The following is a 217489-nucleotide window of genomic DNA, read 5'->3' on the forward strand; positions in this document are numbered from 1 at the left end:
CGCTCCTGGATATCCTCGAACCAGTTCTGGCCGTTGAATTTCTCCAGACCCGATTCGAAGAATTCCCAGGCGATGAACAGGCGCAGGGTCAGCGGCGCGAGCCATTGACCTGCGCGATCGAGGTTGAAGTGCAAGCCTTTGACGGCGGAGGAGAGGGCAGTGGTCATGGGGTGAACTCCATTCAATCAGAGAGAAACGGGACACCGAAGCGTCCCGTACACGGGTTACTCGCTGGCGCCGCACTTGCCTTCGCCGCATTTACCTTCCGAGGACTTTTCCCCGCTGTCGGATTGCGCCTGGGCCTGGCTGTAACCGTGGTCCAGTGGCTTGACGCTGAACGCTTCGGCGGCCGACGCGGCGTTGGACAAAGCCAGCCCACCGGCAAGCAGCAGTCCGAGGGTCAGGGAAGTTTTCGAGAGCTGGGTCATGGTGAATCTCCGTTGCATCAAATGAGTTGAGAGGCTGTACCGGCAGTGCCGATCGACAGATTCATTTGACGCCCGGGGTGTATCGGGGATGTGTCGCGGGGGAGGGGGATTTATCGGGATCGTGTGTCTGCGGCTGGGGTGGATACAGTGCGATACATGGCAGAGGAGGCTGTTGAAACCATGGGTTCAGATAGTTCTCCAGCACCCTCAGAATCGCTGCCCTCACCTTAGCCCTCTCCCAGAGGAAGAGGGGACTGACCGATATGGCAGTAAAGAAGGCGTACACCCGCCAAAACCAGGTCGGCCCGAAGGCCGCCTTGCGGGCACGCCCACTCCCACAGAAAAGCCAAAGCACAAGCAAAAGCCAAAGCACAAGCCAAAGCCAAAGCCAAAGCCAAAGCCGTCCGCCCCTGCTTCTCACCACTCAACACAATGAGCGTTAGCTCGAGTACCGCTCTTGATCTTGCCGTGCCGGCCCCTTCGGCAGGCTGAGTGGAGGGATTTATCCGGGGGTGGGAGCGCAGCGACCGTTTGGCGCAGCCAAACACATCGAGAGGAGGTGCAGCGAAGCAAACCGTAGGCGATGCCCCCCGGATGAATCCCGCAACGAAGGAACTCCGAGCCTCAGCGAGGAGCCGAACGCCGGGGCCAAGCCTTTTGGGTTACCTTTTTGGCGTCTGAAAAAGGTGACTCGCCGTAAGGGCGAAACCGCCAGCAAAAACACCCGCAGAAACGGATATACACCCCACCCCCCCCAAAAAAAAACCTGCCGGCCCAGAGGCCGCAGCGCCCACCAAAAACCAGTGTGATCCAACCCCCGAAAAAAGCGTCTAGCCACCGTGTCCCCGCAATCCCACCGGGGCGAAACTTCGGAACCCGGCATGCAAGCCCTGTTGAACGAAATCCTTGACGCCGTCCGGCCCCTGATCGGGCAGGGCAAAGTGGCTGACTACATCCCCGCCCTCGGCACCGTCCCGCCCAACCAACTGGGCATTGCCGTCTACGGCAACGACGGCGAAATGTACTGCGCCGGCGATGCCGACACCCTGTTCTCGGTGCAGAGTATTTCCAAGGTATTCAGCCTGGTGCAGGCCATCGAACATTCCGGCGAGGCGATCTGGGAGCGCCTGGGCCACGAGCCGTCCGGGCAGCCGTTCAACTCGCTGGTGCAACTGGAATTCGAGCGCGGCCGCCCGCGCAATCCGTTCATCAATGCCGGGGCGCTGGTGATCTGCGACATCAATCAGTCACGGTTCGCCGCGCCAGCGCTGTCGATGCGCGATTTCGTCCGGCGCCTGTCGGGCAATCCGCAGGTGATGGTCGACGGCAAGGTCGCCGACTCCGAATACCAGCACCGCGCGCGCAACGCGGCGATGGCTTATCTGATGCAATCCTTCGGCAACTTCCACAACGACGTCGAAGCGGTGCTGCGCAGCTACTTCAGCCACTGCGCCCTGCGCATGAGCTGCATCGATCTGGCCCGTGCATTCTGCTTCCTCGCCAACGACGGCTACTGCAAACACAGCGGCGAACAGATCCTCACCCCGCGCCAGACCCAGCAAGTCAACTCGATCATGGCCACCAGCGGCCTCTACGACGAGGCGGGCAACTTCGCCTACCGCGTCGGCCTGCCGGGCAAGAGCGGGGTCGGCGGCGGTATCGTCGCGGTGGTGCCGGGGCAGTTCACCGTCTGCGTGTGGTCGCCGGAACTCAACGCGGCGGGCAATTCGCTGGCCGGCATGGCGGCACTGGAAATGCTCAGCTCGCGGATCGGCTGGTCGGTGTTCTGACAGACTCCCCGGATAAGGCGGGAAGAGCGCCACTCCCCCGGAGGATCCGTGTTGCCTTGGGGGAGGGCATTGCTATACATTTTTCGGCCGCTTCTCACAGGATGAATCCGCTCCATGTCTCTCGCGCTTGAACGTCTCGTCGCTGGCACGCCTATCCCTTTCGCTGGTAACCGCGTCACCGTGGTCAGCCCCGAACTGGCTGAGCGCTTCCGACCCGGCGATCACCTGCTGGTGGAGCAGGTCAGTGGCGAGCTGTTGCTGATTCCCGTGGCCGATCAACAGGCGGCAGCCGTGGCGATCGAACGCGCCGCTGCGGCGTTCACGGTGTTGTCGGCGGTGTCCGACGAGGCCATCAGCCGCTTCTTCGATCTGTTCGCCCAACGTCTGGAAACCCCGGATGCCTGGGCGCTGATCGAAGCCGCCAACCTTGCCGACATCGAACGGGCCAAGGCGCGCGGTCGCTCCACCACCCGTTTGCTCGCCGATGAACGCATGCGCCGCGACATGATCGCCGGCCTGCGGGCCTGGCGTGATGCCCCGGCCACGCGCGGCAAGGTCATCAGCAGCGTCGAGCACGATGGCTGGAAGGTCGAGCAGGTGGTGTCGCCGCTGGGCATCGTCGCGTTTGTGTTCGAAGGTCGGCCCAACGTCTTCGCCGATGCCGCTGGCGTGTTGCGTACCGGCAACACCGCCGTGCTGCGCATTGGCAGCGATGCGCTGGGCACCGCTCAGGCCATCGTCACCCATGCGCTGAACCCGGCGCTGGCCGATGCCGGTCTGCCGGCGGGCGCGGTGTCGCTGGTAGAGAGCGTCAACCATGCCGCCGGTTGGGCGATGTTTGCCGATCGGCGCCTGTCGCTGGCAGTGGCTCGAGGCTCGGGCCGCGCGGTCAGTCAGTTGGGCAGCATCGCCCAGCAGGCCGGCACCGCCGTCAGCCTCCACGGCACTGGCGGTGCGTGGTTGATTGCCGACCGCGAGGCCGACGCCACACGCTTTGCGGCGGTGGTGCGCAACTCTCTGGATCGCAAGGTCTGCAACACCCTCAACGTCTGCCTGATCCAGCGCGAGCGCGCGGCCGAACTGGTGCCGCTGTTCCTCGATGCCTTGCAGCAGGCCGGCACCGCACGCGGTCAGGGCTGCAAGTTGCACATCGTTGAGGGCAGTGAAAGTTTCCTGTCGAACGAATGGCAAAGCGCGACGGTCGAGGTCTATCGCGCCGAAGGCTACAAGACCGAGGCGCAGGCCGAGCCATTGCCCGAAGCGCAGTTGGGCCGCGAGTGGGAATGGGAAGAAACCCCGGAAGTCAGTCTGATGATTGTCGACGATCTGGATCAGGCGATTGCCCTGTTCAACCGCTACAGCCCGCAGTTCACTGTGTCGCTGATCAGCGAGAACGCAGCGGAGCAGGAGCGTTTCTACAGCGCGGTCAACGCGCCGTTCGTGGGCAACGGCATCACCCGCTGGGTCGATGGTCAGTACGCGCTGAACAAGCCGGAACTGGGGCTTTCGAACTGGGAGAGCGGGCGGTTGTTCGCCCGTAGCGCGATTCTCTCCGGTGACGGCGTGTTCACTGTACGCAGCCGCATGACCCAGATCGATCTTGGCGTGAAGCGCTGAATTCAGCGTGCCTGTGGCGAGGGTGCAAACGCCCTCGCCACGGGTGATCGTCCCACCCAACCGGTTCAGGCAGCATCGAGCGATGTTGCCTGAACCGCGCAGGTTGCGGGCTGCTGCGCCAGTGACACAAAGGTGCGCCGGTCGGCGCTCAAGGCGTCGATCGAACCGGTTTCGATGTCGTACACCCAGCCATGCAGGTTGAGCAGACCTTTCTCCTGCGCCAGGCGTACGCTTGGATGTGTCTGGATATTCGCCAGTTGCGCGATCACGTTTTCCCGCACCATCGAACTCAGCCTGGCCGCGTCATCGGCGTGAGGCCGCGACTCGTTGACCACCTTCGCCGACTCGGCGTGCTGCAGCCAGCCGCTGACGGCGGGCAGGTGATCCATGCATTTGCATTGGGCAATCGCAGTCATCGCACCGCAATCGGAGTGGCCGCAGATCACGATATCGGTCACGCCGAGTACCGCCACCGCATATTCCACCGTCGCCGAAACCCCGCCTGGATGCGGGCTGTAGGACGGCACGATATTGCCCGCATTGCGAATCACGAACAGCTCGCCGGGTTCTTGTTGAGTCAGCAGTTCCGGCACGACACGGCTGTCGGAACACGTGATGAATAACGTCCCCGGCTGTTGGGTGGTGGCCAGGTGTTTGAACAGTTCGGTGCGTTGCGGGAACGCCTCGCTCTGAAATTTCAGGAAGCCTGCGATCAGGTTTTTCATGGTGTTGTCCTCTCAGTTCGAGCAGCCGCTGCCGAATTCGCTGTACTGCAAAATGTGTTTGGCACCGTCGCTGTCCAGGTAGGTCATTTCGACCGGAACCACGCCGCAGACATCGGCAACCGGGGTGATGCTGATGACTTTGGCAATATCCAGATTCATTCCATAGCGATAGGCGACAGCTTCCTCGGCGGCGTGAGCCTGGGTGCTCAGGCCGGCGATCAGGGTCAGGGTCAGCAGAATTTTTTGCATGGGGCAGCCTCCAGACGAATGTGGTGACAAGTGCAATCGAGATTGGGTGAGGCCCGCACGGCGTGCGGGCCGGGATGAATCAGAACGGACGCAGTGGCAGGAACTTGCCGTCGAGGGTGACTACGGCACGGGAGCCGCCTTCCGGGTCTTCGACTTTCTTGATGTCGAGCTTGAAGTTGATCGCGCTGATGATGCCGTCGCCGAATTGTTCGTGGACCAGGGCTTTGAGGGTGGTGCCGTAGATCTGGATCATCTCGTAGAAGCGGTAGATGGTCGGGTCGGTCGGCACACCGCTGAGGCTGCCGCGCAGCGGGATGATTTGCAGGGCGGCGATGTCGGCGGCGTCCAGTTCCAGTTTGTCGCCGACCACTTGGGCAGCGGCTTGCGGCAGCGGATGCTGGCCGAGCAGGGCGGCGGTGACGTAGGCCAGGCTCAGGCCGGTGTCATCCGCCAGATCCTGCCACGACAGATTTTTGCGGGCCTTGGCGTCCAGGACGCGGGTGGTCAGGGCCAGGCTGGCATCGTTGTAAGCGTGGGACTGTTGCATGGTGTCATTCCTATCGGAGTTGGCTTGCGGTGTGGGTTCATCTTCTGCCGATTGATCCATAGCGTCCAAGATCGATATACAATGCAAAGCATAAGTAACACCTATAGATAGGGTGCCCGATGCTGCTTCGACACTTGCGTTACCTGCTGGCCGTGGCCGATCACGGCGGCTTCACCCGCGCGGCCGAGGCGCTGCATGTGTCGCAGCCGACCTTGTCGCAACAGATTCGCCAGTTGGAGGAAAGCCTTGGGGTGAACCTGTTCGACCGCACTTCGCGTTCGGTCAAACCCACCGATGCCGGCGAGGCTTACATCGAATGTGCGCGGCGGGTGCTGGTGGAGCTGGAGGCGGGCAAGCGTGCGTTGCATGACGTGAAGGATCTGTCTCGCGGCAGCCTGCGCCTGGCGATGACGCCGACGTTCATGGCGTATCTGGTCGGGCCGCTGGTGCGTGATTACGTGGCGCGCTTCCCGGGGATTCGCCTGCAGATTTTCGAACTGTCGATGGACGACATCGAGGCTGGGCTGGCGGACGACTCGCTGGATATCGCGATTGCCTTCACCCCGGTGCGCAACCCGGAGATCGAGTGCATTCCGGCGTTTGTCGAGACGCTGGGGATCATGGTCGGGCGTGAGCATCCTTTGTACGACAGCACTTCAGTGCTGACGCCGCGCGACATCGCGCAACTGGACTTCGCCCTGTTGGGGCCGGATTTCATTACGCGGCTGTCGATTGATGAGTATTTTCGTCAGCACGGCATCACGCCGAAAGTGCAGATCGAGGTGAACTCGGTGAGCACGTTGCTGGAAGTGATGCGTCATGCGCCGATCGCGACCATGTTGCCGGAGGCGATTGCCACGCAGGATCGGGCGTTGCGCAGGCTGGCGGTGCAGAGCGAGGCGCCCCAGCGAGGGGCGGCGTTGTTGCGGCGCAAGAACAATTACCACAGTGCGGCGGCGGTGGCGTTTCTGGAATTGGTGTTAAGCCGGGAGCAGCCGTCACCCTGACCCTCTCCCAGAGGAAGAGGGACGGATCTAACCGTCACCACAAACTTTTCAGGCGAATAAAAAAAGGGCCTGCTTCCATTACAGAAGCAGGCCCTTTTTATATATAGAGAGAACTTACAACTCAGCAGAACCGATCAATCACCCGAACTTCGTTCTTGTTCTGCATCGAGTCCCACGCCTGTTTCAGCGTTTGCAGAACATTACCGATGAAGTCCTTGTCGGCTGCGGCTTTCTTGCCGACATAGCCGTGGCCGCGACGGTACATCTTCAGGCGGGCCAGCAGGTTCTGGTTGTTCCGGTCGAACTCTTCTTCACCAGCGTGGGGCGACAGGCAGTCGATATGCACCTGACCCGACTTGCTGATCCACAGAATATGGCTGTCGAGCGTGTCTTTCTGCGCCGCGAACATACGAGCCAGTTCTTCGATAGTAGGTTGATTGTTCAGATTCATGATTTTGCCCCTTGACCAGTCTGGTGATCTTTCAAAGTTGATTCGCTAATACAGGTAGCCCATCGGTTAGTTGATCCCTGGCACCGAAACCAGGACGTCAGCGGTCGCCCGTGATAAGTACGGGGTCATGCATCTGTTGCATGTAGTCGTGTTGAATAACTGCTACGCAATAGCGTCACAACGAGGAGAAGCAGCGAAAACCGGGAGGCTCCTTGACGACGTTTTCAGGGTCGACCACAAGCGTCTTGAGAATTTTCGCCAGCGCTTCTCGTCCTTGTACTGGACGTTCAGGCCAGGTCAGCTTCTTCAATCTGCCTTGTGGGCAGCGTGTATCCGGAAAAAACAGCTCGGCGGTCAGACGAGCTTGCTCAAGCGTGTTACCAGTGCTCCCGATCGGGGAGACGTCTGCATCATGCAAAAGCAAAACGATGCCGTCAACGGTTTTGTAGTGATTATTTTTGAGCACTACATATTGTCGGACAAAGTCATTCTGGAATGAGAAAAGTTCCGCTCAAACGGCGGAGGAAGGGCTGCGCAGGCAGTAGAACGTACACGGATAGCCGTCGACGAGCCGTTGCTGCAAGGTGAATTCGCCGCCGCTCAGCACCGGGATGAGTCCGGCCCAGAAGCGCCGGGCCGGTACGTTGGCGTCGATATGGAAAATCTGCCATCGACCGGGGAAACGGCTCAAGAGGGCAGAGATGACAAACTGCGCGACGCCTTGGCCACGGAATTTTCGGCTGATGAAGAAATAGCCGATGTTGTACTCGGCGCCTTCGATGTGAATGTGGTCATCCACGGTCACGAATCCCGCCAGTTCGCCGTCGACCCTGATCAGAAACGGCCGGGTGGCCGGGAGGCGCCAGTAGTCATCCTTGAACTGGACGCGGAAGAAACCATGTTCCGCCAGTTTCAGCGGCAACCATTCGCTGAAGTCGTACAGGTAGAACTGCATCAGGTTTTCGATGGTGTCCAGTTCGTCGCGCTGGGCAGCGAGCAGTTCGATGTCGGCCATGCCGGGACTCCCGAAAGGATGCACCTTGCACAAACAGTAGCGCGTTTTAACCGGCCTTCGGTTTCACCGTGCGTTTGCCGGTGGCCGGAGTTTTGCGCCGGGTGGATTTGCGCTTGTTTTTCCATGGCGCGGCAGCCTTGCCGGCGGGAGGCGGGCCGCTGATGCTCAGGCTCAGTCCGGCACACCGCGCCACTTGCTTGCTCATCCAGGCTGCCTGTTTGGTGACGAATTCTTCCAGGCTCATTTCACCGCTCTGCACCATGTCCAGTGCCTGCTCCCAGATCGCCGTGGTGCCGGGATCGGCGATCGCCCGGGGCACCGCGTCGATCAGGCTGAACGCCGCCGGTGTCGCGGCCAGCGCCTTGCCATTCTTCACCAGATAACCGCGATCGAGCAGGCCCTGGATGATCGATGCGCGGGTGGCCTCGGTTCCGATGCCGGTGGTGTCCTTGAGTTTCTGCTTGAGCAGCGGATCTTCCACCAGTTTGGCGACGTTCTTCATCGCCTTGATCAGATCGCCTTCGGTGTAGGGCTTGGGTGGTTGCGTCCACAGATCCTTGAGCTTCACGTCGGCCACCGCGCACTCGGCGCCCTGGGTCAGTGTCGGCAGGGTTTGCGGTGCCGGTGCTTCACGGCCCTTGGCCGGCGCCAGGGCTTCGGGCAGAGCGCGTTTCCAGCCTGGTTCGATGATCTGCTTGCCCACCGCGCGCAGGGCTTCACCGGCGCAGTCGAAATCCGCCTGGGTGCGGTCGTATTCATGGTTGGGCAGGAACTGCGCCAGATAGCGCGCGCGAATCAGCGTGTAGACCGCGCGATGCTTGCCGGTCAGACGTTCAAGGTTTTTCGCGGCGGCGGTGGGGATGATGCCGTGGTGGGCGCTGACCTTGGCGTCGTTCCAGGCCCGGGAGCGACGCTGCGGTTCCAGATGCCCGTGCAGTGCTTCAAGGCTCGGGTCGGCCTGACGCAACGCCGCGAGAATTCCCGGTGCCTCGCTGTGCTGGCTCAGCGGAAGGTAGCCGCAGTCGCTGCGCGGGTAAGTGATGACTTTGTAGGTTTCATAGAGCGCCTGGGCGATGTCGAGGGTTTCCTGGGCGCCGAGGCCGAGTTTCTTCGAGCAGACCTCCTGCAGGGTGCCGAGGTCGAAGGGTAGCGGCGCCACTTCGCGTATGCGTTCGGTGCGCAGTTTGACCACCCGGGCGCTGGCGGCGTTGCTGATTGCTGCCGCCGCTTGCTGAGCCAGCGCCTGATTGAGACAGCGATCCTGATCGTCACAGGCATCGCCCGGCGCCCGCCACTGAGCGGTGAATGGCGTGCCGTCGTGGAGCAATTGCACATCGATGGCCCAATACGGCACCGGGACGAAATCGGCGATGTTGCGATCACGATCCACCACCAGCCGCAGGGTCGGCGTCTGCACCCGGCCCACCGGCAGCACACCCTGATACCCGGACTGGCGGCCGAGCAGGGTGAACAGACGGCTCATGTTCATCCCGATCAGCCAGTCGGCCCGGGAGCGTCCCAGCGCCGAGTGATAGAGGCTGAACGTCTCGGCGCCCGGCTTGAGCGCGGCAAGGGCCTTGCGGATCGATGCCTCGTCCAGCGCCGACAGCCACAGGCGCCGGATCGGCCCGCGATAGCGGCAATGCTCCACCAATTCCCGGGCGATCATCTCGCCCTCGCGGTCGGCGTCGGTGGCGATGATCAGTTCGCTGGCCTCGCCGAGTAGACGCTTCACCGCTTTGTACTGGCTGGCGGTGCGCGGCTTGACGGTCATTTTCCATTTGTCGGGGATGATCGGCAGATCCGCCAGCACCCAACGCTTGTAGCGGGCGTCATAGGCGTCTGGCGGGGCGGTTTCCAGCAGGTGGCCGACGCACCAGGTTACCGTGACGTCCGTCCCCAGCCAGCAGCCGTCGCCTCGGCGCCGGGCACCGAGCACAGCCGCGATATCCTTGGCCTGGGAGGGTTTTTCACAGAGGTACAGCCGCATAACCACCATCGTCGATCATTGCCCGCAGAGGTGCACAGAATGGCCGGAGTCGGGCGCAGGAGCAACTTTTATCTGTATGGATATACAGATAAAAGATTGCCGGTGATGTCGTGGCAAACCGGGACAGGGTGTCGGGCTATCGAGAAATTGATTGGCGCCTTTCTGGTCGGCCATGTCAGGTTCACCGTGCCTTCCGGTTTCCGTGAAGGACGAGTGACAGGACGATCTCGCCAGAAGATCGCGTGGTCTGTCGGACACTGACTACTTTGAAACAAGGACGTACACCATGCTCCGAGTGAAATCCAAGGCCTACGACGAAGTCGACACGTTCAGCCATTTGTATGACCGTGGCGGCAATGCAACCGTCAACGGCAAACCGTCGTTCACCGCCGATCAGGCCGCTGATGAAATCCTGCGCAAGGGCCTGTCGTGGCAGGACAAGAACGCTGACGGCAAGATTGATCTCAGCTACAGCTTCCTGACCGGGAAACCGGCGAACTACAACCCGAAACTCGGCAACTTCAGCGAGTTCAGCGCGCTGCAAAAAGCCCAGGCGGTGTTGGCGATGCAATCGTGGTCGGACGTGGCCAATGTGACCTTCAGCGAAGGCAGCGGCGGCGACGGCCACATGACATTCGGCAACTACGACGTCAGCACCGGCGGCGCGGCGTTTGCCTACCTGCCGGGCGGCAGCAGTTATGACGGCCAGTCGTGGTATCTGATCAACGACCAATATCGGGTCAACGAGACGCCGGGCACCAACAACTACGGGCGCCAGACCCTGACCCACGAAATCGGTCACACCCTCGGCCTGTCGCACCCGGGCGCCTACAACGCCGGCAACGGCAACCCGACCTACAACGACGCCAAGTACGCCGAAGACACCCGTGGCTACAGCCTGATGAGCTACTGGAGCGAAGCCAACACCGACCAGAATTTCAGCAAGGACGGCAGCGGCGCCTATGCTTCGGCGCCGTTGCTGGACGACATCGTGGCGGTGCAGAAACTCTATGGCGCCAACCTGGACACCCGTGCCGGCGACACCGTTTACGGGTTTAATTCCAACGCCGAGCGGGATTTCTACAGCGCTACGTCGAACGCCTCGAAAGTGGTGTTTTCGGTGTGGGACGGGGGCGGCAACGATACCCTGGACTTCTCCGGTTTCAGCCAGAACCAGAAGATCAACCTCAATGAAGGTTCGTTCTCCGATGTCGGCGGGCTGGTAGGCAACGTGTCCATCGCCTACGGCGTGACGCTGGAGAACGCCATCGGCGGTTCGGGAAATGATCTGCTGATCGGCAACGCAGCGGCCAACGATCTGGTGGGCGGGGCGGGCAACGACATCCTCTACGGCGGTGGCGGCGGTGATTCGCTGTGGGGTGGCGAGGGCGCCGACACCTTCGTGTTCGGTGCGGCCAGCGATTCGACCATGACCGCGCCGGACTGGATCATGGATTTCACCAGCGGCCTGGACAAGATCGACCTGTCGGGCATCGCCGGCTTCGCCAATGGCTCGGCGACGCTGAATTTTGTCAGCGGCTTCACCGGGCACGCGGGCGACGCGATCCTTACCTACTTCGAGCAGACCCATCAGACCAGCCTGATGATCGATCTGACCGGACAGGGTTCGGTGGACTTCGCCGTGGGCGTGGTCGGGCAGGCGGTGGCGACTGATATTGTTGCGTGATGCCCGCTAGAGCGGCCCTCTCCCTTTGGGAGAGGGCTGGGCGGCGTTCCGATGAGGGGCTTTGGAAGTTGGAGTCAACCGTTCAGCCGCGAACCCGGCGCAATCGCAGCCCATGAGTTATACCTGAACCGGTCTCTTTGCCGTATTCAGGAGAAACCGATGAAACGCCCAGGCCCAAGTCCCGTCATCGCCCTCGAAGAACTCTCAGGTTGCCTGCTGGTGAAATTCCACGGCATCCAGGTCGCGGCATCCTCCCATGCGCTGATCCTCAACGAAGCCAACTACCCCCCGGTGTACTACGTCCCGCGCGAAGACATCGACGAAAAATACTTCGCCCGCACCGACCACACCAGCTACTGCCCGTACAAGGGCGACGCCAATTACTTCACCTTGCAGGTGCCGGGGCACGAGAGTGCGAATGCGGTGTGGACCTACGAACACCCGAAAGTCTCGGTCGCGGCGATTCGCGACTACGTGGCGTTTTATCCGGATCAGGTGAAGTTCGAGGTGATCAAGGACTGACGGCAGCGATACGACATTGAGGCGAGGGTGTCAGCCACCTCGCCTCAACGGTGTTCAGCGGATCTCAGTTCTTGTCCAGATCGATATTCTTCGTCTCCCGCAGACAAATCATCCCCACCACCAGGCTCACGCCGGTAATCAAGACCGGATACCACAAGCCGTAAAAAATATCCCCGGTGTATACCACCAGCGCGAACGATACGGTTGGCAGGAAGCCGCCGAACCAGCCGTTGCCGATGTGGTAGGGCAGGGACATCGAGGTGTAGCGGATGCGGGTCGGGAACAGTTCGACCATCAGCGCCGCGAGCGGGCCGTAGCACATGGCCGAGATGACGATCAGCGCGACGATGAGGGCGACGATCATCGGTTTGTTGATCTGCTGCATGTCGGCCTGTTGCGGGTAGCCGGCCAGGGTGATGGCGCCGCGCAGGGCGGCTTCGTCGAAGCCGTCGAGTTTCACGTCGCCGACGCTTACCTGTACGGCGCTGCCGGCCGGGGCGGCGGCGCTTTCGTAGGGCAGGCCCTGCTTGACCAGGAAGGTTTTGACCTTGTCGCACGGGCTGTCGAATTTGGCCTTGCCCACCGGATCGAATTGAAAGGTGCAGGTGGCCGGGTCAGCCATTACGGTGATCGGCGCCTGGCGGCTGGCCTGGTCAATCGCAGGGTTGGCGTAGTGGGCCAGGGATTTGAAGATCGGGAAGTACAGCGCCGTCGCCAGCAGCAGGCCGAGCATCAGCACCGGTTTGCGCCCGACCTTGTCCGACAGCCAGCCGAAAATGATGAAGAACGGCGCGCCGATCACCACACTGATAATCAGCAGGCTGTTGGCCACCGCCGGGTCCATTTTCAGAAACTGCGTGAGGAAGAACAGCACATAAAACTGCGCGGCATAGAAGGTCACCGCTTGCCCGGCGTTGATGCTGAACAGCGCAATCAGCACCACTTTGAGGTTTTCCCATTTGCCGAAGGATTCGCGGATCGGCGCCTTGGAGGTCTTGCCTTCCTCTTTCATTTTCAGATACGCCGGCGACTCGTGCAGGCTCAGGCGAATCCAGGTGGAAATGCCCAGCAGCACGATCGACAGCAGGAACGGAATGCGCCAGCCCCAGACCTCGAACTGATCGCCGGTGAAGTAGCGGCAGGCGAGCACCACCAGCAGCGACAGCAGCAGGCCGAGGGTCGCGGTGGATTGAATCCAGCTGGTGTGGAAACCGCGTTTGCCGATCGGCGCGTGCTCCGCCACGTAAGTTGCGGCACCGCCGTATTCGCCACCGAGCGCCAGGCCCTGGAGCATGCGCAACAGCACCAGAATGATCGGCGCGGCGATGCCGATGCTGGCGTAGGTCGGCAGCAGGCCCACGGCGAAAGTCGCCACGCCCATCAGGATGATCGTGGCGAGGAAGGTGTATTTGCGCCCGATCATGTCCCCCAGTCGCCCGAACACCAGCGCACCGAACGGCCGCACGATGAACCCCGCCGCGAACGCCATCAGCGCGAAAATGAACGCCGTGGTGTCGTTGACCCCGGCGAAAAACTGCTTGCTGATCACCGCCGCGAGGGCGCCGTAGAGGAAGAAGTCATACCACTCGAACACCGTCCCCAGGGACGAGGCGAAGATGACTTTGCGCGTATCGGGGCTGGCGTCCGCGCTGAGCGTGGCGGCCATGGGCTGAGCATGTTCTGACATATCGGTATCCCTCACAGTGATTGTTTTTGTTGTTCCACTGGTGTTGCGTTTCCGGGTGATGCGCGATGTCCGTGAAGCTGATGCAGGGTTTTTCGGTTTCTACAGGGTATGGGCCAGTTCCTGTTTCGCCGTGATGGTTCTTGTGTCCGGGTTGAGGATCAGTTGCGCCGCTTTTTCGGCAATCATCAGCGTAGGCGAACAGGTGTTGCCCGAGGTGATGCGCGGCATGATCGAGGCATCGGCGATCCGCAAACCGGGCACGCCATGCACGCGTAGTTGCGCATCGACCACCGCCTCGGCGTCGTTGCCCATGCGGCAGGTGCCGACCGGATGGAAAATCGTCGTGCCGATCTTCGCCGCTGCTTCGTGCAGTTGCTCTTCGCTTTGCAGGCTGGTGCCGGGCAGGTACTCCACCGGTTTGAACGCTTGCAGGGCCGGGGCGCTGACGATGCGTCGGGTCAGGCGGATCGCGTCGGCGGCCACGCGCAGGTCTTCGGGATGACTCAGATAATTGGGTTGAATCAGTGGCGCGGCCTGCGGATCAGCGGAGCGAATCTCCACCCGGCCACGGCTCTGCGGACGCAAATCGCAGACCGACGCGGTGAACGCCGGAAAGCTGTGCAACGGCTCGCCAAAGCGCTCCAGCGACAACGGCTGGACGTGATATTCAAGATTGGCCGACGTCTGTTCCGGCCCCGAGCGGGCGAACGCGCCCAACTGACTCGGCGCCATCGACAGCGGCCCGCTGCGGTCATACAGATAGCGCAGGCCCATGCCCATCTTGCCCCACACACTGCCGGCGATCTGGTTCAGGGTGCGGGCGTTTTCCAGTTGATAGATCAGACGCAGTTGCAGGTGATCCTGCAGATTGCCGCCGACCCCCGGCAGCTCATGGCTGACACCGATGCCGAGGCGCTCCAGCAACGGACGCGGGCCAATTCCGGAACGCTGCAAAATGCTCGGCGAACCCACGGACCCCGCGCACAACACGATCTCCTTGCGCGCCTTGAAGCGCTTCAGCTGACCCTGGCAACGCGCGCTGACCGCCGCTGCGCGACCGTTGTCGAACAGCACGCGATCCACTTCGACGTCGGTCAGCACCGTCAGATTGGCCCGGTCGCGAATCGGCTTCAAAAAAGCCTTCGCTGCGTTCCAGCGCACACCGGCCTTCTGGTTGACCTGAAAGTAGCCGCAACCTTCGTTATCGCCCTGATTGAAGTCATCGATGCTGGCAATGCCGCTCTGTTCGGCGGCGCTGCGGAAGGCGTCGAGAATCGGCCATGACAGGCGCTGACGCTCAACCCGCCACTCACCCTGGTCACCGTGAAATTCGGCGGCACCGGCAAAGTGGTTTTCGCTCTTGATGAACAGCGGCAGCACGTCGTTCCAGGCCCAGCCCGGATTGCCCTCGGCCGCCCAGCCGTCGTAGTCGTTGGCCTGGCCGCGCATGTAGATCATGCCGTTGATCGAGGAACAGCCGCCGAGCACCTTGCCGCGTGGATAGCTCAGGCTGCGGCCGTTGAGGCCCGGTTGTTCTTCGGTCTTGAAGCACCAGTCGGTGCGCGGGTTGCCGATGCAGAACAGGTAACCCACGGGGATGTGAATCCACGGATAGTTGTCGCGCCCGCCGGCCTCGAGCAACAGCACGCGCTGTTGCGGGTCCGCCGACAGTCGATTGGCCAGCAAACACCCGGCCGGCCCGGCGCCGACCACGATGTAGTCGTATTCATCAAGGGAAGTCTGCATTCCCTGACCTCGCTTCTTGTTTTTGTTGAGGGTCATCCTAGTTGTTAGCTTTCGTTAAAAGAATGTTAGTTTTTGCGCAGCCGCTGTGCGTTTTCAAACAGCGTTCGTTGACGATAGCCGACAAGGACAAGCGATGTTCGACTGGAATGACCTGCGGTTCTTTCTCGAGTTGCAGCGCAGCGGCCGATTGCTCACCGCCGCGCGCCGGCTCAACACCACCCACGCCACCGTGGCGCGGCATATCGAAGCCATCGAAAAGAGCCTCGGCACCGCGCTGTTCGTGCAGCACGCCCAGGGCTACGAAATGACCCCGGCGGGGGAGGCGCTGCTCAAGCACGCCGAGGCCATGGAAAACGTCGCGCTGCTGGCCCAGGAAGAAATCACCCAATCCACCGCGCCGCTGGGCAAGATCCGCGTCGGCGTCACCGAAGGCCTCGGTGTGATGTTCCTCGCCAGCCGCATGATCGGCCTGTTCGAGCGCTATCCAGGGCTGGAAGTGGAACTGGTGGCGGTGCCGCGCTTCGTCAGCATCCTCAACCGTGAGGCGGAAATCAGCATCCACCTCGAACGCCCGGCGGCCGACATGCTCGTCACCCGCAAACTCACCGACTATCGCCTCGCGCTCTACGCCAGCCAGGCCTACCTCGACCACGCGCCGCCGCTGCGCAGCCGCGAAGACCTCGGCCGTCACGCCTGGATCGGCTACGTCGACGACCTGCTGTTCAGCCAGGAACTGATGTTCCTCAACAGCTTCTGCCGCAACCCGCGCGTGGTCTTCCACAGCACCAGCGTCATCGCCCAGCAGCAGGCCGCACGCTCGGGATTGGGGATTGCGGTGCTGCCTTGTTACATGGCGGCTGGCGATCCTGATCTGGTGCCTTTATTGCCGGAGGAGGGCATCGAACGCAGTTACTGGATCAGCACGCGGCGTGAGCTGCACAAGTCGGTACGGCTGCGGGTGGTCTGGGATTATGTGGTGGGGTTGTGCGAGGCGGAGCGCCGTTTGCTGCTTGGCTGATCCCAGCCTCTTTGGGGGCAACGCTTGGCCTTCGCCAGCAAGCCCACTCTCACTCTCACAGGATTCATCGCAGGCTCATTTTTTCTCGATAGCGGCCGATGATGTTCGAACGATTTCCACGGATGCACTTCATGAACAAGGTTGTTGCCGTACTTTCGCTCACCGCCCTCATTGCGGGTTGCAAACCCTTCGGCGGACCCAACCCGATTGCCGTTGAATACCCGATCTTCCATTGCTTTCCTTATCTGGAACGGACATCGCTCAGCGAGCTTGAGCTCGACGACCTTCGTTATTACGCCAGGCGCGACAACGGCTGCAAAATGGTCCTCGGCAAAATCTACGAGTTTGGCCGCGCCGTGCCGCAGGACATCCCCCGCGCCAAAGACATTTATCTGTCCGTCGCCGAGGACGACCCTCAAGCCTACGGCCGCCTGGGCGTCATGGCGGAAGAAGGTATTGGCGGGCCGGTGGATCTCGTGGCGGCCAGAGATTTTTATCAGCGTGCCGTTGCCAAACCCGGCAATACCGACATCGAACTCAAACTGGCGCAGTACCTGGAGGAGGGCAAGGGCGGGCCGCAGGATCTCCAGGGCGCGCTGACCCATTACTTCAACGCCAGCACTGCCGGCGGCGAAACCCCCTGGAAAGGCCTCGAACGACTGCGCGACAAGGGCGTCGTCATGACCATCGAGCAGCAACAGCGCTATAACAATGTGTTTGTCAGCAGGGTGAAGGTTGGCCTCAGGTTAAAGATGAAGGGCATTGAGAAAGCCTTCGAAAAGATCATCACACCGGCTACCGCCGGGAAAACGATCCAGGTACAGCTGGAATACAGCCCCGGTTCGCTGGTGCCGGCGATTTCTCTGCGGGAAAGTTCAGGCAATAAAGATTTCGACCAGCAAGCGCTGCAGGGCTTCAGCGATTACCTATTCCCCGGCGTTCCAATCCTGCCACCGGAGCAGAAAACCTATCAGGCCATCGCGATGGTCAGGACCGACGGCAAGACCCCGATGCAGCGCTTCAGAGACGAAAGGGCGGCGGCCAAAAACAACTGAGTTGTTGAACGCCAGGTGTGACTGGCCGGTGTGGCAGCGTGGAAACCGGAATAGCACTTGGCGACTTCCAAACCGTAGTTCAAGGATCGATCGATGCCCATCAGCTTTCATAAAATGCACGCCAATGGCGATGACTTCATCGTGGTGGATGCGCGAAATACCACCAGTCCAGTCACCTCTGAACTGGCTCGGCGAATGGGCGATCGCCACCTGGGCATCGGCTTCAATCAAGTGGCGGTATTGCTTGATTGCGAGGACGCCGACGCGCGCCTGGTGTTCTGGAACGCCGATGGTTCGCCACTGGACGTGTGCGGCAGCGCCACTCGCGGCGCGGCGGACAGGCTGATGCGCGAGGCCAACCGGACGTCGGTCACCCTGCGCACCGCCCGTGGCCTGCTGACCTGCGAGCGGACGTCAGCCGAGCGTATTTCCGTCTCCATGGGACAGCCGTTGTTCGGCTGGTCGGAGATTCCCCTGGCCCGGGAAATGGACACCACCGTGCTACCCCTGGCCGGCGTCCCCGCCGCCTGCAGCATGGGCAATCCCCATTGCACGTTTTTCGTCGACGACCTGAGCGCCATCGACATCGCCACCCTCGGCCCGACGCTGGAAACCAACCCGCTGTTTCCCCTCAAGACCAATGTGCATTTCGTCCAGATCATCGACCGCCAGCATATTCGGTTGCGCATCTGGGAACGCGGCGGCGGCATTCCGCTTGGCTCCGGCTCGTGCTGTTGTGGCGCGGCGGTCAACGGTATTCGACGTGGCTTACTCGACAATAGCGTTGAGGTCGAGTGCGATGGCGGAAGCGTGACGGTGCAGTGGGATGGGCGCGGATCGGTTGTGCTCAGTGGGCCGGTACAGGCCGTTTTCTCGGGAACCATCGCCGACAACTTATTGCGCGGCTGAGGCTGTGCAGGATGTCACCTCGACCACTTGGCGCGCAGCACTTGCCAGAGTTTGGCGCAACCAGGCATGCCCGGGGTCGCGGGCCTGACGTTCATGCCAGACCATTTGCACGGCGCGTGGCGGGGAGGGCCAAGGCAACTCAAACCCACGCAGATTTCCCGATTGCTCGAACAGCTTCGCCAGGGAGGCCGGCACGATCGCCGCCATGTCCGAACCTGCCAACAGGCTGGGGATGGCCAGAAAGTGCGGCTGAATCAGTTTGAAATTCGGTGATTGGCCAATCGAATCGAACGCCACCGTCAGTGTTTTCCGGTCGAACATTTCCATGCGTCGCGTCAACCCGCGCTCGGACAGCGAGCCGTCCTCCGAACCGCCAGTGGACACCGCCAACAACGGCAGCCCGGCCAGCGCCGCCAGTGTGATGTCGCTGCTCGCCAACGGGTGATCCGCGTTCACCACTAATTGATCCACCTCCTCGAACAACACCTGTTCGCGCAGCCGATGGGGCAGGCTGGAAAAGCAACCCAGCGCAATATCCACCCGACCCACGTCGATCTGCGCGGTCAAGTCGATCCGGCTGGCGGGCACCACGGTGATACTGGCCTGCGGCGCATCGCGTGACACCGCGCGCAGAACATGCGGCAACACCACCGCTGTCAGATGGTCGGTGGCGGCAATGCAGAACTGCCGGTCGGTGACGCCGGGGTCGAACTCACTCAGCCCCACCGCGCGCTCAATAGCCATCAACGCATCGCGCACCAGCGGCGCCATCTCCAGCGCTCGCACCGTCGGCTCCATGCCGGTGACCGTGCGCACAAACAACTCGTCATTGAGCAACGAGCGAAGGCGCGACAGCGCATGACTCACCGCTGACGGGCTCAGATTGATCGCCTCACCGGCTCGCAACACATTGCGCTCGCGGATCACCGCGTCGAACACCCGCAGCAGATTCAAATCCAGATTTCTCATCGCCATCCCCGATTCTTGACCCCGCATGCACGCCATGCATTTTCAATGTGCCGATATTGCACTTCCGGAGGTCCGATCGGGAACGCAAAAATCACCTCACGTCATTCACATCGAAATGCCTGAGGTGATACATGCGCAACGAGCGCGAAACACTGATAGAGAAAACCGTCGCTTTCCTTGCCACGATCAAAGACAGGACCCCCGGGCCGGACATGGAAAACTGGCTCAATACCCATCACGGCCCCGGCACACCGCTGTACGAAGACTTGGCCCGACTCATCAAGTCCGGTGTTGCCAACGGTTGGGCCGCCGACCAGCAAATCAGCGGCCCGCATTACCGCCGAAGCCGCTTGATGGAGCCAAGCGAGCAAAACCATTTCTTCAGCCTGACTACCGTCTACATCGACCCGCGCGAAGGCAGTCGTACGCCCGAACACACCTTTCGCGGTGACTACCACCTGCACCCCTATGGTGAATTCAACCTCGTTGTTCCGCTGGAACCCGACGCCGCGCTGATGGGGCCACAGGGCTGGTGCCATGCTGGCTGGACCGCCCCGGCGCCGGGTAGCCACCACTATCCCGAGGTCAGGGGAGGGGCGTTGATTGCGTTTTTCTTTCTGCCGTCGGGGCGGATTTCCTACGACATTGAAGCGCCGAAATAGATCATCTGCCCGACGCCAATTTCCTTTCGTGGGAGTGGGCTTGCCCACGAAGACGTCCGTTCCTTCACCACATCACGCCAAGGGTGAAAACGATAGGTTATTGAGAAATAAGTTCATCCTGCGGCTCATAAAAAAATAGTCATTTCCAGCAGAAACTTAGTTTCAGGTGCCCAGTCTGTATGAATAATGGCAGGCTGCCACCCTCTAGGTAGGCAGTAGGTTAAGTTTTAGTATGTTTGTTATTGAATAAGGAGCGCTATCCACTCAATTTTCATTTTTGTTGCGTGCCAACACCTTCGATCACTTGGGTGTGGTCGAGTGGTTTAATGATTTTTCAGTGATTGAGTTTTCTCAGGGATTTTTCATGAAAATTAAGGTTGCTTTGTTGGGTTCGCTTTTATTCATTGCGCCTGTATATCAAGCCTTGGCGGATAGCTGCAGCGCCAATCCCTACGGTGGCCAGAACTGCAGCTATGACGATGGAACAACATCGACCAGCAGCAAGAACATTTATGGCGGAGTAGACACCCGCTACAGTAACGGTCTCACTTCGCAAAGCAGTGCCAATCCTTATGGCGGCTATGACACCCGGTACAACAATGGAACCACCTCGACCAGCAGCAGGAATATTTATGGCGGGGAGAATACCAGTTACAGCGATGGTCGTACGTCGCAAAGTAGTGCAAATCCCTATGGTGGATATAACACGACTTACAGTAATAGGAACTCATCGCAGAGTAGTGCAAATATTTATGGTGGGTTAGATACAAGGAATTAGAGTCGCTAGAATTCCTTGGAAACGAGAAATGGCCTCGATTGGTAACAGTTGAGGCTGTTTTGTATTTGAAATGAAAGTTTTGGTAAGGATTGTTGCTCTACCTGTTCGGGATCGGATTTTATTAAAATGTTTATTGTTGTTTAAATTCCGCCATGTTTTGAAGTCATAGGCTACAACGCCTTGCGCCATCGCCTACGACTGCGCCAGAATCCGCCGGCTTGTGCGTCTAGAGCACGGGTTTTATCGTTTCCGGGTCACTGAAAAACAGTGATCGGGTTTGGTAGCCCGTCATAACTAGTCGCATAGCGCATCGTTCGCAGGCCTGGTCAGGTCTGTGCTTAATGGTGGCCATGCGCAGGGCACCCTCGGGTGCGCCGGGTTCCTAGTTACCGGTCTACCAACCCGCGTATTGGCCGCCACCCTCGTTTGGTAGCGAGAGTGAAGGCTCCTTTTGACCAATTAGGAGTTTCACCATGAAAAAACCAACGCCGAATCCGCCTGAGGTCGACGAAACGTCCCCCTACGAATCTGCTGGCTCCAAGACATTTCACGAAGCCGCAGAACGCGCCCTCGATCACTACCTCATCCGGCCATCATTGTTCGCGCCCGCCGTCCAGGAGCCGGAACCCATGTACCTCGCCAACCCGAAATACAACACCGAATCCCTGCTCGCCAACGCCAGCGAAACCCTCGGTTCAGCCACCGAAATGCTCAACAACTTCGCCGCCACGCTCGACACTTCGCACCGCAAAACGGCCCTGGGCATTGCGCAGGTCGTGATGGTCGCGGAACTCGCCGTGAATCAGGCGCTGGACCACGTGGAGATAAACGACTAACCCACTCCGAAGGGTGACAAGCGCAGCCCAGCGTCACCAATGCTGGCAGAGGGCTACGCCTTGCGCCACATGGCCCCGACTGTCACCCTTCGGCCCGTTGTTCAAGGATCAGAACAGAGGAATCAAGGATTGAGTGGCTACGTACCCAACCCGCCGAAAAACCATCGCTACGCCGAAGCCAAACCCGTCGACATCCACGCCCAACGCTGGGCTGAATACGAAAAACACGGAAAAGAACCGGCCCTCACCCCCGAAAAAACCGGCATCGCCCTGCGCATCGGCGTCTTCTTCGATGGCACCGGTAACAACGCCAACAACGCGGCTGCCGGGTTGCTGTGCGGCGCGCATCATCCGATTGCACCGAATGACATCGATGCCAGCTGCAAGCCGTATATGAGTGATCCGGATAGTAGTTATGGGAACGATGTCAGTAATGTGAAGAAGCTGAGTGATCTGTATGAGTCTTCCAAAATTGCGGAAGGCGACGGGTCGCAAAAACAGGCATTCGGTATGGTGTATGTCGAAGGTATCGGCACCCGATCCGGTGAAGGAGACAGCACCTTGGGGATGGGCACCGGGCGAGGTGAAACGGGTGTTGCTGGACGCGTTCAGTCCTCCTTCGCGTTGATTGAACAGCGTATCAATGAAGTACTCGAAAAAAATCCAGACAGTGAAATTGTCTCCTTGACCTTCGACACTTTCGGATTCAGTCGCGGCGCCGCAGCTGCTCGACATTTTGCCAATGAGGTCGTGCGCACCAAGCAAGGCCCCTTGCGCAATATTCTTCGCAGTAATTCAGACCTTTTCAGTCCGACTTTCGACGATCAATACCAGCGCGACATCAACATGGGCTTTATTGGCTTGTTTGACACTGTGCCCTCGATTGCCGGCTGGTCCAACTTGGGTAACATCAAAAGCCCCGTTGCGACAGGTATCAAGCTCTATCTGGATCGACGCTTTTTTACTGATGTCATCCAACTGGTGGCGCGGGATGAATGCAGAGGCAATTTCGCCCTCAGTCGGGTGTCGCCAGATCATCAGGAAATCGTCCTGCCGGGTGTTCATTCTGATATCGGTGGGGGGTATCTCAAGGAGGCTGAAGAATGCGTGCTCATCAGTCCGATGCAAACGCTTGTGGTATCTCTCAACACGGATGTCGTCTCTACTTCGATTTACCAAGATGCCGTGACTTTAAGAAATCAATGGTTAGCCAAAGGTTGGCCCTCTGAAATGCTGGAAATCGTCACGCCGCCAGCACTGCTGATGCCGAACAGTCCACAGGATCGATTTAGTCCGCGTGTAAAACGTGTCTATGCCGCCGTGCAACTCAAGCGCCCGGTGAGTGGAATGTTATCGAGGGTTTGCCTACGTGTGATGCATCAGCAGGCGAAGGCCAAAGGCGTTCGTTTCAACGACATCCCCGCGAGTGCTGCATTTGCAATTCCTGATGAATTACAGGCTATGAGCGATCGGTTCATCGCTGGCGACTACAGCACCACACCGCAAGAGGAGCGAATCCTCAAACTCAAGTACATTCATACATCCGCCAATTGGAACCATCCTCTTGGCCGAAGGGATGGAAGTGGCCTGACTGCGGTTTACATCAACGCCCCAACGCCAGATGCAATACGAGTGAAACACCCGCACGTACCTGATTGGACGCTTTGGTAATGAGATTATTTGCTTTCCTGCTAGGCGCAGTGTTGGTAGCCGGTTGCCATGCTGATCCTCTATCCGCAAAGAACGACCCGAAGTCTCCATGGTGGGAACTCGGCTTTACCGAACCCTACTACATGAAAGTGTGGGTGGAGGACTCCGCTGTGGAAGACATAAACGGGAAAACTTTCTTCCACACGGGCGGGGGATCCGCATCAGGCGGGCAACCGGAAGATGGAACGGAGTCCGCTCGAGGTTGGGACGGCGTGGGGGCGTCCGCAAAAGCTGTGGTAGGTGCCGATCTACCCAAGCGAATCTTTGTTCGCTGGCAATCCATCGTGGAGTCTCAGACCTATCGAGCGTGGGTGGATATCCCAGAAGAGGCCAGACAACTGATGCTGACTTCGGTCAATCAGCGATGCCCGAAAACGCCAAATAAAAGGGCCACCTACATTTCCTCGGTTTATCTGGGTTTGGCTCCTGGTGGCGTTGTCCAAATCTGGGTCAGAGACTACTGCCACCACCCCGTCAAAGTTGCCCGAGCCCAAGCGGAGATTGAACCCTTGGGTCCTGATCAAGGTGAGAATGAAGGGCGCTATGCCTATCCTGTGAGTGAAAAGTCCAAGCGCTATATCGAGAAATTCGGCATTCCTTACGGGAGTTGGTGAGCTTGATGCCTCCAAGACTGATGGGCGGCGTCAGTTGGCTATAGTTTCCATTTTTGAGGGGGCGCTTTCGGCCAGAGGCGGCCACTCCAAGCTTCTACGAAACTAGGGGCGACTTGCAGGACGAGAGCGTATGCAACTGACAGTTAGCGGTTACTGGATTTTAGGAATGGGAATACGCTTTGAGGTTGAATATCCTGCCCTTGAAGCCGTATTGGTCAACGAGCGGGTGCTGGTGACGTTTGATTGGATGGCCTTCGATAGGAATGCTCCGGCGCAGAATTTTTTTTGCTACGACTCGTCAGGCAATCTACTTTGGCGAGCGCCAGGTATTGGCATGGGGGCCGTGGATGCCTATACCGGTGTAACGAACGAGGCGCCTCTTTGGGTAGGAAATTTTTCTGGATTCGACTGCCGAATAGATGAAACATCTGGCCGAGTTCTGGAAACTCGCTTCACGAAATAATCACCGCCTGAATCGCCCCTTGTTTTGAAGATTCTGAGTGACTGCTTTAGCCGGTAGCTGCAACTCCTGACCGTCCGCTTCCGGCCAGAAGCGACCTCCCGTGAAACGGCAATTCTGGCCAGTGACGCAAGCTAGCTCAGCATGGAACAATCGTTGTTAAAGCAAGGAAATACTAGGTTACAGCGATTGTTCTACTATCAGACGCTGAGATGTGCATATTGCTTCCAGGGGGATATTTATTCGAAACTTTGACCACCTCAGCAGTTCTAGTGGCTTTTTCCAGAAATTTCAATGTAAGTTCGTGAAAACACAGACGCTGCATATGCTGAGCGTATAAATGATTTTACATACAAGGAGCTGCAAATGAACCTTATTATTCCGCCATATGAAAATACCGTCACAACAGGCTTCGGCAAAGACCTATTCAACAGAAAGCCTTTTGCACAATCACTCACCAATCTAGTTCGTAAAACAAATGACCCTCTAGTGATCAGTCTCAACGGTCATTGGGGGGAGGGTAAAACATCCTTTGTTAGAGCTTGGCAAACGCTATTAGATGAGAGCAATGTACCTAATATTTACATTGATGCATTCGCGTCAGATTACGTAGACGATGCTTTTATGGTTGTAGCTGGCGCGATCACTGATTATGTGCAGCAAAAAATACCAAAAGACAAAACTGAGGTTTTTTTAAACAAGGCAAAACATGTAGGTGCACACCTTCTTTCCATAGGAACGAAAGTAGGTATCAGAGCCGCAACTGCTGGATTGATCAGCGGTGATGATTTTAAAGATTTAGACAAGGCGACTGAGGGGGCAGGCGTTGATGTCAGCAAGAGCGCAGAAGACTATATAAAGGCGAGGCTTATCAATCACAAAAGCGAATATGCATCGATAGTTAATTTCAAAAAATACCTTTCAACTATCCCAGCGCTATTAGAACAGAATAGTGATCACTCGCTAATAATCATCATTGACGAGCTAGACAGATGTCGTCCGTCATTCGCCGTTGAAATGCTTGAAAAAATCAAACATATGTTTTCTGTAAAAAATATTACATTTGTATTGGTAGTTAATAAAGTCCAGTTGCAAGAGTCTATCCGCGCGACTTATGGTGCGAATATAGATTCACATACATACTTGCAAAAATTCTTTACAATTGAAGCGGAGCTGCCTCTAAAAGGATACAGCGACAAAAGCACCGTATCTATATATTGCGAATTTTTAGCGGAAGCCCATGACGTCGCCCACAAAGATGATGTAAGCATTTTAATGGCTGCGTTGGGCGACCACCTAAATATGACTTTGAGGCAGATGGAAAGAGCTTTTAGTAACTATGTCATTACGTCTATGTCTGGCCGTATACCTAATGATGAGATCATTGGACTGTTCATTGCGCTCTGCGTTATTAAAGTAACACATCCCACGCTATTCTCCGAATTAAGCAAGGGGTAGTATCTTACTCGGAGGTATATGCCGCACTTAATTATGATGAGTCAGACGATAAGAGGTTTCCGCACGAGCTTCATTTCAGCTTGAGGTGGATAAAGGCCTTGTTAATGAGTGATGATGAATATTCAAAATTGCCGGAAGGTGACTTTTGCAAAGTGCTATTTTCTCGCAGCCACAGAGGGGATAGAAAAAAACACTTCATGCCGCGATAAATAAAATATCAATCTTCAATATCCCATAATTCATGAGTATTAACCTGTCGATATTGATTCAGTTTTGCGCCGAAAGATGCCTCTCATTGGTAGCGGCTTTCGACCAGAAAAGTTATTCCAGTTTGGGTTGCTCAGGCTCGATAGCCAGCATCGGAAGTGGGCGACGGCATACCTGAACCCATTCTCATTTACTCCGCGTGTCTTTTTTCAACTCATATGCTTGTCTCGTAGACCAATCGCTGCTCACATTCGCCATTGCCCGATGGGCGGGCAAATATTGCATTCGCATGCCGTGGTAATTTTTAATCGGATTTTAAGCTCCTCCAAGCCTCATAAGAGCTGACCTTCTATAACCCATATTTCAGAGAGTAAGTATGTCTAGCACATCGGAAGACCAAGAACACAAAAAACGAAAGCGTCCAGTTACCTGCTTTGACATGTGGGATCCCTGGCGAGAGTCAGTCATTGAGCAACATCGTTTTTATGTTGAGCAGGGAAAAAGTAAGCTGCTTTCTCAGTTTAGTAACATGGAGCAGGAAGCAAATGAGGCAGCAGAGCGCTGGCTGGAGAAACATTCTCAACATTTTGATCCTGAGCGAGACGATCCGGGAAATTTCGAAGAGGACGCTTACCATGAAGGAGTAGAGTATTATCGAATGCTGAGTGAACTGAAGGATCAAACTAGACTAAGCATCGTCGCTGGGATTTATCATGCTTGGGATAAGGAGTTACGCGGGTGGCTTCTGAAGGAAATTGAACATTGGCATAGAGGACCTACCGTTTCAGAAAAGGTATGGAAGGCAACATTCGATGAAATTGCCGAGCTTCTAATCAGTACAGAGCTCGCCAACCGTAATGCAGGATTTTTTCAAAAGCTGAGCGCTTGTCGATATGTAGTGAATGTGTATAAACATGGCGAAGGCCTTTCTTTGAAAAAAATAAAATCCAATCATCCTGAGTATTTAAGAATCCAGTCTGATAATGGAAGCACTCCCGATATGAGGTGGATAGATCATACCCACCTTTTGGTTACAGATAAGCAACTTGATGAGTTCTCCAGCGCGATTGTGGAGTTTTGGCGCACGATTCCCAATAGAGTCAGTAGCAAAACTCTTAACGTTCCGACGTGGTTTGAAAAGGCAATGGATAGTGACCACAAACTGATTCGTTCATAGTCTCCCTGACACATTCGAGTCCGGGGGTTGCTGGCCGTAGCGACCTACCAAGAAAAATAGCAAAGGGCCGAAAGCTGTCGTTCCTAATCGAAAGCTATCGGCCAGGAGCGGACGTTCAGGAACGACAGCGTCCGGACAAAAGCTGCCTCCCACACCTAGGTAGCTAGGGTGTTTGGTTGCTCCTGAGGACCATCTTGAAAATTAGGCACGAGTGAAAAGGTTTTGAATGGAGCGTCGCGGAGGCGTATCGCCACCACCAGGATTGCATCAGGACTCGCCGGACGTTACCTTCTTAGACCAAAGAGATATTTCGCCAAGGAGGAAATGTGGAATTCTCAATTCAAGTGGTGAAGAAGCCAGGTTTGGCGCCTTCCGAGCGTCGAAATACAGTGATACTGACTGAAAGCAACTGGGATGACTATTCTTTCAAAACCAGTTTTACTGCTGTGTATTTTGATCCAAATGGGAAGCAAACTGATCTTGGCACCATCAAAATTGGCTACAAAAATCAGCAGCACGGCTGGACGTCAGAAAAGCTATCTGTAAAGCTTCCCAGCTTAGAGGAGGGTTTTTTCTCATTAGGACAAGACGTAGACTTTTATAAGAAAGTACAAAGCGAATTATCCCAAGAATCAGCCTCGACTTTGTTGCACGCGCTCAACGATGTGATCGCCAACCCAAAACTGCTCAGCGAAGTGGAAGATGAGAAAGTATTCCGAGATTCATTAATGCGAAATGTAAGCTGGTCTGTTATACGCGATCAGTTTAAACGCGTTTTGGCGGGAATGCCCGAGCTAACAAGTTTTGACTTTACCTACAAATCTGATGGAGATGAAAGAAGAGCTGGAGTAACTCTGTCTTTTGAAGTGATACCGCAGTCCCTCCCTTCCACCAATATGCATGTACTCATTGGTAGAAATGGTGTAGGCAAGACAACTATACTCAATGACATGGTCGAGACCATCCTGAGCAATACTACTGGCAGGGATCATCACGGCCAGTTTTTAATAACGCATCCGTTTTGGGTTGCACCCATACCGTCGAATTATTTCAGCAGCGTTGTTTCAGTATCTTTTAGCGCTTTCGACCCTTTCCTTTTCCCTGCGGATCAACCTGACCGAAATAAAGGAGTAGCCTATTTTTATGTGGGCATGCAATCCTCAGCAGGAGATTCTGGCAAGCGCCCTCCGAAAACAACCGAAGAATTAACTTCAGACTTTATTAGCGGTCTAAAATCTTGCCTCAGCCAACCAACTAAGCAAAAGAGATGGCTGGCTGCAATAAAAAGGCTGGAGTCAGATAAAAATTTTGAAGATATGAATCTAGGGCGTCTAATTGAACTTTCTCCCGAGGAAGCGATTGTAAAGGCGCGCCTCCTTTTTAGCAGGATGAGTTCAGGTCACTCCATTGTTCTTCTTACACTTACCAAGCTTGTTGATACCGTGGAGGAAAAAACCCTTGTGCTAATGGACGAGCCAGAAAGCCATTTGCATCCTCCACTCCTATCTGCCTTTACAAGATCCGTGTCTGATTTACTTCAGGATCGAAACGGAGTTGCAATTATCGCGACTCATTCTCCCGTGGTAGTCCAAGAGGTCCCAAGATCGTGCGTATGGAAGCTTACACGACTGCGTGCAGAAGGCAGAGCGGACCGCCCTGATAGAGAAACCTTCGGAGAGAACGCAGGCATTCTTACCCGCGAAATATTTGGACTAGAAGTGTCTAAGTCTGGATATCACGAGGTTTTACAAGCTGCGGTAAATCGTGGCGGAACATTCGAAAGCATTTTAAATGATTACCAAGAGCAACTTGGATTTGAAGCGCAGGCGATTTTGCGAAAAATGGTAGCAAGTAGGAGCGAACCTTGAAAAGGTTAATTATTCCAGCCATTGATCCTATTGAGGTATTTGATACTTGCGTAGATAGTATCGATGACCCTGCCTTAGCTTCAAAATTTAAAGCGGCACGCAGTGAAATCATTAATCTTTTCTCGACATACACAGAAAAAGCAGAAAAATACGAACTTTATAAATTGCCGCTGAGTGCTCGAGCTAAGCCAGAACAGCAGGTGGTAGCTGGGCTTACCAAAAAAGAGCTTGTTTCCCTATACTCAAATCAATTGTTACAAAAAGGAAAAAGTGCGCGCAAGTATTACGATAAGATTATTATCTCTGCACCATTGGAGAAATGCCCGTTATGCGGTTTTGGGCAAGCGAGCACACTAGATCATTTCCTTTCTAAATCGAGATATCCGACCTATTCTGTTTTTCTTAGCAACTTAGTTCCCGCATGTTCAGACTGTAATAAGAGCAAGGGTGCTTCCGCAGTCACCGAAGCCAGCCAACAACCCCACCTTTACTTTGAAAGCTCTAAGCTCGAAGTTGATCCTTGGGTGTTTGCAGAGCTCATACAAACAACTCCTCCAAATATTCGCTACTATGTCTCTCCTCCCGCAGATTGGCCTGTAGAGTTGAAGTTGCGTGCGGAGAACCATTTCAACGACTTAAATCTTGCACGTAGATTTGGAATTGAGGCTGCGGCAGAGCTGTCTAATATGGTCGACATATTAGATGAAATTGGCACGCTCATGGATATAAAGCTACATCTTGTACGATATGCAAAGATAGAAAGAAGCAAAAGAACGAATGCTTGGAGAGCACCTATGTATGAAGCTCTGGCGGAAAGCGCTTGGTTTCAAGACGGGGGCTACAAGTTTTTTTTCAAATCTCCATTGATTGCGTAACCCGTACTTGGGCTCTAGAGGTGCTCTAAGCTCGACTCACACGGTGAGTGGCTAGCTTAGTTAGGTTTAGCCACCAATGTCGGACAGGAGCCAGCCAATGGTTTTAGCTCGCGAATCACCGCAATTGGCTGGTAACGGTCGCTTGAGAGTGTCCGCTTCTGGCCGAATGCGGACGGTCAGTAGCGACAGCTACCCACGCCAGATTTAGGACTAAGTCCGAGCTCTAGCTCACTTCTCGTCTTTAGGTTGGAGAGACTAATTTCGAAGAGGCGCGGCCGAGTAGTCCAAACTCGTCCTCATAGAGCTTGCCAAGCCAGTCGATGAATACGCGAACCCGTGGTGATAACTGGCGGTGATGCGGATAAAGCGCGGATAGAGTGAGGTCAGGACTCGGCCAGTCATTCAGCACCTCGACCAGTCGTCCATCCCGTAATTCGTCTTCGACATGGAAGCGCGGCAGCTGAATTAACCCGCAGCCGCGTAGCGCGCATATGACGTAGTTCTCGGCGTCATTGACCGACATCCAGCCATCAAGTGTGAATTCGCGAAGTTGACCTTCGATGAGAAGTTCCAGAGCGTAGTCCATGGTGCCGCTGCTGGAAAAGAACTTCACTACCTGATGTGCTGAGAGCTCATCAGGGTGGCGGGGAGTTCCGAAGTAGGCAAGATATTCCGGACTGGCACAAACTACCTGCGGCATAAACGCAAGCCGTCGCGCTACAAGGGAAGAGTCACGAGGACTGCCTGCGCGAATGACGCAATCCACTCCTTCACGAACCAGGTCGACCAGCCTGTCACCACTGCTGACCACTAGGTCGATGCCGGGATAACGCGCTCGGAAGTCGTCGATTCTCGGCAGAACGATTTTCGTCGCATGAGTGCCATGCATGTCCACACGCAGCGTACCGCGCGGGTTTGATGCGACGTGCAGCAGTGAGGACTCAGCATCGTCCAGTTCACTGAGCACATGCACGCACCGCTCATAGAACGCTTGGCCATCGAGAGTCGGGCGAACGCTGCGCGTGGTGCGGTCAAGCAATCGAGTACCCAGTCGGGACTCCAACTCCTTAATTGCATAGGTGGCTGTGGCACGAGGAATATCCAGTGCAGCCGCGGCCTGGCTGAAGCTGCTGAGTTCCACGATGCGGACAAATAATTGAAGCGAATCGAAGCGGTCCACTAGCTGATTGTTACGCTCAGTTGAATTCAGATGGCAATTTATCAGGATTTATCTCATTGGTGTGAACGATAAGAATGCGTCATATGGGCATGGAGCCCTTTTCCTATCTGGAGCAACCCATGAACGCAGATACACAAAAAACAGCAATTGTCACGGGAGCTTCCCGTGGCATTGGTCAAGCGATTGCCAAGCGCTTGGCGGCGGACGGCTTTGCTGTCGTCGTCAACTACTCAGGCAATGTGGCCAAGGCACAGGAAACCGTCGCTGCGATCGAATTGGCTGGCGGGAGGGCCATCGCTATCCAGGGCGATATCGGTAACCGGGATGATGTAGCCGAGCTTTTCTTCAGCGCGAAACTAGCTTTTGGTCAAATTGACGTGGTGGTCAACAGCGCAGGCGTCATGCCAATGGCTCTGATTGCCGACGGAAATTTGGACGACTTCGATAAGGTGATCGCCACCAATCTGCGCGGTGCCTTCTTGGTGCTGGCGCAGGCCGCTGCGAACGTCAGCAAAGGCGGCCGCATTATCGCCCTGTCCAGCAGTGTCATCGCCAAGTCGTTTCCGGCCTACGGTCCGTACATCGCCTCCAAAGCCGGAGTCGAAGGACTGGTACGCGTGCTCGCCAACGAGTTGCGAGGCCGTGACATCACCGTAAACGCTGTCGCGCCGGGGCCGGTCGATACGGAACTGTTCCTCAATGGCAAGAGCTATGAGCAAATCAATCACATCGCCAAGCTGGCACCACTGGAGAGGTTGGGCACACCCGACGACATCGCCAGAGTGGTGTCGTTCCTAGCTGGTCCTGACGGCGGCTGGGTCAACGCGCAGGTGCTGCGCGCAAACGGCGGCTTCGCCTGAACCTCTTGCTCATCAAGGAAATATTCTCATGAGCCAAGTCATCCTGGTTACTGGTGCTTCTAGTGGCTTCGGCGCAATGAGTGTCCGTGCGCTGGCCGACTCCGGTCATGTCGTCTACGCCAGCATGCGTGATACTAGCGGGCGAAACGCACCACAGGTGGAGGCTGTGAATGCCTACGCTACCGAGCACGGGGTGCATCTGCGCGCGCTCGAGTTGGACGTGCAGTCGCAACCCTCTGCCGAGGCGGCGATCGAGTGTGTCATCGCCGAACAGGGGCGCATCGACGTCCTCATGCACAACGCCGGGCACATGGTCTTTGGCTCTGCCGAAGCCTTCATGCCCGAGCAGTATGCGCAGCTCTACGATATCAACGTGCTGGGCACGCAGCGGGTCAACCGCGTCGCGTTACCGTATATGCGCAGACAGCGTCATGCATTGATGTTGTGGATCGGCAGCAGCAGTCATCGTGGCGGTACGCCTCCTTATTTGGCGCCTTACTTTGCCGCTAAAGCTGCGATGGATTCACTGGCAGTCAGCTATGCGGGTGAACTGGCACGCTGGGGGATCGAGACCAGCATCGTCGTTCCTGGAGCATTCACCCAAGGCACCAACCATTTCATCCACGCCGGCAAGCCGGCCGACGCTGCGCGTCAGGCAGAGTACGACAACGGCCCCACCCGTGGCTTGGCCGATGAGGCACTGAAGAGCCTCGCTGCCTGCGAGCCGCAGGACGCCGATCCGACCAGCGTCGCACGAGCAATCGTCGATGTGGTCAACGCGCCCTTCGGTCATCGCCCGTTCCGTGTGCATGTCGATCCGTCCAACGACGGCTGTGCGGTCGTCGCCGCAGTCGCCGACCGCATCCGTGCTGAATTCCTTCGGCGCATTCAACTAGGCGATCTCTTGTCGCCGCACATCAACTAAGGAGAACCACTATGCCTTTTGCAAACTACAAATTCCCAGAGGGAATCCTCGATCACGCCCGCAAGGAAGAAATCATCCATCGCACCACGGCAATGTTCGTCGAGTATTTCGGCGAGGGAGTGCGTCCCTACTCGATGGTGCTTGTCGAGGAGGTCGCCGACGGAGGCTGGGGGCGAGCGGATGAAACCCTGACTCTGGAAAAGATGGGGCTACCGCCGAAATCGGAATAACCGTCGGCTAGGATGCGCACCGATCGAGCGGGGTCTTTACGTTCGGGAGGTGCGCAGACTTTCCTCTGACCCGTATAGGGTATCTGCCATGTCCTCCACTCTCTCTTCAGCCAGGCGCCTCTGGCTAAACACAGCCAAAGCAATCCTTTCCGCAGGCCTAGTATTACCCTGCATAGGCGCTTTTGCGCAGCCAGCATCAGCCCTTGATGCCCAATCGGCCGATGCACTCGTGACCAAATTTTACGAGGCATTGACTGCCTCTAGGGCGGACGCAATTGCCCCATTGCTCGGTCAGGTGACAAGTCAGAACTGGATCAACTGTGGAACAAACGAAACTTGCCAGAGGAGGGGCGAGGTCATTCAACGCTGGACAGGGCGTATAGCGGTTGTCCCTGACTACCACTGGGCAAAGAAAGAGGTCATCACGACCGGCTCCCGGATCGTAGTGCGAGGAGAAGGCTCCGGAACCCCAGTGGCAATGTTTCTTGGCAAGGAGCCAAAGGGCCGCTCCTTTCATGTAATGACGATCGATATTCACGATATCGATCACGGAAGAATTGTTCGTTCTTATCACCTTGAAGACTGGATTAGCGCTGCTCGACAGTTGTCCGATTAAGTCGAAATAAAGTAGAGGCTTTAATGACTGAGAAAAATATGCATCACTACCGGGTCACCATCGAGAGCCTTGACGAGACACAGAACGGTGGTAGTTCGATGCCGGTGCTAGCTTTCGATGTGCGGCACCATGACGACATCCTTGGAATTGCCGAACGCGTTCGGTCTGGAACCGCGTTCTCGGTGAGCGACGCAAACTCCCTCGCCGTCGGTCTGAAGTTGTTTACCGGAGTCATGTTGGCTCATCGACAGGATCCGCTGTTCTCGGGAATCCAACCTGCGATGCGCGCATTTATCGGAAATCTGAAGTCACGCATTTCTGCGACAACTTCTGCCAAACAGCAGGGTCAATAATGGAGCAAAAGTCCCACTTAATACGTCAAACTTCTTCATTGCGGGCGTATCTCGTGAAGTTCGAACTGCCAGCATACACGCTACTTCGTATAGCATTTGGCCTCATCCTGCTTACTCACGGATTGCCCAAAGCCCTCGGCGAGTCACACGGATCTATGGACGACCCGATGGCAGCGTCGATCAACCTCATTCGGAACGTGCTCGGGCTGCCGTTTGCTCTCCAGCTCGCTTGGCTGGTAATGCTGCTTGAAACCGTAGGATCGTTGTTTCTTACGTTGGGGTTCTATACCCGTGCTGTAGGGCTGCTCTTTTGCGTCGAGATGATCATAATCAGCGTCGCCCTTGGGCCGACATGGCCTTGGATAGACCGCGGTATCGAGTACCCCGTTCTCATGGGCTTTCTTTCGCTCTACATTTTTTTTCGCGGTGGAGATGTTTATTCCTTGGACGGTCGCTTTTGGCCGCAACGCGAGAAACCATAACAAGCCGCTTTGTGGAGCACTCGCACATACTGTAGCCACACATCGAGGTGCCCTGGTATCTCCGTTGTCGTTACGTTAATCCGGTTGCAAGACTCGCTCCAGCGGAACTAGTGGCGAATACTAAGCGCTGAAGCGTGCGGACGCTGCATAAGGAGGGACTTAAGGCCCAATTCTGTTGCGCAGATACAAATCTGATCTGCAAACCGATTGAGGCGAGAAAAAACTCGGCGTGCTACCCAAGATGCTCAACTTCATAGACGTGAGGGGCCAAACGTCCGGTATTTACCCGGCGGTCATAGCGTCAATAGCCACTCCAAATAGGTTCGTGCCCGTCGATCGGCGAGACTATCTAGCAGCAAGATCAGGCCAGCCTGCGTCGCCAATTCGAATCCTGCGCCTTGCCAGGAACTGCCGCGCGTGGTGAACATGAACAACGCTAATCCCACTCCGAGGAAAGCGATCTCGATCCGCAGGCTAATGGCATCTTTTAAGGACAGCCCGCATCCGTGGCAATTCCTCTCCGAAGATGCGTTTGTGCTCCTTGGTGACGATGTGTTGTACGTGCTGGAGGTCATTTGGGCTACGCCACCAGTACGTGACGCCGACGCTGATCTGGATCAGCGCCATCATTGCCAAAGACCATGCCGCGCCACGCCAAAATGAACCATGTTGCCAACACCAGACCGCCAAGGCGAGGGCTACGATACCAACGATAACGAACAGCAGGCCTCCCGTCCGTTCTGCTTTGAAGTACGTCTCGATCATGCTCAACTCCAACAGGCTGCCCGCCGTGCAGCGCAACAAACTTCCCGTGGTTCACGAATCAAATCGTGATCAGACATCTGACGAAGGCGCTATTCGAAGTGCGCAGGCTACTATTCATGCCAAATCATCGCCTTACCGTCCATGAGGGGCGTCACATCCAGGAGGTGTCCCGCCTCCATGAATGCTAGGAAGTTAAGTGCAACTCCTCGCCAAAGAAACCAATCGCATGCCCATTCGTATTACCAATGTTGGAGACTACCGACAAAATTCGGCGCGACTTATGCTTCACACCGATGCGGGTTTTAACTTTCAGATCAGAACATAGATAGAATATTGTCTATCCACTATTCCTAATTTGGCTGCTTCCGGCGACCGTTCGGTCGCCGGAAGCGTTCTGGGCATGAGATTTATTCGCCGTGAGGCAGAAACACGCCACGGAACCGCATCTTCCCGGAGGACAGGCGGTCGTAAGCTTCCGTTGCCTGGTCAAGCGAGAAGGTTTCGACGATGGGCTTGACCTTACCCTTCGCGGCCAAGTCGAGAATTTCGGCGAGGTAATGCTGTCCTCCATGCGTGGAGCCAACCACCCGTTGGCGCATCATATGGAATGGTTTGCCGTCGGACGGAATCGCGAACGGCTTGCTGAAGTCAAGCCCGCAAAGGACGATGCGACCGTCAGTATTGACTCCCGCGAGTGACTTCTCGGCGGTTTCGAAATCGTTGGTGGTGATCAGCAGCACGTCGGCACCACCGACTGCCAAAAGCTCCTCCGCATTGGTGACGACGTGGTCGGCACCCAAGTCGGTCGCAAGCTTGTGTTTGTCTGGGGAATGCGTGATCGCGATGGTTTCGAATCCGCATGCCTTTGAGAATTGCAAGGCGACGTGGCCCAACCCGCCGATACCCAGCACCGCGACCCTGTCACCAGGTTTTGGCTCCGCGTCTCGCAGGCCGCTCCAGGTGGTATAGCCTGCGCACATCATGGGTGCGGCATCCGTGTAAGACAGCCCATCGGGCAACAATACGGTGCCTTCCGCAGAAATTGCGATGTACTCCGCGTGCCCGCCCTGAGACGCGAAGCCGGTCGTTCTGGGCGAAACGCAATTCATGGCCGTCTGGCCGGTCAACGGGCGGTTCTGGCGGCAATATGGGCATCGACCGCACGAGGACTGTACCCAGGTGGTGCCGACTCGGTCTCCAACCTTGCGCGTGTGGACGCCCGCACCGATCTCGACGATTTCGCCGACCACTTCGTGACCAGGAGTCTGGGGATAAATATCACCGCCAGCCCCCTGAGTTGCCCAGACGTCTGTGTAGCACATGCCGGAAGCGAGAACTTTCACCAAGACTAGCCCTGGCTCTGCCTTGGGCATGGGAACCTCATGAACCTCCCAAGGCTTGTTCGCACCAGTCATCACAACAGCCTTCATCTTCATCGCACTTTCCTTTCGATCAGGTGGTTATTACTAGCGCTGCGGACGAGATGCTCTGAGAGCGACACCGGCTATTGTGGACCCGCGCTGCGGCAGCCTCACTCGAGTCTATGGGTCATTGACTGTCGCAACAATCTGGTCAATATTTGATTCCATGATGAAAGTAATTCACCAATCTAAGGGCAATGACCTGTCGGCCTTTGCCGCATTCTTAGCGGTAGCAGCTCGCCGCAGCTTCCGCGGCGCCGCAATCGACCTCGACATGACGCCCTCGGCGATCAGCCACTCGATCAAGGCTCTCGAACAACGGTTGAACGTTCGCCTTTTCAACCGGACGACTCGAAGCGTCTCCTTGACCGAGGCGGGAGAGCGCCTGGCCATAAAACTAAGGCCGGCAATGGCCTCGGTTGAAGAAGCCGTTCGGGAATTGGAGGGGGATGACCACGCTCCCAGCGGAACGGTACGAATCAATGCCAGTGAGGGCGCCATCCGGTTGGTACTGTGGCCAGTGCTTTCACGCTTTTTGCGCGAGTACCCTCGTGTCCATCTCGACATATTCAGTGATGGCAGGCTCAGCGATATCGTTGCCGATGGCTTCGATGCCGGTATCCGATTGGCAGAGGCAATACCAAAAGACATGGTGGCCATCCCTATCATGGGAGAGGTTCGCTTTGCGGCAGTTGCATCGCCCAAGTATCTTGAACAACACCAATTTCCAATGGTGCCCCAGGATCTGTATGACCATGATTGCATCCGCTTCCGATTCGAGAGTGGTGCAATGTATCGATGGGAGTTCGAACGCCAGGGCGTGGTCGAAAGGATCAACCCTTCCGGACGCCTCACATTGACGGATCAACCGCTAATGGTGGAGGCGGCAATTGACGGAATAGGTATCGCCTTCGTGCCCGACCATCTCGCAGTAAATGCACTCAAAGACGGCCGACTCAAACGAGTTCTGGAAGAGTGGTGCCCAGCGTATCCGGGGCTATGCCTCTACTACTCGGCGAATCGTCGCATACCATCCGCCTTAAGAGCGTTGATCAATATCCTGACTGAACCGCTATCGGACAATAAACGATCTTGCGCGTAACCCCATCCAAGGACAGGTTGCCGCACGTCGAGCCTCTCCGTCGCCTCAAGGCCAGCGGCTCCAGCATGCTGTGGGAATCGCCGCTGGAATCTATCCTCCAATTCATCCAGGGGCCGGTGGCGCGAATCGTGGCGGTGATCATCATCTCAACCGTTTTGGCGCTGGCCTTCGGCGACATGTCAGCCGGTTTCCGCAAGGTCGCTTGGCAACGTCCGTCTTGGGCCGGAAGCAGTCAGCCCTGAAAGTCCGCTTCTGGCCGAAAGCTGCCTTCGATAGATCCACCAAAATCGCTATTACACAACAATACTAAAACTACCTCCCCCCATCACAACCCCATTAACCATCACCCGAACCTCATGCCGCCCCCCATGATGCTTGCGCGTCGTGAAATCCTTGATCTGCTGGCTCCGCCTTACATCAACTTCCCCAAACCCCACCAAATCCATCCCCTTCAACTTAAAAACCTTCGCCGAAATCCCGCCATTCCCCTTCACATAGTCAATCGCATAATCAATCACCAACCGCTGCGCCTCGGGCACCGTGGACTGCACGGTAAACGACAACGTAATCGTTTCTCCAAGCCGCACCTCCGCCGGCTCCACCTTCACATCGATCAACTCAACCTCAGGTTTGCCCCCAGCCCCAATCACCGTCAACGCGCGCTGATCGCCCTGTTTAATCAAACTGCGCAACGCATGCCTGGCAATCCATGCCGTGTGCTTGTTCCCCAGGTCCCAGCCTTCAATCGTGTCCAGCACCCATTCCGGATGTTCCTTGGTCACGTCATTCAGGTGGTTCGCCACGGATTTGCGCACATAGAGGCTGTCGTCCGCTTTCAAGCGGTCGAGTATTCCTGCTGCCAATGAGGGATCTGCCTGCACCGGTTCGAGGCGGAACGACCAGGGCAATCGCGGGCGGCTGCCTTCGCTGGCCAATCGGCGAACGTGGTGGTTCTCGTCGCGGGTCCAGTCATGCATGTGTTCCAGCGTGCGTTCCAGGTCGGAGCGCAGGAAGTAGCGAATAGCGAATTCGGAGGAGCCGAGGGTGGTGAAGTATTTGAGCGCGTCCATCGAGCGGTCGAAGTCGTGGGCGCCGTAGCTGGCGACGTAGTGCGGCAGGCTCATGGTGACGAAGGCGCTGTTGAGACGCGGGGCGAGGGCGTGGAGGATTTGTAGTGCGTCGGCGTAGTCCGGCGGCAGCACGGCGTGCAGGCTTTCACTGACGCGGGCCATGCGTTGCATGATCGACAGGTCGGCGAGGCCGTGGCTGGCGTGTTTAAGGAAAACCTTGGCGTTGAATGCCGGGTACACGGCGCGGGTTTCATCGGCAATGTGTTGCAGGCGTTCGGCGTTGAAGATTTCCTTCAGCGCCGGGGCGGCGGTCTGGTTGGCGCTCATGGTCAGTTCATCGGGGTGCTGGTGAAGGCTTCGAGGCTTTCGGCGTAAGCGGTGTATTGGGCGATGCGCGGGAAGCGTTCGGCGCTGATCTGGTCGGGGACGACGAGGCCGGTGAAGCTCCAGGCGACGGCGAGGGTTATGCCGTCCTGGGCGAGGCTGCCGTCGGTGGGCAGCGGTTGTTGGCTCAGTTCGTGTTCGAGGGCGGTGAACGCGGCGGCGAGTTGGCTTTCGACGCGTTCGACCCACGGCTGGTATTGAATTTCGGCCGGGCGCAGGTTGCGTTCGTAATAAAGCTGCACGGCTTTTTCGCAGGCGGCGAGGCCCAGGCCAATCAGGCGCAGGGCTTTGCTGCGTTGGCTCAGGTCGCTGGGCAGCAGGGTTTTGCCGGACAGGGCTTCGAGGTAGTCGAGGATCAGCGTTGAGTCGATGAGGACTTCGCCGTCGTCGAGGACGAGGGTTGGGGCTTTGACCACCGGGTTGATTTGCTGGAAACGTTCGAAATGACGGAATACGGACACCGGGTCATGGTCCAGTGTGATCCCCAGGCGTTTGGCGCAGATGGCCACGCGGCGTACGTAAGGGGAGTCGAGCATGCCGATCAGTTTCATGACGCGTTCCTTCAAGTCGAACCGGGAGAGGGCATAACGTAGCTGAGGTTGTGGGGATTGTCAGTGGGCGAAAGCGATATCCTCGGGCGCTGGCTGAATGTAAAGAATTGCGACAAACCGCCGCGTATTAGCCGTTTGTCTTCTATATACAGCCGCTCGGCTGAATTTCTTGCTATAAACGCACTCCGATGAGCGCCGTGAAGCCTGTGTCAGAGCAGTTTCCGGGCTTTGTCGGACAAATTCCCGGTATTTACAGTTGCTGGCGCCTCAAACGGGCCTTAGACTGCCGCCCCTTCGTAAATTGAGTGCCGGGTGGCGTTTGCAATAAACGATGCCTTTTCGACAACCGGACACGGTTTGCCGGAACGCTCCCTAATTCGCCTTAATGCACGTTTTTTTATAGAGATATCAATGACAAAGGACAAGTTGCTGGCCATGCCGGCAGATGACTACATGAATGCCGAGCAGCACGCTTTTTTCTCTGCGCTGCTGCAGAACATGAAAGTCGAAACCCATGAGCGCATTGAGCAGAACCGTATCGCTATCGAAAGCCTGGACACCCCGGCTGACCCGGCGGACGCGGCATCGGTCGAAGAAGAGCGCACCTGGCTGGTGAACGCGATCGATCGCGACCAGCGCATGCTGCCGCAGCTGGAACAGGCCCTTGAGCGCATCAAGGAAGACAGCTTTGGCTGGTGCGACGACAGCGGCGAGCCGATTGGCCTGAAACGCCTGCTGATCAGCCCGACCACCAAGTACTGCATCGAAGCTCAAGAGCGTCACGAGCAGATCGACAAGCACCAGCGTCAGGCCTGATTTCTAGCGGTAACCCATCACGGTGGGTTGCCCCGAAAAGATCGCAGCCTTCGCCCGCTTCCATTGAGACGGGCGAAGGCTGCGATCTTTGCTTTTGCTCGTCTGCAAGATTCTTGTGCCGTTCCATTGATCTGCTGCAGACCCCACGACTAACGGACCATGGATAATGGCGTTGTAGTGGCGTTTAATGCAGCCACAACAATGAGAAACGCGTGGGGTATCGAAATGACGAGAGATGGATCTCTGGTTGCGGCTCTGCCTGCACCAGTTGTTTTGCCGAAGAATCGCTGGCTGGCGCCGAGCCTGCAAAGTGTCGCCCTGATGCTGTTGCTCGCCGGCATGACCCTGGGCGGCTGGCCTTTATATGTCGGCATGCCGCTGGCGGTGTTGATTGTCTGGCTGCCGCGTCTGCGCTCCCGCGCCATTCCCGAGGCGCAGCCTGTCGATAGCGGCAGCGCGATTTCCGAACTCACCCGAGATCTTTCCTACACCACCAGTCATAACGCGCTGTCGGCGGCGGGCGTGGCGTTTTCCGTCAAGGAACTGGCCAGCAAGCTGCAATCGCAACTCGACGCGGCGGCGCAGATCGTCAGCAACGCTGAGGTGATGATCGCCACCGAACAAGCCACCTCGCAGCTCAGCCGTGAAGCGCTGGGCGCGGCCAGTGAGGCCCATCACAGCAGCGCGGCGGGGCGTACCGAACTGGTCGACTCGATCTCGCGCATGCGCCAGCTCAGCGAGCGGGCCAATGCCAGCCGCGAGTTGATCGAAGCCTTGAGCCAGCGCAGCGACGATATCCAGCGCGTGACCCTGGTGATTCAGTCGATCGCCAGCCAGACCAATTTGCTGGCCCTGAACGCGGCGATTGAAGCGGCCCGTGCCGGCGAGCATGGTCGCGGTTTTGCCGTGGTGGCGGACGAGGTGCGCGGCCTGGCGGCGCGCACGGCGTCGGCTACTGGTGAGGTCGGCGAGATGGTCGCTGACATCCAGCAACGCACCGCGCAGGTGGTGGAGCAGATTCGTCAGCTTTCCGATGACTTGCACAGCGGCGTCGAGCAGGTCGAACATACGGGCGAGCATCTGGAAAACATCGCGCGGCTGGCGGCGGGAGTGGAGGGTCAGGTCGGCGAAATCGCCCGTGGCGCGGAGACTAATCGCGAGCAACTCGACAGCCTGTTCACCGCCATCGAGCAGATGCGCAGCGATCTGGCGATCAGCGATCAACAGACCCGGCGCCTGGCCGAGGCGGCGGTACAGATGGAAGGGCAGGCGGAAACCATCAGCGAACGCCTGGCGGAAGTCGGGCTGGATGACTATCACCAGCGGGTCTACGACCTGGCACGGGAAGGGGCGGCGCAGATTGCCGCGCGTTTCGAGGCGGATGTCGATCAGGGCCGGGTCAGTCTCGAAGACTTGTTCGACCGACAGTATCAAGCGATTCCCAACACCCAACCGGTCAAGTTCCAGACCCGTTTCGACCGCTACACCGATCAGGTGCTGCCGGCGATTCAGGAACCGTTGCTGCCGCGTCATGAGGGTCTGGTGTTCGCGATTGCCTGTACGCAACAGGGGTATGTGCCGACCCACAACCAGATCTTCAGCCAGCCGCTGACCGGCGATGCGCAGGTCGATACCGTCCACAACCGCACCAAACGCAAGTTCGCCGACCGTACCGGCATCCGCTGCGGCAGCCATCAGCAACCTGTGCTGTTGCAGACCTACACCCGCGATACCGGCGAGCTGATGCACGATTTGTCGGTGCCGATCATGGTCAAGGGCCGGCATTGGGGCGGTTTGCGCCTGGGCTACAAACCGGAAAACCCGCGCTGAGGCATTGTTGCCGGATCTGCAATTGAGCTGTGCAGCGGGGTCGGTGTTTCCTGTTGACCGAACTCATTAACATACCTACTTAGTTAGGTAGCTAATGAAATCGAGAGGTCAACATGCAAAGCAGAGTCGATGTTGCCGTGATGATCGGCAGTGGTGTGCCCGCCGGACTGCGCGCGATGGGGCAGAGCGTCTGCTGGGTGGTGCTGCTCAATGGCGAGCGGCGAGGCACCGCATTCGCCAGTCGGGTCGAGGCTGAGGAGTGCAAGGCTGCCTGGCTCGCGCAATTGAACGCCGGGCCGCGCGACAGCCTGCACTGAGCGGATCTACTGGCCGTCGTGCAGCCGCACGTTGAGCTCGTCCACCATCACCGCTTCTTCGCCATCGGCGCGCAGCCATTCCTTGAGTAACTGGGCCTGTTGCGGGGTCCAGAAATCGGCATCGATCAGTTTGGTTCCGGGATCCAGCGGATGGGCGCCGATGAAGTCGTCGATGGCCGAGCCTTCGGACGGCAATCCCAGTTGATCGAACAGGGTTTTCAGATCATACGCAGGCAGTTCCATCATGTGCTCCTTGTGGCGGGCGCCGGGATGGCGCGAACAATCACTCCCTTTATCTGAGGCAGGCTCAGGCCAGGAGTTCGATCCGGGCTTCAAGAGAGCGGGCGAGGGCACAGGCCTGGTTGTGGTCCTCGCGGAAACCTCTTACACGTCCCGTCGCCGTTTCCTTGATGTGAAAAAAAGCGATCCCGGCCGGCACCACTTGAAACAGCGGTGGTCTTGTACTTTGGTTCGGTGGCGACGGTTCATGCCGGGGTGACAAATGCATGGCGCAGGTGTGGTTGGCTGGGGCGCCGGCAGGCAAAAACAGATGTGTCAGGGTACACATTTGAAGTCCTTTTCATGGATTGACCCGCATTTACAGGACGCTGCGGGTAGTCGTGACCCACATCGCTGCTCTAGAATCGCCAACACCTGTTGACGACATGGCGTTATCTAAAGCAATTTTTTGCCGGCGATATGTCGGAAAAGTGATTTTCTCGGTGAGTTTTTTCCCTAAAGTTTGAAGTCAGTTTCCTCTGGCCGCCCGTGAGGCGTTTTCCTTCAACGCGCGGCGAACGTGATTACAGGTTTCGTGAGTGGCATTGCAGTAGTCTTGTGCACCTTCGCGCAGGCTGAATGTTCGGCTCACTTCAGGCTTTTATTTGAGTTTTTGGCAGCAACGTCTGGCCGTGCAACGTGCCGTTTTTTCTGCCGTGCGCGCTTTCTGTGCGCGGCACTCTTTTCAGCTGTGGGGATGTACTTTTGGCAGTCAGTAATCTGGATATGCATGCTTTGTTCGTGCTGGGTGATTTGCGGGCAAAGCTGGTCAAGCAGTTTCAATCGCGTTTTGTTTACGTCACCGAACAGAACCCGGAAGGCATTTACGTCGCCGAGATCGATACCGAATCGGCTCTGGTGGTCGATGACAAGCCGGGCCTGAAGCTCAAGGTCGGCGATCATTTCAGTGCTTCGGTGCTGCCCAGCCGTGAGGGCGGCAAGTTCGACATCCGCTTTCGCGAAGTCAAACTGACGGTGTACGGCCTCGGCGACTATGCGTTCGTCACCACTGCCGACGGTCACGGCATCGTGTTCCGCGAAAGCCATAACGTGGTCACCGTGTTCGCGGCCAACGAGCAGTTGAAGGAAGGCCTGACCAAAACCCTGAAAGCCGTCACCGCCAAAGCCGCCAAGTGGCGCAAGGGCGAACTGGTCACATTCAAGGCCAGTGAGTGAGCGCTGTGAGCCGCGCCGATTTCCACCTGCAAAACCTCGACAGCGCACGCGAGGAAGCCCGGCGGCTGTTCGCGGCGAAGGCCGAACGGCAAGGGGCGTGGCTGGGTTGGGTAGCCTCGCAGATTTACGCGTTGCGCCCGGCGGAATACGCCAGCATGGTCAGACGCGAGCTGCAACGCTTGCAGGAAATGTCTGAAAAGTAACCTCGTCCGGGGCATCGCCCTGAAAAAGCAGGAACCTCGTCTACAGTCAGTTGACTGAGTATTCAGAGGCTTGCGGTCTTCCATCAGGCCATCCTGCTATTGCTGTGAACAGCACGAGGTGCAAAAGCATGAACGGATTTCGACGGTTGCTGGCCGCCTGGCTGGCCACATTGAGCTTGCTGGCAGCGACACCGGCGGTGAACGCGGCCACCACGCCAATCCACTTTGCCGACCTGAACTGGGAAAGCGGCAGTCTGATCACCGATGTTCTGCGGATCATCGTCGAGAAGGGCTACGGGTTGCCGACCGATACCTTGCCGGGCACCACCATCACCCTGGAAACCGCGCTGGCCAACAATGACATTCAGGTCATTGGCGAGGAGTGGGCCGGGCGCAGTCCGGTATGGGTCAAGGCTGAGGCCGAAGGCAAGGTCGCGAGCCTGGGCGATACGGTGAAGGGCGCTACCGAAGGCTGGTGGGTGCCGGAGTACGTGATCAAGGGCGACCCGGCCAAGGGCATCAAGCCGCTGGCGCCGGACCTGCGCAGCGTCACTGACCTGAAGAAATACAAGGACGTGTTCAAGGACCCGGAAAACCCGAACAAGGGGCGTTTCCTCAACAGCCCGATCGGCTGGACTTCGGAAGTGGTGAACAAGCAGAAACTCACCGCCTACGGACTGCAGGATGACTTCACCAATTTCCGCAGCGGTTCCGGCGCGGCGCTGGATGCCGAGATCAGTTCGTCGATCCGCCGGGGCAAACCGGTGCTGTTCTATTACTGGTCGCCGACGCCGCTGCTCGGCAAGTTCAAACTGGTTCAGCTGGAAGAGCCACCCTTCAACGCCGAGGCCTGGAAGACCCTGACCGACGCCGATAACCCCAACCCGCAACCGACCCGCTCGCTGGCTTCGAAGCTGTCGATCGGGGTGTCCGCGCCGTTCCAGAAGCAATATCCGGACATTGCGGCGTTTTTCAGCAAGGTCGATTTTCCGATTGAAGACTTGAACAAGGCTTTGGCGGACATGAGCGACAAACACACGCCGCCCCGGGAAGCGGCGGAGATGTTCATGAAGACCCATCCGAACGTGTGGCAGGCGTGGTTGCCGAAGGATGTGGCGGATAAGGTGGCGGCTGACCTGAAATAGGTGCGCTGAGCTTTCGGGCGCTTTCGCGGGCAAGCCCGCTCCCATGCTTTCGTGGGAGTGGGCCTGCCCGCGAAACTTTTAGAAGCGGGTCTGCACCGCCAATTCAAAAGTGCGCGGCGTCCCCAGGTAGTAAGCCGGGGATACATGGGCAAACTCGGCGTACACCTCGTTGGTCAGGTTGCGCACTCGTCCGGTGACGGTGGTGTGCGAATCGACCTTGTAGCTGAGGAAGCTGCCGAACAGCGTGTACGACGGCACGGTCATGGTGTTGGCGTTGTCGGCGAACACCGAGGCCACGTAACGCGCATCGACCCCGCCTTGCCACTGTGGCGAGAAATCATAGGTCAGCCACAGGTTGCCGACCCGATCCGGGACGTTGGTCGGCGTATTGCCCTTGCGCGAAACCACCACGCCGGCGGCGTTCTTCTCGGTGAAATCGTCGTACTGCGCATCGACCCAGGCGAAGTTGCCCTCGGCCAGCAGCTTGTCGGTAATCCGCAGGGAGCTGGCGATTTCGATGCCTTTGGACGTTTGCTGACCGACCGGAATGCTGCTGGTCGGGTCCAGTGGACCGGTCACCGCGAAGTCCTTGCGCTCGATGGTGTAGGCCGCGACCGTCGCTGAGCCGCGTCCGTTCAGATAGTCGAACTTGCTGCCGATTTCCCACTGCTTGCCGGTCGACACATCGAAATCCTGAGTACCGTTGGGCTGCTCGGCAGCGGTGCTGTATTGCACGTAGACGTTGGCCGAGGGGATGAACTGGTACGTCAGGCCGGCGCGCCCGGTGACCGGTTCCCAGCTGCGTTTGAGATGGCGCGGATTGCTCGCGGTCACTGCGCGATGGTTGGTCACGTCGAGGTCAATGTCGTCGTAACGCAGGCCGGTGAGCAGCGCCAGTTTGTCGGTCAACGCCAGACGGTTTTCGACGAACAGGGCCTTGGTGGTGACCTCGTTGGTCTTGTCGCTGACAAACCCCGGTTGGGTCCCGGGAATGTCATAGAAATGCCCCGGCCGGTAATGGTTCGGATCCACAGTGCTCGCGCCTTTGACGTTGAGCGGCGAGTTGGTGGTCTGGTTGACCTTGTACTCGAAGCCACCAGACCAGGTGGTGTCGAGGCCGAACAGGGTGTTGTCGTGGCGCAGTTCGAACTGGTTGCCGTTCTGCTCGCCCTGGTGCCGCACCTGGTAGGCGGTCGAGCGGTTCACCGCGCTGTTGTCGGCGTTGTACTGGTAGGTTTCCAGGTTGCGGTAATCGCGCTGGCTGTCGAGGTGATAGAGGGTGTTGCGCAAGGTCGTGCTGTCGTTGATCCGGTAGTCGATGATTGAACGCACCCAGATGGTCCGCTGTTCGTAACGCCCGTCCTCGACGTTGTAGTTGTTGAAGCGGTTGTGCCTGTCGATCTTCAGTTCGCCGGCCTTGGGATTGAGCACCGGTGTGCCCCAGTACGGGCTGTCCTCGTGCTCGTCCTGATATTCCAGGGCGAGGGTGTGCGACAGGTCGGGTGTCAGGTCGCTGAGCAGGGAAAACGCCACGCTCCAGGCATCGCGCTCCTGGCGGTCGATGTAGCCGTTGCTGGTGTTGTGGCTGACGTCCAGCCGCGCGTAATGCTGCACGTCGGCGCCGGGCTGGCTCAGGGCGTGGTTGAGGCCGAACGCGGTTTCGCTGGTGTCGTAGGTGCCGTAGCTGACCCGGCCCTCGACGGCCTGCTCGTCGCGGGTCGCCAGTTTGGTCACGTAGTTCAGCGAACCGCCGACCGAGCCGGCGCCGTTGATCAGCGAGGACGGACCGCCGACCAGTTCCACCCGGTCATAGATCCATGAATCCACCGGTCGCGCCAGGCCGCCGGAGACGTTGATGCCGTTGAACATCTGGGTGATCTGGCTGCTGGTGAAGCCGCGATACGAGACGAATCCGCCAAATCCCGGCGGGGCGCTGGCGTTGACGCCGGGCAGGGTGTTGGCGGCGTCCTGGAAGTTCTGCGAGCCGTGGCGCTCGATGTCGTTGCGGTTGGCGACGGCCACCGAGGCCGGGGTGTCGCGCACACTCAGGCCGAGACGCGAGGCCATGCCGCTGGATTGGTCGAGGCTCAGGCCCGGCTCGGCGCCGGATTCGCCATCGATGGTGATCGGCGCCAGATCCACGGTGGATTGCGCCCAGGTGTTGACGGACAGGCAGCCGCACAGGCTTGCCAGCAAGGTGAAATGTTTCATGTGTGAATCCTGAATGCTTGTCTGGGAATCAGCGCACAGGCCAACGCCGCGCATTGGCGCAGTGGGCTGAACGGAACAGGGCAAAAGCATTCAGGCGAGCGGCGGGGCTCGGGGATTGGCCGAAGGCCAGGTGAAGCGGGCAGGGAGGTCGGCGCTGACGATGGCCGGCAGCGGCGGGCTGTGTTGTTCCGGGAGGATCGCCAGGGTCAGGCTGGAGTTGAACGCCGGCCCCATGCCGCCGGTGGAACACAGCGGACAGCCGAAGGCCTTGGCTAAAGTCGGCAGTTGTTCGTCGGAAGGGTTGCTGGCGAGCGGCGCCTGGGTCGCAGGATCCACCGCACAGAACTGGCCGCCAATGCCGTTGAGCTGCATCCCGACCATTTGCCCGTGACCGATGCTGCAGGCGAACACGTTGAACAGGACGCAGCAATAGAGCATCCAGGCCAGCAGTGAGCGATCGGAACGGGTGAATTTCATGGGCCGGCACTTTACCCCACCGCTGACCGGTCGTGCACATCAAAAAAAGCCGACTAGGATATTTTGTTCAGATCCCTTTCAAGGATTCTCGACCATGACCTTTGTGTTGGCTCAATGGCTGGTGACGATATTCGCGATGATCAGCCTGATGCATGTGTATTGGGCGCTGGGTGGGCAGTGGGCGGCGGTGGCGGTGGTGCCTCAGGTTCCGGTCGAGGGCGGTGAGCTGACCTTACGACCGGCATTCAAGCCAAGCGGCTGGCTGACCTTTCTGGTGGCGGCCGCGCTGCTACTGATTGCCGCACTGGTGTGCCTGCGGGTGGGCTGGTGGCTGCCGACGGTGCATCACCGGGCACTGCAATGGGTGATCAGTGCGATTGCGCTGCTGATGTTTGCCCGGGCAATTGGCGATTCGGAACTGGTAGGTTTTTTCAAGGAGGTGAAGGGGTCGAGGTTTGCCTGGCTTGATACCTGGGTTTATTCGCCGTTGTGTACGGTATTGGGGGCGGGGTTGTTGGCGGTCGCCTGGGTTTGATGCCGGGTGAAGGTTGTGTGTTGAAAGGGCCAACCCTTTCGCGGGCGAGCCCGCTCCCACTTAAGAGCTGTGTGGGAGCAGGTCATCAGCTATTGCTTTCAGTCCGCCGACTGCTCACTTCGGCCGGCACATCATCCCCGGCCATGCGTTTGCGGAACAACGCTGCCCGGGCGAGCAGCAGGGTAGTCACCGGCACGGTGATCGACAGCAGGATCGGGATCAGCCAGGCGTGCAGGACCGGCCCGGATTTCATCGCGGAAAAACAGATGATCGACGCCAGTGCCACACACCATGCGCCCAGGGTCGAAGCCAGCGCGGGCGGGTGCATGCGCTGGAAGTAGTCCCTCATTCGCAGCAGCCCGGTGGCGCCGATCAGCGCAAACACGCCGCTGAGTACCAGCAGGATCGCCACCGGGATTTCCACCCATAGAGACAGTTCCGCGTTCATTCGATCACCTCGCCGCGCAGGAGGAATTTCGCCAGGGCAAACGAGCCGACGAAGCCGAACAGCGCGATCAGCAGCGCCGCTTCGAAATAAGTGTCGCTGGAGTAGCGAATCCCCAGGGTCAGCATCATCAGCATCGCGACGATGTACAGGTAGTCCAGCGCCAGTACCCGATCCTGCGCCGACGGCCCCTTGAACAGGCGCACCAGGGTCAGCACCATCGCCAGGGAAAACAGGAACAGCGTCAGCAGGATCGCGTTCGACAGCAACGGGCTCATTCGAAAATCTCCATCAATGGCCGCTCGTAAGTGACCTTGAAGTGCTGGATGAACTGCGCCTCGTCATCCAGATCCCAGACGTGCAGCAACAGAATGCTGCGATCCAGCGCCAGTTCCGACCACACCGTACCCGGCACCACCGTGGTGATCATCGACAGCGCCGCAAGGCCGTTGGCGTCGCGCAGATCCAGCGGCACTTTGACGAAGCGCGAGCGCGGCGGGCGGCGGCCGGCGTTGAGGACGCCCCAGGCCACGGCCAGATTGGAGATCACCACGTCGCGTCCGACCATGAAGAACAGGCGCAGGATCGTGCCGGGGCGGCGGATGCGGATCTGTTGCGGGCGCAGCTTGCGCATCATCAGCGGTGCGCAGAAACCCAGCACTGCACCGAGCAGCAGATTGCCGGGGCTGATCGACAGGTTCAGCACCAGCCACAGCAGCCAGAGCGCCAGGGACAGCCACGGTGCCGGGAACAGACGCTTCATGGTTGCACCTCCAGCAGCGCGGCCTTGGCTTCAGGGCTAGGCACGGCGCGGGTGCCGAGCACCGCCATCACGTACTGTTGCGGATTGTTCAAGGCGTCGGCAGCGGCCTGGGTGTAGCGCAGCAGCGGTTCGGCCTTGAACGTCAGAAGGATGCTCAGACCGAGCAGCAGGAAAATCGGCGTGCATTCCAGTTTGCGCAGCAGCGGCGACGGGCGTTCCTCGGGTGTCCAGAAACGCTGGATGCCCAGGCGTGAGAAGGCCATCAGCGACGCCAGTCCGGTCACGATCAACAACACCAGCAGCGCCCAGGCTGGCGTCGAGATGGGCTCACCGCCGCCCAGGCCCCAGGGATTGAGCAGGGCGCCGATCAGGCTCAGCTTGCCGATGAACCCGGACAGCGGCGGCATGCCGATGATCAGCAGGGCGCAGGCAATGAAGCTCAGACCGAGGAATGCCATGGTCCACGGGATCACCTGGCCGACCACGGCTTTCTGTTCGTCGTCGAGGTTGATGCCCTTGGGCGGCTGCAGCGATTCCTGTGGCCGTGGCAGCAGTTCGCTTTCGTCTTCCAGCGGGACTTCGTTGGCCGAGCGCGAGCGTTCGATCAGCTCGGCCAGCATGAACAGCGCGCTCAGCGCCAGCGTCGAGCTGACCAGATAGAACAACGCTGCGCCGATCAGGTTCGGCTGGGCGAAACCGATGGCCGACAGCAGGATCCCCGCCGACACCAGAATGCTCAGGCTGGCCATGCGCTCCAGACGTTGGGCGGCAATGATCGCCACGCCGGCGCAGACCATGGTCGCCATGCCGCCGTAGATCAGCCAGTCGCCGCCGAAGTAGGCCGATGCCCTGGCCTGACCGGAAAACAGCAGCGTCCACAGGCGCAGCAGGGTGTAGACGCCGACCTTGGTCATGATCGCGAACATCGCCGCCACCGGCGCACTGGCCGAGGAGTAGGCCGGCACCAGCCAGAAGTTCAGCGGCCACATGCCGGCCTTGGCGAGGAACGCCACCGCCAGAATCGCCGCGCCCGCGTGCAACAAGCCACGGTCGGCTTCCGGCACCAGCGGAATCTTCAGCGCCAGATCGGCCATGTTCAGCGTGCCGGTGACGCCGTAGATCAGCGCCGCGCCGATCAGGAACAGTGACGAAGCCAGCAGGTTGATCGAAATGTAATGCAGCCCCGACGACACCCGCGCCCGTCCCGAGCCATGCAGCAACAGGCCGTAGGACGCAGCGAGCAGCACCTCGAAGAACACGAACAGGTTGAACAGGTCGGCGGTGAGGAAGGCGCCGTACAGACCCATCAATTGAATCTGGAACAGCGCATGGAAACTTGACCCCGCACCATCCCAGCGCGCCATCGCGAACAGCAACGCGGTGACGCCGATGATCCCGGTCAACACCAGCATCAGCGCCGACAGACGATCGACCACCAGCACGATGCCGAACGGCACCTGCCAGTTGCCCGGCAAGTACACGCCGATGGAGCCGGGCACGCCGGTGGTCTGCGTCCATTGCAGCAGCATCACTGAAATGAACAGCCCGACAAGGCTGGAGAACAGGTTGATCCGAGCCTTCAGTGGGCGGTGCTTCTCGCCCAGCATCAGCATGATGGCGGCGGTCAGCAGCGGCAGCAGGATCGGCGCGGCGATCAGGTGAGTCATCGCCATCATTCCTTGGGCTCCCGGCCGTCGACGTGGTCAGTGCCGGTCAGGCCCCGTGACGCCAGCAATACCACGAGGAACAGCGCGGTCATGGCGAAGCTGATGACAATCGCGGTCAGGACCAGCGCTTGCGGCAACGGATCGGTGTAATTGAGCAAGTCCTGCGGCACGCCATCCTTGATGATCGGCTCCTTGCCGATAAACAGGCTGCCCATGCTGAAAATGAACAGGTTGACGCCGTAGGACAGCAGGCACAGGCCCATCACGACCTGGAATGTCCGGGGCCGCAGGATCAGCCAGACACCAGAGGCGGCGAGGACGCCGATGGCGATTGCGATGACTTCTTCCATCAGACGGCTCCTTTGCTGGCGACGGATTTGGGCAGGGCCGCAGTCTTGTGACCACGCACCGATTGGTGGGCGAGGGCGGTGAGGATCAGCAGCGTCGAGCCGACCACCACCGCGTACACGCCGATGTCGAAGAACAGCGCACTGGCGATGTGAATGTCGCCCAGCAACGGCACGTTGAAATGCCAGGTGTGGGTGGTGAGGAACGGATAGCCGACCGCCATCGCTCCGAGGCCGGTGACCGTGGCGAACAGCAGCCCGGTGCCCATCCAGCGCAGCGGCCGCAGGCTCATTTGCGCCTCGACCCATTGGGTGCCGGCGACCATGTATTGCAGGATGAACGCCACCGACATCACGAGCCCCGCGACGAAGCCGCCGCCCGGCTGGTTATGCCCGCGCATGAACAGGTAGAACGACACCACCAGCGCGATCGGCAACAGCAGGCGTACCAGCACCGCCGGCACCATCATGAAACCGAGCGCGGTGTCGCTGGCCGAACGCGGGTTGACTAGGTCGGTGACCACGTCCGGTGCCAGCAGACGTTGCTGGGCCGGCAGTTGCAGGCTTTCTTTCGGTGGGCGGAAACGCCGCAGCAGGGCGAAGATCGCCAGCGCGACGGCCACCAGCACGGTGATTTCACCCAGGGTGTCGAAGCCTCGGAAGTCCACCAGCATCACGTTGACCACGTTGCTGCCGCCACCCTCGGGCAGCGCCCGGCTCAGGTAGAACGAGGAAATGTCGTTGGGTGTCTGGCGGGTCAGCATCGCGTAGGACAGCAGCGCCATGCCGCCACCGACGGCAATCGACAACAGCAGGTCGCGCAAGCGCCGTACCCGCGCCTTGCGCAGGCTGCTTGGCAATGGCGAAACCTCTTCGATCCGTCGCGGCAGCCAGCGCAGGCCGAGGAGAATCAGCACCGTGGTCACCACTTCGACCACCAGTTGTGTCAGGGCCAGATCCGGCGCCGAGAACCAGACGAAGGTGACGCAGGTCATCAGGCCGCAGACGCTGACCATGGTCAGGGCGGCGAGACGGTGATACTTGGCCTGCCACGCGGCGCCGAGGGCGCAGACAATCGCCAGCAGCCACAGGGTCACGAACACGATGGAGCCGGGGATCTTCGGCCGGTCGCCCCAGCTCAGGCTGCTGTGCAGCATCGGAATCAGGCCGGCGAGTACGGCCGCCAGCACCACCAGGAACAATTGCGCTTGCAGGCGCTTGGTGCCGATCCGCCGCTCCAGGCGCCGGGCCAGACGCATCATTGCCACCAGGCTGCGCTCGAACAGACGCTTGCCGTTGAAACGTCCCACCAGCGGCGGGTAAGCGAAGCGCCCGCGCTTGAGCTGGTTGCGCAGCAACAGATAGACCACGATGCCGCCGGACATGGCGATCAGGCTCATGATCATCGGTGCATTGAGGCCATGCCAGATCGCGAGGCTATATTCCGGCAGCTCGCCGCCTACGACGGGCAACGCAGCAGCAGCGAGCAGCGGGCCGACCACTTGTGCCGGGAAGATCCCCACCAGCAGGCAGGTGAACACCAGCAACTCCACCGGTGCGCGCATCCAGCGTGGCGGTTCGTGCGGGGTGTGCGGCAGGTCGGTGGCGGTGGGGCCGAAGAACACGTCGACGGTGAAGCGCAGCGAGTAGGCCACGCTGAAGGTGCCGGCGATGGTCGCGACGATCGGCAACGTTGCCTCGATCCAGGCGGTGGCGTTGATGAACACCGTTTCGGCGAAGAACATTTCCTTCGACAGGAAGCCGTTGAGCAGCGGCACGCCGGCCATGGAGGCACTGGCGACCATGGCCAGGGTGGCGGTGAACGGAATCAGTTTGAACAGGCCGTTGAGCTTGCGGATGTCGCGGGTGCCACTTTCGTGGTCGATGATCCCGGCGGCCATGAACAGCGAGGCCTTGAAGGTTGCGTGGTTGAGAATGTGGAACACCGCCGCCACGGCGGCCAGCGGACTGTTCAGGCCGAGCAGCAGGGTGATCAGGCCCAGATGGCTGATGGTCGAGTAGGCGAGCAGCCCCTTGAGGTCGTTCTGGAACATCGCGCAATACGCGCCGAGCAACAGCGTCGCAGCCCCGGCACCGCTGACGATGTAGAACCATTCTTCACTGCCGGACAGCGACGGCCAAAGGCGCGCGAGCAGGAAAACCCCGGCCTTGACCATGGTCGCCGAGTGCAGATAAGCCGAAACCGGTGTCGGCGCCGCCATGGCGTGGGGCAGCCAGAAATGGAAGGGGAATTGCGCGCTTTTGCTGAGGGCGCCGATGAGGATGAGGGGAAGCAGGATGGGGTAGAGGGCATGTGCGCGAATCAGATCGCCGGCGGCCAGGACCTTGTCCAGGTCATAGCTGCCAACGACATGGCCGAGGATCATGACCCCTGCCAACAGGCACAAACCGCCCGCACCGGTCACCATCAACGCCATGTAGGCACCGCGCCGGGCGTCGTGCCGGTGGTGCCAGTAGCCGATCAGCAGGAACGAGAACAGGCTGGTCAGCTCCCAGAAAAACACGATCTGGATCAGGTTGCCGGAAATCACCAGCCCGAGCATGGCGCCCATGAACGCCAGGAAAAACGCGAAGAAACGCGGCACCGGGTCTTGCGGCGACATGTAGTAACGGGCGTACAGGGAAACCAGGGTGCCGATGCCCAGGACCAGCATCGAGAACAGCCAGGCGAAGCCGTCCATGCGCAGGACGAAGTTCAGGCCCAGGCTGGGCAACCAGAGAAACTCTTCGCGGATCACGCCGCCGTGGGCGATTTGCGGATACAGCAGCGCAACCTGGATGGTGCCGATCAGGGCGACCAGGCCTGCCAGGAGGGATTCGGTATTTCGCGCGTTGTGCGGCAGCACGGCTGCCAGACAGCTGCCCACAAAAGGCAGAAGCAGTAGAACTATCAGGGACATAGGCTTCTAATCTGCGGAAGTTTGTGAAGCATCATACGTGCCAGCTCCCGGATCACCAAACGCGAGGATGTCTCTGAATCCTACAAAGTAGTCTGGAAATGGGTGGTTTACATTGTTTTGGTTGGGGGGTAGTGGCGGCCTTTGGGCCGACCAGGCTTTGGGTGTCCGGTGTGTATATCCGTTTTTTTGGGTGTTGCTGCTGGCGGTTTCGCCCTTACGGCGAGTCACCTTTTTCAGACGCCAAAAAGGTAACCCAAAAGGCTAGGCCCCGGCGTACGGCCCCTCGCTTAGGCTCGGCGTCCCTTCGTTCCGGGATTTATCCGGGGGCATCGCCTACGGTTTGCTTCGCTGCACCTCCTCTCGATGTGTTTGGCTGCGCCAAACGGTCGCTGCGCTCCCACCCCCGGATAAATCCCTCCACTCAGCCTGCCGAAGGGGCCGGCACGGCAAGATCAAAAGCGGTACTCGAGCTAACGCTCATTGTGTTGAGTGGTGAAGGGCGGAGGTGGACGGCTTTTGCTTTTGCTTTTGCTTTTGTGGGAGTGGGCTTGTCCGCGAAGGCGGCCTTTGGGCCGACCGGGTTCTGGTGGGGGTACATATTCTTTACTGCCGCTGTGGTCAGTCCCCTCTCCCCCCGGGCGGTCCGACGTTTCGGGAGGGCTAGGGTGAGGGGCTGCGTCCTCAAGTCCGCTAAAAAAGCATCTGAATCCACGAAGGCGCTCTGACAGCCCCCAGCCTCTACCCGCTCTTATGGAAGCGAACTTGCCCGCGAAATGCCAGCACCATACCCAAGCCTCAGCCCTGAGTTTCCCGCTCCAGCTCCGCATCCGCCTCGGTAGCCTTACCCTTGGTCTTCAATTCGCTGACAATCACCGCCGCCACGATCAACCCGGCGCCAACCAGGGCGATCGCTGGCAAGCGTTCGCCGGCGATGCGTCCGACGATGCCGGCCCAGACCGGTTCGCCGGCGTAGATCAGGGTCGCACGGGTGGGCGAAACGCTTTTCTGTGCCCAGTTCATCGCGACCTGAATGGCTGCGCTCATTGCCCCGAGGCCCAGCGCGGTTGTCAGCAGCAACCACGAAAAGTCCGGAATCGCCTCGCCGGTTGGCACGACCATCAGGAACGACAGCACCGAGGTGGTTGCCAGTTGCACCACCGTTACCCGGCGCACGTCGACCTGGCCGGCGTAGGTGCTGATCAGAATGATTTCGGCGGCGATGGCGATGGCGCTGATCAGTGTGGCGATTTCGCCGGGGCTGAAGTGCAGGGACGCGCCGGACGGCCCCGAGAGCAGCATCAGTCCGGTAAATGCCAGCATGATGCCGACGCTTGGCATCAAACCCGGGCGTCGGCCCAGCACCAGCCATTGCAGCAAGGGGACGAAGGGCACGTAGAGGGCGGTGATGAAGGCTGACTGGCTGCTCGGGATGCTCTGCAGGCCCACCGTCTGCAAGCCATAACCGAGCATGATCGCCACGCCGATGAATGCCCCGGCCTTGAGTTCGAACAGGGTCAGCTCGCGCAAATGCTTCCAGGAAAACAGCGCGACGATGCTGGCCGCAGCGGCGAAGCGCAGGCCGACGAAGAACATCGGGCCGCTGACGGTCATCGCGTGTTGCACCAGCAGAAAGGTGCCGCCCCAAAGCATGGTGATGAACACCAGCACGCATTCAGCTTTGCTGAGCCGGGGCAACCACAGGGGAGTTTGGGGAGAATTGGCTGATGTCATGACCTTGCGCGCCATATAGAGGAGACGCACAATGCGCCAAATGTTGCGCAGTATACTGCCCAATCCCAGCCAGCGAGCAATATAGTGCACAAAGATTCCATTCAACGGGCTTCCGTTTTGCAACACGTCAGTCAGAACGTCCGACGCCTGCGTCACGCCGCCGACATGAGCCAGGCGACCCTCGCCGAAAAGTCCGGGGTCAGTCGTCGCATGCTGGTGGCGATCGAGGCCGGTGAGAAAAATGTCAGCCTGACCACCCTCGACCGCGTCGCCGAGGCCCTCGACGTGGCGTTCAGCGATCTGATCCAGGCCCCCGACAGCCGTGATCCGAGCCGTATCAACGAACTGGCCTGGGCCGGCAGCATTCCCGGCAGCAAGGCGGTTCTGCTGTCCAAAGCCGCCGCCACCCGCGAGGTGGAGCAATGGGAGTGGTGCCTGCAACCGGGGGAGGTCTACCCCTCGCAGCCGGATGCCGATGGCTGGAGCGAGCAGATTTTCGTGTTCGAAGGCTGCCTGACCCTGATGCTCGACGATCAGCCGCAATGCATCGGCACCGGCGAATTTTTCATGTTCGCCAGCAACCAGCCTCACGGCTATCGCAACGACGGTGACGTGGCGGTGCGCTTCGTGCGTAACGTGGTGATCTGACTGTTGCCTCGCCGACAGTGAATGAACAATCTGCTTGATCAAGGTGGCGTGCGGTTGTTGTTTTGTGTCTCAACGGCTTGAATTCAAAGGACATTCAATTCGGGCATGACTCCTGCTAAAGGCTCTGGATCCTCATCCGGAAACCACGGAGTCGCCCCCATGACCGTTTCATTCCCTGCCTTATCCCGCCACGGCATTCATCCTCGCAAACCGCGGAGTGCCGTCTGATGGCCCGTGAAATCCGTCTCAATGCTTTCGACATGAATTGCGTCGGCCATCAGTCGCCGGGTTTGTGGGCACATCCTCGGGATCGTTCCTGGCAGTACAAGAATCTGGAGTACTGGACCGACCTGGCGAAGATTCTGGAGCGCGGCAAGTTCGACGGGCTGTTCATCGCCGACGTGCTGGGCATCTATGACGTGTACAACGGCAACGGTGACGCGGCGATTCGGCAGGCGGCGCAGGTGCCGGTCAATGATCCCTTGCAGTTGATCCCGCCGATGGCGCTGGTCACCGAGCACCTAGGGTTCGGCCTGACCGCTTCGTTGTCGTTCGAGCATCCGTATCCCTTTGCGCGGCGTCTGTCGACCCTCGACCACCTGACCAAGGGCCGCGCCGGCTGGAACATCGTCACCTCGTATCTGGAGAGCGGGGCCAAGAACATCGGCCAGACCGCCCAGACCGAACACGACGCGCGCTACGACTTTGCCGAGGAGTATCTGGAGGTTTGCTACAAGCTCTGGGAGGGCAGTTGGGAAGAGGGCGCGATCCTGCGTGATCGTGAGCGGCGGATCTTCAGCGATCCGGGCAAGATCCACGAGATTCGCCACAGCGGTAAACATTTCCAGGTGCCGGGCATTCACCTCTGCGAACCTTCGCCGCAGCGCACGCCGGTGTTGTACCAGGCGGGTGCTTCCAGTCGCGGCAAGCAGTTCGCCGCCGAGCATGCCGAGTGCGTGTTCGTCGCCGCGCCGTCCAAGGTGCTGCTGAAGAAAACCGTGGCTGACATTCGCCGCCGCGCCGCCGAGGCCGGGCGTGATCCGTCGAAGATCCTGATCTTCAATCTGCAGACCGTGATCCTTGGCGAAACCGACGCCAAGGCCAAAGCCAAATTCGACGAGTACAAGTCCTGGGTCAGCTACGAGGGCGCGATGGCGTTGATCTCGGGCTGGACCGGCATCGATTTCAGTCGCTTCAAACCGGACGAACCGCTCAAGCATGTTCACACCAACGCGATCCAGTCGGCGGTCGAGGCGTTTTCCACCGCGGACCCGAACAAGGTCTGGACACCCAACGAACTGGCCGATTGGGTCGGCATCGGCGGCTTTGGCCCGTTGTTCGTCGGCAGCCCTGAAACCGTGGCGGATCTGTTGCAGGATTGGGTCGATGAAACCGATGTCGATGGCTTCAACCTGGCTTACGCGCTGACCCACGAAACCTTTGTCGACGCCGTGGAGCTGCTGGTGCCGGAGTTGCAAAAGCGCGGGGTCTACAAGACCGAGTACGCGCCGGGCACCCTGCGCGAGAAGTTGTTCGGCGAGGGACCGAGGTTGCCGGGGATTCATCCGGGGGCGGGGTATCGGGACCTGGGCGAGTTGCGGCGGCAGGAAAAGAAGGTGGCCTCTGCCTGAGCGCCTTCGCGGGCGAGCCTGGCTCCCGCAGCCGGAACGCATTTTCCTGTGGGAGTGGGCTTATCCTCGAAGAGGCCGGCAAATTCAACACACAACCGGCATCCAAACCATTAATGTGGCGCAATCCATATCGAGCCAACCCTTCAGCAGCGAGAACGGCATGACCCAACCCTCACACGGCCAGGCGACGCTCGCCATCCGTCACGCCGACATCCTGATCATCGGCGGCGGCCTCAGCGGCACGATGCTCGCGGCGCAACTGCTGCGTCTGCCCGGCCAGCGGCGGATTATGCTGATCGAACCCCGGACGGAACTGGGCCGGGGCGAGGCCTACAGCGCCGTGGAACTGGGCCATACGCTCAACGGCAACGCGGCGCGGATGAGCGTCGACCCGGATAACCCCGATGACCTGACCCAATGGCTTACCGAGCACATTGCGGCGGGTGGCTGGCCGGAGTCGGATCAGCAGCATGTGCCGGTCAGCGAGCTGTTCCCACCTCGCGGTTTGTTCGGCGTCTATGTGCAACAGCGACTGGCCGAGGCACGGGCGGTGGGCTTGGGGCACGGTTCGACCGTCGAGCATGTGCGCGCCGAAGTGGTCGATGTGCAGGTTTCGGCCGATTGCGTGCAACTGACCCTGAGCGACGGTCAGTCATTGCACGGGGCGCAAGCGGTGCTCGCCACCGGCATGTTTCCCGCTGCGCGCACACCGCAGAAAACCTCCAGTGGCCTCAACGCCGCGGCGCTCGATCCTTGGGACGTCGCCGCGATGCGCCAGCTCGATCCGCAGTCGACGGTGCTGATCATCGGTTCCGGGCTGACCATGGTCGATGCCGTGGTGTCGCTGGAACAGGCCGGGCATCGCGGGCCGATCGAGGTGTTTTCCCGGCACGGCCTGCTGCCCCATGTGCGACGTCAGCCGCCGGCGTGGGTGGACTTCCTCGCCGAGGATCATGGCATTCGCACGCCCCGGCAATTGCTGCGCGAACTGCGCCGGCATTGCCGCGCAGCCATCGCGCAGGGCATCGACTGGCAGGCGCCGCTGGACACGGTGCGGGCGCACATCGGCCGGTTGTGGAGCCAGGCCAGTGATGTGCAGCGTCGGCAATTCGTGCGCCATGTGCGGCCGTGGTGGGAAAGCCATCACCACCGTTCGCCGCCGCTGAGTGCCGAACTGGTGGAGCGCCTGCACCGCGACGGGCGCCTGCGGATTCAGGCCGCGTCGTTCAAAGGACTGGAGCCGGCGGTGGAGGGCGGCGTGGGCATTCGTATCCGGCGTCGCGGCGAGGATCAGACTTGCGTGGTACGTGGGGCGGCGCTGATCAATTCCAGCGGGATCGAATACGACTGGCGCCGCGTTGCGCGACCCTTGCCGCAACAGTTGCTGGCCCGTGGACTGGTGCAGCCGGGGCCGCTGGCGCTGGGGATTGCGGCGGCGGTGGACGGGGCGGTGCTGGACGCGCAGGGGCGAGAGTCCGCCCGGCTGTTCGCCATGGGACCGCCGTTGCGCGGGATGTGGTGGGAGAGTACGGCGGTGACCGATGTGGCGCTTCAGGCCAAGGCATTGGCGGCCAGGCTTGCTCGCGAAGGGGGCGACACCCTCACGGCAAAATCTCAGTAACCCTCGGAACCCGCTGCCGCATACAGGCCGGCAGGTTCAAGGGTGTTATCGCCAACCATCGCGATATTCGCCGTATGAGACTGAGCGGTGGTCACGCTGGCAACCACAGGATGGCTGTCATGCGCGGTGGCAACGGCGGAGGTGGCGCCGATCAGGGCAACGATGAACCCGAGGGCAATCATGTCTTTCATGGGCGTACACCAGAAAGTGGGTGGAAGATGGCGCCCACTTTATGGCTGCACGGTCGAGAAGAAAAAACACCTGTGCAGATAGTCGTTATCGAAGACGTTGATGCTGGCTCAGCGTGGCAGGGTGTCGCCCAGCCAGCGCTGGCGCATCTGCTCCAGGCGGCCGTCGGCGCGCAGGCTGTCCAGCGCCTGTTGCCAGCGGGCCACCTGGCGCGGGTCGGTTTGCCGGGAGAAGGCGATGTAGGTGTCCTGCGTCATCAGCGGCATCTGATACTGCAAGCGCTCCGGCGCCATGCCCTGTTCCCGGGCGAGGGTGCTGCTGGACAGGGTGTCCGAGACCACGAAGTCGGTTCGTCCCAGGCTGAACAGGCGCATCATCTGCTCCGGGGTTTCCACGCCGTAGAGGTTGTTCAGGCCTTGCTGTTGCAGGTAGCTGTAGGCCAGCCATTTGCGCGGCACGGTGATCCGTCCCAAATGATCGGCTTCGCGCAGGCTGCGCACCGGTGGCTGGATCGTGTCGTGGGCGTAGAGCGCGGTTTCGACTTTCAGCAGCGGCCCGACCCATTGATAGCGATCATCGCGCTCGTCGGTGCGCAGTACGGTGAACACGGCAGTGTCGGCGGAATCGCTGGCCATGCGCAGGGCGCGCAGCAGCGGCACTTGTTGCAGATGAATGCGATCACCGGTCTGCTCCGCCAGGGCTTGCACCACATCCACGCCGAACCCCACCAGTTGGTTGCCTTGCAGAAAATGCAGCGGCGGGTGGTTGTCGGTGAGCAGTTGCAGGTCGGCGGCGCTGGCTGCCACAGCCAGCAGAGACAGCAGACAGGCGGCAAAACGTTTCATGGCTCGTCCCTGAACAAATCAATCGCAAAGCTTATTACGCCGCACGAGGACGTTGCTGGGAAATTGCCGGGGCTTTTGTGTCAGATGCCAAGGTTTATCGGCATTGCTGAAACGATTGAAGCGGTGGGAGCAAGCAAGCCTGCTCCCACCTCAGGTGTGTTTATGCCACTACCTGATAGCACGGCACATACGCCGCGCCGCCCGGCAGTTTCATCCGGTGCTGGGCGACGAAGGCCTTGAGCAGCAGATCGAGCGGTTGCAGGATCGCCGCATCGCCACGGATCTGGTACGGCCCGTGTTCCTCGATCAGGCGAATGCCGTTGTCCTTGACGTTACCGGCGACAATCCCGGAGAACGCCCGACGCAGGTTGGCCGCCAGTTCGTGGGCCGGCTGATCGCGGTGCAGCTTGAGGTTGGCCATGTTTTCGTGGGTCGGGTCGAATGGACGCTGGAAGCGCTCGTCGATCTTCAGCAGCCAGTTGAAGTGGAACGCGTCGTTGCGCTCGCGGCGGAACTGCTTCACCTCCTTGAGGCCCTGGGTCATCTTGCGCGCGACTTCGGCCGGGTCGTCGATGATGATCTCGTAGTGCTTCTTCGCGGCTTCGCCAAGGGTGGCGGAGACGAAAGCGTCCAGTTGCTCCAGATACGGCGCGGCATGTTTCGGCCCGGTCAGGACCACCGGGAATGGCAGGCCTTCGTTGTCCGGGTGCATCAGAATTCCCAGCAGGTAGAGGAACTCTTCGGCGGTGCCGGCGCCGCCGGGGAAGATGATGATGCCGTGGCCGACGCGGACGAAGGCTTCCAGGCGTTTTTCGATGTCCGGCAGGATCACCAGCTCATTGACGATCGGATTCGGCGCTTCGGCGGCGATGATGCCCGGCTCGGTCAGGCCAAGGTAGCGGCCGCCGTGGATACGCTGTTTGGCGTGGGCGATGGTCGCGCCTTTCATCGGGCCTTTCATCACGCCGGGGCCGCAGCCGGTGCAGATGTCGAGGCTGCGCAGGCCCAGTTCGTGGCCGACTTTCTTGGTGTATTTGTATTCTTCGGTGTTGATCGAGTGGCCGCCCCAGCACACGACGATCTTCGGCTCGACGCCGGGGCGCAGGGTGCGGGCGTTGCGCAGCAGGTGGAAGACGTAGTCGCTGATGCCCTGGGAGGTGCTCAGGTCGATGCTCAAGGCATCCAGTTCGTTTTCGGTGTAGACGATGTCACGCAGGGCGCTGAACAGCATTTCCCGGGTGCTGGCGATCATTTCGCCGTCGACGAAGGCGTCGGCCGGGGCGTTCAGCAGTTCCAGGCGCACGCCGCGATCCTGCTGGTGAATGCGGATTTCGAAGTCCTTGTAGGCTTCCAGGATGGTTTTCGCGTTGTCGACATGGGCGCCGGTGTTGAGGATGGCCAGGGCGCACTGGCGGAAGAGGGTGTAGGTGCTGCCGGATCCGGCTTCGCTCAGTTGCTGAACTTCACGTTGAGATAGGGTTTCCAGGCTGCCCTTCGGGCTGACTGAGGCATTGATTACGTGTCGTTGGGTCATGCAAAAATCCTTAAAACGATGTCATTGCCGGGTCGGCCAACGGCATCCGAATAGTGTGTTCCCATGAATGAAGATGGCACGCTCTGCGGTGTATCGCCATATCCTTTTTGACTGATGAAAAGATGAAAAGGAGCCCCAGCATAGCTAAATCCTTCTCAGAGGCCATAATGCGCCGGCCGGTTTTTTCCAACGCCCGTTTAACCGCTCAAGGAAGCCATTGCAGATGTTCGAGATCCAGCCGATGAACGCCGCCACTTATCGCCAGCAGACCCGGCGCAGTACGTTGATCATTGCCGTGCTGTTCCTGGTGCTGGCGATGTTGTTTTCGACCACGGCAGTGGCGTTGTTCGGCGAGCCTGGCGGGGACAACCTGCGGTTCAACGTCGGAGGTGTGTTTGTCGGGTTTCTGCTGACCGGCGCCCTGTTGCGCGGGCGTTTCTGGAACCAGACGTGGATGGCCCCGGCGGTGTACGGCTGGCGGCTCAAGCGCAGTCTGATGAGCGTCACCAATGTGATGCATCAGGTGACGGCCAGGGTTGGGCAGGGTGACCCGACGGCGATGAAGGTCTTGCGCTTCTATCATCTGGGCCTGACCCAGATGCATGAACTGGACGGCAACTCCAGCGATCATGCGCAATTGCATCGGGAAGTCGAACAGCACAAGGCACGGATGCAAGCGCTGGGGCTCGATCCTGAACAGACGCGCCTTGATCCGGCCTGGCTGGAGTCCTTGAAGCCGACTGCCGGTTAAAACGGAATACGTGCGGCGCGCCGCAACTTCCATCGACGCAAAAGACGCCCGTACACCAGCAGGTTGATCGCCAGCACGATGCTGCCCAGGGCCAGTTGAATCTGCGGGGTCAGCCCGGCCGGGTAGATGACCGGCAAGACGTAGTGTTCGATGAAACCACCGGCGTATTCCGTCTGGCCGGCGGCGTGGCGCATCAGGTTTTCCCAATAGGTCAGCGGACAGGTCAGGTGCAACACCTCGACCGCGACACCCCAGGCCGCCGCCGGCAGGTGCAGCCACATCAGCCGTGGCCACCTGAGCACCAGCAAGCCGCCGAGCAACACGAAGACAATGAACGACAAGTGAAACAGCACGAGGCCGTCGGCGGCGATTCGGTAAAACATGGTGTCTCCCTGACACGGGTGTGGATGGCTGCAATCTTACGCCGCCCGGCGATGGATGGCTGAGGGGATTTCCCACAACTGCGCAAGATTGTTCAAGCCAGAAAAGGCCGTTTGCTGGCAAAGTCCGAGGTCTTGTCTCACGGTTGAAGAGCGTTATGTCCGATTCACTTATGCCGCGCAGTGCCTTTCTTCGCGGGGCTGCGGCGATCATGCCGTTATCGCTGGCGACGGCACCCTGGGGGCTGCTGGCCGGCTCCATGGCAATCGAAGCCAATCTCACGCCACTACAAGGGCAGGGCCTGTCGAGCATCGTGTTCGCTGGGGCCGCGCAACTGGTGGCTATCGGCATGCTCAAGGGCGGTGCCGGGATTTTCTCGATTTTGCTGACGACGCTGCTGCTGACTTCACAGCATTTGCTGTACGGCATGAGCATGCGTTCGGTGATTTCGCCGCTGCCGGGGCGCTGGCGCATCGGCCTGGGTTTTTTGCTCACCGATGAGTTGTTCGCCCTGACCAGTCAGCACGATCGCCAGCAATTCAATCGCTGGTACGCGTTGGGCGTCGGCCTGACGTTTTACATCGCCTGGAACCTGTTCACCCTGGCCGGCATCGTCCTGGGCAGCAGCATTCCGGGGCTGGAGCACCTGGGCCTGGACTTCTCGATCGCCGCGACCTTCATCGCCCTGATCACTCCGGTGGTGCGCAACGTGCCGACGGTGGTCTGTGTGGCGGTGTCGCTGTTCTGTTCGGTGCTGTTCAGCTATTGGCAGTGGGGCTCGGCGCTGGTGCTGTCGGGGCTGGCCGGAATGACCGCAGGGTTTGTCTGCAACAAGTTGTATCGGGGGCGCACATGATGATCTGGGCAGTGATTATCGGCATGGGGATTCTGGTGTTTCTCAACCGCTATGTGTTTCTCGAACCACGCTTGCCAGTCCGTTTAAGCAGCAACGCGCGGCAGTTTCTCGGCTTTGCCGTGCCTGGCATGTTGACCGCGATTTGCGGTCCCATCGTGTTCATGCCGGAGAAACAACTGAATTTGCAGTGGGACAATCCTTACTTGCTCAGTTCGCTGGTCGCCATTGGCCTGGTGATCTATACGCGCAATACGCTACTTAGCATGCTGTTGAGCATGGCGTTCTTCTTTTTATTGCGTTGGTGGCTCTAGTTCGAGGCTGCAAGTTGCCGGTCGGAATTTGTTCTACGCTTCAGGGATGACTGATGACTTTTCTGGCGAGGTGAGCATGGCAACCGAGAAGAAACGCCCTGACGAAGATGAAGAACCGAGCGAAGAAGAGATCGAGCGGGAGAAACACAAGGAGCAGACCTGGAAACATGACGACAGCCGCGAGCTCTCCGATCGGGATCAGGAACGCCCGTTGAAACCCTGACCCCTTGGTACGAAAAAGCCCCGCGATTGCGGGGCTTTTTCGTGGTGTCACAGATCGTCCAGCTGCGCGAAGTCGGGGTGCGAAGCCCGATAGCCCAAGGTCTTGTCGATCCATGCATTGAGCTCGTTGACCATCACCGGCGCGTGGCCCGGATAGTTGTCGAGGGTGGCGCGCAGGATGCGGTCGATATCGGGTACGGCGTGCAGGTTTCGGGTCTTGATGTAGTGGCCGATAAAACAGTCGAGTTGAAAGCGTTCTGTCATGGACAGATAAATACACTCCAGGCCGTTGGCCTGTTTGATTGCAAAATCGTCGCGCAACTTAGTTCTCTGCAAGGTTTGTTAAGTTTGTAGGGGATTCCCGGTCTTATTGACTCTTTGGTCAACTGGTATGCCAATAGGAAATGCGGCGCGCATCCTATCTGTAGCGTCTCGGAATGTATGTATGACGATTGAAATGTCAGACAGGCGGTTGATATCTCTCGACCGGCTGTTTGCGCTGTTGTCTCGCGGTTGAAACACTGGTTGTAACGCTACGGATTCACTCATTGAGTGCTTTCCTTGATAACGCATCGCGCCCGCTGTTCTTTAGGCTATCGGATCCTTCAGTCCTGGCTGTCCTGCCCGGTGAAGGTGTCGCGCCAGCGCAGCCAGCGACGTTCGGCCACCGCCAGCAGGCCATCGCTGAGTTTGCCCAGGAGTGCCAGGACAATGATCGCCGCCAGGACGATATCCGGGCGTGAGGTTTCCCGACCGTCACTGAGCAGATACCCCAGCCCTTTGGTCGCGGCGATCAGTTCGGCGGCGACCAGAAACATCCACGCCAGGCTCATGCCGCTGCGCAACCCGGTGAACAGGCCGGGCAGGGCGGCGGGCAGAAGAATACGGCGCACCAGTTGCAGACGGCTGAAGCCGTAGATGCGTCCGACTTCCACCAGTTTGCGGTCGATGTTGCGGATGGCCGCAACCACGTTGAGGTACACCGGAAAGAACGCGCCGATGGCGATCAGGACGATTTTCGAGGTTTCGTCGATCCCCAGCCACAGCAGCAACAGCGGCACCCAGGCCAGGCTCGGAATCGAGCGCAGCGCGGCGAAGGTCGGCTCCAGGTACGCTTCGGCTTCGCGGCTCAGTCCCACCCATGCGGCAAACGCCAGGGCCAGACCGGCGCCGATGGCAAAACCCAGCAGCACCCGTAGCAGGCTGGCGCCGATGTGTTTCCACAGCGCGCCTTCAGCCAGATCCGTCAGGGTCAGGGCAACCTCGCTCGGCGCGGGCATTTGATAGGACGGCAGCCAGCCGATGCGCACGATGAATTCCAGTGCGAGCACGATCAACAGCGGCAGCGCCAGACCTTTGAGGCGGCGTCGCCAGACCGGATTCAACGATGGGGGCTGGCGGCGCGCTACGGGCAGGGTGAGTTGCGTGGGCAGGTCGTTGCTCATGGTCAATTCTCCGCTCACAGCGAATCCGCGATGGGCGCGGACTCGTCGTGAGCCTGATCGGTTACTGGGCGGCGACGGTCTGCTGGAAACCAGGGTCGATCAGTTGATCGATCACTTGATCGACATTCACCCCACGGCGCACCAACTCTTCGGACACCAGGATCGGCGCGGCGGCTTTCGAGGCGAGCACGTCCTTGGCGGTGAGTTGCGGGCTGCTCAGGTCGGTGCGCGACAGTTGCAGTCTGGCCACCTCCAGCGGCAGGCCGGATTCGCTGGAGAGCAGTTTCGCCAGTTCATCCGGGTGCTTCACCGACCATTCGCGCGCCTGCTCGTAGGCCTTGATCACGGTGTCGATGGTTTGCGGATGCTCCTTGGCGTATTGCTCGGTCACGCTGACCACGCCGTAGCTGTTGAAACCGGGGTTGCGATACAGCAAGCGTGAACCGGCCTGCACCTGGCTGGCGGCCATGTGCGGATCGAGTCCGGCCCAGGCGTCGACGTCACCTTTTTCCAGTGCGGTGCGCCCGTCAGGGTGTTGCAGGTGTACCAGTTCGACGTCGTCCTTCTTCAGCCCGGCCTGTTGCAGGCTGCGCAAGGTGAAGAGGTACGGATCGGTGCCCTTGGTGGCGGCGATTTTCTTGCCCTTGAGATCAGCGACGGTGTGGTACGGCGAGTCCTTGCGTACCACCAGCGCGGTCCACTCGGCGCGGCTGTAGACGTACACCGATTTGATCGGGCTGCCATTGGCACGGCTCAGTACCGCCGCGAGGCTGGCGGAAGAGGCGAAATCGACGCCGCCGCTGTTCAGGTATTCCAGCGAGCGGTTGCTGCCTTGGCTGAGCACCCAGGTGACTTTGCTCTGGGGCAGGGCTTTTTCCAGGTAGCCCAAATGTTTGAGGGCCAGGCTGACCGGCGAATAGTAGGCGTAGTCCAGATGCACTTCGGCCGGCGCGGTTTCAGCGGCGTGGGCAACGGGTTGCAGGCTCAGGGCTACCGCGCAGGCCGCCAACAGCGTTTTGACTCGGGAAAACGGTAAGAAGGATGTCATGAGGGCGCTCCGCCAAGGCAACAGGTTCTTATGTCCAAAAAGATATTTTTATCGAATGCTTCCTGCATGAATGGAATATTGCAGGCTCTGTGCCATGTGCGCTCAGACGACGGATTTCGCGGGGTGCAAGGGTTTCTCCCGGATTGCAGCTGTTGCCGGATCAACACTTCGTCGCGCCACTGTTGCGGGGCCAACAGTGAAAACCGGCGGTGATGAGCTTATGCATTAATCGAATTTAAATTCAGATTTGTAAGAGCGTTATGGTCTATAAAAAGCCATCTTCAGGACTCGCCATGAAGCTCTCCCGTTTCCTACGTGCCACGTTGACCGCTGCGCTGTTTGCCTCACCACTTTCCTATGCCGCCGAACCATTGGTCTTGCATGTCGGCGATCAGAATTACTACAACATCCGTGCTTCAATAGAGGCGTCCGGCGTCTTGAAAGACGCGCCGTACAGCGTCGACTGGAAACACTTCCAGGCCGCTGCGCCGTTGGCCGAAGCATTGCAGACCGGTTCGCTGGACCTGGGCTTTCTCGGTGATTCGGGTTTCCTGTTTCTCGCCGCCAAGCAGGCGCCGGTGAAATTGATCGGGGTGTCGCGGCAGAACCCGGACACCATCGCCTTGCTGGTGCCGAAGGATTCGCCGGTGAAAACCATCGCCGATCTCAAGGGCAAAAAGGTCGCTTACTGGCCGGGTGCCTGGAGTCAGCAGTTGACCTTGCGTGCGCTGGAGCAGGGCGGGTTACCGGACAACTACGTCGACTTCGTCAAACTGATGCCGATCGATGCCGCCGCCGCGCTCCCCCAGGGCAGCATCGATGCGTTCCCGGTGTGGGAACCGTACATTTCCCAGCAGATCGTGTTCTCCGGGGCACGGCCGATTCTCACCGCGAAGAATCTGATGCCGGGGCTGAGCGCCATCGCCGCGTCGACGCCATCGATCGACAGCAAGCGTGAAGCGATTGCCGACTTTCTTGGGCGTTTGAAGCAGGCCAGGGCCTGGGTCGACAGCCACACTGACGAGTACGCCGACCTGTGGGCGAAGAAGGCCAACCTCGATCAGCAGGTTTCGCGGCACTGGTTGCGCCAGGCGCACATGACCGTCGGCCCGGTGGACCGGCAGGCCGCCGCCGATCTGCAAAGCACGGCGGACTTCCTGTTCAAGGTCAAGGCATTGCCGGCGCCGTTGGCGACGGCGGGCATCATTGATGGCACCTTCGAGCAGGCCCTGGCACGCTGAACGAGCGCTGGAACCAAACCCTGTGTACCCTTATCCAACCTCGGCCCACACTGACAGGTCACGGCTGGCGGGTCGCAGGGAGGCAGCAGCGGCGATGGAGTTTTGCCAATGACAACATGATCGCAACGGTCGGACTCAAGGCAAAACATGAAACAGTGGTTCAAGCTTTTCTGCGCAGCGGCCATCGCCGTCGGGCTGGCCGGTTGCATCGCCGCTCCCATCGAAATGACTTCGCAAACCCGGACGCGCCTGGAGGCACAGCCGCCGGTGCGGTTTCTGCTGACCTTCGATGACGGCCCCAGCGCCTCGAGTTTCTGGAACCCGACCGGCACCGTGCTCGACAGCCTGAAGAGCAATGCGTTGCAGCCAGACATCAAAGCCGTGTTTTTCGTCCAGACCAGCGCACCGAGGGCCGGCAACAGCGAGATCGGCTGGCGGCTCATGCAGCGTGAGCATGACGAAGGGCATGTACTGGGTTTCCACACCGCCACCCACTGGCACACCAATCATCGCTCGCTCGACCCCCAGGAACTGGAAGCCTCGCTGACCCGTGGCAGCGCCGACATCGCGGCGGTCACCGGTGCGCCGCCGACGTTGCTGCGTCCGCCATTCTGGAACTACGACAAGCGCACCTTCGCCGCTTATCAGCAGCACCACCTGCATGTGCTGCTCACCGACTTGAGTGCCAACGACGGCAAAATCTGGGGCTTCAATGCCAGCCCCCGGCGGCGGGCGAATATGTTGCGCCAATTGTCGGAAGTCCGTGAGCGGATTGCCCTCGGGCAATTTCCGACGGTGGACGGGGTGATTCCGGTGGTGGTGACCTTCCATGACCTCAACCGCTACACCGCGCGCCACACCCGCGAATACCTGCAGATCCTGCTCGACAGCGCGGCGGCCACGGGAGTGAGGCTGGCGGACAAGCCGTTCTACGACGACCACGCGGCGCTGGAGCGGGCAGCGCTGGCGCGTACCGTGCAAAGCGCCGGGGACCCCGTACGTTTGCCGGGTGTCTGGAACTGGATCTGGGATCGCAACGCACACTGAGGACGGCTGAACGAAGTTGCGACGGTGTTGGCATTTTTGCTCGAGGTCATGAGCGGCAGGGCGCTGAAAGCTCATCTATGCTCAACGGGTCAACCCGACCCATCGCCTGCGAGGCGTCCGTCCATGCTCGCCATTGCCGACATTTGCCGCATCGTCGAATCCGGCTTTTCGCCTCTGTGCTGCGATTGTGCCGAAACCGCGCAGGGGTTGTTGCAGATCAAGGTTTATGACCCTGACAGCGGGCGGGTGGATTTGCTGCTCAACGGTGTTTCCCCGGAACATCTGGTCACGATTCGTGACATTTCCAATTTCATTGGCGAATTGCGGACCGAAATGAGCGCCGGGCGTCGGGCGTTCGCCGGTTAGTCCTTCAGAGCCGACGCACGAAGGCGCGGACGATGCTCAATGTCGCGTCGCTGACGTTCAGGTTGTGTACCGTCTCCAGCGGATGCCAGATGCAATCGAAAATCTCGTTCTGCGCTTGCGCCTCGTCGATGTTCAGCACCGAGGCTTCGTAGACGTGGTGTCGCGTGCCGCCGCTGTGCAATTCCATCAGATACAGCATGTCGTCGGTCTTCAGGCCGGTTTCCTCGTCGAGTTCACGGGCGGCGGCCTGCGCGCGGGTTTCTCCCGGCTCGACCGTGCCGCCCGGCAGGGTCCAGCGGCATCGGGGTTTGCGCACCAGCAGAATGTGCCGATCCTGCTCGCATATCACGGTTGCACGTACTTTCATCTGTTACCTGATTACTGCCTGTCATGAAAAGGTCATGAAACTGCAATATTCGAGCCGTGGCCCGATCTAGAGGTTCCCTTGAGTTTCCGAGTGGTGTCGGTGCGCAAAAGTGCCGTTCCTTTGACGTTGTGGTGCGCGGGATTGGGGTGGATCGACGTCCGGTCGGCACAGGGATGGGGCGAGGGTGTAAGGTAAAAAAGTGCAACTGGACTTTTAGCAGTCGACAGGAGGTGTCTATGAGCATTGGCATGTTGAACAAAATGCACATGAACGGCTACGACGTACTCAGGGTCAACAATGGCCCCTGGCGGGTCTGCACCGAGGGTGACCGGTTGGCTTCTTTTGCCAGCCGGGAGGAAGCGATGGCGTATGCCGCCGCGCTTCCGGGCTACAAACCTCGTGCGCGCGCACCGAAGGCAGACTGACGGTCTGTCATGAAAAAGCCCCGGATATCCGGGGCTTTTTGCTGGGGACGATTCAGTGGACTTTCGTTCGGCTGATGGCGCGGGCCTTCACTTCCTTGGCATACAGTTGCAGGCGTTCTTCGTCGCTTTGCAGCACCTCACAGGATCTGAGCACCGTCTGGGCATCTGCCTCGTTGCCCGATTTACGCAACTGCTCGGCGATGCGCTTGAGGTCGACCGCCGACCATCGCAGATCCGATGCGACGGCTTGCAGGTCGCGTTGAAGTTCATGTTCGTATTCATTGAGCCGCATGATCACCTCCGGAACATTCTCGGTAGAACAGAGTAGCCGCATTTTCCGGGTAAAGGTCAAGGCATCTGTCGTCTGAGCGAATGCGGTGGATTTGTGTGCCGTTGGTCGGGATATTCAGGCTGAGGTTCGTTGTAGGCAAGATGCCCCGATGGATGTAGGAAGAGTTACAAGGTACATTCGCGTTTTTTTTCAATGAAGGATTCATTATGCGGATGTTGATCGGGGGAGTGCTGCTGGCAGCATTGGCCGGTTGCTCACTGCCGGCGTCACTGGTGCCGGGCGAACCGAACTTCAGCAAGATCAGTGGCAAGGCTCCCAAGGAATATGCCGCGTGCTTGTTGCCGCTGTGGCAGAAGGACATTCCCAAGACGTCGCAGGTTTCGATTTCCAATGGTTACCGCATCACCGCGCCGAGCATCGTCACCGCCGACGAGATTCTCGATATCGTGAAGTACAAGGACGGCAGCCGCGTCTCGTTGTATCAGGGGCCGCCATGGGCCAAGTCCGGGGCCTTGCGCCAATCGGTACGCGATTGCCTGTGATGGGGATATGAAAAAAGCAGAAACCGGGTAACGGTTTCTGCTTTTTTTTCGCCTGCGATTGCGATGGGCTCAATCGGAGACATCGGTGAGCGGAATATTGCCGCCGGTCTTTTTCTCGCGACGGTCCTGCATCCAGTCTTCCAGTTGGCTGGAAAACTCGGCCGGCGCCTTGCGCCCGACCTTTCTGGCAATGTCGAGAATGGTCTGTTGGGCCAGGGCGTCTTCCATGCGCTTTTGCGCCGTCATCATCGCGGCGTGAATCGAGCACGTACCCTCCAGCGCCCATTCTGGCGGCGAGCCCTCGAACAGGGCGCAGCGACCGCGAATGTCCCGGCACTCGAAAATGTTCTTGCGGCCATCGATGGCGTTGACGATGTCGAGCAGGGTGATTTCATCCGCCGGGCGCGCCAGTGTGAAGCCGCCCTTTACCCCGCCGGTGGACACCACCAGTTTGCCTTTGGCCAGTTTGGTGAAAATCTTCGCCAGGTAATCCAGCGGCACGCCTTGCAGCTCTGCGAGGTCGCGCACGCTGGCCTCGCGACTGTCGCCGCCGTTACCCACCAGAAAGGCCAGGCAATGGATGCCGTATTCGACGCCCGCACTGTAAAGCGACATAGCTATCTCCGACTGTAATTGTCGCATATTTTAACAGGCTGAACGGGCTGCGGCAAATGCGCAATGAAGGAGGGTATAGCCGTTTCTGGCCAGTAATTGCGGTGTTTTCTGAGCTTTTTATCGACGTGTCAAGCTTTCGAGCTATCGAAGTTTTCGATGCTAACTATCATGAAATCTGACTTGTTGAATTGAAAGGCGACCAATAAAGTCGCCGTTATCAGGTGAGCAGCGTTCCACGCTTTCTAGAATCGCAAGCGTGCCGGCTCCCGATGAACGTGAGTTCTCGAACCTCTTTCAATGACTTGGCCTTGGCCTGGAGACAACAATGAAACAGCACATTCTGGTAATCGGCGCAGGTTTCGGTGGCATGTGGACGGCGTTGAGCGCCACGCGTCTGGTCGACATGCACAATCGCGACAACATCGAGGTCACCGTGCTGGCCCCGCAAGCCGAGCTGCGGGTGCGTCCACGCTTCTACGAGCCGAACGCTCATCAACTGGCGGCACCGCTGGGCGATCTGTTTGCGGCGGTTGGCGTCAACTTCATCAAGGGCGCGGCCAAGACCATCGACGTCAATGCCAAAACCGTGGGCTACACCGATGCCGACGGCGTCGGTCAGGTGTTCCACTTCGACAAACTGGTGCTGGCCTCCGGCAGCGGCCTGGCTCTGCCGGACACTCCCGGCGTGGCGCAACATGCGTTCGACGTCGACCAGATCGAGGCGGCGATTCGCCTGGAAACCCACCTCAAATCGCTGATCAATCAACCGCAAAGCCAGGCGCGCAACACCGTCGTGGTCGCCGGTGGCGGCTTCACCGGGATCGAAACCGCGACCGAGATGCCGGCGCGTCTGCGGGCGGTGCTGGGTGACGAGGCCGAGATTCAAGTCATCATCGTCGATCGCGGGCAGAAGGTCGGTGCTGCGATGGGCGAGGCGATCAGCGTGTCGATTGCCGAAGCGAGCGCCGAGCTGGGCGTCGAATGGCGACTGGGTGTGTCGGTGCTGTCGGTCGATGCAAACGGCGTCACGCTGTCGGACGGTCAGCGCATCGAAGCGAACACCGTGGTCTGGACCACCGGCGTGCGCGCCAGCTCGCTGACCGAGCAGATTCCCGCCGAGCGTGATCGTCAGGGCCGCCTGCACGTCGATGCGCACCTGAAAGTGATTGGTCAGGACGACATCTTCGCCACCGGCGATGTGGCTTACGCGGCCAGCGACGATATCGGCAACTTTGCCCTGATGACCTGCCAGCATGCGATTTCCCTGGGGCGTCACGCCGGCAACAACGTCGCCGCGCAGATCCTGGGAGTCGACCCGACGCCGTACAGCCAGCCGAAATACGTGACCTGCCTGGACCTCGGCGCCTGGGGCGCGGTGTACACCGAGGGCTGGGATCGTCAGGTGAAACTGGTCAAGGAGGAGGGCAAGTCGCTCAAGACCCAGATCAACACCCAATGGATCTATCCACCTGCGGCTGACCGTGCGAGCGCTCTGGCCGCTGCCGACCCGATGATTCCCGTCGTCGCGTAATCAACGACGTTGCAATGATCCCGCTCCCTGAGCGGGATTTTTTTTGCCCCTTCAGAGGCTATGACTAAAAGTCATTGCCCCATGATTTTTAATGGTTACAGCCCGCCCGAACCGCGGTGTTAAAAAATCGCAAACACAGCTCATCAATAACAACCAGAGAGCGTTTGCAGCCATGTCCCCTTTCTCCCGCCGCACCTCCCCACGTCCGTTATTGACCGCGCCGGCCCCCTCGGCCCGCGTGAGTTGCCGAACACCCAAACATCCCTCTGCATCGCAAAGAGTAATGACTGATGAAAGAACTCGACCTGTACATCGGTGAAGGTTTCGAAGGCCCGGGCGTGAACGCCGCGCACATCAACATCCTGATCGGCCCGCGCAACGGTCCGGCAGGGCAGGCGTTCGCCAACAGCCTGGCCTCGCCGAGCCAGGGCCATTGCCCGTTCATGGTGATTGCCCAGCCGAACATTCCGGTCAAGCCGATGACCTTGTACGTGAACAAGGCTGCGATCAGCAGCGATCTGCACGGCAACGCCACCTGGGGCGCGTCCCAGGCCGGTATCGCCAAGGCAGTGCTCGAAGCGCTGCTCGACGGCACCCTGCCGCCGGAAGCCGAAGACGAGTGGGCCATCGTCACCGCCAACTGGGTCAACCCGGGCTGCGACGACCTCGATGCGGTGTACCTGAACAACTACAACGCCTGCCGCACCGCGATTCGCGCGGCCCTGACCGGCAAGCCGGAAACCGCGCAACTGAAAGACGTTGTCGCGCACATCAGCAACCCTTTCTACACTCCAAAAGCCTGAGGTCCGCGCCATGCAATACATTCGTTTGGGCAACTCCGGCCTGCAAGTCTCCCGCCTGTGCCTGGGCACCATGAACATGGGCACCCCGGACTGGAAACCGTGGATCTTCAATGAAAAACAAAGCGAGCCGATCGTGGCCCACGCCCTGGACAACGGCGTGAATTTCATCGACCTGGCGGACTTCTATTCCGCCGGCGTCGGCGAGGAAGTGGTGGGGCGCATCGTCAAGCGCCTGGCCCGTCGCGACGATCTGGTGATCACCACCAAGGTCGGCTACGGCACCCGCAGCGGCATCAACGCCAGCGGCCATTCGCGCAAGCACATCATGGACAGCATCGATGCTTCGCTGAAGCGTCTGGACATGGATTACGTCGACGTGTTCATGCTGCATTACTTCGACGTGAACACCCCGGTCGAAGAAACCATGGCCGCACTGAACGACATCGTGCGTTCCGGCAAGGCCCGTTACATCGGCGTCTCGACCATGCTCACCGGGCAGCTCGCCAAAATCCTCATGGCCTGCGAGCGCAACGGCTGGGTCAAGCCGATCAACATGCAACTGCAACTGAACTGCGCCTACCGCGAAGAAGAGCGCGAGATGATTCCGTTCTGCCGCGATCAGGGCATCGGTGTGTCGGTGTTCAGCCCGTTGGCCCGTGGTCTGCTGACCGGTGACGTGCAGTCGACCCGCAACCAGACCGACTTCTTCACCCAACAGATGTACAGCGACGAAGCCTCGTTCGAAATCGCCCATTCGGTGCAGCGTGTGGCCCGTGCCCGTGGCGTGTCGAACGCGCAGATCGCTCAGGCCTGGGTGGCCAATCATCCGGGCGTGGATTGCATGCTGGTCGGCGCCGACACCACCGCGCAATTCGACAGCGCGCTGGCGGCCCTGGAGACCCGACTGGACGCTGAAGAACTGCATGAACTGGAGCGCAACTACACGCCGTGCGACGTGATCAACGATTACACCGCCGGCAAACGCATCCTGCGCAACGCCCGTCCCGGCCTTGAGCGTTTCACTCTGCAAGGGGCGGTGGCATGAGCGCGTTGATTCGTCACGGCAACTTCATCGACGGCCAGTGGGGGCAGGGCGGCGCGACCTATGCGGTGCGCAACCCGGCCAACGGCGAACTGATTACCGACGTGCAAAAGGCTGGCGCTGAAGAGACTGACCTCGCCATCGAGGCGGCCAACCGGGCCTTGCCGGCCTGGCGCAAACTTACCGCCAAGGAACGCAGCCAGCGCCTGAAACGCTGGAGCGAGCTGATGCTTGCCAACCAGAAGGATCTGGCGACCCTGCTCAGTCGCGAACAGGGTAAACCGCTCGCCGAGGCCATGGGCGAAGTGGTCTACGCGGCGAGTTTTCTCGAGTGGTTCGGTGAGGAAGCCAAGCGTGCCTACGGCGATGTCATTCCGAGCCACAAGGCGGATGCGCGGATCATCGTGACCAAGGAAGCCATCGGCGTGGTCGCTGCGATCACCCCTTGGAACTTCCCGCTGGCGATGGTCACCCGCAAGGTCGGACCGGCGCTGGCGGCGGGTTGCACGATGATTCTCAAACCGTCGGAAGAAACGCCGCTCTCGGCCTTCGCCCTCGCGGTACTGGCTGAACAGGCCGGCATTCCGGCCGGTGTGTTCAACATCGTTTCCGGCGATGCCGTGGCGATTGGCGGCGCGCTGCAGGCCTCCAGCGTGGTGCGCAAACTGTCGTTCACCGGCTCCACCCGCACCGGCAAATTGCTGATGCGCCAGGCTGCCGACACTTTGAAAAAAGTCTCGCTGGAACTGGGTGGCAACGCGCCGTTCATTGTCTTCGACGATGCCGATCTGGATGCCGCCGTCAAAGGCGCGATGGCATCCAAGTTCCGCAACACCGGGCAGACCTGTGTGTGCGTCAACCGCTTCTTCATTCAGGACGGCGTCTATGAAGCCTTCACCGGCAAGCTCGCCGAAGCCGTGGCGGCCATGCGCGTCGGCCATGCGCTGGAAGGTGAAACCGAGCAAGGTCCGCTGATCAACAACGCGGCACTGGCCAAGGTGGAAAGTCATGTCAGCGATGCGCTGGAAAAAGGCGCCACGCTGCTTTGCGGCGGTCGTCGACATGCGCTGGGCGGCACGTTCTACGAGCCGACCATCCTCACCGAAGTCAACGGCGACATGTTGATTGCCCAGGATGAAACCTTCGGCCCGGTGGCCGCCTGTTTCCGCTTCAGGGACGAAGCCGAAGTGCTGGCGCGGGCCAACGACACACCGTTCGGTCTGTCGGCGTACTTCTACAGCCGCGACATCGGCCGGGTCTGGCGCATGGCCGAAGGGCTGGAAGCGGGCATGGTCGGGATCAACGAAGGGATCATCTCCACCGAAGTCGCGCCATTCGGTGGGATCAAGGAATCGGGCCTGGGACGCGAAGGTTCGAAGTACGGTCTGGATGACTATCTGGAGATCAAATACCTGTTGATGGGTGGCCTCTAGATTCACCTCGGCCTTGCGGGAGCAGGCTGGCTCCCGCAAGGCCAACGCAAGCGCTCCGTTTCTCCGTCAATAACAACAATTGGAGACGAACATGTCCGCTCAACCCGTAAAAATCGATGACCTGCCCATCGGGCGATTCCACCTCAAGATCGCCGGCCTGACCTTCGGCGCGCACTTCACCGACGGCTACATCCTTGGCCTGATCGGCATCGCGTTCACCTTGCTCAGTCCGCAGATGCAACTGGATGCCTTCTGGCAAGGCTTGATCGGCGCCTCGGCGCTGATCGGGCTGTTTCTCGGCAGTCTGTTTTTCGGCTGGATCTCGGACAAGGTCGGCCGGCAGAAAATCTTTCTGGTCAGTTTTGTGCTGATCACCCTGGCTTCGGTCATGCAGTTCTACGTCGAAACTGCCATGAGTCTGTTCCTCTGTCGGGTGCTGATCGGCATCGGGTTGGGCGGCGACTTCAGCGTCGGCCACGCGATGCTCGCCGAGTTCGCGCCGAAGAAACATCGCGGCGTGCTGCTCGGCTCGTTCAGCGTGATCTGGACGTTCGGTTACGTGGCCGCGACCTTCGTCGGCACTGCCATGCTCAGCCTTGGCGATGATGCCTGGCGTTGGATGCTGCCTCGTCGGCGATTCCGGCGGCGCTGATTCTGATTGCGCGTATCGGCACTCCGGAATCGCCGCGCTGGCTGGTCAATCAGGGTCGTGTTGCCGAAGCGCGGGCGATCGTCAAAAAACACCTGGGCGCCAATGTCGAACTCGACGAAAGCCAGTCCACCGAAACCCGCTCCGGCTACGCCGTGCTGTTCAGCCGTGAGTACCGCAAGCGCACGGCATTCAACTGCCTGTTCTTCGTCTGCATCGTCATGCCGTATTTCGCCATCTACACCTTCCTGCCGTCGATCCTGCAGAAGATGGGCCTGGCCGAAGGTTTCGGCACCGAGTTGATGTTGAACATGCTGCTGATCCTCGGCGCGCTGATCGGCATCTGGTGCACGATCAGGTTCACTCGGCGCGGGTTCCTGATCAACTCGTTCATCATCCTCGCGGTGGCGCTGTTTCTGCTGGCGGTACTGCCGAGCAGTGCGGCGTGGCTGATGGTGCTGGTGTTCGGGGTGTTCACGCTGGTGTTGTCGGCGGTGAGCAATCTGGTCGGGGTGTTCCCGGCTGAGAGCTTCCCCACCGAAGTGCGCGCCAGTGGTATTGGTCTGGCGACGGCGGTGAGTCGTCTGGGTTCGGCGGTGAGCACGTTCCTGCTGCCGGTGAGTGTGGCGGGGATCGGTCTGAGTCCGACCATGGGAATTCTGGCGGCGATCCTGGCGATTGGCGCGCTGCTGTCGTGGGCGTGGGCGCCGGAGACTAAGTCGCTGACGTTGAGCCAGGCGTGCAAGGCGCAGAGTCCGGTGGAGGGGAGTGGGGCAGTGGCTGCGAAAGTCGCTACATCTGTTTAGCGGTTATTGATGTGTTGTGCTTGAGGGCGGCCCCTCACTCCAGTCCTACCGAAACGCCGGGCCGCCCGGAGGGAGCCGTCCCCCGATCAATCCCCTCTCCCGCCGGGAGAGGGCAGCTTCGGCACTCGCCACAAGTACCACGCCGCCACTGTCCGGTACGGACTCCAGTCCAATCCAATCTCGATCATCTGCCTGCGCGTCGGCTGTACCTCCAGCCCTTTGAGGCGCCGATAGCCTTCGCGCACGCCAAAATCATCCGCCGGCAGGATGTCCCCGCGTTCCAGGCTGTAGATCAGCAACATCTCCACCGTCCAGCGCCCGACCCCGCGCAGGCTGATCAGCCGCTCGATCAGCGCCTCATCGTCCATCGCCAGCGCCGTGGCGTAGTCCGGCACCACGCCATCCAGCGTTGCTTGGGCAATCCCCTGAATCGTCGCGATTTTCCCCGCCGAAAACCCGCAACCGCGCAGCCGCTCGAAATCCGTCGCCAGAATCTGCTCGGGGCGTGGAAAGGTCTGTCCGGCAAACAACCCCACCAGCCGCCCGACAATCGCATCGCCGGCCTTGGCGTGCAGTTGCTGATAGGCGATCGCCCGCACCAGCGACTCGTAAGGATCCCGCGCCGGGTGCGGCTGGTGCAGGCAAGGGCCGACGGCAGCGATGTGGCGCTGCCAGTCGGTATCGAGGGCGGCGAGGAAAGCGCTCGCCGCTTCATATGGATCGGTCATGGCCTATTTCAGCAAACCGTTGACTTCGCCATAGGTCAGCGCCTTCAGATCGCGGCTGTCGAGTTGGCCGTTGGCGAGGAAGCTCTTCACCAGCGAACCCATCGCGCCATAGAGGAACTCGGCGATCCCGGAGCCGGCGCTCAAGCGGCGCACGCCCAGGGCCTTGAGTTCTTCGGGGGAGGGCAGGCCCGCGAAGCCGAGAACGTTGACCGGCAGCTTCGTGCCTTTGCAGATGGCTTCGATCTCGTAGGCCGAGGTGACACCCGCGGCGAACAGCCCGTCGGTTCCGGCCGCCTGATACAACGCGGCCCGGCGCAGGGTTTCGGCGACGCGATCCTCGGCAGGCACCAGGCCACGCAGGTACACGTCGGTGCGGGCGTTGATGAACAGCTTCACAGCGTGTTTCGCCGCCACTTGCCGGGCCACTTCGATCTTGCGTGCCAGCAGTTCCGGCGCGCCGTTGCCGTCCTCGATGTTGATCCCGACCGCACCAGCGGCCAGCACCGCGTCGACCACTTCGGCGACCCGGCCGAGGTCATCGGAGTAACCGGCCTCGATGTCCACGCTCAGCGGCACCTTGATCACCCGGGCGATGGATTCCACGGTACTGATCAAGCGCTCAAGGGGCAGGGTGTTGCCGTCCGGGTAACCGTGGACCCAGGCCACGGCGGCGCTGCTGGTGGCGACGGCCTTGCCGCCCAGGTGTTCGACCAGCCGCGCGCCGGTGGCGTCGGCGACGTTGGTCAGGATCAGCAAGTCTTGTTGATGCAACTGGTGAAACTGTGTGTCGAGCGCGCTCATCGAAATCCCTTCTTGTCAGTGGTCCAGATCGTCAGAAAGCCAGTTGTTGCGTGAGTTGTACCGCTGCGTTTTCCAGCCTGAGCAGAAACGCCTTGCGCGGTTGTCCTCCACCATAGCCGGTCAGCGAGCCATCCGCCCCGATCACCCGATGGCAGGGCACCACGATCGACAGCCGATTGTGCCCGTTGGCCAGGCCCACCGCGCGGCTGGCGCCGGGCTTGCCCAGGAGTGCGGCGATGGTGCCATAGGTGCTGGTGTGGCCGTAGGGGATTTGCCGCAATTGGGCCCAGACCTGGCGGGCGAACTCGCTGCCGGGCAAGTGCAGCGGCACGCTGAATTCGTTGAGTTGGCCGGCGAAGTACAGCGCCAGTTCACGTTCGATCTGCTGCAAATGCGCGTTGTGCCCCGGCGCGACCACGTAGCCGTGACGGTTTTGCAGCGCTTCGACTTCCCGGGTCAGCGCCGGGCGGTCGAGAAACTCCAGTAGCACCAGCCCACGCCGTTCGGCCATGGCGATCATCGGCCCCAGTGGCGTGGTCAGGCGGGTGAACAGCAGCGGCTCACTGGTCGCCGCACGCCCCGGCGTGATGTGGAACGACTTCTGGAACGCATCGCGAAAACCGCTGAGGGATTCGTAACCGGAATCGAACGCCGCGTGGTCGATGGACGTGCCTTGCCTGATTCCTCCCAGCGCCATGCCGAGTCGGCGGGTGCGCAGCCAGGCGTGAAAGGTCATGCCGAAATGCTGTTTGAACCAGCGCCGCAGCTTCAACGGCTCGATACCCTCGGCGAGCAATTGCGCATCGCTCCAGCGTTGTTCCGGCTCGGCGTGCACGGCCTTGAGCAGACGCTGCACCCAGTCCGGGGCGATGGCCGCCGCGTCCAGCGGCATGCAGCGCAGGCAGGCGCGGTAACCGGCGGACAGGCAGTCGTCGGCGTGGGCGAAGAACTCGACATTCTCCGGTTTCGGCTTGCGCGCCGTGCAACTGGGGCGGCAGAAGATCCCGGTGGTTTTCACGGCCGTGAAAAACACGCCTTCATAGGCAGTGTCGCGTTCGAGCATGGCGCGAACCATTTCGGCGTGGGGCGGCAGGACAGCGGTCTGTATGTTCATGGGCCGAGCATAAATCCGGGTTTTCGATGGCTCCACCGAAAAATCGACAGTGAATTTTCGGGCCGCTGCACTACATTGATCGGGTCGCTTCAACTCGGGAATTGCATGTATGTCACCGTTCACGATTCAACACATCGACCACATCGTCCTGCGCGTCGCGGATATGCAGCGCAGCATTGATTTCTACGACCGGGTCTTCGGCGCCGAAGTGGTCAGGCACAACGAAAAACTGGGCCTGGTGCATCTGCGCGCCGGCACATCGATGATCGATCTGGTCGACATTCACGGCGAAATCGGCCGCAAGGGCGGCGCCGCTGCCGGTGGCGAGCGGCGCAATGTCGATCACTTTTGCCTGCGCATCGAGCCGTTCGATGAGGCGGCGCTGGTCCGTCACCTGCAATCCTGCGGCTTGAGCGTGGAGAAAGCCGCCACCCGCTTCGGCGCGGAGGGCTACGGCCTGTCGCTGTACTGCTTCGATCCGGACGGCAATCAGGTCGAGCTCAAAGGCCCGTCCGAGGCCTGAGGATCAGGCGCGCCTGGCCATCAGCAACACCGAGGCCGCCGCCGACAACAGCCCCGCGCAGCAACGATTGAAAATCCGTTTGCCGCGCGGTTCGGCGAACCAGCGACGCATGTGCAGGCCCATGTAGGCGTAGGCGCTGATGGCGATCCATTCCAGCAGCAGGAACAGCACACCCAGCAGCATGAACTGCGGGGTGATGGCGCGGGCCGGATCGACGAATTGCGGCAGAAATGCGGTGAAGATGAGTATTGCCTTCGGATTGCCGGCCGCTACCAGGAACTCCTGGCGGGCCAGCGCCAGTAGCCCGTTCGCCGGTGCGGCAGCGGCGTCTTCTGCGCCAGGTTTGGCGTGCCAAAGCTGCCACGCCAGATACAGCAGATAAGCCGCGCCCAGAATCTTGATCCCGTAGAACAGCAGCTCAGACGTTTGCAGCACCACCGACAATCCGGCGGCTGCGAGGGCGATCATCCCGGCAAATGCCAGTAACCGCCCGACACCGGCCACGCAGGCCCGACGATAGCCATAACGGGTGGCATTGCTGACCGACAGCAGATTGTTCGGGCCGGGTGCCATGTTCAAGGCGAAGCAGGCGGGCAGAAACAGGGAGAGGGTGGCGAGATCCATGGCGCGGGCTCCGGTGACGGGAGCGGCATTTTTATCACGGCGTGGGAAGGGCTGACACGTACAGTCAGGCGGCAGTGTCGCGGTACAGCGGTGGCGTGGTTGTGGCAATCGGTTCGAACTTTATCTGTGGTCCGCGACTCAGAATTCCTCACAGGGAGAGGCAACGGCAGAAAAAACCATCTATCGGGTCAGAAAAAGCCAATGCCGTGTAAGCTCTCACTCCCCATGGCCCAAGCGGCCCACAACATGAGCGATCTACATGCAAGCAACGGCCCGTGAGGTTTTTGTACCACCGGTACTGCAGGATCTGCGCACCGGCACCGCCGAACTGCACATCGCCCTGGAAAAACGCCTGCCCTTTTTCTCCGACAGCCTGGATTTGTCCGCTTTCCAGCGGCTGATGCGGGCTTATTACGGCTTCTACCTGCCGCTGGAAAGCGCGTTGCAGGACAGCGAGGCCGTCCCTGCCGATTTCGATCTGAACCCGCGCTTGAAAGTCTCGACCCTGCGCAGCGACCTGCTGACCCTGGGCCTGTCCGCCGAGGCGCTGGAACGGCTGCCGCTGTGCCGCCAGTTGCCCGTCATCGACTCCGCCGCTGCCTGCCTTGGCGTGTTGTACGTGCTTGAAGGCGCGACCCTCGGCGGACAGATCCTGCGCCGGGAAATCGCTGCACGGCTGAGCCTGGATGGGCAAAACGGTGCGGCGTTTCTCGACATTTATGGTGCCGCCACCGGCCGACGCTGGCGCGACTTCATCGATTACCTGGGCAGTCGCCCGATGGACGCCGCCGAGCGCGAAGCCGTCGTGACGGCCGCCCACACCACATTCAGCTGTTTCGAGCGCTGGCTCGAAAGCCAGGAGGTTCTGGTATGACCCCGCAAGACCAAGACGCCTTTGAAGAGTTGCTGGCCAACTGCGCCGACGAGCCGATCCGCTTTCCCGGCGCGATCCAGCCGCATGGTCTGCTGTTGACCCTGAGCGAGCCGCAGCTGTCGATCATCCAGATCAGCGCCAACGTTGAAACCCTGCTGGCGCGTGCGCCACAGGAGCTGATCGGCCAGCCGCTGGCGGCACTGATCGGTGAGGCCCATGCCGAGCAGGTTCGTGCGGCCGTGCAGCAACCGCTGCTGTCCGACGCGCCGCCGCTGCACTTGCGGCTCAACGGCACGGCGTTCGAAGGCTTGCTGCACCGGCATCAGGGTGTGCTGATCCTGGAACTGGAAATCCACGTCGAGAATTTCCAGCCGCGCAACGTTGCCGGCACGGAAACCCATCTGGGGCGGATGCTCCAGCGCCTGCAGGCGGCCCAGACCCTGCAAGCGCTGTACGACATCAGCGTCAGGGAAATCCAGGCGATGACCGGCTACGACCGGGTGCTGATCTACCGCTTCGAGGAGGAGGGCCACGGCCAGGTCATCGCCGAAGCGTCCGACCCGTCGATGGAGGTCTTCAACGGCCTGTTCTTCCCGGCCTCCGACATCCCCGAGCAGGCCCGCGAGCTGTACCGCACCAACTGGCTGCGGATCATCCCCAACGCCGACTATCAACCGGTGCCGCTGCTGCCCAAGCTGCGCCCGGACACCCAGACCCCGCTCGACCTGAGTTTCGCCACCCTGCGCAGCGTGTCGCCGATCCACTGTCAGTACATGAAGAACATGGGTGTGCTGTCGTCGATGAGCATCTCCCTGCTCAAGGGCGACAAGCTCTGGGGCTTGATCAGTTGCGGTAACCGCCAGCCGCTGCATGTGCCCCATGAGTTGCGTACGGCGTGCCAGACCATCGGCCAGGTGCTGTCGTTGCAGATCAGCGCGATGGAAGCACTGGAAGTCAGCCGCCAGCGCGAAGAGAAAGTCGAGGCGCTGGCGTTGCTCAATCAGGCGATGATCGATTCGCCGCAGAACGTGTTCGATGGCCTGGCCCATCAGCCAGAAGTACTGATGGCGCTGACCAATGCCGGCGGCATCGCGATAATCGAGGACAAACAGCTGCACCGTTACGGCAACTGCCCGGAGCCGGAAGACATCCGCGCCCTGCACAAATGGTTGCAGGAAACTGGCCAGCCGGTGTTCGCCAGCCACCATCTGGCGGATGCCTACCCACCGGCGGCGGCTTATCAGCAGGTCGCCAGCGGCGTGCTCGCCATGAGCCTGCCCAAACCGGTGGACAACGGCGTGCTGTGGTTCCGTCCGGAGGTCAAAGAGAACATCAACTGGAGCGGCGATCCGCGCAAACCGCTGGATCTGGAAAACTCCGACGCCGGCCTGCGCCTGCGTCCGCGCACCTCGTTTGAAATCTGGAAAGTGGAAATGGCCGGCATTTCCACCAAGTGGAGCCACGGCGACCTGTTCGCCGCCAATGACCTGCGCCGTTCGGCTCTGGAAAACGACCTGGCCCGCCAGGTGCGGCGCGAGCAGGAGGCGGTGCGCGCCCGCGATGAGCTGGTGGCCGTGGTGTCCCACGATCTGCGCAACCCGATGACGGTGATTTCGATGCTGTGCGGCATGATGCAGAAGGCCTTCAGTTCCGATGGTCCGCACACTTCGCGGCGTATCTCCACCGCCATCGATACCATGCAACAGGCCGCCGGACGCATGAACACGCTGCTGGAAGACTTGCTCGACACCTCGAAGATCGACGCCGGGCGCTACACCATCGCGCCGCAGCGACTGGACGTCGCGCAGATGTTCGAGGAAGCGCAATCGCTGCTGGCACCGCTGGCGCTGGACAAGGACATCAGCATCTCGTTCGACGCTGACCCTGATCTGACCATTCATGCCGACCCGGAGCGGCTGTTCCAGGTGCTGTCGAATCTGGTGGGCAACGCGATCAAGTTCACCCCGCGCCTGGGCACGGTCGGCGTGCATGCCAGGTCAGTGGGCGATGACATCGTGTTCACCGTGCGCGACAGCGGCGAAGGCATTCCCAAGGAACACCTGCCTCACGTGTTCGACCGGTACTGGACGGTGAAAGAGGGCAACCCGACCGGCACCGGCCTGGGTCTGTACATCACCCAGGGCATCGTCGAAGCCCATGGCGGGCGGATCGTCGCCGAGAGCGAGCCGGGGCAGGGCAGCGAATTCCGCTTCACCGTGCCGCGTCTGGACTGAGCGCAGCACCTGGCTGTTCAGGGAGCAGGGCAGTTTTGTTCAATACCGGGGACGGGGCGCTGGTTACCGTGGGCGCCTTGTTCCTCGATTTGAAGCAGGTGTGCGATGAGTCTGATTGTTTCGATGGCGGCGTTTGCGCTGGTGGCGTCGATCACGCCGGGGCCGGTGAATATCGTGGCGCTGAGTTCCGGTGCGCAGTTCGGCTTTCGCGCCAGCCAGCGGCATGTGGCCGGGGCGACCCTGGGGTTTGTGCTGTTGCTGGTGTTGATGGGCCTGGGGCTGCATGAACTGCTGCAACTGTGGCCGTTTCTGACCCGGGTGGTGCAACTGGGCGGCGTGGCGTTTCTGCTGTTCATGGCGTGGAAACTGGCGGCTGACGACGGGCAGTTGCAGGCGAAGGAGTCGGGGCGGGCGCCGTCGATGCTGTATGGCGCGGTGATGCAATGGCTCAACCCGAAAGCCTGGCTCGCCTGTGTGGCGGGGATGGGCGCGTTCGTGGCCGATGGCGAAGCGCGGCTGGTGTGGCAGTTTGCGGCGGTGTATCTGGTGATTTGCTATCTGTCGGTGGGTTGCTGGGTGTATGCCGGGACGTTTTTGCGCGGCTACCTGAGCAACCCGGCGGGGATGCGGCTGTTCAACCGGAGCATGGCGTTGTTGCTGGCGGGCAGCGCTGTTTACCTTGTCATGCCCTGACCAAGAGAACGCCGCCCACCTGGCTCTCCCGAAACATCGAGCCGCCCCGGGGGAGAGGGAGGTGGCCGAAAAGAACGTGTACAGCCGCCAAAGCCTTGCCGCGCAGTGGTCACCCCCGATACTGCCCCGGTGTAGCCGCCAGATGCTGCTTGAACGCTCGCTGGAAATGCGCCTGATCGGCAAACCCTGCCTCCAGTGCCACATCGGCAATCAACTGGCCGCTACGCAACCGTTCGCGGGCGAACTGGATGCGCTGGTTGACCAGAAACGCATGGGGCGTCATGCCGTAGTGCTGTTTGAACGCGCGGATCAGGTACGACGGCGACAATTGCGCAGCCGCGCAAATGTCATCAAGACTGAGCAGGTCGGTGCAATGTTCGCGGATGTACCCGGCGGCCCGTTCAAGCTTGAAGTTCGGCTCGCGCAACGGTTGCCCGGCCGGGTTCAGGCGCCATTGCAGGTCGCTGAAAAACTCCACCGCCGCGCTCTGTTTGCGCAGCACATCCTGCTGCTCATCGACCAGCACGGCATACAGCGCCCGTAGCTCGTTGAAGACATGCGCGTCGTCCAGATGGGTGTTGGAAAACCGCCGAAACCCAAGCGATCCGCTGAAGCCCAACTGCTGCTGCAAATCCGCAAGCCACGGGGTTTCCACGTACAGCATCAGGTACGACCAGGGCTGGTCATCGATCGGATTGCAGGCATGCACGTCGCCGGGGTTCATCAGCACCACGGTGCCGGCGCCGACTTCGAACTGCGCTTGCTCGTGTACATAAGTGCTGCGCCCGGCGGTGATCGCGCCAATGGAAAAGTGCGCGTGGGAATGCAGTGCGTAACAGACTTCGCGACCATCGGCGATGGCCCGTGCCTCGATGAAGGGCAGGGCGTCGTCGCGCCAGAAGCGTGGGGCTTTTTCAGGGTTTTTGGCGGCAGCGTGTTTCATGGTTGTGGTTCCCGGCAGGCCAGGGCTGGAGTGTATTAGCTCTGGCCGGCAAAGGCCCGTTCGAGTTCGGCGATGTCGAGTTTTTTCATCTGCATCATCGCCTGCATCGCCCGTTGGCTTTTCGCCGTGTCGGGGTCGGTCATCATGTGCATGAACGCCACCGGCACGATCTGCCAGGACACACCGAACTTGTCCTTGAGCCAGCCGCACTGCTGCGCCTGCACCGGCCCGCCGTCCCCGAGATTGCCCCAGAAGTGGTCGACTTCTTCCTGGTTCTGGCAATTGACCTGAAACGACACCGCTTCGTTGAACTGGAACACCGGGCCGCCGTTGAGCCCGGTGAAAGTCTGCCCGTCGAGTTCGAAACTGACGGTCATCACCGAGCCTTCCGGGCGCCCGTGGAATTCCTGGCCGACCTTGCTGTAGTGGGTCACGGCGGTGATTTTCGAATGGTCGAAGATCGAGCAGTAGAACTTGGCCGCCGCCTCGGCCTGGTCATCGAACCACAGGCACGGCGTGAGCTTCTGAAAACGTTGCATGGCAGTCATCCTCGGCAGGTTAGACACGCTGGATTAACAGCGTAGTCAGTCCTTGATCGGTTTGAAGTGCCGTAGATCGACAACTCGTCGATCCTCAGAAATCCCAGCGCGTCGTCAGTTGCACATTGCGCGGTTCGCCATAAAACCCGGTGCCGAAGTTGCCCAGCCCGGTGTAGTAGGTCGTGTCGAGCAGGTTCTTGACGTTGAGCGTCGTGCTCAGGTGTTCGTTGAAGCGGTAGCGCGCCATCGCATCCACCAGGTAATAGCTGTCCTGGGTGATGCGCACGGTGTGGCCGCCGTTGTCCGTATCGGCGGGGTCGGGCTGGAACACGTTGCCGAAGAATTCGCTCTGCCAGCTCACCCCCGCGCCGAGCGTGAGGTTCTGCCACGCACCAGGCAGGCGATAGCTGCTGAATACCCGGACGATCTGCTCGGGGGCGGTGGTTTGCAGGATCGCGCCGTACACCGGTTCACCCTTGGCGTCGCGGGTGTGATTGAAGGCGTAACCGGCGGAGAGGTTCCAGCCTTCGCGCAGTTCGCCGGCCAGTTCGAATTCGAAGCCTTTGGTGGTTGCACCTTGTACGGGGCGGTACACCGACTCGCTGTCGAAACCGCTGACGTATTCGGCGATGTTGTCCTGTTCGATGCGGAACACGGCAAAACCGGCATTGAGCCGACCGTCGAAGTATTCCGCTTTGACGCCCGCTTCGAGGCTGTTGCCTTGCACCGGTTCCAGCACCTGACGCGAGGCGTCCTTGCTCATTTGCGGCTGATAGATGCGCGTGTAGCTGCTGTAGAGCGAGTAGCGGTCGTCGAGGTCGTAGACCACGCCGGCGTAGGGGGTGAGTACGCCGGTCTGACGATAGCCGTCGCGCACATCTGCGCGTGTCGGGTCGCGGTAGTCGAGGTGGTCGCTGGCGGTGAAGTCGCTGACCCGTCCGCCGAGAATCAGCGCCAGGTCGTTGGTCGGTTTGAGTCGGGTGGCGAGGTAAGCGCCGGTCTGCCGCTGCCGGATGTCATCGCGGCCGACCTGAGGAATGTCCGGTTTGGCGAATTCGCCGCGCCAGTCGAAGATGCTGCCGCCGAGCGCCGGATAGACCGAACCGTAGACCGGGATGTCCTGACGGGTGTTCATCGACATGAACCCGGCGAGCAACTGATGTTCGCGGCCGAACAGGCTGAAGGGGCCGCTGAGGTTGAGGTCGAAATTGTCCTGGACTTCATCGCCCTGGAACCGGCCCATGTACAGGAACATGCCATCGCCGCTGACGGGATCGGGATTGCCGCCGCTCGCCGAGCCGAGCAGGGTGTCGTGCTGGCGGTGTTTGCGGTCGTAGCTGAGTTTGAACGTCCAGTCGTTCGCCAGTTGCCGGCTCAGCGCGGCGAACAGGGTCTGGTTGCTGAAGTCGCGGCGGCTCCAGTCGGTGGCCGGGTTGAACGAGCGCGAAAAGTGCGTGCGCGAGCCGTCGCTGTGGAACATCGGGAAACCGGTCCAGCTGGCACCCCGCGAACGGGTGTTCTGTTGATCGAAACCGACGCTCAGCAAGGTGTCTGGCGAGAGGTCGGCTTCGAGGATGCCGTAGGCGATGTCCTTGTCGTTGCGGTAGTGATCGGCGTAGGCGCTGCGTTGCTGAAGGACGCCGACGAAGCGCCCGCGCAGGTGGCCGTCGGCGGTCAGCGGCCCGCCAATGTCGGCCTCGCCGCGAGCGTTGTCCCAGGAGCCGACGGTGCCGCTGACGGAGGCTTTGAACGCTTCGGTCGGACGCTTGCGGATCAGGTTGACGGTGGCCGAAGGATCGCCGGAACCGGTCATCAGGCCGGTGGCGCCCTTGATGATCTCGACCCGGTCGTAAGGCGCCATGTCGGTGCTGGTGGTGCCGTAATCGTAGACACCGTCGTAATCGGTATTGACCCCGTCGTACTGGAAATTGGTGATCGGCGCGCCGCGACTGGAAAACTCCCAGCGCTCGCTGTCGTAGTTCTGCACGCTGATGCCGGGGGCGCGACGGAGGATGTCGGCGATGCCGGTGGCGCCCTGGTCATCCAGTTGCTGGCGGGTGATCACCGTCACCGATTGCGGGGTTTCGCGCAGAGACAGTGGCAGGCCGGTGGCCGACGACGTCTGGCCGGTGGTGTAGGCCTGGGTGCCCTCGGTGATGGCGCCCAGGTGTTTGCCGGAGACAGTGGTGGCGTCCAGCTCCAGCGGGCCTGTGGCAGAGGGTGCGGCTCGCAGCACATAACCGCCGCTGTTCTGCGCCTGGGCCTGTACGCCGCTGCCTTGCAGCAGGCGTCGCAGGGCTTGTTGTTCGGTGTAGTCGCCCACCAGCCCTGGGCTGCGCCGGTCGGCCGCGAGGTCGTTGTGGCCGGCGAGGAACACGCCGCTCTGTTCGGCAAAACGGTTGAGCACGCTGATCAGTGAACCGGGGGCGATATTGAAGTGATGTTTCTGTGCAGCGGGCTGCTCCGCGCCGCTCGCGAGCAGCGGCACGCACAGTCCGGGCAGGGTCGATGCCAGAATCAGGGCGAGACGGGTGCGAGCGAACGTGGAGCGCAGCATGGAGTTCCCGAAGGCAAACAAAGGACTACTCAAGGTCAACCGGATGAGCGCGAAAAAAGGGAACCGTGAATTGAAAGATGTCAGCCTTTCGGCCCGACATTGACCCACCAGCCGAGCGTTTTGTTGACCCGGATCGGCAACGCCGCTTCCAGCAGGCGCAGGGCCTGATCGGAGTCCCTGAGCGGGAACGAACCCATCACGGGCAGCGCCGCCACCGCCGGATCGCAATGCAGGTGCCCCGGCCGGTAATGGCTCAGTTCTTCGATCAATTCGCCCAGCGGCAGGTTATCGGCCAGCAACAGCCCCTGGCGCCAGGCTTCGCGGGACGGATTGGCCGGCGTTGCGTCCCCCAGATGATCGGCACTGAAAACCAGTTGCCGCCCGGCCGCCACAACCTCGACCTGATCCCGGCGATTACGCACTTGCACCGCGCCTTCATAGACGTTGAGCCAGGTTTGCCGATCGTCCTGGCGCACGCTGAAACGGGTGCCCAGCGCCTGCATCCGACCGTGTGCGGTATCGACCAGAAAGGCGCGGCCGGCATCCTTGGCAGTCTCGATCAGCACTTCGCCGACGCGCAGTTGCAGCAAGCGCTGCGTGGTATCGAAGCGCACGTTGAGTGCGCTCAGGGCGTTGAGCCAGATCCGGCTGCCGTCGCTGAGGGTCGCTTCGCGGGTTTCCCCGGTGTCGGTGGAGAGGTCGGCGCTCAGTCGCTCGACCGCGTCCGGCAGCGGCGTGCTGCGCCATGCAACCCAGCCGCTCAGGCCGGTCGCGGCGAGAATCAGCAAGCCTTTGAGCGACTGACGGCGGCTGATCGACGTGCGGCTGCTGCGCAATGTGTGGCTGACGGCGTGGGCTTCATTTTCACCCTGCAATGGCGCGAAGCGCTGGCCGACCCGTTCCACGTAACGCCAGGCTTCCTGATGCTCGGCACTTTGCGCCAGCCATGCCTGCCAGCGCAGACGCTCGTGATCGGCCACCTGCTCGTCATGCAGTTGCACGTACCACTGCGCGGCTTGTTCGAGGCTGGCGTGGCTGAGTCGGTTCATCGGCTTACTCAATCAACAGGCCGTCGAGTTCGGCTTCCAGCATCGCGCAATGCATCATCGCCTGGGCCAGGTACTTCTTGATCATCCGCTCGCTGACGCCGATTTCCTCGGCGATCAGCCGGTAGGGCATGCCGTGCAGTTGCGCGAGGATGAATGCGGTGCTGACCCGCTGCGGCAGACGCTGGAGCATAGCGTCAACTTCATGCAGGGTTTCGACGATGATCGCCTGCTGCTCCGGCGAGGGCTGCAAGGCTGGCGGACGACTGGCAAGGGTTTCCAGCCAGGTCTGTTCCAGTTGCCGACGGCGCCAGTGATCGACGCACAGGCCTCGGGCGATGGTCGCCAGATGCGAGCGCTCGTGGACTTCGCCGTTGAACGTCTGCGGACGCTTGAGAACGCGAATGAAGGTGTCGTGCGCCAGGTCGGCGGCATCCATCGCGTTGCTCAGGCGTCGGCGCAATAACTCATGCAGCCAGCGGTGATGGCTGAGGTAGAGGTTTTGCACGAGAGAAGTGTCGGCGACCGTCATTCGGGGCAAGCGTCCAGGGTGACCGGTTTATCGGTCTAAATAAGAATGGGTCGCGATTAAAGCAAAAGGCTGGAAACTGCGCAAATGATATTGGTTTGCTTTTAGGTAGAAGGCTGGGTGGTGAGCGTTAGATGTAGTCCTAATGACTCATTAATTAGTCAAATTGACTTTAAAGCGTTTGAGTCAAATTGACTCTTGATGTGCCAACCAATTGATTTTGCAGGCTGATTTAGATGGCATGAGAATTGATCTGTTTAACGTACAAACTGAATCGCTCAGGAGTACGTCAACATGTTCGCTTTCTTCGAGAGTCCGCTGAACGTTCTTCATCTATCGAGCAAAGTGCTCGTCGCTGGCCTGATCATGTTGCTGGCCGGGATCTACGGCGCCTATCTCTACCAGGGGCACATGCCGATTGCGCTGTTGGTGGGAATGCACGCGCTGACCATTCTTGGCCCGACGCTGCTGAAGATCGGTTATGTGCTGCGTCTGCTGTCGCAATACCGGCTGGGGAACGCTCGCGCTCTGGCCGTGGCCTGAGACACACTTCAGCGCCGCAGCGCTGTCATCAGCAACGACTGCGGCGCCGGACTCTGCGGATGCTGTGGCTCTTGCAGGCCGGCCAGTTGAAAACCCGCCATGTCCAGCGCATTGAGCCAGCTCGACAACGTGCGGAAATACCACGGCATCGGTTGCCACTGGCCCTTGAACCCGGCGAAGGTCTCTTCCCGCCAGCCATCCTGATAATCGCCCGCCGCCACGGCCCATGGGTGCAGGGTCTGGATCACCAATGTGCCGCCGGGGACGAGCAGCGTGTTCATCGCGGCGAGCAAGGGAATGATGTCCTGATGCAGCAGCGAGAAGTTGGCGCAGATCAGGTCGTAGTCGCGGCCGACGTCCAGCTGCGCTTGCGCCAGGGCTTCGTAGCTGGCGACGTGAACATCCGCTGAGCCGGCCGCGCGCGCCGCTTCAATCAGTGTCGGATCGCCGTCCACGCCGACCGCTGTGATGCCCCGGTCCGCCAGCGCCCGCAACAGCCAGCCTTCACCGCAGCCCAGGTCGAGCACGCGTTCGGGCTGGCGGCCCATCACTGCCAGCAGAATCGCCTGGTCGGTGACTTGCAGGCGGCTGTCGATGGCGCCGCTGCGGATCGCTTCGATCCAGGATCGGGCGTTGTGCTGCCAGCTCTGCAAGAGATCGGATTCGGGGGCGGACATGGCGATCTCCAGTGGCGGATTAAAACGCGGGGTCGATCAGGCGGATCCGGTCACGTCCACCGCGCTTGGATTCGTACAGCGCGGCGTCGCCCTGTTCGATCAATGCCGTCAGGTTGGCCGGTGGCCGGGTAAACAGCGTGGCGCCGATGCTCAGGGTCACCGCCTGGGGCGTGACGAAGGTCTGTGCGGCGTTCTGGTGAAATTGTTCACGCAGCCTGCCGCCCAGCTCGACAACCTGTTCGTTGGAGGTGTTGCCGAGCAGGATGACAAACTCGTCACCGCCGAGTCTGGCCGCCAGCGCGCCTTCGGGCAACACGGCGCGGATCATTTCACTCAGGCTGATGAGCAAACGGTCGCCAGCGGTATGGCCGTAGAGGTCGTTGATCAGTTTGAAATTGTCGATGTCGATCAGCAGCAGGGCGCCGCGTCGGGTGCTGGAGACGTCATCCAGCAACCGTGGCGCCCGGACTTCCAGGGCGCGGCGGTTGTACAGGGCGGTCAGCGGGTCGCGCGCGGCCAGTCGGGCAATCTGTTTTTCCCGGCGATAACGTTCGGTGCCGGTCATCGACAGCGCGATCAACATGATCGCCATTGCGCCTTCGACCAGGGAAATCTGGATGATCTCGCCACGAAACGCGGCCAGGTCGATCAACGTGCCCGGAATGATCACCGTGGTCGCCTTGGCGACATAGAACAGCCCATGGACCAGCAGCACATAGCGCAGTTGCACCGCCCCGATACTCAGCGACTTGCCATGGGGCCGCAGCAGAAAACTGCCCTTGAGCGTCGGCAGGGCCACCAGCAGCGAGTTGGCGACCAGCATGATCTTCGACCACGAGGGATCGTCCGGCAGCAACAGCAGGGCCAGCCAGGCGCAGAACATCAGATACCAGACGCGCGACAGGCGCTGTTGCGTGAAACGCGCCACGCCCAGCAGAAACAGCCAGTGAGCGAGCACCAGCAGACCGTTGGCGAACCAGATGCCGATGAACAGAAAACCGCTGCCACGCAGCAAGGCCAGGGTCGAGCCCACGGTGATCGTGGCGAAGCCTGCGCTCCAGAACAGCAGCGAGGATTCACGAATGCTGCGCCACTCGACGGCCAGGTACAGCGCGGCAGCCGCTGCGAGGGCGGTCGAGAGGGTCAGCATCGTGGGAGGATCAAGCGCCATGAACGGACTGGCCTGTTAATCGGGGAAAAGGGACGCGATTGTAAGCGGTTGGCCATTTGCCTGCTAATTTCAAACGCTCAGTGGTGATTGGCAGAGGAGGTGTGCAATGGACCGATTCACTGGCGGTTGCCTGTGCGGCGATGTCCGGATCGAGGCCGTGGGGCGGCCGTGGCGGGTTGGCCTGTGTCATTGCCTGGATTGCCGCAAGCATCACGGCGCGCTGTTTCATGCCTCGGCGATCTTCCCCCGAGACAGCAGTGACCATCAGCGGCCAAACCCGTGACTACGCCGGACGATTCTTCTGTCCGCGCTGCGGATCTTCAGTATTCGCCCGGACCGGCGATGAGGTCGAAATCAACCTGGGCTCGCTCGATGCCCCCGATCAACTGCAACCGACCTACGAAAGCTGGGTCGTGCGGCGCGAGTCGTGGCTGCCGGTGTTTGCCCTGGCCAGGCATTATCAGGGCGATCGCGAAGGCAGCGGGCGTTCCGAGCCGTAGCCGCTCATGACCGGCGGTCGCGACGGCTGGCCGTCGAGGCAAATTGCGCTTAGCTCAATGGGATAAGCCGAGGCGCGCGTAGGTCGTGAAAGACCACAGCGGCGCCCCTTCAGAACACCGTGAGTCTGAGGAAATCCCCGATGCTGACCTTGAATATCAACGGTAAGGATCAGGAGCTCGATGTCCCGGCGGACATGCCGTTGCTCTGGGTTCTGCGCGACGTCGCGCACCTGACCGGCACCAAGTTCGGTTGCGGCATGGCCCAGTGCGGTGCCTGCACCGTGCATGTCGATGGCGCGCCGCTGCGCTCGTGTATCACGCCGGCCACGGCGGTGGCCCACGGGCAAAAAATCCTCACCATCGAAGGTCTGTCCAGTGACGGCTCGCACCCGGTGCAACAGGCCTGGGCCGAGCTGGACGTGGTGCAATGCGGCTACTGCCAGTCCGGGCAGATCATGTCTGCCGCCGCGTTGCTGGCGAAAATCCCCAAGCCCACCGACAGCGATATCGACCAGGCGCTCTCCGGCAACATCTGCCGCTGCGGCACCTATCCAAGAATCCGCGCGGCGGTCAAACGCGCCGCCGATATCGGTTGAACCGGGCGAGGGGAGATGTGCCATGAACAGTCCTGTATCCCGTCGCGGTTTTCTCAAGGGCAGCGTCGTGCTGGGTGGCGGTCTGGTGGTGGCGTTCGTCGTCCCCGGCGGCCATCGCTTTGCCCGTGCAGCGGAGAACGAAGGCAAGGCCTTCGCACCGAATGCGTTCCTGCGCATCGCCGCCGACAACAGCGTGACCGTGCTGCTGGGGCATTCGGAAATGGGCCAGGGCATCTGGACCGGCCTGACCATGCTGATCGCCGAAGAGCTGGACGCCGACTGGTCAAAAATCCGTGTCGAACACGCGCCGGCCTCGGCTGTCGATTACGGTCTGCCGGCCTTTGGCGGCATGCAGATCACCGGCGGCTCGACGTCGACCTGGATGGAGTTCGACCGTTATCGCTTGGCCGGTGCCACCGCGCGGCAGATGCTGGTCGAAGCGGCGGCCAAGCGTTTCGAGGTCGCGCCGTCGGCGATTCGCACCGAGTCTGGTGTGGTGATCGCTGGCGATAAACAGGCGACTTATGGCGAGCTGGCGGACGCCGCCGGACAACTGCCGGTGCCGGATCCGAAGTCGATCACTTTCAAGGAAGCCAAGGACTGGAAGGTCATCGGCAAACCGACCAGACGCCTCGACACCCCGGAGAAAATCACCGGTCGCGCCAAATTCGGCATGGATGTGCAATTCGACGGCCTGATGACGGCGATGGTCGCCCGCGCGCCGGTGTTCGGCGCCACGGTCAAGTCCTTCGAAGGCGCCGAGGCGTTGGCGGTGCCGGGTGTGCACAAGGTCGTGCAGGTGCCGAGCGGGGTGGCGGTGATCGCCGAGCATTATTGGGCGGCGAAACTGGGGCGCGATGCCTTGAAGGTCGAATGGGACAAGGGGCCGCACGCGGACCTGAGCAGTGAGAAGCTGCTGGAGAGTTTTCGCAAACTGGCGGCCACGCCGGGGACTTCCGCCAGTCAGGCCGGGGACGCCGAGGCCAACTTCGGCAAAGCGGCGAAGAAAATCGACGTCGAGTACAGCGTGCCGTACCTGGCCCATGCGCCGATGGAGCCGCTCAATTGCACGGTGAAAATCAGCGCGGAAAAATGCGAGATCTGGACCGGCACCCAGTTCCAGACACTGGATCAGATGATCGCCGGCAAGATCACCGGGCTCAAACCGGAGCAGGTAGAGATTCACACTGAATTTCTCGGCGGTGGCTTTGGTCGTCGGGCCAACCCGACCTCGGACTTTGTCGCCGAAGCGGTGCAAGTGGCGAAAGCCGCCGCCCTGCCGGTGAAAACCGTGTGGGCGCGCGAGGATGATATCCGGGGCGGTTATTACCGCTCGATGTTCCTGCACCAGGCGCGTATCGGACTCGGTGCCGATGGCATGCCGCAAGCCTGGCAGCATGTGCTGGTCGGGCAGTCGATCATGACCGGCACCTTGCTCGAAGCCACCATGGTCAAGAACGGCATCGACCCGACGTCGGTCGAAGGCGTGGCGGACAGTCCTTACATCAAGGGACTGGCGCACCAGCAAGTCGAACTGCATTCGCCACAGACCGGCATCAACGTGCTGTGGCTGCGTTCGGTGGGGCATACCCACACCGCGTTTGTCATGGAGTCGTTGATCGATGAGCTGGCGACGGCGGCGGGCAAGGACCCGGTGGAGTACCGGCGAGTCCTGCTCAAGGATCATCCACGGCACCTCGGCGTACTGAACCTGGCGGTGGAGAAAGCCAACTGGAAAGCGCCGCTGCCCGATGGCCACGCCCTCGGCGTGGCGGTGCATGAGTCGTTCGGCAGTTATGTGGCGCAGGTGGCCGAGGTGTCCCAGGACAATCTGGCGATCCGCGTGCATCGGGTGGTGTGCGCGGTGGATTGCGGGATTGCGGTCAATCCGCAGAGCATCGCCGCGCAGATGGAGTCGTGCATCACCTTCGGCCTGGGTATGGCCCTGCGCAGCAAACTGACGATCAGGAACGGCCAGGTTCAGCAGTCCAATTACCACGACTATCAAGTGTTGCGCCTGAACGAGATGCCGTTGGTCGAGGTGCATCTGCTGCCCAGCAGCGACAAGCCCGGGGGTATCGGCGAGGCCGGTGTGCCGCCCACCGCGCCGGCGGTGGCCAACGCGGTGTTTGCCCTGACCGGGCAGCGCCTGCGGGAACTGCCGCTGCAACTGTCGGGGGTGTGAGATGAAACGTCATCTGCTGTTGGGAACGGTGATTCTGCTCGGCCTCGGCGGTTACACCTCGGATCTGTTCGCCGACGATCAGGAGGCCCTGAAAGCCTTCGACACGGTACAGAAAGTGTTCCAGAGCCCGCGTTGCCAGAACTGCCACATTCCCGGTGACTCGCCGTTGCAGTTCGATGCCGGCATACCCCACGCGATGAACGTGGTGCGGGGCATGGACGGCAAGGGCGCCGCCGGTTTGCCCTGTGCCACCTGCCACGCCGAAAACAATCCACCGGCCAGTTACGGCCCCCACGCGCCGCCCGGAGCGCCGCACTGGAGCCTGCCGCCGGCCGCGCACAAAATGGCCTGGATCGGTCTGCCGGCGGATCGCCTGTGCACGATGATCAAGGATCGTGCGAGCAACGGCGATCGCGATTTCGCCGCGCTGATCAAGCACGTCAGCGAGGACAAACTGGTGCTGTGGGGCTGGAATCCCGGAGCGGGGCGGCAACCGGTGCCGGTGCCGCACGACATCTTCGTCACCCAGTTCAAGCTCTGGGCCGATGCCGGCGGGCCATGTCCGGTCGCCGGAAGCTGACCGACGGCGGCGCGGCGAAGGAGTAGAACCCGGCGTGGTCTACTCTAAAGAACAGATACCTCAATGGAGTGACTGATGCTGGCGCCCGAAAAACCCGTCAATGAACACGCCCGTGTAAAGACCCTGCACGGGCTCAATGTCCTCGATACCGTTCCCGAAGAGCGCTTCGACCGCCTGACCCGTCTGGCGCGGCGGGTGTTCAACGTGCCGATCGCCCTGGTCAGCCTGGTGGATGCCGAGCGGCAGTGGTTCAAGTCGTGTATGGGGCTCGACGCCACGGAAACCGGGCGTGACGTGTCGTTTTGCGGGCATGCGATCCTCGGCGATCAGATTCTGCAGATAAGCGACGCGGCGCAGGATGAGCGCTTTCACGACAATCCGTTGGTGACGGGCGACCCGGGTATCCGTTTCTATGCCGGCTGCCCGTTGCAGGTCGCCGATGGCAGCAAGCTGGGCACGTTATGCCTGATCGACACCAAACCCCGTCAGCTCGACGATGATGAGCGCGAATTGCTGCGCGATCTGGCGCGGATGGCCGAGCAGGAGTTGATGGCTGTGCAGATGGCGAGCATGGACGAACTGACGTTGCTGTCCAACCGCCGGGGCTTCAAGGCGCTGGCGCAGCACGGCCTGGACGCCTGCGCACGGCTGGATAAGCCGGCGACATTGCTGTTTTTCGACCTCAACGACTTCAAGCAGATCAACGATCTCTTCGGGCATGCCGAAGGTGACAGCGCGCTGAAAACCTTTGCCGATGTATTGCGCGTTGCGTTTCGCGAAAGTGATGTGATCGGGCGTCTGGGCGGCGATGAGTTCGTGGCACTGCTCACGGGCTCCAGCCATGTGGAGACCACGGCGATCATGGCGCGGCTCAAGGAAATCCTCGACGAGCGCAATGCCACGCTGCAGCGCGGTTATGACATCCGCTTCAGCGTCGGCCAGATCGAGTACGACCCGCAGCGCCATGACAGCGTGGCACGCCTGCTGGCGGACGCCGACGGCGCGATGTATGCGCACAAGCAGGCGCTGAAGCGGCGTTAATCCCGGCCCCTTCGCGGGCAAGCCCGCTCCCACACTGGACTGTGCAGCTTTTGTGGGAGCGGGCTTGCCCGCGAAGGCGTCCTTACAGGTTCCCCCGCACTACTTGGCGAACAACTGCCCGATGTCCTTGAACGCCTTGAATTCCAGGGCATTGCCGCACGGGTCGAACAGAAACATCGTTGCCTGTTCGCCGACCTGGCCCTGAAAACGAATCCCCGGCTCGATCACAAACCGCGTACCCAGCGACTGCAAGCGCTCGGCCAGCGCCTGCCATTCGTCCATGCCCAGCACCACGCCGAAATGCGGCACCGGTACGTTGTGGCCGTCCACGGCATTGGTGTGGGCGGCTTCCTGGGAGGCATTCTTCGGCGCGAGATGGATCACCAGTTGATGGCCGAAAAAATTGAAATCGACCCAGTGATCGCTGGAGCGGCCTTCCTCCAGACCAAACACCTCCCGATAGAAATGCCGTGCGGCGGCCAGGTCGTACACCGGAATGGCCAGATGGAAAGGGCTGAGCTGCATGCTGTAAGTCTCGATCAATGGAGTAGGTGCATAGAGTCTAACGCTGTGCTTTTCGATGGAAAGACGATAGTTTTTGCGCCGAGATCAAATTATTTCGATCAATCGAGGTACGCATGCTGCGTGAACTCAAAACCTTTCTCGCGGTGGCGCGCCATGGCACTTTTGCCGCCGCCGGTTTGCACATCGGGCTGACCCAATCGGCCGTCAGCGCGCAGATCCGCAATCTGGAACAGGCGCTGGGCGTGCGACTGTTTGATCGCACCGGGCGTCAGGCGATCCTCAACCCGGCGGGGCAGCGCGCGGTGCCGATGGCGCAGGACATGCTGGCCACCTTCCAGCGCATGGCGGTCAGCGAAAAGGTCAGCGAGTTTCGCGGCGAACTGAAAATCGGCGCCGTCGCCACCGCGCAGACCGGGCTGCTGCCGCAGGCCTTGTTGCGATTGCGTCAGCAGGCGCCGGGTCTTGAGCCGAAACTGGTGCCGGGGGTGTCGTTGAACCTGCTGAGCCAGGTGGATGCCGGCGAAGTCGATCTGGCGATCATGATCAAGCCGCCATTCGAACTGCCCAAGGAGTTGTCGGCGCAGGTGATCCGGCGCGAACCTTTCGTGCTGATCGTGCCGCCGACGGTCGAAGGCGACGATCCGCTGCAACTGCTCGCCGACCAGCCCCACGTGCGCTACGACCGCAACTCGTTCGGGGGCCGGCTGGTGACGCGGTTTCTGCGCGAACAGCGGATAGACGTGCGGGTGGCGCTGGAACTGGATGAACTGGAAGCCATCGTGAAGATGGTCGAATGCGGGCTCGGGGTTTCTCTGTTGCCCAGAGCAGGGCTGTGGCTTGAGCATCCGCTGAAGGTGAGGGTGATCGAACTGGGGGAACTGACGTTCTATCGCGAAATGGTGTTGTTGCAGCGCTACAGCCAGCGCTCTCAACCGATTCAACAGTTGTTTGCCCGGTGCCTGGAAACGCAGGCATGAAAAAACCCGCCATTGGGCGGGTTTTTTTATCGGCTGACCGAAGATTACTCTTCGATGCTGCCCATGGCGGTGGTGTTGAAACCGCCGTCCACGTACATGATTTCACCGCTGATGCCCGACGCCAGGTCCGAGCACAGGAAGGCGCCGGCGTTGCCGACTTCTTCGATGGTGACGTTGCGGCGCAGCGGAGTTTGCGCTTCGTTGGCGGCCAGCATCTTGCGGAAGTTCTTGATGCCCGAGGCTGCCAGGGTACGGATCGGGCCGGCCGATACGCAGTTGACGCGGGTGCCGTCCGGGCCCAGGGAACCGGCCAGGTAACGCACGCCGGCTTCCAGCGAAGCCTTGGCCATGCCCATCACGTTGTAGTTCGGCATGGTGCGCTCGGCGCCCAGGTACGACAGGGTCAGCAGGCTACCGTTGCGGCCTTTCATCATTTCGCGACCGGCCTTGGCCAGGGCCACGAAGCTGTAGGCGCTGATGTCGTGGGAGATGCGGAAACCTTCACGGGTGGTGGCTTCGGTGAAGTCGCCGTCCAGTTGGTCGCCCGGGGCGAAGCCAACGGAGTGAACGATGCAGTCCAGGCCGTCCCACTTCTTGCTCAGCGCTTCGAAGACCTGGGTGATTTCTTCATCACTGGCCACGTCGCACGGGAAGCACAGCTCAGGGCTCGAACCCCAGCCCTGTGCGAACTCTTCGACACGACCTTTCAGTTTGTCGTTCTGATAAGTGAAGGCAAGCTCAGCGCCCTCGCGATGCATGGCGGCAGCGATGCCGGATGCGATGGACAGCTTGCTGGCGACACCGACGATCAGTACGCGCTTACCGGCGAGAAAACCCATGTGTTGCTCCTCTTTCAGGTTATTGCGCAGTGGCTGGTGCCAGAAAAGCGGCTTCCAGCAACTGCTGTGTATACGGATGTTGGGGGGCGGCAAAAATGTCTTGCGCGTCTCCCTGTTCGACCACTTGGCCATGCTTGACCACCATCAACTGGTGGCTCAGCGCTTTGACGACAGCCAGGTCATGGCTGATGAACAAATACGTCAGGTTGTACTTGGCTTGCAGTGAACGCAACAGCTCCACCACTTGCCGCTGCACCGTCCGGTCGAGCGCCGAAGTCGGCTCGTCCAGCAGGATCAGCGCCGGTTTGAGCACCAGGGCCCGGGCAATGGCGATTCGTTGCCGTTGCCCACCGGAAAATTCGTGAGGGTAGCGGTGCCGGGTTTCCGGATCCAGACCTACCTCCTTGAGCGCAGCGATAATCGCCGCCTCCTGTTCTGCCTCTGTGCCGATCCTGTGGATCCGCAGGCCTTCACCAACGATGTCGTTCACGCACATCCGCGGGCTCAAGCTGCCGAACGGATCCTGGAACACCACCTGCATCTCCCGGCGCAACGGGCGAACCTCGTTCTGCGTCAGGCAGTCTAGCTGCTTGCCCTCGAAACGGATCACGCCTTTGCTGCCGATCAAACGCAAAATCGCCAGACCCAGCGTGGATTTGCCGGAACCGCTTTCACCCACGATCCCCAGGGTCTGACCCTGCGGCAGGCTGAAATGGATGCCGTCCACTGCCTTGACGTGATCCACCGTGCGCTTGAACAAGCCTTTCTTGATCGGAAACCAGACTTTCAAGTCCTCGACCTGCAACAGCGGCGCACCGATTTTATTGCTCGCCGGGCCTCCGCTGGGCTCCGCCGCCAGCAGTTCCCGAGTGTACGGATGCTGCGGCGAACGGAACAGTTCTTCGCACGATGCCTGTTCGACGATGCAACCGCGCTGCATGACACATACGCGATGCGCAATTCTTCGCACGAGGTTCAAATCGTGACTGATCAGTAACAGCGCCATGCCCAGGCGGGCCTGCAATTCTTTGAGCAGATCGAGGATTTTCAGCTGAACGGTCACGTCCAGCGCGGTGGTCGGTTCGTCGGCGATCAGCAGTTCCGGCTCGTTGGCCAGGGCCATGGCGATCATCACCCGCTGGCGCTGGCCGCCGGACAGCTCGTGGGGCAGGGCCTTGAGGCGCTTGTGCGGCTCGGGGATGCCGACCATCTCCAGCAGTTCCAGGGTGCGTTTGGTCGCGACTTTGCCGGTCAGGCCCTTGTGGATGCCCAGCACCTCGTTGATCTGCTTCTCGATCGAGTGCAGCGGATTGAGCGAGGTCATCGGCTCCTGAAAGATCATCGCGATCCGGTTGCCCCGGATGTGGCGGATGGTTTTTTCCTTCAGTTCCAGCAGGTTTTGCCCGGCGTAATTGATGCTGCCGGCCGGATGTCGGGCCAGCGGGTAGGGCAGCAGGCGCAGGATCGAGTGTGCCGTCACCGACTTGCCCGAACCGCTCTCGCCGACCAGGGCCAGGGTTTCGCCACGCTTGATATCGAAGCTGATGCCTTCGACCACCCGGTGCGAGCGCTCGCCCGTGCCGAATTCGACGGCCAGGTCGCGGACTTCGATCAGATTGTCCTGATTCATTTCACTTCCTCGGGTCGAAGGCATCGCGGGCGGATTCGCCGATGAACACCAAAAGGCTGAGCATCAGGGCCAGCACGGCGAACGCGCTCATGCCCAGCCACGGGGCTTGCAGGTTGGATTTGCCCTGGGCCACCAGCTCACCCAGCGACGGACTGCCGGCCGGCAAGCCGAAACCGAGGAAGTCCAGCGCGGTGAGGGTGCCGATGGCGCCGGTCAGGATGAAAGGCATGAAGGTCATGGTCGAGACCATGGCGTTCGGCAGGATGTGGCGAAACATGATCGCCCCGTTCTGCATCCCCAGCGCCCGCGCCGCGCGCACGTATTCGAGGTTGCGCCCGCGCAGGAACTCGGCGCGCACCACGTCCACCAGGCTCATCCAGGAAAACAGCAGCATGATCCCCAGCAGCCACCAGAAGTTGGGCTGCACGAAACTGGCGAGAATGATCAGCAGGTACAGCACCGGCAGGCCCGACCAGATCTCCAGGAAACGCTGGCCGGCCAGATCGACCCAGCCGCCATAGAAACCCTGCAAGGCCCCGGCGATCACGCCGATGATCGAACTCAGCACGGTCAATGTCAGGGCGAACAGCACCGAAATCCGGAACCCGTAGATCACCCGCGCCAGTACGTCGCGGCCCTGATCGTCAGTACCCAGCAGGTTGTCCGCCGAGGGTGGCGCGGGGGCCGGGACTTTCAGGTCGTAGTTGATGCTCTGGTAGCTGAACGGGATCGGTGCCCACAGCACCCACGCGTCCTTGGCCTTGAGCAGTTCGCGGATGTACGGGCTCTTGTAGTTGGCCTCCAGCGGGAATTCGCCGCCGAAGGTGGTTTCCGGGTAGCGTTTGATCGCCGGGAAATACCAGTGGTTGTCGTAATGCACCACCAGCGGTTTGTCGTTGGCGATCAGCTCGGCGCCGAGGCTCAGGCCGAACAGCAGCAGAAACAGCCACAGCGACCACCAGCCACGCTTGTTGGCCTTGAACAGTTCGAAGCGTCGGCGGTTGAGAGGGGACAGGTTCATCTCAATGCTCCCGGCTTTCGAAGTCGATGCGCGGATCGACCAGGGTATAGGTGAGGTCGCCGATCAGTTTCACCACCAGCCCCAGCAGGGTGAAGATGAACAGGGTGCCGAACACCACCGGGTAATCGCGGTTGATCGCCGCTTCGAAACTCATCAGGCCGAGGCCGTCGAGGGAGAAAATCACTTCCACCAGCAACGAACCGGTGAAGAAGATGCCGATGAACGCCGACGGGAACCCGGCAATCACCAACAGCATGGCATTGCGGAACACATGACCGTAGAGCACGCGGTTGCGCGTCAGGCCCTTGGCCTTGGCGGTCACCACGTACTGCTTGTTGATTTCATCGAGAAAGCTGTTCTTGGTCAGCAGGGTCATGGTCGCGAAGTTGCCGATCACCAGCGCCGTCACCGGCAGCGCCAGGTGCCAGAAGTAATCGAGGACCTTGCCACCCAGGCTCAACTCGTCAAAGTTGTTCGAGGTCAGGCCGCGTAGCGGGAACCAGTCCAGATAGCTGCCGCCGGCAAACACCACGATCAGCAGGATGGCGAACAGGAAGGCCGGGATCGCGTAACCGATGATGATCGCCGAACTGGTCCAGACGTCGAAATGACTGCCGTGACGAGTGGCCTTGGCGATCCCCAGCGGGATCGACACCAGGTACATGATCAGGGTGCTCCACAGCCCGAGGGAGATCGACACCGGCATCTTTTCCTTGATCAGGTCGATGACCTTGGCGTCGCGGAAGAAGCTGTCGCCGAAGTCCAGTCGGGCGTAGTTCTTGACCATGATCCACAGGCGTTCCGGGGCCGACTTGTCGAACCCGTACATGTGTTCGATTTCCTTGATCAGCGCCGGGTCCAGGCCTTGCGCACCGCGATAGGCGGAACCGGCCACCGACACTTCGGCACCGCCGCCGGCGATGCGGCTGGTGGCGCCCTCGAAGCCTTCGAGTTTGGCGATCATCTGCTCCACCGGCCCGCCGGGCGCGGCCTGGATGATCACGAAGTTGATCAGCAGAATGCCGAACAGGGTCGGGATAATCAGCAACAGTCGTCGAAAAATGTACGCCAGCATCTGATTACTCCGTGCCCACAGGTTCGGCTTGCAGTTGGGTTTCGACTTCTACCGCAGGTTTCGTATCGGGTTTGACCCACCAGGTATTAATGCCGATGTCGTACCGGGGAGAGACTTTCGGGTGGCCGATGTGGTTCCAGTAGGCCACGCGCCAGGTCTTGATGTGCCAGTTGGGGATCACGTAGTAGCCCCATTGCAGCACACGGTCCAGCGCCCGGGCGTGGGCCACCAGGCTTTTGCGCGAGTCGGCATTGATCAGTTGCTCGACCAGTTGGTCCACCACCGGATCCTTCAGGCCCATGGTGTTGCGGCTGCTGGGCTTGTCGGCGGCGGCGCTCATCCAGAACTCACGCTGCTCGTTCCCCGGCGAGTTGGATTGCGAGAAGCTGCCGACGATCATGTCGAAGTCCCGCGAGCGCACGCGGTTGACGTACTGCGAGACATCGACGCGGCGGATCATCAGATCGATCCCCAGATCGCTGAGGTTGCGCTTGAACGGCAGCAGCACCCGTTCGAAATCGGTCTGCGCCAGCAGGAATTCGATGACCACCGGTTTGCCGCTGGCATCGACCATCTTGTCGTCGACGATCTTCCAGCCGGCTTCTTGCAGCAGTTGATAGGCCTCGCGTTGCTGGGTGCGGATCATGCCGCTGGCATCGGTCTTGGGGCTTTCGAAGGCTTCGCTGAACACCTGGGCCGGCAGCTTGCTGCGAAAAGGATCGAGGATCGCCAGTTGATCGGCGTCCGGCAGGCCGGTGGCGGCCATTTCCGAGTTTTCGAAGTAGCTGCGGGTGCGCGCGTAGGCGCTGTTGAACAGCTGTTTGTTGGTCCATTCGAAGTCGAACAGCAGGCTCAGCGCCTGACGCACCCGCACATCCTGGAATATCGGGCGACGCAGGTTGTAGACGAAACCCTGCATGCCGGTGGGATTGCCGTTGGGGATCAATTCCTTGATCAACCGGCCCTCGGTGACCGCCGGGACGTTGTAGGCGTTGGCCCAGTTCTTCGCGGTCATTTCCAGCCAGTAGTCGAACTGCCCGGCCTTCAAGGCTTCCAGCGCCACGGTGTTGTCGCGGTAATAATCGGTGGTCATCACGTCGAAGTTGTAGAAACCGCGATTGACCGGCAGGTCCTTGCCCCAATAGTCCTTGACCCGCTCGTAGCGCACCGAGCGCCCGGCCTTCACCTGGGTGACGCGGTACGGGCCGCTGCCCAGCGGGATTTCCAGATTGCCCTTGGTGAAATCGCGGCTGGCCCACCAGTGTTTCGGCAGCACCGGCAACTGGCCGAGAATCAGCGGCAACTCGCGGTTATTGGTGTGCTTGAACTTGAAGAGGACTTTGAGTGGATCTTCGGCGATCACTTCCTCAACGTCGCTGTAGTAACCGCGAAACAGCGGTGAGCCTTCCTTGGTCAGGGTCTGGAAGCTGAATACCACGTCTTCGGCACGCATCGGGTGGCCATCGTGGAAGCGCGCTTCGGGACGCAGGTAGAAGCGCACCCAACTGTTGTCCGGGGCCTTCTCGATCTGGGCGGCGACCAGGCCGTATTCGGTGAACGGTTCGTCGAGGCTGTGTTTGGTCAGGGTGTCGTAGATCTGCCCGACGTCATCCGCCGGTACGCCCTTGCTGATGAAGGGGTTGAGGCTGTCGAAGCCGCCGAACCCGGCCTGGCGGAAAATGCCGCCCTTGGGCGCCTTGGGGTTCACGTAATCGAATTGCTTGAAGTCGGCCGGGTATTTCGGCGGCTCGTTGTACAGGGTCACGGCGTGTTGCGGGGCGGCGCAGGCCAGCCCGGCGAACAGCAAGCCGCCGGCCTGCACGAGCAGGGCACGCAAAGGCTTCATTGATCCTTCTCCGAAGATTTCAGCCACCACGCGCTCAAACCCAGGGTGTAGGGCGGCGTGGTGACGAAGGCGAACCGGTTGCGGTACGCCAGACGGTGATAATTGAGATACCAGTTGGGAATGCTGTAGTGCTGCCACAGCAGCACGCGGTCGAGGGCCTTGCCGGCGGCGACCTGTTCGTCGCGGGTGCGGGCGGCGAGCAACTGTTCGAGCAGATGGTCGACCACCGGGTTGGCGATGCCCGCGTAATTCTTGCTGCCCTTGATCCCGACCTGACTGGAGTGGAAATACTGCCATTGCTCCAGGCCCGGGCTGAGGGTCTGGTTCAGGGTCATCAGGATCATGTCGAAATCGAACTGATCCAGGCGTTGTTTGTACTGGGCGCGATCCACCGTGCGCAGGCGCGCGTCGATGCCGATGCTGTTGAGGTTTTCGATGTAGGGATGAAGGATGCGTTCCAGGTTCGGGTTGACCAGCAGCAACTCGAAGCTCAGCGGCTGGCCTGCGGCGTTCTGCAGGCGCTGGCCGTTGAGCTTCCAGCCAGCCTCGGCCAGCAGCGCCAGGGCCTTGCGCATGGTTTCCCGGGGGATGCCGCGCCCGTCGGTCTGCGGCAGGCTGAACGGTTCGGTGAACAGCCGCGCCGGCAGTTGATCCTTGTACGGCTTGAGCATCAGCCACTCGTGACCGACCGGCAGGCCGCTGGCGGTGAATTCGCTGTTCGGGTAGTAGCTGGTGCTGCGCCGGTAGGCGTCGCTGAACAGCGCGCGGTTGGTCCACTCGAAGTCGAACATCAGGCCCAGGGCTTCGCGCACCTTGACCTCCGAGAAGGTCGGCCGCCGGGTGTTCATGAACAGGCCCTGGCTCTGGGTCGGGATCTGGTGCGGAATCTGCGCCTTGATCACATCGCCTCGGCGCACTGCCGGAAAGTTGTAGCCGTTGGCCCAGTTCTTCGCCTGGTGTTCGATGTAGATGTCGAACTCACCGGCCTTGAACGCTTCGAACGCCACGTCGCTGTCGCGATAGAACTCGACCTCCATGCGATCGAAATTGTACTTGCCGCGATTGACCGGCAGATCCTTGCCCCAGTAATCCTTGACCCGTTCGAACACCAGTTGGCGCCCCGGAGTCACCGAGGTGATGCGATACGGCCCGCTGCCCAGGGGCGGCTCGAACGTGGTGGCCTTGAAGTCCCGGCCTTTCCAGTAGTGTTGCGGCAGCACCGGCAATTCGCCGAGGCGCAGGATCAGCAGCGGGTTGCCGGAGCGCTTCATCACGAAACGAATGCGCTGCGGGTTGAGGATGTCGACCCGCAACACTTCCTGCAGGGCGGTGCGATACAGCGGATGACCTTCCTTGAGCAGCAGGCGATAGGAAAACGCCACGTCATAGGCGGTGATCGGCGTGCCGTCATGGAAGCGCGCTTCCGGGCGCAGATTGAACACGACCCAGCTGCGATCTTCGCTGTACTCCACCGATTGTGCGATCAGGCCATAGCTGGAGGCCGGCTCATCCCCGGACGGCGAATACTGACCGGTGCCAACCATCAGCGGCTCGTTCAGCTCGTTGATGCCGTATTGCAGGAAGTTTGCGGTGGTGACGGGGCTGGTGCCCTTGAAGGTGTACGGATTGAGCGTATCGAAGGTGCCAAACGCCATGACCCGTAAGGTGCCGCCCTTGGGCGCTTGCGGGTTGACCCAGTCGAAGTGGGTAAATCTGGCCGGGTACTTGAGCGTGCCGAATTGCGCATAACCGTGACTTTCGGTGATCGTCGCGCTTGCGGAGGAGCTCAAGGCCAGGCTGATCAGGAGCAGGAGGAGGGGGCGCTTCAAGTCAGATCCGATCCAGGCGGCTTGGGCTTTGTGGGCCGTACAGTAACAGCTTGTATGGACAGGAAAAAGACGGGGGTTAATGTGGGGTTAATCGGGAGGGCTGGGGCTGATGCTCACCACCGCCACCAGGCCAGACACCAGACGAAAAAAAGCCCCTGAAATTCAGAGGCTGTTCTATCAGTGCGGCTGATAAACCGTAAGCATCTGCCCCGGCTTCAATGCTTTGCCCGCACCCGGATTCCAGCGCTTGAGATGCTGCATCTCGACGTTGAAACGTTTGGCAACCATATACAGCGAGTCGCCCTGCTGAACCTTGTATTGGGTCTGCTGCTTGCTGTCGGCTTTGCCCTTGGTCTTGCTGTTGGCCGCGACCACGGTGTTGATCCGGCCATTGCTGCGAGCAGGGCTGCGCTTGGTGTTGTCCTGCATCACCAGGGTCTGGCCGACCTTGAGATTTTTGCCGTTCAGCTTGTTCCAGCGTTGCAGGTCCTTGACCTCGACCTTGTTGGCCTTGGCGATGGAGCCGAGGTTGTCGCCGCGCTTGACCCGATAGGCGCGCTTGAGTTGCGCGACTTCGGTGCTGTCGGCCCCTTCGAACACCGGTTTCAGCGAGCGAGGGCTGATCAGTTCTTCAGGCCGCATGGTCTGCAGGCTGGCGGTCAGCAGTTGGGCCTTGGATGTCGGCACCAGCAGATGCTGCGGGCCGTCGACGGTGGTGCGCTGCTTGAACGCCGGGTTGAGCTGGAACAGTTCGTCTTCGTCGATGTTGGCCACGGCGGCGACCTTGGACAGGTCCATGCGCTGGTTGATTTCGACGACCTGGAAGTACGGTTCGTTGGCGATCGGGTTGAGGTTCACGCCGTAGGCTTCCGGCGCCATGACCACTTGCGACAGGGCCAGCAGCTTCGGCACGTAGGCCTGGGTTTCCGCCGGCAGCGGCAGGTTCCAGTAGTCGGTCGGCAGGCCGAGACGCTCGTTGCGCTCGATGGCGCGGCTGACCGTGCCTTCGCCGGCATTGTACGCAGCCAGGGCCAGCAGCCAGTCACCGTTGAACATGTCATGCAGGCGGGTCAGGTAATCCATGGCCGCTGTGGTCGACGCGGTGATGTCGCGGCGGCCATCGTAGAAGCGGGTCTGACGCAGGTTGTAATAACGCCCGGTGGAGGGGATGAACTGCCAGAGGCCCACCGCGTCGGCGCGGGAGTAGGCCATCGGGTTGTAGGCACTTTCAATCACCGGCAACAGCGCCAGTTCCAGCGGCATGTTGCGTTCTTCGAGGCGTTCGACGATGTAATGAATGTAGAGACTGCCGCGTTCGCCGGCGTTCTCGAGGAAAGAGGGGTTACTGGCGAACCACAGGCGCTGTTGCTCGATGCGCGGGTTCACGCCCAGGCCTTCCTGCAGCTGGAAGCCCCCGCGCATACGCTCCCAGATATCCTGGGGCACTTGCGGGCTCGGCTTTTCGCTCAGCCAGATCGGCTTCTGCTTGGCTCGCGCAGCAATGTTCGGCGTATGGGTCGCTTCAGTCTGCGGAGCATGGCTGGAACAGCCCGCCAGTGTGGCGGACACAGCCACCGCGATGGCTTGTGCCAGGCGGGTCAATGCATCTGAATTGACGGACTTACGTATGGATGACGACATTGGCTGGAAGTAAGTTCCGGGCAAAAATGTCGGGCGATTCTAGAAAGCGCACCCCTATCGGTCAACCATTCAGAATTTTTGTACCAACCGGTGAGCCCCTCAGAATTTATCTTTCCATGCCCGCAGAGCCGCAAAAACCTCGCTCGGCACCCGGTTTTGAGCGCCATTCCGTTCGTCCACTTTTTGTGTAACTAATGTTTCAGTGGTGCGCAAAAAGGGGTTGGTGAGCTTTTCCAGGGCCAGGGTCGAGGGCAGGGTCATGACCCCGTTTTGCCGTTGCTGGCTGACTTTTTCCAGACGGGCGGCAATGTCCGGGTTGCCGGGTTCGACGGCTGCGGCGAATTTCAGATTGCTCAGGGTGTATTCGTGGGTGCAGTAGACGAGCGTGTCTTCGGGCAGCGCGGCCAGGCGACTCAGCGAATGGTGCATTTGCTCCGGCGTGCCTTCGAACAGGCGTCCGCAACCGGCCGCGAACAGCGTATCACCGCAGAACAGCAGGCCGTGGTGGTAGTAGGCGATGTGCCCCAGGGTGTGGCCGGGCACGGCATACACATCGAAGTCCCAGCCGAGCACGCGGATCTTGTCGGTATCCTTGAGGGCAACATCCCGGGCCGGGATATTCTCGCTGGCCGGCCCGTAAACCGTGGCGCCGGTGGTTTTTTTCAGCGTCTCGACGCCGCCGACGTGGTCATGGTGATGGTGAGTGATCAGAATGTCGCTCAGCACCCAGCCCGGATGCGCGCCAAGCCAGGCCTGCACCGGCGCGGCATCGCCCGGATCGACCACCGCGCAGCGCTGGTTGGAGTGATCCTGTAACAACCAGATGTAGTTGTCGGTGAAGGCGGGCAGGGCACTGATCTGTATCATCTTCGGGTTCGCCAAGCGGGAAACATTGGCGCATCTTAGAGGTTCCTGGCGCGTTGGAGAATGACATGACCGATAAAGCATTCGCTCAGGCCGATCCTGACTGGCTCGCGTTGATCGGCGCGGCCCGAGAGTGGCTGGCCGGCCCGCTCGGGCAATTTCTGCTGGATGAAGAGCGGCGCATGCTCGAAGACGAGCTGGGGCGCTTCTTCGGTGGCTACCTGGTGCATTACGGGCCGTCTGCGGAAAACCCGCCGTCCGCCCCCCAGGTTCAGCGCAATGTGCGTCTGGGGGCGCCGTTGCCCGGCGTCGAGATCGTCTGCGAAGAGCAGGCCTGGCCATTGAGCGAGCATGCCGCCGACGTGGTGGTGTTGCAGCACGGCCTGGATTTTTCCCTGTCGCCCCACGGCCTGCTGCGTGAAGCGGCCAGCAGCGTGCGACCCGGCGGGCATTTGCTGATTATCGGCATCAATCCCTGGAGCACCTGGGGCCTGCGCCATGTGTTCGCCCACGATGCGCTGCGCCAGGCGCGTTGCATTTCACCGTCGCGGGTGGCTGACTGGCTCAGCCTGCTGGGCTTCGCGCTGGAGAAACGCCGCTTCGGGTGCTATCGTCCGCCGCTCGCGTCACCCAAGTGGCAGGCCCGACTGGCCGGCTGGGAGCGCAGGGCCGGTGCCTGGCAAGTGGCCGGCGGCGGCTTCTATTTATTGGTGGCGCGCAAGATCGTGGTGGGCCTGCGTCCGGTGCGTCAGGAACGTCGTGAGCCGATGGGCAAGCTGATTCCGCTGCCGATGGCCAAGGTCAACCGCCGCCGCATCGAACCGTAAACCTTCTTTATATTCCCGGCCGGGTTCGCCCCGGCCTCGGCCATTGCCGATCCATGATCGGCAGGGCAACGCATTTTTTCTGGATAGAGTGGCATGAGCGAAAGCGTCGATAGCGTAGAACTGTTCACCGACGGCGCCTGCAAGGGCAATCCCGGCCCCGGCGGCTGGGGCGCCTTGCTGGTCTGCAAGGGCGTCGAAAAAGAGTTGTGGGGCGGCGAAGCCAACACCACCAACAACCGCATGGAGCTGCTCGGTGCGATCCGGGGCCTGGAGGCTCTCAAGCGGCCCTGCGAAGTGCTGCTGGTGACCGACTCGCAATACGTGATGAAAGGCATCAACGAGTGGATGGCCAACTGGAAGAAGCGCGGCTGGAAAACCGCTGCCAAGGAACCGGTAAAGAACGCCGACCTGTGGAAAGAGCTGGACGAGCAGGTCAACCGCCACAAAGTTACCTGGAAATGGGTTCGCGGCCACATCGGCCATCACGGCAACGAGCGGGCCGACCAGTTGGCCAACCGTGGCGTGGATGAAGTGCGTGGCTACAAGCAGGACTGATACCCCCGGCGAGCGTGATACCATCGCCGCTTTTGCACGATAGACCCCGTTGAGAGCTGAACACTGATGGCCACCAGATCCGTTGTACTCGATACCGAAACCACCGGCATGCCGGTGACCGACGGCCACCGGATTATCGAAATCGGTTGTGTCGAGCTGATCGGCCGGCGCCTGACGGGCCGGCATTTTCACGTTTACCTGCAACCGGATCGCGAGAGTGACGAGGGTGCGATCGGTGTTCACGGCATCACTAACGAATTCCTCGTCGGCAAGCCACGTTTCGCTGAAGTGGCTGAGGAATTCTTCGAGTTCATCAACGGCGCGCAACTGATCATCCATAACGCGGCGTTCGACGTTGGCTTCATCAACAACGAATTCGCCCTGATGGGCCAGCACGAGCGCGCGGATATCACGCAGCACTGCTCGATCCTCGACACCCTGATGATGGCCCGGGAACGTCACCCTGGGCAGCGCAACAGCCTCGATGCATTGTGCAAACGCTACGGCGTCGACAACTCCGGCCGTGAGCTGCACGGCGCGTTGCTCGACTCGGAGATTCTTGCCGACGTCTACCTGACCATGACCGGTGGCCAGACCAGTCTGTCGCTGGCCGGCAACGCTTCCGACGGCGCGGAGGGCGGGGGTGCGGCCTCCACGGAAATCCGTCGCCTGTCGGCCGAACGCCAGCCGGGTCGTATCATCCGCGCCACCGAGGACGAACTGGCGCAGCATGTGACGCGTCTGGAAATCATCGCCAAGTCGGCCGGCGCACCGGCGTTGTGGACCCAGTTGCTGGAAGCCGAAGCTCAGGCCTGAGCCTCGAACGATCGCAGCCTCCGTCAGCCCCTTGAGGATGTTCATACATCCCGATGCGGGCGCTGACGGAGGCTGCGATTTTTTTGCTTTTGGCGGAACTGACAATGGCGTGACTGCAACGTGCCACCCTCGCCACATTCGCTCCGACCCTCTACCCTGAGGACATTGGCAGATCACGATCCGCCGCCTCAGGACCCTGAGCCCCATGTACAAAGATTTGAAGTTTCCGGTGTTGATCGTCCACCGCGACATCAAGGCCGACACGGTTGCCGGTGACCGCATACGCGGAATCGCCCGGGAACTGGAGCTCGAAGGTTTCAGCATCGTGTCGGCCACGGACTACACCGAAGGCCGCCTGGTCGCGTCGACCCATCATGGTCTGGCGTGCATGCTGATCGCCGCCGAAGACGCCAGCGCCCACTCGCATTTGTTACAGAACATGGCCGAACTGATCGGGCTGGCCCGGGTCAGGGCGCCGGATCTGCCGATCTTCGCCCTGGGCGAACAAGTCACTCTGGAAAACGCCCCGGCCGATGCCATGGCCGAGCTCAACCAGTTGCGCGGGATTCTCTACCTGTTCGAAGACACCGTGCCGTTTCTCGCCCGGCAAGTGGCGCGGGCGGCGCGCAAGTACCTGGACGGCTTGCTGCCGCCGTTCTTCAAGGCTTTGGTGCAACACACCGCCGATTCCAACTATTCCTGGCACACCCCCGGTCACGGTGGCGGCGTGGCTTATCACAAGAGTCCGGTGGGGCAGGCGTTCCATCAGTTTTTCGGGGAAAACACCCTGCGCTCGGACTTGTCGGTCTCGGTGCCGGAACTCGGTTCGCTGCTCGATCACACCGGGCCGCTGGCCGAGGCTGAAGCGCGGGCGGCGCGCAATTTCGGCGCCGATCACACCTTTTTCGTGATCAATGGCACGTCGACCGCCAACAAGATCGTCTGGCATTCCATGGTCGGGCGCGATGATCTGGTGCTGGTGGATCGCAACTGCCACAAATCGGTGTTGCACGCGATCATCATGACCGGCGCGATCCCGCTGTACCTGTGCCCGGAGCGCAATGAGCTGGGGATCATCGGTCCGATTCCCCTGAGCGAATTCAGCCGTGAATCGATCCAGGCCAAGATCGACGCCAGCCCGTTGACCAAGGGCCGCGAGCCGAAGGTCAAACTGGCGGTGGTCACCAACTCCACCTACGACGGCCTCTGTTACAACGCCGAACTGATCAAGCAGAGCCTGGGCAACAGCGTCGAGGTCCTGCACTTCGACGAAGCCTGGTACGCCTACGCGGCGTTCCACGAATTCTTTGCCGGACGTTACGGCATGGCGACGTCGCGCAGTGACGACAGTCCGCTGGTGTTCACCACTCATTCCACCCACAAGCTGTTGGCGGCGTTCAGCCAGGCGTCGATGATTCATGTGCAGGACGGTGGGGCGCGGCAACTGGATCGCGACCGTTTCAACGAAGCGTTCATGATGCATATCTCGACTTCGCCGCAATACAGCATCATCGCCTCGCTGGATGTGGCCTCGGCGATGATGGAAGGGCCGGCCGGACGCTCGCTGTTGCAGGAAACCTTCGATGAAGCCCTGAGCTTTCGCCGGGCGCTGGCCAACCTGCGCCAGCACATCGCCGCCGATGACTGGTGGTTTTCGATCTGGCAGCCGCCGGGCGTGGAGGGGATCGAGCGGGTGCTGACCGAAGACTGGTTACTGCAACCCGACGCGGACTGGCACGGTTTCGGTGACGTCAGCGACGACTACGTGCTGCTCGATCCGATCAAGGTCACGCTGGTGATGCCGGGCCTGAGTGCGGGTGGCGCATTGAGCGACAAAGGCATTCCGGCGGCGGTGGTCAGCAAGTTTCTCTGGGAGCGTGGACTGGTGGTGGAAAAAACCGGGTTGTATTCGTTCCTGGTGCTGTTCTCCATGGGCATCACCAAAGGCAAATGGAGCACCTTGCTTACCGAGTTGCTGGAGTTCAAGCGCAGCTACGACGCCAACGTCAGTCTCGCCAGTTGCCTGCCCTGTGTCGCCCAGCAGGATACCGCGCGTTATCGCGGCATGGGCCTGCGCGATCTGTGCGATCAGTTGCACGCCTGCTATCGCAGCAATGCCACGGCCAAACACCTCAAGCGCATGTACACCGTCATGCCGGAAATCGCCATGAAGCCGGCCCATGCCTATGACCAACTGGTGCGCGGCGAAGTCGAGGCGGTGCCGATCGATCAGTTGGAAGGGCGGGTGGCTGCCGTGATGCTGGTGCCGTACCCGCCGGGAATTCCGCTGATCATGCCCGGTGAACGCTTTACCGAATCGACTCGCTCGATCATCGACTACCTGAAGTTTGCCCGCACCTTCGATGCAAGCTTCCCGGGATTCGTGGTCGATGTGCATGGACTGCAACACGAAGACGAGGGCAATGGACGGCAGTACACCGTCGATTGCGTCAAGGAATGAGGAATTTATCCACTATGCAACCGGTCATCACACCGAAGTATCCAGGATTGTCGGTGCGGGTCGCCGATGACGGTTTTGCCGCCTATATCTGGAGCAGCGATTTCAGTTTCGAAGTCAGCGCTTACGGGGCGGCGCAAATCGGTCAGGCCGTGGAGCGCTGGCCGGTGACGCCCATCGTGCCGTACCGCAAGTGCTATGGCATCGATCCCGAAGAGTTCAGCAGTTTCCGCGATGCCGCCGACAGCGCGATTTTCATGGCGTGGCTCGACGACCAGCCGGTCGGCCATCTGGTCATCAGCACCAACTGGAACGGATTCGCCCACATCGATGAGCTGGCGGTACACGCTCCGGCACGGCGTCATGGCGTGGCCAAGGCGCTGCTCGATGTGGCGCAGTTCTGGAGCCGCAAGAAGAAACTGCCGGGGATCATGCTGGAAACCCAGAACAACAACCTCGGCGCCTGTCGGCTGTATGAGCGTTGCGGCTATGTGATCGGTGGCATCGACCACTTGCGCTATCGCGGGATCGACCCGAACACCGCTGAAGTTGCACTGTTCTGGTATCGCCTGTTCGATAATCCGCTGGAAAACCCGATCAGTTCGCCAGCATCGCCTCGGCTTGTTCCTTGACGATGCCGAGCAGGGTCTGAATGGCGGTAGAAGGCGTGGCGTGTTTGCAGGTGAGTGCGTAGAGACTGATCGGCACGGCCGGCGACAGCGGGCACACATCGAGTCCGGCGGCGCGGGCGCCAAGGGCGGTGAACGGGTCGACGATGGCCAGTCCTTCGCCGGCCTCGACCATGCCGCGCATCATCTGCTGGGTCTGCACCCGGGTCTGGATACTGGGGGCCGGGCGCAGGGCCTGGAGTTTGTGTTCCAGCGCCGGACTCAGCGGATCCTGCCCTTCGAGGCCGACCATGGCCTGGCCGGCCAGATCCTGCAGGGAAATGTACTTCTGCTTCGGTTGCAGCCAGCCGTGGGGGGCGAGCAGTTGCAGCTTGCCCTGGGCCAGCACCTGGCAATCGATATCCGGGTGTTCGGGATCATGCAGGCTCAGGCCCAGATCGCATTCGCGCAGCAACAGGCTGCGAACGATCAGTCGGGTCGGCTCGCTGAGCAACGTGCAAGGCGCGTCGGGCAGACGTCGGCGCAGGGTGGCGAGGCTTTGCGGCAACAGTTGTTGCGCCAGCGGCGGGGTGCCGATGATGCGCAAGGGCGGGGCGAGGTATTGCCTGAGACTGCTGGCGAGCCGTTGCACCGGCTCCAGCGCTTCATAGACGTGAGCGATTTCGCCCTGCAAGGCCCGCGCTTCCTGAGTCGCCTGGAGGCGTCCGCGAACGCTGGCGAACAGCATGAACCCCAACTGACTCTCGGCTTCGCGCAAGCGCTCTTCGACCTCGGCCACCGGTAACTGCAACCATTCGGCGGCGGTCCCCACATGGCCGGTCTGCAAAAGCGCCTGAATCACTTCGATATGACGTAAACGCATGCGTGGAGTCCATGTCCGGGCAGTTGGGGTCAGTGGCTGAATCCTACCCCAACTCTGCGTCCAAGACTGCTGCTCATAACAACGCGTTATGAAGCGATGGACGGCTCGGGTTCGCGAATCAGCGTGATGCCCGATTGAACCAGCAGGAACTCGTTCTCATCGATTTTATTGACGCGGTCGCCAATCGCCAGTTTGTAGGTGGTGACAGGCTCCATGCCGCCGAGACCGTCCGCCGACGGGTTGGATTCCTGGAACTCATGCACGGAATAAACGCGGCCTTCCGCATCTCTTGCATGGAACTGACCGACGAGTACTGCTGCCATCTGCTTAGAACCTCTGGAGATAAAACGCTTGATTTGCGGCTTGGTAGACCGTCATCAGGCTCGGTAAGTTTTCCTACAGGAAAAAAATATTCGGGACGCAGGAAAATCCTTAGTCAACTGGTGGAATCGTCGATGGATCATCTATAACTACAGGCTCCTCCCACGGACAGTCGAGAGTCTTCCAATGAGCAACGTCTATAACGTCGCAGTAGTGGTCGGCAGCCTGCGTAAAGCATCGATCAATCGCAAAGTCGCCCTGGCCCTGGCGGAGCTGGCGCCGGCCAATCTCAAGCTTGAAATCGTCGAAATTGGCGATCTGCCCCTTTATAACGAAGACATCGACGGCGATTCACCGCCCGCAGCCTACAGTACTTTCCGTCAGCGGGTGGGTTCATCCGACGCGGTGCTGTTTGTGACCCCCGAATACAACCGCTCGGTGCCCGCGCCGTTGAAAAACGCCATCGATGTCGGCTCCCGGCCTTACGGCAAAAGTGTCTGGGGTGGCAAGCCGGGGGCGGTCATCAGCGTTTCTCCCGGCGCCATTGGTGGCTTCGGTGCCAACCAGCATCTGCGCCAGTCCTTCGTATTTCTCAACGTGCCGTGCATGCAGCAGCCGGAAGCCTACCTGGGCGGCGCCGGGACTGCGTTCGACGAGGCCGGCAAGTTGAACGAGTCGGTGAAGCCGTTCCTGCAAAGCTTCATCAATGCCTATGGGCAGTGGGTGGAGCAGCACAAAAAGTGAGGCACTGACGCCCCGGACATTGTGGGAGCGGGCGAGCCTGCTCCCATCGGGTTTCAGGCCTGTCCCGGTACATTCGGCCAAAGGTCCGACACCAGAAACAGCCGCTCGGCTTCTTCCCATTCGCCCCGCGCGTTCTCGGTCAGGCGCACCATCAGTTGCGCCGGCGCCAGGGGTTCCAGTTCATTCAACCAGGCCTGCAAGTGTTCCGGGCTCCAGGTCTGATCCGCCGGGTAATGCGCCGGGGCCAGCCAGGCGTGGCGGGGCAGGGACTGCCAGCGTCCGGCCGGGCGCTGGGCGACGAACGCCGGCCAGTCCCGTTGATGCAGCCAGCTGCCGCGCAGGTGCTGCGGATGGGCGCCGTTGGGTGATTCGGACTGCCCGGGCCATGGATAGAGCAGGTAACCGCCCAGCCACAACTGCGCACTGAACACCTCGATATCCAGCGCCTTCAGGACCTCACGGCTTTCTGCCCGAGCGGAGATCGGCAACTGGTGTTCGCTCAGGTGCGCCAGTTTGCGATCGAGTCGATCGTGACAGCCAGGGCCGAGCCACTGCGCCGGATCGCGGCCGTCGCCATTCTGCGGGCCGAGGTAGAGCTTGATCGCCAGTTCCAGGTGATGCACGCCGTCGCGGTCGCGCAGCAGCATGTCCAGCTCGCCGAGGGTATGGCCTTCGCGGCGGATCGGCAGGTTGGCGGCGATCAGCTCGATGCCCGGTGCATGTTCCACCGCAAACTGCCACAACCGTTCGTAGTACAGCCCCAGACGCCGGGTGCGGGCCTGGGACAGCCAGTGCAGCAGGCCATAGCTGTCGTGATCGAGCCGGCGCAGCCAGTGTTCCAGTTGCTGCGGGTCGCGCACCCAGTCGCTGCCCGCCAGCGGATGGCGTTGCGGCCACGGCGTGTTCGCCAGCATCGGCGGGGCGAGGATCACCCACGCCAGATCGCGCACCTCCGGGTGGCGCAATTGGTGGGGCAGCTGGAGCAAATCGGGAAATAGGATCATCTTGCGAGCATAGCCGCAAACAGGGGCGCGCCCTTGAGGCTGAAAGGATTTTGTCTATCGGTGGCTTTCGCCCATAATCGTCGTTTTCGCCGTCGCAACTCTGCAGGAGTCCCATGGAGCAATTTCGTAATATCGGCATCATCGGTCGCCTGGGCAGTTCCCAGGTGCTGGATACCGTCCGCCGACTGAAACGCTTTCTGCTCGATCGTCACCTGCATGTGATTCTCGAAGACACCATCGCCGAAGTCCTGCCGGGGCATGGTCTGCAAACCTCGTCGCGCAAGATGCTCGGCGAAGTCTGCGACATGGTCATCGTCGTTGGCGGTGACGGCAGCCTGCTCGGCGCCGCCCGGGCGCTGGCGCGGCACAACATTCCGGTGCTAGGGATCAACCGTGGCAGCCTCGGATTTCTTACCGACATTCGTCCGGACGAGCTGGAAATCAAGGTCGCCGAAGTGCTCGACGGCCATTATCTGGTGGAAAACCGTTTCCTGCTGCAAGCCGAAGTCCGCCGCCATGCCGAGGCCATCGGCCAGGGCGATGCGTTGAACGACGTGGTGCTGCACCCCGGTAAATCGACGCGGATGATCGAGTTCGAACTGTACATCGACGGTCAGTTCGTCTGCAGCCAGAAGGCCGACGGCCTGATCGTCTCCACGCCGACCGGTTCCACCGCTTACGCCCTGTCCGCCGGCGGCCCGATCATGCATCCCAAGCTCGACGCTATTGTGATTGTGCCCATGTACCCCCATACCTTGTCTGGGCGGCCCATCGTGGTCGATGGCAACAGTGAGCTGAAAATCGTCGTGTCCAAAGATATGCAGATCTACCCGCAAGTCTCCTGCGACGGGCAGAACCATTTCACCTGTGCGCCGGGCGACACCATCACCGTCAGCAAGAAAGCACAGAAGCTGCGGCTGATTCATCCGCTTGACCACAACTACTACGAAGTCTGTCGCACCAAGCTCGGCTGGGGCAGCAAGTTGGGTGGTGGAGGCGACTGATGCTCGATCCCGCGCGTAGCTACGACCTGATTGGTGACGTGCACGGATGCGCCCTGACGCTGGAACACTTGCTTGACCGGCTCGGTTATCACAAGCAGGGCGGCGTCTGGCGGCATCCCTCACGCATGGCGGTGTTCGTCGGCGACATCATCGATCGCGGCCCGCGAATCCGCGAGGCGCTGCACATCGTCCACGACATGGTCGAGGCCGGTCAGGCGTTGTGCATCATGGGCAATCATGAATTCAATGCCCTCGGCTGGAGCACCCCGGCGCCACCGGGCAGCGGCAAGCAGTTCGTGCGCGAACACACGCCGCGCCATGCGCGCCTGCTGCACGAAACCCTGACCCAGTTCGAAGAGCATCCGGGCGACTGGCATGATTTCCAGCGCTGGTTCTACGAGTTGCCCTTGTTTGTCGATGCCGGACGCTTCCGGGTGGTGCATGCCTGTTGGGATGCCGGCCTGATCGAGCCGTTGCGCGGGCTGTTTCCCGACGGCTGCATCGATGAACATTTCCTCCAGGCCTCGGCGGTGCCGGAGAGCTTTGCCTGCACGGTCTTCGATCGCCTGCTGCGCGGCACCGACATGCGTTTGCCCCATGGCCTGACCATGACCAGCGGCGACGGCCTGGTGCGATCGTTCTTCCGCACCAAGTTCTGGGAAGACGACCCGAAAACCTACGGCGACATCGTGTTCCAGCCCGATGCCTTGCCGGAACCGGTGGCGCAGACCCCGTTGACCTCCACTGAAAAAAATTCCCTGTTGCGCTACGGCGTCGATGAGCCCTTGTTGTTCGTCGGCCATTACTGGCGCAGCGGCAAACCGGCGCCGATCCGGCCGAACCTGGCGTGCCTGGATTACAGCGCGGTGCTCTACGGCAAGCTGGTGGCTTATCGTCTGGATCAGGAAACCCGCCTCGATCCGCATAAATTCGTCTGGGTCGATGTCGAGCGGCCGGAGGTGCTGCAATGAGTGCGATCGCGGTATTGCGCCTGCCGTTGGCGGCGGACTTGAGCGGTTTTGTCAAACTGCTGCAACGCATGCAGGTGCCCCATCGCGTCAGCGAAGAGGCGGGCGAGCAGGTGCTGTGGGTGCCGGCGGAAATCAGCGACGACGTGCGCTCGCTGTACGAACGCTTCCCGGCGGGCGATCCCGATCAGCAACTGGACATCCCGGTGGCGCAGACCTTCAAGCGCCCGAGCTTTGTCGAACAGTTGAAATACGCCAAGGCCACGGGGTTCATCCTGTTGCTGAGCCTGATCGTCGGCGGGCTGACGTTTCTTGGCGACAACCTCGAGACGATGCGCTGGCTGACGTTCCTCGATTTCCGCGTGGTCGGCGAATACATCCACTTCACACCGCTGGCCGACAGCCTGGCGGCGGGGCAGTGGTGGCGGCTGTTCACGCCGATGCTGCTCCACTTCGGCATCTTGCACCTGGCCATGAACGGCATGTGGTTCTGGGAGCTGGGGCGGCGCATCGAGTCGCGTCAGGGCAGCATCAACCTGATCGGCCTGACCCTGCTGTTCAGCCTGGTGTCGAACTACGCGCAGTATTATTTCAGCGGCGCGACCCTGTTCGGCGGCTTGTCCGGCGTGCTCTACGGCCTGCTCGGGCATTGCTGGATCTTCCAGTTGCTGGCGCCGAACCCGGCCTATCGCCTGCCGCGCGGCGTGCTGGTGATGATGCTGGTGTGGTTGTTGCTGTGCCTGTCCGGGCTGGTGTCGATGATCGGTTTCGGCGAAATCGCCAACGCCGCTCACGTCGGCGGGTTACTCATCGGATGCTTCACCGGTTTGTTGGGCGGTTTGTATAACCGCCGTAAACTGGCCGTCTAATTTAGCCTGTGAATAAAGAGCACGGAGACCCTGATGTCCTCTTTTAACGAGTTGATCAAGAACATTACCCCCGACATCTACCAGAGCCTGAAACTGGCGGTGGAGATCGGCAAGTGGTCCGACGGTGGCAAGCTCACCGCCGAGCAGCGTGAGCTGTCGTTGCAGGCAATGATCGCCTGGGAAACCCAGAACCTGCCGGAAGACCAGCGCACCGGTTACATGGGGCCGCAGGAGTGTGCATCGAAATCGATCGAAGTGCCGAACATCCTGTTCAAGTCGGATGCCATCCATTGATCGAGATTGGCCGCGGTGCAATCAGCAAAATGTCGGCGCGCCTGGACGGGCCGACCGTGCAATACGCGTTTCGTCTGGATGATGTCGAGGTGCCGGTCAATCCGTTGATCGGTAGCACGGTGCGTCTGGAATACCTGGGGGCGATCCACTGCACCCATTGCGGACGCAAGACCAAAACCAGTTTCAGCCAGGGTTATTGCTACCCGTGCATGACCAGACTGGCCCAGTGCGACATCTGCATCATGAGCCCGGAGCGCTGCCATTTCGACGCCGGCACCTGCCGGGAGCCTGAGTGGGGCGAGAAGTTCTGCATGACCGATCATGTGGTCTACCTGGCGAACTCGTCGGGGATCAAGGTCGGCATCACCCGTGCCACCCAGTTGCCGACCCGTTGGCTCGACCAGGGCGCCAGCCAGGCGTTGCCGATCATGCGCGTCGCCACTCGCCAGCAGTCGGGGTTCGTCGAAGACCTGTTCCGCAGCCAGGTGGCGGACAAGACCAACTGGCGGGCGTTGCTCAAGGGCGATGCGGCGGCGGTGGATCTGGCGCAGGTGCGCGATCAGCTGTTTGCAAGCTGCGCCGAAGGCCTGCAAGGCTTGCAGGAGCGATTCGGCCTACAAGCAATTCAGACGATTACCGATGTCGATCCGCTGGAAATCCGCTATCCGATCGAGCAATACCCGGCCAAAATCGTCAGCTTCAACCTGGACAAGAACCCGATTGCCGAAGGCACGCTGCTGGGGATCAAGGGCCAGTACCTGATCTTCGACACCGGCGTGATCAATATTCGCAAGTACACGGCTTATCAGCTCGCCGTGCATCAATAAGGACTCCAGCATGCGCACCGAACAACCGAAGATGATTTACCTGAAGGACTATCAGGCGCCCGAGTACCTGATCGACGAAACGCACCTGACCTTCGAGTTGTTCGAGGATCACAGCCTGGTTCATGCGCAACTGGTGATGCGCCGCAATCCTGCGCGCGGCCCGGGCCTGCCGCCGCTGGTGCTCGACGGCCAGCAACTGGAGCTGCTGTCGGTGATCCTGGCCGACCAGGAACTGAGCGCCGCTGACTACCAGCTCAGCGAAAACCACCTGACCCTGCAACCGGCCAGCGCCACTTTCACGGTCGACACCAGCGTCAGAATCCACCCGGAAACCAACACCGCGCTGGAGGGCCTGTACAAGTCCGGCACGATGTTCTGTACCCAGTGCGAGGCCGAAGGCTTCCGCAAGATCACCTATTACCTCGACCGCCCGGACGTGATGAGCAAGTTCACCACCACGGTGGTCGCCGAGCAGCACAGCTACCCGGTGTTGCTGTCCAACGGCAACCCGATCGCTTCCGGCCCTGGCGAAGACGGCCGGCACTGGGCGACCTGGGAAGACCCGTTCATGAAGCCGGCGTACCTGTTCGCGCTGGTGGCCGGTGACCTGTGGTGCGTCGAAGACACCTTCACCACCATGACCCGGCGTGAAGTGGCGCTGCGCATCTACGTCGAGCCGGAAAACATCGACAAGTGCCAGCACGCCATGAACAGCCTGAAGAAGTCGATGCGCTGGGATGAAGAGGTCTACGGTCGCGAGTACGATCTGGACATCTTCATGATCGTCGCCGTGAACGACTTCAACATGGGCGCGATGGAGAACAAGGGCCTCAACATCTTCAACTCCAGCGCCGTGCTGGCTCGCGCCGAAACCGCCACCGACGCCGCGCACCAGCGGGTCGAGGCGATCGTCGCCCACGAGTACTTCCACAACTGGTCGGGCAACCGCGTGACCTGCCGCGACTGGTTCCAGCTGTCGCTCAAGGAAGGTTTCACCGTATTCCGCGATTCCGGTTTCTCCGCCGACATGAACTCGGCCACGGTCAAGCGCATTCAGGACGTGGCCTACCTGCGTACCCACCAGTTCGCCGAAGATGCCGGCCCGATGGCTCATGCGGTGCGCCCGGACAGCTTCATCGAGATCTCCAACTTCTACACCCTGACCGTGTACGAAAAGGGTTCGGAAGTGGTCGGCATGATCCACACGCTCCTGGGTGCCGAAGGCTTTCGCAAGGGCAGTGACCTGTACTTCGAACGCCATGACGGCCAGGCCGTGACCTGCGATGACTTCATCAAGGCCATGGAAGATGCCAATGACGTCGATCTGACCCAGTTCAAGCGCTGGTACAGCCAGGCCGGTACGCCACGTCTGGCGGTGAGCGAGTCTTACGATGCAGCGGCGAAAACCTACAGCCTGACCTTCCGCCAGAGCTGCCCGCAGACGCCGGACAAGGTGGAAAAACTGCCGTTCGTGATTCCGGTGGCGCTGGGTCTGCTGGACAGCCAGGGTCATGAAATCGCGCTGCGTCTGGCCGGTGAAGCCTCCTCGCAAGGCACCAGCCGGGTCATTTCCGTGACCGAGGCCGAGCAGACCTTCACCTTCGTCGACATCGCCGAACAACCGCTGCCCTCGTTGCTGCGCGGCTTCTCGGCGCCGGTGAAACTGAGCTTCCCGTACAACCGCGATCAACTGATGTTCCTGATGCAGCACGACAGCGACGGCTTCAACCGCTGGGATGCCGGCCAGCAGCTGTCGGTGCAGGTCTTGCAAGAGCTGATCGAGCAGCAGCAGAAGGGCGAGGCACTGGTTCTCGATCCGCGTCTGGTTTCGGCGTTGAAAACGGTGCTGTCCGACGAAACCCTGGATCAGGCCATGGTCGCGGAAATGCTTTCGCTGCCAAGCGAAGCCTACCTGACCGAAATCAGTGAAATCGCTGACGTCGAGGCGATCCATACCGCTCGCGAGTTCGCGCGCCAGCAACTGGCGGACAACCTGTTCGAAGCCCTGTGGCTGCGTTATCAGGCCAACCGCGACCTGTCCAAGCAAACCCCGTACGTGGCCGAGGCCGAGCATTTTGCCCGTCGCGCGTTGCAGAACATCGCGCTGTCGTACCTGATGCTCAGCGGCAAGCCGCAAGTGCTGGCGGCGACGCTGGAGCAGTTCGACGCCTGCGACAACATGACCGAACGCCTGACTGCGCTGGCGGTACTGGTCAACTCGCCGTTCGATGAGCAGAAAGCCCAGGCGCTGGCGAGCTTCGCCGAGCACTTCAAGGACAATCCGCTGGTCATGGATCAGTGGTTCAGCGTGCAGGCCGGCAGCACCTTGCCCGGCGGCCTGGAGCGCACGAAGGCGCTGATGCAGCACCCGGCGTTCAACATCAAGAACCCGAACAAGGTGCGTGCGCTGGTCGGCGCGTTTGCCGGGCAGAACCTGATCAACTTCCATGCGGCTGATGGTTCGGGCTATCGCTTCCTGGCGGATCTGGTCATCGAACTGAACGGTTTCAACCCGCAGATCGCCTCGCGCCAACTGGCGCCGCTGACCCGCTGGCGCAAGTACGACAGCGCCCGTCAGGCGTTGATGAAAGGCGAGCTGGAGCGGATTCTGGCGTCGGGTCAGTTGTCCAGCGATGTGTACGAAGTGGTCAGCAAAAGCCTGGCCTGATTCAAGGCCTTCCCCTCGGCCAGACCATAAAAAACGCCGCTTAAAAAGCGGCGTTTTTTGTCCCTGCAACCCCTCTATTTTCTCAAGTCAAACCGGTCCAGATCCATCACCTTGGCCCAGGCCGCCACAAAGTCGCTGACGAACTGCGCTTTTGCATCCGCACTGGCATACACCTCCGCCAGCGCACGCAATTGCGCGTGGGAGCCGAATACCAGATCGACACGAGTGGCAGTCCACTTCACGCCACCGGTCTTGCGGTCGCGGCCTTCGAACTCGTCCGCCGCCGCCGAGGTCGGTTTCCATTCCACGCCCATGTCCAGCAGGTTGCTGAAGAAGTCGTTGGTCAGGGTTCCCGGCCGGTCGGTGAACACGCCATGGCGGGTTTTGCCGACGTTGGTGTCCAGCACCCGCAGGCCGCCGATCAGTACGGTCATTTCCGGTGCCGAAAGGGTCAGCAATTGCGCCCGGTCGATCAACAGAGATTCCGCTGACACGCGGTACGTGGTCTTGGCGAAGTTGCGGAAGCCATCGGTGTGTGGTTCGAGGAAGCCGAACGAGTCGACATCGGTCTGTTCCTGCGAGGCATCGGTGCGACCCGGCGAGAACGGCACGGTGACGGTATGCCCGGCATTTTTCGCCGCCTGTTCGACGCCGGCGTTGCCGGCCAGCACAATCAGGTCTGCCAGCGAGACCTTTTTGCCTGCGGCATTGAAGTCGTTCTGGATACCCTCGAGTACCTTGAGCACCTTGTCCAGTTGCTCCGGCTGGTTGGCCTGCCAGAACCGCTGTGGCGCCAGACGCAGACGCCCGCCATTGGCACCGCCGCGCTTGTCCGAGCCACGGAAGGTCGAGGCCGACGCCCAGGCGGTGGAAACCAGTTCCGAGACGGACAGCCCGGAGGCCAGCACTTTGCTTTTCAGTGCTGCCACGTCGCTGTCATCGATCAGCGGGTGGTTCACTTCAGGAATCGGGTCTTGCCAGAGCAATTCTTCGTTGGGCAGTTCCGGGCCGAGATAGCGCGAGAGTGGCCCCATGTCACGGTGGATCAGTTTGTACCAGGCACGGGCGAAGGCGTCGGCCAGTTGATCCGGATTGGCGAGGAAGCGCCGCGAGATCTGGTCATAGGCCGGGTCGAAACGCAGGGCCAGGTCGGAGGTGAGCATTCTCGGGTCGATGCGTTTGCTCGAGTCGTGGGCGTGGGGAATGGTGCCGGCCCCGGCGCCGTTTTTCGGTTTCCATTGATGGGCGCCGGCCGGGCTCTTGGTCAGCTCCCACTCGAAGCCGTAGAGATTTTCCAGATAGTTGTTGCTCCACTTCGTTGGCGTAGTGGTCCAGGTCACTTCCAGGCCGCTGGTGATCGTGTCGCCACCCTTGCCGGTGCCGAACGTGCTTTTCCAGCCCAGGCCTTGAAGCTCCAGACCGGCGGCTTCCGGTTCCGGCCCGACGTTGTCGGCAGGGCCGGCGCCGTGGGTCTTGCCGAAGGCGTGGCCGCCGGCGATCAGGGCCACGGTTTCCTCGTCATTCATGGCCATGCGGCCGAAGGTTTCGCGGATGTCCTTGGCCGAGGCGACCGGATCGGGATGGCCCTCGGGACCTTCCGGGTTCACGTAGATCAGGCCCATTTGCACGGCGGCCAACGGGTTCTCCAGATTGCGTTCGCCCTGGTTGGTGCGGCTTGCTTCGTTGCCATGTTCTGCCGGCTCCGCTACCAGGGTGCCGTCGCCAGGTGGCTGCATGGCCTCCGGGTCCTTGCCATAGCGGTTGTCGCCGCCTAGCCACTTGTTTTCCGAACCCCAGTACACGTCCTCATCCGGCTCCCACACATCGGGGCGTCCGCCGGAGAAACCGAAGGTCTTGAAGCCCATGGACTCCAGCGCGACGTTGCCGGTGAGCACGATCAGGTCGGCCCAGGAAATGTTGCGGCCGTACTTTTGCTTGATCGGCCACAGCAGGCGCCGGGCCTTGTCGAGGCTGACGTTGTCCGGCCAGCTGTTGAGCGGGGCGAAGCGTTGCTGGCCGGAGCCGGCGCCACCCCGGCCGTCAGCGGTGCGGTAGGTGCCAGCACTGTGCCAGGCCATGCGGATGAAGAGCGGGCCGTAGTGGCCGAAGTCGGCGGGCCACCAGTCCTGAGAGTCGGTCATCAGCGCGTTGATATCGCGCTTGAGGGCCTGGAAATCCAGGCTTTTGAAGGCCTTGGCGTAGTCGAAGTCCTTGCCCAGTGGATCGGACTTGGGCGAGTGCTGACTCAGGATTTTCAGGTTCAGTTGATTCGGCCACCAATCGCGGTTCGTTGTGCCACCGCCGGCGGCGTGATTGAACGGGCATTTCGATTCATTTGCCATGTCCGGGTCCTTATCAGGTCTTCTGCGGCCGGCTCGTGCCGACTTCGGAGTAGTAAGGCTAGCCCCGACTTTGCCAGTCGGCTAATAGGCCGACTATTGGACGCTGATAGGCGAAAGCTTTCAGGTTTTTACGCGGCATTAATGCCCCTCGAAAAATCGGTTGAGCCCGCAAGAACCGCGTGCTTGAGCGCTGGTTGCAAATCCATGGCGTGAACAGTGATGGCAAATAGAAATGTTATTGTATAACATTAATTTTGTTTCATGCTGTCTCTGGCATTGCTGTTTGCCAGCGACTTTCACTTTTCTGCTCACGGAATTCTGAAATGCCTGTCCGTTCCCGACCCCTCCAGCGACGCCTGACACCCCTGGCCACCGCGCTGCTGTTTGCAGCGCCGGTGTTCGCCGCCGAAACCCTCGAACTGCAACCGCAAGTCATTACCGGCAACCCCCTTGGCAGCCAAACCCTCGCATCCCCGTCGACGGTGCTGGCGGGTGACGAGCTGACGTTTCAGCAGAAGGGCAGTCTGGGCGAAACCCTGAACAGGCAGCCGGGCGTCTCGTCGTCGTACTTTGGTCCGGGGGCGAGTCGGCCGATCATCCGGGGTCAGGACGGCGACCGCATTCGCATTCTGCGCAATGGCGTCGGGGCGCTGGATGCCTCCTCGCTGTCTTACGACCATGCGGTGCCGCTGGACCCGGTCAACGTCGAGCGCGTTGAAATCGTTCGTGGCCCGGCGGCGCTGTTGTACGGCGGCAGCGCCATCGGCGGGGTGGTCAACACCTTCGACAACCGCATTCCGACCGAAGCCATCGAAGGTATTCACGGTGCGGGCGAACTGCGCTACGGCGGCGCCGACACCACCCGCAGCAGCGCCGGCAAGCTGGAGGCGGGCAACGGCCAATTCGCCTTGCATGTGGACGCCAGCGCTCGCGAATTCAACGACCTGAAAATCCCTGGGTACGCCAGGACCAGCCGCGAACGCGCCAACGACGATGGCGACTCGAACAAGCATCGCCTGGCCAACAGCGACGGCCGTCAGGATGGCGGAGCGGTCGGCGGTTCCTACACCTGGGACGATGGTTACGCCGGCCTGTCCTACAGCAATTACGACTCGAACTACGGCTCGCCGGCCGAAGACGATGTGCGGATTCGCATGCAGCAGGAGCATTACGCCTTCGCCTCGGAGATTCGCAACCTCGATGGCCCTTTCAGTTCGGTGAAGTTCGACGCCGGGTACACCGATTACGAACACCGGGAAATCGAAGGCGGGGAAACGGGCACCACGTTCAAGAACAAGGGCTACGAGGCGCGGGTCGAGGCGCGGCACCAGCCGCTCGGGCCGCTCAACGGGGTGATTGGCGCCCAGGTCAGCCGCAATGAATTCTCGGCTTTGGGCGAAGAGGCGTTCGTCCCGCAAACCGACACCAATGCCGGTGCGCTGTTCATTCTCGAAGAGTTGCAAGCCACGGATCGACTGCTGCTCACCCTCGGCGGACGACTGGAACACACCACCGTCGACCCGGACGCCAAAGGCAACGAGCGCTTTGCCAATGCCGACCGTTCCAGCAGTTTCACCGCGGGCAGTCTGTCGTCCGGCGCGGTGTACACCCTGACACCAATCTGGTCGGTGGCCGCCACCCTTGGCTACACCGAACGAGCGCCGACGTTCTACGAGTTGTATGCCAACGGCGCCCACGTCGCGACCGGCACCTATGAAGTCGGTGATGCCGGCCTGTCGAAAGAAAAAGCCGTGTCCAGCGACCTGGCGCTGCGTTTCGACAACGGCACCCACAAGGGCAGCGTCGGCGTGTTCTACAGCCACTTCTCCAATTACATCGGTCTGCTGGGCACCGGTCGCACGCTCAATGACGAAGGGGAGCAGGACGCTGACGGCATTCCTGAATATGCCTACTCCGGCGTGCGTGCGCGCTTCAGCGGTGTCGAAGCGCAGGATCGCTGGGAACTGGGCGAGAACGCCTACGGCAAGTTTGCCCTGGAGTTGTCCGGCGATTACACCCGAGCGGAAAACCTCGACACCGGCGAAGACCTGCCGCGCATCGCGCCGCTGCGCCTGAACAGTGGTCTGTTGTGGAGCCTGGATCGCTGGCAGGCGCGGATCGATGTCGAGCACGCCAGCGCGCAGCATCGGGTGCCGGACAATGAAAGCAGCACCGATGGCTACACCACGCTGGGGGCGAATGTGGGTTACAACTTTGATATCGGCCAGAGCAAGTGGCTGGCCTTCGTCAACGCCGAGAACCTGACCAATCAAACCGTGCGCTACGCCAGTTCGATCCTGCGCGACATCGCGCCGGCCGAAGGGCGCAGCATTCAGGTCGGGTTGCGCACCACGTTCTGACTTTCCCGCAAACAGCCTGTACGCCAACGTCTCAGCGGGTGTGAGACGTTGGCTCACCCATCAACTCGATTGCTCGGTATCGTCCGCCGGCAATTCATCCAGCAAATCATCTTGCCCCGGCAGTTCAGTGATCACGCTGAAATCCGTCACTTCCACCGCACCCAACCCATATCCCAGCAGATGGAACGAGAACGCCTTGCGCGGCTGCGGGTTGTCGAAGCTGAAATCCATTTCCAGCGGTTGATCCGCCGTGGCGACCATTTCCGCTGGCAGGCCCAGTTGCACGTCCTGCTCGAACTCCTTGGCCTTGAGCTGGATGTACGCCGCTTGCTGTGGATCCACCGAACGCACGGTCAGACGCACGCGAGTGTGCGAGCCCTTGGGCATTTCCAGGTATTGCGCGCCGATCAGGTTGTCGGCCCAGTCGTCCTTGATCTGCGCTTGCAGGGGGATGACGTTGGTGCTGCCGAACTGGTAGTGCTGGTTCAGTGGCGTGCGCAGCAGCGAGGCGTCCAGCGCGGTGGCGCGGGCGGCGATCTGCCGGGCGTTCTGGCTGTTGGAATTGCCCTTGAACGTCGCGCGCTCGGCGATGAAACCTTCGCTGGCGTAGTAGCGGCAGCGGCGGGGCATGTCGCACTCGGCAAAGACGCCCCGGCCGTCGTGGTAGCGCAGCTTGCCGTTGGTGAACGACATGATTTCGCGCCCTGAATCGTAGTCGCGAAACAGCGAACGACCGCTGAGGGCCGAGGGCACCGGCAGGTCGAAGTAATCGAGAATCGAAGCGCTCAGATCGACGTGACCATAGACCCCGGCGTTCAGGCGCGGCAGTTGTGCGTGCTCGGGAGCGAGGGTCAGGTTGAAACCCCAGGACGACGCCAGGCGCACACCATCGATGCCGTGGGACTCATCGGAGGTGATGACCACCAGCGTGTCCTTGAGCACGCCCTGGCGTTCGAGGCCACTGAGGAACTGTTCCAGCGCATCGTCCAGATAACCGACGGCAGCCTGCTTCGGTGTGTCGTAGCGTTGCAGGTATTCGTCCGGCGCGGAGTAGGGCTGATGGGTGCCGACGGTCAACAGGGTGAGCATCCACGGTTGCTTTTGTTTCTTCAGTTGACCGACGTAATCCAGCGCGCCCTCGAAGAACGCCTTGTCATCCTTGCCCCACGGGAATTCCAGGTAATTGGCGTTGCTGAACCATTCCAGGCCATGGGTCGCATCGAAACCGATGTGCGGCATGATCTTGTCTTTGGCCATGAAACGCAGGCCGGCGCCTTGCAGGTAGTGGGTGGCAAAACCGTTCTGGCGCAGCTGCGCGGGCAGGCAGGCCTGATTGCGCTCGTGCTGGGTGAGCATTTCCACACCCTTGGGTGTGCCGTTGTTGAGCTTGTCATAGTCGCCGCACAACATGGCGTACAGGCCACGAATGGTCTGGTGCGTGTGCAGCACGTAATCCGGGGTGTTCATGCCGCGCTCGGCCCAGCGGCTGAGGTTGGGCATCAGGTCTTCCTGGTAATGGCTGCCGATCGCCTCGCGGTTGGCGCCGATGTAGGCGCCGGGGATGCCTTCCAGGGCGATGATCAGGACGTTGCGCGCCTGACCCGGCGCGCTCAGCAATTTGTGGCCGTTGAGGTCCAGATCAGTGAGGCCGGTCATCGGCGGTGCGGCTTCTTCGACGTCGCCGGCCAGCCAGTCCTCGGCCTGCATCTGTCCTTCGGCAACCTGGGTCGCCAGCAATTGGTGCGGCAGGTTGTACAGGCGCCACGGGTCGTCGTCACTGGGGGAGAGGTTCTGCGCGCCCCAGTGCGCCCCGAACAACAGCACCGGTGCCGCCCACAGCGCGCGAGGCAGGACCGGGGCCGGTGTGGCGCGGCTCGCCCAATGGGTCAGCAGCCACAGCAGCAGCGCCAGCACCAGCGCGACAGCCACTTCAGGATGAGCAAAACCGCCGCCGGTGGAGTTCTCGACGAATTGCGGATCGATCAGGTAGTGCAGATCCGCCGGGTTCGGCAGGCGTCCCACCGCGCTGACCAGTTCTGCCGTCGCCACGCTCAGCAGGACGCAGAACAACAGCACCGGCAACGCCAGCCACCACGGCCGGCGATGCAGCGCGACCACCAGCAGACTGCCGATCGCCAGGTCCGACAGATAGCCGAACGGGCTCGACCAGCCGAGTGCCGCACGCAGGCCCACGGGCACCATCAGCACCAGAAGGATCAGAGAGAAGAGGCGGGCCTGAGGGTGCCGCAGCCATTGATAAAGAGCGCTCACAAAAAAGACCTTCCAGCCATGAAATCGTCATAAAAGTGTGCGCGATGATAACAAGGGCGGGCGTTCGGATCGCCCTTTTAAACGGCGCGCCAGCGCCGCTGTCGGCAGCGTGTTTCCTACGGCGGGATCGCTCAAGGCCTTGATCGGCGCCCATGACAGGGGTCATGCCGGTGTGTGGCGGATGCGGTGGAGCGGCGGATTTTATGTTTCAAGCTGTTTAAATGCGCCTTTGATCCGTTTGACACTGCAATTGCGAACAACTGCGATTTACAATGCGCGACCTCTGAAAGAGATTGACCGCTGTGGATGCTTCAGCGCCGTTCCTGGTCCAGTTCCATCAATGGGTGATCGCGCCGGTCACCGAACAATTCGTCAGCCTGTTCGACCTCAATGGTCGCCTCGGGGTGGTGTTTATCCTCATGTCTTACGGCCTGGCCTACGTTCTTTTTCGCCAGCGAAAATCCCGGGGCCTGACCGAGGCGCGCTCGTTCTGGCAGTTCATTGGCGGCGGCCGGGTTCATGGGCACCGTTCGGCATGGCTGGATTATCGCTATTACTTCATCAAGGGCATTCTCCGAGTCGCCCTGGTGTTGCCCGTGGTTGGCCTCGTCGACCCGCATATTCTGCGCTCGGGCGATTATGTGCAGTTCTTCACCCGACTCTGGGGTGCCCGCGAACAGTTGCCGGATCACCCGTGGCTCGCGGTGTCTTACGGGCTGGGCGTGTTTCTGTTCAGGGACTTTCTGCATTACTGGATTCACCGGGCTTTTCATTCCCGTTACCTGTGGGAATTCCACAAGGTCCACCATTCGGCCCCGGTGCTGGTTCCGGCGACCGCCAGCCGGATTCACATCGTCGAGTCGATCATCGAACGCATCACCATCACCGCCGGCCTCGGCGCCTTCGCCGGGGTGGTCTGGTACGCCTGTGGCGGTGAGATCAGCCGCTACACTCTGTTCGGCGTGACCTGGCTGGCGCTGATCGTCAACAGCCTGGGGGCCAATCTGCGCCACACACATGTCTGGCTGTCGTTCGGGCCGAAGGTCGAGCATGTGCTCAACAGCCCGGCCCAGCACCAGATCCATCACAGCGACGCGCCCCGTCATTTCAACAAGAACTTCGCCATCAACCTGTCGCTGTGGGACTGGATGTTCGGCACGCTGTACGTCACCACCTCAACCCCCGAGGCGTTGCGCTTCGGAACCGGGGAACAGGATCGCGAGCGTTACCTGACGCTGTATGGCCTGATCGTCCTGCCATTCGTGGAAACCGCGCGGCGCTTTCTGCCCGCGCCGGTAAAGCGCAAAACCCGCGTGCTGTGAACGGCGGCGTCAGCGCCGGTTTCTGGACACGATGATGGCCACTCAGTAGCATTCGCGCCTTACGAATCTGCTCTTGCACGTCGTCCGGCGTGGATCTCTCAAGGAATAGGCATGCAAGCGTTCACCCGTGGACGGGTCGTTGTGGAGTTTGGTGATTTTCGGGGTGAAATGGTCCGCCATGAGTGGGAGGCGACGCCTGCTGGCGGGCGCCATGATCGCTTTTGGGTCAAGACCGATGAGGGGCATCTGCCGCTGGACCTCTACAACAAGCACCTGGAGGTCAACCAAGGGGACGAGGTTTCGGTGCTGTACGGCTGTGTGCCGAATGGTGAACTGAGAAGCGCAGTCTGCGTGTTCAATCACACCGATTCCCGGCTTACGTCACTGTCGGACGGGAAAGTGCTTCACGCGGAAATCCTCCCGCGCCGTTCCAGTGTCCTTCCATTGCTTGCCTGCATCGCGACTTCGGCCGTGGCGGCCGGGTTCTTCGGCTGGTGGGGCGCGCCGGCGGGGATGGTGATCTATTACCTTCTCAAAGCCGAGGCGGCCAAGCGCAACCTGTTGCTGATTAATGGCCTGAATTTGCATATGACGAAGCTGAGCAAGCGTTATGTGCGTGAGGCTTCGCGAAGCAATATCAGCCGGTTGTTGGCGCGTACTCACTGACGACATCCGAAACGGCGAAGGCAGCCTGCCTTCGCCGTTTGCATTTGACCGCTCTCAGTCTTCGCTGCGCGGGTCGATGCCGTCATCAAAGATGCTTTCAATCGGCATCTCGAATGCCCGGGCGATCTGAAACGCCAGCGGCAGGCTCGGGTCGTAGCGTTCGTTCTCGATGGCGTTGATCGTCTGGCGCGACACGTTCAAGCGTTCGGCCAGATCGACTTGCGACCATTTGCGCTCGGCGCGCAGATCCTTGAGGCGGTTTTTCATTGGTAGCGCCGCTTGGCGATGCGCAGGCCGATCATCCACGTCAGACCCATCACCGGCCAGACCCACAGCCACGGGATGTGCGGTGCGCCGACGTTCTCCAGAAAACCGTAGCTGAACGTCAACAGTGCCGATGCGGCGAAGGCGAAGCCGAGGGCTTCGAACTGGATGCGCAAGTACATTTCGTCCAGGCGGCGCATGTCGCGCACGATGGCCCAGCAGAACAGGCAAACCGGAATCATCGGCATCAGCACAATGAGGGTACGCAGCCATAGACTCGCGTCAGCCAGGTACAGCAAGGCGAATTGCGATGTCAGCAATACCGCGACGTACAACGCCATCGCAGCAACCATTTCGCGGTTGAAGTGCTTCATTCTCTACCTCCTGTGTAAAAGACGCTTTACATAGTCTTCGATGGCTTTCTCGATGTAAAGCACGCTTTCCATAGAAGTGCGGCCGACAGTCCACACGTCCGCTTCACCGGTGCGTCATGAACCCGCGTCTATAGTCAGTGGGCTGTGCGAAACGGGCGGCGCAAGCAACACGCGTCGAAAAGTCAGATTACCAATCAGGAGATGACGATGAGCCAGATCGAAAAAGTGCTCTACACCGCGAAAACCCACACCACCGGCGGGCGTGACGGTGCTTCACGCAGTTCCGACGGGATTCTCGACATCAAGCTGTCGTCTCCGGGTTCCAATGGCGGCGGCACCAACCCGGAACAACTGTTTGCGGCCGGCTGGTCGGCGTGCTTCATCGGTGCGATGAAAGCGGTGGCGGGGCAGGAGAAAATCAGTCTGCCCAAGGATCTGGCGGTGGATGCCGAGGTGGATCTGGGCACCAATGCCGGTGGGTATCTGTTGCAGGCGCGGCTCAATGTGAGCCTGCCGGGCATGGAGCGTGAGGCGGCGCAGAAACTGGTGGAGGCGGCGCATCAGGTGTGCCCGTATTCCAAGGCCACGCGCAACAATATTCAGGTCGAAGTGAAACTGGCCTGAGGTGCAATGCAAAACGGGGCGGCATGATCGTCGATCATGCCGCCCCGTTGTTCATTCCAGTCAGCGATCAGTGCATCTTGCTGTGATCGTGACCTTCCATGTTGGTCAGCGCGCGAACCGGCGCCTTCACTTCAAGCACTTCTTTTTCGCCCTTGGCGTTTTCCACGGTCAGGGTCAACGGCACGCTGTCGCCTTCCTTGAGCGGGCCGGTCAGGCCCATCAGCATGACGTGGTAGCCGTTCGGATCGAACTTGACGGCTTTGCCGGCAGGCAGATCGACCGATTTCACCGGCCCCATGCTCATCACGTCGTTCTTCATGGTCATTTCGTGAATCTGCACATCCCTGGCCACAGGCGAGGCGACGCTGAGCAGTTTGCTGTCGCTGTCGGCGGTGAGGGTCATGAAGGCGCCGCTGGCCGACTGGTTGGCAACGGTGCCACGTACCCAGGCGTCGTCGACCTGGGTCTGTGCCGAAACCTGGAACGCCAGGCCCAGCAGGGACAGACCGAATACAGCACGTTTGAGGGTGTTCAGGGCAGCGTTCATCAGCAGACTTCCATAACAGTGAGCAGATCTTCCGTGCACTCTTGTGCCGAAAGCGAGGTAGACAGGCCCAGGCGCAGCTCGCCCCGGGAGTCGTAGACGTAACTGGTGGCGGTGTGCGAGATGGTGTAGGTGTCGCCGGCCGGGACTTTCTCGAAGAACACGTCGAATTCCTTGGCCGTGGCCTTGGTTTCCTCGAGCGTGCCGTACAGCGCGACGAAGCTCGGGTCGAAAGCCTTGACGTAGGCGTCGAGGATTTCAGGCGTGTCGCGCTCCGGATCCAGCGTGATGAAGATCACCTGCAGGCGGTCGCCGTCCTTGCCCATCAGTTTCTTGATTTTCGCCGCGCGGGCCAGCGTGGTCGGGCAGACCGCCGGGCACTGGGTAAAGCCGAAGAAGATCATCGGCATCAGGCCGCGATAGCTCGACAGGGACACGGTGTTGCCGTCGGTGTCCTTGAGCTTGAAGGTGCGTCCGAGGATCTTGTCGCTCAGATCCTTGCCGTACTTGTACGACAGTTGGCCACGGGTGTCGCAGCCGGCGAGCAGGCCAAGGCCGAGTACGCCCATTCCCGCAAGCACCTTGCGGCGAGTCAACAAAGCCGTCATTTCATACCGCCTTTTGAAGCCCTCCGGTCGGCAAGACTGGCGGGCGGTTAACCGTAAAAGCGGCGCATCATACCAAAATGATCCGCCGCGCCGGCCTTCGAAGGCCGGGCATTGGCGGATCTGGCGATAAAAGGTGTAAGAAAAAATGACCCGGTAATCAGCGGCGAACGGGCTCCGCAGCGCTCCAGCCGCCCCCCAGCGCGGTGTACAGATTCACCTGTGCGACCAATTGTCCCAGGCGATCAGTGATCAGGGTTTGCTGGGCGCTGAACAGCGAGCGTTGCGCATCGAGGAACGTCAGGCTGCTGTCGACGCCGCTGCGATAGCGGTGCTGTGCCATGTCGTAGTAATCCTGGGTGGACTGCACCAGATCGCGCTGGGCCTGGAGTTGTTCCTGGTAGGTTTTGCGCGCCGCCAGTCCGTCGGACACTTCCTGAAAGGCTGTCTGAATCGACTTCTCGTACTCGGCGACCGTGATGTCTTTCTGCAATTTCGAATAATCCAGGCTGGCCCGCAGGCTGCCAGCATTGAAAATCGGCAGGTTGATTTGCGGCTGGAACGTCCAGGCGCCGGAGCCGGCCTTGAACAGGTCGGACATTTCGCGGCTGGAGGTGCCGGCGCTGGCGGTGAGGCTGACGCTGGGAAAGAACGCCGCCCGGGCCGCGCCGATATTGGCGTTGGCAGCCTTGAGCTTGTACTCGGCCTGGAGAATGTCCGGCCGGCGTTGCAGCAGTTCCGACGGCAGGCCGGCGGGCATTTGCGCCACCAGATCGCTGGCCAGTGGACGCGCCGGTAGCGTTTCGGGCACGGCTGCGCCGACCAGCAGGGTCAGGCTGTTCAAGTCCTGGGCCACCTGACGCTGATAGCGGGCGAGACTGGCGCGGGTGCTGTCGACGCTGGTCTGTGCCTGGATCTGATCCAGCGCCGACGACTTGCCCGCCTCGCGGTTGCGGGTGGTCAGGCGCAGGCTCTGTTCGTCGGCGGCTAGGGTCTGGCGCGTCAGCTCGAGCAGTTCCTGATCGGCGCGCCAGGTCAGATAGGCGTTGGCAACGTTGGCCACCAGGCTCAATTGCGCGCTGCGCCGCGCCTCTTCGCTGGCCAGAAACGTCATCAGCGCCTGTTCGCTGAGGCTGCGCACCCTGCCGAAGAAATCCAGTTCATAGGCGCTGATGCCCAGGTTCACGCCGTAGGTCGAGGTGATGGTCGATTGGCCGGTGCGGGTCACGCTGGGCGGCACGCGCTGACGTGATTCGGTGGCATTGGCCGACACCGCCGGCAGCAGGTCGGCGCGCTGGATCCGGTACTGCGCCTGGAACGCCTCGACGTTGAGCGCCGCCACGCGCAGGTCGCGGTTATTGATCAGCGCGCTTTCGATCAACTGTTGCAGCGCCGGGTCGTTGAACACGCTGCGCCAGTCGTCGTTGGTGAGAGTCGGCGGCGGTTGTGTGGCGTAGGCCGGGCCTTGCGGGTAGTGCGCCGGGTTGGGCGAGGAGGGCTGCTGATATTCAGGAATCAACGTGCAGCCGCCGAGCAGCAGGGCCACGGTCAGGGACGCGCTCAGCAGGGAAACGGATAAATCAGGCATCACATCATCTCGTACACGGAGGAGGCGGGGCAGCGCAGGGGCCGCACCCGGATTCAGATCAGGCACCGGCCATCCATTTCGCCAGGCCATGCCGGCCGCTGACGCCAAGTTTGGCGGCCGAGCGCTTGAGGTAGGTTTCGATCGAGCTGTTCTTGACCCGCAACCGTTCGGCCAGTTGCGGCACGGTGCCGCCGGTCAGCAGGCCCAGGCAGACTTCCTTCTCCCGTGCCGAGAGGCTGATGTCATTGAGGGCCAGACGCTCGTCGAACACTTGCGGCAATGACGTCTGTTCCGGGTCGGACAGCGGCACCCGGGCCAGCCTGGCGCTGGTTTTGCGGCTGATCTGCGCGTGGTGCTCGATCAGTGGCAGCAGGGTGTCGGACAGGCTCTTCAAGAACGACAGCTCCGGCAGGGAAAACACCCGGTCTGTATGGAGGCGGCAGAACGCGATGACGCAGCGGCGGTTCGAAGTGCGCGACACCAGATTGCACTGATGGACGCTGTGGTGCGGATGTCGATGCTGGAGCGAAGCCTTCAACTGGATCAACAGCGAGTCGTTCATTTCAATCATTTGTTGCAGCAGCGGGTGGTCGTCCGGACTCGCCAGCGGGTCCGGCGGTGCCAGCGATTGCGGCAGCCCGGCGCTGCCCAGCGCCTTGATCTCGACCACACTGGACTGACGCTCATCCAGAATCCATTCACTGAGATCGACCCGGCTCACCGGCACCAGCGTGTCCACCAACTGGTACATGCGGGTGGCGAACAGCTCGTCGCCGGTGCTGGCGATCAGATCGCCGAGTTGCCGATAAAAGTGCGGATTTTCCATGTTGCGAAGACTGCCGGTCAGATTCATATCCTTGTCATCCCTGATTTAAAGCCATCACCGAATCGTCTGCCGTGCATCCACCTGCGAGTTCCCACGCAATCCTTTCTCCCTGAAATGGATAGGTGCGGGATTTAAGCCCAATGATTTGTCCTACGTCTGTAAGGGAAATCGGGGACACAAATTGCCACTGTTTCCGAAAAAGAACTTCGACGTTTCTGGCGTGCTAAGGGATGCCCCGATGGCCCGGTCTGTCAGAGCGGTCGGCTGATGGCCCAGCAAACCATGGGCACTGCGGCGTTGACCTGATGGGCTGAGGCAGTCCCCTACGGGTGTGACTGGCGATTGTCCTACAAGATTTTCAGTCATTCCTCGGTGAGCTTTTGGACGGATCACCACATTTTCCCGCACTGCAAGGTCGGCAGGCGCGCCGTGGGCAGGGCGGAAGTGTCCGGGTTTCAAGTGTCATGCGGGCTAGAGGGCCGATGCTTGAATACCGGGATATAGCCATGAGACGGATCTTATGAATCATTTTGCTGTCGACGCGGCGCACGGACTGTCCGCCACTTGCGAAACCTTTCCGCTGACCACCGCCCAACGGGACATCTGGCTCGATCAACTGCGCCAGGGTGACTCGCCGCTGTACAACATCGGCGGATATGTCGACTTGACCGGCCCGCTGGACCCGGCGCTGATGCAAAGGGCACTTGAAGGCCTCGTGGCCCGGCATGACGCCATGCGCACGATCCTGTTGCCGGGGGCCGGCGAGCACGGCTTGCCGTTGCAGCGCTTTGCCCCGGCATTGCCGGCGCCGATGCAGGTGCATGATGTTTCCGCGCAGCCCGATCCGCAGTCGGCGGCACGACAACTGATTCAGGCGCGCATCGAGCAGCCATTCATCCTTGATGGCGGGCCTCTGTTTCGTCTCACGCTGGTACGGCTGGACAGCCAGCACCATTGGCTGTCCATCCTCGCCCATCACCTGATCACCGACGGCTGGGGCTTCGGCGAGATGCTCAAGTCGCTGGACGAGATCTACAACGCCCTGGCCGACGGCCAGCCATCACCGGACTCCGCGCCGTCCTATGTCGATTTCATTCATGACGATGCGCGCTATTACCAGTCCGCGCGTTATGCGCATGACCGTGACTACTGGCTTGACAAGTACCGCAGCCTGCCCGAGCCGTTGCTGTTGCCGCGTTATCAGGAGCGGTTTGCCAGGGAAGCAGCGCCGACGCGGATCTTTTCCACGGCATTTTCCGCGCAACTGCATGAACGCATGAAGCACGTGGCCCGGGAGTCCGGTGCGTCGGCATTCCATGTGTTGCTGGCGGCGTTGCATGTGTATTTCAGCCGAACCGCCCAGTGCGACGAATGGGTGGTGGGGGTGCCGCTGCTCAATCGCTCCGGCGCCCGTTTCAAATCCACATTGGGTCTGTTCACCCAGGTCAGCGCGGTACGCATGGGGTTCGGCCGTGACCTGACGTTCCGCGAACTGATCGTGGCGATCCGCGACGAACTGAAAAAGGATTTTCGCCATCAGCGTTTTCCCCTCAGCGAGATGAACCGCGCCCTGGGCCTGCTGCGCGAGGATCGCTCGCAATTGTTTGAAGTCACCGTGTCCTACGAGCACGACGCGCACGAGTATCGCTACGGCGAGGCGCAGGCGCGGGTGATCAAAGTCTCCAATCACGACGAAGGCACACCGTTGGCGGTGCATTTGCTCAGCAACCGCAGTAGTCACGAGGACAGTCTGTACCTGGTGTACAACGAGGCCTACTTTGACGCCGATGAAGTCCGGGCGCTGACCGAGCGCTTGCTGCTGGTGCTGGAGCAGGGCCTTGAGAATGCCGATCTGCCGGCTGGCGATTTCTGTCTGAGCACGCCAGCCGAATCAATCCTGTTGCAGCAGTGGAACGCCACGCAGGTGGCTTACCCGCAAGGAATGACGATCCACCAGCGCTGCGAAACCCAGGCACAGCAGCGGCCCGATGCCGTGGCGGCGAGTTTCCAGGGACAACACCTGAGCTTCGGCGCACTGAACCATCAGGCCAATGCACTGGCCCATCATCTGCTCGGGCTCGGCGTGCAGCCGGATGACCGGGTGGCGATCGTGGCCCGTCGGGGGCTGGACACGCTGGTCGGCTTGCTGGCGATCCTCAAGGCCGGTGCTGCCTACGTGCCGCTGGACCCCGCGCACCCGGCCGAGCGCTTGAACTATTTGCTCGATGACAGCGCGCCGGTCGCGGTACTGACCCAAAGCGTTCTGCGTGAACGCTTGCCGATGCTGGCGGTGCCGGTGATCGAGCTCGACCGCCGCACCTGGCCGGACAAAACGGCCAACCCGACGCTGCCACAACTGAGCGCGACCCACCTGGCCTACGTGATCTACACCTCCGGTTCCACCGGGCAGCCCAAAGGGGTGATGGTCGAGCATCGCACCCTGAGCAACCTGGTGGATTGGCACTGTGCGGCGTTCGGGCTGCGCGCCGGGCAACACACCTCGAGCCTGGCCGGCTTCGGTTTCGACGCCATGGCCTGGGAAGTCTGGCCGGCCTTGTGTGCAGGGGCGACGCTGCACCTGGCGCCGACTCACGACGGCAGCGAAGACATCGGCGCGCTGCTGGAATGGTGGCGCGCGCAGCCGCTGGACGTGAGCTTCCTGCCGACCCCGATCGCCGAATACGCCTTCAGCCGTCAGCTCGAACACCCGACCCTGCGCACGCTGCTCATCGGCGGTGATCGCCTGCGTCAGTTCAAACAGGCGCAGACGTTCGCGGTGATCAACAACTATGGCCCGACCGAAGCCACGGTGGTCGCCACCTCGGGGCCGATTCATCCGGGCGGTGTGCTGCACATCGGCAAACCGGTGAGCAATACGTCGGTGTATCTGCTCGATGATCGACAGCGACCGGTGCCGCTCGGTATCGCGGGTGAACTGTACGTGGGGGGCGAGGGCGTCGCCCGGGGCTATCTGAATCGTCCGCAGTTGACCGAGGAACGCTTCCTCGCCGATCCGTTCAGCGCCCGCCCGGGCGCGCGCATGTATCGCACCGGCGACCTTGCGCGCTGGCGCGGCGACGGCACGCTCGAATACCTGGGGCGCAACGACGATCAAGTGAAAATCCGTGGTGTGCGCATCGAACCCGGTGAGATCGAGGCGGCACTGAGCAGTCACGAGGCCGTGCAGGAGGCGGTGGTCATGGTGCGCGACGGTCAGTTGCTGGCCTGGTTCACCGAACGCCAGCCGCTGGACATCGCCCGGTTGCATGGGCACCTGAAAACCCGTCTGCCGAGTTCGCTGCTGCCCGGTGCCTATGTGCGTCTGGCAAGCATGCCGCTGACCGCCAACGGCAAGCTCGATCGCAAGGCGCTGCCGGCGCCGGGGCCGGAGGCCTTGATCCGGCGCGAGTACGAAGCGCCCGAAGGTGATGTCGAGATGCTGTTGGCGCAGCTCTGGGCCGAGTTGCTGCAAGTCGAGCGGGTCGGGCGTCACGATCATTTCTTTGAGCTGGGCGGGCATTCATTGCTGGCGGTGAACCTGATCGAGCGCATGCGCCAGGCCGGCATGAGCAGTGACGTGCGGGTGCTGTTCGGCCAGCCGACGCTGGCGGCATTGGCAGCGTCAGTCGGCAGTGGCCGCGAGGTCGAAGTCCCGGCCAATCGCATTCCGCCGGACTGCCCGCGCATCACCCCGGACCTGCTGCCGCTGGTGCAACTGGATCAGACCTCCATCGACCGCATCGTCGCCACGGTGCCGGGCTGCGCGGCCAACGTGCAGGACATCTATCCGCTGGCGCCCCTGCAGGAAGGCATTCTGTATCACCACATCACCGCCGCACAGGGCGACCCGTACCTGCTGCAATCGCGTCTGGCGTTCACCGGCCTTGAGCGGGTCGAAGCGTTTGCGGCGGCGCTGCGTCAGGTCATGGCGCGGCACGACATCCTGCGTACGGCGGTGGTCTGGGAGGGCGTGAGTTCGGCGGTGCAAGTGGTGTGGCGTCAGGCTGAATTGCCGGTGCAGGAGATCGTGCTGGATCCGGCCGCCGGCGATGTTCTGGAGCAATTGCATGAACGCTTCGATGCTCGCCGTTATCGTCTGGATATCAGCCAGGCGCCGTTGATTCGTCTGGTTTACGCCCGCGATCCGGCCTTGGGACGAATCGTCGCGATTCTGCTGTTCCATCACCTGGCGCTGGATCACATCGCGCTGGAAGTCATGCGCCACGAAATGCAGGCCAGTCTGCTGGGACAGGCTGAACCACTGGCCCCGGCGGTGCCGTATCGCAACTACGTGGCCCAGACCCGCCTGGGCGTCAGTGAGCAGGAGCACGAAACATTTTTCCGCGAGATGCTCGGGGATATCGACGAGCCGACCCTGCCATTCGGCTTGCACAACGTGCAGGGCGACGGCCGGGGCATCGACGAGTCGCAACAGAGGCTCGATGCCGATCTGGAGCAACGTCTGCGCAGTCAGGCGCGGCTTCTGGGCGTGAGTGTCGCGAGCCTGATTCACCTCGCCTGGGCACAGGTGCTGGCGGCGACATCCGGGCAGGAGCAGGTGGTGTTCGGCACTGTGCTGATGGGGCGCATGCAGGGCGGTGAGGGCGCCGACCGCGCGCTGGGGGTGTTCATCAATACGTTGCCGTTGCGGGTGGATGTCGGCGCCGGGGCACGGGCCGGGGTGCAGGCCACCCACGCACGCCTGACCGGGCTGCTCGGGCATGAACACGCGTCGCTGGCGCTGGCCCAGCGATGCAGCGGCGTTGCATCGCCGTCGCCGCTGTTCAGCTCGCTGCTCAACTATCGACACACCGACGATCAGGCGCAGCACGAAGCGTCACGTCAGGCCTGGCACGGCATCGAAACCCTGGCCAACGAAGAGCGTACCAACTACCCGATGACCATGAGTGTCGACGACCTGGGCAGCGCCTTGCAGCTGACCGCGCGGGCGCTGACCAGCATCGGCGCCGAGCGGGTTGGCGGTTACATGCATGCGGCGTTGAAGGGATTGGTCGAGGCGCTGGAGCAGGAACCGCAGCAACCGCTGAATCGTCTGTCGATCCTGTCGCCTGGCGAGCGCGAGCGACTGCTGGTCGGGTTCAACGCCACCGAGGTCGAGTGTGCGCCCGGGCAACCGGTGCAGACGTTGTTCGAGGAGCAGGTGCGGCGCAAACCGGGTGCCATTGCGGTGCAGTTCGGCGAGCAACGCCTGACCTGGCGCCAGCTCAACGAGCAGGCCAACCGCCTCGCCCATCACCTGCGCCAGCGGGGCGTGCAACCGGATACGCGGGTGGCGATCTGCGTTGAGCGCAGCCTCGATCTGGTGATTGGCCTGCTCGGTATTCTCAAGGCGGGCGGCGCCTATGTACCGCTCGATCCCGACTACCCGCTGGAGCGTTTGAACTACATGTTGCAGGACAGCGCTCCGGTGGCGTTGCTGGTGCATTCGGCGACGCGCAATCTGCTTGCCGAGTCCGGTGTGCCGGTCATTGATCTGGATCGCAGCACCTGGCACGACGCGCCGGGCGACAACCTGCAAGTGCCGGGCCTCGGAGCGGCGAACCTCGCCTACATGATCTACACCTCCGGCTCCACCGGCACGCCGAAGGGCGTGATGATCGAGCATCGCAGCGTCTGCAACATGGTGCATTGGGGCTCACAGATCAGTCCGCCGACGGAGCATGGCGCGCTGCTGCAAAAAGCGCCGTTCAGCTTCGACAGTTCGGTGTGGGAGATCTTCTGGCCGCTGTGTTCCGGCCTGCGACTGGTGCTGGCGCGACCCGATGGCAACCGCGATTCGGCCTACGTGACCCAAGTGATTCGCGAGCAGCAGATCACCGTGGTCAAGTTCGTCCCGGCGTTGTTGCAGCAGTTCATCGAGCAGGAGGATGTCAGCCAGTGCACCAGCCTGACCGATGTGCTTAACGGTGGCGGCGAACTCACCGCCGCCCTGGCGCGCAGTGTGCGCCAGCGCCTGCCCTGGGTGCGTTTGCACAACGTCTACGGGCCGACGGAGACTACGGTCGACAGCACCGGCTGGACGCTCGAACCGCACATGCCGGTGCCGAACAATGCGGTGCCGATCGGCACAGCGTTGAGCAATACCCGTTTGTATGTCGTCGATGCCCACGACCAACCGGTGCCGCAGGGTGTCAGCGGCGAGTTGCTGATCGGCGGCGTCGGCGTCGCGCGGGGCTATTTCGGGCTGCCGAAGCTGCAGGCCGAACGTTTTATCGACAGCCCGTTCGTGGCGGGTGATCGGCTGTACCGCACCGGTGATCTGGTGCGCTACCGCCCGGATGGCAATCTCGAATTCCTCGGCCGCAACGACTTCCAGGTCAAGCTGCGAGGCCTGCGCCTGGAGCCGGGAGAAATCGAGGCGCGGCTGATTGAACATCCTGCCGTGCGCCAGGCGGTGGTGCTGGTGCGCGATGAGCGCCTGGTGGCGTATTTCACCGTGCGCGCCGGCAGCGACACGCCGGGCATCGAAGCCTTGCGCGCCCATGTGCTGGAACGCTTGCCGGAGTTCATGGCGCCGGGTGCCTACGTGAAGCTCGATGCGCTGCCCCTGACCCCCAACGACAAGGTCGATCGCAAGGCCTTGCCCGCGCCGGGGCCGGAAGCGGTGCTCAGCCGCCACTACGAGGCGCCCGAAGGCGACGTGGAAATCCGGCTGGCGCAGATCTGGGCCGAGGTCCTCGACCTGGAGCGGATCGGCCGCAACGACAACTTCTTCGAACTCGGCGGGCATTCGTTGCTGGCGGTGAGCCTGGTGGCGCGTATGCGTCAGGCCGACCTGCATGTCGATGCGCGGACGCTGTTCAGCCAGCCGACGCTGGCGGCGCTGGCAACGCATACCACGGGGCAGGCCAGGCAACTGGACATCCCGCAGACCACGATTCCGCTGCTCAACCGTAAACGGCGGATCTGACCCACAACACCTGACGGGAATCTGAGAAAGGGCGGCGGCGGATTGTCCCCGCTTCCCATGTCAGCCCCCCAAGCCTCGATGTTTTAGTTTTCCAGAGCTGCGCGCCACCGGCAGGGACTCGCCGCTGCGTGCTTTTTTTCCAGAATTTACAGCAGGTTACCTCCATGCATTTCAGCGAATTGATGGCTGTCCTTTCCACCCATGCGATCCGCCTTCAACAGGACGATGAAGACCTGGTCATTCTGGGCAACGACGAGGCGCTGGATGATGCGCTGTGGGACAGCCTTGCCGAACACAAGGGGCAACTGCTGGCGTTCGTCGCCAGCCATGGCGGCGACTGGCTGAGCCCGGCACTGCGCATCACCCCGGACATGCTGCCGCTGGTGACGCTGGATCAGGACACCCTCGACCGCCTTGTCGCGAGCGTGCCCGGCGGTGCGGCGAACGTGCAGGACATCTACCCGCTGGCGCCCTTGCAGGAGGGCATGCTTTATCACCATCTCTCCGCGCCCGAGGGCGATCCCTACGTGTCCCAGGCGCGCTTCACCTTCGCCAGCCGCGAACGCCTGGAAGCGTTCGCCGAGGCGCTGCGCTGGGTGATCGAGCGTCACGACATTTTGCGTACGGCTTTCCTCTGGGAACGTCTGGACGAACCGCTGCAAGTGGTCCTGCGCAAGGCGCCGCTGATCTGTGAAGAAATCGACCTCGACAGTAACGCTGACACGCTGAGCCAACTGCTCGCGCGGCATGACCCGCGCAGTTTCCGTCTCGACCTGCGCCAGGCGCCGACCCTGCGTCTGGTGTACGCCGAGGACGCCGCCCATGGCCGGGTGGTTGCCTTGCTGCTGTTCCATCACATGATCATGGATCACATCGCGCTCGACGTGGTGCGCAAGGAGATTCAGGCGTACCTGGCGGGGCGGAGCGCGGAGGTTGGCGCGGCGGTGCCGTTTCGCAACTACCTGGCGCAGTCGCGTCTTCGCAGCAACGAACAGGCCCACGAAGCCTTCTTCCGCGACCTGCTCGGCGATATCGATGAGCCGACATTGCCCCTCGGCTTGCAGGATGTGCAGGGCGACGGGCAGAACATCGAAGAGTCCTGGCGGATGCTCGACAGCGCTCTGAGTCAGCGCCTGCGAAGTCAGGCGCGTCAGCTCGGCGTGAGCGTCGCGAGCCTGATGCACCTCGCACTGGCGCGGGTGCTGGGGCAACTGTCCGGGCGCACGGCAGTGGTGTTCGGCACCGTGCTGCTGGGACGGATGGACGCGGGCGAGGGCGTCGAACAGGCGTTGGGGATGTTCATCAACACCTTGCCGTTGCGGGTGGATGTCGGCGCCAATCCGGTACGCGCCGAGGTGCTGGCGACCCATCGTCGCCTCAGCGCATTGCTGGCCCACGAACAGGCATCACTGGCACTGGCCCAGCGTTGCAGCGCGGTGGCGGTGCCGACGCCGTTGTTCAGCGCGATCCTCAATTATCGCCACAGCGCCGTCGAGGAAGTCGCCGAGGTCAGCGATCTGGCTGCCGGCATTCAGGTGCTGGGCGCCCGGGAGCGCACCAACTATCCGCTGACCGTCAACATCGACGACCTGGGGCAGGACCTGCGCATCACCGCGCTGGCGGATGCCGCGCTTGGCGCCGAACGCATCGCCGGTTATCTGCATGTCGCGCTGGAAAGTCTGGTCGAGGCCCTGCAATCCGCGCCGCAAACCGCGCTGCACAGCCTGAATATTCTGCCGGCCGCCGAACGCGAACACCTGCTGTACGGCGTCAATGCACCGCTGTCACGGTTTGCCGAAACACCGTTGATCCACCAGCAATTCGAGGCCCATGCGCAGGCCAGCCCTGACGCCACCGCGCTGATTTTCGAAGGGCAGACGCTGAGCTACGGCGAACTGAACCGCCGCGCCAACCGGGTAGCGCAGCGTTTACTGGCGCTGGGTATTCGCCCGGATGACCGGGTGGCAATCTGCGTCGAGCGCGGCCCGCAAATGATTGTCGGCCTGCTGGGCGTGCTCAAGGCCGGTGCCGGGTATGTGCCGATCGACCCGGCGTATCCCTTGGAACGGATCGCCTTCACCCTGCGTGACAGCGCGCCCGTGGCGGTGCTGATGCAGGCGGCCACTGTGGAGCGGATCGCCGGTCTGGATGTGCCGCAGATCGATCTCGATGACCGCACCCTGCAAGCCGAACCGGACAGCACTCCGCAGATTTCCGGGCTGACCCCGGCGCACCTTGCCTACGTGATCTACACCTCCGGCTCCACCGGGCTGCCCAAAGGGGTAATGGTCGAGCATCGCCATGTCGCGCGGCTGTTCTCGGCGACTCGCGACTGGTTCCGCTTCAACGCGAAGGATGTCTGGGCGCTGTTTCACTCCTTCGCCTTCGACTTCTCGGTCTGGGAAATCTGGGGCGCGCTGAGTTTCGGCGGGCAATTGTTGCTGGTCCCGCAGCGAACCAGCCGTTCGCCGGACGAGTGCTATGAGTTGCTGTGCCGCAGCGGCGTCACCGTGCTCAACCAGACGCCGAGCGCCTTCCGCCAGATGATCGCGGCCCAGCAACGCAGCACGTTGCAGCATTCGTTGCGCGAAGTGATCTTTGGCGGCGAGGCGCTGGAAACCGGGATGCTCAAGCCGTGGTACGCCGAGGTCGGCAACGCCGGCACGCGACTGGTCAACATGTACGGCATCACCGAAACCACCGTTCACGTGACCTATCGCCCGCTGGAGGCGGCGGACGCCCAGCGGGTGGGCGCCAGCCCGATCGGTGTGCGAATCCCGGACCTGCAACTGTACGTGCTCGACGAGCAGCGCGAGCCAGTGCCGATGGGCGTGGTCGGCGAGTTGTACGTCGGCGGTGCCGGCGTTGCCCGGGGTTACCTGAACCGTGAGCAATTGACGGCCGAACGCTTTATCCGTGATCCGTTCAACACTGCGGCGGACAGCCGTTTGTACAAGACCGGCGACCTCGCGCGCTGGGCGGCGGATGGCAGCCTCGACTATCTCGGGCGCAACGACGATCAAGTGAAGATCCGTGGTTTCCGTATCGAACTCGGCGAGATCGAGTCACGCCTCTCGGCCTGCGCCGGGGTGCGTGAAGCGGTGGTGATCGCCCGTGAAGACAGCCCCGGTGATCAACGTCTGGTGGCCTACTGGCTGGCGGCTGACGGGGTTGAGCCGAGTGCCGGGCAACTGCGCGAGCAACTGCTTGAGTCCCTGGCCGAGTACATGGTGCCCAGCGCCTTCGTGCGTCTCGATGCCTTGCCACTGACCGCCAACGGCAAGCTCGATCGCAAGGCCTTGCCACGACCGGAGAGCGAGGCCTTCGCCCGCCGTGGTTTCGAGGCGCCGCAGGGTGAGATTGAAACCCGCATCGCGGCGATCTGGCAGAGCTTGTTGCAGGTCGAACGCATCGGTCGCCACGACAACTTCTTCGAGCTGGGCGGCCATTCGCTGCTGGCGGTGAAGCTGATCGAGCGCATGCGGCAGCAGGACATGCATTGCGACGTGCGCGTGCTGTTCGGCCAGCCGAGCGTGGCGGCTCTGGCGGCGACCCTTGGCGGCGCATCAACGGTCAGCGTTCCGGCCAATCAAATCGAACCCGGTTGCACCTGCATCACCCCGCAGATGCTGCCGCTGGCGAGCCTGGATCAGGCCGGCATCGAGCGTGTGCTGGAAACCGTGCCCGGCGGCATCGATAACGTGCAGGACATCTATGGTCTGGCGCCGTTGCAGGCGGGGATTCTCTATCACCACCTGGCGACCGCCGAGGGTGACCCTTATGTCTTGCAGGCGCAGTTCGCCTTTGACGGTCTGGCGCAGATCAAGGCGTTCGTCCGAGCGTTGAACAGCGTCATCGCTCGCCACGACATTCTGCGTACCAGCATCGTGCGCGAAGGCGTGGAAGAGCCGGTGCAAGTGGTCTGGCGCGAAGCGCCGCTGGCGCTGGAGCGGGTCGATGTCGAGACGCTGGACGGCGACGTGTTGCAGCAGATGCAGGCACGCTTCGATCCGCGTCACTATCGCCTCGACCTGCAACGCGCACCGCTGATGCGCCTGGCCTACACCGAAGATCCGCAGCACCAGCGCTGGGTCGGCATTCTGCTGCTGCACCACATCGTCCTCGACCACACCGCGCTGGAAGTGCTGGTGGCCGAGATCAGCGATGCGCTGCACGGGCCGCTCACCGAACTCCCGGCGCCGGTGCAATACCGCAATTACGTCGCCCAGGCCCGACTCGGCGCGAGTGCCGCGAGCCACGAGACGTTCTTCCGCGAGATGCTCGGCGACATCGAGGAACCCACTCTGGCGTTCGGTGTGCAGGACGTGCTGGGTGACGGCAGGCGCATCATCGACAGCGAGCAGGCGCTGGATGCCGATCTGGCCGAACGTCTGCGCGAACAGGCGCGGCGCCTGGGCATCAGCGTCGCCAGTCTGGTGCATCAGGCCTGGGCGCAGGTGCTGGCGCAGGTTTCCGGAACCGAAGAGGTGGTGTTCGGCACCGTCCTGCTGGGGCGGATGCAGGGCGGCGAGGGTGCCGACCGGGCGTTGGGGATGTTCATCAACACCTTGCCGCTGCGGGTCAGTGTCGGGGTGACGGCGGTGGAAGAGGGCGTGCGTGCGACTCACCAGCGGCTGGCGCAACTGTTGGTCCATGAACAGGCGTCATTGGCGCTGGCCCAGCGTTGCAGCGGCGTGGCGGCGTCCCTGCCGCTGTTCAGCACGTTGCTCAACTATCGCCACAGTGCCGCGCAGCCGGCGACGCTGGGGTGGGACGGCATACAGATACTCAGCTCCCGGGAGCGCAGCAACTACCCGCTGGTGGTCAGCGTCGACGACCTCGGCCAGGGTTTCCGGCTCTCGGTCCAGGCGGTGCCGCAGGTGGACGGCACGCGGGTCTGCGACTACCTGCAAACGACACTGCACAATCTGGTGACGGCACTGGAGCAGGATCGCACGGCGCCGTTGCGCGAGGTGTCGATCCTTTCGGCGGCAGAGCGTCAGCGGGTGCTGGTCGGCTTCAACGTGACCGGCCGCCAGTACCCGCACGAGCAGGCCGTGCAGCGCTTGTTCGAAGCGCAGGTGCTGGCGCATCCCGACGCCGTGGCGGCGATGCAGGGGACGCAGCGTCTGAGCTATGACGAACTGAACCGGCGCGCCAACCGCCTGGCGCATCACCTGATCGGCCTCGGCGTGCAACCGGATGACCGCATCGCCCTGTGCATGCGCCGTGGCCCGGAGATGCTGGTGGCGTTGCTGGCCATCCTCAAGTCGGGCGCCGGTTACGTGCCGGTGGACCCGGCCTATCCGCCGGAGCGCATCGCCTACCTGTTGCAGGACAGCGATCCGGTGGCGGTGCTGGCGCAAGCCTCGACCCGCCATTTGCTCGGGATGATGCCGGTGATCGATCTGGACAACGGCAATTGGCAGCATCAACCGGACACTAATCCGTCTTTGCCGAACCTGACCTCGGTGAACCTGGCCTATGTCATCTACACCTCCGGCTCCACTGGCCAGCCGAAAGGCGTGATGGTCGAGCACCGCACCCTGGAAAACCTCGTGCATTGGCACGCCGATGCCTTTGATTTGCATGCCGGCAGCCACACCGCGAGCGTCGCCGGGTTCGGTTTCGATGCGATGGCCTGGGAAGTCTGGCCGGCGCTGTGCGTGGGCGCGACCCTGCACTTGCCGCCGGAATCGATTGGCAACGAACACCTCGACGAACTGCTCGACTGGTGGCGGGCGCAACCGTTGCAGGTCAGCTTCCTGCCGACTCCGGTGGCCGAGTACGCCTTCAGCCGTCACCTCGGGCATCCGACCTTGCGCACGCTGCTGATCGGCGGCGACAAGTTGCGGCAGTTGCCGTGCGACCAGACCTTCGAGGTGATCAACAACTACGGGCCGACCGAGGCCACGGTGGTTGCGACCTCCGGGCGCATTGAATTCGGCCAGGTGTTGCACATCGGTCGACCGATCGCCAACGCCAAAACCTATCTGCTCGATGCCCGGAAACAGCCGGTGCCGGTGGGCGTGGCGGGTGAGTTGTACGTCGGTGGCGCCGGGGTGGCGCGGGGTTATTTCAATCGCCCGGACCTGACCGCCGAACGGTTCCTCGATGACCCCTTCAGCCATGAAACGGGCGCGCGCATGTACCGCACCGGCGACCTTGCACGCTGGCTGGCGGACGGCACGCTCGAATACCTGGGGCGCAATGACGATCAGGTCAAACTGCGCGGCGTGCGCGTCGAACTTGGGGAAATCGAAGCGGCGCTGGTCAGTCATCCGGCGGTGCAGGAGGCGGTGGCGCTGGTGCGCGACGGGCAACTGCTGGCGTGGTTCACCGAACGAGCGCCGGTGGACATCGAAGCGCTGCGCAATCACCTGCAAAGCCGATTGCCGCAAGCGCTGGTGCCGGCTGCTTACGTGCGTATCGACGCTTTGCCGCTGACGGCCAACGGCAAACTCGACCGCAAGGCCTTGCCCGAGCCGGATCAGGAGGCGTGGCTGAGTCGTGAATACCAGGCGCCGCAAGGCCCGGTGGAAAGCGCGCTGGCGCAGATCTGGGCCGACGTGCTCAAGGTCGAGCAGGTCGGGCGTCACGACAACTTCTTTGAACTGGGCGGGCATTCGCTGCTGGCGGTAAGCCTGATCGAGCGCATGCGCCAGATCGGTCTCAGCACTGACGTGCGCGTGCTGTTCAACCAGCCGACTCTGGCGGCGCTGGCTGCGGCGGTGGGCAACGGGCGTGAAGTGGAAGTCCCGGCCAATCGCATCCCGGCCGACTGCACCCACATCACCCCGGACATGCTGCCGCTGACTGAACTGGATCAGGCCAGTATCGAACGCATCGTCGCCACGGTGCCGGGTGGCGCGGCCAATGTGCAGGACATCTACCCGCTGGCGCCGTTGCAGGAAGGCATTCTTTACCATCACTTGAGTGCATCGGAGGGCGACCCTTACCTGCTGCAGTCCCATGTCGCCTTCGCCGATATCCAGCGCCTGCAAGCGTTTGCCGACGCCTTGCAAACGGTGGTCGCGCGCCACGACATCCTGCGCACCGGTGTGGTCTGGGAAGGTTTGCAGAGCCCGCAACAAGTGGTGTGGCGTGATGCGCCGCTGCTGGTGCAGGCGGTTGCTCTGGATTCGGCGAACGGCGACATTCTCGAGCAGTTGCAGGCCCGTTTCGATGCCCGGGGTTATCGCCTCGACCTCGGTCAGGCCCCGCTGATTCGCCTGATGTATGCCGACGATCCCGCCCATGACCGGGTGGTGGGTGTGCTGTTGTTCCACCACATCGCCCTGGATCACACCGCGCTGGACGTGGTCCGGCGTGAAATGCAGGCCGGTTTGCTGGGGCAGCTCGAACCGTTGCCGCCAGCCGCGCCGTATCGCAATTACGTGGCCCAGGCCCGTCAGGGCGTCAGCGAGGCGGAACACGAAACGTTCTTCCGCGAAATGCTGGGCGACATCGATGAGCCGACCCTGCCATTCGGCTTGCAGGACGTGCAGGGCAACGGAAGCGACATCGAGGAACAATCGCTGACGCTGCCGACCCACTTGAGCCAGCGCTTGCGAGCGCAGGCGCGACTGTCCGGGGTGAGTGTCGCGAGTCTGTTCCATCTGGCCTGGGCGCAGGTGCTGGCGGCCACGTCCGGCCGGCAAGAGGTGGTGTTCGGCACCGTGCTGCTGGGGCGGATGCAGAGCGGCGAGGGCGCCGACCGGGCGCTGGGCATGTTCATCAATACTTTGCCGTTGCGCATGGCGGTCGATGGCGGCAGCGTCAGCCAAGCGCTGCGTACGCTGCACCAGCGCCTGGCTGCGTTGCTCGGCCACGAGCATGCGTCGCTGGCCCTTGCCCAGCGTTGCAGCGGGGTGGCCGCGCCGACACCACTGTTCAGCGCGGTGCTCAACTATCGACACAGCGTTCACGGCGGTGATCACCCGGCATTCGACCAGGCCTGGCAAGGCATCGAGTTCCTGGCCCAGGACGGGCGCACCAACTATCCGCTGACCCTCAGCGTCAATGACCTGGGCGACGGCTTCAGCCTGTCGGCGTTGACCCTGGAACAGGTGGGCGCACGCCGTGTCTGCGAACTGATGCTCACCGCGCTGGAAGGACTGGCGACCGCTCTGGCGGAAAACCCCGGACAGGCCTTCAATCGCCTGGAGGTCCTGCCGGCAACCGAACGCAAGCGCGTACTCGAACACTTCAACGCCAGCGCCGCCGTGTACCCGGCCGCCCAAGGCGTGCATCGATTGTTCGAGAGGCAGGTGTTGCGCACACCGCAGGCACTGGCGGTACAGGCCGGCGCGCAGCGGCTGACGTTCAGCCAATTGAACGAGCAGGCCAATCGTCTGGCTCATCACCTGAGTGGACTGGGTGTCGGCCCGGACAGCCGGGTGGCGATCTGTCTCAAACGCGGCCCGCAGATGCTGGTCGGGCTGCTGGCGATTCTCAAGGCTGGCGCTGCGTATGTGCCGGTCGACCCGGCCTATCCCGCCGAGCGCATCGCCTACATGCTGGCCGACAGTGTGCCGGCGGCGGTGCTGGTCTGTGACCTTGTACTGCCGGTGGCGGTTGCAGTGCCGGTGATCGATCTGGGCCGTGGCGGCTGGCACGACCGGCCGGCCGATAACCCGCAGGTCGCCGGGCTGACGCCGGACAATCTGGCCTACGTGATCTACACCTCGGGCTCCACCGGCCAGCCGAAAGGCGTGATGGTCGAGCACCGCACCCTGGAAAACCTCGTGCATTGGCACGCCGATGCTTTCGAGCTGCGCGCCGGCAGCCACACCGCGAGCGTCGCCGGGTTCGGTTTCGATGCGATGGCCTGGGAAGTCTGGCCGGCGCTGTGCATGGGCGCGACCCTGCACCTGCCGCCGGAATCGATTGGTAACGAACACCTCGACGAACTGCTCGACTGGTGGCGGGCGCAACCGTTGCAGGTCAGCTTCCTGCCGACTCCGGTGGCCGAGTACGCCTTCAGCCGTCACCTCGGGCATCCGACCTTGCGCACGCTGCTGATCGGCGGCGACAAGTTGCGGCAGTTGCCGTGCGACCAGACCTTCGAGGTGATCAACAACTACGGGCCGACCGAGGCCACGGTGGTTGCGACCTCCGGGCGCATTGAATTCGGCCAGGTGTTGCACATCGGTCGACCGATCGCCAACGCCAAAACCTATCTGCTCGATGCCCGGAAACAGCCGGTGCCGGTGGGCGTGGCGGGTGAGTTGTACGTCGGTGGCGCCGGGGTGGCGCGGGGTTATTTCAATCGCCCGGACCTGACCGCCGAACGGTTCCTCGATGACCCCTTCAGCCATGAAACGGGCGCGCGCATGTACCGCACCGGCGACCTTGCACGCTGGCTGGCGGACGGCACGCTCGAATACCTGGGGCGCAATGACGATCAGGTCAAACTGCGCGGCGTGCGCGTCGAACTTGGGGAAATCGAAGCGGCGCTGGTCAGTCATCCGGCGGTGCAGGAGGCGGTGGCGCTGGTGCGCGACGGGCAACTGCTGGCGTGGTTCACCGAACGAGCGCCGGTGGACATCGAAGCGCTGCGCAATCACCTGCAAAGCCGATTGCCGCAAGCGCTGGTGCCGGCGGCTTACGTGTGTATCGACGCTTTGCCGCTGACGGCCAACGGCAAACTTGACCGCAAGGCCTTGCCGGAACCGGATCAGGAGGCGTGGCTGAGCCGTGAATACCAGGCGCCGCAAGGCCCGGTGGAAAGCGCCCTGGCGCAGATCTGGGCCGACGTGCTCAAGGTCGAGCAGGTCGGGCGTCACGACAACTTCTTTGAACTGGGCGGACATTCGCTGCTGGCGGTGAGCCTGATCGAGCGCATGCGCCAGATCGGTCTCAGCACTGACGTGCGGGTGCTGTTCAACCAACCGACTCTGGCGGCGCTGGCTGCGGCGGTGGGCAACGGACGCGAAGTCGACGTCCCGGCCAATCGCATCCCGGCCGATTGCACCCAGATCACCCCGGACATGCTGCCGCTGACTGAACTGGATCAGGCCAGCATCGAACGCATCGTCGCCACGGTGCCGGGCGGCGCGGCCAATGTGCAGGACATCTACCCGCTGGCGCCATTGCAGGAAGGCATTCTCTACCACCACATCACCGCCACCGAGGCCGATCCCTATCTGCTGCAATCGCAGCTGGTGTTCGACAGCGTCGAGCGTGTGCAGGGCTTTGCCTCGGCGCTGCGGCGCGTGATGGCTCGTCACGACATTCTGCGCACTTCGGTGGTCTGGCAGGGGCTGGCCGCGCCGGTTCAAGTGGTCTGGCGCCATGCCGAACTGCCGGTTCGGGAGGTCGCGCCGGGGCAGTTGTCCGAGCAGCGTCTGGACCTGAGTCAGGCGCCGCTGATTCGCCTGCTGTATGCCCGTGATCCGGCCAATGGCCGGGTGCTGGGCACGCTGGTGTTCCATCACATCGCCCTGGATCACACCGCGCTGGAGGTGGTGCGCGAGGAAATGCAGGCCTGTCTGCTGGGCCATGCCGAAGCGTTGCCGGCCGCTGTGCCGTACCGCAACTACGTGGCTCAGGCGCGCTGGGGCATCAGCGAGGAAGAGCACGAAACGTTCTTCCGGCAGATGCTTGGCGACATCGAGGAGCCGACGCTGCCATTCGGCTTGCGCAACGTCAGCGGCACCGCCAGTGATGTCGAGGAAGTCTGCCTGCCATTGTCCGAGGCCCTTGCCCAGCGCCTGCGCAGTCAGGCACGGAGTATGGGCATCAGCGTCGCCAGCCTGTTTCATCTGGCGTGGGCGCAGGTGCTGGCGGTGACCTCCGGGCAACGGAGCGTGGTGTTCGGCACCGTGCTGATGGGCCGCATGCAGGGCGGGGCGGGTGCCGACCGGGGGCTGGGGATGTTCATCAACACCTTGCCGCTGCGGGTCGACATCGGCGGGCAAACGGTGCGCGACGGGGTCAAGGCCACCCACGCGCAACTCACCGCACTGCTCGGCCATGAGCACGCCTCGCTGGCGCTGGCCCAGCGTTGCAGTGGGGTTGCCGCGCCGGCGCCGCTGTTCAGCGCAATGCTCAACTATCGACACAGCGCCGCTGAACCCCTGCATTCGCAGGCCCATGACGCCTGGCAAGGCATCGAGACCCTGACCGCCGAGGAACGCACCAACTACCCGTTGAGCCTTAACGTCGATGATCTGGGAGCCGGGTTCCGGCTCACCGCGATCACCTCGGCACAGATTGGCGCGCAGCGGATCTGCGATTACCTGCAAACCGCATTGAGCAATCTGGTCGAGGCGCTGGAGCAGGCGCCGCAACAACCCCTCGATCGTCTGTCGATCCTGCCGGACGCGGAGCGGCAAAGGTTGTTGTTCGACCTCAATGCCACGGCCGTCGATTACAACCTGGAGCAGACCCTGCATGGGCTGTTCGAGGCGCAGGTGGCGCGCACGCCACAAGCGCTGGCGTTGCAGAGCGACGGGTCGCGATTGAGCTTCAAACAGTTGAATGACCGCGCCAACCGTCTGGCCCATCATCTGCGCAGCCTCGGCGTGGGGCCGGATTCGCGGGTGGCGATCTGCGTCGAACGCAGCGCGCACATGGTCATCGGCCTGCTGGCGATCCTCAAGGCGGGCGGCGGTTATGTACCGGTGGACCCGGATTACCCGCCGGAGCGGATCGCCTACATGCTGGCGGACAGCGCGCCGGTGGCCGTGCTGGTTCACGCCGCGACCCGCGAGGTGCCGGGGGCGCTGGCGGTGCCGGTGGTCGATCTGGATCGGGCCGACTGGCACGAGCTGCCGGCGGACAATCCGCAAGTGCCGGGTTTGACGGCGGCGCACCTGGCCTACGTGATCTACACCTCGGGTTCCACCGGCCAGCCCAAAGGCGTGGCCAACGAGCATGGGGCGGTGATCAACCGCTTGTTGTGGATGCAGGACGCTTACCCGCTGACGGCCGAAGATGCGGTGCTGCAAAAGACCCCGTTCAGTTTCGACGTTTCGGTCTGGGAGTTCTTCTGGCCGCTGATGACCGGGGCGCGGCTGGTCGTGGCCCGCCCCGGCGGGCACAAGGAACCGACCTACCTGAGTGAAGTGATCGCTGCGGAGCGGATCACCACGCTGCATTTCGTGCCGTCGATGCTCGATGTGTTTCTTGCCCATGGGCAGACCGCTCGCTGCGCCGGACTGCGTCAGGTGATGTGCAGCGGCGAGGCGTTGCCCGGCGGCCTGGTGCGGCGCTTCAAGCAGCAATTGCCGGTCAGTCGGTTGCACAACCTGTACGGCCCGACCGAAGCGGCAGTGGATGTCACCGCGTGGGATTGCGCCGGGCCGCTGGCGGACACGCCGGACAACACGCCGATCGGCAAACCGATCGCCAACACCCGGATGTACATCCTCGACGCCTTGCAGCAACCGGTGCCGCAAGGTGTGGCCGGCGAGTTGTACATCGGCGGGGTGCAGGTGGCGCGCGGCTATCTGAATCGGCCGGAACTGAGCGCCGAGCGCTTCCTCAAGGACCCGTTCAGTGCATCGGCGCACGCGCGGATGTACCGCACCGGCGACGTCGCCCGTTACCGCGCGGACGGCAACATCGAGTACCTGGGACGCAACGACGATCAGGTGAAAATCCGTGGCCTGCGCATTGAACTGGGCGAAATCCAGGCCCGGCTGACGCAGATTGCCGGCGTCCAGGAAGCAGCGGTGCTGGCCCGTGAGGACGTACCGGGAGACAAACGTCTGGTGGCCTATTACACCGGGGCGCGGCTGGAGATCGACATCTTGCGCGGGCATTTGCTGGAGCAGCTGCCGGATTACATGGTGCCCGCCGTGTTCATCCACCTCGATGCCTTGCCGCTCAGCCCCAACGGCAAGCTTGAGCGCAAGGCCTTGCCGGCGCCGGACCTGGCGTCGCTCACGAGTCGTGAATACGAAGCCCCGGTCGGCGAAATGGAAATCCTCCTGGCGCGGCTGTGGTGCGAGTTGCTCAACGTCGAACGGGTCGGGCGGCACGATCATTTCTTCGAGCTGGGCGGGCATTCATTGCTGGCGGTCAGTCTGATCGGCCGGCTGCAACAGGAAGGTGTGGAAGCCGATGTCCGGGCGCTGTTCGAGCAACCGACCCTGGCCGGTTACGCGGCCCTCACGGAAAGAATGGAGATCGTCCTGTGAATGTGAATGAACTGTTGGCGACATTGAAGGCAAAGGACATCCAGCTGGCGGTCGCGCAGGGGCAGTTGCGGGTCAACGGCAACAAGCAGGCCTTGAGCGAGCCGGCATTGCTGGCGGCGTTGCGCGAGCACAAGCCGGCGCTGATCGAGATGATCGAGGCTGGCGCGTATGCCGCGACCCGCACGGGCCAGGTCGAGGTGCCGGCCAATGGCATCGTCGCCGGAACCACGCGGATCACTCCGGCGATGCTGACGCTGGCCGACGTCAGCCAGGACACCCTCGATCAGTTGGTCGAGGCGATTCCCGGCGGCGCCGCCAATGTCCAGGACATCTACCCGCTGACGCCGTTGCAGGAAGGCATCCTCTACCACCACGCCAGTGCCGTGCAGGGCGATCCGTATGTGATGCAGGCGCATTTTGCGTTCAGCACGCGGGAGCGGCTGCAAGCGTTCGTCCAGGCGTTGCAGGCTGTGATCGAGCGCCATGACATTTTGCGCACCGCCATCGTCTGGGAAGGCCTGGATACGCCGCTGCAAGTGGTGCTGAGAAGCGCCGAACTGCCGCTGGAAGAGGTGCAACTCGATGCCGCCGAGGGTGACGTGCTGATGCAGTTGCATGAGCGCTTCGACGCCCGGCATTTCCGCCTCGACGTTACCCGGGCGCCGTTGCTGCGGCTGGTGCATGCCTGGGACGCGAAGGCTGAGCGCATCGTTGCGATGCTGCTGTTTCATCACATGGCGATGGACCACTCGGCGCTCGCGGTGGTCAGTCATGAAATGCAGGCCTGTCTGTCCGGGCAGGGCGCGAAACTGGGGCCGCCCGTGCCGTTTCGCAACTATGTGGCCCAGGCACGCCTGGGCATCAGCGAGGCGGGGCACGAGGCGTTCTTCCGCGAAATGCTCGGCGATATCGACGAACCGACGCTGCCGTTCGGCCTGCAAGGCGTGCATGGCGACGGCAGCGACATCGAAGAACTCAGCGTGCCGCTTGAGCCGCTGTTGGGCCAGCGCCTGCGCAGCCGGGCGCGATTGCTCGGGGTGAGTGTCGCCAGTCTGTTCCATCTCGGTTGGGGGCAAGTGCTCAATGCGCTGACCGGCAAGTCCCCTGTGGTGTTCGGCACCGTGTTGATGGGGCGCATGCAGGGCGCCGAGTCCACCGACCGGGCGCTGGGGATTTTCATCAATACCCTGCCGTTGCGGGTCGAGGTGGGCGCGCAGTCTGCAAGCGACGCGGTGAAGGCGACCCACGCACGCCTGAGCACCCTGATGCGCCACGAACACGCGCCACTGGCACTGGCCCAGCGCTGCAGCGGCGTGGTCGGGTCCGCGCCGTTGTTCAGCTCGCTGCTCAATTACCGACACAGCGCTTCGAGCGCCAATGCCGACGCCGCAGCGCTGTCGGCGTGGGAAGGCATCAGCGTCCTGCGTTCGGAGGAACGGACCAACTATCCGCTGACCTTGAGCATTGACGACTTCGGTGATCGCTTCAGCCTGACCCTGCTGGCGACCCGGGCCGTCGAGGCGCAACGGATCTGCACCTACATGCTCTGCGCGGTGGAGCAACTGCTGCTGGCACTGGAACAGGCGCCGGATAGCCCGGTGAATCAGTTGTCGGTGATGTCCTCCACTGAACGCGAGCAGGTGCTGACGCACTTCAATGCCAGCCAGGTCGAGTACCCACGGGGGCAGACGATTCATCAGCGTTTCGAAGCGCAGGTCGTGGCCCGACCGGACGCACTGGCGGCGGTGCATCTGGGGGCGCAATTGACGTTCGCCGCGCTGAACCAGCAGGCCAACGCCCTGGCTCATCAGTTGATCGGGCTGGGCGTGCGGCCCGATGACCGGGTGGCGGTGGTCGCCCGGCGAGGCCTGGACACCCTGGCCGGATTGCTCGCGGTGCTCAAGGCCGGGGCCGGGTATGTACCGGTCGACCCGGCGCATCCGGCCGAACGCTTGAGCTATCTGCTCGGCGACTGCGCGCCAGTGGCGATCCTGACCACCCGCGATCTGCTGGCACGCTTGCCGGCGCTGGAGTTGCCGATCCTCGACCTCGATCCGCGCGACTGGCCGTCCGGCCATGGCGCCAATCCCGACGTGCCGGGACTGTCCGATGCACACCTGGCGTATGTGATCTACACCTCCGGCTCCACCGGGTTGCCCAAGGGCGTGATGGTCGAACACCGCACGCTGGCCAATCTGGTCGACTGGCATTGTGACGCCTTCGACCTGTACGCCGGCCGCCACACCTCGAGTCTGGCCGGCTTCGGTTTCGACGCCATGGCCTGGGAAGTCTGGCCGGCGCTGTGTGCCGGCGCGACCCTGCATCTGGCTCCCGTGCAGGAGGGCAGCGAAGATGTCGACGGGTTGCTCGCCTGGTGGCGTGCGCAACCGCTGGATGTGAGTTTTCTGCCGACCCCGGTCGCTGAATACGCCTTCAGCCAGAATCTCGAACACCCAACCTTGCGCACGCTGTTGATCGGCGGTGATCGCCTGCGCCAGTTCTCGCGCAACCGGACTTTCGATGTGATCAACAACTACGGCCCGACCGAGGCCACGGTGGTCGCCACGTCCGGGCGGATCGAGGCGGGGGATGCGTTGCACATCGGCAAACCGGTGAGCAATACCACGATTTACCTGCTCGACGAGCAACAGCGGCCGGTGCCGATTGGCGTGGCCGGGGAACTGTATATCGGCGGCAGCGGCGTTGCCCGTGGTTACTTGAACCGGGCGCAACTGACCGCCGAGCGGTTCCTGCTCGACCCTTTCAGCCGTGCACCGAATGCCCGCCTGTATCGCACCGGCGACCTGGCGCGCTGGCGCGCCGACGGGACCCTCGAATACCTGGGGCGCAACGACGATCAGGTGAAGATCCGTGGCGTGCGCATCGAGCTGGGGGAAATCGAAACCCGCCTCAACCAGCTCCCCGGTATTCAGGAAGCGGTGTTGCTGGCGCGCGAAGACCAGCCCGGACAGTCGCGACTGGTGGCCTATTTCACTGAACAGCCGCAGGTCGAGGCGTTGGCGGTCGCACAATTGCGCGCCCATCTGGCGAGCCAGTTACCGGACTACATGGTCCCGGCCGCGTTCGTCAGGCTCGACGTGATGCCGTTGACCACCAACGGCAAACTGGACCGCAAGGCCTTGCCGAAACCGGAACGGGCGGCGCTGTTCACCCGCGAATACGAGGCGCCCCAGGGCGAGGTGGAAACCACGCTGGCGCAGATCTGGGCCGAGGTGTTGCAGGTTGAACGGGTCGGGCGCCAGGACCATTTCTTCGAGTTGGGCGGGCATTCGTTGCTGGCCATGCGCATGGTCGCTCAGGTGCGTCAGCGGCTGGGCATCGAACTGGCGCTCGGCGAGTTGTTCGCCAGTGCCGAACTGGCGGCAGTAGCCCAGGTGCTGACCCAGGCCGGGCGCTGCACGCAACCGGCGATCCTGCCGGTTTCGCGCGAGGGCGTGCTGCCGCTGTCGTTCTCCCAGCAACGCTTCTGGTTTCTGGCGCAGATGGAAGGCGCCAACACCGCCTACAACATTCCGATCGGCCTGCGTCTGCGTGGTGCGCTCGATACCGACGCGCTGCAACGGGCGCTGGCCCGGATCGTCGCCCGGCACGAAAGCCTGCGCAGCCGCTTCGCGCCGCTCGACGGCGAGGCGCAGGTATTGATTGCCCCGGCGGACAGTGGCGTGCTGCTGCGCGTCGAGGATTTGCGCCGGCATCCGCAGGCCGACGAAATGTTGCAGGCCCTGGTGCAGGGTGAAGCCTCGGGGCCGTTCGACTTGCAGAACGATCCGTTGATCCGGGGCCGACTGGTGCGGCTGGCGGATGATCACCATGTGCTGTTGATCACCCTGCATCACATCATTTCTGACGGTTGGTCGATGGACGTGTTGACCCGCGAACTGATGGCGCTGTACCAGGCGTTCAGCCATGGCGCGCCAGATCCGTTGCCGCCACTGACCTTGCAATACACCGACTACGCGGTGTGGCAGCGTCGCTGGCTGAGCGGCGAAGTGTTGCAGCGCCAGAGCGAGTACTGGAAAAACACCTTGGCCGAGGCTCCGGCCTTGCTGACACTGCCCACCGACCGCCCCCGGCCATTGCAGCAGGACTACGCCGGCAGCAGCCTCGAGATAGCGCTGGACGAACGCTTGAGCGCCGGCCTCAAGGCCCTGAGCCAACGGCATGGGGTGACGCTGTACATGACCATGCTGAGCGCGTGGGCGATGTTGCTCAGTCGTCTGTCCGGGCAGGCCGATGTGGTGATCGGCTCACCGGTGGCCAACCGCACGCGGGCCGAAATCGAAGGCCTGATCGGGCTGTTCGTCAACACCCTGGCGCTGCGCGTCGATACGTCGGGCGAGTTGAGTGGCGAAGCGCTGCTGGCGCGGGTCAAGGCCCTGACCCTGGAGGCCCAGGCGCATCAGGATCTGCCGTTCGAGCAAGTGGTGGAAATCGCCAGGCCGGCCCGCAGCCTGGCCCACAGCCCGTTGTTCCAGACCATGCTCAACTGGCGCAACGGCGACGGTCCGGCGCTGGCTTTGGGGGATCTGACCCTGGAGGCGGTGGCCGAGCCAAGTCATTTCGCCAAGTTCGACCTGACCCTGACACTGGGCGAGACGCAAGAGCGGATCGGTGGCTGGCTGGAGTACGCCACGGCACTGTTCGATGAAAGCACGGCGCAGCGATATGTCGGTTACTTCACGCGGCTGCTGGAGGCGATGGTCGCCAACGATCAGACGATCCTTGAGCATGTGCCAATGCTTGACGATCAGGAGCGGCAACGGCTGCTAAGCGATTTCAACGCCACCGCGCGGGCGTTTCCGCAAGCGCTGACGGTGCATCGGGTGTTCGAGCAGTACGCGGCGCAGCAACCGCAGGCTGTCGCGGCGGTTCACGGCGCGCGCTCGATGACTTACGCCGAACTGAACCGCAGCGCCAACCAGCTCGCTCATCACCTGATCGCCCAAGGCGTACAGCCCGGCGATCATCTGGCGATCCTGCTGCCACGCTCGCTGGAGCTGTTGATCGCGCAATTGGCCGTGGGCAAGTGCGCGGCGGCATATGTGCCGCTGGACATCAACGCGCCCGCCGAGCGCCAGGCGTTCATGGTCCAGGACTGTCAGGCGGTCGCGCTGCTCACCGGCAGTGGCGAGACAGTGGATTACCCGGTGCGCCGAATGGATCTGGACACCCTGGACCTCGTCGGGTCGGCTACCCACGATCCGGCACTGGTGCAGTCCTCCGAATCGCTGGCGTACATCATGTACACCTCCGGCTCCACCGGCACACCGAAAGGCGTGATGGTGCCGCATCGGGGCATCACCCGACTGGTGATCAACAACGGCTACGCCGATTTCAATCAGGATGACCGCGTGGCATTCGCCTCCAACCCGGCGTTCGACGCCAGCACTATGGACGTCTGGGGGGCGCTGCTCAATGGCGGGCAGGTGGCGGTGATCGATCACGCGACCCTGCTCGATCCACAGGCCTTCGGTCGCGAGCTGAGCCGATGCGGAGCGACGATACTGTTCGTCACCACCGCGCTGTTCAATCAGTACGTGCAGTTGATTCCGCAAGCCCTCAAGGGCCTGCGCATTCTGCTGTGCGGTGGTGAGCGCGGGGATCCGGCAGCGTTCCGCAAACTGTTGGTCGACGCGCCGGAGCTGCGCCTGGTGCATTGCTACGGCCCGACCGAAACCACCACCTATGCCACCACTTTCGAGGTGCGGGACGTGGCGGCGGACGCCGACAGCGTGTCGATTGGCGGCCCGATCGCCAACACCCGGGTGTATGTGCTCGACGCGCGGCAGCAGCCGGTGCCGCTTGGCGTCACCGGCGAGTTGTACATCGGCGGCCAGGGGGTTGCCTTGGGCTACCTGAACCGGCCGCAACTGAGCGCGGAAAAATTCCTCGACGATCCGTTCAGTGACGAACCCGAGGCGTTGATGTACCGCACCGGCGATCTGGTGCGCTGGCTGGCTCCGGGACAACTGGAGTGCATCGGCCGCAACGACGATCAAGTGAAAATCCGTGGTTTCCGCATCGAACTCGGGGAAATCGAAAACCGTCTGCTCGGCTGCCCGGGCGTCAAGGAAGCGGTGGTACTGGCCCGGCAAGAAGGCCAGGAACCGACCCGGCTGGTGGCGTATTACACGGCGCACGATCCCGCACTGGAAAGCGCGACCCTGCGCGCGTTGCTGCAAGCGCGACTGCCGGAGTACATGGTGCCGACCGCGTGGGTGGCGCTGGCGAGTCTGCCGCTGAACAACAACGGCAAGGTCGACCGCAAGGCGTTGCCAGCGCCAACGCAGCAAGCGTTGCTCAGCCGCGTCTATGAGGCGCCGGCCGGCCCGCTGGAAGAGTCTCTGGCGCAATGTTGGGCCGAGGTCCTGCAGGTGGAGCAGATCGGTCGTCACGACAACTTCTTCGAACTGGGCGGGCATTCGCTGCTGGCGGTGCGTCTGGTCGGCCTGATGCAACAGGCCGGCATGGCGATGTCGCTGGCCGAGTTGTTCCAGGCGCCGAGTGTCGAATCCGCCGCCACGCTGCTTAGCCAGCGCAATGGCGCGCTCGATCAGCAGGACGGATTGATTGTGGTGCGCGCCGCTGAGCAGGGCACGCCGTTGTTCCTGGTTCACGAATTCAGCGGCCGGGAGCTGTACTTCCCGGCGCTGGGCATGCACATCGGCGGCGGCTTCCCGATCTACGGCTTGCCGGGCATCGACCTCGGTCAGCCGCAACTGCGCACCATGGAGTGCCTGGCGAGGCGACTGGTCGGGATCATCCGCGCCCGCCAGCCCCACGGGCCGTACCGCCTGGCGGGTTGGTCGTTCGGTGGCGTCCTGGCCTATGAGATCGCCCAGCAACTGCTCGGCATGGATGAGGCGGTGGCTTTCGTCGGGCTGATCGATACCTATGTGCCGCGCCTGGCCGACCCTGACAAGGCACGCTGGAACGATGCGCACGTACACAAGCGCCAATTGCTCCTGCATTGCACGGCGCATTGGGCCGGGCATGAAGCGCAGGGGCAGGAGGCTTTGGCTCGTCTGGCGCTGCTCCAGGCCGAACTCGAACACCTGGAGTTTGCCGAGCTGTTCAAGCGTTGCCGGCAGCAAAAACTGCTGCGGCCCGAGTTGGCGGTGGTTGCGGCGGCAGACGCCTGGCATTACCTGGATCGCGAAGTGGCCCACGGGCATGCGCTCGCGCATTACCGGATCAGTCCGATCCCCGTGCCGCTGCATCTGTTGCGCGCCGAAGAGCGCTCGGCGCAAATGTCGCAGCTGAGCCTCACCCGGGGCTGGGCCGAGGAACTGCCAGGCAGCGAACTGCATTGCATCGAGGTGCCCGGCGATCACCAGAGCATGATGAAGGCGCCGCACATTCAGGCGTTGGGGCGTGCGCTGGGTGAGGCGCTGGAGACGGCGGTCGCCACCGAATGCGCGGCGTATCAACCGCTGCTGACGATTCAGACCGGCCATCCCGGGCACGCGCCGATTTTCTGCTTGCCGGGGGCCGGCGACAGCGTGACCGGGTTCATCCACCTCACCGAGGCGCTGGGGCCGGAGTGGCCGATTCATGGTCTGCAACCGCGTGGCCTCGACGGCATCAGCGTGCCCCATAGCCAGGTGGAAAGCGCCGCGGGGTTTTATCTGCAAGCCATCGAAAAACTCTACCCGCAAGGGCCGGTGCATCTGATCGGGCACTCGTTCGGCGGGTGGGTGGCGCATGCCATGGCGACGCAGTTGCAGGCCGCCGGACGCGAAGTAGCGTCACTGACGCTGATCGACAGCGAGTCCCCCGGTGGCAATGGCGTGGTCGGCAAGCCGTATACCCCCACCGCCGCGTTGCAACGCTTGATCGAGACGTTGCAACTGTCCGTCGGCAAGTCGCTGGGGATCGACCCGGCGACGTTCGCCGAAGTCGATGACGCCACGCAAATGCGCCTGCTGCACGAAGGGATGGTGCGCGCCGGGGTGCTGACCGAACGGGCGGCGCCGAATGCGATGTCCGGCCCGGTACGCACCTTCGCCACCGCGTTGCGCACGGTGTATCGGCCGACTCAGGCCTACAGCGGTCCGGTGCGTCTGGCGCTGGTGGATGACCCGGTGCTGGACGCGGCGGGCAATCAGCGCGAGCAGGCGGCGATGGTCGAGGGCTGGCGGCGGCAGGTCACGGATCTGGCGGTGTGGTACGGGCCGGGCAATCACTTCACGATCCTCAAGGCACCCAATGTCTTCAGCCTCGCGGCGTGGTGGCATGACGGGCTGACGGTGCCGGCCGGCGAAGTGTTGTCCTGAACGATGTTTTTCTCCTGGAGCCCGGCCACTGGCCGGGTTCAACCCTGAACGGAATTGTGGTCATTTATGGAACGGACGAAGTTGCGCAAAGTCGGCATGGGGTTGGCGTTGGCGGTAGTGGCCGGTCTGGTTTTCTACACGGTGCAGGCGCCGGCCGAAGCGCCGCAGTACCTGACCGCCACGGTCGAACGCAGTGATATTGAAAGCGCGGTGCTGGCTACCGGACTGCTCGAAGGCATCAAGCAGGTGGATGTCGGTGCGCAGGTCTCGGGGCAGTTGAAGTCGCTCAAGGTCAAGGTCGGCGACAAAGTGAAAAAGGGCCAGTGGCTGGCGGAAATCGATCCGCTGGTGTTGCAGAACACCCTGCGCCAGGCCCAGGTCGACGAGGAAAACCTCCAGGCCCAGCGCCGCGCGACTCAGGCGCAGCTCAAGCAGACCAAGGCGATCTACGAGCGCTATCAGGATCTGCAGCAGGATGCTTCGATCTCCCGTCAGGACTTCGAAACCGCGCAATCGAACTACGAAGTGCAGGCGGCGAATCTGTTGTCCCTCGATGCGCAGATCAAGAGCGCGCACATCCAGATCGACACGGCCAAGGTCAACCTGGCCTACACGCGGATCGTCGCGCCCATCGACGGCGATGTGGTGGGCATCGTCACCCAGGAAGGCCAGACCGTGATCGCCAATCAGTTGGCGCCGATCCTGCTGAAACTGGCAGATCTCGACACCATGACCGTCAAGGCTCAAGTGTCGGAGGCCGACGTGATTCACATCGAACCGGGACAGGCGGTGTATTTCACTATCCTCGGCGAGGACCGGCGCTACTACGGCAAGCTGCGCGGCACTGAACCGGCGCCACAGAACTTCCTCGAAACGCCGCCCGCCGGCACGCCGAAGCAGACCACAGCGGTGTTCTACAACGCGTTGTTCGACGTGCCGAACCCCGATCATCGCCTGCGTATTTCCATGACCGCCCAGGTGCGGGTGGTGCTCGACACCGCGCAATCGGTACTGACCATTCCGGTGGCGGCGCTGGGGCCGCGCAACAGCGACGGCAGCTTCCCGGTGCGCGTGCTGGACGCCAAGGGCCAGGCCCAGGCGCGTAACGTACAGACCGGCATCAACAACAACGTCAAGGTGCAGATCAACGAAGGCCTGGCCGAAGGCGACCGGGTGGTGATCGGTGATCCGGTAACGCCCGTGGCGGGGTCCTGAACATGACTGAACCTCTGCTGCAATTGACCGGCATCAGCCGCAGTTTCATCGCTGGCGACCGCGAGTTCCTGGCGCTGAAAAACATCAACCTGACGATCGAAGCCGGGGAAATGGTGGCGATCATTGGCGCCTCCGGCTCCGGCAAGTCGACCCTGATGAACCTCCTCGGTTGCCTCGATTACGCCACCGCCGGCAGCTACAAAATCAACGGCCGGGAAACCCGTGATCTCGACAACGAGGCCCTGGCCGAATTGCGTCGTGACTACTTTGGCTTCATCTTCCAGCGCTACCACCTGCTGCCGCACCTGAGTGCGATGCACAACGTCGAGATGCCGGCGATCTACTCGGGGACGCCGGAGCCGCAACGCCATGCCCGTGCCCGGGAGCTGTTGGCGCGGCTGGGGCTGGACGGGCACCTGACTCATCGGCCGAGCCAGCTCTCCGGCGGCCAGCAGCAGCGGGTGAGTATTGCCCGGGCCTTGATGAACGGCGGCGAAGTGATCCTCGCGGATGAACCGACCGGCGCCCTCGACACCGCCAGCGGCAAGGAGGTGATGCGCATCCTGCTGGAGCTGCACGCCGCCGGGCACACGGTCATTCTGGTGACCCACGACCCGAAAGTCGCGGCCAACGCCGAGCGCATCATCGAGGTCAGCGACGGTGAAATCCTCAGCGACCGGCGCAATGAACGCGACACCGAACAATTGTCGGGCGATGAACCACCGGTAGCGAAAAGCACGGCGGCGCGACGCCTGGTGGCCAGTCTCGGGTTGTTCAAGGAAGCCTTCAACATGGCGTGGGTGGCGCTGATCTCGCACCGCATGCGCACCTTGCTGACCATGCTCGGGATCGTCATCGGCATCACCTCGGTGGTGTCGATTTCGGCCATCGGCGAGGGCGCCAAGCGCTATGTGCTCAAGGACATCGAGGCGATCGGCAGTAACACCATCGATATCTATTCCGGCACCAGTTTCGGTGACAGTCGCTCGACCGCCATCGAAACCCTGGTGCCCGCCGATGTCGCCGCGCTCAATCAGTTGTATTACGTCGACAGCGCCACCCCGGTGGTCGGGCGCAACCTGCTGCTGCGTTATCGCAACATCGATCTGGATGCGCAGGTCAACGGCGTGAGCGACCTGTATTTCCAGGTGCGCGGGATCAAGATGCAGGCCGGGATACCGTTCAGCGAAAGCGATGCCCGCCGCCAGGCGCAGGTGGTGGTGATCGATCACAAGACCCGCAATCGGCTGTTCGGCGAGCAGGTCGATCCGTTGGGGCAGGTGATCCTGGTCGGCAACTTGCCGTGTACGGTGATTGGCGTGGCGGCGGAGAACAAGAACCTGTTCGCCTCAAGCAAATCGCTCAACGTCTGGGTGCCCTACGAAACCGCCGCCGGGCGCCTGCTGGGCCAGCGTTATCTGGACAGCATCAGCGTGCGGATCAAGGACGGCCAGCCGAGCAAGGTCGTGGAAGACAACGTCAACAAGTTGATGCTGCAACGACACGGAACCAAGGATTTCTTCACCAACAACCTCGACAGCGTGATGCAGACCGTGCAGAAGACCAGCCGCTCGCTGGCGTTGCTGCTGTCATTGATCGCGGTGATTTCCCTGATGGTCGGCGGGATCGGCGTGATGAACATCATGCTGGTGTCAGTCACCGAGCGCACCCGCGAGATCGGCATCCGCATGGCCGTCGGCGCGCGCCAATCGGACATTCGCCAGCAGTTTCTGGTCGAGGCGGTGATGGTCTGTCTGTTGGGCGGGGCGATCGGTATTTCGTTGTCCTACGCCATCGGCTATCTGTTTTCGGTGTTCATCAAAGAGTGGGAAATGATTTTCTCGATGGGTTCGGTCATGACGGCGGTGATCTGTTCAACGCTGATCGGCATCGTTTTCGGCTTCGTCCCGGCGCGCAATGCGTCGCGCCTCGACCCGATCGAGGCGCTGGCGCGGGATTAGCCGGGAGAGCGCAGGTCAGGCAGCGGTGGAGGGATCGCTGTCGTCCTGCGGCGAGTACATCCAGCGCATGAGCGAGTGGCGACCGCTGATGCCCAGTTTGATTGCGGCGCGCTTGAGGTAGCTCTCCACGGTGTTGACCTTCAGTTGCAGCTGTTCGGCCAGTTCCGGGGCGGTACGACCGGCGAGCAGGCCGACGCAGACTTCCGTTTCACGGGTCGACAGGCGCAGGCCCAGTTGCTGCACGCGGTCGGCAAAGCGCAGGCGCAGGGTTTCCAGGCCTTGCCGGGCCGAATCCCGGGCCGACAGTGGTTGCCCTTCGGCGTCGTTACGGGCGGGTTGCAGGGCACTGATGTGTTTTTCCACCATCGGTAGCAGCACCGGGGAAATGTCTTGCAACAAACTTCGCTCATGGGCGGAGAAACGTTGCGACTCACCGTTGCGGTAGACCGAGATCACATAGCGGTATCCGTCCTTGCGCCGGGTCAGGTGCAATTGCGAGGCGTCGGCGACCCTCGCGGTTTCATGACCGGGCGAATCGCTGGAGGCGGGTGCGCTGCTGAGTTCCGAGAACACGGTTTCGGCGAGCAGTGCCGACTCCTTCGGGTGTTCGTTCTCGTTGCGCGGTTGCGCATGAGCGACCGGTTCGACCCGCATCTGGCGGATGTGCGTGGCGTCCACTGCCAGTTGGGCGCTGATCAGATCGTGCAGCATGCGCGGAAAATGGCGGCTGCCGGTGCTGGCAATGACCTTGCCGATGTGCGGAAACAGATGTGAGTTCATGTGGTTCATCCATGAGTTGCAAGGGGTGTCTCGCGATCCTGACGTGCCGGTATGAAGCTCCCTGGCCGGCGCAAATGCATCAGGAATTGGATCCTATCCTAGTACAACGTTTCAGCGACCGTTTAATGAAGGGGTTATTAGCTAATAACCGGAGTACGGCAATCTCTTCGACGGCCGGCAGGTGCGCAAAAAACTCGAACCAATGGAAATCGGCACCGGTCTGTCTCGTAACGGCCACCGTAAAACGGGTGGCTCATCGGGCAGGCAGGAGCATGCAAATGATCGGCGTCGTCATCCCCGCACACAATGAAGAAACCTTGCTCCCATACTGCCTCGCCTCGGTCATCGCCGCCGCGCGGCATCCGCAACTGACTGAACCGGTGCAGATCCTGCTGGTGCTCGACAGCTGCACCGACGGCTCGGCGCAGGTCGCCCGGCAGATGGGCATTCAGACCCTGGCGACCGAAGGGCGCAATGTCGGCGAGGCGCGGTGCGCAGGTGCGGCGGCGTTGATTGCGGCGGGTGCGCGCTGGCTGGCGTTCACCGATGCCGACACGGTGGTGTCCCCGCAATGGTTGATTCGGCAGTTGGCGTTTCAGGTCGATGCCGTGTGTGGCACGGTCAGTGTCGACAGTTGGCAGGAGCATTCGCCGCAGGTGCAGGCCCGTTACGAACACCTCTATCAAGCGGTCGAGGGGCACCGGCACATCCACGGTGCCAACCTTGGAGTGTGTTCGATCGCCTACCAGCGGGCGGGTGGTTTCCGGCCCTTGCCGGCGCACGAGGATGTGCATCTGGTGCGCGATCTGGAGCGGGCCGGGGCGCGTATCGTCTGGACGGCGACAAACAGCGTGATCACCAGTGCGCGCAAACACAGTCGCTGCCGTGAAGGATTCGCTGATTACCTGCTGTCGCTGGCCATGGCTTGAGCGGGATGGCCGTCCGTCGATCCTGCTGAACACCGATCATTTTGCAGCTCTCTACCGGATAACTTCCTGACGAGGTAATCACTATGATGTTCGATCAGCGCAAGCAGGATTCACTGGCGGCATGGCACAAACTGGCGACGCAGGCACAACAGTGGATGGACCCGGAGCAACAGTACGACGAGCTGCTCAAGGCTGCGGATGAAATGGAAGAGAAGGGCCTGATCACCAGCAGTGAATGGCGCCAGCTGGTGCGCGACGCGGGCAGTGTGTTCACCGGATCGCAAGAGCATAAAACCCATTGATGAAAAAAGGCCCGGCAACTGCCGGGCCTTGGTCGTTCCAGGCTTCACGCCGCCATATTGCCGGCGGCCATTTCCTTCTTGTACGTGGCTTTCATCGCTTCCATCTGCGCCCCCAGCTCATCGAGTTTGGCTTTGCCCAGCAGCTTTTTCGCCTGAGGAAACATTTCCGTTTCTTCCTCTTCGATGTGGTGTTCCAGCAACTCCTTCACTACTTTCACGCGGCCGGAAAACTCGGGTGTGCCCGGATCGGTCAACTTCAGATCGGGCAGCACCAGCGAGTCCACGGTGCGGTGTTCTTCCTTGGCTTCGTAATACATGACGTCCTCTTCCTTGCTGCCGGCAGCCTTGAACGCCGGGTAGAGGATTTCTTCTTCGAGGCGGGTATGGATGGAGATTTCCATCTCCAGTTTGCCCAGCAGTTCGGTACGTTTTTTCAGCGCCCGATCCGTCGATTCGCTCAGTTGGGTCAGGATGGTTTTGACTTTTTCGTGGTCGGCTTTGAGAAGGTCAATGGCATTCATGGTGGTTGCCTCTGCTGTCACGGAGTGGACACAGTCCGTTGTCTCACGGCGCTGTGAATTCCCTGAGACCATCGCATTTGTTGTGCCAGGCAGTGACCAGGAAAATATTCATCCGGATCAATGGGTTGTGGCGGTGAAGGCATAACGCTGTCGTGCAGCCTGCCTGAAGAGCACAGGGCGGGCATTGCAGATTACAGTGCGTCAACCGTCGCTAGGCTACCCGGCCTTTCCTTTGCCGGGAGTGGTTGGGCTGCACGGTCTTGGAAACCTTCAACAATTGCGCGAAGGCCGTCTTGTCCACAGGCCGGCTCATGAAGTAACCCTGCACCTCGTTGCACTGATCCTTGCCGAGAATTTCCAGTTGTTCCTCGGTTTCCACGCCTTCAGCCGTGACGGTCAGGCCCATGGCTTTGCCCAGGCCGATGATCGCCTGCACCACCGCACGGTCATTGGCGCCGCTGCTGATGGAGGCGATGAAGCGTTTGTCGATCTTGATGCCGTCGAACGGATAGGCACGCAGGTAACCCAGCGAGGAATAACCGGTGCCGAAGTCATCCATGTTCAACCGCACGCCCAGTTGCTTGAGCGCATTCATGGTGGTGAGTGCGCCGTCGGTGTCGTTGAGCATGACGTTTTCGGTGATTTCCAGCTCCAGGCGACTGGCCGGAAAGCGGGTTTGCACCAGCACTTCACGCACGTCTTCGACCACGTCGCTGAGGGCGAATTGCGCAGGGGAAAGGTTCACCGAGAGCAGAATGTCTTCCGGCCAGGCCAGCGCCGTTTCACAGGCCTCGCGCAATACCCAGCGGCCCAGCGGCACGATCAGGTCGGTCTGTTCGGCCAGTGGTATGAACACGTCGGGGCCGATCATGCCCTGAGTCGGGTGCAGCCAGCGCACCAGCGCTTCGACCGACACGATCTGCTTGCCGTCGACCTTGTAGCGCGGTTGATAGTGCAGCACGAACTCGTCGTTCTTCAGCGCGCGGCGCAGATCGTCCTCCATTTGCCGGCGGGTCTGGATCTGGTCGCTCATGTGCGCTTCGAAATAGCACCAGGTGTTCTTGCCCTCGGACTTGGCCTGATAGAGCGCGATGTCCGCGCAGCGGATCAGCTCGGCGGGCACGAAGCCGTGACGCCGGCTCAGGGCGATGCCGACGCTGGCGCCGATATGCAGGGGTTGATGCTCGAAGGTCACCGGCTGATGCAGGCTGCCGATCAGGCGCGTGCAGAACTTGTCGATTTCGTGGTGGGTGTCCATGCCGTGGAGCACCACCACGAATTCGTCGCCGCCGAGTCGGGCGACGATGTCCTGGTCGCGGGTGCATTCGCGCAATCTTGCGGCGACCTCCTGCAGCACCGCATCGCCGGCCGGATGCCCGAGTGAGTCGTTGATCGGCTTGAAGTTGTCCAGATCGATCATCAGCACCGACAGGGGCGGCGCGTGTTCCTTGAGCAGCAGCGCGTCATCCAGATAGCGCGCGAGTTTGTTGCGATTGGGCAGGCCGGTCAGGGCATCGTGCATCGACAGGTGCTGGATCTGCGCATGGGCGGCGACCTCGTCAGTGATGTCACTGGCCGTACCGCGATAGCCGACCACCTCTTGCCCGTCGAAAATCGGCCGCGCGGAGAGACGGCAGTGACGGGGCTGCCCTGACTGGTCGCGATAGGTACACCGCAGGTCACCGGCGCTGGACTCCTCCGACAGTGTGCGCAGCCACAAGGCCAGCGGGGTCGTGTCGCAGGACAGCAACTGGCCGATGTCCTGTCCCAGCCACTGCGCTTGAGGGTAACCGGTCACCTCGCCGAAGCGGGCCGAGAGGTAGGTGAGGTCCAGATCGCGGTCGATTTCCCAGATCCAGTCCGACGCCGCCTCGGCCACGGCGCGAAAGCGTTCTTCACTGGCTTCCAGCGCACGGTTGGCCGTCTCCAGCGCCTGGTTCGAAGCCTGCATCGCGCTGAAGCTGTTATCGACATAACGCGACGAACGCATGGCGTGGCGGAAAAAATAGGCGGTCAGCAGCATCAGCACCACCAGCGTGGTGCCGAGCGTCGGCATCAAGGACCACAACAAGTGCTGCCCGGGTCGGTCTAGATCAGCGATCAGGCTGTATCCGGTGCTGTCCAGCGGCACCCGTGGCTGTCCCGGCTCGATCGTGTCGTCGGGGGCCAGGGTCAGGTTGTTCAGGCCATAACCGCTGCCGATCTTGCGTAGTTTGGTGGGCGTCAGCTTGTCGACGAACACCAGCACCGAGATCTTCCCCGGTTCATCCATAGGACGTTCGTCGTTGGGAATGATCGCGGCGGCGGTCACGAGCGCCGGCCAGCCTTCGAAGAGTGAATAGGCATTGACGGGTTTGGTCAGGTCGGTCTGGTTCTGTACTTGCGCCACCAGAGCCGGGGCGGAGGCCTGCAGGTATCCGGCAATGTCGGTTTCCAGCAGTTGCCCGCGTATCACCGCGTATTTGGTTTTGTCCCGATCCAGCACGAACACACCGTCATAGCCGTCACTGGTGAACAAGGTCTTGCCCATGTTCTGCTCGGTGTAGGCCCAGTTCGTATCTACCACACCGCTCAAATGCTCGTAGGCCGACGTCCAGTAGGCGTAGCTGGTGATGTAGTTTTTTGACGCGGTGATCCGGTTTTCCAGAGCTCGGGCCGAGTAGAACCGGTTGTCATTGACGTCGTCGTTATCGAGCTGGGTGGCGATACCGAGCAAGGCGCCGGTCGCGGCGATGACACCGGCAACGAACAATGCGCCGACTGCGACGGCAAGGCGTCGGGTGACGGCACTTTGAGGATTGGGAAGGGGGCCAGCGGAAGTGGAAAGGTCCATGTGCTCGTCCTTGATCCGGTGTCTTCTGCATCTAGAACAATGGTTGTGCTGCGATGTTCAGATTGTTTCTTCCCGCGACTGCTGAACTCAATGGCCTGAAGCATAGTTAACCTGTCAGGGATTTGCTTTTTTCAGGTTTGAAACTGTTCACGTTTATTCAAGAAAAATGAAGATTGAATGTAGGAATATTTTCCGGTTGCAACTTACTTACAAGTGATAAGGAAACGTCTTACAGTTCATTTCGCCATGAAATATATAAATATTATTTTTGACAGTGTTTGTGCCATTAAAAAGCCCATTTCAACCGAGGCTGAAACGGGCTTTTTCCGTATCGACAATTTTTACTTCAGATCGTCAAAACGGTCTCGCAGGAACTCGTAAAAGCGAAACGCTTGAAGCGATTTCCAGACGAGGCTCAGCGTACGCAGCAAGTGCTTCATACGTTTTGGCCTCCAGGGCTGGGGGCCAAACCTCCAGCGCACTTACCGGATCACGTGGGCCTTCGGAAAACACGTCAGTATTTCCGGTGAGGTGGCCGGTTGATTTCCCCCCGAGCGATCATTCCGGCACGGGTGCAAATCCGTGTCAGAGGGCTTGAAACCGTTAAGTCACCGGCTTGGCCTTACCGTCGTACTGAAATGTGAGCGTGGGCATGTTAACCCGAATAACTGGTAAAAAAGGGTGTGATTATTAAACGTTTTTGAGAAGGAGGTTTGGTTTTTGTAATTTGTTATTTCTGTCAGTTGATGGGGCGGTACATGATTTTAATGAGCCATTAACGTTTTTCGATGGCTGCTGATGGTGATAGCCAAAATTTCGTTGCATGGGCCAGTAAAGATCAATAACATCACGCCACGTCAGTATTTCCGGTGAGATACAAAAAAGGCCCAGCCGCAAACTGAGCCTTACAGAAAAACCGCCCCGCAAAGGCGGTTTTTTTTCGCCTGTGATTCGGGTGTCTGTCATAGCCTGGTCATCGCGGCATCCACCACCTCGATCCAATGCCTGACCGGTGTACGTCCCGCGCTATCAAGGTGCGACTGACAACCGATATTCGCCGTGACAATCACCTCGGGACGACCGCTTTCCAGGGCATTGAGCCTGTCGTCACGCAGTCTTCGCGCCAGGTCCGGCTGGGTGATCGAATAGGTGCCCGCCGAACCGCAGCACAGGTGTCCATCCGGAACGGCCGTCAGGTTGAAGCCCAGTCGGAGCAGGACCTGTTCAACCGCGCCGCCGAGCTTCTGCGCATGTTGCAGCGTACAGGGGCAATGAAACGCCAGGCGTTGATCGCTCTGGACTCGCAGCTTTTCCAGCGGCTCATCGCGCAGCACTTCCACCAGGTCTTTGGTCATGGCGCTGACTCGCCGGGCCTTTCGCGCATAGGCAGGATCGGTGCAGAGCAGGTGACCGTAATCCTTGATGAAAGCGCCGCAGCCGCTGGCGGTCTGCACGATCGCCTCGACACCTTGTTCGATGGCCGGCCACCAGGCATCGATATTATGGCGGGCGCGATCAAGGCCGGTGGATTGGCCGTCGAGGTGATAGTCCACCGCTCCGCAGCAACCGGCCTCGCGGGCGGGGGTGACAGAGAGGCCCAGCCGATCCAGCACCCGTGCCGCTGCGGCGTTGGTATTGGGTGACAGTCCCGGTTGCACGCAGCCTTCGAGCATCAATACCTGCCGGGTGTGGCGGGGCGTCGGTCGCCAAACCGACATGGCTGGCTGGCGCGGCAGCTTGGTTTGCAAGGCGCCGGGGAGCAACGCGCGCAATACCTGTCCGCTGCTGACCAGCCTTTTGAACAGTCCGGGATTGGGCACCACGCTGCGCAACCCTTCACGCAACAGGCGCTGGCCGAGCGGGCGCGGCACGGCGGCGTCGACCACGGCCCGACCGATATCCAGCAGGTTGTGATAATCCACCCCCGAAGGGCAGGAGGTCTCGCAATTGCGGCAGGACAGGCAGCGATCCAGATGCTGCTGGGTTTTCTGCGTGACCTGATTGCCCTCCAGCACCTGTTTGATCAGATAGATGCGTCCTCGCGGGCCATCGAGTTCATCGCCGAGTAACTGATAGGTCGGGCAGGTCGCGTTGCAGAATCCGCAATGCACGCAGGTGCGCAGAATGCTTTCGGCTTCGGCGGCGCGGGGCAGTTGACGGGCCTGTGGGCTGAGGGTGGTTTGCATGATTCAGAGCTCCGCATACAGGCGACCGGGGTTGAAGATGCCCCGAGGATCGAGCTGGCGCTTGAGGTTCTGGTGGTAGAACAACAGGGCCGGTGACAAAGGATGGAATGGCTCGTCGCTCAAGCCGTGGCTGTAGCAGGTCGCATGTCCGCCGACCTCTTCGACCACCTTGCGAATGAACGCCGCCTCGGCAGCGGACTTGAGCCAGCGCTGGGCGCCGCCCCAGTCGATCAACTGCCGGCCGGGCAGGGCCAGCGGCGGCGTATTGGGTGCAACGGACAGGCGCCAGAGGGGCTGATCCTGATCAAAGAAACTCAGGCGTTGCTCATTCAGATCGGCCCAATACGAGGCCTCCAGCCGCTCGCCGCCGAGGCGCTCGTGGGCCGCCGCCACCGAGCCTTCGCCGCCCTCGAGGCGCAGATGCAAGCGTTCGCCATCGTGGCATGCCGCGCTGATCGGCAACGGTTGCTGCCCCCACTCGGCCAGACGCTGCAAGGCCCGCTCGCTGCCCATCTCCAGGCTGATGCTCAGGCTCTGGCGCGGCTTGGGCAACACCTTGAGTGAAACCTCGGTCAGCACTCCCAGCGCACCGTAACTGCCGACCATCAGGCGCGACAGGTCGTAACCGGCGACGTTTTTCATCACTTCGCCCCCGAACCGCAAATGTTTGCCGTGACCGGTGATGACCCGCGTACCCAGAACAAAGTCGCGCACCGAACCTGCCCACGGACGTCGTGGCCCCGACAACCCGCTGGCGATCATGCCGCCCAGCGTGGCGTCGTCGGCGAAGGCTGGCGGTTCGCAAGGCAGCATTTGCCGGGCGGCGTCCAGCACCTCGAGCAGTTCGGCCAGGGGCGTGCCGCAGCGCGCGGTCACCACCAGTTCGGTCGGGTCGTAGCTGACGATGCCGCGATGGGTGCGGGTGTCGAGAATCTCACCGGCAACGATGCGTCCGAGAAACGCTTTACTGTTGGCCCCCTGAATGCGCAGTGGCGTGGCGTCCTCCAGCGCCTGGCTGACCTGTTCGAGCAGCGCGGCGCTGTCGTCGAAATCCTGTGGGTGCCCCATCAGAAACGCTCCAGTTCGGGGAAGGGCAATTGCCCGCCGTGGACATGCATGGCGCCAAATTCGGCGCAGCGGTGCAGGGTCGGAATGTTCTTGCCCGGGTTGAGCAGCCCACCGGGATCGAACGCAGCCTTGACCGCATGAAAAACCGTCAGCTCATCGCTGTTGAACTGCACGCACATCTGATTGATTTTCTCGCGGCCCACGCCATGTTCGCCGGTGATGCTGCCACCGACCTTCACGCACAGTTCGAGGATCTTGCCGCCCAGGGCTTCGGCGCGCGCCAGTTCACCCGGCTGATTGGCGTCGAACAGAATCAACGGATGCATGTTGCCGTCACCGGCATGAAACACGTTGGCGACGCGCAGCCCATAGTCGGAGGACAACTGCGCGATGGCTTGCAGCACCTCCGGCAACTCACGGCGAGGGATCGTGCCGTCCATGCAGTAATAGTCGGGCGACAATCGGCCGACCGCCGGAAAGGCATTCTTGCGCCCGGCCCAGAAACGCACCCGCTCGGCTTCGTCCCGCGCCTGACGCAGCTCCGTGGCCCCGGCCTGTTCCAGCACCTGGCGAACCCGATTGCAGTCATCGTGGACGTCGGCTTCGACACCATCGAGTTCGCACAGCAGAATGGCCTCGGCGTCGACCGGGTAGCCGGCGTGGATGAAATCTTCGGCGGCGCGGATCGCCAGGTTGTCCATCATTTCCAGGCCTCCCGGAATGATCCCGGCGGCGATGATGTCGCCGACCGCGCGGCCGGCCTTCGCCACGGAGTCGAACGCGGCCAGCAGGACTTTCGCGGTCTGCGGTCTGGGCAGCAGTTTGACGGTGACTTCTGTAATGACCCCGAGCATGCCCTCGGAACCGGTGAACAGCGCGAGCAGATCGAAGCCGGGAGCATCGAGGGCGCTGGAACCGAGGGTCAGGCGTTCGCCATCGACGGTCAGGATCTCGACCTTGAGCAGGTTGTGGACGGTCAGACCGTACTTGAGGCAATGCACGCCGCCGGCGTTTTCCGCCACGTTGCCGCCGATGGAGCAGGCGATTTGCGAGGACGGATCGGGTGCGTAGTACAGACCGAACGGTGCGGCGGCCTGGGAGATCGCCAGGTTGCGCACGCCGGGCTGAACCCGTGCGGTGCGGGCGGCGGGGTCGATGTGCAGGATCTGGTTGAAGCGTGCCATCACCAGCAGCACGCCTTTCTCCAGCGGCAAGGCGCCACCGGAGAGTCCGGTGCCCGCGCCACGGGCCACCACGGGTACGCGGCGCTCGTGGCAGAGCCGCAACACGCCCTGAACCTCATCGATATGCCGGGGCAGTACCACCAGCAACGGCGTGGTGCGGTAGGCGGAGAGCCCGTCACACTCGTAGGGTTTCAGCTCTTCCTGCTGATGCAGCACTTCCAGGCTCGGCCACTGGCTGTGCAAGGCCTGCAACAACGCGGCGCGGTCGACGTCCGGCAGCACACCGTCGACCTGTTCGTCGTAAAGAATGTTCATGTTCGGTGACGACCCTCCGTGTGTTGTTAGAGGTCTGGTTCCATGCTGCACAGTGAACCGTTCGTACTGAACATTAGCCTGCTATTCGATTCGCGGGTGCTGCTGCGCCAAATGTTCGCGTTTGGCTTGCAGTTCGGCGATCTGTGCGTCGATGTCTTCGATCTTCTGCTCGATGTTGTCGTGATGCTCCTGTAGCAGCTCGCGCGCCTCCTCGATGTCGGAAGCGGCCGGTGCCGCGCCGCGCAGCGGTTTGTTCGCGGTTTCCTTCATGGTCACGCCGGTGATCAGACCGACCACGGCAATCACCATCAGGTAGTAGGCCGGCATGTACAGGTTCTGCGTGCTTTCCACCAGCCAGGCCACGGCGGTCGGGGTCAGCCCCGCGATCAGCACCGAAACGTTGAAGGCACTGGCCAGGGCGCTGTAGCGGATGTGGGTGGGAAACATCGCCGGCAGGGTCGAGGCCATCACGCCGATGAAGAAATTGAGCAGCACCGCCAGCACCAGCAATCCGGAGAAGATCAGGCCGATCTTGCCGCTGTTGATCAGCATGAACGCCGGAATGGCGAAGATGAACAGCCCGACGCTGCCGACAATGATGAACGGGCGACGGCCGACCTTGTCGCTGATGAAGCCGATCAGCGGCTGCACGAACAGCATGCCGACCATGATCGCGATGATGATCAGCACGCCATGGTTTTCGCTGTAGTGCAGGTTGTGAGTGAGGTAACTCGGCATGTAGGTGAGCAGCATGTAGTAGGTGACGTTGGTCGCCGCCACCACGCCGATGCAGGTGATCAGACTGCGCCAGTGCTTGGTCGCAACCTCCTTGAACGAAACTTTCGGGCCACCGGCCAGGCCTTCGCGGTCGCCTTGTTCGAGTTTTTCGACGTGCTGCTGGAAGGCCGGTGTCTCTTCGAGGGCGTGACGCAGATAGAGGCCGATCATGCCCAGTGGCAGGGCGAGGAAGAACGGCAGACGCCAGCCCCATGCCTCGAATTGCTGTTCACCGAGGATCGTCGAAATAAGCACCACCACGCCCGCGCCGAAAACGAAACCGGCGATCGAGCCGAAATCCAGCCAACTGCCCAGAAAGCCGCGCTTGCGATCCGGTGCGTACTCGGCGACGAAGATCGAGGCGCCGGTGTATTCGCCGCCGACCGAAAAGCCCTGGGCCATTTTGGCCAGCAACAGCAGGATTGGCGCCCAGATGCCAATCGATGCGTAAGACGGGATCAGCCCGATGGCGAAGGTGCTGAGGGACATGATCACGATGGTCGCGGCGAGGACCTTCTGCCGCCCGTACTTGTCGCCCAGTGCCCCGAAGAACAGGCCGCCAAGCGGCCGGATCAGGAACGGCACCGAGAACGTCGCCAGCGCGGCGATCATCTGCACGCCGGGATTGGCGCCAGGGAAAAATACCTTGCCCAGAACGTAGGCGACGAAGCCGTAGACGCCGAAGTCGAACCACTCCATGGCGTTGCCCAGCGCCGCAGCGGTGATCGCCTTGCGCATCTTGGCGTCGTCGACGATGGTGATGTCCTTCAACCCGATGGGATTGACGTTTTCCTTTACTGATTCCATGCGTGTCACTCGGTATCCGATCTGTTTTCATGCAAGCCGCCGAAGCGCTTGCCTGGGGCCACGCCATCTATTTGATGGCATGGCTTCTTTCAGCTCAGATACAAGCGGACACGAAAAAATTCAGCACTCGTCGCGTTTTTCTTTTTTTCGGGTTGTCGGGGGATGGGGCTCACCGCACCCATGCGATTACCATGGACGCCGGTTCAACAGGAGGCAGGCAATGGATCTGAAGTTCAGTCACGTAGATGTTCTGGTCGAGAATCTTGAAGAAGCCTGTGCGTATTACGCGCAGATTCTCCAGGCGAGGATTTCCCGCACGCTGGTCTGGGAGCGCGGCGGTCTGCATGTGCGCTATGCGATTGCGCTGATCGGGCAAGAGCGCTTCATGCTGGTACAGCCGCTGGCGGGCAATCTCAGGGCGCTTCTGGATCAAGCGGGCGAGGGCATGATCTATCGCCATTGCTATACGACGCCCGATATCGAACAGGCCTATGACGAATTGCTCGGCAGCGGTGTCCAGCCAGAAGACGAGAACGGCAACCCGCTGACCCGCGAAGATCTGCAATCGCCGGCCGGAGCGCGGATCATCTGGTTGCCCAAGCGTTTCGGGCACTTCTCGATCGAGATTCTGGAAGAGAAATCGCTGGAGGCGGCCATCGAGGCGGCGTTTGCCTGAGATCGCCATATGAAAAAGGCCCGGACGATAGATGTCCGGGCCTTTTTCGTTACCTCATGGGAGCGGTTTTTTAGGCCGCATCGCTCAAGGCGTTATCGCTGGCCTTGCTTCGTCCGCCAAGCCAGACCAGCAGCAGTCCCGCCGCCGCCAGCAAGCCACCGGCGACCGGAACGGCGGCATAGCCCAGCCCCTGGCTGATGACTGCGCCACCGAGTGCGGCACCGACCGCGTTGCCGAGGTTGAAGGCGCCGACGTTGATCGACGAGGCCAGGCCCGGGGCTTCCGCTGCGGCAATCATCACGCGCATCTGCAGTGGCGGAACCACGGCGAAGGTGAACACGCCCCACACCAGCAAGGCCAGCGCCGCACCGACGTGACTGCCGAGTACCAGTGGCATCAGCACCATGATGGCTGCCAGGGCGCCGAGGAAGATGCGCGCCGAACCGTCCAGCGACCAGTCCGCCAGACGACCGCCCAGGCTGTTGCCAATGGTGAAGCCGACGCCAATCAGCACCAGACCGAGGGTGATGAAACTGTCGGATGCGCCGGTCAGTTCGGACAGCACCGGGGCCACGTAGGTGTAGAGGGTGAACATGCCGCCTGCGCCAAGCACAGTCGTCGCCATGGCCAGCAGCACGTTGGGGCGGGCGATGACCGCCAGCTCACGGCGCACATTCGGCACGGCGCCGCGTTCACCTTTGGGCAGCGCGTACCACAGGGCCGCGATGGCGAGTAATCCGAGCACCGCAGTGCCGGCGAACGCCATGCGCCAGCCGACCTGTTGGCCGAGCCAGGTGGCGGCGGGTACGCCACCGATGTTGGCGATGGTCAGGCCCATGAACATGGTGGCTACGGCGCTGGCCTGTTTGTCTTTCGGCACCACGCTGGCGGCGACCACCGCACCGAGGCCGAAGAACGCACCGTGGTTGAGGCTGGTGACCAGACGCGAAGCGAGCAGGGTGTAGTAGTCCGGCGCCAGGGCCGACAGCAGGTTGCCGAGGGTGAAGATGCCCATCAGCATCATCAGGGCGGCGCGCTTGCCGAAACGGCTGAACAGCAGGGTCATGATCGGCGCGCCGACCATCACGCCGATGGCGTAGGCGGTGACCAGCATGCCCGCGCTGGGAATGCTCGCGCCCACGCCTTCGGCGATCACCGGCAGCAGGCCCATGGGGGTGAATTCGGTGGTGCCGATGCCGAAGGCACCGATGGCCAGCGCGAACAGGACGCGTCCGGATTTCATTGGGGTTGCTCCTCTGAGACGAGTTGGATGCCGTAGAGGTTCATGTCGCTGGCGATGAAGCAAACCGGATAATGGTCGTCGACGACACGCTTGCGACACGCCCCAGGCGATCGGTTGGATGGCGCCCAGTATGTCCACCTGATGTCGCGGGATTAAGCCGCCGATGCACCAAAGTCCTTTGACCGCAAGTCACGAATCGATGAAAGCAACGCGCGTCCCTGGCATGGATGCCCAGAGACGCAAGTCCCTTCGTCGTTAATTGAACGCTTGCCTTCGACAGGGTGTTTACTTCTATTCAGGCCCTGTACGCACGCAGAGGTGAATCCGATGAGCAACGAACGTCCCGCCCCCGAAACCCAAGGTGTCACCGTGCAGCTATTGGCAACGATCGATCTTGGCACCGAGATCGAGGGCATGGCCGGGCGGCAACTTCGAATGCGACTGGTGACCATCGAAAGTGGCGGGGTATTCGGGCCGGTGCATGACCACATCGACAGGCCCGGCGTTGTGTACATATTGCAAGGAACCATCACCGACCATCGAAACGGCGTCGCCACGGACTACGGGCCAGGCGTGGGCTGGCCCGAGGACCACAACACCACGCACTGGCTCGAGAACAGAGGAGCGGTCCCGGCGCGGGAGATCTCGGTGGATATTGTCAGGCTGGGGTGAGGGCAGGCGGATCGCTGACGGTTTCCCGTGCCCGTCAAGGCGCGACGCTACGTTCGATAAGCCAGTTGCACGCACACCTTCGCCAGCTGGGTTGTCGGGTCGACCAGCGCGACGCAATGGCCGTTGATCTCGAACGCTTCGCTGTGCCTGAGCACCAGCGGCAACTCCGTGCAGCCGAGGATCAGCACGTCGGCCCCCAGCTCACACAAATGCTCGGCGGCGATCAGCAGTTGGTCTTTGCAGATGCCCTCGGTAAACCCTGCCTTGATGCCGCGCTCGCCATAGATCGAGTCCATGACCAACGCCTGATAGTCGACGCCAGGGGTGACGATGTGCAGCCCGGCCCGCCGCGCGGCCTCGTGGTAGACCTGGCTTTTGATCGTCCCGGAAGTCGCCAGCAGCCCCACGGTTTTGCCAGCGCCGTACTGCTGCACGATCGCTTCTACGGTTTCGGTCAGCATGTTCACGATGGGCACGCGCAAGTGTGTCTGGATGCGCTCGACAAACGCGTGAGCGGTGTTGCACGGGATCGCGATCGCATGGGCACCGGCACTTTCCAGACGCTTGCAAGTGGCGTACATCGCCATCGTCGGATCTGTTTCCTCATACAGCAGGTTGGCCGTGCGATCGGGAATCTGCGGGTTCTGTTCCACCACCATTTTGAGGTGTTCCTGATCGCGATCCGCAGGCGTGTTGGCAACCACCTTGCCCATGAAGTCCACGGTTGCCGCCGGGCCGACGCCTCCGACGATGCCGAGTTTGAAGGGCGGGCGGATCGAGCCTCCCTCTTCCTGTGTTGCGAAACCGGCGTACACCTCGTTGATGTCCAGCACGCGGATGCCGCGCCGTTGCAGGTCGCCGCAGACCAGCGAGAGCTCGGTCATGCCCGGCAGGACAATCGACGCCCCCTGATCCTGCAGCGACAGGCAGGCTTGATACACCGTCTCCAATGGCACGCCTTGCAGGTTGCCATCCTTGACCCCGTTGAGGCCGTACATCGCGTGCATCAGCGCGGCCTGTTCGTCGCTGCCCGGATAAACCAGTTTGAAGTCCCCAAAGTAACGTTCGAACAGGCCTGAATGGCGAACGTAGTCCGAGGCGACAATACCCAGGACTGCGCCGGGTTCGGCCAGGTGTTCGACGTGCCGACGCAGCGCCGTCAGCATGTCGAGCACCGGGATATTCAGTTCTTGCTGGATTTCATCGCGGAACGTGTGGCTGGCGAAGCACGGCAGCATCACCGCATCCACGCCGTTGTCCTCGAAGGATTTGCAGACCTGGAAAACGTAGAACTTCCTCGAGGTCATGTTGGCTTTGCGGTCCAGCGGCAGCAGCACATCCTTGAACGGGTGTTGCTCGAAGAGGAAGTGATAGCGGCCCTGATCCTCAAGCACCGCTCTGGATTTGACCAGTTTGTAAAACAGGTCACCGCCGGCCAGGGACCCGAGGCCACCGACGATGCCCAGTTTGCGTACGCGGCCAGGGGCTGATGTGCTTTGCATGATCGTCATCCTCAGGCCACGGTGGCCGAACGTTTGGACAGCGCAGCCGTCTCTCGCGAGCCTTCACCCTGAGGCGCCTCGCCGGGTTCTTCATGGGGTTCGGATTTCGCCACCACGGCGGTGGCGATACTGTTGCCCACGACGTTGGTGGCGGTACGTGCCATATCGAGGAACTGGTCGATGCCAATGATCAGCAACAGCCCGGCTTCGGGAAGGTTGAACATCGGCAGCGTGGCGGCGACCACCACAATCGAGGCGCGTGCCACGCCGGCCATGCCTTTGCTGGTAATCATCAGCGTCAGCAGGATCAGCAGTTGCTGGGTGAAGCTCAGGTCGATGTTGTAGGCTTGGGCGATGAACATGATGGCGAACGCCTGGTACATCATCGAGCCGTCGAGATTGAACGAGTAGCCCAGTGGCAGGACGAAGCTCGACACCCGTTTCGGCGCGCCGAATTTCTCAAGGGCTTCCATGGTTTTCGGGTACGCCGACTCGCTGCTGGCGGTGGAGAACGCTAAGAGGATCGGTTCGCGAATGAGCTTGCCGAGGCTGAACACCGAACGCCCGAGAAACAGGTAACCGGCGCCAAACAGCACGGCCCACAGGATCAGAATGCCGAAGTAGAACTCGGCGATCAGCTTGCCGTAATCCACCAGCAGACCGATGCCCTGGGTGGTGATGGCCGAGGCAATCGCCGCGAACACGCCAATCGGGGCGAAGGCCATGACGTAGTCGGTGATCTTGAACATCACCTTCGCCAACTCCTCGATGCTGTCGACCACCCGGGTGTAGCCCGCGCGTTTCACGCCGGCCAGGGCAAAGCCGAAGAACAGCGAAAACACCACGATCTGCAGAATCTCGTTGTTGGCCATGGCCTCGGCGATGCTGCGCGGGAATACGTGGCTGATGAACACCTTGAGGCTGAAATCGCCGGTGTTGACCACCACCGGGCTCGCCGCGTGCTGAACTACCTCCATGTTCAGTCCGGCGCCCGGCTGGAACAGGTTGACCAGGCCCATGCCAATGGCCAGGGACACCGCCGAGGCGCTGACAAACCAGAGCATCGCCCGCAGGCCAATGCGCCCGACCGCTCGGGAGTTGCCCATGCTGGCGATGCCGCCGACCAGGGTGGCGAAGACCAGCGGCGCAATAATCATCTTGATCATGCGCAGGAAAATATCGGTGACCATCGAGAAGTAGGCGGCGATCTCTTTGGCGCTTTGTTCGCTCCCTGCGAAATGGTGGCAGGTCCAACCGACCAGCACGCCCAGGGCAATGCCAATGGCGATTCGACGCGGAAGTTTGTTGTTCTTCACGGAGCTTTCCTCAAGTGGTTTTTGTGCTTTTTCTACTTGGCAGGACGCCAGTGCATCGGGACGCAGCGATGGGCTGGCGCCTCGATGTTTTCGATTCTAGGGGCGTGTTGGCACCCCGTTGATGAGTAATCCCGATGGCCCTATGCGGTTTTGGAATAGTTTTGCAAAGGCGTGTCTGGCACCGGAAAACGCGACGTACACTGTGGTTTCACCGCGTGAGGCGCCGATATGCAAATCAAATGGCTGGACGATCTTCTAGCGATTTCCGAGTGGAAAAACTTCTCCCGTGCGGCGGAGGTTCGCTGTGTGACGCAATCGGCCTTGTCACGGCGCATACGTTCGCTGGAAGAGTGGGTCGGCGCCGAGCTGGTGGATCGCGGCACCTATCCGGTTCAGCTCACCCCGGCGGGGCGTACGTTCTGCACGGAAGGGCGTGAGGCGCTGGCGGGGTTGTTGAGGCTGCGTTCGGCTTTGCGCGAGGGCGAGCGGATGCCCGGACGATCGATTCAGGTTACTGCCGGCCACAGCCTTTCAATGACTTTCCTGCCGAAGTGGCTGACGCAGTTTCAGCAGCACAACGAGCAGTTCAATGCCCGGGTGGTTGCGGCCAACATCCATGACGCGGTGATCGCGCTGGAAGAGGGCGGCTGCGATTTGATGATCGTCTATCACCACCCCCTGGCGCCGATTCTTCTGGACCCGGAAAAATTCGGCAGCCTGACCCTGGGGCACGACGCCTTCATCCCGTTATGTGCGCCTGACCCACAGGGTCAGCCGCTCTACCGCCTGCCGGGCACCACCGCCAAACCCGTGCCGCACCTGGCCTACACCGCCACCACTTTCCTCGCTCGCGTTGCCGATATCGTCATCCGGAACGGTCCCGGTGCCAGTGTTCTGGAACGGTGCTACGAGGCTGACATGGCGATGCTGCTGATGCGCATGGCGATCGAAGGTTATGGCGTGGCCTGGCTGCCGCAAAGTGCGGTGGTCGACGAGCTGCAACGAGGGCAGTTGGTCAGGGCCGGCGGTGATGAGTGGAGCACGCGGCTGGAAATTCGCACCTACTGCTCGATCACCAACGAAAACCCGACCATGCGCAGCCTGTGGAAGACCCTCGAAGGGGCCTCGCGCAATCTGCACGGGAGTGCGTCGGCTCACTGAGCCTTGGGTTTGCGACCGCGCGCGGACGGTTTGACCGGCACGCTTTTGCCGTACTCGCTCCACCATTGGGTGAGCGCCTCCATGGTCGGGCCAAGTGCCCGAGCCTTGGCGGTCATCTCGTATTCGACGCGCGGAGGAACTTCGGCAAAGACTGTCCGGGTGATCAGCCCGTCGTTTTCCAGCTCGCGAAGTTGCGCCGTCAGCATGTGCTGGGTGATGCCATCGATCGCCTTGCGCAGCTCGCCGAAGCGGTAGATCCGCTGGTTCAGCAGCCACATGATTTCCAGTTTCCACTTGCCCGAAAGCAGCGCGAAAGCCCGGCGCATCTCTTCGTGCATGTTGACGTTTTCGGCGTCATTAGTCTGGTTTTCCATACTAAGTTCCAGTTTTTCATCCTGCTTGTGGACTTTCATGTTAGGCGACATCGTAGGGGCAAGCCATCCCTCAACACCCTGACTGACTGGAGATTCACATGTCCCGACTCAATGAAAAAGTAGCCTTCGTCACCGGCGCCGGCCGTGGTATCGGCCGCGCGACGGCCAGGCTCTTCGCGGCGCAAGGCGCGAAGGTCGCAGTGGTTTCGCGCACGGCTGAAAATGTCGACCAAGTGGTGGCGGAGATCCGCGCGGCCGGTGGCGTTGCGCTGGGTGTGGTCTGCGATCTGGGCGATCCCGACCAGATCACCGCAGCGGTCGCCAACGTGGCGCAAACCTTTGGCCGGATCGACATTCTGGTGAACAACGCGTTCGATCCGTCGGTGGTGTTTTCATCGGTGCTCGACCTGTCGACCGATCAGCTGCAACGCAACTTTGAGATGGGGCCGATTGCCTATCTGAGAACCATGCAAGCCTGCTATCCGCACCTCAAGGCCAGCGGCGCGGGCCGGGTCATCAACTTCGGCTCGCTGGCCGGCGTCATCGGCATGCCGGGATACGCCCCGTACAACATGGCCAAGGAAGCGGTGCGCGCGCTGACCCGTTCGGCGGCCAGGGAGTGGGGCGCCGACAACATCACGGTGAATAACGTCATGCCGGTCGCCGACACCTGGGGGGCGGCGGCCAATGTACCGGCGCCCACCAACGTGCTGGGCCGTTATGGCTCGCCGGAGGAAGACATTGCCCCGGTGGTGCTGTTCCTCGCCAGCAAGGACGGGCAATTCCTCACCGGTTACAGCCTGACGCCTGACGGCGGACAGATCATCGACAGCGCGCGGTAACGTTCAGGGTCGCGGGCTTGCTCGCGAGTTGCGCTGTATCCCGGCATCAAACGCTGGCGGGTACGACGCCTTCGCGAGCCAGTCCGCTCTCGGCGTTATGGCGGTGGTGGGCCTTGCGAGCCGAACGTGCGGCAAGCAAGGCAAGAACCGCCGCCACGCCAAGTAGCAACGCGCTCAACTCGAACGTCGCCCGATAACCGTTCAAGTCAAACACCAACCCACCCACGGTCGCACCGGACGCAATCGCCAATTGAACGATTGCCACCATCAACCCGCCTCCGGCCTCGGCATCATTCGGAAGCGTTCTCGCCAGCCATGTCCACCAGCCCACTGGCGCGGCCGTTGCGACCAGTCCCCAGAACCCCAGCAGCACGGTCGTGGTGATCGCCGAGCTGCCGAATGACACCAGCCCCAGCGCGATGACGGCCATCAGAACCGGGATGACAATCAGCGTGCGGTGCAGGCCTTTTTTCAGGAAGGCCTCAATCAGGAAAGTGCCGGCGAGCCCCGCCAGCCCCAGAACCAGCAACATCAGCGAGAGCATGGAAACGCTGACGTGCGTAACCGTTTCCAGAAACGGGCGCAGGTAGGTGAACAACATGAACTGGCCCATGAAAAATACGCTGACCGCCAGCATGCCCAGCGCCACCGGCATGAGTTTCATCAGGCTGAAGACATTGCCGGTGCCGGAACGGGTCTGCGCCTTCATGGTCGGCAGGCTGACCAACAGCCAGACCGTCGTGATCAACGCCACCGGCACCACGCAGAAGAACGCGCCGCGCCAGCCGATCAGCGCACCCAGATAGGCGCCAAGGGGCGCGGCCACCACGGTTGCCAGTGCATTGCCGCCGTTGACGATGGCCATGGCCCGGGTGATCTGGTCTTCCGGAACCAGGCGCATGGCGGTCGCAGCCGAGAGCGACCAGAAGCCGCCAATCGCCACGCCGATCAGTGCGCGGCCGACCATGAACATCCAGTAGCTCGGGGCAAAGGCGACCACCGCGCCGGACAGGATCATCAGCAGGGTCAGGGAAAGCAGCAGCGGCTTGCGGTCGACGCGCGCGGCGAGCATCGGGATCAGCAGGCTGGTGAACAGGGCGAACAGCCCCGATACGGAGATGCCCTGGCCGGCCTGTCCCTCGGTGACCTGCAAATCGGCGGCAATCGGCGTCAGCAGGCTGACCGGCATGAATTCCGAAGCCACCAGCACGAACGCGGCCAGCGACATGGCCAGGACCGCGCCCCATGAGTGCTGGACTTCACGGGCGTCGGGAAGGGAGTGATGAGTCATTGTCTGAATCCTGTATTGCGTGAAGCGTCGCGGCTTCGGGAGCGAAGCCGCGAGAGGGAAGAGGTGCCCGTCGCGGGCACCGAACGGGCGTGCTCAGCCAGCCAGCGTTGCGTTGTCGATCACGAAGCGGTACTTCACGTCACCCTTGAGCATGCGCTCGTAGGATTCGTTGATCTGGTCGGCACGAATCAGTTCGATGTCCGAGACGATGCCGTGTTCGGCGCAGAAATCGAGCATCTCCTGGGTTTCGGGAATACCGCCGATCATCGAGCCGGCCAGCGTGCGGCGCTTCATGATCAGGTTGAACACGTTGGGTGACGGATGCGGCGAGGCCGGCGCGCCGACCAGGGTCAATGCCCCGTCGCGCTTGAGCAGCACCAGGAATGCGTCGAGATCGTGCGGTGCGGCAACCGTGTTGAGGATGAAGTCGAAGCTCTTGGCATGCGCGGCCATTTCTTCGGCGTTGCGCGACACCACGACTTCATCGGCGCCCAGTTCCCTGGCCGCTTCACGTTTGGATTCGGAGGTGGTGAACGCGACGACATGGGCACCCATCGCGTGAGCCAGTTTGATGCCCATGTGGCCCAGGCCACCGATGCCGACTACGCCGATCTTCTTGCCCGGCCCGGCGTTCCAGTGACGCAGCGGCGAGTAGGTGGTGATCCCGGCGCACAGCAACGGTGCGACAGCGGCCAGTTGTGCCTCGGGATGGCGGATGCGCAGGACGTAGCGCTCATGCACCACGATGTTTTGCGAATAGCCACCGAGGGTCCAGCCGGGTGCGTCCGGGGTCGGGAAGTTGTAGGTGCCGATCATGCCGTCGCAATAGTTTTCCAGGCCGGTTTCACAGTCATCGCAGTGTTTGCAGCTGTCGACGATGCAACCGACGCCGACCAGATCGCCGACCCGGAAATCCGCGACATGGGCGCCCACCGCCGAAACGCGACCCACGATTTCATGGCCCGGCACGCAAGGAAACTGCGTACCGGCCCACTCGGCGCGGACCTGGTGCAGATCCGAATGGCAGATGCCACAGAAGGCGATATCGATCTGTACATCATGGGCGGCCGGCGCGCGGCGATTGATTTGCATCGGCTCAAGGGGTTTGTCGCCCGCGTGGGCACCGTAGGCTTGTACAAGCATGGGAACATCCTCGATGAGTTTCTCGGATGGACATTCTCTCGGTCTTGTCGCAGGCGCTGTAGTTCATTCCAGTGGAATGCTTGCCCGATTCTCTGATTCTTGATTTCCGGCAGGGCGCTTGCCTGTGCCGGGGTGTTAAACCGACAGCCGCGCCGCTGCGCGTCACTCTATGGACTCGCCATACCTTGAACTATGGTGCCAAACTCTGTTGCAGTGTTCTCGCCGCGCTGCTTGTATCCTTGCGTCGGGCGAGGAAACGCCTGCAGTCGATGCCACAGAGCAGCCACTGCCACAACTGGAACCCGGACTTTCCATCAGGTACTGAAGTGAAGCGTGATATCCACCTCGTAATGCTTTTGCTGTTGATTGTCGGCAGTTCCCTGGCCTCATTGACTCTCTGGAAGGTCGTCGCCTCGCGTGATCGCGTGCTGGAGGAGGCGGATATTCATGGGTTGAACCTCACTCAAGCGCTCGCGACTTACTCCGAAGGCATCGTCAGGCAAAGCTCGCTGCTGTTGCTCGGTCTTGTCGAGCGCCTCGAAACCGAGGGCAGCGAGCCTGCGCAGATCCAGCGCCTGACCGCGCTGGTCGACCGTCAGGAACCCCTGATGCCGCAGTTGAGCGGGGTCACCATCTACGATAAGCACGGCCATTGGCTGATGTCCTCCAACCGGCCGATCCCGGTCGGGGCCAACAGCAGTGACCGTGCCTATTTCATTCATCATCGTGACGATCCCTCACGGGATCCCTTCATCGGCCCGCCGATCCGCAGCCGGTCAAACCAGGAATGGGTGATGACCGTCAGTCGGCGGTTCAATGATGCACACGGAGAATTCGCCGGGGTGGTGGCGGTGACGCTGGGGGTGGAAAACTTCCTGCGGCTGTTCGGCAAGATCGACATCGGTCAGGAGGGCGCCATTGGCTTGTCCTATACCGACGGTACGCTGCTGGTGCGCTATCCCTTCCGCGAGCAGGACATGGGCCGCAATTTTTCCCAGTCGCCAATCTATAAAAAGTTTCTCGTCGACAAATCGGTCGGCACCACTTCGTACACCTCCAGCCTGGACGGTGTGGAACGGCTCTACGCGTTCCGCAAGAGCGACACACTGCCACTGATCACCACGGTGGCGCTGGGCAAGCGCGAAGTTTTGGCGGCGTGGCGGCTCGAGGCAATGTTGTCGATCGGGGTGGTGACCAGCCTGCTTGGGCTAACCGGCATCATCGGCTGGTTATTGATCCGTGACATTCGCCGGCGGATTCAGGTGGAAGGGGAGTTGCGGGTCACCCAGCAGCAGTTGCTCTGCTCCAATCAGCAACTGGAGTTGTTGGCGATGAAGGATTCGCTGACCGGCCTGGCGAATCGCCGTTGCTTCGACGAAACCCTCGCCATCGAGGCACGGCGGGCGCAGCGCGAAGGCACCACACTGGCCTTGCTGATGATCGATCTCGATTATTTCAAGCTGTACAACGATTCCCTTGGGCACGTTGCCGGCGATGCCTGTCTGCAATCGGTCGGTCGGGTGCTGGAGGCGTGCGTGCGACGTCCATCGGATCTGGTCGCGCGTTATGGGGGCGAAGAAATAGCCGTCATCTTGCCCAACACTGACGCCGAAGGCGCCGGTGCCGTCGCGCAACTGATCCTGACGCGCCTGGAGCAATTGAACATTCCCCATGGCGCCAGCCCTTTTGGGCGTGTCAGTGTAAGTGTCGGCATTGCTTCGGCCGTGGGCGCTGAGCAAGAGCCTTATCAGCGGTTGATCAAGGCGGCGGACCGGGCGTTGTACAGCGCCAAATCGGCCGGGCGGAACCGGTTTGCCATTGACTGAGAGGTGCGGCGAACTAATGCAATGCGCCAGGGTCAGCGCTTGAGAGTGGTTTCCCTTTAGGCTGGTCCATCGAGATTGCGCGCTTGAACACTCACCACACAGATCGTCGCAACGAATGGTCGCTGGACTGGCTCAACTTCTTTCTCGCCGACGTGCGCGATGGGCTGGGGCCATATCTGGCTATCTATCTGCTGGCTGTTCACAAATGGGAACCGGCCAGCATCGGGTTGGTGATGACCCTGGCCGGGGTCGCTGCGCTGCTTGCGCAGACGCCGGCCGGCGCATTGATTGATCGCACATCGGCAAAACGGTCGGTGGTGGTCGCCGCCGCGTTAATGGTGACTTGCAGCTGTTTGCTGCTGCCGTGGGTGACGTCGTTCGGTGGGGTGGCATTGACGCAAACCGTCAGCGCGATTGCCGGTTCCGTATTTGCGCCGGCCATTGCCGCGATTTCCCTTGGTATCACCGGCCCCAAGGCATTCACCCGGCGTACCGGGCGCAACGAGACTTTCAACCATGCCGGTAACGCTTGCGCCGCGCTGCTGGCTGGTGGTTTTGCTTACGTGTGGGGGCCGATCGTGGTGTTCTACCTGATGGCGATGATGACGCTGGCCAGTGTCGTCACCGCGAGCATGGTCGACGCCAGGGCGATCGATCATGACGTGGCTCGCGGCTTCATACCCGGGCCGGTGGGGGCACATGCACATCCGTCCGGTGTGAGGGTGCTGCTGGCCAATCGGCCGCTGCTGCTTTTCGCGGTTTGCTGTGGCCTGTTTCATCTGGCGAATGCGGCCATGTTGCCGCTGGTCAGCCAGAAGCTGGCCCAGGTCAATTTGCAGATGGCGACACCCTTGACCTCCGCCTGCATCGTTGCGGCGCAATTGGTCATGGTGCCGATGGCTCTGCTGGTTGGCATCAAGGCTGACCGCTGGGGGCGCAAGCCGCTGCTGTTGGCCGGCTTCTTCATTCTACCGTTGCGCGGGGTGTTGTATGTGGTGTCCGACGACCCTTTTTGGCTGGTGGCCGTGCAGTTGCTCGACGGCATCGGTGCCGGTATCTTCGGCGCGCTGTTCCCTGTGGTGGTCAAGGATCTGACCCAGGGCACCGGGCGCTTCAATGTCAGTCTGGGGGCGTTGTCTACCGTGTTTGGTCTTGGCGCGGCACTCAGCCCAGGGCTGGGGGGACTGGTGGTGCAGGCGGCGGGTTACGATGCCGCGTTTCTCACCCTCGCCTCGATTGCCGGGACGGCGTTCATTCTGCTCTGGCTGACGATGCCGGAAACCCGCAACGACTCAGACGCCGCCCGTAACGCGCCGGCCCCCGGCATACCGCCAACGCTCTTCAGTTGAGCAGAATCCGCCCCGTCTTCATTTGAGTAACCCGCATGCCTGTATTTGATCCTTCCTCGCTCATCTGGATCGTGGCCGCCGTCGCCACCTGCGGGGTGATCCTGCGCCCGTGGCGGGTGCCGGAGTATGTCTGGGCCGTCAGCGCTGCCGTGCTGTTGACGGTGTCCGGATTGATTTCGCCGCACACCGCGCTGGGGGCCGTCGCCGAGGGAACGGACGTTTACCTGTTTCTGATCGGCATGATGGTGCTGGCGGAACTGGCGCGCCGGGAAGGGCTGTTCGACTGGCTGGCGATGTACGCGGTGCAGCATGCCAAAGGCTCCGGGCAGCGGATGTTCGATCTGGTGTTTCTGGTCGGTACGCTGGTGACGGTGTTCCTCTCCAACGATGCCACGGCGGTGGTGCTGACGCCGGCGGTGTACGCCGCGTGCAAGGCGGCCCGGGCCGAGCCGCTGCCTTATCTGTTTGTCTGCGCCTTCATCGCCAATGCCGCGAGCTTCGTGCTGCCGATTTCCAACCCGGCCAACCTGGTGGTGTTCGGCAGCCAGATGCCGCCGCTGCTGGACTGGCTGCGCCAATTCACCTTGCCGTCGCTGGCCGCCATCGGCCTGACCTATCTGATGCTGCGTCTGGTCCAGCGCAAACAGATTCGCCAGCCGTTGGCGACCGTCATCGACGTGCGCCCGCTGTCCAGCGCCGCACGCCTGAGTGCGCTGGGTATCGCGTTGACGGGCGCCGTGTTGTTGACGGCTTCAGCGCTGGATTGGCAACTGGGTCTGCCGACGTTCTGCGCCGGTCTCGCCACGGCGGCGCTGATTCATTTGTTTGAACGGCGCAATCCGCTGCCGTTGCTCAAGGGTGTGGCCTGGGGTGTGCTGCCGTTGGTGGCGGGGCTGTTCGTGTTGGTGGAAGCGGTGGCGCAGACCGGTTTGATCGACCGCCTCGCCCATGGACTCGCTGAGCTGGCGCGTCACTCCGAGGTGCAGGCGAGCTGGAGTGCCGGACTGATTTCAGCCCTCGCCGGCAATCTGATGAACAACTTGCCGACCGGCCTGATTGCCGGTTCCATCGGCCACATCGTCGAACTGCCGGCGCCAACCACGGCGGCGTTGCTGATTGGCGTGGATCTGGGGCCGAACCTGTCGATTACCGGTTCGCTGGCGACTCTGCTTTGGCTGGTCGCGATCCGCCGCGAAGGCGAACACGTCGGCGCCCTCGATTTTCTGCGGGTGGGTGTGCTTGTCATGCCGCCCGCATTGATCGGGGCGTTGGCGTTGCTGCATGTCTGAGGCCGATCCGCCCGCGATCAGTGTGAAGACACATAGATCGAGGGCGTGCTCGGCGCAGGCAAGGCATAGGTCGCCTTCATCCACTCGATTTCTGCCTGCGGTGTCCGGCCGAAGAAGCGTTTGAACTCGCGACTGAATTGCGAAGCGCTTTCGTAGCCCACGCTGAAGGCCGCCGCCGACGCGCTCATGGTGTGGCGCAGCATCAGCAGCCGCGCCTGATGCAGGCGCGTCGATTTCAGATATTGCATGGGTGACGAATCCGTCACGCTGCGAAAGTGCAGGTGAAAATTCGGTACGCTCATGCTGGCTTCCTGGGCCAGCTGTTCGACGTCCAGGCGCTGCTGATAGCAGCTGTGGATCTTGCGGATGGCCCGGCTCACCTTGCCGAAATGCCCCTGACGATTGAGCGCGGCGCGCATGGAGCCACCTTGCGCGCCGGTCAGGATGCGGTAGTAGATTTCCCGCATCAGTGAGCGCCCGAGTATCTGCGCCTCGCCGGGAATGCTCATCGCCTCGAGAAAACGCAAGGTCGAGCCACGCAGCGAATCGTCCATCGGCGAGGCGTACATGCCCTTGGGCTGAGCGTCGCTGGGGCCGTGGACTTCATCCACCTGCAACATCAACTCGCTGGCGAGCTGAAAGTCCAGGCGCATGTAGATCGCGAGCATCGGTTCGGCTTCACTGGCGTCGGTTTCCATGGTGAAGGGGATGGGCACGGACACCACCAGGTAGTGCTGGGCGTCATAGACATAGACATCATCGCCCAGGTAACCGCGCTTGCGTCCCTGGCAGAGGATCACGATGCCGGGGTCGTAGAGCACCGGCGTGCGGCTCAGCGGCTGATTCGAGCGCAGGAAACGCACGTCCTCCAGCGCGCTGAGGTTGTAGCCCTCGACCGGCGCAAGGGTGTGCATGAGCTGCACCATGCGCGCGGTGAGCAGATCGGTCTGGTTCATTGATACCCCTGCGGAGGACCGCTCAATGATCGGTGGAACGAGTCAGCGCTTCCCATTGATCGATCTCGTCGGCCGCGTGTTTCAGCTTGTCGCGCACCAGTTGCAGGGCATCGCTACCCAATAGCAGGTGAGCGGGTGGTGTCGGGCTGGCGATGATCTGCAACATCGCTTGCGCAGCCTTCTGTGGATCACCCAGCTGTTTGCCGCTCTTCTCTTCACGCGCCTTGCGGACGGGGTCGAAGCTGGCGTCGTAGTCGGCAATGCTGCGCGCGGTGCGCTGCATCGAACGACCGGCCCAGTCGGTGCGAAACGAGCCCGGCGCCACGGCGGTCACGAAGATATTGAACGGGCGCAGCTCTTTGCTCAGCGTATCGGAGATGCCCTCCAGAGCAAATTTGCTCCCGCAGTAATAGGCGATTCCCGGCATCGTGATCGTGCCGCCCATGGACGTGATGTTGAGGATATGCCCCGCACGACGCTGACGAAACCACGGCAGGAAGGCCTTGATCACCGCCACCGCGCCGAACACATTGACGTCGAACTGGCGGCGCATTTCTTCCAGCGACGACTCTTCGAAGATCCCTTCGTGACCGTAGCCGGCGTTGTTGACCAGCACGTCCACCGGGCCGTGAGTCGCCTGTACCGAGGCGACGACGCTGTCGATCCGGTCAAAATCAGTGACATCCAGAATCACCCCGTAAGCGTTATCCGGGGACAACGCCTGGAAGGCCTGCAAGTCGGCTTCATTGCGCACGGTGCCGATAACGCGGTGGCCCGCCGCCAGGGCTTCCCTGGCCAGCGCGTTACCGAAGCCACTGCTGACGCCGGTGATGAACAGGGTTTTGCTGCTGTGCATGACGAACTCCAACGGGTTGGGTGTGACGCCATGGTAGCGATCGAGAAAACGCGTACCTATGTCGGATTGTCTTTGAACCTTGCCTATTCCTATCAGCGACAAGCCGGTTGGTGAACCCGAGCGGATGACGAGTCTTGCATTCGCGAGGATTAAAGGTGAACTTTTGCCACGGTTCCGGGCATCCAACCTGAAACCCACCCGGACAGCTGACAGCATCAGCCAAGGACAGTCGATGACCTTCTTTATTTTTCTCGTCGCGTGCGGCGCCGCAGCGAGTACCGGCCTGTTTTTCAAACCGGGCGCATGGTACGAGTCCCTGACAAAACCCGGCTTCACGCCACCGAACTGGGCGTTTCCGGTGGCCTGGACGACGATCTACCTGCTGCTCGCCTGGGCCGGCTATCGCTTGACCCTGATACCGGGGAGCGAAACGGTCCTGGCGTTATGGGCCGCACAAATTGCGCTGAATACCCTGTGGACTCCGGTATTTTTCGGCGCACACCGTATCTTCGCCGGCATGCTCATCATCACGCTGCTGTGGCTGGTCGTCGCTGCAATGGTGGTGCTGGCACTGCGGCTGGACGTGATGACCGGTCTGATCCTGTTTCCTTACCTGGTGTGGCTGTGCGTTGCAGCGGCGTTGAATTTCTCCATTCTGCGCGGTAATCGAACATGAATTGCGGATGGGAGAAACCCGCGTCATGGCCGGTCGGCGAGGATGAGTTGGCGCAACTGCGGCGCTTCAACAAAACGCTTTCCCGGTTGCCGCGCTTGCGTATTCGTAATCGACTCGTACCGCGTGTGATCCAGGGATTGCTGAAAATCAGCCAAATCGGCGGTGCGCGCAAAGTGCGTGAGCATGGACTTGAGGCGGAACAAAAGGTAATCGGCGTGGACGGCGCTACGGTGTCCGTTCGGATCATAAGGCCAAAAGGAAGCGCAAAAGGCGTTGTGCTCGATTTTCATGATGGCGGCTGGGTCATCGGGAATGCGCAGATGAATGACCCGCTCAATATCGCCATGGTGAATACGTGCGATGTTGCGGTGGTGTCAGTCGATTACCGGCTTGCGGTATCGACACCGGTTGAAGGGCTGATGCAAGACTGTCTTACGGCTGCGCGCTGGTTATTGGGTGACGAGTCCAACGAATTTGCGGGATTGCCTGTGATCGTCGTCGGTGAGTCGGCGGGTGGGCATCTCGCTGCGGCAACCCTGTTGGCGCTGAAACAATGGCCCGGTTTGCTCAAGCGCGTGAACGGGGTGCTGCTGTATTACGGCGTTTATGATTTGACCGGAACGACGAGCGTCCGCGAAGCAGGGCCTGACACGCTGTTGCTGGACGGTCTCGGCATGGTTGAAGCGTTTCGGATGCTGACACCGGGTTTGAGTGACGAGGAGCGCCGGCAGCCACCGTTGTCACCACTCTATGGTGACTTTACGAACTTTCCGCCAGCGCTGATGTTTGCCGGTGAGCTGGACCCGCTACGAGACGACACGCTCGAACTGGCTGAACGGTGGGGGCGTTCGGCTCAGGTCGAAGCACACCTCTTGCCGGATGCCGCGCATGGGTTGATTCATTTTCCGGTTGCCTTGGCAGATCGCGTCCTTGCTTACAGCCGGGAGTGGATAACGGCCCGGATTCGCTGATTCAATTACCCGCCTCCCGCTCAGCCTCCAGAACCGAAGTCGCGAGTGAGCTGCCTGATCTGGCGAACCACCACAGTGCCACCGCGCCCAGCAGCGTGGTCAGCACGGCGAGGATCAGGATCACTTGTTGCGTGCCCAGCGGCGCGGCGAGCAACGCCACCAACAGGCCGGCCAAAGGTTGCGACAGGTTGTTGAGCAAGGTGATCACGCCCACGGTCTTGCCGAAGTCCCGGGGCGGTATCACCCGTTGGCGGATGCTGCGCATGTAGACGTTGAACATCTTGTCGAAGCCGACGATCAGCAGGAAACCCAGCACATAACCGGCCAGGTTCGGGCTCAGGGCGCTGATGAAGGCGCCAGCGGCGATCATCGAGTAGCCGACGCCACCCAGTATCCGCAGCGGCAGCACCACCCGGGCGAGAAAAAACAGGATCACGATGGTGGTCACCGCACCCGCCGCCTGCAACCCGGCGTAGTCATCTTTGCCGGCGTTGTATTGACCGAGCACCATGGCCGCCGAAGTGGCCAGGGTGACGCCGACGATCAGGTTGACCCCGACGGCCAGGGTGATGATCTTTTTCAGCTCCGCCAGATCGCGGATATGCCCGAAGGCGATGCGCAGGGGCTGCAGCCAGATGTCCTGATGCTGCTCGAACACTTCCAGGGTGATGCGGCTGAAACGTTGCCAGACGCGCATGCTCAGGTCGGCCAGCAGGAACAGCCCGGCGACCCACAGCACCACCCAATGCCAGGCCGAAATCTCCAACAGCAACGCCGCCACCAGCGGCCCGAGGACCAGCCCGGTCTGATCGGCAATCTGTGAATAGGACAGGGTCTTGGTGTAGCTGTAGTGCTGGAAAATGTGCGGCATCAATACTTCGCGGGCCATGATGCCCTGGGTGGTCAGCACCCCGCACAGCGCTGACAGCACCACCAGCCAGGCGATGCCGCCGAAGATCGCGTAAAGCGCCACCGCCAGCACGCAGAGTAGTGCCCGGTAGACCTGACTGATGTGCAGGATCTTGATCGGCGAGAACTTGTCGCACAGCGCCCCGCACACCGGAAACGCAAGAAAGCGCGGCAGCGACTCGACGAAAAACGCCAGCCCGGCCCAGGAGGCGCTGTTGGTGGTCTGGAACACCACCAGTGGCACGATGAACAGCAGAATCTGATCCGCCAGCCGCGATAGAAACAGCGAGATGAAAAAAGCCAGGTAATCCTTACGCATCATGACACTCCTGTGATGGGCGGCGTGGCGGTCTGCCGCGACTTCAATAGGCCGAGCCCGAGCGGTCGTTGAGATTATGGCGCTCGTCGCCGCGCAGGGGCGGGTTGAACACGCTGACCAGGATCAGGTCCTGCTCCTTGCCGCCGCGCAGGTAATGGCGATCGTGCTGGTCGAGGACATACACGTCGCCCGGCCGGATCGGGTAGACATTGCCCTGCATGTCTTCGACTTCGCCTTCCCCGGCGATGCAATAACACGCCTCCAGATGATTGCGATAGTGCAACAGCGATTCGGTGCCGGCACGCACCACGGTATGGCACAGGGTAAAACCCATGGCGTCGCGTTCGGTGAGCAGGCGATGGCTGGTGCCGGCGCCCCATTCGACAAAGTACGGGGTTTTCTCGACGTCGGATTTATTGCGAATGAACATATGAGCCTCTCTGGGAAAGTCGGTGGTGAAAAGGGAGATCAGGTCGGTTCGATGCCGGCATGGGCGGATTGCAGGAGGGTTTCGCCGCAGGCCAGCATCGCGTCGTTCCATGCCACGTCACGGTGCGCGGCCATGGCCTGGAGGTCGCGCCAGTGCCGCTGAAGCGGATTGGCGGCCACCAGTGACGATGCGCCGAGGCGCTCCACCAGGCGCCGTACCACCTGCACGCATTGCTGTGCCAGATAGGCGCGGTCGCGTTTGAGCTGCAACAGTTGCCGGGCGTCCAGGGCGCGGTTCTGCACGCCGGCCTCATGCAGCCGGGAAACCAGCGAGTCATACAGCAACCCGGCGCTGTACAACTGCGCCGCCGAGTGGGCGGCCAGTTCGGCGATCCGTGGATCATGGGGCAGGGCCGAGCCGGCGAGCGCCGCCACATACGTGGCATGGGCGCCTTCGGCGCAACCCAGCAGCGGGCCGATGATCGAAGTGGTGAGGTAGGGCACCAGGGGCACATGGTCGATGTAGTCGCTGGCGGATTCGGGCGTGCGCTGGGCGAATGTTTCGTGCAGGGCAAACACGCGCTCGTGGGGCACCAGCAATTGTTGGGTGAGCACGTCATGGGAACCGGTGGCGGCCATGCCGACGCTGTCCCAACTGTCGAGCTTCTGCAACTCCTGTGTGGCCACCAGCACCAGAAAGCGCGGGGTGTTTTTGGCCTGCGGGTGGTTGGGGCACGGCGCGTTGAGCATCAGCCAGGTGGCGTCCTCGATGCCCGAGCTGAAGCGCCAGCGACCGTTCACCCGTATACCGTCGGCCTCCAGCGACAACTGGCTGTCGCTACCGCTGGAGGCTGAGGCGAACAACTGCCGAGGCCCAGCGGTGTAGAGCTGATCCTGGCAGCTCGGGGGCAGGCGTCGGGCGATGCAGCCGTGGCCGCCCACCAGAGCCAGCATCCAGCCGGTGGAAGCACAGGCTCTGGCGGCGATGCGCGCACTGTCCACCAGGGTTGGCCAATGCCCGCCCTGGGTGGCCGGGGCGCGTGGCGACAGCAAGTTCAGCCAGTCGCCGGCAAACAGTTCGCTGAACGTGCTGGCGCTCAAACGACGGTTTCTTTCCGCCGCTGCTGCTCGTTCACGCCAGGCCGGCAGATGCTGGATCGCGCGGTGGCAGAACGCGGGCAGGGCGGCAGGGTGGAACGCCGGTTCGGTGGAATCAGACATGGCCCGGCTCCTCGACGCGGGGATGGGAAACCGTCAGCCTGCCAATGCGCGCACCTTCGAAACAGAACGCTGGGGGCTGCACCACCGGGCCGAGCAGACCGAGAAAGCGTTCGATCTGTTGCGAATCGTCCGAGGCAACGAACTCGCAGAAGTTGCTGCTGCTCCACAGCAGGTGAACATGTTTGAAGCGCGCCGACAGAGCACTCACCAGCTCTTCCAGGGTGACCTGACCGTTTTGCATCTGTTCAAGCATCTGCTGACGCTTCCAGCGGATTTCTTCCTCGCTGAAATAGCGGGTCTTGAACACCTCGTCCTTGATCTGTTCGCGGCGCTGGTATTCCTGCGGGTCGGGGTGGTTGAGCTTTTCCAGGAAAAACGCCAGTCCGCCGGGCTTGAGAAACTGCCGGATATGGGCGATTTGCCGATCACGTTCGCGGGTGTAGAACTGGAACGCGGCCATTTCATAGATGAAGTCGAAGCCCTGGCTGAAGCTCTGGTATTCGGGAGTCTGCAGCAGGGCCGGACTGACTTTGAAGAACGACTGCGGATAAAACCGCGACAGGGCCGGGTCGGCATGCTGCTCGAAAGGTATCTGGTTGGCCCGGTTGGGCGACGCGGTCAAGCTGCGGATCAGGCCTTGGGAATGACCGGCCAGCGCACGGCCGTTAGCGCCGTCGAAGGCATCCACTTCGAACAGGCTGAAGGTCTGTCCGGCTTCCCGTGGGCTGGCCTGGGCCAAGCGGGTCAGGGCGACACCGACGCGAGACAGCTCTTCGAGGATGTACGGCACACTGGCCAGGAAATGCGAGAACAAGGGTCCCGCGCCGGCGATCAGGCGATCGTGGTAGTCGAGGACGTGCGGGTCGTCGATCTGCGATCTCAAGTGGCTGTGCAATGACTGCAAGGGCACCTGGCTGGCGCCCGTGGCCAGGCTGTGGAAATGCTCGGCCAGTTTGAGCATGGCGCTTTGTTGCAGGTCCCGGTCGAGGCTGGCCTCGTCCATTGGCGGCGGGCAAGTATTCATGAGATAGCTCCTGCTGTCAGATCAGTCCTTTGGCGGTGAACTTGCCCGAGTCGGTTTTCGGCAAGGCCTCGAGAAATACGCAGTGGGCCGGCACCATGTGCCAGTCCAGGCGGGCCTTGCAGTAGTCGAGCAAGGCCTCTTCGCTGGTCTGGCGATGCTCGGTATCGAGCACGATGCAGGCCTTGGGGACGTGGCCGGCCGACTCATCGGGCACCGGCACCACCAGCACCTGCGCGACCGCCGGGTGCGCGGCCAGGCACTGCTCGATTTCCCGGGGGTTGACGTTCCAGATATTGCGCGCGAACACGTCGTCCTTGCGGGCTACGTAGTAGAGGTAGCCCTCGGCGTCACGCTTGAACAGGTCACCGGTGCGGTACAGCCGGGAATGGCCGAATGCGTCGTGGATAAAGGCATTGGCATTGGCCTCGGGCATGTTCCAGTACTTGAGCATCAGGTAGTCGCTGGTCACCAGCAGTTCGCCGACCTGACCCGGTTCGTCGATGGCCCGGCCCTGTTCGTCGATCAAGTACAGACTGACGCCCGGCAGGGGCTTGCCCACCGAGGTCGGACGCTGGTCGATTTCCTCGGGCGGCAGGTAGCTGACGCGCTTGCATTCGGTGAGCCCATAGTTGGAGAAAATCTGCACCTGCGGCAGCGCCTGGCGGATCCGCTGGATATGCCGGGTGTGCAAGGCCTGACCGCTGCTGGATATATAGCGCAGGCCGGGAATCCGTGCCTGCCATTGCGGGCCGGTGTCGGCCAGCAGGAAAAACACCGGGGGGAACACATGCATGGCGGTGACCGCTTCACGCTCGACCACCGCGAGGACATCCTCCGCGCTGCTGGCGGGCCGGCTCTCGATGACGCTGGTGGCGCCAGCGAACAGCGGCATCATCACGTTGTAGACACCATAGTCGGAGGCCAGCGTCGAGTAGCTGAGAATGCGGTCGTCCGGGCGGTTCTGCAGATAGGTGGTGACCCGGCTCGAAGCCGCCAGCATGATCCGGTGATTGACCAACACCCCCTTGGGATTGAAGGTCGAACCCGAGGTATAGAAGATCGATGTCGGGCGCTCGGGATCAGCGTCGAGAGGTGGAATGGCCGGGGCGTGTTGTGCCCGGTGCGCGGCAAGGGCGTCGGCCAGCTGGATAACCCGGGGTGTGGCCGTGGGGACGGGCACGGTGAGCAGGATCAACTCCAGCCCGGCGGCCTCGATCAGCGCTGGCAGGTCATCGGTGCGGTCGGTGATCAACACCCGTGCGCCGGAATGTTTGAGTTGATGAATCAGCTTGGCGCGACTCAGGGTGTGGTGGGTGGCGGCGGTGATTGCTCCGGCTTGCAGCACACCCAGGTAGGCGCCGATCAGTTCGACAGAAATGGGCGCATACAGGCCGACGCGATCGCCTGGCGCGACCCCCAGGGTCGGCAGCAGGGCGGCGAAATCATCCGCGCGTTGCTGCAATTGCTCATACGTGGTCGCGACCCCGTCCAGAACGATGGCCGATTTTGTCGGGTATTTTCTCGCGTTATCGGCGATGACCTGATGGAACAGTTGCATGGCTCAAGATCCTTTCAAGCACAAGTTGGGGAGTTATTGGCGCTTTCTGGCACACACCGAAACATAAGTGCCTTGCCAGGTATAAGGATCAATCGGCAAGTTGTCTGAGTTGCTCAGCGGCCAACTCTGTTTGTCGAAGAATTTATTGAACGAATAAATATCGAAGTCGCCGAGCCAGGCATCGAAGAAACCTTCGCTCTCCTGAATGGATAATCCGGCTTCCTTGTCCCAGATAAAGGGCTCGCCACTTTCCTGGAAATAACGGGTCAGGTCGGAGAGAAGATCGAGAAATATATAACCGCCTGGTTTCACCGCACTGATGATTTTCGGAATGACCTGTAGGAGTTCTTCGCGGGTAAAGAAATGCAGGACTTCGGAACAGACAAGTACGTCATAACTTTCATGGGCGGGGACATAGTTCAGGATGTCGGTCTGCTGAAAGTTCAGCTCACGCAGCCACGGGTTATGCTTGCGGCTCTGAACGGTGCTGTCGACCATGTCGACACCGCTCAGGCTGTAGCCCTTGCGCGCCAGGGCGGTGAGGTTGCGACCATCGCCGCAACCCAACTCCAGAGCCTGGCCCGGACCGTCGGGCAGGCTGTCGAGAAACTGTTTGAATTCACCGCGAAGTTCACCGAACAGTGTGCCGTTGTCGCAGGCGCTGTATTCGCTGTCATACCATTCTTTCAGGACGCAACTGTTCACTACTTTCATAGTTGTTCTCGGACATCGATAGACGTGAGCACACAAGGAATCGCGCAGGGTGAAAGCGTGCGATCAATGAATCAGGTATGGCGTGGAAGATAGGAAAGCCAGATTTTGGGGCAGGAATGGAACGGGCGAGAGCAAGACATAATGAAACTCCATTTCATTGTTGTTCTGACGAGTGTCCATGGTTATCGGAAGTTGTGAATGACTCGATAACGCAGCGGATGTTTTCATCGCGCGGCTTTGCCTGTCAAGGCGAAGTACAAGCGCATATGGGTTATTTTTGTCACGGTGCAGTGACATTTTCCCTGACGGTTATTCATGGGTAAGATCCGGCAAGTGCCGCGTTTCCAGTTTCCAATAACGACAAAAAACAGGAGTCATCGATGCTACCGATCCGTCTCGGTCTGGTGGGTTACGGCAAGATCGCCCAGGATCAGCACGTTCCCGCGATCAACGCCAATCCCGCGTTTCAACTGGTGGCGGTCGCCACCCAAGGCAAGCCCTGCGCCGGCGTGGAGAATTTTCAGTCTTTGAGCGAACTGCTCGAAAACGGCCCGCACGTCGACGCGATTGCGTTTTGCACGCCGCCCCAGGGCCGGTTCGCCCTGGTGCAGCAGGCGTTGGCCGCCGGCAAGCATGTACTGGTGGAAAAGCCGCCGTGCGCCACCCTGGGTGAGGCGATGGCATTGGTCAGTCAGGCCGAGGCGCAAGGCGTCAGCGGCTTGTTTGCCTGGCACTCACGCTACGCGCCGGGTATCGAAGCGGCTCGAGACTGGCTTGCCACTCGCACCTTGCAGAGTGTTCAGATCGACTGGAAAGAGGACGTGCGCAAATGGCACCCCGGTCAGGCATGGATCTGGCAGCCCGGCGGGCTGGGCGTTTTCGATCCGGGCATCAATGCCTTGTCGATCACCACCCATTTGCTGGCGCTGCCGCTGTTCGTTGAGTCCGCCGAATTGCGTGTCCCGAGCAACTGTCAGTCGCCTATCGCCGCGTCCATCAGAATGTCGGACACGCGTCAGCTCGATGTTCGCGCGGAGTTCGATTTCGACCACGGCCATGACGAACTCTGGAGCATCGAGATCCGCTGTGCCGAAGGCCGCCTGCGACTGGACAACGGCGGCGCACTGTTGAGCATCGACGGTGTGCGCCAGGCGGTTGCGGAGGAGGGCGAGTACGCGGCGGTGTATCGGCATTTCCAGCAACTGATCGCCGACAAGGCCAGCGATCTGGATCTGCAACCGTTGCGCCTGGTGGCCGACAGTTTCTTCGTGGGCAGTCGGACGTCGGTCGAACCGTTTTACGATTGAGCGGGATACACAGACGCGGGCGACGAGCATTTCGAATCCGTGGTGTCCTGCCATTGGCAGGGCGGCCACGGTTCCGGCTCGAATATCAGAATGTGTAAGCGATCCCTGCCTGCACGGTTCTCAGCGCCCCAGGGTAGACGTAGGTATTGAAGGCACCCTCGTCGTAGCCCTTGTTGAAGATATTCTTCAAATCCAGATTGAGCCGCACGTTTTCGTTCACTTTATAAAAGCTCAAGAGGTCGACGACGCTGTATTGATCCATGTTGTAGGTCTGCGTAGCCGTCTGGCCGGCGCGGTCATCGACGTATTTGACGCCTACTCCCAGGCCCAGTCCCTTGGCCATGCCGTCCTGGAACTCATAGGTGTTCAGCAGGCTGAAACTGTTACGCGGGATATTGGCCAGACGTGTGCCGGTCGGTAGCGAGTTGTCCTTGGTGACCTCTGCGTCTACATAGGCGTAGCCGCCGATCACCCGCCATTCAGGAGTAAGGTTGCCGGCAACATTGATGTCCAGGCCACGGCTGCGAACCTGTCCGGCGGCGACACTGTAATTCGGGTCAACCGGATCGCGGGTCAGGACGTTTTCCTTGACGATATGGTAGATCGCCGTGTCCAGGCTCAACTGACCATCCAGCGATTCCCATTTGAGGCCCAGTTCATAGGATTTGCCCTTTTCCGGATCGAACCCGGCGCCGTCTCGGCTGGCCCCGGTGTTGGGTTTGAAGGAGCGGGCGGTGTTCGCATAAGCCGAGAGCGTATCGGTGAGGGCGTAGATCAATCCGAAGCGAGGGGTGACTGAGTTGTCCGCCGCTTCCCAGCCTTTTGTGCCCGGCAGGTAGTTATCGTACTGATGCTCGAACCGTTCGAAACGCACCCCGGCCAGTGCAGACAGGCGATCGGTCAGCGCCACCTGATCCTGTACGAATGCTGCCCACGTCTTGAGGTTTTCCTTGTCGTGGGTCGTGGTACGCGTCAACGCCGGCCGGGCCTGGCCCAGTGTCGGATTGAAAATATTGATCGGATAGGCGCCGACACCTGCGGCCGAGCGCCGGATGATGGACTTGTAGTCGTAGTCTTCGTACTCGACGCCGGTGAGCAGGGTATGCGCGAGTCCACCGGTATCGAAATGGCCGGTCAGGTTCAACTGGTAGTCCTTGTCGGTCCATTCCAGCTTGCGGTAATTGAAGTTTCGTCCCAGGGTTTGCCCGTCGGCCTGCAGTCCGTTGGCTTCAACCGCGTTGCCTTTGAGGCTGCCATCCAGTACTTGCATGCCCCCACCCAGTGTCCAGTTGTCGTTGAGCAGGTGCTCGAAACGGATCTGGGCCATGTTGTTGTCGTTGTGCAGCAGATTGTCGCTGCCTTTTTCCCAGATGTTGGTATCACGTGAAGCGCTGCCGGCCTGATTGGGCAGGCGGGTGAGGCCGCGATCCAGAGGGTGATTGTTGCGCATGAAGTCACCTTCGAAAACGATCTTCGTGGTGTCTGAAAGCTGCCAGCTCAAGACCGGTGCCACGTCATAGCGCTCGCTGTCGACATCGTCCCGGAAGCTGTCGCCGCCTTCGCCCAGAATGTTCAAGCGATAAGCGAGTTTGCCGTCCTCATCGAGTGGGCCGGAAGCATCCAGCGTTGCGCGATGCATGCCCTGATCATCGAACTGGCTGCCCAGCGTGACTTTGCGCTCATTCAGCGGTTGCTTGCTGACAACGTTGAAAGTGCCACCGGGATCGCCGCGTCCGTAAAGGGCGGTGGAGGGACCACGCAGCACTTCCAGGCGTTCTACGGTGTTCGCGTCTGGCGCATTCGGATAGCCACGGTTGATGGGGAAACCGTTGCGATAGAACTCGCCGGTGGTAAAGCCTCGCACGGTGAATGTGGTCAGGCCCTGACCGCCGAAGTTGTTCGCCCGGCCAATTCCGCCTGCGTAATCCAGGGCGTCCTGTAAGCGGGTCGAGCCGGTGTCCTCAAGTACATCCTTCGGCACAACGCTCACCGATTGCGGTGTTTCATGCAGGGCGGTGTCGGTACGTGTCGCGCTTTTTGATCGTGACGCCTTGTAACCGATAACTGGGCCGTCTGCGTTTTCGATTTCGCCGGCACTGATGCTCATTGAGGGAAGTTCGATTGAGTCCGGTGACGGGCGGGTAACGGAATCAGCCCAGGCGGATGGCAGAGCGGCATTCAGAACACACAATGAAGCAAGCGTGAGACGCACGATGAAAATCCTATCGAGAAAGCGGGGGGATCGGCATCTTACTGACAATCATTCTCTTTCGCGATAGCAGGTGTACGGTATACCGTATTTATTTGTGGGTTTCCTTGCCGTCAGGCCTTTGCAGGCGCCGGTTCGAGGACCGGAACGTGATTCCCGGTCTTGATGTCGCTCATCGAGACCAGGGTTTTGAAGCGCTTGACGTTGTTGTTCTGGAAAAACAACTCGCGGGTGATCTGCGTGTATTGAGCCATGTTCTGCACGAGCATGATCAACACGAAATCGCATTCCCCCGCCACGTAGTAACACTGCTGAACCTGAGGGCAGGCGAGGAACGTTCGCTTCATCTCATCCAGCAAGTCGAGGCGTTCGGTCTCGACTTCGACTTCGGTAATCACCGTCAGCGTGTAGCCGAGTGCCTCGGCGTTGATGCATGCGACGGTGCCCTGGATGACGCCTTCGGCGGTCATTTTTTTCAGTCGCCGGTTCACCGCCGCCGAGGACAGGTTGACCTTTTCACCAAGGTCGATCTGCGAGGTGCTGGCGTCGCGCTGTACGGCGTCCAGCAGGGCCAGGTCAAAGTGATCGAGGTTCATGTTGCTCATCCGTAATCGTTTGGCGTCAAACGCCGCTTCGGCGCAATAAGAATTCACAAACGGGCCGTAAATCAAGATTTTCCTGCGTTGTGAGCTAATAGAATTTCCCCAGGTTGAATAGAGGGTGGGCGAAACCCTGTTTCGCTTGCCACAGGAGATTCAGATGGACGCGAATGATGCACTGCAGTTGAACGGCCCGCTGCTGCTGGAACAGATTCGGGCGCTCGGGCAGCTTGGGGTGGATGCCGAGCATGGCGGGCGGACGCGAATCGCGCTTTCCGACGCCGAAAAGGCGGGCCGCGATCTGCTCGTCGACTGGATGCACGCGTTGGGCCTGGAGGTACAGGTTGATCGCATCGGCAACATCTTCGGTACGTTGCGTGGGGCGAACCCTTCACGCCCGCTCATGATGGGATCGCACATCGACACCGTCACCAATGCTGGTGCGCTCGATGGCTGCTATGGCGTATTGGCGGGGTTGGCGGTCATTCGTGCATTTCGTGAGGCGGGTGTGGTTCCTCAGCGATCGATCACCGTCGGCGCCTTCACTAATGAAGAGGGCGTGCGCTATCAGCCGGACATGATGGGCTCGTTGGTGTACGCCGGTGGTATGTCGGTGGACGCAGCGCTGGACACCCTTGGCACCGATGGCACCCGCCTGGGGGATGAGTTGGAGCGCATCGGTTACGCCGGCACACTGGAGCCGGGCGCCATCGTGCCCCATGAGTACATCGAACTGCATATCGAGCAGGGGCCGATCCTCGAGGCCGAGAACACCTTGATTGGCGTGGTCGAGAATCTGCAAGGCATTTCCTGGCAGCAAGTCGAAGTCAAAGGCAATGCCAACCACGCCGGTACGACGCCGACTCGTCTGCGCCACGACGCGGGATTCGTGGCCTGCTCGATTGTCGCTGAACTGCGGGCGATTGCCGAGGATGCCGGTTCGACGCTCGCCACCGTGGGCTGCATGAAGTTCGAGCCGGATGTGATCAACGTCATTCCACGCAAGGCAACGTTCACGGTCGACCTGCGTGACCCGGATGAAGGCCGGTTGGTCAACGCTGAACGTCGCTTGAGCCAATACCTGGACGACATCGCGGAGCGCGAAGGGGTGAGCATTACCACCGAGCGCCTGGTGCGCTTTCAGCCGGTGATGTTCGACGCCGGGCTGGCGAATGAAATCGAAGCCTCGGCCAAGCGCCTGGGTTTCTCCAGTCGGCGGATGACCTCCGGGGCCGGCCATGATGCGCAGATGATCGCCCGCATTGCGCCCGCCGCGATGATCTTCGTGCCCAGCCGTGGCGGCATCAGCCACAACCCGCGCGAACACACCGACGACGATCAATTGATTCAGGGCGCTCAGGTATTGCTCGAAGTTGTCAGTCGCCGCCTGAACGCCCGTTGAGTCCGAATTTTCATGCCTGCCCGCTGCCATTCAGCGGCAACGGCGTCCTGATGCCTGTTTGAAAGGAGTTGCCCATGTTGATCGCAAACCCCAAAGCGACCCGCCAGCCGTACCCGGATTCGTTGAAGTCGGTCATGAACATCGAAAAGGCAGGGGAGAGCCGTCAGTGGTTGTCCCGCTGGGCACGTTTGAATGCCGGTGCAACGCCGCTCCATTCGTTGCCCGATCTGGCGCATGAACTCGGCGTTGCGCAGTTTCTGGTCAAAGATGAATCCGTACGTTCCGAACTCGGCAGCTTCAAGGCGTTGGGCGCGCCTGTTGCGCTGGTGCGTTTGATCCTGAGGACGTTCCCTGAACAGTGTTTCGACCCACGCGGGTTGCTGGATGGCAAGTATGCTGCTGCGCTGGCGGACTTCACGGTCATCAGCGCCACTGACGGCAATCACGGCAAAGGGTTGGCGGCGGCCGCGCAGAGTATCGGTTGCCGTTGTGTCATCGTGATTCATGCCCATGTCAGCGTCGAGCGCGAAGAGGCGATTGCCGCCTATGGCGCGCAGATCATCCGGATCGAGGGCAACTACGACGAATCGGTAGCCGAGGCGGCTGCGCTGGCGATGCGCAACGACTGGATTGTTGTCTCGGACACGTCCTATGAGGGCTACGAAGTGATTCCCCGGGATGTCATGCAGGGTTACGGCACCCTGGCGGCGGAAATCATCGAAGCGGCGGCACCGGTTTTCACTCATGTCTTTTTACAGGGCGGGGTCGGTGGTCTGGCGGCGGGCGTTTCCAGTTACTTCTGGGAGCATGACGGCAAGGAGCGCCCTATCTTTGTCATGGTTGAGCCGCAGCAGGCCGATTGCCTGTTCCAGAGCGCCCTGGCCGGCAAGGCGTCGAGCGCGACCGGTTCGGTGGACTCGGTGATGGCCGGGCTGGCCTGTGGCGAGACGTCTGCGCTGGCCTGGCGCTTTCTTGAACCGTGCGTGGACTTCTTCATGACGATCAGCGATGGCGAAGCGGTGGCCGCCATGTGTCGTCTGGCGGCTGGCAGCGAGCGTGATATTCCATTGGTTGCCGGTGAGTCCGGCGTGGCCGGCCTGGCGGGTCTGGTACGTTTGGTCAGGGACGGGCGCGCGGCGGACGTCGGTCTCGACGCGAACTCGCGGGTGCTGATTATCAGCACCGAAGGCGCAACGGCTCCGGGGGTGTATGCCGAGTTGGTGGGGGAGTCCGCTACGGCGGTTCTGGCCCGGCAAGCCGCCTGGGTTTTGAAGCGTTGAGCGAGTGCGCGCCGTCCCTGCCGCCCATTCGCTGAGCCAAGGCTAGCGTCAGGCAGGAATGCGGCTGTCCGGATTCAACCCGGATGGCCGCATCGTTATCCGGGTGCTGTGCCTTGTTGCAGCAGCCACTCCTTGAATGTCTGCGCAGCCTCGGAGAGCGGGCGGCTTGCGTCATGAACGACGAACTCGGCGAACCCGGTGTCCGCCGCAAACCCGGTAACCCGTACCAGTTCACCTTTTCTTACCGCATCCGCGGCCATGAAGTCCCAGGCCAGGCTGATACCGGCCCCCTGGAGCGTCGCCGCGTAAGTCAGCGTAAGCTGGTTGAACGTCGGGGCAGACTTGGGCGATTGGTAGACGTGATCGAAGTGGGCGAACCAATCCTTCCACTCCATGCAATCCCATGCCGATGACAACTGAATGAGCGGCAGGTCCGCCAGTGCTTGCAGCGTTGAGGCATCGGCTCCCGGGGTGCCGGGGCGAGCAACCGGGTAAACCACTTCGGGAATGAACGGGGTTGCGGCAAGGTTCGGCCAGTCACCCTTTCCGTAGAGGATCGCGACGTCGCAGTCCGGCACCATGAACGGCAGGATGTCATTGGTGGCGTTGACGTTGACGGTGATTTCAGGATGGATCGCGCTGAACCCGAGCAGTCGCGGAAACAACCAGAACTGCGACACGGCATGTGTCGCCAGAACGGTGACCGTATTCGCTGCGCGGGTCGTGCGGACCCGTTGTCCCGCCGCATGGATGCGATGCAGGGCCGGCAGCACTTCGTCGTGGTAGAGCCGGCCTGAGGTGGTGAGCTTCACGCCGCGTGCCTGGCGGGTGAACAGTTCAACCTCCAACGTCTGTTCAAGTGTCCGGATCTGCTTGCTGACCGCGCTTTGCGTGACGCAAAGCTCGTCCGCCGCGCGGGTGAAACTCTCCAGACGAGCCACGGACTCGAAGGCGACAAGTGTGTCGAGCGGCGGCATGTGCCGAAAACGTCCAACCATTTCGATACTCGTGAGGTATGCCGTAAGGGAATGGCAGTATGCGCCGTTTTCGTTAGAGTCGTCCGCCTGTTGACACTAGCATTGGGGAATTCTTCAGAGGTGAATCACGATGCGCAGAGCAATAGTCCATGCCGGAATGGCTGGCGCAATATGGGGCGCGGTAATCGTCATTCCGTCGCTGATTCCCGATGTTCATCCGGTGGTCATCAGTTGTGCGCGGTTTTTGTTGTACGGACTGTTCGCTGCTGCTCTTGCGTTGCCACGAGCCAGGCAACTCCTGGCGCGATTGAATCGGCGCGACGTACTGCTTTTGCTTGAGCTGGCGCTGACGGGAAACGTCGTGTACTTCATCCTTCTGAGCGCGGCGGTCCAGTTTGCGGGAGTCGCCATCGCATCATTGATCAATGGCTTGATCCCTGTGGCAATCATGCTCATGGGGCGGCGATCAAGCGATGGTCAATCCGGCTCGATGCTCATTTCCATGGCTTTTATCTGTGCCGGGATCGCATGGATCAACCTTCCCGCGATCATGCAAATCGTCAACGGTCAGGGCAATGGTGATAAAGCGTTCGGCGCATTACTGGCGCTGCTGGGCGTGCTTTCCTGGTCATGGTTCGCGTTGCGCAATGCCCGGCAAATGAAAACGCTGCGCTTCAGTCCGAGTGAGTGGTCGACGTTGCAGGGCATGGTGACGGGGGCGGTTGCGCTTTTCATTACGCTGGCGGTGTGCATTTTCCAGCCGCAACTTTTACCCACCGGTTTAAGTGGTGAACGTCTATCGGTGTTTGCTCTGACGATCCTGTTCCTGGCCATAGGGGGATCGTGGATGGCCAATGGTCTGTGGAACTCCGCGGCGCAGCGCCTCCCGATCGCGATCAGCGGGCAGATGATCGTCTTCGAAACGCTATGCGCGTTGCTTTATAGCTACATCATCGCGAGGGCTTTACCCAGCGCCAATGAGGCGGTCGGTATTTTGCTGGTGTTGGGAGGTGTCGCCTGGACATTGGACGCGCAGGCAAGGCGTGCTGCACAGGTGCGGCGGCAATTGGCAGGATGAAGTGGTTAGCGGGTATAGGGCGTGTCGTTAGAGTCTCGTTGGCGTTGGGCGGGGCGCGCACATGCTTCTATATATAGAAGCGCCAGGGTTCAGCCTTTCTGCAACCTGTTGAAATAAAAGTGAAATTAACGGTTGACGGCAGATTCAGGAGGTCTATAATTCGCCCCACTTCCGGCGCAGTCGAAACGG

188 protein-coding genes and 3 pseudogenes (1 of these 191 running past the window's edge) are annotated in these 217489 nt (G+C 61.4%); 98 read left to right on the forward strand and 93 right to left on the reverse strand.

What is annotated here, in order from left to right; translation table 11 throughout:
• Together N8H74_RS16820 and N8H74_RS16825 are read right to left on the reverse strand one after the other, a co-directional pair.
• Positions 1 to 167 carry the 5' end (the start) of a DoxX family protein gene (locus N8H74_RS16820; RefSeq protein ID WP_217833574.1) on the reverse strand. Its footprint begins 349 nt before the window's first position, so only the first 167 of its 516 coding nucleotides appear in the window; the start codon lies at positions 165 to 167; the stop codon falls past the left edge of the window.
• 57 nt (positions 168 to 224) lie between these two features.
• Positions 225 to 428: a hypothetical protein gene (locus N8H74_RS16825; RefSeq protein ID WP_217833575.1), complete on the reverse strand. Its 204-nt coding sequence runs from the start codon at positions 426 to 428 to the stop codon at positions 225 to 227.
• Between the two features lie 881 nt (positions 429 to 1309).
• Here N8H74_RS16825 and glsB point away from each other — a divergent pair.
• Positions 1310 to 2218: a glutaminase B gene (gene glsB, locus N8H74_RS16830; protein WP_262148941.1), complete on the forward strand. Its 909-nt coding sequence runs from the start codon at positions 1310 to 1312 to the stop codon at positions 2216 to 2218.
• Positions 2219 to 2332: 114 nt separating this feature from the next.
• The gene (locus tag N8H74_RS16835) at positions 2333 to 3835 is read left to right on the forward strand and encodes an aldehyde dehydrogenase family protein (protein ID WP_262148943.1); all 1503 of its coding nucleotides are present in this window, start codon (positions 2333 to 2335) and stop codon (positions 3833 to 3835) included.
• A gap of 65 nt (positions 3836 to 3900) precedes the next feature.
• On the opposite strand, the gene N8H74_RS16840 is transcribed toward N8H74_RS16835, so the two are convergent.
• From N8H74_RS16840 to cynS, 3 genes are all read right to left on the reverse strand, one after another.
• Positions 3901 to 4560 carry a carbonic anhydrase gene (locus N8H74_RS16840; RefSeq protein ID WP_217833578.1) on the reverse strand — a complete coding sequence of 220 codons (660 nt, stop codon included), beginning with the start codon at positions 4558 to 4560 and terminating at the stop codon, positions 3901 to 3903.
• 12 nt (positions 4561 to 4572) lie between these two features.
• The gene (locus N8H74_RS16845) at positions 4573 to 4809 is read right to left on the reverse strand and encodes a DUF2790 domain-containing protein (protein ID WP_217833579.1); all 237 of its coding nucleotides are present in this window, start codon (positions 4807 to 4809) and stop codon (positions 4573 to 4575) included.
• Positions 4810 to 4888: 79 nt separating this feature from the next.
• Positions 4889 to 5356, reverse strand: coding sequence for a cyanase (gene cynS, locus N8H74_RS16850; protein ID WP_262148945.1), 468 nt, complete (start codon positions 5354 to 5356; stop codon positions 4889 to 4891).
• A 119-nt stretch (positions 5357 to 5475) separates the two neighbouring features.
• On the opposite strand from cynS, the gene cynR reads away from it, so the two are divergent.
• The gene (gene cynR, locus N8H74_RS16855) at positions 5476 to 6363 is read left to right on the forward strand and encodes a transcriptional regulator CynR (protein ID WP_262148947.1); all 888 of its coding nucleotides are present in this window, start codon (positions 5476 to 5478) and stop codon (positions 6361 to 6363) included.
• Positions 6364 to 6484: 121 nt separating this feature from the next.
• Here cynR and N8H74_RS16860 read toward each other — a convergent pair whose 3' ends face one another.
• From N8H74_RS16860 to N8H74_RS16875, 4 genes are all read right to left on the reverse strand, one after another.
• Positions 6485 to 6814: a hypothetical protein gene (locus N8H74_RS16860; RefSeq protein ID WP_217833582.1), complete on the reverse strand. Its 330-nt coding sequence runs from the start codon at positions 6812 to 6814 to the stop codon at positions 6485 to 6487.
• Between the two features lie 175 nt (positions 6815 to 6989).
• Positions 6990 to 7280: a hypothetical protein gene (locus N8H74_RS16865; protein ID WP_217833583.1), complete on the reverse strand. Its 291-nt coding sequence runs from the start codon at positions 7278 to 7280 to the stop codon at positions 6990 to 6992.
• A gap of 45 nt (positions 7281 to 7325) precedes the next feature.
• A complete protein-coding gene (locus tag N8H74_RS16870; protein WP_262148949.1) occupies positions 7326 to 7829 on the reverse strand; it encodes a GNAT family N-acetyltransferase in 504 nt (167 codons plus the stop codon).
• Positions 7830 to 7875: 46 nt separating this feature from the next.
• Positions 7876 to 9819, reverse strand: a complete 1944-nt coding sequence (locus tag N8H74_RS16875) for a DNA topoisomerase III (protein ID WP_262148951.1) — start codon at positions 9817 to 9819, stop codon at positions 7876 to 7878.
• A 286-nt stretch (positions 9820 to 10105) separates the two neighbouring features.
• On the opposite strand from N8H74_RS16875, the gene N8H74_RS16880 reads away from it, so the two are divergent.
• Together N8H74_RS16880 and N8H74_RS16885 are read left to right on the forward strand one after the other, a co-directional pair.
• Positions 10106 to 11506 (forward strand): serralysin family metalloprotease, encoded by a 1401-nt coding sequence (locus N8H74_RS16880; RefSeq protein ID WP_217833586.1) that lies wholly within the window; start codon positions 10106 to 10108, stop codon positions 11504 to 11506.
• Positions 11507 to 11665: 159 nt separating this feature from the next.
• Positions 11666 to 12028, forward strand: a complete 363-nt coding sequence (locus N8H74_RS16885; protein WP_217833587.1) for a DUF427 domain-containing protein — start codon at positions 11666 to 11668, stop codon at positions 12026 to 12028.
• Between the two features lie 64 nt (positions 12029 to 12092).
• On the opposite strand, the gene N8H74_RS16890 is transcribed toward N8H74_RS16885, so the two are convergent.
• Complete coding sequence (locus N8H74_RS16890; RefSeq protein WP_262148953.1) at positions 12093 to 13715, reverse strand: MFS transporter; 1623 nt, start codon at positions 13713 to 13715, stop codon at positions 12093 to 12095.
• 99 nt (positions 13716 to 13814) lie between these two features.
• Positions 13815 to 15461, reverse strand: a complete 1647-nt coding sequence (locus N8H74_RS16895; protein ID WP_262148954.1) for a GMC family oxidoreductase N-terminal domain-containing protein — start codon at positions 15459 to 15461, stop codon at positions 13815 to 13817.
• 133 nt (positions 15462 to 15594) lie between these two features.
• Here N8H74_RS16895 and N8H74_RS16900 point away from each other — a divergent pair, with 133 nt between their 5' ends.
• The 3 genes from N8H74_RS16900 (at position 15595) to dapF (ending at position 18443) form a co-directional block, all read left to right on the forward strand.
• Positions 15595 to 16479 carry a LysR family transcriptional regulator gene (locus N8H74_RS16900; RefSeq protein WP_262148956.1) on the forward strand — a complete coding sequence of 295 codons (885 nt, stop codon included), beginning with the start codon at positions 15595 to 15597 and terminating at the stop codon, positions 16477 to 16479.
• 131 nt (positions 16480 to 16610) lie between these two features.
• A complete protein-coding gene (locus tag N8H74_RS16905) occupies positions 16611 to 17534 on the forward strand; it encodes a sel1 repeat family protein (protein WP_262148958.1) in 924 nt (307 codons plus the stop codon).
• Between the two features lie 93 nt (positions 17535 to 17627).
• Positions 17628 to 18443, forward strand: a complete 816-nt coding sequence (gene dapF / locus N8H74_RS16910; protein ID WP_262148960.1) for a diaminopimelate epimerase — start codon at positions 17628 to 17630, stop codon at positions 18441 to 18443.
• Here dapF and N8H74_RS16915 read toward each other — a convergent pair.
• Positions 18429 to 19418, reverse strand: coding sequence for a LysR family transcriptional regulator (locus N8H74_RS16915; RefSeq protein WP_262148962.1), 990 nt, complete (start codon positions 19416 to 19418; stop codon positions 18429 to 18431). The two genes, dapF and N8H74_RS16915, sit on opposite strands and share 15 nt — an antisense overlap.
• Before the next feature lie 125 nt (positions 19419 to 19543).
• Between N8H74_RS16915 and N8H74_RS16920 the strand changes: the two genes are divergently transcribed.
• From N8H74_RS16920 to N8H74_RS16965, 10 genes are all read left to right on the forward strand, one after another.
• Entirely contained in the window at positions 19544 to 20074 is a 531-nt protein-coding gene (locus tag N8H74_RS16920) for a DUF4863 family protein (protein ID WP_262148964.1), read from the forward strand.
• A 364-nt stretch (positions 20075 to 20438) separates the two neighbouring features.
• Positions 20439 to 20852: a hypothetical protein gene (locus tag N8H74_RS16925; protein WP_262148966.1), complete on the forward strand. Its 414-nt coding sequence runs from the start codon at positions 20439 to 20441 to the stop codon at positions 20850 to 20852.
• A 473-nt stretch (positions 20853 to 21325) separates the two neighbouring features.
• Positions 21326 to 21688 (forward strand): hypothetical protein, encoded by a 363-nt coding sequence (locus tag N8H74_RS16930; protein ID WP_262148967.1) that lies wholly within the window; start codon positions 21326 to 21328, stop codon positions 21686 to 21688.
• Between the two features lie 129 nt (positions 21689 to 21817).
• A complete protein-coding gene (locus tag N8H74_RS16935) occupies positions 21818 to 23359 on the forward strand; it encodes a DUF2235 domain-containing protein (protein WP_262148969.1) in 1542 nt (513 codons plus the stop codon).
• The gene (locus tag N8H74_RS16940) at positions 23359 to 24012 is read left to right on the forward strand and encodes a DUF2931 family protein (protein WP_262148971.1); all 654 of its coding nucleotides are present in this window, start codon (positions 23359 to 23361) and stop codon (positions 24010 to 24012) included. Before N8H74_RS16935 ends, N8H74_RS16940 begins: the two co-directional genes overlap by 1 nt.
• 130 nt (positions 24013 to 24142) lie before the next feature.
• Complete coding sequence (locus N8H74_RS16945) at positions 24143 to 24475, forward strand: hypothetical protein (protein WP_262148973.1); 333 nt, start codon at positions 24143 to 24145, stop codon at positions 24473 to 24475.
• Between the two features lie 363 nt (positions 24476 to 24838).
• Positions 24839 to 25930 carry a KAP family NTPase gene (locus tag N8H74_RS16950; protein WP_262148975.1) on the forward strand — a complete coding sequence of 364 codons (1092 nt, stop codon included), beginning with the start codon at positions 24839 to 24841 and terminating at the stop codon, positions 25928 to 25930.
• A 583-nt stretch (positions 25931 to 26513) separates the two neighbouring features.
• Entirely contained in the window at positions 26514 to 27314 is an 801-nt protein-coding gene (locus tag N8H74_RS16955; protein ID WP_262148978.1) for a hypothetical protein, read from the forward strand.
• A 326-nt stretch (positions 27315 to 27640) separates the two neighbouring features.
• Entirely contained in the window at positions 27641 to 29182 is a 1542-nt protein-coding gene (locus N8H74_RS16960) for an ATP-binding protein (RefSeq protein WP_262148981.1), read from the forward strand.
• Positions 29179 to 30057, forward strand: coding sequence for an HNH endonuclease (locus N8H74_RS16965; protein WP_262148983.1), 879 nt, complete (start codon positions 29179 to 29181; stop codon positions 30055 to 30057). The genes N8H74_RS16960 and N8H74_RS16965 overlap by 4 nt, the downstream gene beginning before the upstream one ends.
• A 241-nt stretch (positions 30058 to 30298) precedes the next feature.
• Here the strand turns inward: N8H74_RS16965 and N8H74_RS16970 are convergent, their stop codons facing one another.
• Complete coding sequence (locus tag N8H74_RS16970; RefSeq protein WP_262148985.1) at positions 30299 to 31237, reverse strand: LysR family transcriptional regulator; 939 nt, start codon at positions 31235 to 31237, stop codon at positions 30299 to 30301.
• A gap of 119 nt (positions 31238 to 31356) precedes the next feature.
• Between N8H74_RS16970 and N8H74_RS16975 the strand changes: the two genes are divergently transcribed.
• The 6 genes from N8H74_RS16975 to N8H74_RS17000 all read left to right on the forward strand — a co-directional run bounded on the left by N8H74_RS16975 (position 31357) and on the right by N8H74_RS17000 (position 34703).
• A complete protein-coding gene (locus N8H74_RS16975) occupies positions 31357 to 32097 on the forward strand; it encodes an SDR family oxidoreductase (RefSeq protein ID WP_262148987.1) in 741 nt (246 codons plus the stop codon).
• Positions 32098 to 32125: 28 nt separating this feature from the next.
• Complete coding sequence (locus N8H74_RS16980) at positions 32126 to 33022, forward strand: SDR family oxidoreductase (RefSeq protein WP_262148988.1); 897 nt, start codon at positions 32126 to 32128, stop codon at positions 33020 to 33022.
• A gap of 11 nt (positions 33023 to 33033) precedes the next feature.
• Positions 33034 to 33252 carry a tautomerase family protein gene (locus tag N8H74_RS16985; protein ID WP_262148989.1) on the forward strand — a complete coding sequence of 73 codons (219 nt, stop codon included), beginning with the start codon at positions 33034 to 33036 and terminating at the stop codon, positions 33250 to 33252.
• Between the two features lie 88 nt (positions 33253 to 33340).
• On the forward strand, positions 33341 to 33868 hold the full coding sequence (locus N8H74_RS16990; RefSeq protein WP_262148990.1) for an ester cyclase: 528 nt from the start codon (positions 33341 to 33343) through the stop codon (positions 33866 to 33868).
• Positions 33869 to 33891: 23 nt separating this feature from the next.
• On the forward strand, positions 33892 to 34221 hold the full coding sequence (locus N8H74_RS16995) for a DUF3861 domain-containing protein (protein ID WP_262148991.1): 330 nt from the start codon (positions 33892 to 33894) through the stop codon (positions 34219 to 34221).
• 53 nt (positions 34222 to 34274) lie between these two features.
• Complete coding sequence (locus N8H74_RS17000; RefSeq protein ID WP_262148992.1) at positions 34275 to 34703, forward strand: DoxX family protein; 429 nt, start codon at positions 34275 to 34277, stop codon at positions 34701 to 34703.
• 474 nt (positions 34704 to 35177) lie between these two features.
• Here N8H74_RS17000 and N8H74_RS17005 read toward each other — a convergent pair whose 3' ends face one another.
• Positions 35178 to 35468: a hypothetical protein gene (locus N8H74_RS17005; protein WP_262148993.1), complete on the reverse strand. Its 291-nt coding sequence runs from the start codon at positions 35466 to 35468 to the stop codon at positions 35178 to 35180.
• Between the two features lie 407 nt (positions 35469 to 35875).
• Positions 35876 to 36904 (reverse strand): alcohol dehydrogenase catalytic domain-containing protein, encoded by a 1029-nt coding sequence (locus tag N8H74_RS17010; RefSeq protein ID WP_262148994.1) that lies wholly within the window; start codon positions 36902 to 36904, stop codon positions 35876 to 35878.
• 154 nt (positions 36905 to 37058) lie between these two features.
• On the opposite strand from N8H74_RS17010, the gene N8H74_RS17015 reads away from it, so the two are divergent.
• Both N8H74_RS17015 and N8H74_RS17020 read left to right on the forward strand, forming a co-directional pair.
• A complete protein-coding gene (locus N8H74_RS17015) occupies positions 37059 to 37991 on the forward strand; it encodes a LysR family transcriptional regulator (RefSeq protein WP_262148995.1) in 933 nt (310 codons plus the stop codon).
• A 65-nt stretch (positions 37992 to 38056) separates the two neighbouring features.
• A pseudogene (locus tag N8H74_RS17020) lies at positions 38057 to 38188 on the forward strand (TrbC/VirB2 family protein); the annotation flags it as partial.
• Between the two features lie 96 nt (positions 38189 to 38284).
• Here the strand turns inward: N8H74_RS17020 and N8H74_RS17025 are convergent.
• Together N8H74_RS17025 and N8H74_RS17030 are read right to left on the reverse strand one after the other, a co-directional pair.
• Positions 38285 to 39388, reverse strand: a complete 1104-nt coding sequence (locus tag N8H74_RS17025; protein WP_262148996.1) for a DNA alkylation repair protein — start codon at positions 39386 to 39388, stop codon at positions 38285 to 38287.
• Between the two features lie 2 nt (positions 39389 to 39390).
• Positions 39391 to 39996: a glutathione S-transferase gene (locus tag N8H74_RS17030; RefSeq protein WP_262148997.1), complete on the reverse strand. Its 606-nt coding sequence runs from the start codon at positions 39994 to 39996 to the stop codon at positions 39391 to 39393.
• Between the two features lie 411 nt (positions 39997 to 40407).
• Here N8H74_RS17030 and N8H74_RS17035 point away from each other — a divergent pair, with 411 nt between their 5' ends.
• The 3 genes from N8H74_RS17035 (at position 40408) to N8H74_RS17045 (ending at position 42959) form a co-directional block, all read left to right on the forward strand.
• Entirely contained in the window at positions 40408 to 40812 is a 405-nt protein-coding gene (locus N8H74_RS17035; protein ID WP_262148998.1) for a TraR/DksA C4-type zinc finger protein, read from the forward strand.
• Between the two features lie 225 nt (positions 40813 to 41037).
• Positions 41038 to 42642 carry a methyl-accepting chemotaxis protein gene (locus N8H74_RS17040; RefSeq protein WP_262148999.1) on the forward strand — a complete coding sequence of 535 codons (1605 nt, stop codon included), beginning with the start codon at positions 41038 to 41040 and terminating at the stop codon, positions 42640 to 42642.
• 113 nt (positions 42643 to 42755) lie between these two features.
• Positions 42756 to 42959, forward strand: coding sequence for a hypothetical protein (locus tag N8H74_RS17045; protein ID WP_217833603.1), 204 nt, complete (start codon positions 42756 to 42758; stop codon positions 42957 to 42959).
• Positions 42960 to 42965: 6 nt separating this feature from the next.
• On the opposite strand, the gene N8H74_RS17050 is transcribed toward N8H74_RS17045, so the two are convergent.
• Together N8H74_RS17050 and N8H74_RS17055 are read right to left on the reverse strand one after the other, a co-directional pair.
• A complete protein-coding gene (locus N8H74_RS17050; RefSeq protein WP_217833604.1) occupies positions 42966 to 43202 on the reverse strand; it encodes a DUF2789 family protein in 237 nt (78 codons plus the stop codon).
• A 64-nt stretch (positions 43203 to 43266) separates the two neighbouring features.
• Positions 43267 to 43467, reverse strand: a complete 201-nt coding sequence (locus N8H74_RS17055) for a hypothetical protein (RefSeq protein ID WP_225930138.1) — start codon at positions 43465 to 43467, stop codon at positions 43267 to 43269.
• Positions 43468 to 43943: 476 nt separating this feature from the next.
• On the opposite strand from N8H74_RS17055, the gene N8H74_RS17060 reads away from it, so the two are divergent.
• The 3 genes from N8H74_RS17060 (at position 43944) to N8H74_RS17070 (ending at position 45762) form a co-directional block, all read left to right on the forward strand.
• Positions 43944 to 44414, forward strand: a complete 471-nt coding sequence (locus N8H74_RS17060) for a hypothetical protein (protein ID WP_318837870.1) — start codon at positions 43944 to 43946, stop codon at positions 44412 to 44414.
• A 5-nt stretch (positions 44415 to 44419) separates the two neighbouring features.
• A complete protein-coding gene (locus N8H74_RS17065; RefSeq protein WP_217833699.1) occupies positions 44420 to 44617 on the forward strand; it encodes a hypothetical protein in 198 nt (65 codons plus the stop codon).
• A 128-nt stretch (positions 44618 to 44745) separates the two neighbouring features.
• On the forward strand, positions 44746 to 45762 hold the full coding sequence (locus N8H74_RS17070) for an ABC transporter substrate-binding protein (RefSeq protein WP_262149000.1): 1017 nt from the start codon (positions 44746 to 44748) through the stop codon (positions 45760 to 45762).
• A 78-nt stretch (positions 45763 to 45840) separates the two neighbouring features.
• Here the strand turns inward: N8H74_RS17070 and N8H74_RS17075 are convergent, their stop codons facing one another.
• Both N8H74_RS17075 and N8H74_RS17080 read right to left on the reverse strand, forming a co-directional pair.
• Entirely contained in the window at positions 45841 to 47973 is a 2133-nt protein-coding gene (locus tag N8H74_RS17075) for a TonB-dependent receptor (RefSeq protein ID WP_262149001.1), read from the reverse strand.
• 90 nt (positions 47974 to 48063) lie between these two features.
• Positions 48064 to 48450, reverse strand: a complete 387-nt coding sequence (locus tag N8H74_RS17080) for a DUF2946 domain-containing protein (protein WP_217833607.1) — start codon at positions 48448 to 48450, stop codon at positions 48064 to 48066.
• A 94-nt stretch (positions 48451 to 48544) separates the two neighbouring features.
• On the opposite strand from N8H74_RS17080, the gene N8H74_RS17085 reads away from it, so the two are divergent.
• Entirely contained in the window at positions 48545 to 48985 is a 441-nt protein-coding gene (locus N8H74_RS17085) for a DUF3995 domain-containing protein (protein ID WP_217833608.1), read from the forward strand.
• A gap of 85 nt (positions 48986 to 49070) precedes the next feature.
• Here the strand turns inward: N8H74_RS17085 and N8H74_RS17090 are convergent, their stop codons facing one another.
• From N8H74_RS17090 to N8H74_RS17120, 7 genes are all read right to left on the reverse strand, one after another.
• The gene (locus N8H74_RS17090; protein WP_217833609.1) at positions 49071 to 49433 is read right to left on the reverse strand and encodes a Na+/H+ antiporter subunit G; all 363 of its coding nucleotides are present in this window, start codon (positions 49431 to 49433) and stop codon (positions 49071 to 49073) included.
• Complete coding sequence (locus N8H74_RS17095) at positions 49430 to 49708, reverse strand: K+/H+ antiporter subunit F (protein ID WP_007910754.1); 279 nt, start codon at positions 49706 to 49708, stop codon at positions 49430 to 49432. Before N8H74_RS17095 ends, N8H74_RS17090 begins: the two co-directional genes overlap by 4 nt.
• Positions 49705 to 50193, reverse strand: coding sequence for a Na+/H+ antiporter subunit E (locus N8H74_RS17100; RefSeq protein ID WP_217833610.1), 489 nt, complete (start codon positions 50191 to 50193; stop codon positions 49705 to 49707). The genes N8H74_RS17095 and N8H74_RS17100 overlap by 4 nt, the downstream gene beginning before the upstream one ends.
• Positions 50190 to 51869: a monovalent cation/H+ antiporter subunit D gene (locus N8H74_RS17105; protein WP_262149003.1), complete on the reverse strand. Its 1680-nt coding sequence runs from the start codon at positions 51867 to 51869 to the stop codon at positions 50190 to 50192. The genes N8H74_RS17100 and N8H74_RS17105 overlap by 4 nt, the downstream gene beginning before the upstream one ends.
• Positions 51866 to 52210, reverse strand: coding sequence for a Na+/H+ antiporter subunit C (locus N8H74_RS17110; protein WP_003192163.1), 345 nt, complete (start codon positions 52208 to 52210; stop codon positions 51866 to 51868). Before N8H74_RS17110 ends, N8H74_RS17105 begins: the two co-directional genes overlap by 4 nt.
• Positions 52210 to 55128, reverse strand: coding sequence for a monovalent cation/H+ antiporter subunit A (locus tag N8H74_RS17115; protein ID WP_262149004.1), 2919 nt, complete (start codon positions 55126 to 55128; stop codon positions 52210 to 52212). Before N8H74_RS17115 ends, N8H74_RS17110 begins: the two co-directional genes overlap by 1 nt.
• Before the next feature lie 795 nt (positions 55129 to 55923).
• Entirely contained in the window at positions 55924 to 56859 is a 936-nt protein-coding gene (locus tag N8H74_RS17120) for a DMT family transporter (protein WP_262149005.1), read from the reverse strand.
• Between the two features lie 84 nt (positions 56860 to 56943).
• Here N8H74_RS17120 and N8H74_RS17125 point away from each other — a divergent pair, with 84 nt between their 5' ends.
• From N8H74_RS17125 to N8H74_RS17135, 3 genes are all read left to right on the forward strand, one after another.
• Positions 56944 to 57507, forward strand: coding sequence for an XRE family transcriptional regulator (locus tag N8H74_RS17125; RefSeq protein WP_262149006.1), 564 nt, complete (start codon positions 56944 to 56946; stop codon positions 57505 to 57507).
• A 227-nt stretch (positions 57508 to 57734) separates the two neighbouring features.
• Positions 57735 to 59138 carry an LLM class flavin-dependent oxidoreductase gene (locus N8H74_RS17130; RefSeq protein ID WP_262149007.1) on the forward strand — a complete coding sequence of 468 codons (1404 nt, stop codon included), beginning with the start codon at positions 57735 to 57737 and terminating at the stop codon, positions 59136 to 59138.
• Between the two features lie 160 nt (positions 59139 to 59298).
• Entirely contained in the window at positions 59299 to 60759 is a 1461-nt protein-coding gene (locus tag N8H74_RS17135) for an FAD/NAD(P)-binding protein (RefSeq protein WP_262149008.1), read from the forward strand.
• On the opposite strand, the gene N8H74_RS17140 is transcribed toward N8H74_RS17135, so the two are convergent.
• The 3 genes from N8H74_RS17140 to ppnN all read right to left on the reverse strand — a co-directional run bounded on the left by N8H74_RS17140 (position 60753) and on the right by ppnN (position 63327).
• Positions 60753 to 60950, reverse strand: coding sequence for a hypothetical protein (locus N8H74_RS17140; RefSeq protein ID WP_217833617.1), 198 nt, complete (start codon positions 60948 to 60950; stop codon positions 60753 to 60755). The genes N8H74_RS17135 and N8H74_RS17140 overlap by 7 nt on opposite strands.
• A 108-nt stretch (positions 60951 to 61058) precedes the next feature.
• Positions 61059 to 61793, reverse strand: coding sequence for a transporter substrate-binding domain-containing protein (locus N8H74_RS17145; RefSeq protein ID WP_262149009.1), 735 nt, complete (start codon positions 61791 to 61793; stop codon positions 61059 to 61061).
• 160 nt (positions 61794 to 61953) lie between these two features.
• Positions 61954 to 63327: a nucleotide 5'-monophosphate nucleosidase PpnN gene (gene ppnN, locus N8H74_RS17150; protein ID WP_217833619.1), complete on the reverse strand. Its 1374-nt coding sequence runs from the start codon at positions 63325 to 63327 to the stop codon at positions 61954 to 61956.
• A 223-nt stretch (positions 63328 to 63550) separates the two neighbouring features.
• Between ppnN and N8H74_RS17155 the strand changes: the two genes are divergently transcribed.
• The gene (locus tag N8H74_RS17155; RefSeq protein ID WP_217833620.1) at positions 63551 to 64078 is read left to right on the forward strand and encodes a DUF3087 domain-containing protein; all 528 of its coding nucleotides are present in this window, start codon (positions 63551 to 63553) and stop codon (positions 64076 to 64078) included.
• Here the strand turns inward: N8H74_RS17155 and N8H74_RS17160 are convergent.
• Entirely contained in the window at positions 64075 to 64461 is a 387-nt protein-coding gene (locus tag N8H74_RS17160; RefSeq protein WP_262149010.1) for a DUF2784 domain-containing protein, read from the reverse strand. The two genes, N8H74_RS17155 and N8H74_RS17160, sit on opposite strands and share 4 nt — an antisense overlap.
• Positions 64462 to 64616: 155 nt before the next feature.
• On the opposite strand from N8H74_RS17160, the gene N8H74_RS17165 reads away from it, so the two are divergent.
• From N8H74_RS17165 to N8H74_RS17175, 3 genes are all read left to right on the forward strand, one after another.
• Positions 64617 to 65315 (forward strand): AzlC family ABC transporter permease, encoded by a 699-nt coding sequence (locus N8H74_RS17165; protein WP_139054739.1) that lies wholly within the window; start codon positions 64617 to 64619, stop codon positions 65313 to 65315.
• On the forward strand, positions 65315 to 65626 hold the full coding sequence (locus tag N8H74_RS17170; RefSeq protein WP_217833700.1) for an AzlD domain-containing protein: 312 nt from the start codon (positions 65315 to 65317) through the stop codon (positions 65624 to 65626). The genes N8H74_RS17165 and N8H74_RS17170 overlap by 1 nt, the downstream gene beginning before the upstream one ends.
• 76 nt (positions 65627 to 65702) lie before the next feature.
• Positions 65703 to 65849 carry a hypothetical protein gene (locus N8H74_RS17175; RefSeq protein WP_217833622.1) on the forward strand — a complete coding sequence of 49 codons (147 nt, stop codon included), beginning with the start codon at positions 65703 to 65705 and terminating at the stop codon, positions 65847 to 65849.
• Positions 65850 to 65896: 47 nt separating this feature from the next.
• Here the strand turns inward: N8H74_RS17175 and N8H74_RS17180 are convergent, their stop codons facing one another.
• From N8H74_RS17180 to N8H74_RS17190, 3 genes are all read right to left on the reverse strand, one after another.
• Positions 65897 to 66169 carry a hypothetical protein gene (locus N8H74_RS17180; protein ID WP_217833623.1) on the reverse strand — a complete coding sequence of 91 codons (273 nt, stop codon included), beginning with the start codon at positions 66167 to 66169 and terminating at the stop codon, positions 65897 to 65899.
• Between the two features lie 284 nt (positions 66170 to 66453).
• Positions 66454 to 67293: an ABC transporter permease gene (locus tag N8H74_RS17185; RefSeq protein ID WP_262149013.1), complete on the reverse strand. Its 840-nt coding sequence runs from the start codon at positions 67291 to 67293 to the stop codon at positions 66454 to 66456.
• 61 nt (positions 67294 to 67354) lie between these two features.
• Positions 67355 to 68341: an aliphatic sulfonate ABC transporter substrate-binding protein gene (locus tag N8H74_RS17190; protein WP_262149015.1), complete on the reverse strand. Its 987-nt coding sequence runs from the start codon at positions 68339 to 68341 to the stop codon at positions 67355 to 67357.
• A gap of 293 nt (positions 68342 to 68634) precedes the next feature.
• On the opposite strand from N8H74_RS17190, the gene N8H74_RS17195 reads away from it, so the two are divergent.
• The 3 genes from N8H74_RS17195 (at position 68635) to N8H74_RS17205 (ending at position 70995) form a co-directional block, all read left to right on the forward strand.
• Complete coding sequence (locus N8H74_RS17195; protein ID WP_262149017.1) at positions 68635 to 69582, forward strand: ABC transporter substrate-binding protein; 948 nt, start codon at positions 68635 to 68637, stop codon at positions 69580 to 69582.
• Between the two features lie 147 nt (positions 69583 to 69729).
• Positions 69730 to 70629: a polysaccharide deacetylase family protein gene (locus tag N8H74_RS17200; RefSeq protein WP_262149018.1), complete on the forward strand. Its 900-nt coding sequence runs from the start codon at positions 69730 to 69732 to the stop codon at positions 70627 to 70629.
• A 123-nt stretch (positions 70630 to 70752) separates the two neighbouring features.
• Positions 70753 to 70995: a DUF1652 domain-containing protein gene (locus N8H74_RS17205; protein ID WP_217833628.1), complete on the forward strand. Its 243-nt coding sequence runs from the start codon at positions 70753 to 70755 to the stop codon at positions 70993 to 70995.
• A gap of 4 nt (positions 70996 to 70999) precedes the next feature.
• On the opposite strand, the gene N8H74_RS17210 is transcribed toward N8H74_RS17205, so the two are convergent.
• Positions 71000 to 71362: an NUDIX hydrolase gene (locus N8H74_RS17210; RefSeq protein WP_262149020.1), complete on the reverse strand. Its 363-nt coding sequence runs from the start codon at positions 71360 to 71362 to the stop codon at positions 71000 to 71002.
• A 236-nt stretch (positions 71363 to 71598) separates the two neighbouring features.
• Between N8H74_RS17210 and N8H74_RS17215 the strand changes: the two genes are divergently transcribed.
• On the forward strand, positions 71599 to 71787 hold the full coding sequence (locus tag N8H74_RS17215) for a DUF2188 domain-containing protein (RefSeq protein ID WP_217833630.1): 189 nt from the start codon (positions 71599 to 71601) through the stop codon (positions 71785 to 71787).
• Positions 71788 to 71839: 52 nt separating this feature from the next.
• On the opposite strand, the gene N8H74_RS17220 is transcribed toward N8H74_RS17215, so the two are convergent.
• Complete coding sequence (locus N8H74_RS17220; protein ID WP_053121283.1) at positions 71840 to 72079, reverse strand: hypothetical protein; 240 nt, start codon at positions 72077 to 72079, stop codon at positions 71840 to 71842.
• Positions 72080 to 72285: 206 nt separating this feature from the next.
• On the opposite strand from N8H74_RS17220, the gene N8H74_RS17225 reads away from it, so the two are divergent.
• A complete protein-coding gene (locus N8H74_RS17225; RefSeq protein ID WP_262149024.1) occupies positions 72286 to 72621 on the forward strand; it encodes a hypothetical protein in 336 nt (111 codons plus the stop codon).
• Positions 72622 to 72690: 69 nt separating this feature from the next.
• On the opposite strand, the gene N8H74_RS17230 is transcribed toward N8H74_RS17225, so the two are convergent.
• Positions 72691 to 73236 carry an Rrf2 family transcriptional regulator gene (locus N8H74_RS17230; protein WP_262149026.1) on the reverse strand — a complete coding sequence of 182 codons (546 nt, stop codon included), beginning with the start codon at positions 73234 to 73236 and terminating at the stop codon, positions 72691 to 72693.
• A gap of 325 nt (positions 73237 to 73561) precedes the next feature.
• Here N8H74_RS17230 and N8H74_RS17235 point away from each other — a divergent pair, with 325 nt between their 5' ends.
• The 5 genes and pseudogenes from N8H74_RS17235 (at position 73562) to N8H74_RS17255 (ending at position 79500) form a co-directional block, all read left to right on the forward strand.
• Positions 73562 to 74767 (forward strand): NAD(P)/FAD-dependent oxidoreductase, encoded by a 1206-nt coding sequence (locus N8H74_RS17235; protein ID WP_262149028.1) that lies wholly within the window; start codon positions 73562 to 73564, stop codon positions 74765 to 74767.
• A 290-nt stretch (positions 74768 to 75057) separates the two neighbouring features.
• Entirely contained in the window at positions 75058 to 75570 is a 513-nt protein-coding gene (fae, locus tag N8H74_RS17240; protein ID WP_217833634.1) for a formaldehyde-activating enzyme, read from the forward strand.
• Positions 75571 to 75580: 10 nt separating this feature from the next.
• A complete protein-coding gene (locus N8H74_RS17245) occupies positions 75581 to 76615 on the forward strand; it encodes an aldo/keto reductase (protein ID WP_217833635.1) in 1035 nt (344 codons plus the stop codon).
• Positions 76612 to 78045 (forward strand): NAD-dependent succinate-semialdehyde dehydrogenase, encoded by a 1434-nt coding sequence (locus tag N8H74_RS17250; RefSeq protein WP_217833636.1) that lies wholly within the window; start codon positions 76612 to 76614, stop codon positions 78043 to 78045. The genes N8H74_RS17245 and N8H74_RS17250 overlap by 4 nt, the downstream gene beginning before the upstream one ends.
• Positions 78046 to 78136: 91 nt before the next feature.
• Positions 78137 to 79500 (forward strand): annotated as a pseudogene (locus tag N8H74_RS17255) (MFS transporter).
• Positions 79501 to 79586: 86 nt separating this feature from the next.
• Here N8H74_RS17255 and N8H74_RS17260 read toward each other — a convergent pair.
• From N8H74_RS17260 to N8H74_RS17270, 3 genes are read right to left on the reverse strand one after another with little or no spacing between them, the layout of a single operon-like run.
• The gene (locus tag N8H74_RS17260; RefSeq protein WP_262149031.1) at positions 79587 to 80228 is read right to left on the reverse strand and encodes a DNA-3-methyladenine glycosylase; all 642 of its coding nucleotides are present in this window, start codon (positions 80226 to 80228) and stop codon (positions 79587 to 79589) included.
• Between the two features lie 3 nt (positions 80229 to 80231).
• Positions 80232 to 81029, reverse strand: a complete 798-nt coding sequence (locus N8H74_RS17265) for an isocitrate lyase/phosphoenolpyruvate mutase family protein (RefSeq protein ID WP_262149033.1) — start codon at positions 81027 to 81029, stop codon at positions 80232 to 80234.
• A 31-nt stretch (positions 81030 to 81060) separates the two neighbouring features.
• Positions 81061 to 82143: a bifunctional transcriptional activator/DNA repair protein Ada gene (locus N8H74_RS17270; protein ID WP_262149035.1), complete on the reverse strand. Its 1083-nt coding sequence runs from the start codon at positions 82141 to 82143 to the stop codon at positions 81061 to 81063.
• A 109-nt stretch (positions 82144 to 82252) separates the two neighbouring features.
• On the opposite strand from N8H74_RS17270, the gene N8H74_RS17275 reads away from it, so the two are divergent.
• A complete protein-coding gene (locus N8H74_RS17275) occupies positions 82253 to 82666 on the forward strand; it encodes a VOC family protein (RefSeq protein WP_217833641.1) in 414 nt (137 codons plus the stop codon).
• A 3-nt stretch (positions 82667 to 82669) separates the two neighbouring features.
• Here the strand turns inward: N8H74_RS17275 and N8H74_RS17280 are convergent, their stop codons facing one another.
• A complete protein-coding gene (locus tag N8H74_RS17280; RefSeq protein ID WP_217833642.1) occupies positions 82670 to 83290 on the reverse strand; it encodes a LysE family translocator in 621 nt (206 codons plus the stop codon).
• A 259-nt stretch (positions 83291 to 83549) separates the two neighbouring features.
• Between N8H74_RS17280 and N8H74_RS17285 the strand changes: the two genes are divergently transcribed.
• From N8H74_RS17285 to N8H74_RS17295, 3 genes are all read left to right on the forward strand, one after another.
• A complete protein-coding gene (locus tag N8H74_RS17285; RefSeq protein WP_262149037.1) occupies positions 83550 to 84164 on the forward strand; it encodes a biliverdin-producing heme oxygenase in 615 nt (204 codons plus the stop codon).
• Complete coding sequence (locus N8H74_RS17290) at positions 84161 to 86398, forward strand: ATP-binding protein (RefSeq protein ID WP_262149039.1); 2238 nt, start codon at positions 84161 to 84163, stop codon at positions 86396 to 86398. Before N8H74_RS17285 ends, N8H74_RS17290 begins: the two co-directional genes overlap by 4 nt.
• Before the next feature lie 105 nt (positions 86399 to 86503).
• Entirely contained in the window at positions 86504 to 87091 is a 588-nt protein-coding gene (locus N8H74_RS17295) for a LysE family translocator (protein ID WP_217833645.1), read from the forward strand.
• A 109-nt stretch (positions 87092 to 87200) separates the two neighbouring features.
• On the opposite strand, the gene N8H74_RS17300 is transcribed toward N8H74_RS17295, so the two are convergent.
• The 5 genes from N8H74_RS17300 to N8H74_RS17320 form a co-directional block, all read right to left on the reverse strand.
• Complete coding sequence (locus tag N8H74_RS17300) at positions 87201 to 88034, reverse strand: AraC family transcriptional regulator (RefSeq protein ID WP_262149041.1); 834 nt, start codon at positions 88032 to 88034, stop codon at positions 87201 to 87203.
• Positions 88035 to 88069: 35 nt separating this feature from the next.
• A complete protein-coding gene (locus N8H74_RS17305) occupies positions 88070 to 88573 on the reverse strand; it encodes a VOC family protein (RefSeq protein WP_217833647.1) in 504 nt (167 codons plus the stop codon).
• 94 nt (positions 88574 to 88667) lie between these two features.
• Positions 88668 to 91130, reverse strand: coding sequence for a TonB-dependent receptor (locus N8H74_RS17310; protein WP_262149043.1), 2463 nt, complete (start codon positions 91128 to 91130; stop codon positions 88668 to 88670).
• 80 nt (positions 91131 to 91210) lie between these two features.
• The gene (locus tag N8H74_RS17315) at positions 91211 to 92179 is read right to left on the reverse strand and encodes a FecR domain-containing protein (protein ID WP_262149045.1); all 969 of its coding nucleotides are present in this window, start codon (positions 92177 to 92179) and stop codon (positions 91211 to 91213) included.
• A 4-nt stretch (positions 92180 to 92183) separates the two neighbouring features.
• Positions 92184 to 92708, reverse strand: a complete 525-nt coding sequence (locus N8H74_RS17320; protein ID WP_217833650.1) for a sigma-70 family RNA polymerase sigma factor — start codon at positions 92706 to 92708, stop codon at positions 92184 to 92186.
• Positions 92709 to 92999: 291 nt separating this feature from the next.
• On the opposite strand from N8H74_RS17320, the gene N8H74_RS17325 reads away from it, so the two are divergent.
• Entirely contained in the window at positions 93000 to 93248 is a 249-nt protein-coding gene (locus N8H74_RS17325; RefSeq protein ID WP_217833651.1) for a transmembrane sensor/regulator PpyR, read from the forward strand.
• Positions 93249 to 93256: 8 nt separating this feature from the next.
• On the opposite strand, the gene N8H74_RS17330 is transcribed toward N8H74_RS17325, so the two are convergent.
• Both N8H74_RS17330 and N8H74_RS17335 read right to left on the reverse strand, forming a co-directional pair.
• Positions 93257 to 93925, reverse strand: a complete 669-nt coding sequence (locus N8H74_RS17330; protein WP_262149048.1) for a class I SAM-dependent methyltransferase — start codon at positions 93923 to 93925, stop codon at positions 93257 to 93259.
• 19 nt (positions 93926 to 93944) lie between these two features.
• Complete coding sequence (locus N8H74_RS17335; RefSeq protein ID WP_262149050.1) at positions 93945 to 95096, reverse strand: GGDEF domain-containing protein; 1152 nt, start codon at positions 95094 to 95096, stop codon at positions 93945 to 93947.
• Positions 95097 to 95202: 106 nt separating this feature from the next.
• Here N8H74_RS17335 and N8H74_RS17340 point away from each other — a divergent pair.
• From N8H74_RS17340 to N8H74_RS17360, 5 genes and pseudogenes are all read left to right on the forward strand, one after another.
• Positions 95203 to 95596: pseudogene (locus N8H74_RS17340) on the forward strand (GFA family protein).
• Between the two features lie 140 nt (positions 95597 to 95736).
• Positions 95737 to 96192, forward strand: coding sequence for a (2Fe-2S)-binding protein (locus N8H74_RS17345; RefSeq protein WP_007956954.1), 456 nt, complete (start codon positions 95737 to 95739; stop codon positions 96190 to 96192).
• 22 nt (positions 96193 to 96214) lie between these two features.
• Positions 96215 to 98377 (forward strand): xanthine dehydrogenase family protein molybdopterin-binding subunit, encoded by a 2163-nt coding sequence (locus N8H74_RS17350; RefSeq protein ID WP_262149054.1) that lies wholly within the window; start codon positions 96215 to 96217, stop codon positions 98375 to 98377.
• 1 nt (position 98378) lies between these two features.
• The gene (locus N8H74_RS17355; RefSeq protein ID WP_262149056.1) at positions 98379 to 98957 is read left to right on the forward strand and encodes a hypothetical protein; all 579 of its coding nucleotides are present in this window, start codon (positions 98379 to 98381) and stop codon (positions 98955 to 98957) included.
• 75 nt (positions 98958 to 99032) lie between these two features.
• Entirely contained in the window at positions 99033 to 99998 is a 966-nt protein-coding gene (locus tag N8H74_RS17360) for a sensor domain-containing diguanylate cyclase (protein WP_262149058.1), read from the forward strand.
• A gap of 99 nt (positions 99999 to 100097) precedes the next feature.
• Here N8H74_RS17360 and N8H74_RS17365 read toward each other — a convergent pair whose 3' ends face one another.
• Complete coding sequence (locus N8H74_RS17365) at positions 100098 to 100523, reverse strand: VOC family protein (protein WP_262149060.1); 426 nt, start codon at positions 100521 to 100523, stop codon at positions 100098 to 100100.
• Positions 100524 to 100636: 113 nt separating this feature from the next.
• Between N8H74_RS17365 and N8H74_RS17370 the strand changes: the two genes are divergently transcribed.
• The gene (locus tag N8H74_RS17370; RefSeq protein WP_262149062.1) at positions 100637 to 101500 is read left to right on the forward strand and encodes a LysR family transcriptional regulator; all 864 of its coding nucleotides are present in this window, start codon (positions 100637 to 100639) and stop codon (positions 101498 to 101500) included.
• Between the two features lie 44 nt (positions 101501 to 101544).
• Here the strand turns inward: N8H74_RS17370 and fabI are convergent, their stop codons facing one another.
• The 8 genes from fabI to gloB form a co-directional block, all read right to left on the reverse strand.
• The gene (fabI, locus tag N8H74_RS17375; RefSeq protein WP_217833660.1) at positions 101545 to 102339 is read right to left on the reverse strand and encodes an enoyl-ACP reductase FabI; all 795 of its coding nucleotides are present in this window, start codon (positions 102337 to 102339) and stop codon (positions 101545 to 101547) included.
• Positions 102340 to 102358: 19 nt separating this feature from the next.
• On the reverse strand, positions 102359 to 103969 hold the full coding sequence (locus N8H74_RS17380) for an ABC transporter ATP-binding protein (protein WP_262149064.1): 1611 nt from the start codon (positions 103967 to 103969) through the stop codon (positions 102359 to 102361).
• A 1-nt stretch (position 103970) separates the two neighbouring features.
• Entirely contained in the window at positions 103971 to 104990 is a 1020-nt protein-coding gene (locus N8H74_RS17385) for an ABC transporter permease (RefSeq protein ID WP_217833662.1), read from the reverse strand.
• 1 nt (position 104991) lies between these two features.
• A complete protein-coding gene (locus N8H74_RS17390; RefSeq protein ID WP_217833663.1) occupies positions 104992 to 106065 on the reverse strand; it encodes a microcin C ABC transporter permease YejB in 1074 nt (357 codons plus the stop codon).
• A 4-nt stretch (positions 106066 to 106069) separates the two neighbouring features.
• Positions 106070 to 107911 carry an extracellular solute-binding protein gene (locus N8H74_RS17395; protein ID WP_262149067.1) on the reverse strand — a complete coding sequence of 614 codons (1842 nt, stop codon included), beginning with the start codon at positions 107909 to 107911 and terminating at the stop codon, positions 106070 to 106072.
• Positions 107908 to 109740 (reverse strand): extracellular solute-binding protein, encoded by a 1833-nt coding sequence (locus N8H74_RS17400; protein WP_262149068.1) that lies wholly within the window; start codon positions 109738 to 109740, stop codon positions 107908 to 107910. Before N8H74_RS17400 ends, N8H74_RS17395 begins: the two co-directional genes overlap by 4 nt.
• 177 nt (positions 109741 to 109917) lie before the next feature.
• Positions 109918 to 111381, reverse strand: a complete 1464-nt coding sequence (locus tag N8H74_RS17405) for a transglycosylase SLT domain-containing protein (RefSeq protein WP_262149069.1) — start codon at positions 111379 to 111381, stop codon at positions 109918 to 109920.
• Between the two features lie 99 nt (positions 111382 to 111480).
• Positions 111481 to 112248 (reverse strand): hydroxyacylglutathione hydrolase, encoded by a 768-nt coding sequence (gene gloB, locus N8H74_RS17410; protein WP_262149071.1) that lies wholly within the window; start codon positions 112246 to 112248, stop codon positions 111481 to 111483.
• A 65-nt stretch (positions 112249 to 112313) separates the two neighbouring features.
• Here gloB and N8H74_RS17415 point away from each other — a divergent pair, with 65 nt between their 5' ends.
• The 5 genes from N8H74_RS17415 to N8H74_RS17435 all read left to right on the forward strand — a co-directional run bounded on the left by N8H74_RS17415 (position 112314) and on the right by N8H74_RS17435 (position 117533).
• Entirely contained in the window at positions 112314 to 113072 is a 759-nt protein-coding gene (locus N8H74_RS17415; RefSeq protein WP_262149073.1) for a class I SAM-dependent methyltransferase, read from the forward strand.
• Between the two features lie 93 nt (positions 113073 to 113165).
• Entirely contained in the window at positions 113166 to 113627 is a 462-nt protein-coding gene (rnhA, locus tag N8H74_RS17420; RefSeq protein WP_039770807.1) for a ribonuclease HI, read from the forward strand.
• A 66-nt stretch (positions 113628 to 113693) separates the two neighbouring features.
• Positions 113694 to 114443: a DNA polymerase III subunit epsilon gene (gene dnaQ, locus N8H74_RS17425; protein WP_217833669.1), complete on the forward strand. Its 750-nt coding sequence runs from the start codon at positions 113694 to 113696 to the stop codon at positions 114441 to 114443.
• Between the two features lie 205 nt (positions 114444 to 114648).
• Complete coding sequence (locus N8H74_RS17430) at positions 114649 to 116904, forward strand: Orn/Lys/Arg decarboxylase N-terminal domain-containing protein (RefSeq protein WP_217833670.1); 2256 nt, start codon at positions 114649 to 114651, stop codon at positions 116902 to 116904.
• Between the two features lie 14 nt (positions 116905 to 116918).
• Positions 116919 to 117533 carry a GNAT family N-acetyltransferase gene (locus N8H74_RS17435; protein ID WP_217833671.1) on the forward strand — a complete coding sequence of 205 codons (615 nt, stop codon included), beginning with the start codon at positions 116919 to 116921 and terminating at the stop codon, positions 117531 to 117533.
• Here the strand turns inward: N8H74_RS17435 and N8H74_RS17440 are convergent.
• Both N8H74_RS17440 and N8H74_RS17445 read right to left on the reverse strand, forming a co-directional pair.
• Positions 117499 to 118392, reverse strand: coding sequence for a LysR substrate-binding domain-containing protein (locus tag N8H74_RS17440; RefSeq protein ID WP_262149077.1), 894 nt, complete (start codon positions 118390 to 118392; stop codon positions 117499 to 117501). The genes N8H74_RS17435 and N8H74_RS17440 overlap by 35 nt on opposite strands.
• Before the next feature lie 86 nt (positions 118393 to 118478).
• The gene (locus N8H74_RS17445) at positions 118479 to 118715 is read right to left on the reverse strand and encodes a hypothetical protein (protein ID WP_217833673.1); all 237 of its coding nucleotides are present in this window, start codon (positions 118713 to 118715) and stop codon (positions 118479 to 118481) included.
• 184 nt (positions 118716 to 118899) lie between these two features.
• On the opposite strand from N8H74_RS17445, the gene N8H74_RS17450 reads away from it, so the two are divergent.
• The gene (locus N8H74_RS17450; protein WP_262149080.1) at positions 118900 to 119457 is read left to right on the forward strand and encodes an NAD(P)H-dependent oxidoreductase; all 558 of its coding nucleotides are present in this window, start codon (positions 118900 to 118902) and stop codon (positions 119455 to 119457) included.
• A gap of 53 nt (positions 119458 to 119510) precedes the next feature.
• On the opposite strand, the gene N8H74_RS17455 is transcribed toward N8H74_RS17450, so the two are convergent.
• Positions 119511 to 120461, reverse strand: coding sequence for a DUF1853 family protein (locus N8H74_RS17455; protein ID WP_262149082.1), 951 nt, complete (start codon positions 120459 to 120461; stop codon positions 119511 to 119513).
• A gap of 113 nt (positions 120462 to 120574) precedes the next feature.
• On the opposite strand from N8H74_RS17455, the gene N8H74_RS17460 reads away from it, so the two are divergent.
• Genes N8H74_RS17460 through pepN form a run of 6 tightly spaced genes read left to right on the forward strand, consistent with a single transcriptional unit; the run spans position 120575 to position 127091 of the window.
• A complete protein-coding gene (locus N8H74_RS17460) occupies positions 120575 to 121465 on the forward strand; it encodes an NAD(+) kinase (protein ID WP_217833676.1) in 891 nt (296 codons plus the stop codon).
• The gene (locus tag N8H74_RS17465; RefSeq protein WP_217833677.1) at positions 121465 to 122436 is read left to right on the forward strand and encodes a metallophosphoesterase; all 972 of its coding nucleotides are present in this window, start codon (positions 121465 to 121467) and stop codon (positions 122434 to 122436) included. Before N8H74_RS17460 ends, N8H74_RS17465 begins: the two co-directional genes overlap by 1 nt.
• Positions 122433 to 123302: a rhomboid family intramembrane serine protease gene (locus N8H74_RS17470; RefSeq protein WP_217833678.1), complete on the forward strand. Its 870-nt coding sequence runs from the start codon at positions 122433 to 122435 to the stop codon at positions 123300 to 123302. Before N8H74_RS17465 ends, N8H74_RS17470 begins: the two co-directional genes overlap by 4 nt.
• Before the next feature lie 33 nt (positions 123303 to 123335).
• Entirely contained in the window at positions 123336 to 123596 is a 261-nt protein-coding gene (locus N8H74_RS17475; RefSeq protein ID WP_217833679.1) for a DUF1315 family protein, read from the forward strand.
• Complete coding sequence (locus N8H74_RS17480) at positions 123593 to 124423, forward strand: DUF2797 domain-containing protein (RefSeq protein WP_217833680.1); 831 nt, start codon at positions 123593 to 123595, stop codon at positions 124421 to 124423. Before N8H74_RS17475 ends, N8H74_RS17480 begins: the two co-directional genes overlap by 4 nt.
• A 10-nt stretch (positions 124424 to 124433) precedes the next feature.
• Positions 124434 to 127091, forward strand: a complete 2658-nt coding sequence (pepN, locus tag N8H74_RS17485) for an aminopeptidase N (RefSeq protein WP_262149086.1) — start codon at positions 124434 to 124436, stop codon at positions 127089 to 127091.
• A 74-nt stretch (positions 127092 to 127165) separates the two neighbouring features.
• Here the strand turns inward: pepN and katG are convergent, their stop codons facing one another.
• Entirely contained in the window at positions 127166 to 129433 is a 2268-nt protein-coding gene (gene katG / locus N8H74_RS17490) for a catalase/peroxidase HPI (RefSeq protein ID WP_262149088.1), read from the reverse strand.
• A gap of 323 nt (positions 129434 to 129756) precedes the next feature.
• Between katG and N8H74_RS17495 the strand changes: the two genes are divergently transcribed.
• Positions 129757 to 131793, forward strand: a complete 2037-nt coding sequence (locus N8H74_RS17495) for a TonB-dependent receptor (protein WP_262149089.1) — start codon at positions 129757 to 129759, stop codon at positions 131791 to 131793.
• 60 nt (positions 131794 to 131853) lie between these two features.
• Here the strand turns inward: N8H74_RS17495 and N8H74_RS17500 are convergent, their stop codons facing one another.
• The gene (locus N8H74_RS17500; RefSeq protein ID WP_262149091.1) at positions 131854 to 134064 is read right to left on the reverse strand and encodes an LTA synthase family protein; all 2211 of its coding nucleotides are present in this window, start codon (positions 134062 to 134064) and stop codon (positions 131854 to 131856) included.
• 302 nt (positions 134065 to 134366) lie between these two features.
• On the opposite strand from N8H74_RS17500, the gene N8H74_RS17505 reads away from it, so the two are divergent.
• Together N8H74_RS17505 and N8H74_RS17510 are read left to right on the forward strand one after the other, a co-directional pair.
• Positions 134367 to 135386, forward strand: coding sequence for a sterol desaturase family protein (locus tag N8H74_RS17505; protein WP_262149093.1), 1020 nt, complete (start codon positions 134367 to 134369; stop codon positions 135384 to 135386).
• A gap of 111 nt (positions 135387 to 135497) precedes the next feature.
• A complete protein-coding gene (locus N8H74_RS17510) occupies positions 135498 to 136052 on the forward strand; it encodes a hypothetical protein (RefSeq protein ID WP_262149095.1) in 555 nt (184 codons plus the stop codon).
• Positions 136053 to 136106: 54 nt separating this feature from the next.
• Here N8H74_RS17510 and N8H74_RS17515 read toward each other — a convergent pair whose 3' ends face one another.
• Both N8H74_RS17515 and N8H74_RS17520 read right to left on the reverse strand, forming a co-directional pair.
• Complete coding sequence (locus N8H74_RS17515) at positions 136107 to 136319, reverse strand: helix-turn-helix transcriptional regulator (RefSeq protein WP_217833687.1); 213 nt, start codon at positions 136317 to 136319, stop codon at positions 136107 to 136109.
• Positions 136316 to 136690, reverse strand: coding sequence for a hypothetical protein (locus tag N8H74_RS17520; protein ID WP_262149097.1), 375 nt, complete (start codon positions 136688 to 136690; stop codon positions 136316 to 136318). The genes N8H74_RS17515 and N8H74_RS17520 overlap by 4 nt, the downstream gene beginning before the upstream one ends.
• 207 nt (positions 136691 to 136897) lie before the next feature.
• Between N8H74_RS17520 and N8H74_RS17525 the strand changes: the two genes are divergently transcribed.
• Positions 136898 to 137314: an organic hydroperoxide resistance protein gene (locus tag N8H74_RS17525; RefSeq protein ID WP_217833689.1), complete on the forward strand. Its 417-nt coding sequence runs from the start codon at positions 136898 to 136900 to the stop codon at positions 137312 to 137314.
• A gap of 67 nt (positions 137315 to 137381) precedes the next feature.
• Here N8H74_RS17525 and N8H74_RS17530 read toward each other — a convergent pair whose 3' ends face one another.
• The 4 genes from N8H74_RS17530 to N8H74_RS17545 form a co-directional block, all read right to left on the reverse strand.
• Complete coding sequence (locus N8H74_RS17530; protein ID WP_217833690.1) at positions 137382 to 137861, reverse strand: copper chaperone PCu(A)C; 480 nt, start codon at positions 137859 to 137861, stop codon at positions 137382 to 137384.
• Complete coding sequence (locus N8H74_RS17535; RefSeq protein WP_217833691.1) at positions 137861 to 138466, reverse strand: SCO family protein; 606 nt, start codon at positions 138464 to 138466, stop codon at positions 137861 to 137863. Before N8H74_RS17535 ends, N8H74_RS17530 begins: the two co-directional genes overlap by 1 nt.
• Positions 138467 to 138623: 157 nt before the next feature.
• Entirely contained in the window at positions 138624 to 140051 is a 1428-nt protein-coding gene (locus tag N8H74_RS17540; RefSeq protein WP_262149100.1) for an efflux transporter outer membrane subunit, read from the reverse strand.
• 58 nt (positions 140052 to 140109) lie between these two features.
• A complete protein-coding gene (locus tag N8H74_RS17545; RefSeq protein WP_262149102.1) occupies positions 140110 to 140904 on the reverse strand; it encodes a LuxR C-terminal-related transcriptional regulator in 795 nt (264 codons plus the stop codon).
• A 493-nt stretch (positions 140905 to 141397) separates the two neighbouring features.
• Here N8H74_RS17545 and N8H74_RS17550 point away from each other — a divergent pair, with 493 nt between their 5' ends.
• From N8H74_RS17550 to N8H74_RS17570, 5 genes are all read left to right on the forward strand, one after another.
• On the forward strand, positions 141398 to 147808 hold the full coding sequence (locus N8H74_RS17550) for a non-ribosomal peptide synthetase (protein WP_262149103.1): 6411 nt from the start codon (positions 141398 to 141400) through the stop codon (positions 147806 to 147808).
• Positions 147809 to 147972: 164 nt separating this feature from the next.
• Positions 147973 to 160956 (forward strand): non-ribosomal peptide synthetase, encoded by a 12984-nt coding sequence (locus tag N8H74_RS17555; RefSeq protein ID WP_262149105.1) that lies wholly within the window; start codon positions 147973 to 147975, stop codon positions 160954 to 160956.
• Positions 160953 to 169253, forward strand: a complete 8301-nt coding sequence (locus N8H74_RS17560) for a non-ribosomal peptide synthetase (RefSeq protein ID WP_262149107.1) — start codon at positions 160953 to 160955, stop codon at positions 169251 to 169253. Before N8H74_RS17555 ends, N8H74_RS17560 begins: the two co-directional genes overlap by 4 nt.
• A gap of 66 nt (positions 169254 to 169319) precedes the next feature.
• Positions 169320 to 170468 (forward strand): macrolide transporter subunit MacA, encoded by a 1149-nt coding sequence (gene macA / locus N8H74_RS17565; RefSeq protein WP_217834263.1) that lies wholly within the window; start codon positions 169320 to 169322, stop codon positions 170466 to 170468.
• Positions 170469 to 170470: 2 nt separating this feature from the next.
• Positions 170471 to 172429 (forward strand): MacB family efflux pump subunit, encoded by a 1959-nt coding sequence (locus N8H74_RS17570; protein ID WP_262149110.1) that lies wholly within the window; start codon positions 170471 to 170473, stop codon positions 172427 to 172429.
• Positions 172430 to 172444: 15 nt separating this feature from the next.
• On the opposite strand, the gene N8H74_RS17575 is transcribed toward N8H74_RS17570, so the two are convergent.
• Positions 172445 to 173209, reverse strand: coding sequence for a helix-turn-helix transcriptional regulator (locus tag N8H74_RS17575; RefSeq protein WP_217834265.1), 765 nt, complete (start codon positions 173207 to 173209; stop codon positions 172445 to 172447).
• 278 nt (positions 173210 to 173487) lie between these two features.
• Between N8H74_RS17575 and N8H74_RS17580 the strand changes: the two genes are divergently transcribed.
• Positions 173488 to 174138: a glycosyltransferase gene (locus tag N8H74_RS17580; RefSeq protein ID WP_217834266.1), complete on the forward strand. Its 651-nt coding sequence runs from the start codon at positions 173488 to 173490 to the stop codon at positions 174136 to 174138.
• Between the two features lie 86 nt (positions 174139 to 174224).
• Entirely contained in the window at positions 174225 to 174440 is a 216-nt protein-coding gene (locus N8H74_RS17585; protein WP_217834307.1) for a hypothetical protein, read from the forward strand.
• 44 nt (positions 174441 to 174484) lie between these two features.
• Here N8H74_RS17585 and N8H74_RS17590 read toward each other — a convergent pair whose 3' ends face one another.
• The 6 genes from N8H74_RS17590 to proP form a co-directional block, all read right to left on the reverse strand.
• Positions 174485 to 174961 carry a hemerythrin domain-containing protein gene (locus tag N8H74_RS17590; protein WP_262149113.1) on the reverse strand — a complete coding sequence of 159 codons (477 nt, stop codon included), beginning with the start codon at positions 174959 to 174961 and terminating at the stop codon, positions 174485 to 174487.
• A 211-nt stretch (positions 174962 to 175172) separates the two neighbouring features.
• A complete protein-coding gene (locus N8H74_RS17595) occupies positions 175173 to 177794 on the reverse strand; it encodes an EAL domain-containing protein (protein WP_262149115.1) in 2622 nt (873 codons plus the stop codon).
• A 962-nt stretch (positions 177795 to 178756) separates the two neighbouring features.
• Positions 178757 to 179980, reverse strand: a complete 1224-nt coding sequence (gene glcF / locus N8H74_RS17600; protein ID WP_262149117.1) for a glycolate oxidase subunit GlcF — start codon at positions 179978 to 179980, stop codon at positions 178757 to 178759.
• A gap of 3 nt (positions 179981 to 179983) precedes the next feature.
• Complete coding sequence (glcE, locus tag N8H74_RS17605) at positions 179984 to 181048, reverse strand: glycolate oxidase subunit GlcE (protein ID WP_262149119.1); 1065 nt, start codon at positions 181046 to 181048, stop codon at positions 179984 to 179986.
• The gene (glcD, locus tag N8H74_RS17610) at positions 181048 to 182547 is read right to left on the reverse strand and encodes a glycolate oxidase subunit GlcD (protein WP_262149120.1); all 1500 of its coding nucleotides are present in this window, start codon (positions 182545 to 182547) and stop codon (positions 181048 to 181050) included. Before glcD ends, glcE begins: the two co-directional genes overlap by 1 nt.
• 81 nt (positions 182548 to 182628) lie before the next feature.
• On the reverse strand, positions 182629 to 184131 hold the full coding sequence (proP, locus tag N8H74_RS17615) for a glycine betaine/L-proline transporter ProP (protein WP_262149122.1): 1503 nt from the start codon (positions 184129 to 184131) through the stop codon (positions 182629 to 182631).
• Positions 184132 to 184160: 29 nt separating this feature from the next.
• Between proP and N8H74_RS17620 the strand changes: the two genes are divergently transcribed.
• Positions 184161 to 184361: a hypothetical protein gene (locus tag N8H74_RS17620; protein WP_262149124.1), complete on the forward strand. Its 201-nt coding sequence runs from the start codon at positions 184161 to 184163 to the stop codon at positions 184359 to 184361.
• Entirely contained in the window at positions 184352 to 184807 is a 456-nt protein-coding gene (locus tag N8H74_RS17625) for a VOC family protein (protein WP_217834277.1), read from the forward strand. Before N8H74_RS17620 ends, N8H74_RS17625 begins: the two co-directional genes overlap by 10 nt.
• A gap of 70 nt (positions 184808 to 184877) precedes the next feature.
• Here N8H74_RS17625 and N8H74_RS17630 read toward each other — a convergent pair whose 3' ends face one another.
• Positions 184878 to 186050 carry an MFS transporter gene (locus N8H74_RS17630; protein ID WP_262149126.1) on the reverse strand — a complete coding sequence of 391 codons (1173 nt, stop codon included), beginning with the start codon at positions 186048 to 186050 and terminating at the stop codon, positions 184878 to 184880.
• A 327-nt stretch (positions 186051 to 186377) separates the two neighbouring features.
• Between N8H74_RS17630 and N8H74_RS17635 the strand changes: the two genes are divergently transcribed.
• Positions 186378 to 186722: a cupin domain-containing protein gene (locus N8H74_RS17635; RefSeq protein WP_217834279.1), complete on the forward strand. Its 345-nt coding sequence runs from the start codon at positions 186378 to 186380 to the stop codon at positions 186720 to 186722.
• A gap of 47 nt (positions 186723 to 186769) precedes the next feature.
• Here N8H74_RS17635 and N8H74_RS17640 read toward each other — a convergent pair whose 3' ends face one another.
• Positions 186770 to 188224, reverse strand: coding sequence for an amino acid racemase (locus N8H74_RS17640; protein WP_262149129.1), 1455 nt, complete (start codon positions 188222 to 188224; stop codon positions 186770 to 186772).
• Between the two features lie 11 nt (positions 188225 to 188235).
• Positions 188236 to 189540: a dicarboxylate/amino acid:cation symporter gene (locus tag N8H74_RS17645; RefSeq protein ID WP_262149131.1), complete on the reverse strand. Its 1305-nt coding sequence runs from the start codon at positions 189538 to 189540 to the stop codon at positions 188236 to 188238.
• Positions 189541 to 189768: 228 nt separating this feature from the next.
• Between N8H74_RS17645 and N8H74_RS17650 the strand changes: the two genes are divergently transcribed.
• Entirely contained in the window at positions 189769 to 190701 is a 933-nt protein-coding gene (locus N8H74_RS17650) for a LysR substrate-binding domain-containing protein (RefSeq protein ID WP_262149133.1), read from the forward strand.
• Here N8H74_RS17650 and N8H74_RS17655 read toward each other — a convergent pair.
• Complete coding sequence (locus N8H74_RS17655) at positions 190695 to 191075, reverse strand: helix-turn-helix domain-containing protein (protein WP_225930191.1); 381 nt, start codon at positions 191073 to 191075, stop codon at positions 190695 to 190697. The two genes, N8H74_RS17650 and N8H74_RS17655, sit on opposite strands and share 7 nt — an antisense overlap.
• 98 nt (positions 191076 to 191173) lie before the next feature.
• Between N8H74_RS17655 and N8H74_RS17660 the strand changes: the two genes are divergently transcribed.
• Positions 191174 to 191917, forward strand: a complete 744-nt coding sequence (locus N8H74_RS17660; RefSeq protein WP_262149136.1) for an SDR family oxidoreductase — start codon at positions 191174 to 191176, stop codon at positions 191915 to 191917.
• A 46-nt stretch (positions 191918 to 191963) separates the two neighbouring features.
• Here N8H74_RS17660 and N8H74_RS17665 read toward each other — a convergent pair whose 3' ends face one another.
• Both N8H74_RS17665 and N8H74_RS17670 read right to left on the reverse strand, forming a co-directional pair.
• Complete coding sequence (locus tag N8H74_RS17665) at positions 191964 to 193208, reverse strand: MFS transporter (protein ID WP_262149137.1); 1245 nt, start codon at positions 193206 to 193208, stop codon at positions 191964 to 191966.
• A gap of 93 nt (positions 193209 to 193301) precedes the next feature.
• A complete protein-coding gene (locus N8H74_RS17670; protein ID WP_262149138.1) occupies positions 193302 to 194351 on the reverse strand; it encodes an NAD(P)-dependent alcohol dehydrogenase in 1050 nt (349 codons plus the stop codon).
• A 326-nt stretch (positions 194352 to 194677) separates the two neighbouring features.
• On the opposite strand from N8H74_RS17670, the gene N8H74_RS17675 reads away from it, so the two are divergent.
• From N8H74_RS17675 to N8H74_RS17685, 3 genes are all read left to right on the forward strand, one after another.
• Positions 194678 to 196177: a diguanylate cyclase gene (locus N8H74_RS17675; protein ID WP_262149140.1), complete on the forward strand. Its 1500-nt coding sequence runs from the start codon at positions 194678 to 194680 to the stop codon at positions 196175 to 196177.
• Positions 196178 to 196260: 83 nt separating this feature from the next.
• Positions 196261 to 197526: an MFS transporter gene (locus N8H74_RS17680; protein ID WP_262149142.1), complete on the forward strand. Its 1266-nt coding sequence runs from the start codon at positions 196261 to 196263 to the stop codon at positions 197524 to 197526.
• Between the two features lie 35 nt (positions 197527 to 197561).
• Positions 197562 to 198815, forward strand: coding sequence for an arsenic transporter (locus tag N8H74_RS17685; protein ID WP_217834291.1), 1254 nt, complete (start codon positions 197562 to 197564; stop codon positions 198813 to 198815).
• Between the two features lie 17 nt (positions 198816 to 198832).
• Here the strand turns inward: N8H74_RS17685 and N8H74_RS17690 are convergent, their stop codons facing one another.
• Both N8H74_RS17690 and N8H74_RS17695 read right to left on the reverse strand, forming a co-directional pair.
• On the reverse strand, positions 198833 to 199771 hold the full coding sequence (locus N8H74_RS17690) for an AraC family transcriptional regulator (protein ID WP_262149145.1): 939 nt from the start codon (positions 199769 to 199771) through the stop codon (positions 198833 to 198835).
• Positions 199772 to 199793: 22 nt separating this feature from the next.
• Positions 199794 to 200627, reverse strand: a complete 834-nt coding sequence (locus N8H74_RS17695) for an oxidoreductase (RefSeq protein ID WP_262149147.1) — start codon at positions 200625 to 200627, stop codon at positions 199794 to 199796.
• A 232-nt stretch (positions 200628 to 200859) separates the two neighbouring features.
• On the opposite strand from N8H74_RS17695, the gene N8H74_RS17700 reads away from it, so the two are divergent.
• The gene (locus N8H74_RS17700) at positions 200860 to 201303 is read left to right on the forward strand and encodes a TspO/MBR family protein (RefSeq protein ID WP_217834309.1); all 444 of its coding nucleotides are present in this window, start codon (positions 200860 to 200862) and stop codon (positions 201301 to 201303) included.
• Entirely contained in the window at positions 201300 to 202274 is a 975-nt protein-coding gene (locus tag N8H74_RS17705) for an alpha/beta hydrolase (RefSeq protein ID WP_262149149.1), read from the forward strand. The genes N8H74_RS17700 and N8H74_RS17705 overlap by 4 nt, the downstream gene beginning before the upstream one ends.
• 1 nt (position 202275) lies before the next feature.
• Here N8H74_RS17705 and N8H74_RS17710 read toward each other — a convergent pair whose 3' ends face one another.
• From N8H74_RS17710 to N8H74_RS17735, 6 genes are read right to left on the reverse strand one after another with little or no spacing between them, the layout of a single operon-like run.
• Positions 202276 to 203502, reverse strand: coding sequence for an MFS transporter (locus N8H74_RS17710; RefSeq protein ID WP_217834295.1), 1227 nt, complete (start codon positions 203500 to 203502; stop codon positions 202276 to 202278).
• A 43-nt stretch (positions 203503 to 203545) separates the two neighbouring features.
• Complete coding sequence (locus N8H74_RS17715) at positions 203546 to 203932, reverse strand: ectoine synthase (RefSeq protein ID WP_217834296.1); 387 nt, start codon at positions 203930 to 203932, stop codon at positions 203546 to 203548.
• A gap of 38 nt (positions 203933 to 203970) precedes the next feature.
• A complete protein-coding gene (locus tag N8H74_RS17720; protein ID WP_262149152.1) occupies positions 203971 to 205152 on the reverse strand; it encodes a hypothetical protein in 1182 nt (393 codons plus the stop codon).
• A complete protein-coding gene (locus tag N8H74_RS17725) occupies positions 205145 to 206176 on the reverse strand; it encodes a class I SAM-dependent methyltransferase (RefSeq protein ID WP_262149154.1) in 1032 nt (343 codons plus the stop codon). Before N8H74_RS17725 ends, N8H74_RS17720 begins: the two co-directional genes overlap by 8 nt.
• Before the next feature lie 16 nt (positions 206177 to 206192).
• A complete protein-coding gene (locus tag N8H74_RS17730; protein WP_262149156.1) occupies positions 206193 to 207734 on the reverse strand; it encodes a class I adenylate-forming enzyme family protein in 1542 nt (513 codons plus the stop codon).
• Between the two features lie 33 nt (positions 207735 to 207767).
• Positions 207768 to 208448 carry a class I SAM-dependent methyltransferase gene (locus tag N8H74_RS17735; RefSeq protein ID WP_217834300.1) on the reverse strand — a complete coding sequence of 227 codons (681 nt, stop codon included), beginning with the start codon at positions 208446 to 208448 and terminating at the stop codon, positions 207768 to 207770.
• Positions 208449 to 208828: 380 nt separating this feature from the next.
• Between N8H74_RS17735 and N8H74_RS17740 the strand changes: the two genes are divergently transcribed.
• Entirely contained in the window at positions 208829 to 209755 is a 927-nt protein-coding gene (locus tag N8H74_RS17740) for a Gfo/Idh/MocA family oxidoreductase (protein WP_262149158.1), read from the forward strand.
• Positions 209756 to 209840: 85 nt separating this feature from the next.
• Here the strand turns inward: N8H74_RS17740 and N8H74_RS17745 are convergent, their stop codons facing one another.
• Positions 209841 to 211967, reverse strand: coding sequence for a TonB-dependent siderophore receptor (locus N8H74_RS17745; RefSeq protein WP_262149160.1), 2127 nt, complete (start codon positions 211965 to 211967; stop codon positions 209841 to 209843).
• A gap of 110 nt (positions 211968 to 212077) precedes the next feature.
• Complete coding sequence (locus N8H74_RS17750) at positions 212078 to 212560, reverse strand: Lrp/AsnC family transcriptional regulator (RefSeq protein ID WP_262149175.1); 483 nt, start codon at positions 212558 to 212560, stop codon at positions 212078 to 212080.
• Positions 212561 to 212723: 163 nt separating this feature from the next.
• On the opposite strand from N8H74_RS17750, the gene N8H74_RS17755 reads away from it, so the two are divergent.
• Complete coding sequence (locus tag N8H74_RS17755; protein WP_262149162.1) at positions 212724 to 213965, forward strand: Zn-dependent hydrolase; 1242 nt, start codon at positions 212724 to 212726, stop codon at positions 213963 to 213965.
• Between the two features lie 74 nt (positions 213966 to 214039).
• Positions 214040 to 215245, forward strand: coding sequence for a diaminopropionate ammonia-lyase (locus tag N8H74_RS17760; RefSeq protein ID WP_262149164.1), 1206 nt, complete (start codon positions 214040 to 214042; stop codon positions 215243 to 215245).
• A gap of 95 nt (positions 215246 to 215340) precedes the next feature.
• Here the strand turns inward: N8H74_RS17760 and N8H74_RS17765 are convergent, their stop codons facing one another.
• Entirely contained in the window at positions 215341 to 216243 is a 903-nt protein-coding gene (locus N8H74_RS17765) for a LysR substrate-binding domain-containing protein (protein WP_217834305.1), read from the reverse strand.
• Positions 216244 to 216352: 109 nt separating this feature from the next.
• On the opposite strand from N8H74_RS17765, the gene N8H74_RS17770 reads away from it, so the two are divergent.
• Positions 216353 to 217300, forward strand: a complete 948-nt coding sequence (locus tag N8H74_RS17770; RefSeq protein WP_262149166.1) for a DMT family transporter — start codon at positions 216353 to 216355, stop codon at positions 217298 to 217300.
• The last annotated feature ends 189 nt before the right edge of the window (positions 217301 to 217489 follow it).

The organism is Pseudomonas sp. B2M1-30, assembly GCF_025447575.1.
Lineage (GTDB): Bacteria > Pseudomonadota > Gammaproteobacteria > Pseudomonadales > Pseudomonadaceae > Aquipseudomonas > Aquipseudomonas botevensis.

Excerpts from the sequence above, each read along its gene's own strand:
- N8H74_RS16825 (WP_217833575.1), bottom strand. The coding sequence starts at position 428 with ATGACCCAGCTCTCGAAAACTTCCCTGACCCTCGGACTGCTGCTTGCC.
- glsB (WP_262148941.1), top strand. The coding sequence starts at position 1,310 with ATGCAAGCCCTGTTGAACGAAATCCTTGACGCCGTCCGGCCCCTGATC.
- N8H74_RS16835 (WP_262148943.1), top strand. The coding sequence starts at position 2,333 with ATGTCTCTCGCGCTTGAACGTCTCGTCGCTGGCACGCCTATCCCTTTC.
- N8H74_RS16840 (WP_217833578.1), bottom strand. The coding sequence starts at position 4,560 with ATGAAAAACCTGATCGCAGGCTTCCTGAAATTTCAGAGCGAGGCGTTC.
- N8H74_RS16845 (WP_217833579.1), bottom strand. The coding sequence starts at position 4,809 with ATGCAAAAAATTCTGCTGACCCTGACCCTGATCGCCGGCCTGAGCACC.
- cynS (WP_262148945.1), bottom strand. The coding sequence starts at position 5,356 with ATGCAACAGTCCCACGCTTACAACGATGCCAGCCTGGCCCTGACCACC.
- cynR (WP_262148947.1), top strand. The coding sequence starts at position 5,476 with ATGCTGCTTCGACACTTGCGTTACCTGCTGGCCGTGGCCGATCACGGC.
- N8H74_RS16860 (WP_217833582.1), bottom strand. The coding sequence starts at position 6,814 with ATGAATCTGAACAATCAACCTACTATCGAAGAACTGGCTCGTATGTTC.
- N8H74_RS16870 (WP_262148949.1), bottom strand. The coding sequence starts at position 7,829 with ATGGCCGACATCGAACTGCTCGCTGCCCAGCGCGACGAACTGGACACC.
- N8H74_RS16875 (WP_262148951.1), bottom strand. The coding sequence starts at position 9,819 with ATGCGGCTGTACCTCTGTGAAAAACCCTCCCAGGCCAAGGATATCGCG.
- N8H74_RS16880 (WP_217833586.1), top strand. The coding sequence starts at position 10,106 with ATGCTCCGAGTGAAATCCAAGGCCTACGACGAAGTCGACACGTTCAGC.
- N8H74_RS16885 (WP_217833587.1), top strand. The coding sequence starts at position 11,666 with ATGAAACGCCCAGGCCCAAGTCCCGTCATCGCCCTCGAAGAACTCTCA.
- N8H74_RS16890 (WP_262148953.1), bottom strand. The coding sequence starts at position 13,715 with ATGTCAGAACATGCTCAGCCCATGGCCGCCACGCTCAGCGCGGACGCC.
- N8H74_RS16895 (WP_262148954.1), bottom strand. The coding sequence starts at position 15,461 with ATGCAGACTTCCCTTGATGAATACGACTACATCGTGGTCGGCGCCGGG.
- N8H74_RS16900 (WP_262148956.1), top strand. The coding sequence starts at position 15,595 with ATGTTCGACTGGAATGACCTGCGGTTCTTTCTCGAGTTGCAGCGCAGC.
- N8H74_RS16905 (WP_262148958.1), top strand. The coding sequence starts at position 16,611 with ATGAACAAGGTTGTTGCCGTACTTTCGCTCACCGCCCTCATTGCGGGT.
- dapF (WP_262148960.1), top strand. The coding sequence starts at position 17,628 with ATGCCCATCAGCTTTCATAAAATGCACGCCAATGGCGATGACTTCATC.
- N8H74_RS16915 (WP_262148962.1), bottom strand. The coding sequence starts at position 19,418 with ATGGCGATGAGAAATCTGGATTTGAATCTGCTGCGGGTGTTCGACGCG.
- N8H74_RS16920 (WP_262148964.1), top strand. The coding sequence starts at position 19,544 with ATGCGCAACGAGCGCGAAACACTGATAGAGAAAACCGTCGCTTTCCTT.
- N8H74_RS16925 (WP_262148966.1), top strand. The coding sequence starts at position 20,439 with ATGAAAATTAAGGTTGCTTTGTTGGGTTCGCTTTTATTCATTGCGCCT.
- N8H74_RS16930 (WP_262148967.1), top strand. The coding sequence starts at position 21,326 with ATGAAAAAACCAACGCCGAATCCGCCTGAGGTCGACGAAACGTCCCCC.
- N8H74_RS16940 (WP_262148971.1), top strand. The coding sequence starts at position 23,359 with ATGAGATTATTTGCTTTCCTGCTAGGCGCAGTGTTGGTAGCCGGTTGC.
- N8H74_RS16945 (WP_262148973.1), top strand. The coding sequence starts at position 24,143 with ATGCAACTGACAGTTAGCGGTTACTGGATTTTAGGAATGGGAATACGC.
- N8H74_RS16950 (WP_262148975.1), top strand. The coding sequence starts at position 24,839 with ATGAACCTTATTATTCCGCCATATGAAAATACCGTCACAACAGGCTTC.
- N8H74_RS16955 (WP_262148978.1), top strand. The coding sequence starts at position 26,514 with ATGTCTAGCACATCGGAAGACCAAGAACACAAAAAACGAAAGCGTCCA.
- N8H74_RS16975 (WP_262148987.1), top strand. The coding sequence starts at position 31,357 with ATGAACGCAGATACACAAAAAACAGCAATTGTCACGGGAGCTTCCCGT.
- N8H74_RS16980 (WP_262148988.1), top strand. The coding sequence starts at position 32,126 with ATGAGCCAAGTCATCCTGGTTACTGGTGCTTCTAGTGGCTTCGGCGCA.
- N8H74_RS16985 (WP_262148989.1), top strand. The coding sequence starts at position 33,034 with ATGCCTTTTGCAAACTACAAATTCCCAGAGGGAATCCTCGATCACGCC.
- N8H74_RS16990 (WP_262148990.1), top strand. The coding sequence starts at position 33,341 with ATGTCCTCCACTCTCTCTTCAGCCAGGCGCCTCTGGCTAAACACAGCC.
- N8H74_RS16995 (WP_262148991.1), top strand. The coding sequence starts at position 33,892 with ATGACTGAGAAAAATATGCATCACTACCGGGTCACCATCGAGAGCCTT.
- N8H74_RS17005 (WP_262148993.1), bottom strand. The coding sequence starts at position 35,468 with ATGATCGAGACGTACTTCAAAGCAGAACGGACGGGAGGCCTGCTGTTC.
- N8H74_RS17010 (WP_262148994.1), bottom strand. The coding sequence starts at position 36,904 with ATGAAGATGAAGGCTGTTGTGATGACTGGTGCGAACAAGCCTTGGGAG.
- N8H74_RS17015 (WP_262148995.1), top strand. The coding sequence starts at position 37,059 with ATGAAAGTAATTCACCAATCTAAGGGCAATGACCTGTCGGCCTTTGCC.
- N8H74_RS17025 (WP_262148996.1), bottom strand. The coding sequence starts at position 39,388 with ATGAGCGCCAACCAGACCGCCGCCCCGGCGCTGAAGGAAATCTTCAAC.
- N8H74_RS17030 (WP_262148997.1), bottom strand. The coding sequence starts at position 39,996 with ATGAAACTGATCGGCATGCTCGACTCCCCTTACGTACGCCGCGTGGCC.
- N8H74_RS17035 (WP_262148998.1), top strand. The coding sequence starts at position 40,408 with ATGACAAAGGACAAGTTGCTGGCCATGCCGGCAGATGACTACATGAAT.
- N8H74_RS17040 (WP_262148999.1), top strand. The coding sequence starts at position 41,038 with ATGACGAGAGATGGATCTCTGGTTGCGGCTCTGCCTGCACCAGTTGTT.
- N8H74_RS17045 (WP_217833603.1), top strand. The coding sequence starts at position 42,756 with ATGCAAAGCAGAGTCGATGTTGCCGTGATGATCGGCAGTGGTGTGCCC.
- N8H74_RS17050 (WP_217833604.1), bottom strand. The coding sequence starts at position 43,202 with ATGGAACTGCCTGCGTATGATCTGAAAACCCTGTTCGATCAACTGGGA.
- N8H74_RS17055 (WP_225930138.1), bottom strand. The coding sequence starts at position 43,467 with ATGCATTTGTCACCCCGGCATGAACCGTCGCCACCGAACCAAAGTACA.
- N8H74_RS17070 (WP_262149000.1), top strand. The coding sequence starts at position 44,746 with ATGAACGGATTTCGACGGTTGCTGGCCGCCTGGCTGGCCACATTGAGC.
- N8H74_RS17075 (WP_262149001.1), bottom strand. The coding sequence starts at position 47,973 with ATGAAACATTTCACCTTGCTGGCAAGCCTGTGCGGCTGCCTGTCCGTC.
- N8H74_RS17080 (WP_217833607.1), bottom strand. The coding sequence starts at position 48,450 with ATGAAATTCACCCGTTCCGATCGCTCACTGCTGGCCTGGATGCTCTAT.
- N8H74_RS17085 (WP_217833608.1), top strand. The coding sequence starts at position 48,545 with ATGACCTTTGTGTTGGCTCAATGGCTGGTGACGATATTCGCGATGATC.
- N8H74_RS17090 (WP_217833609.1), bottom strand. The coding sequence starts at position 49,433 with ATGAACGCGGAACTGTCTCTATGGGTGGAAATCCCGGTGGCGATCCTG.
- N8H74_RS17095 (WP_007910754.1), bottom strand. The coding sequence starts at position 49,708 with ATGAGCCCGTTGCTGTCGAACGCGATCCTGCTGACGCTGTTCCTGTTT.
- N8H74_RS17100 (WP_217833610.1), bottom strand. The coding sequence starts at position 50,193 with ATGAAGCGTCTGTTCCCGGCACCGTGGCTGTCCCTGGCGCTCTGGCTG.
- N8H74_RS17105 (WP_262149003.1), bottom strand. The coding sequence starts at position 51,869 with ATGATGGCGATGACTCACCTGATCGCCGCGCCGATCCTGCTGCCGCTG.
- N8H74_RS17110 (WP_003192163.1), bottom strand. The coding sequence starts at position 52,210 with ATGGAAGAAGTCATCGCAATCGCCATCGGCGTCCTCGCCGCCTCTGGT.
- N8H74_RS17115 (WP_262149004.1), bottom strand. The coding sequence starts at position 55,128 with ATGTCCCTGATAGTTCTACTGCTTCTGCCTTTTGTGGGCAGCTGTCTG.
- N8H74_RS17120 (WP_262149005.1), bottom strand. The coding sequence starts at position 56,859 with ATGACATCAGCCAATTCTCCCCAAACTCCCCTGTGGTTGCCCCGGCTC.
- N8H74_RS17130 (WP_262149007.1), top strand. The coding sequence starts at position 57,735 with ATGGCCCGTGAAATCCGTCTCAATGCTTTCGACATGAATTGCGTCGGC.
- N8H74_RS17135 (WP_262149008.1), top strand. The coding sequence starts at position 59,299 with ATGACCCAACCCTCACACGGCCAGGCGACGCTCGCCATCCGTCACGCC.
- N8H74_RS17140 (WP_217833617.1), bottom strand. The coding sequence starts at position 60,950 with ATGAAAGACATGATTGCCCTCGGGTTCATCGTTGCCCTGATCGGCGCC.
- N8H74_RS17145 (WP_262149009.1), bottom strand. The coding sequence starts at position 61,793 with ATGAAACGTTTTGCCGCCTGTCTGCTGTCTCTGCTGGCTGTGGCAGCC.
- ppnN (WP_217833619.1), bottom strand. The coding sequence starts at position 63,327 with ATGACCCAACGACACGTAATCAATGCCTCAGTCAGCCCGAAGGGCAGC.
- N8H74_RS17155 (WP_217833620.1), top strand. The coding sequence starts at position 63,551 with ATGTTCGAGATCCAGCCGATGAACGCCGCCACTTATCGCCAGCAGACC.
- N8H74_RS17160 (WP_262149010.1), bottom strand. The coding sequence starts at position 64,461 with ATGTTTTACCGAATCGCCGCCGACGGCCTCGTGCTGTTTCACTTGTCG.
- N8H74_RS17165 (WP_139054739.1), top strand. The coding sequence starts at position 64,617 with ATGTCCGATTCACTTATGCCGCGCAGTGCCTTTCTTCGCGGGGCTGCG.
- N8H74_RS17170 (WP_217833700.1), top strand. The coding sequence starts at position 65,315 with ATGATCTGGGCAGTGATTATCGGCATGGGGATTCTGGTGTTTCTCAAC.
- N8H74_RS17175 (WP_217833622.1), top strand. The coding sequence starts at position 65,703 with ATGGCAACCGAGAAGAAACGCCCTGACGAAGATGAAGAACCGAGCGAA.
- N8H74_RS17185 (WP_262149013.1), bottom strand. The coding sequence starts at position 67,293 with ATGAGCAACGACCTGCCCACGCAACTCACCCTGCCCGTAGCGCGCCGC.
- N8H74_RS17190 (WP_262149015.1), bottom strand. The coding sequence starts at position 68,341 with ATGACATCCTTCTTACCGTTTTCCCGAGTCAAAACGCTGTTGGCGGCC.
- N8H74_RS17195 (WP_262149017.1), top strand. The coding sequence starts at position 68,635 with ATGAAGCTCTCCCGTTTCCTACGTGCCACGTTGACCGCTGCGCTGTTT.
- N8H74_RS17200 (WP_262149018.1), top strand. The coding sequence starts at position 69,730 with ATGAAACAGTGGTTCAAGCTTTTCTGCGCAGCGGCCATCGCCGTCGGG.
- N8H74_RS17205 (WP_217833628.1), top strand. The coding sequence starts at position 70,753 with ATGCTCGCCATTGCCGACATTTGCCGCATCGTCGAATCCGGCTTTTCG.
- N8H74_RS17210 (WP_262149020.1), bottom strand. The coding sequence starts at position 71,362 with ATGAAAGTACGTGCAACCGTGATATGCGAGCAGGATCGGCACATTCTG.
- N8H74_RS17215 (WP_217833630.1), top strand. The coding sequence starts at position 71,599 with ATGAGCATTGGCATGTTGAACAAAATGCACATGAACGGCTACGACGTA.
- N8H74_RS17220 (WP_053121283.1), bottom strand. The coding sequence starts at position 72,079 with ATGCGGCTCAATGAATACGAACATGAACTTCAACGCGACCTGCAAGCC.
- N8H74_RS17225 (WP_262149024.1), top strand. The coding sequence starts at position 72,286 with ATGCGGATGTTGATCGGGGGAGTGCTGCTGGCAGCATTGGCCGGTTGC.
- N8H74_RS17230 (WP_262149026.1), bottom strand. The coding sequence starts at position 73,236 with ATGTCGCTTTACAGTGCGGGCGTCGAATACGGCATCCATTGCCTGGCC.
- N8H74_RS17235 (WP_262149028.1), top strand. The coding sequence starts at position 73,562 with ATGAAACAGCACATTCTGGTAATCGGCGCAGGTTTCGGTGGCATGTGG.
- fae (WP_217833634.1), top strand. The coding sequence starts at position 75,058 with ATGAAAGAACTCGACCTGTACATCGGTGAAGGTTTCGAAGGCCCGGGC.
- N8H74_RS17245 (WP_217833635.1), top strand. The coding sequence starts at position 75,581 with ATGCAATACATTCGTTTGGGCAACTCCGGCCTGCAAGTCTCCCGCCTG.
- N8H74_RS17250 (WP_217833636.1), top strand. The coding sequence starts at position 76,612 with ATGAGCGCGTTGATTCGTCACGGCAACTTCATCGACGGCCAGTGGGGG.
- N8H74_RS17260 (WP_262149031.1), bottom strand. The coding sequence starts at position 80,228 with ATGACCGATCCATATGAAGCGGCGAGCGCTTTCCTCGCCGCCCTCGAT.
- N8H74_RS17265 (WP_262149033.1), bottom strand. The coding sequence starts at position 81,029 with ATGAGCGCGCTCGACACACAGTTTCACCAGTTGCATCAACAAGACTTG.
- N8H74_RS17270 (WP_262149035.1), bottom strand. The coding sequence starts at position 82,143 with ATGAACATACAGACCGCTGTCCTGCCGCCCCACGCCGAAATGGTTCGC.
- N8H74_RS17275 (WP_217833641.1), top strand. The coding sequence starts at position 82,253 with ATGTCACCGTTCACGATTCAACACATCGACCACATCGTCCTGCGCGTC.
- N8H74_RS17280 (WP_217833642.1), bottom strand. The coding sequence starts at position 83,290 with ATGGATCTCGCCACCCTCTCCCTGTTTCTGCCCGCCTGCTTCGCCTTG.
- N8H74_RS17285 (WP_262149037.1), top strand. The coding sequence starts at position 83,550 with ATGCAAGCAACGGCCCGTGAGGTTTTTGTACCACCGGTACTGCAGGAT.
- N8H74_RS17290 (WP_262149039.1), top strand. The coding sequence starts at position 84,161 with ATGACCCCGCAAGACCAAGACGCCTTTGAAGAGTTGCTGGCCAACTGC.
- N8H74_RS17295 (WP_217833645.1), top strand. The coding sequence starts at position 86,504 with ATGAGTCTGATTGTTTCGATGGCGGCGTTTGCGCTGGTGGCGTCGATC.
- N8H74_RS17300 (WP_262149041.1), bottom strand. The coding sequence starts at position 88,034 with ATGAAACACGCTGCCGCCAAAAACCCTGAAAAAGCCCCACGCTTCTGG.
- N8H74_RS17305 (WP_217833647.1), bottom strand. The coding sequence starts at position 88,573 with ATGCAACGTTTTCAGAAGCTCACGCCGTGCCTGTGGTTCGATGACCAG.
- N8H74_RS17310 (WP_262149043.1), bottom strand. The coding sequence starts at position 91,130 with ATGCTGCGCTCCACGTTCGCTCGCACCCGTCTCGCCCTGATTCTGGCA.
- N8H74_RS17315 (WP_262149045.1), bottom strand. The coding sequence starts at position 92,179 with ATGAACCGACTCAGCCACGCCAGCCTCGAACAAGCCGCGCAGTGGTAC.
- N8H74_RS17320 (WP_217833650.1), bottom strand. The coding sequence starts at position 92,708 with ATGACGGTCGCCGACACTTCTCTCGTGCAAAACCTCTACCTCAGCCAT.
- N8H74_RS17325 (WP_217833651.1), top strand. The coding sequence starts at position 93,000 with ATGTTCGCTTTCTTCGAGAGTCCGCTGAACGTTCTTCATCTATCGAGC.
- N8H74_RS17330 (WP_262149048.1), bottom strand. The coding sequence starts at position 93,925 with ATGTCCGCCCCCGAATCCGATCTCTTGCAGAGCTGGCAGCACAACGCC.
- N8H74_RS17335 (WP_262149050.1), bottom strand. The coding sequence starts at position 95,096 with ATGGCGCTTGATCCTCCCACGATGCTGACCCTCTCGACCGCCCTCGCA.
- N8H74_RS17345 (WP_007956954.1), top strand. The coding sequence starts at position 95,737 with ATGCTGACCTTGAATATCAACGGTAAGGATCAGGAGCTCGATGTCCCG.
- N8H74_RS17350 (WP_262149054.1), top strand. The coding sequence starts at position 96,215 with ATGAACAGTCCTGTATCCCGTCGCGGTTTTCTCAAGGGCAGCGTCGTG.
- N8H74_RS17355 (WP_262149056.1), top strand. The coding sequence starts at position 98,379 with ATGAAACGTCATCTGCTGTTGGGAACGGTGATTCTGCTCGGCCTCGGC.
- N8H74_RS17360 (WP_262149058.1), top strand. The coding sequence starts at position 99,033 with ATGCTGGCGCCCGAAAAACCCGTCAATGAACACGCCCGTGTAAAGACC.
- N8H74_RS17365 (WP_262149060.1), bottom strand. The coding sequence starts at position 100,523 with ATGCAGCTCAGCCCTTTCCATCTGGCCATTCCGGTGTACGACCTGGCC.
- N8H74_RS17370 (WP_262149062.1), top strand. The coding sequence starts at position 100,637 with ATGCTGCGTGAACTCAAAACCTTTCTCGCGGTGGCGCGCCATGGCACT.
- fabI (WP_217833660.1), bottom strand. The coding sequence starts at position 102,339 with ATGGGTTTTCTCGCCGGTAAGCGCGTACTGATCGTCGGTGTCGCCAGC.
- N8H74_RS17380 (WP_262149064.1), bottom strand. The coding sequence starts at position 103,969 with ATGAATCAGGACAATCTGATCGAAGTCCGCGACCTGGCCGTCGAATTC.
- N8H74_RS17385 (WP_217833662.1), bottom strand. The coding sequence starts at position 104,990 with ATGAACCTGTCCCCTCTCAACCGCCGACGCTTCGAACTGTTCAAGGCC.
- N8H74_RS17390 (WP_217833663.1), bottom strand. The coding sequence starts at position 106,065 with ATGCTGGCGTACATTTTTCGACGACTGTTGCTGATTATCCCGACCCTG.
- N8H74_RS17395 (WP_262149067.1), bottom strand. The coding sequence starts at position 107,911 with ATGAAGCCTTTGCGTGCCCTGCTCGTGCAGGCCGGCGGCTTGCTGTTC.
- N8H74_RS17405 (WP_262149069.1), bottom strand. The coding sequence starts at position 111,381 with ATGTCGTCATCCATACGTAAGTCCGTCAATTCAGATGCATTGACCCGC.
- gloB (WP_262149071.1), bottom strand. The coding sequence starts at position 112,248 with ATGATACAGATCAGTGCCCTGCCCGCCTTCACCGACAACTACATCTGG.
- N8H74_RS17415 (WP_262149073.1), top strand. The coding sequence starts at position 112,314 with ATGACCGATAAAGCATTCGCTCAGGCCGATCCTGACTGGCTCGCGTTG.
- rnhA (WP_039770807.1), top strand. The coding sequence starts at position 113,166 with ATGAGCGAAAGCGTCGATAGCGTAGAACTGTTCACCGACGGCGCCTGC.
- dnaQ (WP_217833669.1), top strand. The coding sequence starts at position 113,694 with ATGGCCACCAGATCCGTTGTACTCGATACCGAAACCACCGGCATGCCG.
- N8H74_RS17430 (WP_217833670.1), top strand. The coding sequence starts at position 114,649 with ATGTACAAAGATTTGAAGTTTCCGGTGTTGATCGTCCACCGCGACATC.
- N8H74_RS17435 (WP_217833671.1), top strand. The coding sequence starts at position 116,919 with ATGCAACCGGTCATCACACCGAAGTATCCAGGATTGTCGGTGCGGGTC.
- N8H74_RS17440 (WP_262149077.1), bottom strand. The coding sequence starts at position 118,392 with ATGCGTTTACGTCATATCGAAGTGATTCAGGCGCTTTTGCAGACCGGC.
- N8H74_RS17445 (WP_217833673.1), bottom strand. The coding sequence starts at position 118,715 with ATGGCAGCAGTACTCGTCGGTCAGTTCCATGCAAGAGATGCGGAAGGC.
- N8H74_RS17450 (WP_262149080.1), top strand. The coding sequence starts at position 118,900 with ATGAGCAACGTCTATAACGTCGCAGTAGTGGTCGGCAGCCTGCGTAAA.
- N8H74_RS17455 (WP_262149082.1), bottom strand. The coding sequence starts at position 120,461 with ATGATCCTATTTCCCGATTTGCTCCAGCTGCCCCACCAATTGCGCCAC.
- N8H74_RS17460 (WP_217833676.1), top strand. The coding sequence starts at position 120,575 with ATGGAGCAATTTCGTAATATCGGCATCATCGGTCGCCTGGGCAGTTCC.
- N8H74_RS17465 (WP_217833677.1), top strand. The coding sequence starts at position 121,465 with ATGCTCGATCCCGCGCGTAGCTACGACCTGATTGGTGACGTGCACGGA.
- N8H74_RS17470 (WP_217833678.1), top strand. The coding sequence starts at position 122,433 with ATGAGTGCGATCGCGGTATTGCGCCTGCCGTTGGCGGCGGACTTGAGC.
- N8H74_RS17475 (WP_217833679.1), top strand. The coding sequence starts at position 123,336 with ATGTCCTCTTTTAACGAGTTGATCAAGAACATTACCCCCGACATCTAC.
- pepN (WP_262149086.1), top strand. The coding sequence starts at position 124,434 with ATGCGCACCGAACAACCGAAGATGATTTACCTGAAGGACTATCAGGCG.
- katG (WP_262149088.1), bottom strand. The coding sequence starts at position 129,433 with ATGGCAAATGAATCGAAATGCCCGTTCAATCACGCCGCCGGCGGTGGC.
- N8H74_RS17495 (WP_262149089.1), top strand. The coding sequence starts at position 129,757 with ATGCCTGTCCGTTCCCGACCCCTCCAGCGACGCCTGACACCCCTGGCC.
- N8H74_RS17510 (WP_262149095.1), top strand. The coding sequence starts at position 135,498 with ATGCAAGCGTTCACCCGTGGACGGGTCGTTGTGGAGTTTGGTGATTTT.
- N8H74_RS17515 (WP_217833687.1), bottom strand. The coding sequence starts at position 136,319 with ATGAAAAACCGCCTCAAGGATCTGCGCGCCGAGCGCAAATGGTCGCAA.
- N8H74_RS17520 (WP_262149097.1), bottom strand. The coding sequence starts at position 136,690 with ATGAAGCACTTCAACCGCGAAATGGTTGCTGCGATGGCGTTGTACGTC.
- N8H74_RS17525 (WP_217833689.1), top strand. The coding sequence starts at position 136,898 with ATGAGCCAGATCGAAAAAGTGCTCTACACCGCGAAAACCCACACCACC.
- N8H74_RS17530 (WP_217833690.1), bottom strand. The coding sequence starts at position 137,861 with ATGAACGCTGCCCTGAACACCCTCAAACGTGCTGTATTCGGTCTGTCC.
- N8H74_RS17535 (WP_217833691.1), bottom strand. The coding sequence starts at position 138,466 with ATGACGGCTTTGTTGACTCGCCGCAAGGTGCTTGCGGGAATGGGCGTA.
- N8H74_RS17540 (WP_262149100.1), bottom strand. The coding sequence starts at position 140,051 with ATGCCTGATTTATCCGTTTCCCTGCTGAGCGCGTCCCTGACCGTGGCC.
- N8H74_RS17545 (WP_262149102.1), bottom strand. The coding sequence starts at position 140,904 with ATGAATCTGACCGGCAGTCTTCGCAACATGGAAAATCCGCACTTTTAT.
- N8H74_RS17550 (WP_262149103.1), top strand. The coding sequence starts at position 141,398 with ATGAATCATTTTGCTGTCGACGCGGCGCACGGACTGTCCGCCACTTGC.
- N8H74_RS17555 (WP_262149105.1), top strand. The coding sequence starts at position 147,973 with ATGCATTTCAGCGAATTGATGGCTGTCCTTTCCACCCATGCGATCCGC.
- macA (WP_217834263.1), top strand. The coding sequence starts at position 169,320 with ATGGAACGGACGAAGTTGCGCAAAGTCGGCATGGGGTTGGCGTTGGCG.
- N8H74_RS17570 (WP_262149110.1), top strand. The coding sequence starts at position 170,471 with ATGACTGAACCTCTGCTGCAATTGACCGGCATCAGCCGCAGTTTCATC.
- N8H74_RS17575 (WP_217834265.1), bottom strand. The coding sequence starts at position 173,209 with ATGAACTCACATCTGTTTCCGCACATCGGCAAGGTCATTGCCAGCACC.
- N8H74_RS17580 (WP_217834266.1), top strand. The coding sequence starts at position 173,488 with ATGATCGGCGTCGTCATCCCCGCACACAATGAAGAAACCTTGCTCCCA.
- N8H74_RS17585 (WP_217834307.1), top strand. The coding sequence starts at position 174,225 with ATGTTCGATCAGCGCAAGCAGGATTCACTGGCGGCATGGCACAAACTG.
- N8H74_RS17590 (WP_262149113.1), bottom strand. The coding sequence starts at position 174,961 with ATGAATGCCATTGACCTTCTCAAAGCCGACCACGAAAAAGTCAAAACC.
- N8H74_RS17595 (WP_262149115.1), bottom strand. The coding sequence starts at position 177,794 with ATGGACCTTTCCACTTCCGCTGGCCCCCTTCCCAATCCTCAAAGTGCC.
- glcF (WP_262149117.1), bottom strand. The coding sequence starts at position 179,980 with ATGCAAACCACCCTCAGCCCACAGGCCCGTCAACTGCCCCGCGCCGCC.
- glcE (WP_262149119.1), bottom strand. The coding sequence starts at position 181,048 with ATGGGGCACCCACAGGATTTCGACGACAGCGCCGCGCTGCTCGAACAG.
- glcD (WP_262149120.1), bottom strand. The coding sequence starts at position 182,547 with ATGAACATTCTTTACGACGAACAGGTCGACGGTGTGCTGCCGGACGTC.
- proP (WP_262149122.1), bottom strand. The coding sequence starts at position 184,131 with ATGGAATCAGTAAAGGAAAACGTCAATCCCATCGGGTTGAAGGACATC.
- N8H74_RS17620 (WP_262149124.1), top strand. The coding sequence starts at position 184,161 with ATGCAAGCCGCCGAAGCGCTTGCCTGGGGCCACGCCATCTATTTGATG.
- N8H74_RS17625 (WP_217834277.1), top strand. The coding sequence starts at position 184,352 with ATGGATCTGAAGTTCAGTCACGTAGATGTTCTGGTCGAGAATCTTGAA.
- N8H74_RS17630 (WP_262149126.1), bottom strand. The coding sequence starts at position 186,050 with ATGAAATCCGGACGCGTCCTGTTCGCGCTGGCCATCGGTGCCTTCGGC.
- N8H74_RS17635 (WP_217834279.1), top strand. The coding sequence starts at position 186,378 with ATGAGCAACGAACGTCCCGCCCCCGAAACCCAAGGTGTCACCGTGCAG.
- N8H74_RS17640 (WP_262149129.1), bottom strand. The coding sequence starts at position 188,224 with ATGCAAAGCACATCAGCCCCTGGCCGCGTACGCAAACTGGGCATCGTC.
- N8H74_RS17650 (WP_262149133.1), top strand. The coding sequence starts at position 189,769 with ATGCAAATCAAATGGCTGGACGATCTTCTAGCGATTTCCGAGTGGAAA.
- N8H74_RS17655 (WP_225930191.1), bottom strand. The coding sequence starts at position 191,075 with ATGGAAAACCAGACTAATGACGCCGAAAACGTCAACATGCACGAAGAG.
- N8H74_RS17660 (WP_262149136.1), top strand. The coding sequence starts at position 191,174 with ATGTCCCGACTCAATGAAAAAGTAGCCTTCGTCACCGGCGCCGGCCGT.
- N8H74_RS17665 (WP_262149137.1), bottom strand. The coding sequence starts at position 193,208 with ATGACTCATCACTCCCTTCCCGACGCCCGTGAAGTCCAGCACTCATGG.
- N8H74_RS17670 (WP_262149138.1), bottom strand. The coding sequence starts at position 194,351 with ATGCTTGTACAAGCCTACGGTGCCCACGCGGGCGACAAACCCCTTGAG.
- N8H74_RS17685 (WP_217834291.1), top strand. The coding sequence starts at position 197,562 with ATGCCTGTATTTGATCCTTCCTCGCTCATCTGGATCGTGGCCGCCGTC.
- N8H74_RS17690 (WP_262149145.1), bottom strand. The coding sequence starts at position 199,771 with ATGAACCAGACCGATCTGCTCACCGCGCGCATGGTGCAGCTCATGCAC.
- N8H74_RS17695 (WP_262149147.1), bottom strand. The coding sequence starts at position 200,627 with ATGCACAGCAGCAAAACCCTGTTCATCACCGGCGTCAGCAGTGGCTTC.
- N8H74_RS17700 (WP_217834309.1), top strand. The coding sequence starts at position 200,860 with ATGACCTTCTTTATTTTTCTCGTCGCGTGCGGCGCCGCAGCGAGTACC.
- N8H74_RS17705 (WP_262149149.1), top strand. The coding sequence starts at position 201,300 with ATGAATTGCGGATGGGAGAAACCCGCGTCATGGCCGGTCGGCGAGGAT.
- N8H74_RS17710 (WP_217834295.1), bottom strand. The coding sequence starts at position 203,502 with ATGCGTAAGGATTACCTGGCTTTTTTCATCTCGCTGTTTCTATCGCGG.
- N8H74_RS17715 (WP_217834296.1), bottom strand. The coding sequence starts at position 203,932 with ATGTTCATTCGCAATAAATCCGACGTCGAGAAAACCCCGTACTTTGTC.
- N8H74_RS17720 (WP_262149152.1), bottom strand. The coding sequence starts at position 205,152 with ATGTCTGATTCCACCGAACCGGCGTTCCACCCTGCCGCCCTGCCCGCG.
- N8H74_RS17725 (WP_262149154.1), bottom strand. The coding sequence starts at position 206,176 with ATGAATACTTGCCCGCCGCCAATGGACGAGGCCAGCCTCGACCGGGAC.
- N8H74_RS17730 (WP_262149156.1), bottom strand. The coding sequence starts at position 207,734 with ATGCAACTGTTCCATCAGGTCATCGCCGATAACGCGAGAAAATACCCG.
- N8H74_RS17735 (WP_217834300.1), bottom strand. The coding sequence starts at position 208,448 with ATGAAAGTAGTGAACAGTTGCGTCCTGAAAGAATGGTATGACAGCGAA.
- N8H74_RS17740 (WP_262149158.1), top strand. The coding sequence starts at position 208,829 with ATGCTACCGATCCGTCTCGGTCTGGTGGGTTACGGCAAGATCGCCCAG.
- N8H74_RS17750 (WP_262149175.1), bottom strand. The coding sequence starts at position 212,560 with ATGAACCTCGATCACTTTGACCTGGCCCTGCTGGACGCCGTACAGCGC.
- N8H74_RS17755 (WP_262149162.1), top strand. The coding sequence starts at position 212,724 with ATGGACGCGAATGATGCACTGCAGTTGAACGGCCCGCTGCTGCTGGAA.
- N8H74_RS17760 (WP_262149164.1), top strand. The coding sequence starts at position 214,040 with ATGTTGATCGCAAACCCCAAAGCGACCCGCCAGCCGTACCCGGATTCG.
- N8H74_RS17765 (WP_217834305.1), bottom strand. The coding sequence starts at position 216,243 with ATGGTTGGACGTTTTCGGCACATGCCGCCGCTCGACACACTTGTCGCC.
- N8H74_RS17770 (WP_262149166.1), top strand. The coding sequence starts at position 216,353 with ATGCGCAGAGCAATAGTCCATGCCGGAATGGCTGGCGCAATATGGGGC.